Raw genomic sequence first — 230,686 nt, forward strand, 5'->3', positions numbered from 1 at the left:
CGGTACCGGTGACAGTAAAGATGGTGTGATTTTCGAGCAGGTATTCTACGAAGGTTATGGGTCCAATGGTGTGGCTCTCATCGTAGAATGTGTGACCGAAAATCGCAACCGAACGGTGGCCGATTTGCGCCACATGCTCAGCCGTTTAGGCGGCAACCTGGGCGAATCCGGGTCGGTTTCATGGCAATTCCGCCGGGTCTCTTATTTCTCGATTCCTGCCGCCGGCAATGATTTCGATAAGATTTTTGAGTTGGCTGTCGAAGGCGGCGCGGATGATGTGACCCAGGACGGCGATGAAATCGAAATCTTCGGACCGGTCGAATCCTTCAAGACTCTGATCGACGCTCTGCGTAAGGCAGGCATTCAACCCGACGAGGCTGAATTGCGTTTTGTCGCCAACCAGGAAATGGAACTGTCGGTTTCGGATACCCTACAGGCCATGCATGGAATCGAACAGATTGAAGATCTGGATGACGTCCAAAACGTCTTTTCCAACCTCAAGATGTCGGAAGAAGCCATGGCGGCGATGGAGGCCGAATAATCCGTGCTGGTTATTGGGATCGATCCCGGAACGGCGACAACCGGTTTTGGACTGGTCCGGGATACCGACCAGGGATTGGAAGTCGTCGATTTCGGCGTAATCCTGACTCCAGCAGGACTTCCGCAGGAACAACGCCTGGTCATGCTCTATGAAGAGCTGAAACGGATCATTCTTCTCCACCGCCCGGAAAGTGCAGCGGTGGAGAAGCTTTTTTTCTCTCGAAATGTGACCACTGCCATCACGGTGGGGCAGGCGCGCGGGGTTGTGCTTCTTTCCCTGGCCCAAGCCGGGCTTGTGGTTGGCGAATACACCCCCATGGAGATCAAACAGTCCGTGGTCGGCTACGGTGGCGCGGATAAAAACCAGGTTCAACAGATGGTGCGCGCTTTGTTGAACCTGAAAAGCATCCCCAAGCCGGACGACGCCGCGGATGCATTGGCCGTCGCCATCTGCCATTTGCACAGCTATCGTTTGAATCAATTGATCAATTCGGATTGAAACACACCTCATGATCACCAGCACCGCCAACCCACGGATCAAAGAAATTCGCAAACTCCGCGAGCGAAAAGAACGCCAGGCGACGGGCCTGTTTTATATCGAAGGCCTGCGAATCGTTGGCGAGGCAGTCCAACAAGGCGCCAGGATCGAGACGTTGATTTCGGCGCCCGAATTATTGATCTCGGATTTCGGCCAGAAGTTGGTCCAGAATCATCTCGAAAAGGGCGGGCAGGTTCTCGAGGTCAGCGAACAGGTCTTTCAGAGCTTTTCTTTAAAAGAAGGTCCGCAGGGCATCGCGGCCATCCTGACTCAAAAATGGACCCGTCTGGCGGATGTTACCGCCCAACCGGGCGATTGCTGGGTGGTGCTGGATTCGGTCGCTGACCCCGGCAATCTGGGAACCATTTTACGGACGAGCGATTCCACCGGCTGCCGCGGGGTGATTCTGCTCGATCAGAGCACCGATCCTTATGATCCATCCTGCATTCGGGCCAGCATGGGCGCCCTGTTCAGCCAGAAACTGGTCAAGGCAAGTTTCGACGAGTTTTTGCAGTGGAAGAAAAGCAGCGGGATTGGGGTGGTGGGCACTTCAGATAAAGCCGAACAAGACTACCATACCTACGAATATCCGAGAAACCTGGCAATCCTGATGGGCAGCGAACGCCAGGGATTGCAACCCAGGCATCTTGAACTGTGCGATGCGGTGGTGCGAATTCCGATGGTCGGGATCAGCGATTCGCTCAACCTGGCGGTGGCAACCGCTGTGGTCTTATATGAAGTCTTTAACCAGAAGCAGGAGGTGGCATGATCGCCAGCATTCAAGGGGAAGTGCTGAGCCAGGGGAACGATAACCTGGTGATTCTGGTTGGCGGAATCGGCCTGCGGGTGTTTGCGCCCACCGCCACTTGCAGCGCTGCCCGGCCGGGGCAGTATACCTTTTTACAGACCCATCTGGTCGTTCGGGAAGATGCGCTTACGTTGTACGGCTTCGAGACCGAGATGGAACGGAATTACTTCAGCCTGCTTCTGGGGGTCAACGGCGTCGGGCCGCGGATTGCATTGGCGATTCTCTCCGTTCTATCGGTGGATTCAATCCGGCGAGCTGTGTTGAGCGAGCAGGCGGATGTCTTCAGCCGGGTACCCGGGGTTGGCAAGAAGACCGCTCAAAAGATTTTGCTGCACATGCAAGGAAAGGTGGGGCCGGAAGGTGTACTGGCCGAAGCCGCCGGGTTGATGGATGTGGACGCGGAAGTATTGGACGGACTGACCGGGCTCGGTTACAGCGTGGTGGAGGCCCAGGCGGCCATCCAGTCCATCCCGCGCGACGCCACCAAGGACGTCGAAGAAAGATTGCGACTCGCCCTGCAGTTTTTCATGAAATAGGTCGGAAGATCCATTTTGCCACGCAATTTCAACTGGACAAGGACTTCTCTTTCAGGTATCATTCATCCGGACGCCAGTCTTTATGCCCGCTGGCATGCTTTTGGTTAAAAAATCCCCGAAACCATAATTAAGGAGAGCTCATGGACGCGACGGTCCAGTTGCTGAAAAATTTGACCGAGGCGCATGGTGTGCCTGGGTATGAAACTCCGGTGCGTGAGATCGTTCGTAAATATTTTGAACCGCTGGGCGAGGTTTCCAAGGATGGAATTGGAAGTTTGATCTGCCGGCAAGACGGCAGCGCCGCAAACCCACGTGTGATGCTGGCCGGCCACATGGACGAAATTGGCTTCATGGTCAAACAGATCACAAAAGAAGGCTATATCAAGTTTATACCGTTGGGCGGCTGGTTCGATCAGGTTTTATTAGGGCAGAGAGTGATCATCAAAACCCGCCAGGGGGATGTGGTGGGTGTAATTGGCGTCAAGCCTCCCCATTTGCTTTCGGCAGCCGAGAAAGCGAAAGTGGTCGAGAAGAAAGATATGTATATCGACATCGGCGCGGTCAATCTGGAAGAAGTGGAAGCTGCCGGAGTGCGCGCGGGGGATCCGATCGTTCCCCGATCCGATTTTGTCGAACTTGCCACCGGCAAGACCTATCTTTCCAAGGCATTCGACGACCGGGTGGGGGTTGCCCTGGTGATTTCTGTACTCGAAGCCTTGAAATCCGTCCGGCATGACAATACAATTTTTGGCGTTTCAACGGTCATGGAGGAAGTCGGAATTCGGGGCGCGAATACGAGCGTCGAAGCCGTGGATCCCGATGTAGCCATCGTCCTGGAAGCCGATATTGCCGGGGATGTTCCGGGGGTGACGCCGGAAGAATGTTCTGTAAAACTGGGCAAGGGTCCATCCATTTTGCTTTATGATGCCCGGATGATCCCGAACTTAAAACTGCGCGACCTGGTGATGGACACCGCGCGTGAACTGAATATTCCGTTGCAAACATCGACCATCGAAGGCGGGGCAACCGATGGCGGCGTCATTCATTTACACAAGACCGGCGTGCCGACGATCGTGCTGGCCGTACCTGCCCGCCACATTCACTCCCATTCATCGATCCTTCACCGCGACGACTTCGAAGCGGCTGTGAAATTACTGACAGCTCTCATTCCACGACTGGACGCAGCCGCGGTGGCAAGTTTTACTGAATAACCCTTTATTTTTGGCTATTTCGGCCTGGAGGTTCAATGTCAGACCTGATCAATAAACTCACGAGTGATCTGCAAAGTAAGATCGAGTCGTTCCAGCCTCAACTTGAGGTTCGTAATGTCGGCAATGTCATCGAAGCCGGGGATGGTATTGCTCAGGTAAGCGGCCTGGCCAATATCCAATCGCAGGAATTGGTCGAGTTCGCGAATGGTGTGATGGGTATCGCCTTCAACCTTGAAAAAGATCAGGTTGGCGTCATTATTTTGGGTGATTATTCGACGATTAGTGAAGGTATGCAGGTTCATTCCACGGGACGTATCGCGAGCGTGCCCGTCGGCGACGGCCTGATTGGGCGGGTGGTGAATGCGCTGGGCGATCCGATCGATGGAAAAGGCCCTATTCAATTCTCGAATTTCCGTCCCATCGAACGTATTGCTCCAGGGGTTGTGGCGCGCCAGGATGTGGATACCCCGGTCCAGACGGGTATCATCGCAATCGATTCCATGATCCCGATCGGGCGCGGCCAACGTGAATTGATTATCGGCGACCGCCAGACCGGCAAGACCGCCATCGCGGTGGATACGATCATCAATCAAAAGGGCAAGGATCTGATCTGCATCTATGTGGCCATTGGCTTGAAAAAGGCCGCGGTCGCGCGGACAGTCTCCTTGTTGGAAAGCTATGGAGCCATGGCGCATACCGTGGTGGTGGTGGCCGCCGCAGACGAGCCCGCCGGCATGCAATATATCGCTCCCTATTCCGGCTGCTCGATCGGCGAAGAGTTCATGGAATCCGGTCGGGACGCGCTGGTCATTTACGACGATCTATCCAAACATGCCTGGGCATATCGCCAGGTCTCTTTGCTGCTCCGGCGTCCACCAGGTCGTGAAGCTTATCCGGGTGATTTGTTCTACCTGCATTCGCGTTTGCTGGAACGGGCAGCCCGCCTGGCCGTAAAATATGTCATTGTGCCGAAGGATTTCTCCGGTAAGACTGCAACCCTCAAGGAAAGCGTCAACGAGCAGGTTTTCGACGGACCACGCAGCGAGCATGAAGCTGAACAGGCCATCCAGTCACTGGATGGCGGTGCGGATGGTTATAAGGTCGCTAAATTGGCCGGTTCGGGTGGCTCGCTGACGGCTCTGCCCATCATCGAGACCCTGCTGGGGGATGTTTCTGCATATGTTCCGACCAACGTGATTTCGATCACGGACGGCCAGATTTACCTGGAAAACAACCTGTTCAACGCGGGCATTCGCCCGGCCATCAATGTGGGTATTTCGGTTTCGCGCGTGGGTGGTTCCGCCCAGACGAAAGCCATGAAACAGGTCGCCGGGCGTATGCGCCTGGATATGGCCTCCTATCGCGAACTGGCTGCCTTTGCGCAGTTTGGGTCTGACCTGGATAAAGCCAGCAAGGCGCAGCTAAATCGCGGGCAGCGTCTGCAAGAAGTTCTCAAGCAGCCGCAATATGTGCCAATGTCCCTTGAGAATGAAGTCATGATCCTGTTCGCCGGCATCAATGGCTTTACGGATACGGTTCCTGTTGAACGCATCAAGGAATGGCAAACGGCCATGCTGCGCTACATGGAGACATCCTATCCTGAAGTCGGCAAAGAGATTGCCGAGCGGAAACAGATCACCAAAGAGATCGAACCCCGCCTGCGCGAAGCTTTGCAGACCTTCAACGCGACCTTCTGAAATCTTCTGGAAAAGGAACCTGAATGCCATCTGCAAAAGAGATGCGGCTCCGGATCCGGAGCGTAAGAAGCTTATCTCATGTCACCAAAGCACTGGAAACCGTCAGCGCCAGCAAAGTGCGCAAAGCGGTGCAGGCTGAGAACGCAACCCGGCCATATACGGAAAAAGCCTGGAAAGTGCTGGTGCATTTGGCCCGCCAACCCGGACATACCTCCCTGCATCCGCTCCTGGTGCAGCGCGCGGAAGTGAAAAAAGCGCTGGTAATCTTGATTACCAGCGATCGCGGCCTGGCTGGTTCTTATAATGTTAACGTTATGCGGCAGGCTCAAAAGGCCTTTGGCAATTTTGGAGCGCCGGTTGAATACATCGCCGTGGGACGCAAGGGCCGCGATATGTTGATGCGGCGCGGCCGGCCGGTGATGGCTGAATTCAGTGATATTCAAAATGCACCAACCTATGCGGAATTGTCCGCCGTGGGCCATCTGGCGATCGATGAATATCTTAAGGGTGAGGTCGACCAGGTGTATGTGGTCTATACTGAATTCATCAATATGATGAAACAGGAACCAGTCGTTGAAAAGCTGCTGCCTTTGGATATCGAAATCACCAGCCACACGCACGGGCGTTCGACAACGCATCCTTCCGCGGCCGTTTTTTCCTATGAACCGGATGAAGTCACCTTATTAAGCGAAATCATACCCAGATTTACGGCCCTGCAAGTGTATCAGGCTGTCTTGTCTTCACAAGCCAGCGAGCATGCCGCACGCATGGTGGCGATGCGGAATGCAACCGATAGTGCACGCGACATTGTCGCTGTACTTGAAATGGAATACAACAAAGCCCGTCAACAGGCGATCACCAATGAAATGTTGGATATCGCCGGTGGGGCGAACGCGCTGGCTGAGACCCTTGCGGGAAAAGCCTGAGAGCACAAATTACCGAAGGTGGAGGGATTACCGATGGATCAAGCGAGAGGACGCATCGTTCAAATTCAGGGCGCGGTTGTGGATGTGGCGTTCCCGGAAGGCGACCTGCCTTCTATCTATGAAGCCTTGACCATATCCCGCAACGGAATGCCGGATATGGTGATGGAAGTCCAAAAACAATTACCGGATAACTGGGTTCGCTGTATTGGCATGGATTCTACGGATGGGTTGCAGCGCGGTACGCCGGTTGCACGGACCTACGCGCCCATTAAAGTACCGGTTGGCAAGAATTCGCTGGGGCGCATATTTAACGTTTTGGGAGTTCCGGTGGACAATCTGGGCCCGGTTGAATCGGATTTGTATTACCCGATCCACCGCCCGGCACCTGATTTCGAAGATCAGGCCACGCGCGTCGAAGTTTTCGAAACCGGTATGAAAGCCATCGACCTGATTGCGCCTTTTACCAAGGGCGGCAAGACGGGTATTTTCGGCGGCGCAGGCGTCGGCAAAACGGTCATCATCATGGAATTGATCCGTTCGATCGCCACGGTGCACCAGGGGAATTCCGTTTTCGCCGGCGTTGGCGAGCGGACCCGTGAAGGAACGCAGCTTTACCGTGAAATGGTCGAATCGGGCGTCATGAAAGATACGGTCATGGTCTTTGGACAGATGAATGAGCCTTCGGGCGTTCGTCTGCGCGTGGCGCTGACCGGCCTGGCGATGGCGGAATATTTCCGCGATCAGGGCAAAGATGTGCTGCTCTTCATCGACAACATCTTCCGTTTTACCATGTCCGGCTCGGAAGTTTCGGCGCTGCTCGGCCGTATGCCGTCCGCGGTGGGTTATCAACCGACCCTGGCCACGGAAATGGGCGAGCTTCAGGAGCGCATCACCTCGACCCGGCAGGGTTCGATTACTTCAATGCAGGCGGTCTATGTGCCGGCGGATGATTACTCCGACCCGGCGCCGGTTGCGACCTTTACGCATCTGGATGCGACCGTCGCGTTGGAACGCTCGATTGCTGAAAAAGGCATCTACCCGGCCGTCGATCCGCTGGCGTCCACATCCCGTATTCTGGATCCGCGCATTGTCGGTGAGGAACACTATAACACGGCGCGCGAGGTCCAGCGGGTGCTGCAGCGCTACAAGGATTTGCAGGACATCATCGCCATTCTGGGCATCGACGAACTGGGCGAAGAGGACAAGTTGATCGTGTCGCGGGCTCGCAAGATCGAACGTTTCTTCTCGCAGCCCATGTTCGTGGCCGAACAGTTCACCAACATCCCCGGCAAGTATGTTCCGCTGCGCGAGTCGATCCGTGGCTTCCGCGAGATTTTGGATGGCAAGCACGACGATCTTCCCGAGCAGGCATTCCATATGGTCGGTACGATCGATGATGCGGTGGAAAAAGCCAAGACGTTGATGAGTGCGTAAGGAGGGCCCTTCATGCCCATTCGCACAGAGATTGTTTCTCAAGATCGCATAGTCTACCAGGGCGACGCCGATATGGTCGTCTTACCGGGTATCGATGGCGTGATGGGGATTCTTCCCAACCATTCCCCGGTATTGACAGCCTTACAATACGGTATCATTACGGTACGCCTGAAGGGTGAAGAATATTACTTTACCGTTGCCGGCGGATTTGTAGAAGTCCAACCTGATCAGGTAACCGTCTTGGCGGACGCCGCAGAGAATGTGGCCGAGATCGATGTCGCCCGGGCGGAAGCCGCCAAAACGCGCGCTGAAGAAATGCTCAAGGAAGGAATTCCATCCGATCAGGATCGTTATCTGATGATTCAGGCAGCTTTGCGACGGTCCACGTTGCGAATCGACGCCGTAAGACGCTACCAACAAGGACGAAGGTCAAGAGGGTAATAGAGAACAAAGTGGAAGGATCATTATAGAATGCCTGTCTTTTCAAGAGAACTCGGAATAGATCTGGGAACCTTTAATACCATCATGGCTGAAGGGAACCAGGTTGTTCTTGAATTGCCAACTGTGGTTGCCCTGGTTGTGGCAGAACAGAAAATCGTCGAAATCGGACAGGCTGCAAAAGACATGATGGGCCGGGTGGGTGAATCCATCGAGATCATCCGTCCGCTTCAAAACGGCGTGATCGCTGATTTTGAAATCACGGAAAAATTACTCGGCCAGATCATTCAGCGCAATCGCTCTTTCTTCTTCGGCCCGCGGGTGATGCTCACTATCCCTTACGGCACCACCAGCGTCGAAAGCCGCGCGGTGCATGAGGCCGGCATCGGCGCCGGTGCGCGCGAAGTGTACCTGGTACGGCAGCCGCTGGCAGCTGCGTTGGGAGTCGATTTACCGATCGGAACGCCCTCCGGTAATATGATCATCAGCCTGGGCGGCGGGACCAACCAGGCCGCAGTTTTGGCAATGAACGACATCGTAACGGCTGAAACCTCGCGCACGGGCGGCTTGAAAATGGACGAAGCCATCATTTCGTATGTCCGCAAGAAGTACGGAATGATCATCGGCCAGCCGACCGCCGAACAGCTCAAGATTCGGATCGGCGCCGCCGTTGCCCAGGACTCGCAAATGGCGCTCGAGGTTCAGGGACAGGACCAGGTATCCGGTCTGCCCAAACCGGTCAATCTGACAACGGATGAAATCGTGGACGCACTCCAGGATCCGCTGAACGAATTAGTCGGCATGGTGCGGCGGGTGCTGGAGAAGACGCCTCCCGAATTAATTTCGGACATCATCGATCGCGGCGTTGCGATTTGTGGCGGCGGCGCGTTGATGCGGGGCATCGATCGTTACCTGACCAAGGCGCTGGGTATTCCGGCCTATCTGGTGGATAATCCCTTGACCTGTACGGCGGAAGGCGCCGCCAAGGCGCTCGCCAACCGCGAGGCGCTGCGACGCAGCCTGGTGAGCGTGTATTAAAGGAATTACATAAAGAATCACAGCGGCCCTTTTTCAAGAGCCGCTGTATTCTTTTATCGATCAATCCAGGTAATACGTCATGTGCTGGAGTTTCAGGATGGGGTCGATATAATCGACGTGGACATCAACTGGCAAATTGAGCGTGATGGGCGCGTAAGACAGAATGGCCTTCACGCCAGCCTTGACCAGCTTTTCGGCCACTTCCTGGGCCGCCGAGGCCGGAACCGTCAGCATCGCCACGCGAATGCCGGCCTGGCTTACCTTTTCGACCAGGTCTGTGGTGTCTTGAATGGTGAAAGAACCGACCTGTCTGCCGATAATCTGGGGGTCGTTGTCGAAAACCATGGCCACGCGGAACCCGTGATTGGCAAATCCCTGGTATCGCGCCAGGGCGTGGCCCAGGTCACCCATGCCGACCAGTACGATATCCCACACACTGGTGACATTCAGGATGGATTGCAACTTGTTGATCAGAAATGGCACCGAATAGCCAGTGCCCTGTTTGCCAAATTCACCAAATTGCGACAGATCTTTCCGAATCTGGGCGGCAGAGATCCCCAGGCGTTCGCCGAGTTCTTTCGAATTGGTGGTGAGCTTTTTTTCCTGCTGCAATCGTTGCAGCGCCTGGAGATAACGCGGCAACCGGCCAATAACGATATCAGGTATTTTTTCGGTTTCCATTCGTGTCCCTGCGAAATTTACACTGGAAAGGTCGTGAGCAGCCTCTGGTATTCATGACCCCAAACCGCTCACCGGCGTTGCTGTTGATTGAAGTATAAGGCTTTTTAATCGAGTTGTGAAGTTTTTTGCAAATAATCGTGGTTATTTGACCGAAATTGTCAATGTAAGATCCTTTTCAGCGTCGAACTCCAGAATGAGAAATGGAAATGGCAAGTAATGGCCGGCGGGATAGGCCCGATCTGGGTCTTCGGATTGTCTCAGGAGTGGCAATGCATCGGTAACACCTGCGTGATCGATGATCGCCGCGCCCTGGACCTTCAGTTCGGCGTTGAAGTCCGAGGAAAGCGGCCAGCGAACGACGGTGTCGCCGGCATCCAGATCTCCGGCGCCCGGCAGCCAGGACAGAAAGATCGGCAGGCGGTGTGGGGTCGGGTCATTCTCCAGCCTGATTTCCAGAGTTCCGTCACTAAGTGAGAAAATGCGGGTGATTCCACGCCGGTCATCCCGGAGGGTGATTCGATTGTCTTCCGGCGTTGCTGTATAAACCGCCCAATCCGAGCCCGGATCCGCAAAGGCGCCGATGACTTCGCTTGAATTCGCCAACGTATCCGAATTGCCCGTTTCAGCAGACAGACCGGCGGTTTCGAATGTCGGACCCATCCACTGGACCGCCTGCGCCCCGCGGCGTACGGCAGCGAAGGCCAACCGGCCACCTTCGGGATCGAGGACGCTGAAGAAATCCAGATCCGATAGTACGCATTCAGGGTAACCGTCCCAATCCAAATCCAGATTACACCCGGCCTGGGCGGAGGGCTGTTGGTTCCACCGGCTGGCTTCGATCAGAAAGCCGACCTGGCCAAGCGCGGATGCGTTGAGCTGAGCCAGGTGCGAATTGACCGCCGGCTGGGTTAACGCGGATACCATCCCGCGGGCGGCATTGGCGAACGGATCGGAGGGCAGCCGGGAAAGGCTCTGGAATATCAGCCGCGTAAGTTCAGTCGACTCGATCGGATTGGCGGCCGGCATTCCATACGGCGTCAAAACCGCGACCGGGGTGGTGCTTCCGCTGCACAGGGAGTCCTCCGGACACGTAAAAACTTCGTATAGACCTTGTTTCTCGAGTGTTGGGAACACCACCAGGTCCGAGGTGGAGAGCGGGTGAATCCACGGATGGCCGGCGATATATTGCATGGCCTGATCGGCAACGGTCAGATCGCCCCACGCGCTTTCGGGCAGGCTGCCACCCAGAACGGCCAGGTCAGCCGGGTCCTGACTGAGGGCGATATCCAACAGCTTCCGCAGCGCGGCCCGGGTCAGTCCATCCCGCCCAATCGTTTCGCTGGATTGGGATCCCATCGAAAACCGGGCAGGCACAAAACGGACGCCATCGAAAAACGCGATGTGGCCCGCATCCTGTAGCGCTGCGTAAACCAGGTCCGGCTGGCGAATGCCACCGTTTTGAGTGTATCCGTAGGAGGCCTTTCCTACCGGCAACGCGAATCCAGCGGCGATCTTCCGATAGAATGCCGCATTTTCCGTCGAGAAAGCAGGCGACGCATAACCGTTATCCGGCAGACTCAAGAGGCCGGAATTCGCCATCTGGCGTACTAAATCCAGTCCTCCCACCTGGGTCAAGCCGCGTAGGCTTTGGGGTTGGGCCAGGTCGAGCAGGGTGATTGGGACGCGGTGAGTTTGAGCCGCCTTCAATAGATAAACAAGACCATGCCGTTGGCCGTACGGACCGGTATGGGCGCCGTCCCAGCGCCGCAAAAGCTGGGCCGGGGTGCGAGCCGGAAGCGTATTCCAGAATTCCAAAAGCACGGGTGCGCGCGCCGGAACGGCGCCTTCCAATTGAAACGGGCCGAGTGTGTCGAGGACTTCCTCGGTATCCGGCGAACTAATCCAGGCCCAGGCGCTGATTTGACGGCTGCCCGAGAAGAGTTGCGACGGTATGGAAAGAACGGCGCAGTCAAGAAAGGAATCCCGGACCACGCGCGGCAAAAAAACCCGGGCCAGGAATAACCCATCACGAACGATCATACGCGGGTCCTGGTTGGCGGATGCAGTCAGGATTACATCCCAGCCAAAGGCGTTACCTGAATCAAAGGGCAATTCTTTACCGCGGCCGGGAAGGAAATCCAACGCAATGTGAAGATCGTAGCCCAACGGATCTTCATTCCCCAGCAGATCCAGGCGAATTTGAAGATCGGTTTTACTCAGGCGCAGATAAGCGGCGATCAGATCCTGCGCGGGCGAGGGCGAGTCAACGGGATCGAGCAGGCGCAGGTCGGCGGGTTGCCATACTTGCGTTGGGGTAAGAGTGCTTTCCGGCCCCGGCGCAGCGCCAGCACAGGCGGACATCAACGCGCACAGGGTCAGGAGCAGGGCAGACAGCCTGGGAAGATTGGACATAGTTGAATTATACCCAGACCGGAATCAAAGACGGGCGCAACCGCGCCCGTCGATGTTTTTTGATTTAGGATGAGTCAGTCGCGACGCCGACCGAGCAACAGGAAGAGATAATACAGAACCGTGGAAATGGCTTGAATCGCGGCAGCCACGTATGTGAGCGCAGCGGCATCCAGCACACGATTAATTCCTTCCATTTCGGTATTGTAAACCACGCCGCTGGTGCTCAACCAGCTCTTGGCCCGGCTGGTGGCGTTCAATTCCACCGGCAGCGTAACCAGGGCAAACAGGGCGGTCAGGCCAAACAGGATCAAGCCGGCCCAGGCCAGCGAATTGGACGAGAAGAAATACCCCACCATGAAGATGATCGGGCCCAGCCAGCTGCCGATTTGCACGCTGGGGACCATGGCGGTGCGAAATTTCAACGCGCTGTAACCTTCGGCGTGCTGGACGGCATGTCCGGATTCGTGCGCGGCAACGCCGGCCGCGGCCAGACTGTTGGCCTGATAGACTTCCGGGCTCAAGCGCAGGGTGCGCGTCGTCGGATCGTAGTAGTCGCTGAGGAATCCACCGACCTGTTCCACCTTGACGTTGTTCAATCCGTGGTTATCCAGCATCCGGCGGGCGACTTCAGCTCCGGTCAGTCCGGTATAGCTGCGCACCTTGGAATAATGCTCAAACGCGGATTTTACCTTGTATTGCGCCCACATGCCCAGCAGCAAGGCCGGCAAACTGAAGAGCAGGTAAATTCCGTATCCACCGAAAAACATCATAAATCCTTTCTCCCGATTCCAGACGCAGGTTTCCCTGAATTTTCATCCGAATAACTATGATCTATCTTACCGGAAAATTGTTTAGAAATTGTAAGAGTAAGATAAGAATCAGATTAAGAATAAACCCGCCGGTCGGCGGGTTTAGTGTCCCTAGACGGACTCGAACCGTCACTCCCAGCTCCGGAGGCTGGTGCTCTATCCATTGCGCTATAGGGACGATCAGAACAGGGTTCATTTTACCAGCATTCGCCCCCGTGAACAAGGCTTTGTGCTTTCAAGCCAGGCCGGTCAGACCGATCGAAAGCTGCTGCAGTTCGCCCCGTAAATCGGCGATGATTTCACCGTTGCCGTGTTCGTCACCCATGCGGGTAAGCTGGTTCTTTTTATGGGAAAGTTCAGCACAAACCTGGTAGAAACGATTGATTTTCCTGCGCCGGGATGTGAACAGGCCACCGGTCCGCCGCCAGAAGGAGCAGGCCGAATGGTATTGTTCGCCGGTGATAATGCCGAGCTGTACTTCCTCGTTCAATTGATGCTGGAGGAGCTGATTTTCGCGCCAGATCATGTAAACGATAAAGCCCAGCAGGAACAGCCAGCCGATCCAATCGGCCATCGAGGTGACCGCCAGACCGACCATGCCGGTAAGAAACTGAGCCATGGTGTTGTGCAGGGCATGCGTGAAGATCGAGGCTGCCAGGCCCAGCAGCGGCAGCAGGATCCGCAGTGACGGATTGCGATTCAAGCGCGCGGCGGCCAGGCCGATGCCGATAAAGGAGGTGTAAAAAGGATGTTGCCACCCAACCAACACCACCCGGATGAAGGCCAGTTGAAACAACCCCGCAAAGCCCCCTTCCAGATAACCCAGGTTGTAGATGTAATAGGCGTTTTCGGTGGCGGCAAAACCCAGCGCTGTCACCGCGGCGTAGACGATGCCGTCCAGGATCGAATCGAATTCCCTGTGCGCCAACCAAAAGACCAGCAACACGGCCAGGCCTTTGAAGGATTCCTCGATGACCGGAGCGACCAGCGATGTCGTGCTGACCTCCGTGGCGGCTTCGGAATGGGTCACCATATACACACCCATACCGATGCCGGTATTGAGGATGTATGCTGCGCCTGCGGCGACCACCGCGCCCCATAGAAATACGGCCCCGAGCAGCAAGCGCGGCTCCTTTTCGTACCGGTCCAACCAGTAGACGAACGTGGCAAATAAGAACATCGGCAGGAAACCAAACAAGAGGGACAAAATAAGCGGCATAAATTCTCCACTGAGCACTAATCGAAAACTTTCCCGATTTCATCCCGGTCCGGATAAGGCCACAATATGCGGCGTGTCCCTGTGAGGGTGAAAACTTTTCCATCACCGGCGACGATTTCACCGATGCGGCTGGCGGCGATATCATTTTCGCGCAGCGTGTTCAGGATGGGCTCGGCGTCTGAGGGCTGGACGGCCAGTAAAAGCGCGCCGGAGGCAATGGTGGCAAACGGATCCAACCCAAAGATCAGGCAAATACGCGCGGCGAGGGATGGAATGGTCACGGCGCTGGGATCGAAGAGGATATCCTGCCCGCAGGCCTGCGCCATCTCCCATAATGCCGCCGATAGTCCGCCTTCGGTCGGGTCGTGCATGGCGGTAACTTTTCCGGCCTGCAAAGCAATCTGGGCATCCCTGAAAACGCCGATGCCAGGATGGTATAAGAAATCGGCCGCCTGACGAATTTCGAGAGAAGTAAGGTGTTGGGCGAGCCGGTCTGGAAATTCACGCGCCAGCAGTGATGTGGCTTCGATGGGGATCCCTTTGGTCAGCAGCAGGGCGTCACCCGGCCGGGCACCGCGCGGCGTGACCAGGCGGTCCTTGAGCACTTCGCCGATCAGTGTGATGACCAATAGCGGACGGTCAATTCCGTGAGTGACTTCGGTGTGTCCACCCAGAACCGTGATCTGGTGTTGATTGCAGGCCGAAAAAACCTGATCGCTGATCGAGCGAACGAGCGCTTCATCTGATTTCCCTTCCGGCAGCAGCAGCGTAAGCAGCATAAATCGTGGCGTCGCCCCGGTGGTGGCGATATCATTGCTGGCAACCTGAACGGCATACCAGCCAATTTGATCGGTGGCAAAGGTGATCGGGTCGGCCTTGAAGACCCAATAACGGTCGCCCATGTCGACAACGGCGCAATCGAGGCCGATACCCGGTCCCAGCAGGACACGCCGATCGAATTGAGGAGCGTTGGCCAGAATGCTGTTGAGGAAGGCCGGCGGTAATTTCCCGATTGGAAAAGGATGGTCCAATGCATGACTCCAGATTTTTCTGGCTACATTGTACCGTCCTTTTGGGTTGGCGTCAGGGATTGGCCAGAAATCCGTTCAACCAGGTTTGGAGGTGTTGATAGTGCGAACCCTGCCAGTAAATTTGGCCGCAATCGGGACACTGCCAGAACCGATCATAATAGACCCGGGTTTGGGGAAGCAGGTTGGGAAGAACGGCTGCTTTTTCGACAGTATGCAACACTCCATTGCACTTCGGACAGCGACTGAACGGCAGAATTTCGCCTGCCATCCCATACCGGCGGATAACCTCCACCAATTGCTGGCGCGGATCCTGGGCACGTATCCAATACCCAAAGTGAACCTGGTTGCGTTTGAGCAGCCCGCGATCGCGGGTGAGGAGAATCCGGTTTTCAGTTGCTGAAATTTCGGCCAGCGTTGGATCGTCCGCGTCATACCGATAATCGACGTCGAAACCCAGCAGACGAAGATAAGAAGTCAATTTGCCTAGATGCCCGTCCAGAACGAAGCGGATCACCTCGGGTCGAATGCGTGGGTCGCCCGGCTGGTAAGGAAAGACTTCCACAGTGCAATCTTCCAGGGCGATTTGGTTTACCTCGTCCGGGTTGCCATTCACCCGGATTTCAGCGATCTCAGGATGGGGAACCCCCAGAGATTCGATCAAATGCTTGTAGGTCTGGCTGCCCTGAAAGGCAACCCGAATGGTTGGTTCCGGATGGTCTTTGGGAAGAAAATCGTTAAGCGCGCCAATCAGGCGGATTTTGAGCTCTTTCATCGGCTACATCTCGAAAAGGCAACACACGTTTTTTTCTCATAAGCCAACTATACCAGAACCAGCCTCGACCCGTCAAAAATGGTGCCGACTTCAGGAAACAATATTCCGGCCGTTGTTCTTCGAACGGTAAAGGGCCTGGTCCGCCCGATTCAGCATATCATCCAAGTCCATGCTATTCGGGTCGATCTCCGCGACCCCAAAACTGGCCGTAACCGAGACCCTGATTTCGTTCGATACGATGGCGGTTTTTTCCAACGTCAAGCGCAGGCATTCGGCCACCCGTTCGGCCTGGTGATAATCCTGCCCCGGTAACAAAATGACGAATTCATCTCCGCCAAACCTAGCGAGGATGTCCCTTGATTTCAACTGGCCCAGAAAATGCTGACTGACCACCTTGAGAATCTGATCCCCGGAAAGGTGGCCATAGGTATCGTTGACTTGTTTGTAATTATCGATGTCGATCATCACCGCTGAAACGGTTTGTTTTTGCTCGGCGGCCTGAGCAATCAATTTCGCCGCGAGTCCGAAGAAGTAGCGCCGGTTGTAAGTCCCGGTCAATGGATCGTGGACGGCATTCGACTGGGCTTCGGTCAATAAACGAGAAATTTGGATGGCTGAAGCTGCTTGGTTGGCAAAGGCCTGGGCGAAACGGGCTGTCTCTTCGTCAAAAGCATCCGGTTTACGACTGTCAACGGTCATGACGCCGATGACTTTGTCGCGCAGGATCAAGGGGACGCCCATCCAGCCCCGGACGTGATCGGCATCGCCCCAGCGTTCGAAGCGGGGATCCTCCCATGCATCGCGTAGAATGAGCGGCGTTTTTTGGTTGAAAACGATAGAAAACAGCACATCTTCAGCGGTAAATTGCTTGCCAAGGATCTTTTTAGGCTGATTGAACCCCCGTCCGGCAACAGCCCGCAGGCAGGTTCCCTCTTCTTCGAAAAGGAACAGGCAGACGCTGTCGTATTCAACGACGCCGCCCAGATAATCCATGACCAGTTCCAACAGTTGGGATAGTTCCAGTTCGGCTGTCAAAGCCGCGGTCGCTTTTTGGAGCATTTCTGCCCGGGCGCGCATTCGCTGCTCGGTCTTGAATAGCTGGGCGTTTTGGAAAGACATGCTGACCTGGCTGCAAATGGCGGATAGAATGCCGCTCCAATTTTCACTGAACCGCCCGCTTTCACGACTCTCGATGGTAAAGAGAGCGATGGGTTTGCCCCGAATGAAAATCGGTGCGCCTGCCCAGGAATGGACATGGTTGCCAAAAGCATGGGGAAGTTGGTCCGAACCCGGTCCAACATTGGAAACAATCATTGGCCGGCCGTTTTCCAGCATCGTCCGCATGGAATTCGATCGTTGGATCTTGACTCGTTTGGGCAGAATCCGATCGGTATGCTCACCCAACATCAACCCGTATCCGCGAGTGCGACTTAATACCAGTTCATCCCCTTCGACGAACCAAAAGGTGGCCGTATCATGCGGGAGGATATGCGACAATTCCTGAAGTAACAAATCTGGAATTTTTTCAGGATCCATGATCGATGCCAATGCCGAACTGGTAACCGTCAATCCTTCCACCATCAGACGCTGGAGGTGTTCTTCATGATAGACCCGGTTCAACTCCGCCTCGATGGTTTTGTGTTGTTGGATCTCCTGCAATACGCCCTGGATGAAATGGGGATGCCCGAGGGAATCGAAGCGCAGACTGGCGTCATGTCTGAACCAGATCGGTACGCCCGTTTTTGTAATAAGGCGGCATTCGACGGAAAAACCGGATTTGGCTTGAATGGCGGTGTTCATACTCAACTGCACGCGCAGGCGGTCATCCGGATAGATTTGTTGGAGCCAGAGATCGGGATTGGTTTTATAGACTTCTTGCGGCCACCCAAGAAAATCTTCGACCTGGGGACTCACCCAGGTGATTTGCGGATGGCGGCCCTCGGAAATTTCAGCGGTGTAGACGATGGCCGGGATTTGTTCGAAGAGCGTACGCAGGCGAAATTCGGAGGAGATGATTTCTCCCGCTCTCCTTGAACGATCAATGACCGCGCTGATCAAATCGGATGCGTCCCGGAGTTCTTCCAATTCCTTGCGTGACCATTTCTTTTTCTTCTGGCAGGGGTCAAGGATCAACCAACCCCAGGTGCCGTCGTTATCGATGGGGATTGCGATTAACGACGAGGTTTTTCGCTGGCTCTCCATCCATTTCGCTGAAAGGTCTCTTGTAGATGGAATTGAATGCTTTTCCAGGAACGTGGTGAGTTCCATGGATCCGATCGGAAGGTCCTTCCCGATGGCAGAGTCTTTAAAACAGGGCACCTGATAGGAGTGCCATTCGCCGACCAGCCGGGTCGTTCCTTCCACTTTCTGGAAAAGACAGACTCGATCAATTCTGGACGTGATGGCCAATGCTTCGAGCGTGTTTTCGATATTTTCATCCCAATTCGTCGATCGCAGCAAATTCGCGGCGGCAAGCATAACCACGCGGTGAATCGGTATACCCAGAATGATCTCATCGGTCGGGTGAGAAGCGGGTTTGGAGAATGAAAAGGAAGTGAATTCAGCCATGCGTCAAAAAGAACGAAGGGTTTGTCTGTGTTGGACGGGAGGTAAAACCCCGGGCTGGCTTCTGTCGGCGGCGCAGGATATCAGATAGGGGTTGAGCTTACAGGAAAAACCAGAAAATTTTGCGGCAACGATAGATATTTATAAAGATAATTATAAACCGCAAATACGAATGTGGCTTGCCCCCGTTCTCCACCCATCGGTTGTAAGAATTGTTGTCTCGATAACCATTTTGTAAGAAGATTATAACAAGTTCCGATTGGTGTTTTTCTTGCGATATGTTTTCAATAATGCAAGGAAGGCGTAATCAATATTTCTCCAGGGTGGGTTTACCTACTGCGAACAACACAAAACCGACCATTCGAATGAGCGCCGCCACCATCAGAGCCGGGCCAATTCCGATTAATTCGGATAACGTGGTGCCGATGATGGGCGAGACGATCTGGGCCAGGTACTGAAACATATTGCCGACCGAAACGAAAATCGCGCTTTTCTCTGGCGGGACGGTTTTCATTAATTCGTCGAAAAATACCAGGTCCAGACCGGCCTGAAAGATTCCGGACAGACCGGCAAAAAGAGTGATCACGGTCGGTTGGTGGGTAATGGCAACCATAAAGGGATACAGCGAAAGGCCAAAAGTAGCCCACAAGAGTACATTGCGGGTTCCATGCCTTCGGGATTGATGCGACCAAAACAGGTATCCGACAATCAGAATGGCGGTTGCCGTTGTATTGATCACGGCAATCCAGCTATCCGGGAGTTGAACTTCGCGGACGAAATACAACGGAAATAGCGGCGTCGCCAGGGCAATCCCGGAGGAATAGAAAAACCGTTTCAGAACAAAGGACACAAAAGGCTTTTCAGTCTTGATGGGATCGATATAAGCTCGCAGGTTCTCGCGCAGTGATTTTACTTTGACCGCCGGCTGTGGGATGGAGTCGGGTATTTGAATGCGGCGCGAAAAGATGTAACTGATGAATCCGCCGATCGAAAGCGCAATGAATACTTGCTGGTAGTTGATCGGGAAGACGATCCGATCCAGGCGCTGGCCGATGAAAAAGACCGCGACGGCGGTCGTAAACCCCAGGACTGTCCAACGCCGGGTCATTAAATCGAAACGGCCTTTGGACCCCGCCACGGCGTTCATGACCACCGAAAAGCAGATGGAGAGCATGTTTTGGGGAATCGTAGCCAGCGCCCAGATGAGCAAAACGATCGGAACAACCAGCTTTTCCGGCAGCAACATGGATGCAAAGCCGGTCAAGGCGTAACACATCACCACACCCAGGCGGGTGGCGCTAAACCAGGGCACAATGTTGCGCTGTTTTTGCAGGAAGCTTCCCAGGGGCAGGGACAGGATCAGGCCGGTCAAAGCCGGCATCGAAGTCAACAGGCCGATTTGAAAACTGCTGGCCGACATGCGCGCCAGGAAGACCGGTAGAAACGCCGATGCCGCCCCGGCCAGCCCAACTCCGATGCCGTCGATTTGTACGTATCGATAGTTTTTTCTCTGAACCGGATCGAGCTCAACTGAGCCGGCGATGCGCTGATAAATATTCACATGCAGAATCCGAAAAATGTAGGTTGAAAATGATTATACTACCCGGCCAGAGTCTCACCTGGCCTACAGTTCGATATCAAATTCGTCGAGTCGAATGCTGTGGATTTCTTCCAACTGGATGTCGAAGCGGTTCTTCCAGCGAATGAGTTCCATCAAGAATGCCAGCCAGGCCTTGACGCCTGAAGAATGGTTTTTCTCCGCGTCCATGGACTGGATCTCTCCCAGAATCGGGTTATTCATCTGGTCGATGGGCTGGCGTAACCAGCGAAGGAGGCGGGCGTCCCAGAGGATCAGGCGGCCTTCCTGGCTGGCGCTCAGAATATACGCTCCGGCGAACCAGTGCAGTCCGGTGATGGTCTTTTCGTGTACCTGCATACTCTGCAGAATTTCGCCGGTCGAGGTGTTCCATACTGTGATGGCGCCGTCCTTGTCCCCGCCGAGGATGAAATCGGCCTGGGGCGAAAGGCATAGGGCGGTGACCGTCAGATCCGGCGTGTGGATTTGGGATAGAAGGCGGCCGCTGGAATAATTCCACACCCGCAGGGTGTGATCCCGGCTGTAACCCGCCAGCAGCGGCGCATCCGCGGCGAGGGCGAGTTGCAGGGTGGTTTCCGGACTGGCGGGCAGGTTTTGGAGCATTTCACCCTGCGGCCAGCGCCAGGTTTGAACCTGCTGACCCGAAAGAAGCAAGACATCCCCGGCCGCGTCGGTGGCTGCGGCGAACAGTTCACCCATGTTGGGCTGCAAGCGCGAATATTCCGGGCCGAGCGGGAAACGCCAGGCGCGCAGGGTGCCATCGAAAGAAGCGCTGAACAACGTGCGGCCGTCTGGATGGATCGAAATCGAACGGATCCAACCGGTATGACCGGCGAGCGTTTTGACGAGGTGGCCGTCCTGGATGCGGTAGATGCGAATGCCTTGATCGGAAAACGCGGCCGCCAGGAATTCTCCATCCGGACTGAGCGCCAGAGCGCGCGCACCTGGAACCGGGCTGGAGATGACGTCGCCGCGCCGTTCGCCGGAGGGCAGATCCCATAAATAAAGACGTTGGTCGGATCCGCCGGTCGCCAGCATCCGCCCGTCGCTGCGCATGGCCACAGCAGAAATGTCCAACGCGGGGGTTTTCAGCACTTTGGCGACGCAGATTTCAGGCGTTTCGCGCAAGGCCCGATTGGCAAGCGAAACCAGGTCCAGAAATTCGAGCTCTTCCGATTGGGTTTCCGGTTTCCAACCGGCGGACTGCAAAATACCGATCAATTGGGCTGCCCACAACGGCGGCGCGTGGGTGATCATGCGCCAGGCGGCCCGCCAGTCCTGCTTGCTTTCGAACTGGCGAAGAACGGAACGCCAATCTGCATCACTCATGTCTTTGAGCCAGCGCCGGCGGTGGGCGTCGCCCAGGCTCTGCAGCCATTCGGTATGCCCGCTCAGACGGGAATGACTGAGAATTCGCTGGCGCAATCCCGGACCGGCACTTTCGTAGGCTGCGTTGAGCCGCTGGTGGGTAAAATCCAATACCTCATAGGCGTCCCATTGCTCAGTCAGGAACAGGAACAGAGCCCGACGTTCGGGATGGGTGGGCTGAAAGCCGTGTTGGACCGCCAGCCGGCCTGCCTCGCCATCGTCCTCGTTGAGGAAGAGCTCGCACAGCGCATTTTGAGTCGGCACGGATCCTTTTTGAGCCCGGTCGGTGAGCCAGAAGCGCACGTCGTTCTTTTCGTGCTGCGTATAGCCATGATAATGATCGATCAATATCGCCAACTTTTCATCCGTGGCTGTTAACAGCGCATCAGCAATTTCGGTCCAATGTTCCAGGCCCAGTTTGGTCGCCCGGGCGGCCAGTTGCTCCTGCAAAACGGGTGGAACCTGAGTCAGATAAACATGCAGCAATTTCTCCAGGTGTGGATCATCGCCAAGGTATTCGGGCAGCGGCAGAAATTGAAAAGCAAAACAGCGATTCTGCCAGACGAGCGGTGAGGGGATTTTTTCATCCCGGATCCATTCGACCGCCTGAGCGGACCCATCCTCCAACGCCAGGCGATACAGGCTTTCGCGGGCTGCCGAATTTCCCTGCGTCGCAAGCGTGTGCAGAGCTTGCGCGGCCTGGCGGGCGGCTTCCGGCGCGGGGCAGGCGCGCGCGCTGTTTTCGAGCAGTCCAATCGCAGCTTCCGAAGCGTCTTCGAACAGGGCCTGAACCGCGCCAGCCTGTAACAGAAAGGCCTGCAGGTCGGCCGGCAACTGGATATCCGGTTGAGCGCTGCTCAGGAGGTTTTTGATCTGCTCGTAATGGTCCTGAAAGGTGGGCATAAATTATTCGCGCAGGGGTTCGATTCCGCTGAAGCGGATCTCGCCGGTCGGATCGATGATGACCTCGGCCGGAGGAACCTGATCAAGGTCGGATTGGTTATAACGGGCGCTGAGGAAGTGAACGGTCTTGTTGCTGGAACCGCGCAGCCCGCTGGCAATGCGCAAATCGGATCGATACCGGCCGGCCAGAAGGACATCGATGCAATCCAGGAGTTCCTCGATTTGGGGGATGCGCGCCGCTTCCTCCCAGGTAAAACCGGTGAAAACCAGCGTGCTGAGCCCGGTTTCACTCTTCACCCTTTTCAACAATTCCAGCAGCGCCGGCGCCTGCTGGAGCGGCTCGCCGCCGCTGATGGTGATGCCTTCGATCTGGCCTGCCCCGGCAAGGATGCGCTCGAAAAGATCGCTGATCCCCACCACCTGACCGCTCTGTGAAGCATGCGTTCGCGGATTGAAGCAACCCGGGCAGTTCAACGTGCAGCCCTGCACCCAGATCACACTGCGCAGGCCGGGTCCGTTGGATCGGCTAAGCGGCTCGAAATGGTGCAGGCGCAGGATCGGATCGGGCATCGGGTTTAATGCATACCCTTTTCCCGGAGCCGGGTTTCCTCAGGCAGTTGGATGCCTTCGATGGCTTCCGGGGTCATTTCGCGCACTTCCACTTCGCCGCCCAGGGCATTCTCAAGCGCGCGGGTGATATCCAGGCAGGCTTTCCCCTGGACGCCGCGTACATGGACCTGGACTTTGCCATCTTTTCCAATGGTGACTTCGATTTCCTGAACATCCATAGCTCACCTCAACCGGCCATGCGCCGCAGCACCAGACGGATTTGACCCTTTTCCTGGACCTCTTCGATCAGATCGAAACCCTGTTCTTCCAGCCTGGCGCGGGTCGCATGATAGGCATAGCGTTGGGTCACCTGATTGACGAAATCGGCGCGTTTTACACCGCGCACGCCCCACCAATCGGCAACGATCTCGTAGGTTTCGCCGTTGCGCCGAAAGCCAATCGGATAACTGAAGCGCAGCGGAATTTTGATCTCGACCGGTGTTTTGGCGACGCTGAAACCGTTCAGGCTCACGTCCCCTTCTTCGACCGGATATCCTAGGTCCGCCAGCGCCTTGAGCAGGAATTCCTTTTCGACGATCCTGGTTTTAATTCGGGAGATATGCGACATTTCACTCTCCTACGAAAATTCTCTAGGTTAATTTTACAACCGGTGTCTTATCCAGAATCAGCCGGTTGTTTTGCAGATCCCGCGCTACGAGCGTCAGGCGCTTATTGGCATCCACATAAAATTCGACCTCGAAGCGCGGCTCGCCGGCCTTGCCGGGTGGTTCGGCCGCCAGGAATGTGGGACTGTTTTCGTTCATCCAGAATAACGAACGCTCCTGCTGCTCGTTTGCGCTGAGCTGCACGAGCCGGGCTGCACCGCCCGGGTCGAACACCAGCTCGACGGAAGGAGTCTCGCTGGCGCGCTGCTGTCCCATCTCGTAAATGGCGATGCCCAACTGGCGCTGTCCGTCGTACGACGCCTTGATATTCAGTCGGGCGACCGGGTCCGGGGTGGGATAGGAAGTTCCCCGGTGCACCAGGACGCGGTAATCATAACTTCCCTTTTCGGGGTTGACGTAACGAATCGCGTAATCATGCTGGATGTGATCGTAGAAATCCACCCCAGCCACGAAGGCGGCCGCGCCGCGCGCCACGGCGTCCAGCGGACGGTTGGAAAAGACCTTTTCCTTGCCGAAGAACTGGCGCAGGGTGCGCTGTACGGCGGGAATCTGCGAACTGCCGCCGACCATGAGGACTGCTTGAATGTCCTCCTCGGAGTAACCGCGCTCACGGGCATGGTTGATGGCGGTTCGCACGGTCTGGTTGATATCCGCAAAAAGATCGTTCTGGTCGAGCAGGTCTTCGAACTCGCCGCGCGTGAACGCAGCCTGCAAAGCGCCGCCCCCGGCCAGCGGTATGGGTGGTATGGCGGCGGAATCCTGAAAAGAAAGCTGGACTTTCAGGCGTTCGCACTCCACCAGCAGCGCAGTGGAAACCGGGCGGATATCATCGTCGCTGTCGAGATGCTGGTTGCGGCGCAGGATTTCCTGAAACAGCCACTGGTCCAGGCGCGAACCTCCCAGCGTTTTGCCGGCTTTCCCCAGCACGCGGCAGCGTTTGCCGGTCAAAGCGGATTCCTGGCTTTCCATCAGGATCACGGAAGCGTGCAGGGTGCCGCCGCCGAAATCGAAAATCAGATAGACGTTGCCGGGTTGAATATGCGCGCCGTAACCCAGGGCGGCCGCGGAAGGCTCGTCGATCAGCCGAAAGCGCAGGATGCCTGCCGATTCGGCCACGCCGGTCAACCAGTTTTCATAATGCTCGTAGGCTTCGACCGGCACGCTGAGGGCGACCTCTTCATTTTTCAGCTCGATTTCCTGCGAGGCGATGGCCAGGACACTCGTCAAAAAATCACGCCCGGCGGTGAAGGGCGTGACCTCCCGGTCATCGATGCGGATCTTGATGGGGCTGCGGTTATTGATGTACTGTTTCATCCAGCGGAAAGTGCGCGGGGAGTTGTTGAGCCCCTTTTCGATCACCTGATTGCCAATCCAGCGGCGCTGATCGGCGGCGTAATGGATCAATGACGGTACGACCGTGACCTCTTCGTCGCCCTGCTGGCTGCGGAGGCCATAATCCGGGATGTGCAGCGGAATGCCCTCACGGCGTTCGGGGTCCCAAACGGCCAGGACGGTATTGGATGTGCCGAAGTCGATTGCCAGTCGTCCACTCATGAACAGCGCTTCTCCAGGATGCGATTCTCGCGCTATCCATTGTACCCGGATTTTGCTTCGCTTTCGTCGACGAGGATATCGAATTCTCCGGGTTGGATGCGGTTGATCTCGCTGATCTGGATGTCGAAGCGGTAGCGGTGCTGCAGCAGCGCTTCCAGAATGCGCAGGGTATTGCGCACCGGTTCGGGAAGCGATTTGACCTGTACCAGACTTTCGATTGCGGCCAGTTGTTCGGGCTGGTAACCAGCCAACGGCAGCTCCAAAATGGACGGCAGCGCCTGGGTGCGCAAATCCCAGAGGGTGAAGGCGTTGTCGCTGGAACCGGTCGCCATGAATTCACCTTTGGGCGAGATTTCCAGGCTGGTCAAATTCGGGAGCGGGGCCAGAATACGGGCCTGCTCCTTCCCAGACGGCCATTCGATGAAATGAATCTCACCCTCCGCGCCGGTTGTGATGACCTGCCGGTAGCGCGGCAGAAAACAGATGCCGGTTACCGCGCCCGTATGAACGGTCAGGCTCGATTTCGGGCGGTGTTGGGTGGAATCGATTTCGGAATACCGGACCACCTGGCCGTTCATCTGCCCGGCGAGCAATTCCCTGCCTTCCGGTGCAAAGGCTGTACAGCGGGCCATGCCCGGGGAAATACGTGCGCCTCTTGTGTAAACAGGCGCCAGACCTGTGAGGGGCGTCAGGGTCGCCAAATCGATCAATTGAAATCGGTCTGAAACCAGGGCGGCAAAACGTCCGTCCGCGGAGATGGCGGCGCAGCGCGGCCATTCCGCGACGTCCACGCTGGCGCGCTGGCAGCCCGCAGCAATATCCCAGAGGACGAGCTTTTGGTCTCGTCCGGTCGTCAGCAGGTTGCCATCTGCCAATGGCAGAAGCGCGGTGACCGACGCGGCATGTGAACCGATACGGTGGTAATTCTGACCGTCGAAAGTCAGGATGTCGCACTGCGAGGTCCCGTTGGTGCGTTCCGCGCAGGCCAACTGGCCGTTCGAGAGGTACGCGACCTGACCCACCGAGTGGGCAAAACCGGCCAGGACCTGGGAAACCTGCGCGGTTTGAAAATTCCAGAGGACAACCTTGCGGCTGCCGGTGGCCAACGCCATCAACGGCTGATCGGGCGCGAAGGCCATATCGTTGACCCGGCCGTGGATTTTCAAAGTGGCCAGGGGAACAGCAGCGGGTAGCTGAACCGCCAATTCGAGCGGGGATGGGATCAGCGGTTGGCCGGCGAGATCCTTCAATTGCAGGTACAACCTCTGCTCGTCGGGTTGCGCCGGGGACCATCCATTGGCAGACAGGATTTGTAGAATTTCGATAGACCGCGCCAGGGGTAGTTCTTGGGCGAGCTGCCATATCCGGTCCCAGTTTTGGCTCCGGGTCAACATCTGGATGACCAAACCGGCTTCGGCCGAATCCATGCGGGCGGCGCGTTCGCGATCGCTGGAGCCCGTGAGAATGCTGAGAAAATCAATCCGCCCGGCGTTCTGGACGGTGTGGCGCAGGCGCTGGCGCAAATTCGCGTCGGCGGTTTCGTACAGGGCGCGCAGGATACGCTGATCGAAATCCAGCGTCTCATAGGCCTGCCATTGGGCGGTCAGAAACAAAAACAAAGCGCGTTGTTCGCTGGCGGAAGGCAGGTAACCCGCATCCTGGGCGGCCTGCCCGGCCTCGGTATTGCCGGTGGCGATGAAGGATTGGCAAAGGGCTGCGCGGGATTCCGGGCTTTGCAGGTTGCGCAGCGCTTTCCGGGCATTCGATCGAATGACCTCATCCGCATCCTGGCAGGCCGAAAGCAGCCCTTCGATCTGACCCGGCGGGCACTTCTGGGCGATATCCAGGCGCCCAAGTTTGAGCGCGCACAACAGGCGCAGGGGCTGGGGCTGGCGCGGCAATAAATTGCACCCGGTCAGGATGGCCTCCAGGTTTGCATCGCGCGTCCGGCTCCAGGACAGGCAGAATTCGGTCAGCGCCGCGCCCGAAAGCGCGCGCCGCAATAAGTAATCTGCCTGGACAGCAATCTGCTCGTCCGGATCGCGGCTGGCCGCAATGAGGGGGGCAACGATTTCGGCTGCGCTGGTATCGATCCGGTCCGGCTGGTTGAGTTTGAGCGCAGTCAGGACGCGCACATCGATCGGATCGTGAGCCAGATATCCGGCCGTAAGAATGGTCTTTTCAAGGAACTGAGCCCGTGTGCGCGCCCAATGCGTGCACAGAATATCCAGCGCGTCTTCTTTCTGAAGCTGGCCGATCACCTGGCGGGCGGCGGATGCGATTTGCGGATCGGCGTCCTCGCAGGCCTGGATCAGCGGCAGGACCAGGTCCGGAGTCGCGTCGGCCAACTGTTCGAGACGGCCGAGTCTGAGCAGGCTGAAAGCACGCGCTTCGGGCGGAGCCGAGGCCGGCTGCTTGAGCTCGAGCAGCACTTCCAACAGCGTTCCTGAGCGGGAACGTCCTTCTTCGACCCATAATGAGTCGATGCTGGACGCCCGGTTGATTTTCACCAACGCCGCGCGAATGGATCGGCGAATACTGGAGGAGCGCGCAGAATCCAGCCCGCGCGCCAGAAGGGACGCCGCGCCCGAATCGCCGGTTTGCAACGCGCGTTCCAATCGAAGGAACGCCAGCCGGTTAAGCAGCGGCGCCGGCGAAGCCATCAGCCCGGCCAGACGCTGCTGTCCAGGCGTGGGAAGGGCCCGGACCGGTTCGGCGCTCAGCCGGCGTTTCTTTCGCACGGCCATGCTCAGGACCGCGGGCGCAGGTCGAGCTGGATGCGAACGAAGCGGTTTTCGGCTTCGGTGGTCTCGCGGAAGGAGGCGGATTGGGCGCGGCCTTCGCGCAGCCAGTTGCGCAGCATCTCGATGGTCTCGCGCTGCGAGATCGAGAGGGGAACCTGGTGTTTGAAGGCATCCAAAATATCCCGCGTGGTGAACTCACGCTGGCCGTCGTTGAAGCCGACATACATGGCGTCGATGATGGCCTGTTCGATTTCCGCGCCCACATAGCCTTCGCAGGCTGCCGAGAGCGCATCCAGGTCGAAGTCGGCCGTCAGGCGGTTGCGTTTGCGCAGGTGAACGGAGAGGATCTCCCGACGCTCATCCTGAGTGGGCAAGTCGAGAAAGAAAATTTCATCGAAACGGCCCTTGCGCAGCAGCTCCGGCGGCAGGCTGGCGATATCGTTGGCGGTGGCGACCACGAAACAGGGGGCTGTTTTTTCCTGCATCCAGGTCAGGATGGAGCCGAAAACGCGGGTCGAAGTGCCGGAATCCAGCCCACCGTGCGAAAGTCCCTTTTCCATCTCATCGATCCACACCACGCACGGGGCGACGGTTTCGGCCAGGTGCAGCGCGCGGCGGGTGCGTTCTTCGGATTCGCCGACCAGACTGCCGAACAGCGCGCCGATATCCAGGCGCAGCAGCGGCAATCGCCACAGCCCGCCGATCATCTTGGCGGTCAGGCTCTTGCCGGTGCCGGGGATGCCGATCAGGGCGATGCCCTTGGGCGAAGGCAGGCCGTACCGGCGGGCATCCTGTGTGAAGGCGCGCTCGCGCAGGCGCAGCCAGTCTTTCAATACGCCCAGGCCGCCGACATCGTCCGGTGTTTCGGAAACGGCGTAGAACTCCAGGGCTTCGCTTTCGCGGATGATCTGTTTCTTTTCCTCTGTCACCAGGTCGATGTCCCGGTCATCCAGAATGCCGTCTGTGACGATGGCCTTGGCAAAAACGCGCTGCGCCTGAGCCGAGGTCAGTCCGATGGCCGCCTGGACGAGTTTTTCACGCCCCAGCGGGGTGAGGTTGACCTTGACGCCGGGCGTGGTGGTCAGATTGGCCAGCACGCCTTCCAGGTCGGCGGCGGTTGGCAGGGGAAAATCGACCAGCACGGCGTCATCCTTGAGTTCGTCGGGAATGTGGGTGCCGCCGGTGGTGACCAGAATGGATTTCTTGGTAAATTTCAGGCGCTGGGTGATGCTGCGCAACTTGCGCTTGATCTGCGGGTTCGTCCAGGCGTCGTGAAAATCCTTTAAGATGAAGAGAGCGCTCGTATTGGGGTCGGCTTTGTCGATCTGTTCGAGCGCCGTCAGCGGGTCGCGGGCAATGGGAGCAGCCCCGCTGGCGGTCGTCAGCCATTGAAAACCATCCGCAGCGTCCCAGGAAAGGCAGCGCCGGCCGGTGCGATCGCAGACGGCTTTGATGGTCTGCAGGGCGCGCTCCTCTTCGAAAGTAACCAAAACCAGCAGCGTAAAACGCGCGCGCAGGTAGACATCCAATTGCTCTTCAAATTTCATGTTCTTCTTCCCCTCGGGTCTTTTTCCAGATGGCCTGAGCCAGCGCCCGCCCGGTGGGTGTGGCGGCCAGCCCACCCTGCGCCGTCTCGCGGAAGCGTTCATCCATGCGCCCACCGACGCGTTCCATGGCATCGATGACTTCGTCCGCCGGAATGGGGCTTTCGATGCCGGCCATGGCCAGATCGGCCGCCGTGAAGCACTGCGCAACCGCACCGGCGTTGCGCAAAATGCACGGCACTTCCACCAATCCGGCCACCGGATCGCAAATCAAACCGAGCTGGTTGGTCAGGGCCAGAGCAACCGCATGAGCTGATTGTACCGGAGAACCGCCCAGCAGTTCAACCGCCGCGCCGGCTGCCATTGCCGAAGCGGAGCCGGTTTCAGCCTGGCAGCCGCCCGCCGCGCCGGAAACATGGGCCCGGTTGACGATCACCATGCCGATTCCGCCGGCCGTGAACAAAGCCTGCACCAACTGTTCATCTGATAGGCGGTGCGCTTCCTGCAGCGTAAAGAGAACCGCGGGCAGGACGCCCGCCGAACCGGCCGTGGGCGTGGCCACGATGCAGCCCATGCCGGCGTTGACCTCGCCGACCGCCATGGCGCGAGCGATGGCCCGGCTCAACCATGAACCGGTCAACGGGCTGGGGGTATTTTTTAGGCTGCCCCACAATTTATACGCGTTTCCCTTGCTCAAACCGCTCAAGGTTTGCACCGGGGAGGACAATCCTTTTTCGACGCTGGCGCGCATGGTTTGCAACCGGTGGCGCATGTCGGCCAGAACGGCTTCGCGCGAGCGGCCGCTGCTGTCGACCTCGGCCTGAAGGACGATTTCGTGCAGCGGCAAATGCCGGCTGTCGGAGGTCTCAATTAATGTCTGAAGGGACGTGAACATGAGTTTTATTCCTTCAAGCGCGCGATCTTGCGCACGGCGTGTACCCAGTCGAGTTTCTGAAAGTAGTCCACCAGGGCATCCGGGACCGCCTGATCGGTTTCGACGATCATGATGGCCTGCCCGCCGCGTTGGTCGCGGGCCACGTTGAAGAATGCGACGTTGATGTGATCTTCGAGCAGTTTTCCGGTCACCGCGTTGATGGTGCCCGGGCGGTCTTCGCTGACGATCAGCAGGGTCTCGAATTCTGCCGTCAGGTTGACCGGGAAACCGTCCAGGCGGGTGATGGCGATCATGCCGCCGCCGATGGACGCGCCGGTGATTTCCATGCGTTGGTTTGAGGATGTGAGGGTAAAACGCACCGTGTTCGGATGCTGGTTTTCTCCCAGGTCGGCATCCTGGAAGGTGAATTTCAACCCGGCTTCACGCGCCAGATTGAAGCTGTCCGGAATGCGTTCGTCGGACGGCTCCAGGCCCAGCAGACCGGCCACCAGGGCGCGGTCTGTGCCGTGACCGCGGCCGGTTTCTGCAAACGACCCGTGCAGTTCGATGAGCACCTCGGCCGGCTTTTCGCCGAAGATCGAGCGCGCCACCTGGCCCAAGCGAACCGCGCCGGCGGTGTGTGAACTGGACGGACCGACCATGATCGGTCCGATGATATCGAATATAGATAATGAGCGAATACTTTCCATGAGAACAACCAGTTGATAAAATGCCGTTCAAAGGCTTCGATTATAGCACCCCTTGAACTGGCGATCGAAAATCCGGCCGGCGGGGCCGACGTCATCCTGACTGGTGACATTTGTCGATGCGAAGAGTGATAAAACCCAAGTCGGCAGGTTGCCCGGCGGCTTTTATAATGATAGCAGCAGATCACTGTCTTGAGGCCCATTCTCATCCATTCACCTGTCCAAGGAGAGCACGAATGACTCAACTTTCACCCGAGGTGGTGTTGAAAGCGCATAAGGTTCTGGCTGACTTTGCCTATGAATGCCGGCCAGTCGAGCATGGATACGCCAATCGGACGCTTTACATCAACCTGGATAATTCGTTTGTTCAAAGCAAACCCGTCGCGCAAAAGATGAAGGATCTCTTCACCGGCGGGCGCGGTTTTGCGATGTGGTTGTTGTGGAACGCAGTAGCGGATGGAACTGCCTGGGACGATCCCAGCAATGAATTGATCATCACCGGCGGCCCGATCGGCGGCATCACGGCTTATCCCGGCTCGGGCAAGGCCACGGTGGTCACCATCTCTCCGCTGACCCACGCGATCATCGACAGCAACGGCGGCGGCTATTTCGGGCCGTACCTGAAATTCGCCGGTTGGGACGCGCTCGAGATTCAGGGCAAAGCCGATAAAGATGTCATTATCTTTATCGACGGCGACAACGGCCGGGTGACGGTCGAAGAAGCCCCGCTCGAACCCGTGGATACCCACCTGGTGAACCGGATGATCACCGAAATCTACGGCAAGAACGACCGCGAACGGCGCGGCATCTCGGTCGTTTCCGCCGGCCAGGCCGCCGAACACATTCCCATGTGCGGGCTGAATATCAGCTACTGGGACGCACGCCGCCAGGAAGTGCGCATCAAGCAGGCCGCGCGCGGCGGCGCCGGAAGTGTGCTGCGCGACAAGAAAATCAAGGCCATCGTCGTGCGTTTCACCGATATGGGCGGGGACGCCAATGGCTGCGCCAAGCCCGAACTGGTCCGCAAAGCCGGCGCGCGCATCAATTCCGAACTCACCCGTTTCGATGCCTCGCAGAACGATATGCGCGGCACGGGGACGCCCTACCTGGTCGAAATCATGAACCGCTTCGACCTGCTGCCCTGCAAGAACTTCCGTTTTGGCGCCGATCCGGACGCGTTGAAGGTGGCCGGTGAGGTGTGGAAGGCCATGTACGACCGCCGCGGTCCGGATGGCTGTTGGTACGGCTGCACCATGGCCTGCGCGCACGGCGTACCGGGTGTCAAGCTGCGCACCGGGCCGTATCAGGGTGAGTGCGTCTTCGTGGACGGTCCGGAATACGAGACCCTGGGCGCGCTGTCCTCCAACCTGTCCATTTTCGATCCGCAAAATTTGCTGGAACTCAACTTCTACTGCGATACCTACGGCATCGATACCATCTCGGTCGGTGATTCGATCGCCTTTGCAATGGAATGTTACGAAATCGGCATTCTGAACCCGGAGATGACGGGCGGGATGGAATTGACCTGGGGTAACGCGGACGTGGCGCTCGAACTGCTGCACCAGATGGCGCGCGGTGAAGGCTTCGGCTTGATCGTGGGCCAGGGCGTCCGCTTTATGAAGAAGTACTTCGTCGAGAAATACGGCGCCGATCCCGCCCTGATGCAGGACATCGGCATGGAAATCAAGGGCATGGAAATTTCCGAGTACATGTCCAAGGAATCGCTGGCCCAGCAGGGCGGTTACGCGCTGGCTTCGAAGGGCGCGCAGCACGACGAGGCCTGGCTGACCTTCATGGAACTGGTGCACAAGCAGATCCCCACCTTCGAAACCAAGGCCGAGGCGCTGCATTATTTCCCGATGTGGCGCACCTGGTTCAGCCTGCACGGGTTGTGCAAGCTGCCCTGGAACGATATCACCCCCGAAAGCAACAAGACCGCCAGGGAACCCGGAAAGGTGCCCGAGCACGTCGAAAACTACACCTGGCTGTACGAGGGGGTGACCGGCAAACCGACCAATATCGATGAGATCATCCTGGCTTCGGAACGGGTTTACAACCTGCAGCGCCTGTTCAACCTGCGCCTGGGGTACGGCACGCGCCAGTGGGATTATCCGCCCTATCGTTTGATGGGCCCCGCGACGGTGGCGGAGTACGAATCGCGCGCCGAACGCTACGACGGCCAGTTGAAGGAGGTCGTCGGTTACGATCCAACCGGCAGGACCACCGAAGAGAAAATGGCCGCCCTGCGCGAATATAAGGAAAAACAGTATGACCTGCTGATCGACGCGGTTTACCAGCGCCGGGGGTGGTCGAAGAACGGCATTCCCACGCTCGATACCGTCCGCCGCCTGGGCATCGATTTCCCGGACGTGGTGGCGCTGATCGCCAAAAATTACTGATTGACTCGAGACCAGTGATATAACAGCCTTTCCGAATTTGGAAAGGCTGTTTTTGATCTATTCGGCTTCTTCAGTTTTCTTCTTGGAGCCGATTTCCACGATTTGAATCTGGACCTGATAGCGTTTGCCGTCGATTTCGGCCTTGGTATTGCCGAAGAAGCCCTTGGAACCGGTCTTGAAATCCTTGGGTGGGACGGTCAGCATGGCCACCAGTTGGCCTTCCTGGGTTTTCAATTCTGCGACTAGGAACATGATATCCTCCTGGGAAAAGTTTGCGGTTGGTTTTTGTTGGGAAGAGTCTCTGACCACGAAATACATGAAGCACACGAATAGAAGAGAAGAAAAGGGTAAAGTCAGACGGTTCTTCGTTACGTGTCTTTCGTGTTCTTCGTAGTCCTCGGGATTTTCGTTTTGATTCTATCAGAGATTGAGCCAGATTTGTTTGGGTTGAAGAGGGGTGGTATACGAAACGCACGAAAGGAAAAGAAGAAAGGTTTTTTCAGCGTTTTCTTTTTTGTGTCTTTCATCCTTTTCGAGGTCCTTTGAATTCTTCTCTTCATTCGATCGGAGATTCATTGCGTTTGACGGATGGGAGTGGATTCGGTATAATCGTGACAATTCCATAAAAGGAGGTGTCTGTACAACTCAGAGATCCTTGGGAAAGGACAGCGCAAGGCCTTGACTCACAGGGGACAAGAGACGAGGTGACGAGGACGAAGGTTCCCTGCCGCGGGGCAGGGTTAACCGGCCAGAACAGGTCTGACGCCTGGCGACCGGGAAAATCGAAAGATCAGCGGAAGCCTTCGGGATACCAATTTTTCCATACACGACCGTATCCGTAACTTTCCCTTAATCGAATAGCTCAATCGAATCATTCTTGATTTCATGGATTCGCAGGGACTCCTCTACGGGTCTACGGTTGTCTGTCTGCACCGATCCATCATCGCGCGCTGCATGACGCCATCTATTCATGGAGGAAAGCATGTGTGGTATTGTCGGCTATATCGGTGGGCAAAACGCGACCCCCATTATCCTGAACGGACTGCGCCGCCTGGAGTACCGCGGCTATGATTCCGCCGGCCTGGCGGTGTTGCAAAACGGAAAAATCGAAATCCGGCGCGACGCCGGGAAGCTGGACCATCTGGTGACCCTGGTGACTAACCAGCCCGTGGAAGGCAATCTTGGCATCGGGCACACCCGCTGGGCCACCCACGGCGAGCCCAACGCGCGCAACGCGCATCCGCACCTGGGTTCGACGGGCGAGGTGGTGCTGGTGCACAACGGCATCGTTGAGAATTTCCTGGAGCTGCGCGAAGAACTGGAAGCCGAGGGCGAGAAATTCAACTCGGATACCGATTCGGAGATCATCGTTCACCTCATCGAGCACGCCGTGGCGGCCGGGCACAGCCTGGAGAACGCGACCCGCCTGGCCCTGAAGCAGATCAAGGGCGCGCACGGGATCGTGGTGTTCTCCTCGCGCGAACCGGACAAGATCGTCGCGGCGCGCATCGGCAACGCCGGCGGCGTGGTAATCGGTTTGGGCGAAGACGAAAATTATGTCGCTTCGGATATCCCGGCCATCGTCGAGCACACCCGGCGCATGATGTTCCTCGAATCGCGCCAGATGGCCGTGATCACCCGCGCGGACGTCAAGATCGAAACCCTGGAAGGCAAGCCCGTCCAGCCCGAGATTCATACCATCTCCTGGGATCCGATCGCGGCCGAAAAGGGTGAGTACCGGCACTTCATGCAGAAGGAAATCCACGAGCAGGTGCGTTCGCTGACCGACACACTGGCCGGGCGGGTCAATTTCGACGAGGGCAAGGTGCGCTTGCCGCATCTGAACCTGACTCCTGAAAAGGCGCTCCGCATCAAACAGGTCATTCTGACGGCCTGTGGAACGGCCAGTTACGCCGCGCAGGTGGGCGAGGTGCTGATCGAACGCATCGCGCGCATCCCGGCCAAGACCGTGATCGCCTCGGAGCTGCGTTACAACGATCCGATCATCGATGAAAACACGGTCGTGCTGGCCATCTCGCAGTCTGGCGAAACAGCCGACACGCTAGCGGCCATGGACGAATGCCGAAAGCGCGGCGCAACCCTGTGGTCGATCGTCAACGCCATCGGCTCGCAGGCCATGCGCGTGGCGGACGGCTACATCTCCATGCAGGCGGGGCCGGAAATCGGGGTGGCCTCCACCAAGGCTTTCACCGCCCCGTTGGTCGATCTGTACATACTGGCCGTGCTCCTGGCCGATCTGCGCGGCGTGATCACGCCCGAACAACGCCGCAAACTGGTCTCGGACCTGCGCCTGGTGCCCGACCTGGTCGGGCGCTGCCTAGACCGGGAGGCCGGGGTGATCCAGGTGGCGCGCGAGATGAAGTACATCCACAACATGCTCTACCTGGGACGCGGCATCAACATGCCGATTGCCTTCGAAGGCGCCCTGAAGCTCAAGGAAATTTCGTATATCCATGCGGAAGGTTACGCAGCCGGCGAGATGAAGCACGGTCCGATCGCCCTGGTGGATCGGGATATGCCCGTGCTGGCGATTGCCCCGCGCGACCCGTGGTATGAAAAGATGATCAGCCAGATCGAACAGGCCCGGGCGCGCGGCGGGGGCGTGATCGTGGTGGCCACCGACGGCGACGAACGCGTGGCGGCGCTGGCCGATCACGTCTTCTGGATACCGGAGACACCCTGGATGCTCTCGCCGGTGGTGACCGTCATCCCCTTGCAGTTGTTCGCTTATCACATCGCATCGTTGAAGGGGTTGGACGTGGATCAGCCCAGAAATTTGGCGAAGAGTGTGACGGTGGAGTAAAGGAAGAAAGAAAACCACAGAGCCACAGAGCAACTGTGTAGAATGTCAAGAAAGAAAATCAGGCTAAAACTGAGGGAAAAGGCTGCCAGGGACGCCGATCACGAACCATAGCGTTAAGGATCACCAAGAACTTCCGCATACAGGCGACCAACGCCACTTTTTTCTCCTTTCCCATGGCCAGGAGGTGATGATAGAAAGAATGAATGATAGGGTTATATTTCGTGGCACTCAGGGTAGCCATGTACAGAACCGTGCGGACACAAGGCCGTCCGCCTTTGATCCGACGCTTCCCCCGATGACGGCCACTGTCATTGTTATAGGGAGCTACGCCGACCAAGCCAGCAATCTCCTTGCGGCCCAGGGCTCCCAACTCAGGCAGATCTGAGAGCAGAATGGCAGCCGTAACTTGGCCCACCCCAGGCGCGGAACGAAGAATGTCATTCTTTTCCTGAAAGTCAGGCGTATGCCCAATCAAGTCATCAATCTGATGGTTGAGCTCAACCAACTCCTGCTGCAGGGCTTGCATGATCTTCTGGATGCTGGTCTGCATGCTCGGATGGGCGCTGCACAGGTGGTTTTTCTCCATGGTTAGCATTTCAATCACCTGGCGACGTCGGGTCATCAATGCTGTGAGCTGCTGTTCTTCTTCACTGGGTAAGCGGGTCGGCTCGGGCTGGATGGCTTCTCCAAACCGAACCAGTAAGCGTGCATCGACTTTGTCGGTCTTGGCCAGCAGGCCAATCGAGCGGGCAAATTCGCGGACTCGGCGAGGATTGACCACCGCCACCCGAAAGCCGTCCAGGGATAATAACGAGACCACCGCTCGTTCCAGTCCTCCCGTGGCTTCCACTACGATCAATCCAGGCGCTAGAGGTTTCAGCTTATCAATGAAGGCCTCGATCCCGATGATATCGTTGCTTTCTGCCCAATCCTGGCCCGCGATTGAGACATCCAGCCGGTTCTTTGAAACATCAATCCCGACCACACTTACTGAGATTTGCTGCTCCATTCTGCCCTCGTCTGTTTGTATAATGGATGTGCCCGTTCTAGCAGAATACGGTCTCTTGGACCCCACAACTGTTCGGGCAACATACACGACGGACCCGGCGACCCTGCTCTGTGACGGCCTCTTATGACCTATACCCGATCGGCCTGCCGGGTCCCATTGTATGGTATCACTCATCATTTTCATCATACTAGTCCACAGAGACTGCTTTATGAAGAAGAAAGTGATCTCAGATGGAGAATTTTGGTGGCTCTGTGGTTCTTTTATGATCCTTGTAAATTCATTTTCCTTTCGTTTCTTCGATGCTTTTCAAATTCTCAACAATTTTTGCTCTGTCACATCGACATTTTGCACGAACACGAAATTGATCACAGAAAAATTCTTGAAATAGAGAAAAGATGGAATAAAATCGATAAGGTCCATTGGTGACTGTAAGGGAATGGAGACCGAAGGCTCGATGGATAATTATTGCATTCCATCGAATCTTAAAACAGAAGACAAACGTGACAAATTATTGATACACCTTTATCGTTATTCCAAATAATTAACGCACAGTAAATCAACTATCTACTAAAGAGGGAATAATGAAAAAACTGTTTCATCGAATCCTGTCCATTGGAGCCATCCTCGGGATTGTACTCAATGTTTCAGCGCAGCCAGTGGCGGCTCAAGAAATATCATACCCACAGACAACGTATGATTGCTCGATCCAGAATCAAATATCGATTGCCGAATGTCAGGCGTTGGTGGATTTTTATACCAGTACCGGTGGAAATAACTGGATGTACAAAACAGGTTGGTTGCAGAACACAACGCCTTGCAGTTGGTATGGTGTTACTTGTGGTGCGCCTGAAAATCCAGCGTCTTTAAAATATGTCAGTCAGATCATACTTCAACAAAATGGCCTGACAGGTTCATTTCCACTGGAACTTGTAAATTTGACGCAACTTAAAAAGATAAATTTTTCTTTCAACAGAGATATGGGTGGGGTCATTCCTGAGCAGATCGGGAATATGACATCCCTCGAATACCTGGATCTTTCTTTTATCGGTCTGGAGGGTGCGATTCCACCTCAAATGGCAAATATGGTGTCACTTAGGCAACTGGATTTATCAACAGACTATTTATCGGGTGAAATTCCTCCACAATTTGGCAATTTTCCGGTGCTGGAAGAACTCTACCTTGCCAATAATTCATTGACAGGCGCCATTCCTGAGGAACTTGGAAATATTTCCACATTAAGAATTCTCTATTTGTCGAACAATCAATTGAGTGGTTCAATCCCTGCTGGATTGTCAAGGTTGAGTTCATTAATTGACCTCAGTCTATCGCAAAACAAATTAAGCGGCAGTATTCCTCCAGAATTGGGTGATTTATCAGCGCTTCAAAACCTTTTTATAGCAGCCAATCAGTTGACCGGAAGTCTCCCACCTGAAATTGGAAATTTAATTTCACTTTCGGGGCTTGGCATAGCATCGAACCCATTAGTTGGCCCAATCCCTTCAAGTTTTACGAACCTTAATCATTTAGAAGTATTCTATTTTTCGGAGACAAATCTTTGTGAACCGGACGATACTGCATTTCAAACCTGGAAGAATACGGTTTCAACCTGGTTTGGTACACAGGTGTGCAATTATAGTAATAAATTATATATACCCGGAGTAATGAAATATGAAAGGTAATAATTCTCAATCTTTTTTTACCGGCGAGATCAACCTCTTTTGCCATTAATGCAAATGGCTCCCATCGCAAAACGGCTTTGCTGACGATTTTCCGCACCGGCACAGCGAACCGCTCTCGCCGCGTTCGACCTGCGAACCGTCCGCGCTGCGTAGCGTGAAGGGACCCTCGATCAGGTAGGAATCGTTCGGGTAGAAGCGCACCTTCAAACCCTGGCCTGAGGAAGCCGTGGAAAGCGGCACCAGGAAGATCTCGGGGTCGCACAGCTTGCCTTCCTCGCTGAACTGGATGGCGGTGTGCGATTCGTCGCACAGCGGTTTGCATTTCGACGCGCCGCAGCGGCATAAGGCGATGCGGGTATCCTTCAGGTAGGTCGAACCGTCCGGGGCGATCAATTCGATATCCCCCGACAGGTACAACGGCCCGTCGGCGGCCAGGACGATCTCGTTGTGATCCGGGACCGATTCGGGTTCACCCCCGTCCAGGCGGGTAAAGTGCAGCGCGCCGGTCGGGCAGCGCAGGACGACCTCGGCGATTTCCTGCGCGCTGGCCGCGTCGGGTTTGACCCAGGGGCGGCGCGAGGTGTCGAAAACCCGCGCCAGGCGGGCCGTGCATTCGCCGACGTGGGTGCAGCGCTGCGGGCTGAAATGAACGACGATCTCTTTTCCGGTGTAATCTTTAATTCGGTCTTCCATGCAGGTTCCTTGGGGTGTTATTCGAGCATGCGGGCGAATGTGCTGACCACTTCCGGGTCGAAATAACTGCCGGCGTTCTCCTGAATGTGCTTCAGGGCTTCTTCCTTGGGCCAGCGCGGCGAATACGGGCGGTCGGAGATCAGCGCGTCCCACACGTCCACCACGGCAAAGATGCGCGCCGCCAGCGGGATGTGTTCGCCCTTCAGTCCGCGCGGGTAACCCGTGCCGTCCCAACGTTCGTGGTGGCAGTAGGGGATATCCAGGGCCGGGTGCAGGAAACGGATTGGCTTGAGCAGGTGGTAGGCGTAGACCGGGTGCATCTTCATCAATTCGGCTTCTTCCGGCGAAAGCGGCGCCGGTTTCAGCAGGATGCTGTCGGGAATGCCCATTTTGCCGATGTCGTGCAGCAGCGAGCCGCGGTAGACATGGACGAGATCCTCTTCGCTCATTCCCATCATGCGTGCCAGGTGCAGCGCCATCTCGGTCACGCGCTGGGTATGGCCTTCGGTTTCCTTGTCGCGCAAGTCCAGCGCACGCGACCAGCCCTCGATGGTGGAATCGTAGGCCGCGGTCAGCTCCTGGTTGCTGGACTGCAAATCGTCGATCAACGTGGCCACGTCCACCGCGATGGCGGCCTGGGTGGCCAGCGCTTCGAGAAAATCGAGCATTTCCTGGCTCATGGGATCCGAATCGCGCTGGAAGACCTCCAGAACACCCTTCATCTGATCTTTCGAGACCAGGGGTACGGCGTGATAGATCGAAAAACCTTCGGCGACGGCCAGGTTGTAACGCGGCGAGGTCGGAGTGTTTTGGAGGTCGGGGATGGTCAATGTGAAGCGCGAAGGGAATGGATTGTTGACCTTGAAATCGTTGACGGATAGAACCGTCTGGCGGATTTGATCGGATGAAAAGCCCTTGCCAGCCCGAAAGTGAAGCAGTCCGGTTTGTTTGATGGGCATGAGCACACTGGTCGCGGCAATCCCCTTCAGTTTGAGGACTTCGTCGACCAGGATGTTGAGCGTGGCGGTGAGGTCGAGGCTGGATGTGATGGCCAGGTCGATCGAACGCAGCGTGGAAAGCTGCTGTACGCGCTGCTGGGATTGGCCGAAGAGAATCATGCGGTGGATGGCGCTGGCGGTGATATCCGCCAGGGCATTCAACAGGTTGAATTCGGAGGCCTCGATATCCGCATTCTTGATCATGACCAGGACGCCGAGTTTGTGGTTGGGGGTGAACAACGGCGCAATCGCCACAGCTTTAAGTTCGCCCAGGATTTTGGGCCGAAATAGGATTGGATCGTCGGCGGCGTGATTGTTCAGATAGGATTTGCCCGATTCCAGGACGGCGCCTGAAACGGATTGGAGGGGAACATGCAGGCCCGTATAATCGCCTGCCCCGCCCCTGGAAATTGCCACCTTGAAATTGCCCTGGTCTTCATCGCTTAACATGACGCAGGCTGTATTGGCACTGGTGAAGTGAATGATTTCATCCAGAATGGCGGGCAGCAGTTCTTCCAGCGACAGAGCCAGCCGGGTGGCCGTTGAAAGCCTGGCGATGGCCTCCATTTCACGTTCATGCTGCTGGTGGATGGAAAATTCACGCCTCAATAGCGCAAATAATAATCCGGCCGTAACGATGACAAACATCCAGCCTTTAACCGTGGACAGGCGAATGATCTGCTGCGGGTCCGAAACCAGCATTCCAACCAACTGATCCGAAAAGAGAATCCAGAGGATGGAGATCAGCAGGTAGAGGAGGCTAATTCGAATGGCTGGATTTCGCCACCAATTTTTCACGGTAATCCTTGATCAATCCGATGGGGTGAATCGCTGACCCTGGGCTGGTCCGCGGGAACCGGTTTTAAAATTTGAGCGATGACGATCGCGGCGAATATCAAACCATAACCGATCAATTGAACGGAAGTGGTGTTTTCCTGCAGGAAAATATAGCCGAAAAGCGCGGCGAAAACGGACTCCATGCTCAGGATCAGCGCGGCGTCACTGGCAGGAGAATGCCTTTGACCGATTGCCTGAAGGGTATAACCAATCCCTCCGGAAATGATCCCGGCGTACAATAAAGCCCAACCCGCCTGCCACACGTTCGAGATCTGGAAAGGTTCGAAGAGAAAGCCAGACAGTAGATTCACTATACCACAGATTGCAAATTGGCCGATGGAAAATGAGAGCACATTCATTTTACGAACCATGATGCCGATGAGGATGACATGCAGCGCCCAGAAAACGGCGCCGGCCAGTTCGTAAAGGTCGCCGCTCGAAAATCGCAACGCGCCGCCGGTATTGATGAACAGCATGCCGATCACGGCGATCCCGGCGGCCAGGAAGGTATGCCAGCCGACGCGTTCCTGCCAGAAAACCCATAAGAAGAAAGGCACCAGAATGACATACAGGCCAGTGATGAAGCCGCCGTTTCCGGCCGAGGTGTAGCGCAGGCCAAGCTGCTGCAGGTTGGAGGCTATGGCGAGGAAAGCACCGGCCAGAATGACTCCGGGCAAGTTGGATTTCGAGATTTCCACCCGAAAATGAGCAAAAGGCAACAGAAAGGCCGCCGCCAGAAGAAAGCGGATGCCGTTGATCATCATTGGGCCCAGGAACTGAACGGCGATGCGTTGAGCGGCAAAGCCGCCACCCCAGATGGCCGCCGTCAACAACAAAATGCCATCTGCCTGGTAACGGTTGAGTTGTAATTTCTGTTTTTCGAACACGATCATCCCTGTAATGAAACCGATAAATTATGAATGGGTAAACTGGCAACCAAAAATGCACACAGCCGGCAGGCCTTTGCCGGATTGGTAACAATCCTGAACTGCCACGCGCGCGCCGAGCAATTCCTGCAGCATCAACCGGTCGATCTGGCATAGTTCGGGATGTTCTGAAAGAAGGACGGCATACGGGCAGTTGCCCAGGCGAACCTCGGGGCCGCCGCGGCGCGCCTCCCAGCGCGCCTGATAGGCATGTCGGTTGAGAAAGTCCACCGCCTGGTTCAGGCGCTGGGCCGGGGCGCCTGTGGTGATCGCCCCACCAATGCGCATCCTCGCGATTTTTGCGAGCGCTGCGCTGCGTTCCTCCGCTGCCTGAGCCGGGTCGATCAGGATGGACAATAAATCCGAAGAGAGTTCGGAAAGGTCGGACGGTTTCACTTTGGCGCTCAACCGGTAGCGTTTGGCGGGCCGCCCCGGGTGAGCCCGATCCGCGGCCGGTGGAATGGCCTCGATGGCCTGATCGGCGAGCAGCGAGTCGAGATGATAGCGGATGTTGGCAACCGTGGTATGCATCTGCTGGCTGAGTTCCGCCACGGACGCCGAACGCATATGGGCGATGGTTTCCAGAATCCGGTCGCGAGTCGACTCGTTCATGAGCTGATTTTACCCGAAAAATGAATTAAGATAAGAAAAATTATCATAATTGCAGCTTGACACCTGGTAGCCCGCGAGTACAATAAGGGTTAATTTGATCTAATTTGATCGATTGCCTATCCACTTCCCCCAGAAGGTGCCCAATGAGTAACGAGGAATTATCCAAACCAGAGGTTCACATCCCTGCGGAGATGCAGAATCAAGTCGCTCTGACCACCCTGGACCGCATCTACGATTGGAGTCGGTCGAATTCGGTATGGCCAATGATGTTCGGGTTGGCCTGCTGCGCAATCGAGATGATCGCCATGGCCGCCAGCCGGTATGATTCGGCGCGTTTCGGCATGGAGGTCATGCGTCCCAGTCCACGCCAGAGTGATGTATTGCTGGTTTCCGGCACGGTGACCAAAAAGATGATTCCGCAGATCGTGCGTTTGTATAACCAGATGGCAGAGCCGCGCTACGTGATCGCGATGGGGGCGTGCGCTTCCAGCGGTGGACCGTTCAAAGAGGGCTACAGCGTCGTCGCCGGCGTGGATAAATTCATCCCGGTGGATGTTTATATCCCGGGCTGCCCGCCGACCCCGAACGCACTTCTCAACGGTTTGATCACCTTGAAAAAGAAGATCGAACGCGAATCGATGAAGGAAGTATCCTGGTATAAAAAGGGATCCGGTGATGGGATCCCTGTGCCGGTATTGGGACCGGATCTGATCGACCTGCGCAAGACCGACCTCATCCGCGAAAAGTCCCGCCCCGCGACCGAACGAGAGACTACCCAATCCGCCGGTGAAGAACCGACTGGCGATCCAAACACCGCTGCCCAGGAGGCGTGAAATGAGTGAAGAAACCATGCTGAACCCGATCGAAAACCTGGCAGCCCGTTTCCCCGAGGATTGGATCAAACCCGACCCGCGAACCGGTTATTCAGGTTATATCGTGAGCAAAGAACATCTGTTGGAATTCGCACGCACCATGCGGGATGAATATGGCTTCGATTACCTGTCGATGGTCACGGCTGCCGATTACCTCGAAGAAGGCTTTCTGGAAATCATCTATTATGCCTACAAGATCGTCGGCGGGCCCGCGTTGGTCTATAAAGTTCAGGTTCCGCGCGATAATGCGATTGTCCCATCCTTGGTTGGACTGTACCCGGGCGTCGATTTTCAAGAGCGGGAAGTCTGGGATTTGTTCGGCGTGCGTTTCGAGGGGCATCCGGACCTGCGCCGAATTTTGACGTGGGAAGGTTTCGCAGGCCATCCGCTTCGCAAGGATTGGAAAGAACCCTTCTACGAAGAAGATGTCAAGCCGTTCAAAAGCCGCTGGCCGGATGGCAAGCCCGTTTTCAGCGATAAGGAAAATCCCTTCGATAATAACGTACAGTATCCGGTTGGATTCGATCCGGATCATTGGACTCCGGACGAGGACACCCTGATGTACGCCGGTCTGCTTCGAAAATCCAATGAAGAGTTCAAAACCGACCAACTGGTGGTCAATATGGGGCCTGCCCACCCTTCGACTCATGGCGTGTTCCGCATGGTGGTTTCGCTGGATGGAGAGTCGATCGTCGACTTAAAACCGGTGATGGGGTATATGCACCGTAATCACGAAAAGATCGGCGAACGGAACACCTTCCTTCAAAACATGCCGTATACCGACCGCCTGGATTATGTCACCTCGATGATGAATAATTTCGGATATGCCCTGGCTGTCGAAAAACTGATGGGCATTCAGGTGACCGAACGCGCGGAATACATCCGGGTGTTGATGGCCGAGCTTACCCGTATCATGAACCACTTCTTCGCAACCGGATTTCTACTCAACGACCTGGGCGCATATTTCACCCCTTCGCTTTATGCGATCGAAGAGCGTGAATTGATCCTGGACATCTTCGAAGAGGTATCCGGTTCGCGCATGATGTGCAACTATTTCCGCTTCGGCGGCGTGGTTCGGGATGTGTCAGACCATGTGTTAAAGAAGGTGCATGACCTGGTATACGACCGTCTGCCGCGTAAATTGGAAGGGCTGGATGCCTATCTGACCAATAATGAAATCCTGCGTTCACGCTGCGAAGGCGTGGGCGTGCTGACCGCCGAGCAAGCCATCTCCCTTTCGGCTGCGGGGCCTATTCTACGCGCATCCGGAGTACCGTATGACGTGCGCCGTGCCGATCCTTACAGTATCTACGACCGCCTGGAATTCGATGTGGTTACCGGAATGCATGGTGATATCTACGACCGCTACCTGGTGCGGCTCGAAGAAATCCGCCAAAGCATCCGCATCATCAAACAGGTGCTGCGGGATATTCCCGAGGGGCCTATCCTGCCGGGAAAACCAGCCTATCAGGTTCGGGTTCCGGCCGGCGAAGCCTATGGACGCATCGAGGGCACGAAGGGCGAGTTGGGTTTCTACGTCGTCTCGAATGGCAAACCCAATCCGGCCCGGTATCATGTCCGGGCGCCAACTTTCATCAACCTGACCTCCCTGGCGCCGATGTGCCGGGGCGAGAAAGTGGCCGATTCAGTCGTAATTCTGGGCTCGATCGATATCACCCTGGGTGAAGTGGACCGCTAGAAAAGGCACGGAGGAAAGCATGAAAAACTTCAGCAATCGTTTTGGGGTCATTCGCGGTCTTGGCATCACCCTGGGCCACTTCATTAACACGTACATCGTGGATATCAGGGAAGGGAAGAAGCGCTACGAGACTGCCGAGGGCATTCAGGAACGCACCCAGGCCAACACTCAAGGCATTTTCACGGTACAATATCCGGAGGAAAGAATACCCCTGCCGGAAGAATTCCGGGTACTGCCGTTCCTGGTCTATGACGAGGGGGAAAATGGCGCGAAGAACTTGCGCTGCACAGCCTGCGGCATTTGCGCCAAGGTTTGCCCGCCGCAGTGCATCTGGATCGCCCGTGCGACGGATCCCGCCACCGGTAAACCCAGCCCACATCCGGCTGAATTTTCCATCGACGTGGATATCTGTATGAACTGCGGTTTTTGCGCTGAATATTGTCCTTTCGACGCCATCAAGATGGATCATGATTTCGAGCTTGCGGGTTACGAACGGGGCGCGGCTCATCTTTTCAATAAGGAACACCTGATGAAACCCGCGTCTTATTATGAAAGCATCCGACCGGCAAACGCGGCTCGCGAAGCCGCCGCCCGGGCGGAAAAGGCAAAACCCAGACCCTGACTCAGGACATTGCTATGTACAACTCCGATACCGAACTGATGTTTCCAATGCGCGTGGCGCCCAGCCTGAAGACCACGCGCGGCGAATTGTGGTCGCAACTGGTGGAGGACGTCAGCCGTGAGGGCGCTGACCTGCGGGACCAATCCGCCTTTGTGCTGCTGATGGTTAAATTAGGCGGCTGTGTGGCCTGTAACTCCGATTCGTTTCGGGCCATGCGCGGCTGCACGCAGTGCGCCCGGCAGACCATCCGCCGGTATCGGGGGAGTGACCAGGATTTGTTGGCGCTTTTTCAGCAATATCGCGCCGATGTGGAGAACCATCTGAACAAAGGTTAACGATTGTTTCATCTTCGGGTAGAATTAGAGGTAGAAAGGACTGCATCATGCCTGTCACAACCGAAGTTGTCATGGCGGCTTTGAGTAAAGTCGAGGAGCCTGAACTTCATAAAGATCTAGTTACCCTGAACATGGTTCAGGATTTGAAAATTGAAGGTGGAAAGGTTAGTTTCGAAATAGTACTGACAACCCCTGCCTGCCCACTGCGGACCCGGATCGAAAAGGAAGCCCGACAGGCGGTTCTCGAGATCGCCGGCGTGAGCGACGTCGAAATTCGGATGAACGCGGATGTGCGTTCGGATGGCAAGCCGCGCGGCCTGATGAACCTGCCGGTGAAGAACGCTGTCGCGGTTGCCTCGGGTAAGGGAGGAGTCGGGAAAACCACCGTAGCCGTCAACCTGGCCGTCGCGCTGGCTCAATCCGGCGCCAAAGTTGGCCTGCTGGACGCGGATATCTACGGGCCGAACGTGCCGACCATGATGGGAGTGGACCATTTGCCTCCCTTCAACGACGGAAAGCTGATACCGGCTGAGACTTATGGCGTCAAGATGATGTCGATCGGTTTTATGGTGCCGCCCGGCAAACCGCTCATCTGGCGCGGACCGATGCTTCACTCGGCCATTCGCCAGTTCCTCAGCGATGTGGCCTGGGGTGAGTTGGACTATCTGATCATCGACATGCCGCCAGGTACGGGCGACGCACAATTAAGTCTGGCTCAAAGCCTGCCCCTGAGCGGCGGCGTGATTGTCACCCTGCCGCAAATGGTCTCAGTCGAAGATGCAGCCCGCGGGCTGGCCATGTTCAATGAACTGAACGTGCCTGTTCTGGGCGTGATTGAGAATATGAGCTATCTGGAATTGCCGGATGGCACGCGGGTGGAGGTTTTTGGAAAAGGCGGCGGCGAGCTGCTTTCAAAAAAGGAAAACGTGCCTTTCCTGGGCACCATTCCCATGGACCCGGGTGTGCGCGCGGGCGGTGATGAAGGCAAACCAATCCTCGTTTCTCAGCCCCAGTCCGCTCCGGCAAAAGCGTTGCGATCTCTGGCGGAACAACTCGCGGCGCGCCTGTCGGTCAACGCCTTCGAGAACCAGCCAGATGTTTCGATCAATATCATAGGTTAAATCATATGGAAGCTTCTGCACAGCCTTTTATCGTCGGCGTGCGTTTTTCGAAAGTCGGAAAAATCTACCATTTCGATGCCAGCCAGTTGCAAGATCTCAAGCTGGGGGATGTTGTTGTGGTCGAAACCAGCCGCGGCTGGCAATTGGGCGAGGTGGCGCACTTGGTTTCGGATCCAACCCCTCCACCGGACGGGGTTTGGAAGCAGGTGGATCGCAGGGCGACCCCGCGCGATTTGCTCCTGCGGCAAACCTGGCAGCAGCGTGAAGTCGAGGTGATGGTCTCCTGCCGGGCGCGCGCCGCCGAATTGCGCCTGGACGGCGTCAAGATCGTCGCCTCCGAATACAGCTTCGATGGGACGCGGCTATCCATTCTCTTCAGCACTGAAAGCGAAGAGAAGGTGGATCTCAAATCGCTGCGCCAGGATATGCAGCGCCTGTATAACCATACGCAGGTGGAACTGCGCCAGATCGGCCCGCGGGATGTGGCCAAGATTATCGGCGGCATGGGCGCCTGCGGGCTCGAATCCCGGTGTTGTTCCAAATTTCTGACAGATTTCAGCTCGATTTCGATCCGCATGGCGAAGGAGCAGGGTATCTCGCTAACGCCGTCCGAAATCACGGGGATGTGCGGCCGTTTACGCTGCTGTTTGATCTATGAGTATGAGCAGTATGTAACCGCGCGCCAGGAACTGCCCAAGAAGAATAAACGGGTGGTGACGCCGCAGGGCGAAGGCAAGGTGATCGATGTCTATCCGCTGCGCGAAGCCGTGCTGGTCGAGCTTCCCGAAGTCGGTTACCGCGAGTTCACCAAAGCTGAAATCCAACCCGCGGAGGAACTGGAGAATTTCCAGAAGAAGGCTCAAAATCCATGCAGCGGACCGGGTGGGGAAGGCTGCGCGTGCGGCAAGGATGGAGCTCCCAAGGCAGAATGAGTGATTTTTTAGAAGGCTGGGAAGGCTCGCAATTGATCCTGGTGGTCCTGGCGCACCCGGATGACCCGGAGTTCTTCTTAGGCGCGACCATTGCCCGGTGGACCCATCTCGGCCACCGGGTAAGTTATTGCCTGCTGACGCGCGGCGATAAAGGCGCCAGTGATCCGCGCGTCGATCCCGTCGAACTCGGGCAGCGCCGAGAGAAAGAAGAACGCGCCGCTGCGGCCGTGCTGGGCGTAACGGATGTGCGATTTCTAGAATTCGGGGACGGCTGTTTGAGCCCGACCCTTGAGGCGCGGGAAGCGGTAACGCGGGTGATTCGCGATGTGCGGCCGGACATTCTGGTGACGTGCGATCCGTTGAATTATTTTCCGAGCGATCACAACATCAACCATCCGGATCACCGCACCGCCGGGCAGATCGTTGTGGATGCGGCGTTCCCGGGGGCAGGCAGCCCGATGTACTACCCAGAAATGATCCAGGAGGGCTTGAAGCCGCATTCGGTAAAGGAAGTGTGGCTGTCATTGACCGCTCAACCGAATACCGTGATCGATGTGACCGAACACTGGTCGACTCGCATCCGCGCTCTTCACGAACATGTCAGCCAGATTCCGGATTATCAGAAACTGGATGAACGCCAGCGCAACCGGCGGACGCCGGACAGCACCGCGGAACATCCCCGCTATGAAGAGAAGTTCAAAAGGATCCAATTTTTGCCATGAACCCACAGCCCAATTCTTTTCTGGCCGAAGCCAACGAATTATTTTCGTATAGCCGTGAAATTCGACGCGATTTGCACCGAAATCCTGAAATAGGGTTCCAGGAAGTGCGCACCGCCGGAATTGTCGCCAGGGAATTGGGCGGTTTGGGTCTCGAGGTATCCACCGGAATTGGTGGAACCGGCGTGGTTGCACTGCTGGAAGGCGAAAAACCAGGGCCCGTGGTATTGCTGCGGTTCGATATGGACGCGCTGCCCATCCAGGAAGAGACCGGCGCGGAATATGCCTCCATAAATCCAGGGGTAATGCACGCGTGTGGTCACGACGGCCATGTGGCGGTCGGTTTGACTGTGGCGCGCATATTGCATGCCCACCAGGATGAATTATCCGGAACGGTCAAGTTCGTTTTTCAACCTGCCGAGGAAGCCCTGGGCGGGGCAAAGCGAATCATCGAAGCGGGTGTTCTGCGCAATCCCACGCCGGATTATTGCCTGGGCCTGCATTTGTGGAACACGAAACCGTTGGGCTGGTTGGGACTGACCAGCGGAGCCGTCATGGCCGGCGCGGATCTGTTTACCATCAAAATCAATGGCAAGGGTGGGCACGCCGCCATGCCCGAAATAACCCGCGATCCGATCGTTACCGCGGCCATGCTGGTCAACGCGCTGCAGAGCATCGTTTCCCGCAATGTTTCGCCCATGCAGTCCGCGGTTTTGAGCGTCACCCGGATCAATGGCGGCGAAACGTACAACGTCATTCCATCCCAGGTGGTCCTGGCCGGTACCGTACGGACCTATAATCCAACCACCCGCGATCTGATCCTCAAGCGGATGCAGAAGCAGGTGGATCTGGTATGCCAGGCGATGGAATGCAGCGGCGAATTGGAAATCAACCACCTGACGCCGGCAGTGGTGAACGATCCATGGGTCACCGAGCATCTTCAGGCCCTGGCGCAAAACGTCCTGCCTTCCGCTCAGATCGACACGGATTATCACACCACGATTTCCGAGGATATGGCTTACCTGATGCAGGACCACCGGAGTTGCTTCTTCTTTATCGGGTCCGCCAACCCGGTCAAGGGCCTGATCTACGGCCATCACCATCCGCGCTTCGATTTCGATGAGGCGGCGCTGCCCAATGCGGCGGCATTGATGGCTGCAGCCGCTTATAATTTTCTACAGGAAAATTTGCCGGATCAAGGGAATTGATTTTGGATTTCCCCGACCTTGCACAGTCACCGCGCCGGGTTGTGAGCCTGGTGCCGTCGATGACCGAAAGCCTGTTCGAGCTGGGATTCGGGTCATCGGTGATCGGAGTGACTGATTATTGCAATTCCCCGGCAGAAAAGACGTCCGGGCTGCCCAGAGTGGGCGGTCCTAAAAACGTCGACCTGGGTTGTGTACTTTCCCTGAGTCCCGATCTGATCATCGCCAACCAAGAGGAAAATTCGCGCGCGATCGTGGAATCCATGATTGCGTCCGGCCTTCCGGTCTGGGTCACCTTTCCGAAGACTGTGCGCGAAAGCCTGGACGATCTTTGGACGCTTGCGCGAGCCTTTCGCAGTAAAAGCGCCGCATTGCAGCTCCGCCTGCTTGAAGACAGTTTGAAGTTGACCGAGCTTGGAATGGCGGAAACGCCCACGAAGCGGTATTTTTGTCCCATCTGGCAAGATATCGAACCCGATGGGACGATGTGGTGGATGACCTTCAATCGGGAGACCTACTCGAATGATCTGCTTCGCATTCTGGGCGGGGAGAATGTGTTTTCTGACCGGACGCGGCGTTACCCGTTGGCAGCCAACCTGGGATTCGCAGCCGCCGAAGAGACCGGTGAACGGGATGTGCGTTATCCGATCGTAACAGCCGCCGATATTCAGGCAGCCGGTCCGGAAATTATCCTGCTCCCCAGCGAACCGTATGACTTTCAGCCGGCCGATCTACAAAGGATGATGGCGCTATTTCCAGACGCGCCCGCGGTAAAAGACCGACACATCCATCGGCTGGACGGCAGTCTGGTCACCTGGCATGGCACTCACCTGGGACAATCGCTGTCCACATTGCCGCAATTCTTTTCCTGAGTAAAACCAATATCATATGATGAATTGTATGAATAAGCACATGGATTCAGGGTGATTATCCGCGCTTGACATTGAATTTGGGTTGCGTTACAATGTTTTCGTATTAATAATCAGATTAATTGGCTGGTGGTTTATGGTGCACGATCGAGTCTCCCTGGACAAAATTTCGGATTTCATGAAATATTTGGCCTCATGCGAAAATTCCGAGGGGAATCGTATTCCCCCCTTGACGGATTTAAGCCAGGAATTGGGGATCAGCGTCGCCAGTTTGCGGGAGCAATTGGAGGTCGCCCGAACTTTCGGGTTGGTGGAAGTCCGGCCTAAAACCGGAATACGGAAATTACCCTACACCTTTACACCTGCGGTCGCAAACAGCCTGGCCTACGCCGTACGCACCGATCAGAATTTCTTCCGCTCTTTTTCTGATTTCCGAAATCACATCGAGACTGCATACTGGTACCAGGCCGTCGCGTTGTTGACGCCGGAAGATGTGGAAAAATTGCAAGGCCTTGTGAAATCGGCCTTTGCAAAGCTGCATGGATTACGCGCTCAAATTCCGCATTCAGAACACCGTGAACTCCATTTGATGATCTTTCGCCGCCTGAACAATCCTTTTGTCATGGGCATTCTCGAAGCCTATTGGGAAATTTACGAGGCGGTTGGGTTGGATGTTTATACGGATCTGGTTTACCTCGAACGTGTCTGGTCTTATCACCAGCGGATGGTAGACTCGATCAGCTCGGGCAACTTTGCAGCGGGATATCAGGCCTTAACGGAGCATACGGATCTCATCTTCCAGCGCTCGCGGCCTTCCTCCATTCAAAACAGACAGAAATTCGAATAACAACCGAGTAATACACATATTTACTCCTGAGGAGCCACAATGTCAGAAGAATCACCTTCCCTTGGGATCGGGGCTGTTTCAAACCGCAAATCGATTGTGAATGACTTTTGCATCACCATCAGCACAATCAACGGTTCGGGCAGCGCCACGGCGAATAACTTGCTTTTACGCGCGTTGTTCCGTATGGGGATCCCTGTCTCTGGCAAGAATATCTTTCCCTCCAACATTCAAGGATTGCCGACCTGGTATTCGATTCGCCTGAGCAAAGATGGCTATCTGGCACGGGTGGAAAAAGACGATGTCGTGATTGCCATGAACCCGGCCTCCTTCACCCGGGAATTGGAATATCTTGTTCCGGGCGGGGTTTTGTTTTACGCCGATGATATCAAAGCGGAAATTACCCGCACAGATATCTTTACCTATGCCATGCCGGTCAAGAAGCTCATCAAGGACGCCGATGTCGCGCCAAACCTGCGTGATTACATTGCCAACATGGTCTACGTCGGCGTGGTCGGGCAAATGCTCGGCATCGAAATGGATGAGCTTTACAACGCGTTGGATTTTCACTTCAAGGGCAAAAAGAAAGCCATCGATTCGAATTTCGTCGTCATCAAGGCGGCCGCGGATTGGGCTGCCGCCAACCTGGAAAAGAAGGACGCCTATCGGGTTGAACGCATGAGCGGGAAGACCGAAAATTGCATCATGGCCGATGGAAATACCTCCGCGGCGCTTGGCGCCCTCTTCGGCGGACTGCAATTCTCTGGCTGGTACCCGATTACACCCGCCACCAGCCTGGCCGAGTCGCTTAACGAGTATTTGCCCACGCTGCGCAAGGATCCCAAAACCGGTAAATATACCTGCATGATCGTGCAGGCTGAAGATGAATTGGCCGCCATTGGCATGGTCATCGGCGCCGGCTGGGCCGGATTACGCTCCATGACCTCCACCTCCGGCCCTGGCCTGAGTCTGATGTCCGAATACCTGGGATTGGCCTATTATGCCGAAGTGCCCTGCGTGGTCTGGGATGTACAGCGCGTCGGTCCCAGCACGGGACTGCCCACCCGCACACAGCAAGGCGACCTGACCCAGGTTTATTTCAACGGACACGGCGATACCCAGTTCGTGATGTTGATCCCGTCTTCCGTGAATGAATGCTTCGAATTTGGCTGGCGCGCGTTGGACATCGCCGAGCGCCTTCAGACCCCAGTCATCGTCATGAGTGACCTGGACCTGGGTATGAACCAATGGATGACCAGGAAGTTCGAATATCCCGATCGACCCATGGATCGCGGCAAAATCCTCTGGGAAGAGGATATCGAAGCGTTGGTAAAAGAAAACAAGCCCTGGGGCCGCTATCTCGACATCGACGGCGACGGAATTCCCTACCGGACTGTGGCTGGCAATAAGAATCCCAGGAGTTCGTATTTCACTCGCGGCACAGGCCACGATGAGTATGGGAAATACAGCGAAGAACCCGAAGTCTGGGAACGGGTGTTGGATCGGATCGCGCTGAAGATCAAGAATTCGCCGCAATACCTCCCCGAACCGGAAATCGATCGCCAGGATGGGAGCGAGATCGGCATCATCGTGATTGGTTCAGCGGAACCGGCCGTCGTCGAAGCGCGCGATCAGATGAAAGCCAAGGGAACCAAATCCGATTACATGCGCATTCGCAGCATCCCGTTCAACGAGGACGTCGAAAAATTCCTGAAAGATCACAAACGGATTTACGTGGTCGAATTGAACCGCGACGGCCAGACTCGCCAGTTGTTGATGATCAATTACCCGCAATATGCCAATAAACTGGTGAAAGTAGCCCATACCGATGGTTTGCCCTTGACTGCGAAGTGGGTGCGCGAAACGATCGAAGCGCACGAGGAGAAGGTGGCATGATGGACACAACTGCTGCTCGTCCGCAAGCAAACATAAACCTGGTCGGGTTGACCCGCGCGGATTACCGCGGCGCCCCCTCGACCTTATGCCAGGGGTGCGGTCATAATGGTATTGCCAGCCAGATCGTCGCGGCCTTGTACGAGATGAATCTGGTTCCGGAAAACGTGGTGAAGTTCAGCGGCATTGGCTGCTCGAGCAAAAGCCCGACTTATTTCCTGAGCCGCTCCTTTGGCTTCAACGGCCTACACGGCCGCATGCCCTCGCTGGCTTTGGGCGCCATGGCCGGCGATGTCAGCCTGAAGGGAATTGGCGTCAGTGGCGACGGTGACAGCGCCAGCATCGGCATGGGACAGTTCAAGCACATCATTCGGCGCAATGTCCCGATGGTGTTTATCATCGAGAACAATGGCGTGTACGGTTTGACGAAGGGCCAGTTCTCGGCCACCGCCGAGAAGGGCCTGTCGCTGAAGAAACAGGGTACGAACCAGTTCCTGCCCGTGGATATCTGCTCGGAAGCGTTGGTCGCGAACGCGACCTTCGTGGCCCGCTCGTTCGCCGGCGATCCACGCCAGTTGAAGGAATTGCTCAAGGCGGCCATCAGCCATAACGGCATCGCCGTGCTGGATGTGATCAGCCCTTGCGTGACATTTGGCAACCAGGATAATTCGATTCATTCCTACGGGTTCGGCAAAGATCACGAAATGCCCTTGCATGAACTTTCCTTTGTTCCGGCCCGGGATGAAATCACAATCGAGGACTACGAGGAAGGCACGCAGCGCGAGGTCACGCTGCATGATGGTTCGACGATCGTGCTGCGGAAACTGGACAAAGATTTTGATCCAACCGACCGCATGCAGGCTGTCACGGTATTGGAAGATGCGCGCCGAAAGAATGAGTTGATTACCGGCCTGATCTACATCAATCCAGAAGAACCCAATTTCTTCGAAGGATTTGGATTGGTGGATGAACCGCTCAACCGGCTGACGGAAGACCGCTTACGCCCCGGCAAAGAGGCGCTCGAAGAGTTGAACGCGATGTTCATGTAAATAAAAATCCGGATCGAGAAACCGATCCGGATTTTTTTATAATCACGCGCCGGTTTCGATCGGTCGCTCAGGGTCGCGAATCCATTCGCTCCACGAACCCGGGTATAACTTTCCGCCGGAGAGACCGGCGATTTCCAACGCCAGCAGGTTGTGACCCGCGGTCACGCCTGAACCGCAATAGGCAATAATATTCTGGGGCCGGATATCTCCGAGCAGTTTTCCGAAATCTTCCCGCAGTTGCGCGGGGGATTTGAAGGTCTGGTCTGGATTGAGATTCTGGGTGTAGGGCCGATTCAGGGCGCCCGGGATATGGCCTGCTACCGGATCGATGGCCTCGATTTCACCCCGGAACCGTTCTCCGGCGCGCGCGTCGATCAGGCGCACTTTCGAATCGCGGTAAAGGTGGATCAAATCTTCGACCGAGACCCAGAAGCGGGGATTCAATTGTCCGGAAAAAGGAATGATTGGGCGGGCAGGCGGCAGGACGGTCTCCAGTGGGCGATGCTCACTCAGCCATTTTGGGTAACCGCCATCCAGGACCGCGACGCGGGAATGTCCGTAAGCGCGCAGCAACCACCATACCCGCACGGCTGCCAGGCTTCCTCCGGCGGAGTCATAGGCCACCACCTGGGTGGCCGGGGTGATCCCCCATTGCGAGACCGTTGATTGCCATCGATCGGGCAGGGGCAAGGGGTGCCGGCCGGAGGCAGGGGTGATCGGGCTGGCCAGATCGCGGTCCAGGTCGGCGAAAATGGCTCCTGGAATGTGCGCCTTTTGATATTCAGCGCCGCCCCATCCGGGGTGAGCCAGATCGAAGCGACTATCGATCACACACCAATCGGGATCCTGAAGGTGGTCGGCCAGGGTTTCAGTCGAAACAATGGTGGCGTATTTCATGGGGTCACCTCAATCAGCGGTTTGATATTCGGGTGAACGGGCCTGGCGCTTTTGCAGCATGCGCCGAATCCGAATTTGACGATCACGCGTCAATGGATAAGAGCGCGCGATCAATACAGCAAAGAGCAGCAAGACCGCAATTACCGGTCCGGTCATGAAACGAATGACATTCACGGTCAGATCGGGCTGCATGAATTGAATGGCGTCCCTGGGAGGTGTTTGGTAGCCGAACCATCCCAACACCTGAAGTGAAAAGAAGGTGGCAATCGCACTGCTCATTTTTCGCAAGAAGTTGATGGCGCCGTAGTACATGCCTTCGCGCCGGGTGTGGGTGCGCAGTTCATCCCAATCGATGACATCCGGGAAGAGCGCTTCAGGCATCACATGCGCGGTCGATACGCTCAAGCCGGCCAGAAACGAAAAGAGGATCATCAAATGGGTTTGATACGGTTGGACTATCAAGATGAGCATTTCGACAAAGATCCAAAAAACCATCCCGATGATATAGGCCGAACGTTTGCTCAGTTTATGGGCCAGCCAGTTCCATAATGGGAGCGCCAGGGTCGCCGTAACCAGCATGATTCCCAGAACGGCCGATTCCATCGAGAGATCGATCCCAAACAAATTCATCCGGGCCAACAGGTTGCCGCGTCCGATCCAGTACAACAGGAAATATGGCAGCATCAGGCCGACGACGTCGAAAGCGACCCAGTTGAGAACGTAGATTCCCGAGGCATACCGAAATGGAGCATTGGTCCACAGTATCTTCAAGGTTTGCTTCAGGGTTTGACTTTCAGGCGCGAGGACGGGAGGCGCTTCGCGTTCCCGAACGACCGCGAAAATAACCAGGAAGGGGAAGATGGCCAGCAGCCCGAAGATGGCGGCGACGATCAGGTAGCCTTGTTGCGAAGAATGCCCGCCTTTGATGGCCGCATCGACGATGGAAGGAGCGGCCACGGCGGTAATGAGCGAAGCGAGCAGGTTGAAGAACATCCGGAAGGTCGTCAGCGAGGTGCGTTCATCGTAGTCGGCGGCGATTTCCGGGGTCAGCGATAAATAGGGCACGGTGACCAGGGTCTGGATCGTGTCGCTGACCATGTACGCCAGGGTTACGTGAAGCGTCAGGAGGAGCTGCGACTTCCACGGCGGAGCCCACCACATCAGGACAAAGGCAAGCGCAAAGGGCACGGCAAACAGGAGCAGGAATGGGCGCCTGCGCCCCCAACGCGTGCGGACGTTATCGCTCAGGGCGCCCACCAGGGGATCGTTGATGGCATCCCAGATGATCGCAACCAACATGGCAATGGACGCCAGGCGAGGATCGATGCCGACGACATCCGTCAGAAAAATCGCATAGAAGATTTGACGGAGTGTGTTGAAACTGGCCTTTCCCCAGTCGCCGGTTCCGTAAATGAGTTTTTTCCAGCGCGGAAGATGGCCTGCCAGTTCACGGGATTTGGGTGCGAGCGCGGGTAAATTGAGTTTCATTGTATCTCCGATGGGTCAGGCTTCGATCGGTTTTCGGAAGGTACGGTGAACCTTATTCCAGGTCACACCCATCGTGTCCATGTCGGATTTACTGCGGTAATTGCGCTCATCCACCTGGATGATCTCCGCTTTTTCGGCTCCACGCTCGAGAAGAGTCTTTTCGATTTCGACATACAGCAGGGCGTTGTTTCCCAGCCCCTGGTATTTTTGGAGCAGCCCAACGCCGTTGACATCGATGACTTTGGTGCGTTTCTTCTCGCGCAGGATATCGATCCAGCCCAGGGGATAAATCGAACCCCGGGTTTTCTGCAGCGCCTTACAAATATTGGGGTAGGCGATGATAAAGCCGGCAATTGCGTCCCCTTTCATCACCGCTTTGAGCAAATGCGGATCGGCGATGGCGATGATATCCTTCACGATCATCTGGAATTCGACATGCGTGGACGGAAAGTAAGCCGGATTATCTTTGAAAGCATCATGGTGTACCGATTCGATGGCCGGGATCATGCTCTCGATTTCTCTGGCGCTGCTGAATGTCTTGATCCAGAAATTGCCGCGCTGTTTGACCCTTTCTGCAATTTCATGGACGCTGTCGGGCAGGCGCTGCTCACCGGCGAGGATTCCGGACAGGTAATCATTCTCTTTCGAAAAGCCGGCCGAGGTGATCAGACGTTCGTAATAGGGCAGGTTGTATGTGATGCCCATGGCCGGCATGAGATCGAACCCATCCACCAGTTGACCCGAGCAATTCGAACGCAGAAAACCGCGCGGCCCATAGATCGAATCACAACCCTGATTGCGCGCCCAATCTTCAGCAGCGTGGAACAGACGATCGGCTACTTCTGGATCGTCTATGGATTCGAAATAATAGAAGAAAGCCGTGTTTTCCTTGTGATAATCACAATAAGGACGGTGATGCAGAACCGCCAGACGGCCAATCACCTGGCCTTCGCTTTCAGCGATCAGAAATTGCGCATCGGAATGTTGGTAAAATGGGTGTTTCGCGCGTTCGAAAAGCAGCGCCATTTCGGGCAAGATCGGCGGAACCCACTGCGGCGTTTGATAATAAAGTGAAAATGGAAACATAACAAAGCGGCGACGGTCGCGACAGATATCTGTATCGATGGGTCGGATGAGCATATGAAATTAATGGATCCTTCCTCGATGAAGGTGGGGGAAAACGATAAGTCGGTCAGGAAAAACCCGGCAACCGACCTTCATTATATCGTGAATTTATCGGCCCAAGTAATCGCAGAAAGGCCACCTATTGGAGGCAGATCGTCCTGTTTTGCTCTTCGAGCAATCGTAAAAATACATCCACGACCTTGGGGTCGAAGTGTTTACCGGATTGGTCCTGGATATATTGAATGACCTCGGCTTCAGGCCAGCCGCTGCGGTAATGCCGGTTGGAACGCAGCCCATCCCACACGTCCACCACGGCGAATAAACGCGCCGAGAGGGGAATTTCTTCACCTTTCAGGCCGCGCGGATAGCCGGTCCCATCCCACTTCTCATGGTGGTAGTAGGGGATATCCAGGGAATCCTGCAAATAGGGGATGTGGGCGAGGATACGCTGCGCGTACATCGGATGGCGGCGCATGACTTCCCATTCCTCGTCATTCAATGGGCCGGGTTTGAAGAGGATGGAATCAGGGATACCGATCTTACCGATATCGTGCAGCAGGGTGCCGTACCGGAAATGCAACAGTTCGGGTCCGGTGATGCCGTAACTCTCGGCCAATTTCATCGTCATATCCATAACCCGTTGGGTATGGCCCTCGGTCTCGTAATCACGCAGTTCCAACGCTTTGGACCAACCCTCCAGGGTCGTTTCGTAGGCGTTATACAACTCGTCCCTGGATTTGCGTAAATCGGTGAGGAGCTGGGCGTTGTGGATGGCGACGCCGGCCTGGTCGGCAAAGGCCTGTAAACGGTCGGCGTGGGTCTGGTTATAAAAATTGGGAATATCGACTTCGAGGTTGAGGAAGCCGATGACGTCGCCATGAACGCGGATTGGGGAACCCGCGTAACTCCGGACCCAGCGGATCTCCGGCGAGGCGGTTCGAAAATTGGAATGCAGGGTGTCCGGGATGACCAACGGGCGGCCTGAATCGTACATTCGTTTAAGATTCAGAAATTCATCCAGGGCGAAGTTCTGTTTATGAGGGCGATCCTGGCTGGTGTGGCGCTGATAACCAAAGCTGGCAACCACGCGCGCCTGCAGTTTTGGTGTTTCGTCCAACAACATGATGGTGGCGGCCTGGAAGGGAACGACCTTGCTGGCGTTGCTGAAGATGTGATCGATGACCTCATCGACTTCGAGGGTGTTGTTCAACGCCGAAACCGAATCGCGCAGCGCCTCGGCCAGGATGCGCTGTTCCAGTTCGGCCTGTTCGGTTCGCTTGCGCTCGGTGATGTCGCGGACGATCGATTGAATGGCGACTCCATCCATATAGGGCAGAGCGGAGGTGGATGCTTCCAACTCGATTTCATGCCCGTCTTTCGCTTTGGCTGAGAATTCATATCGCAGGCTGTTGGCCTGCCCATTGGTCACCTGCTTTTGAATATCCCGGACCAGCGGGCGAGATGCCGGACTGACGAATTGGATGAAACCAAGGGAGGTGATTTCTTTGTCGTCGCGGCCCAGGCCAAACATCTCGTTGAATTTCTGGTTGGTGATCACGAAGTGGCCGCGGTGTTCCACGTAAATGGCATCGCTGGATTGTTCGATCAGCATGCGGTATTTCTGTTCGCTTTCCTGAACTGCAGCCTGCCGGGTCTGTAGAGACGTGTACATCCTTTCGAAGTTGGCGGCCAGGTCGCGAATTTCGGTATAGGGGGCGGTCTTCGAAATGAGTGCCGGCAATTGGCTGCTGCCCTCTTCCGTGAGCTGACGCGTGGATTGGCTCAGTTCTACCAAAGGGGTGATGATACGCTGGATTCCCTTTTGATTCAGATTGTATACCAGCGTCGCCCAGAGGGCCAGAATGACCGTCAAAGCGCCCAGGACGATCCACAGGTAGGAGGTAAAGGCGGAACTCAACGGGAACTCGGCTGAGACCATCCATTTGGCATTTTTCAAAGGAGTCTGGGTCTCGATGGCCAGATTATCGGTATTTACAATCTGGCGCGAAGCCGGCCAGAGGCCGGGTTCTTTCCAGGCGCGAAAATAGGAAAGAGAAGCCCGTTGCGCTGCCTGCTCTGACAGCGAATCGGTAACGATGGTGCCTTCGCCGTCCGAGATGAAGAACAACTGCCCGTCGCGGGCTGTCGATTGCAAGGTGAGGATGGATTGTTGCAGGCCGGATAGGTTGAGTTCGCCGATAATCGTGTTGCCGTCGGCCAGGGACTTCGAGAGAAATACCGTCAGGAGGCCGGTCTGTGCAGAAACAAACGGCTGAGAGATTTGCACGTCCCGGGAGAATGAGGTCCCCTGGCCAATCCCCTGCTCGAGTAATTCGGTTGTGGCTTGAACTCCCGTATTCGAAGCGCTTTTCAGGATGGTTCCCTGTCGGTCGACCAGGTAAACCGTATCGAAAAAGGATTGCGTGGACAGATATTCGGAAAGAGATTCGTCCCGGGTCTTGTCGATGATGACCGCCCAGGCGTTCAACGATTGGCCGGCATTTTGCAGAAAATCATCCGTCCGGGCTGCGATGGTCTGGGCTACCTGGATCTGTTCGTGTTCGATCCGGCTGGCATAAAGATATCCACACAGGCCGATCAGGGCGATGACCAGGAGCAGCGCCGGAATAAACAGTCGCAGTGTGAACAGGCGCGTCATGGCCTGCAGGAGCGAACCCGGCTTCCCGCCTGCTTCAAACAGTTGGCTGGATGGCCTGATCGAGGCGTCGGAATTGGATTTTTGTCTATGCCATTTCATGCCGGAGTGAATTGCAAGATCAATGCCACGCGGGCAGGTTTTCGAATCGATATCCCACCCCTAAATTATTCGAGTCTATTAAGAATTTGGGGGTAAGAAGTAACAAGAAGTGAAGATCGAATAAAAAATATCCCAACCCGACTTTTCAAAGGATTGGGATGTATTCATGTTCGGAAGATATCGGTCAATCTCCCAGGGTGTGGAGGAGTGCCAGGTTGGGCGATATTCTGGTCCCCAGTGGATATCCGGTGATGATGACCACCTGTTGCCCGGGTTGGAGGTTGGTGGAGGAAACCAGTACTTCCTCCACGCGAGCCAACATGCTGTCCACGGTCGGTGTGAAAGGCACCAGGAAGGCCATCACTCCCCAGTAAAGGCCCATCCGGTTGTAACTGCGTTCCTGCGGCGTCAGCGCGTAAATGGGGACGTCCGGTCGGGACTTGGAAATCATCAGGGCGGTGCGACCCGATTCGGTAAAGACAGTGATGCTGGCCACGTTGGCGTCGTGAGCCAGGGCTCGCGCAGCGCTGGTCATCGATGTCGTATCGTCCTGGGTGTCCAATTCCTCCGGGAAACCTGAAGGATGCCCCCAGGCTGAAAAACTCTTTTCAGCTTCGCAGATGATCGAATGCATCATCGCGACGCTTTCCACCGGATAACTGCCGCTGGCGGTTTCACCTGACAACATGACCGCGTCGGTGCCGTCCAGAACGGCGTTGGCCACATCCGAGGCCTCGGCGCGGGTTGGCCGGGGGCTGTGAATCATCGAATCGAGCATCTGGGTGGCGGTGATGACGATCTTGGCGTGGCGGTTGGCCAGGTCGATGAGCTTCTTCTGGATGATCGGCACAGACTGGGGCGACATTTCAACGCCGAGGTCGCCGCGTGCCACCATCACGCCGTCGGCGGCGTGAATGATCTCGTGCATATTATCGATGGCTTCCGGCAGTTCCATTTTGGCGATGATCGGCGTGTCTGTGCGCGATGGAGCCATGCTCTTGATGGCGGCGCGAACGGTCTCGACATCAGCCGCGGAGCGCACGAAAGAAATGGCAACCGCATCGATGGCCTGTGAAAGCCCAAATTCGAGGTCTTCGCGGTCCTTTTCGGTGAAACCCGGGATTCCGAGGTTGGCGCCGGGCAGGTTCACGCCCTTATGACTCTTCAGCAATCCACCCAGGATAACGCGCGAATACACGGCGTCGCCTTCGACCCGGATGACTTCGAACTCAAGCTGACCATCATCCAGCAGGATGTGGTTGCCGGGTTTGACGCTGCGCGCCAGGTTGGGTACGTGCAGGGGAATCAAAATTCCTTCTGCCTGAGGGGCGGTCGGTTTGCCGTTCTCATCGACGGGAGTCAGGATGACTTCCTGGCCCTGTTTGAGCGGGATTCCTTCCTCCGGCAGGTCGCCGACCCTTAATTTGGGACCCTGCAAATCCTGCAGGATGGTGACCGGTTTATGCAGTTCTTCCGAGAGCCGGCGGATGTTGGCGATTCGGGCAGCGTGCTCATCGTGCGTGCCGTGCGAAAAATTCAACCGCGCCACGTCAACGCCGGCAAGGATTAATTTGCGCAGCGTCTCCGTATCTTCGCAGCTTGGGCCGATCGTCGCGACGATCTTGGCGTAACGTGTCATGGGGACACCTTCCAAAAGGTGAGAAGTATCAGGTACATCAACCTTATTCTACCCTCAAATATAATGCAGGGCGGCAGCCTGTTTCTTCAAATCTTCGCGGAAGTTGGGGTGGGCAATCGAAATCAAAGCCTGCGTACGTTCACGAACCGTGCGCCCATAGAGGTCCACCATGCCATATTCGGTGACCACGTGGTGGACGTGGTTGCGCGAGGTGATCACTCCGGCGCCCGGTTTCAGGGTAGGCACGATGCGGCTGAGGATGGTCCCATCGCGTAATGTGCAGGTGGACGGCAGCGCGATGATCGGCAGGCCGCCGCGAGACATCGACGCGCCGTAGATGAAATCCATCTGACCGCCGACGCCGCTGAAAAACTTTGTCCCAATGCTGTCAGAGCAAATCTGGCCGGTCAGGTCGACTTCGATGGCTGAATTGATGGCCACCATGCGGTCGTTCTGGGCAATGGTGAAGGGATTATTTACGTACTCGGTGCAGTGAAGCTCAATGACCGGGTTATCATTCGCCCAATCCCACAGGCGCTGCGATCCGAGCATGAAGCCGGCCACGATCTTATCCTTGTGAATGGATTTACGCGCGCCGGTGACGATACCGGCCTGGACCATTTCGATGATGCTGTCGGAAAACAGCTCGGAATGGATCCCCAGGTCCTTCTTATCCTTCAACATCTTCAGGACCGAGCTTGGAAGGCCTCCGATGCCAAGCTGCAGGGTCGCGCCGTCCGGAATCCGCTCAGCAATCAGGCTTGCGATCTTCTGGGTGATGCCACCGTCGTCGGCCGCTTCCTGCGGCAGTTCGCTCAACGGTTCATCCGCGGGAACGATGTAATCCAGGTCCCGCACGTGAATCAGGGTATCGCCCAGAATACGTGGCATGCGCTGGTTGACCTGGGCGATGATGATTTTGGCCGATTCGGCCACGGTTTTGGTTAGCCCGGTTTCGATGCCATAGGAGCAAAAGCCGTTTCGATCGGGGGGCGAGATGTGAATAATGGCGACGTCCAGCGGGCGCACGTTATTCTTGAACAACAGTGGAAATTCAGAGAGCAGGACCGGTGTGAAGTCTGCAAAACCTTCCTGGATGGCTTTGCGAACGTTGGAGCTGATGAACATCGAATTGACCCGCAGGTGCCCTTCCATTTCGGGCGCGACGTATTCTGAACCCGCCACGGTCAGGCACTGACAAATTTCCACGCCCTCCAACTCGGGGGCGTAATCGACCAGTGCTTTCAACAGGCGATGCGGAACAGAACAATTGCCGGTCAAATAGACGCGATTGCCAGACTTAATGGCGTGAATGGCTTCATCTGCAGTGACAACTTTGGAATCGTAGATGTCTTTCCAGTTCATCGGTGGTGTCCCTCTACAAAAAAGTATATAGGCGGTTAACGAAAAAGCCTGCAGTTTTTGTTTGACCAAAAACTGCAGACTTTTCGAAAGGCCGGTTAGGGCATCATCAAGACTTCGCGGATGGTGGGCAATGCCCAGTCAATGGTATCCTTATCGATGATCAGGGGCGGCGCAAAACGGATCACGCGTTCGTGAGTTTCCTTGGCAAGAATGCCCTTCTGCTGCAGTGCTTCGCAGAAACGGCGCGCGCCGCCGGCTTCGGGTTTGAGGACAACGCCAATCAGCAGGCCTTTCCCACGGATCTTCTGAACGTGGGGGCTGGGGATCTCTTCAAGCTGTTCCATGAAGTATTCGCCCATTTTGGCGGCGTTTTCCGTCAGCTTCTCATCGCGAATCACTTTCAGGGCCGCGCGAGCAACCGCCGCTGCCAGTGGGCTGCCGCCGAAGGTGGAGCCATGCTCGCCGGGGTTGAACAGGCCGAGCAGGTCGCTCGAAGCCAGGACCGCCGAGACGGGGTAGAAGCCGCCCGAGAGCGCCTTGCCGATGACCATGATGTCTGGGTGAATTCCCTCATAATCACAGGCAAACAGTTTGCCGGTGCGACCGAGACCGGTCTGGATTTCATCGGCGATGAACAGCACGTTGTTCTTCTTGCAGGCTTCGGCGACCCTGCGCAAATAGCCATCCGGCGGAACCACAACGCCGGCTTCGCCCTGAATGGGTTCCAGCATGACAGCGGCGGTGTTGGGGGTGATGGCTTTTTCGACGGCATCTGCATCGCCGTAGGGAACGACCTTGAAGCCCGGGGTGAAGGGGCCAAAGTCATCGCGGTAAGCCGGTTCTGTGGAGAAAGAAATAATGCTTACCGTGCGGCCGTGGAAATTGCCGGAGCCCACGATGATCTCGGCCTGATGACGGGGAATTCCCTTGACCTCATAAGCCCATTTGCGGGCCAGTTTCAAAGCGGTTTCGACAGCCTCGGCGCCGCTGTTCATGGGCAGCGACATCTCGAAGCCGGTCATTTCGGACAGTTCTTTGTAAAACAGGGGTAATTGATCATTGCGGAAGGCGCGCGAGGTCAGCGTAACCTTCTTAGCTTGTTCCAGCATGGCTGCCAGAATGGCCGGGTGAACATGGCCCTGGTTGATGGCTGAATAGGCGCTCAGGCAATCCAGATATTTCTTCCCATCGACATCGTAAACCCAGACACCTTCACCGCGCTCTATAACAACATCCAGCGGATGATAATTGTGGGCGCCGTACTTATCTTCGATTTCGATGTAGTCGCGGGTATTCATAAATCCTCGATTCCTATGCGAGTAGTTTGACGAGAACAGCTTTTTGAGCGTGCATGCGGTTGTGCGCCTGCGGGAAGAGGCGGGAGTGCGGGCCATCGGCGACTTCGTCGGTGATTTCCTGTCCACGGTGCGCGGGCAGACAGTGCAGGACGATGGCTTTTGGATCCGCTTCGGCGACCAGGGCGGCATTCACCTGATAGGGTGGGAAGACAAGCTCGCGTTTCTTGGCTTCGGCTTCCTGACCCATGCTGGTCCAGGTATCGGTGTAGATGACATGGGCGCCCTTGACGGCGGCGTGCGGATCGCGAAGGAAGGTGAGTTTGGAGCCGCTGACGGCAGCAAACTTGCGGGCATCTTCGATTGCCTTGGGGGTGATGTCGTAATCTTCCGGGTTGGCGATGGTGAAGTTTGCCCCCAGTTTGGCGCAAATATGCATCAACGAGACGGCCACATTGTTGCCATCCCCGATATAGGTGACGTTGAGACCCTTCATTGAGCCGAAGTCTTCGATGATCGTAAGCGCATCCGCCATGGCCTGGCAGGGGTGATTGTAGTCGCTCAGCCCGTTAATGACCGGAACGCTGGACCACTGTGCAAGCTGAAGGACGTGGTCGTGGGCAAACACGCGGGCCATCAGGCCATCCACATAACCCGAGAGGACGCGGGCGACATCGGCGATCGATTCGCGCTGGCCCAGGCCGATCTCAGCCGGGGATAAATAGAGCGCGTCGCCGCCTAACTGGCGCATGCCCATGTCGAAACTGACGCGGGTGCGCAAACTGGGTTTTTGGAAAATCATGCCCAGGACTTTGCCCTTTAAAAGGGGTTTATTGCCGCCAGATTTCAATTCTTTCTTGAGAGCGACCGCCAGGTCAAGCATCTCCTGAAGTTCAACGGGCGAATAATCGGACACCGCAAGAAAGTCTTTCATTCTTTGATCACTCCTCTTTTCGAATTAACAATGGTTAGCAACCCGAGTAGTATAACATATAGGATTTTAATGGCTAGGGAATTTTATATGTACTCCCAGCGCGTATTGTAACCTTTACAATTATGACACAACCGCCGAAATTGACGGCCGCGAACGGATCATGTAGAATTTGGGTAACTGATAGGAGAATAGCATGCCGCCAAAATCCGCTCGGTTTGCCGTCTATTCCTGGTCCGTTTTGGCCTATAACCTGGCAGTGATCCTGTGGGGCGCCTTCGTCCGCGCCACCGGTTCGGGCGCCGGCTGCGGCTCGCATTGGCCGTCCTGCAACGGCCAGGTGATCCCTCGCGCGGCTCAACTGGAGACGATCATAGAATTCGTCCACCGGTTGAGTTCCGGCTTGACGCTAATCCTGGTTCTTTTCCTGTTTATCTGGGCCTGGCGGGTATACGGCCGGGGATCGCTGGTGCGTAAGTCGAGTGCGGCCGCCTTCGGTTTTGTGCTCCTGGAAGCCGCGCTCGGCGCCGGCCTGGTGTTGTTCGGTTGGACGGCCGGGGACGATTCGGTTGGCCGGGCGGTCATGATCATGGTCCATCTGGTCAACACCTTCCTTCTGCTGGCCAATCTCTCGCTGACGGCATTATGGGCCTCCGGCAGAGTCCCTTCAGGCTTGAAATTCCAGGGCAGACCGGCCGGGTTGTTGCTCGCCAGCCTGTTGGGCGTCCTGATCCTGGGATCCAGCGGAGCCATCACCGCGCTGGGCGATACGCTTTTCCCGGCGACATCGATCGCGGAAGGGTTTCGAGCAGATTTTTCCGGAACCGCTCATTTTCTGTTGCGCCTGCGCGTCTTTCATCCGTTCATTGCAGTTCTGGTTGGGACGATGTTGTATTTTGCCACAACGCCGTTTATCCATGAAAATACGGAACCGGCCGCCCAAAGGGCGGCCTGGCTGGCGATCGGTTTGTTTATCCTGCAGCTCGGTCTGGGCGGCCTGAATGTGGTTTTATTGGCGCCGGTATGGCTGCAGTTGGTGCACCTGCTGGTATCAAACCTGATCTGGATCGTCCTGGTCGCACTCACAGGCTTTGTCGTTGGCCGCACCGACCTTGCGACGAGCGTCGTTGACCATCCAATCCATGAAGGGATACCATCGAAGGCCCAGCAGGTTCACTAAAAAGAATGTCAGGCGGTTGATCAATCCGGGTAGGATGATATACCGGCCCGCATCGACGCCCTGCAGGACTTTCCTGGCGACCTGTTCGGGGCTCATCAAACCAGCGGTTTTCGTGACTTCCTTGGTGATGGGCGGTTTGATGGGTTCTTCGTAAGCAAACTGGGGGGTATCGGTATCGGGTGGGAACACGAGCGAGACGCTGATGCCGCAGTTTTTGATTTCGCTGCGCAGCGCATCGGTAAAACCGCGCACGGCAAATTTCGAGGCGCAGTAGGCCGTGTAGCCGTAAACGCCAACAAAACCCGCGCTTGAGGATATGTTTACGATATGTCCGCTGCCGCGCTGGATCATTGCCGGCAGAAGGGCCCGGATGATGTAGACCGTACCGAAATAATTGATGTCCATCATCCACTTGAAGCGCGCCATGTCCAGATTCAGAAACTCGCCGGGATGAACGACGCCCGCCGAGTTCACCACATAATCCGGCACGCCGGCCCTGGAAAGCAATTCTTTTGCCACGGCCGATATCTGATCTTGATCGGCAACGTCCAATTGAAGGATCCCGATCTGTTGGGCGGGATCCTTGCGGACGGCTTCGATTTCTTTCTGAGCATCCAGAAGCTGTTCCATATGCCGGGCAGCGATCCAGACATTCGCGCCGCGCTGGGTGAATTGTTTGGCCAGTGAAAGCCCGATTCCACTGGATCCGCCGGTGATAAAAGCCAGTTGATGGTCGAGAGATTTAGTCATAGGCTCTAATGGTAGTGACCGCAACTTCCGCATGAACCGCCGCCGCAACTTCCGCAGCCGCCGTCTTCATGTGTGACCGAGCGACCTTCGCTGGACGCATAGAACACGGAGATCACCCGTTGCGTGTTCGAGCCGTGGCATTTTTTACAGGTCATCGGCGCGTCAGAATCTTTCATCGCGCGCAGCGCGTCGAATTTGTTGCCGCAATCCTTGCAGATATATTCATAGATTGGCATTGATAACTCCAAAGCCGGAAATAACAACACCGAAAATCTTACCACATTGTGTGCACCTGGGGAGTATAACGCAGCGTGTAAACCGCGATCCCAAACGCAATGGCAACATTGAGCGAGCGTTTGTAACCCTGCATCGGTATCCAGACCCGGGCGTCGCACAATGCGAGAATTCCCGGGTCGATGCCGGAAACCTCGTTCCCGACCACCAGGCATAGAGGGCCGTCTGGAAGGGTCACAGCCGCCTGAAAGATGGAAGTCGAGTTGGGGCCGATTTCGAGCGCCCATAACTTCTTTCCCTGGGCCTTGATCTGTTGAGCGGCCAAAAGGCCATTGGCGTGCCAGGTCCAGGGAACGGAAAATTCGGCTCCCAGGGCGGTCTTCCCCACGCGAGGATTTTCGGGTGTGGGGGATGTGCCGCACAGGTGGAGATGGGTCAGGCCGGCCCCATCGCTGGTGCGGAACATGGCGCCAACATTATAGGTGCTGCGGATATTGTCCAGCAGCGCTTCCAGGGGATGGCTGGCTGTGATTTCGTCGCGCGGGTTGACGGTTGCGAGATCCGAGGTGTCCGGGACCAGGCGAAGCAGCGATCCGCAGCGCGGGCAAGCCGCCATACCCGGCGGAGCTGGAAAGCGAAATCCGCAATCCGGATTGCTGCATTCGAAAAATAGCGTACTCGGCATCCGGTTCTCCTCAGGCGGCCGCTGCGAGCGGGTCCTTAAGGTTCAATTGGGTGCGTTCGATGCTGGCTGCAAAGGGATCCAGACCCAGAGCCAGCAGGACTTCTTCGGGCCGACCGGTGGCGCCTTCGCGCACGGTCAGGCGCAGATGGATCTGGAGGAATGGAGCAGGGCCTTCTTCGCTGCGCATAGCCATGATCATGGGGCGTAAATCATACGTTTTTCCACGACGCTCGCGGAGCAGTGTGGGAGCCGCCAGCAGGTCGGCAATTTTCTGATCCAACCCGGCCTTGTCAGCAACCTGATGCAGGGTGATCACGTAGTCGGCGGTGTCGACCAGGGTTTGCAGCCTGGGAGCGTGCAAATCGATCGGCTCGAGGTCGTTGATCGACACGCCGGCCGGAGCAGCCGCCTGGACGGCGGCGCGAATTTCTTCCAGCGGCATCTCATCGTTCAGCCAGACATCCAGGAGCTCGACATTGGAAAGGAAACCCAACGGCAGCGGGCAGGCCTGGTTGATGCGCGGCTGCGGGTGAAAGCCCTGGCTGTAGGCCAGGGGTAATCCGGCGCGACGGAAAGTCCGTTCCCAGACCTTCTGCATATCCAGATTGCCCGTGTAACGCAGCGCGCCGGTCTTCGTATGCGAAATTCGAATTCGAATCATACTGACCTCTCATCCGCCGGCAGCGATGCCCTGGCGCGGGAAACATCGGGGCATTTCCAGTATTCGCCCGGGTTGGAACGGCGCAAATCGTTGAAGGTAGGCAGAATTCCACAGGCATAACACTGCTGGCGGCAGTCGCCGCGCAGGACGCCCTGTTGTGAATTGCGATATTCCTCCAACAGGTAACTTTTCTTGACGGCCGGGTTGATGTGATCCCAGGGAAAAATTTCGTCGACGAAGCGCGCGCGGTGGACGTAAAATTCCGGCGACAGGCCAACCACGGCGAAGGCCTCCTGCCAGGCAGCGTGATTGACCTGATCCTGCCAGGCGTCGAATTTGGTGCCGCGTTGCCAGGCGCCCAGGATGACCTCGCCCAAGCGCCGGTCGCCGCGGGATAAGAAGGCTTCGAGCATGGTATCGCGCGGATCGCTCCAGTTGAGTTTGATATTGGGGCCGCGCAGTTCGTGCTTCAGCAGGGCCTGTTTGGCGGCAATTTGTTCGACCGAGTCGGCCGGCACCCATTGGAAAGGCGTGTGCGGTTTGGGAATGAAGGTGCTCACCCCGGCGTGCACCTGGGCGCGTCCGCCAATCGTCTTGCGCCCTTCAGCCAGAACGGCTTTGCACAGATCGGCAATGGCCTGCACATCCTCGAGCGTTTCGTCCGGATGGCCGATCATGAAATACAGTTTGATCGTCGGCCAGCCGCGGCTGTAGATCGCCCGGACGGTATCCAGAAGCTGCTGGGTGGAAATGGGCTTGTTGATGATGTTGCGCATGCGTTCGGTGGCCGCCTCGGGGGCGATTGTAAAACCACCCTGGCGCGAGCCTTTCAACTTTTCCATCAAATCCACCGAGAAGGATTCGATGCGCAGCGAGGGCAAGGAGATGACCAGATTTCGCCCGGCGAAGCGGGTCGTCACCGCATCGATCAGTTCGGTGATGTGCGAATAATCGGATGAGGAGAGCGAGAGCAGGGCGATTTCTTCAAAACCGGTTGAATCGAGCGCTTTCTGCAGCGTCTCGACAATTTCTTCGATCGAGCGTTCGCGAACCGGGCGGTTGATCATGCCGGCATGGCAGAAACGGCAGCCGCGCGTGCAGCCGCGCATGATCTCGACCGATATCCGATTGTGCACGACCTCAATGTTGGGAACCAGAAACCGCGCCGGCGCCGGCGGCAGCTTGGCCAGGATGCGTTTGGTAATTTTTTCGGGAGCGGCCGGATGTAAACGCTCTATGCCCTCGATGGTGCCGTCAGCCTGATAATGCGGGCGGTAGAGAGAAGGAACGTAGACGCCCGGAATCCCGGCCAGGGAGAGTAGTAATTCAGAACGCTCCCGATTAGCGCGTTTCCAGGCCTGGTACGCGTTCACCACATCCTCGAAGACCTCTTCACCTTCGCCGATGACAAAGGCATCGATGAAATCCGCCATCGGTTCCGGGTTATAGCAGGCGTGCCCACCGGCGATGACCAACGGATGCCGACGGGTGCGGTCCTGACTCTTCAGCGGGATCCCTGCCAGGTCGAGCAGGTTCAGGGTGTTGGTATAGAGGGTCTCGTACGGCAGTGTAACGGCCAAAATATCGAATTCAGCCACCGGACGTTGATTCTCGATCGAGAACAACGGAATCTGGTCCCGGCGCATAAACGCTTCCATATCCACCCAGGGGCAATAAACGCGCTCCGCGAGTACATCCGGGCGGGCATTCAACTGCTGGTAGAAAATGGCCAGCCCGAGGTTGGGCAGCCCGATGTCATAGATATCCGGGAATGCCAGCGCAACGCGGGTTTCGATCGCGTTCCAATCTTTTCTTACCTGGTTGTATTCGCCGCCAACGTAACGCCCCGGCTTTTGAACGAGCGGAAGAACCCGCTCCAACCGGAGATTGATCTCTTCTGGTGTCAGCAATCGTTGCTCCTTACCGTTATCAAAATCGGATTGATTTTACCTTTAATTTCTTGGCCCAACAGGTGGATTTCTTAGAATGTGCCTTTGTACATGCCGCCATCCACGCTCAGCATGACACCCGTCAGATAAGAGGCCGCCGGCGAGAGCAGGAATACCGCACAGTTGGCGAACTCTTCCGGCGTTGCCATGCGGCCGAGAGGACTTTCTTTACTCTGTTTGCGCGTTTCTTCCTCTATGGATAATCCGCTGGATTGGGCGCGGTGTTTCATCAGGTTGATGACGCGATCGGTTTCCGTCCAACCGGGCAGGATGGAATTGAAACGGATGCCCTGGTTGCCCAGTTCCAACGCGAGTGATTTGGTGAGACCGATGGTTGCCAGACGCACGCTGTTGGAGAGGACCAGGTTCTGGACGGGCTGTTTGACAGACATTGACGTGACCGTGAGAACGCTGGCGACACTCGAGTTGCGTAAATACGGCAGGGCCGCGCGGATCAGGCGCACCTGGCTGAGAAAGCACAAATTGACGGCATTCTGCCAATCCTCGTCGCTGAAGTTTTCGAATGAACCGGCCGGCGGTCCACCAGCGTTGGCCACCAACAAGTCCAGGCCGCCGAAGGTTTGGGCCACCTTTTCGATGAGAACATCCGCAGCGCCGGGTTCAGACACATCGAAGGCAAAGGGTTTGACCTCGTTACCGGTTTCGGATTCGATGGCCTGGGCGGCCCTTTGAAGTTTCTCGGGATTACGGCTATTCAAAGCAACCCGCACGCCTTCCCGGGAAAGGCCGCGCGCTACGGCGAAGCCCAATCCCTGGCTTGCGCCAGTAACCAGTGCTATTCTTCCCCGCAAATTCAGTTCCATTGTTCATTCTCCTTAGATGCTTTCAATTCGATGTTGTTGAATCAGCAAGTTCGGAAAATTGGTTTCGACATACGAAACCACCTGTTGCAAGACTCTCTGATTATGCTGAGAATCATTCGAGATTACCACACAGCCAAGGACTGCCGACTGCCAACGGTCGAGATGGTCGATTTCCGCGGCCGAGATGTTGAATTCGCGGTGCAGGCGAGCCAGCAACGGTTTCACCTGGCTGCGTTTCTGCTTCAAGGAAGCGCAGCCGGGAAGCTCGATCAGCAGGGTGAGTAAACCGATGGCCATGGGAATCTTCGCTAGCGTAAATGTACATGAAACCGGCGGTCCCGTCAACCGCGCTTCCGCGTGGAGTAGACTGCCCTCTTGCAGAAAGCTAGGCCGTTTAGTACAATCTTTCTCTATCAAAATAACAGGAAAAACCATGACCGAAACAGATGCGGCTTATCAGCAAGCCCTGGATTATCTCTATAGCTTTGTCGATTATAGCCTGACGCGGAATCTACGTAATTTACCCGAAAAATTCAATCTCGACCGTATGCGCGCTTTGATGCAGCGGTTGGGTAATCCCTACCAGAAGTATCCGGTCATCCATGTAGCCGGTACGAAGGGCAAAGGTTCGACGGCTGCCATGATTGCTAATGCGCTGCAGGCTGCCGGTTACCGCGTCGGGTTTTATTCCTCGCCGCATCTGATCGAGTTTACCGAGCGGATTCAGGTCAACCGCCAGGAAATTTCAAAGGACGCTGTGGTTGACATAGCCGCGCAAATGAAACCGTACGTGGCTGAAATTCCTCAGTTGACCACCTTCGAACTGACCACTGCCATGGGCTTCATCTACTTTGCGCAGCAAAAGGTGGACATCGCCGTCGTCGAAGTCGGTCTGGGTGGCCGGTTGGACGCGACCAACATAGTCACTCCCCTGGTTTCGGTGATCACGTCCATTTCCTACGATCATATGGCGGTGTTGGGGAATACGCTGGCCGCCATCGCGGGCGAAAAAGGTGGGATCATCAAACCCGGACGGCCGGTCGTCATCGCGCTGCAAAGCGAAGAAGCCCGGCAGGTCTTTTTCGACCTGTCAATTCAGCGAAATGCGCCGCTGGTGGAAGTAGGCAAAGATGTGACTTTTACTGCCGGGAATCATTCTCTGGATGGACAATCGCTTCGGGTTACAGCGAGCGATCGACCCGATCATCCGCTGGAGCTGAACATTCCACTCCTTGGGCAGCACCAGGTGGAAAATGCAGCGACCGCTTATGCCGCGCTGCTTGTGGCGCGCAAAGAGGGTTTGAATATCCCGGATGATGCCATTCAGCGCGGTTTCGCGTCTGTAAAATGGATGGGACGTTTTGAAATCCTGCAGAAAGAACCCCCGGTGGTTCTGGATTCCGCTCACAATCAGGATTCGGCCCGGCGGCTTGTGGAAACGTTGAAGACTTATTTTCCCGGGCGGCGGATGGTGATGGTTTTCGGGGCTTCGGAAGATAAGGATATCAGCGGCATGTTTACTGAGCTGATGCCGGTCATGGATACCCTGATTGCCACACAATCTGTACACCCAAGGGCGCTGGATGCTGGTAAACTGGTAGAGATGGCGAAACCTTATGGCAAAGCTGCTTACGCCATCCTTCCTTTGGAAGAAGCTGTTCGAATTGCGCTTGAAAAAGCAGGCTCGGATGGACTGGTGCTGGTAACCGGCAGTTTGTTTGTCGTCGCAGCCGCCAGACTGACCTGGCAATCCATCACATCAAAGTAGGATTGTTTTTTGGACAATTCGGACTTTCATCGGAGAAAGATATGAAAGATTCAAAACAAAACAAAGATTGGAATTCGATGAAAGCAGATAACTGGTCCAGACAGCAGGATGGTGAAGAATATACCTCTGCGCTTCACCAACGTACTGAAGAACTGTATCAGGTTCCGGACGCAACACCGGATGAAAACGGTGTGGTCGAACTGCCGGTAATCGTTTTAAGAGATATCGTTGTTTTTCCACATATGGTCTCGCCGATTTTCGTGGTCCCCGGCGCCAATCTGCTGGCGATTCAGGAGGCTCAATACAACTTCGAGACGATGATCGCGCTCGTTCAGCGGGATCCGGATGTGGAAGAACCCCTACCGGAAGATTTACTGACCATCGGCGTGGAAATTGCCGTCGGCCGTCTGTTGAATATGCCGGACGGGAACAATTCGGCTTTAATCCAGGGCCGGCGGCGGGTGGAAGTTCTTGAATTCACCCAGACGGATCCTTTCTACCGTGTCCGCGCCAGGGTGCTCGAAGAGCCGACCGAGGTCACCCGGCAGACGGAGGCCTTGATGCGCACGGCGCGCGATCTTTTCGAGCGTTGTGTTCAATTGGATCGAAGTTTACCGGATGAAGCCCACCTGTATTCATTGAACATCCAGGAACCGGGTTGGCTGGCGGATATGGTGGATACGGCTCTTTCGCTGCCGTTCAAGGAACGCCAGGACCTGTTGATGATGTTGGACCCGATCGAACGCCTGAAACGGACCAACTGGCTGCTGGCCCAGGAACTGGACGTTCTGCAGCTCGAAGATGAAATTCAAACCCGCGTGCAAAGCGAAGTGGACCACACCCAGCGCGAGTTTTACCTGCGCGAGCAATTGAAAGCCATCCAGACCGAATTGGGTGAAGCCGATATTTGGACACGCGAACTCAACGAACTGCGCACCAAAATTCAGGAGGCCAAACTCCCGGAAGAAGTCAGCGCGCAGGCTTTGAAGGAAGTGGAACGACTCTTACAGATGCCGGCCATGGCGCCTGAAGTCGGGATGATCCGGACGTACCTGGATTGGATTCTGGATTTACCCTGGGTGACCGAGACCGAGGATAACCTGGATGTGCGTCATGCCGCCAAGGTGTTGGAACAATACCATTATGGGTTGAGCAAAGCCAAGGATCGCGTCCTGGAATATATCGCCGTGCGCAGCCTGAAACCAAAGCGCGCCCGCCAACCCATCCTGTGTTTTGTCGGTCCGCCTGGAACCGGAAAGACATCCCTGGGGCGTTCGATTGCCGAAGCCCTGGGCCGCAAATTTGTGCGCCTGTCGTTGGGCGGCGTTCGCGATGAGGCTGAAATTCGTGGTCACCGCCGCACTTACATCGGCGCACTGCCCGGTCGGATTCTACAGACCATGAAACGCGCCGGAACGATCAACCCGTTGTTCATGCTGGATGAGATCGATAAGCTCGGCGCGGATTTCCGCGGCGACCCGGCAGCAGCCTTGCTGGAAGTGCTCGATCCGGAGCAGAATTTTGCCTTCTCGGATCATTACATCGAAATGCCCTATGACCTCTCGAAGGTCATGTTCATCACCACTGCCAACAGCCTGGGTTCGATCCCGCCAGCGCTACTCGATCGAATGGAAGTGCTCGAGTTCCCAGGCTACATCGAAGAAGAGAAACTCGAAATTTCGCGGCGTTTCCTGATCCCACGTCAGATCGAAGAAAGCGGCCTTTCGGATGAAAAGGTCATTTTCGAGGACGGCGCGCTGCGCAAGATCATCCGGGAATATACCTACGAGGCCGGCGTTCGCAACCTGGAACGTGAAATCGGCCGCATGTACCGCAAGGTGGCGCGTTTGAAATCCGAGAAGAAACACTATCCCTCGCGATTGACCCCGGCCACGGTCGAAAAATTCCTCGGGCCTCCGGATTTCTTCATGACCGAGGCCGAACGCCAGGATGAGGTTGGCCTCGCCACGGCCATGGCCTGGACCGAAAATGGCGGCGAGATCATGCCGGTGGAAGTGCTCATCCTGGAAGGGAAGGGCAACCTGCAGATTACCGGTCAGATCGGGGATGTGATGCAGGAATCGGCCCATGCCGCGCTTTCATATCTGAAATCGCGCTCGAGTGAATTCCAGCTCGATCCGGAAATCTACGAACAACTTGACGTGCACATTCACATTCCCGAAGGCGCCATTCCGAAGGATGGCCCGAGCGCGGGCATTACCATCGCCAGCGCGTTGATCTCGGCTTTCACCAACCGTAAAGTCTACAAAGAAGTGGGTATGACGGGTGAAATCACACTGCGGGGAAAGATTCTTCCCGTGGGAGGGGTGCGCGAAAAAGTGCTTTCGGCCCATCGAGCGGGATTGAAGACGATTTTACTTCCTGCGCGCAACATGAAAGACCTGGTCGATATCCCCAAGAAGGTTTTGACCGACCTGAAGATCATCCCGGTGGAACACATGGACGAAGTGATCGGGATTGCTTTATACCCACCCCAGGACGAACCGCCGCGCTGGAAACGCCAGAAGGAAGAAGCGGCGGAAGAAGAAGAGTAATCCGAACTCAAAGGGATTAACGACAAAGCGGCAGATCCATCGGATCTGCCGCTTATTTTTGCACCTGGAGGATTATTCCTTGGGTTGTTGAGCCTGCAGCTTTTCAGCCTGCAAGGTTTTGATGCCGTTCTGAACCTGGTTCATCAGCCTTTCCAGCTCCAACTGCAGATTGGTCAACGATCCCTGCACGTAATCATCGGCTTCGCGGCGCGTCAATTCGGCTTCGGCGCGCGCCTGAGCGACGATCTGGTCTGCGCGGACCTGGGCCGCCTGGACGATGGGATCGCGGTCGACCACCTGGTCGGCTTTGTCGCGCGCCAGTTGAACGGTGCGCGAAGCTTCTTCCTGCGCCTGGGCGAGCAGGCGGTCGCGATTGGCCAGCAACTGCTGCGCTTTTTTGATCTCTTCAGGGATCGAGACTCGCATCTGATCGATTAGATCCAGCATCCGATCCTCATCCACGATCACACTGTGGGTAAACCAGATGGGCCTGCTTTCGTTGAATAGTTCTTCCAGCCGATCTACGAGATGCAAAATGTCCATTCCATCCTCCGCGCAGTTTCAATCAAAACCAGGTTGCAATATTCAGGCCAGACGGGAATTAATCTCGCAATGATGTAACGTGCAAATTCTCCTGCCCGTCGCCCAACTCGGCAAAACGATTCTTCAAGGCGACGGCGACATGAGGTGGAACCATGCTGCTGACGTCGCCTCCCAACGAAGCGATCTCGCGCACGGTTGTGGATGACAGGAAAGTGTGCTGCTCACTGGTGATCAGAGCAACCACTTCGATTTCGGGTACAAGGCGGTGGTTGGCCAATGCCATGCGAAATTCGTTTTCGAAATCGGAAAAAACCCGCAAGCCTCGCACGATCACCTCGGCTTGAACTTTACCGCAAAAATCCACGGTCAATCCGCTGTATCCCATGACGCGAATCTTGGGCTCACCAGCGAACGTCAGACGGACTTGATGCAGGCGTTCTTCTGGCGAAAAGACCAGGTTCTTGAGGGGCTTGTCGTAAACCGCAAGGATCAACTCATCGAATAACCGCGAAGCACGCCGGGCGATATCGATATGTCCGTAATGGATCGGGTCAAACGTGCCGGGAAAGACTGCCCTGACCATGAGATCTCCCTCCTTCTTAACTGATGTCCCCGCGACCGTTGCCCCAGAAGTGGGACATTTCCGCCTTGAGCGCCTGATTTTGGGGTTGGCTCAGTTCGGGGTCTTGCGTGAACAGCAGTTGAGCCAGTTGGCGTGCTTTTTCGATCAGACGCACATTGGTCAACGAGGCCATGCGCAGTTCAGAGAAACCGGCCTGCCGCGTGCCGAGAAATTCTCCCGGACCCCGTTGTTGCAAATCGCGTTCGGCCAACACAAAACCATCGTTGGTTTCGACCATGGCCTTGAGGCGTTCATTTTCGATCGATTCATCCGTTTCGGGGATGAGAAGGCAGTAGGATTGCGCATCGCCCCGCCCGACGCGGCCGCGGAACTGGTGCAATTGCGCCAGACCGAAGCGGTTGGCGCCTTCGATCAGCATGACCGTGGCGTTCGGTACGTCGACACCGACCTCGACGACCGATGTGGAAACCAGAATATCGATCTCATGGTCACGGAATTGCTTCATGACGGCGTCTTTGTCTTCGGGCGTCATGCGGCCATGCAGCAGGCCGATTTTTTCGTGTGGAAATACTTCGGCCTGCAGGCGGGCGTGTTCGTCTACCGCGGCTTTGCTCTCATCGTCCCGGTCGCCTTTTTCGACCAGCGGATAGATGATGAACGCCTGGCGCCCGGCTTTGAGCTGCGTGCGGATGAGTTGGTAGGCGCGTTCGCGTTCGAGGGGAAGCAGGACGTGCGTTTCGACGGGCATGCGACCGGCCGGCATTTCATCCAGGATGGACAGGTCGAGATCGCCGTACACCGACAGCGCCAGCGAACGGGGAATGGGTGTGGCTGTCATGACCAGCAGGTGTGGGTTTTCGCCTTTATTCCGCAGGGCGGCTCTTTGCGCCACGCCAAAGCGGTGTTGTTCATCGACGATGGCCAGTTGCAGGCGTTGGAAGGAAACCGGATCCTCGATCAGGGCATGCGTGCCCACCAAGAATTTTACCTCCCCATTCGCCAGACCAGCCAGAATTTCCTGGCGATCGGCCTCGGATGTATCGCCGATCAGCAGGCGAATTTCCGAAGGTTTGAAGGGTTTGCCGGGTGTGGGTTCATCTGCGCAAAGCAGGCGGGTCAGGCTTCGATAATGCTGGTCGGCCAGGATGCTGGTCGGAGCCATGAGTGCTGATTGTGCGCCCTCACGAGCCACACTTGCCATGGCCAGGGCGGCGACGATGGTCTTACCCGAGCCCACATCGCCCTGAAGCAGGCGTTCCATGGGATGGCCTGAGGCCAGGTCGGAATGAATTTCGCCCAGGGCGTGTTTCTGCGCGCCGGTCAAAGCAAAGGGTAATTCGGCCTCGATGGATTGAAGCCATTCTTCGGGCGCGGTGAAGGTCTGAGCGGTTGCCACCTGCCAGGAACGTTTTTGGGACAGAACGCCTAATTGAAGTAAGAAGATTTCATCGAATGCCAGACGTTCGCGGGCGGCGGCAAGTTTTTCAGGATTATCCGGAAAATGCACCTGGACCAGGGCGGTCGAAAGCGGAATCAGATTACCGGTTTCACGGATGCTGACCGGCATGAAATCGGGATGGCGCGGCGCCCAAAATGACGCCACCTGATAGATGGCTTTGCGGAGTTGTTTCTGCGAAACCCCGGCAGTCAGGGAATAAACCGGGACGATGCGATTGGTATGCAGGTGTTCCTGTTCCAGGTATTCCCACTCCGGGCTATTCATCACGAGGCGCCCGAGGTACATTTCAACCTTGCCGGAAAGGACGATCTGGGTACCCACCGGAAGACGGTTGGCCAGCCAAGGCTGGTTGAACCAGGTGATGCGCAGCGCGCCCGTGCCGTCTTCGACGATGGCTTCGGTAATTTCGCGTTTGCCGTGCAAATTGCGATTATCGATGCGTTTTACGGCCGCCAGAATGGTCACCACTTCCCCCGGGTTCAGCCGGTTGATGGGTTTCATCTGCGAGTAATCATCGTACCGGCGCGGGTAATAGTGCAATAGATCGTCCAGGGTATTCATTCCCAAGGCGGAAAAGGTTTTGGCATTGCTGGGACCGATACCCTGCAGAACCGTCACCGGAGCACGCAGACCCTGGTCCAGCGCTTCATGGCTGGGAAGAGCGGCGGGTGAGGTTCGTGGCTGCGGAGGGCGCGTCGGCTGGCTACTGTGCGCAGGCAGGTTGCCGGAAGGCCGTTCTGGAGAGCGCACCGGATGAGCTGGCCGGTTGAGATGTTCCGGTCGGGGGGCGGTTTTTGCCGGTTGAGGGCGCGGCGGGCGCTCTGCGCGCGGCAGTTTGGAAAGCGGCTCGAGTAATATTTCGAGCTCTCCGACCAATCGCGAACGATCCTCGCTCTCGGCTTTCGGATAGGCTCGTAATCGTTCGAGGATTGCCTGTAAGGTCTCTTCGGCTACTGTGCTGGTGCGAGCTTCCGGTTCCCACCAGGGAATAATCTTATCCAGGCCGCCGACGACGGCCCGGTTATCATAACCGCGCTCTGATTCCAGGCGAATGTAACGTTGTAATTTTTCAAACGGTGAGGGCATGGACTTATTTTACCTTAAAGTTCGTTTGATACCTATTCATGAACAAAAAACTCCATTTTCGCATGGAGTTTTTTGTCATTTTCACTCAAGGCGGTCGCGGTGATTTTGCGCTTCGATGACGAACAATCCGACACATTTCGGACTGAACAGGGTGGCCATCGGTAAATTGAGCATGTGCTCGATATACTGGGCCGCGGAATAGCTTTCTTCGGCGTGCTGGCGAAGCTGGCGCAAATCAGAATTGCTGAAGGACCCGTTTTGAAGTAAAGCGATGTAATCCAACTGGTCGAACTCATCGATGAATTCCTGGAAGAAATCCAGAACGGCGCGGTAGTTGCGCGTTTTTTCTAACGGTGAGAGTTTTCCTTCCTCTAGCGAAAAAATGGGCAGCAACCCGAGAAGCTCACCAACCGTGGCCTGGCTTGGATCGATAAAGCCGGCGTGATCGAGATAGGTCAATCCGGGCGTGCACAGCAGCGTGTAGATATGCGGGATCATGTAGCGGATCCGTTTTTCAACGTCCACCGCCGTCCGCCCTTCTTCCAGAAAACCGGCCGCCGTCTGCACCAAAATACCCAGGCCAATGGAGATCGTCTGCGAATCGATGACCGTTATGGTCGAACGGCCCTGGGTATCTTCAGCCGCCTTTACCGCGTTCTGATAAGTTTCGGATAATTGCGACGAGATCAGAATCACCAAGATATCATCGAAATCCTGGCTGAGGTTCGCCATCACTTCCTGAAAGTCTGCAATGGAAGGAGGAATCAAGTTCGGATTCAGTCCGGGCCCGGCCGTAGGAGGGTATTGATTGAGCTTAAGGTCCTTTCCGGTCGGATGGATTTGGCCATGCAGTGAGATATCATGGGGCAGAATCCGAACCAGCCCTCGACCGGGGAAGGCTGGAAGTGGAAATTGAGCGGAGTTATCGGTAAGGATGCAGGCTGACCGCATGGCTATTCGATGGAAAGGATGAACTGGTAGTGAGGTTGCCCACCGTCGTGCAATTCGATTTCATGGGAGGGATATTTTTCGCGAATTTTGTCCACGATCCGGTTTACATCCGTTTTGCTGATGGTCTGACCGTAGAACAGGGTAATCCGTTCGCGTTCCTTGGTGCCGGCCTTTTCCAAAAGACCCAGGCAGGCGTCGTCCAGGTTGTCGGTGGAGAGCACCAACGTGCCGTTGAGCAGAGCGATCACCTGGCCTTCGTGAACATCGACTCCGTTGATTTCGACATTGCGGGTAGCCTGAGTGACCTCACCCGTTTCGACGTCGGCGATGGCGCTGGTCATATCCTTCACGACATGCTCGAAATCCCCATTCGGATCGAGGCGCAGGATGGCGGAAAGGCCCTGCGGTACACTCTTGCAGGGTATGACTGCGACTTTCTTCACGGTAACGCTGGCGGCAGATTGCGCTGCCAGGACGATGTTTTTGTTGTTAGGCAGGATGACGATTTTGTCTGTGGGCAGATTTTCGAAGGATTTCAGAATCTCTTCGGTGCTGGGATTCATGGTCTGACCGCCCTCGACGATGCCGCAGACGCCCAGGCTGGCGAAAATCCGAGAAATCCCCGCGCCCGGCGAAACGGCGATGACGGCGATCTGTCCGGGTTCCACCGGCGCAAGGTTGACCTTGGATTCGGGCTTTGTCTGCAGGGTTTCCATCTGGGCGAGCAGATTTTCCATGGCAACTTTAGTGATGGTGCCCAGTTTCATGGTGTAATCGATCGGTTCGTAACGTTTTTCAGTGGGGACGTGGATATGCATACGATACATCCCGTCACCCTCGCCGACCTGAATCGAAGTGCCGATTTCAGAAAGGCCTGAATAGAATTTTTCCAGGTCCAAAGGTGCTGATGGGCGGAAATCGACCACCACTTCATAATCTTGCCCAGGCTCTACCGATTCCATAGTCTCTTCCAGTTGCATTGAAGCCAGGGGCTGTACGACGGCGCCGGCGGTTTCAAGCGATTGACCCTTGAGATAGCGTAGCATTCCTTCCCAGATAATGTGCAGGCCTTTACCACCCGAATCGACCACGCCGGCCTGCTTGAGGATGGGCAATAAATCCGGAGTCCGTTTTACCGATTCGTCGGCTTCCTGCACCACCGTTTCGAGTAAGGCCATCAAATCGGTGGTCTCGTTAAGTTTCGTCTCAGCAGCGGTGGCAATATCCTTGGTTACCGTCAGGATCGTCCCTTCTACGGGGCGGACGACGCCTTTGTAGGCGGTATTGCGTGCTTCCGCAAGTGCGCGGACGAAAGCCGGGGCATCCATCGTTTCCAGACTATCCAATCCACGCGCGAAACCGCGCCAGATTTGCGAAAGAATGACGCCGGAATTACCGCGCGCGCCCATCAGGGCGCCTTGCGCCACGGAATGCGCCATTTTTCCAACATTTATCTCACCGGATTTACTGATTTCATTATAGGCTGCCTGCATGGTGAGCAACATGTTGGTTCCAGTATCGCCATCTGGAACTGGAAACACATTGAGTGCGTTGACCAGTTGTTGGTTCGTGCGTAACCAGGTCAGGCTGGCTTCCAATAATTCCTTTAACCCCTGACCATCTAATTTCTCGTTTATGGCTAATGCGCGCCCGTCTCCGGTGGGAAATTGTAATTCGCTATTCATACGACTCCTACTCGCCAATTAATCCGGGTTGCTGATCCGCAATCCTCTAATGTGAACGTTGACACTCTTGACGGGCAACCCGACTGCCTTTTCTACCATAAAACGGACGCTATCAGCAACACTTGCCGCCACCGATTTGATCCGAGTGCCGTACTCTACGATGATATACAGATCGATATCGATGTTCTTCCCATCGAATTCGACATCCACGCCTAATGACGGGTCTTTGACAAGCACTTGAACAAGGCCTTCGGCCAAATCTTTGGGCGCCAGGCCAACTACGCCGTATGATTCCAATGCGGAATGCGACGCGATGGTGGCGATGGCTTTGTGGGATATGAAGATATTTCCTAAGGTGTTAAACGCATCATCGATCATCGGGTTTATCCTTTATGTTAACAGTCTTTCTTGAAAAACGATGCGGACTGTGGTAAAATCTTTCCTTGCTGTCAGGGGAACTGTTCGCCTCGACAGCCTCATGCAATCAAGGATTGGAAAGGATCTTCGACAATGGCAAAGTGCGAACGGTGTGGCAAGACGACGACATTTGGTCATAACCGCAGTTTCTCTCTGCGTGCGACCAGGCGGGCTTTCCGACCCAACCTCCAGAAAATTTCCGTTCTGGAAAACGGCCGGATGGTTCAAAAGATGTTGTGCGCAAAGTGCATTCGGACGATCGTGAAGACTGCATAAATTTACCAAGTTTTTCCATAAAAATCGCGGCGCTCGCCGTGATTTTTATTTTAATGAATTGAACCCTTCAGGGCCCGAACAGCGGTGGTGATGCCATCACCCTGTTTAAATATGGAATTACCGGCCACAAAAACCCGCGCGCCGGCCGTATAAGTGATCGGAAGCGTGCGGGGTGTGATCCCCCCATCAACCTGGATCAGGGTTGGTGAAGACAGGCTGGCGATCATTCGCTGAATTTCCGTGATTTTTTCGATCATTTCGGAAAGGAAGGCCTGCCCTCCATAGCCCGGATTGACGGTCATGACCAGGACGAGGTCCACCATGCGGATCACCTCGTGAAGGCTCCAGGCCGGGGTGCCCGGATTGAGAACGATGCCGGGCAGGCAGTTCAGGCTGCGGATTTTTTGAATGGTGCGGTGAATGTTGGGATTGTCTTCGATGTGCACGCTGATTCGATTCGCACCCGCCGCGGCAAAATCTTCCAGGTATTGGTCTGGATCTTCGATCATCAGGTGAACGTCGAGCGGCAAGGCGGTGATTTTCCGGCAGGCTTCCACGACCAGTGGGCCCATGCTGATGTTGGGAACAAAATGTCCGTCCATCACATCGACGTGAATCCAATCCACTCCGGCCTGTTCGGCTTCGTGAATATCGGCTTCAAGGTGGGCAAAGTTGGCAGCCAGAATCGATGCAGAAAGAATGGGCGTGGACATGAGCTATCGTATGGGGGGATTCAAGGTGAAATAAACGTACAGCCAGAACGGGATCAGCCCGCCAACCGCCAGAAGCGCCAGCATACCCAGGCCAATCGAGCCCCAATCGATTTCGCTGGATGAATCCTGAGCCAACGTACTGGTCTTCTCAGGCGGTAAGGTGACGCTGACCGGATCGGTAAGGGTTACCGAGGGTTTGGAAGAAACCGGAGCCGCAGCCTGGCCTGGAATGTTGGCGGCAAAGGCGGATGCGGATTGGCTGAAGGTAAGCAAAACTCGGCCGAGTTGATCGGCAGTCCGGTACCTGGCGGAAGGCTCTTTGGAGAGGACCTTCATGATAATCTGGTCGAGAGCCGGGGGAATATCCAGGTTGATGCGGCGGGGTGAAACCGGGACGCTTTCGCGGTGCAGGCGGGCAAGTTCGACCGGATCGGTGGCGGTGAAGGGCAGTTGCCCGGTGAGCATTTCGTACAGCACTACGCCGAGGGAATACACATCCGAAGCGGGCGAGGGCGCCTGTCCAGCGGCCTGTTCCGGAGAAAAGTACAGGGGGGATCCCCAGACGACATCGTGTTTTTCATCCGGGGCAATGGAAGAAAGCGCCCGAGCGATGCCAAAATCGGTCACTTTGAGGCGCTGATCGGGGGTGACCAGCATGTTGTGGGGTTTGACATCGCAATGTACCAGACCCGCTCGATGCGCATAGCCAATTCCGGCGCAAGCCTGGACGATTAACGAAATCGCCTCATCGATATCCAACCGGCCGCGTTCCTTGAGAATTGTCTTCAAGTCGGTACCCGGCACATATTCCATGACGATATACAGCCGGCTGGCGTCCAGACCGAAATCATGGACGGTGACGATGTTGGGATGCGAAAGATTGGCGGCGGCTTTGGCTTCCTGACGAAAACGCTCGCGAAAACCATCGCTCTCGCTGTAATCCTGGCGCAAAACTTTAATCGCCACCGGCCTCTCCAGACGCAGGTCATAGGCGCGGTAAACAACTGCCATTCCGCCTGTTCCAAGCGTTTGCAGGAGCTGATAGCGATTACCAAGAATGGGGGCTGATGTGGTGGATTTTTCCATAAACCAAGTTTGGTCCGATTATATCACACAGCGACTCCGGGAATTCAGGAACAATCGACATATCAGATATAATTGGCGTGGGAGCAAATCGTATGCCATTTCTTCGCAATCATCTCCGCAATAATCCTTTATCTTTTCTGGTGTTGGCATTGCCGCTGGCAATTCTGGCCAGATTCCTCCAATGGGGACCGGTGTGGATCTTCGTTCTTTCCGCGGTGGGGCTGATTCCCATGGCGGGCTATATTGGGAAAGCGACCGAAGTCCTGTCTGTCTACACCGGGCCGCGCATCGGCGGGCTGCTGAACGCAACCCTGGGAAACGCGGCGGAATTGATTATTACCCTGGTGGCGATCCGGGCCGGTTTGTTGGATTTGGTCAAAGCTTCCATTACGGGTTCGATCATCGGAAATCTGCTGCTGGTGATGGGGATGGCCATGCTGGTGGGCGGTGTGAAAAATGGGTTTCAAACCTTCGACCGCAGGCATGCCTCCAACAACTCCGTTCTGTTGATTCTGGCAATTCTGGCGCTTGTGATTCCTTCCGTTTTCAGCGGTTCGATCGGTGATGATGGCAGTCCGGGCGTCGAGTCGCTCAGCCTGGGCGTGGCGGTGGTGATGATGGCGCTCTACGGGCTGGGAATCCTTTTTGCCGTGAAGTCTGCCCGCAGCCCGATCGCCACGGAAACAATCGTGGAAGCGCACCATAAACCGGGAATGTCTTTACTCCAGTCAATCCTCCTGCTGGCAGTTGCCACGCTGGGCGTGGTATTCTTAAGCGAGTTACTGGTTGGAGAGGTCGAACACGTCACCGAAAACCTGGGCCTTTCCGAATTCTTCCTGGGCATCATCCTGGTGCCGATTATTGGCAACGTGGCCGAACACCTGGTGGCTGTGCAGGTGGCGCACAGAAATCACATGGAATTAAGCGTCGAGATCGCCATATCTTCCAGTTTGCAAATTGCCCTGTTCGTGGCGCCGTTGTTGGTTTTTCTCAGCCTTGCCATGGGCAACCCCCTGACTTTGATCTTCAACCCCTTCGAATTGATTGCATTGGGGGCGGGTGTCATCATCAGCGCGTTGGTGTCGCTCGATGGCGAGTCGAACTGGTTGGAAGGGGCAGCCCTGATGGCGGTTTACCTGATCCTAGGCCTTTCCTTCTTTCTGCTACCGGGATAATCATGTTCAAACGTTTTTTGTCTCCGTTGGTTTTTTTCGTGGCGATGGGCCTGGCCGTCTCACTGCTGGCGGTGATCTTCATCATTTTTTGGAGCACCCTACCGGCAAAGAGCGCCGTTCAGGCCCCCACGGTCGTGCTGACCGTGATCGCTGCGCCTACATCGACCCCAATTCCACTCACACCGACGGTATCTTTGACGCCTTCGGTCACGCCGACATTGAACCTTTCACCGAACGGCGGTAGCATTCAGGTCGGCGCCTACGTGCAAATCACCGGCACCGGAGGAGACGGCCTTCGCCTTCGCAAGGGGCCGGGCACCGATTACGAACAAATTTTCCTGGGGCGTGAAGCCGAAGTCTTCCTGGTTAAGGATGGCCCCAAGGAGGGATCCGGATATACCTGGTATTACCTGGAAGCGCCTTACGATACCAATCGCAGCGGTTGGGCGGTTTCTGATTTCCTGCAGGTTGTCGCTAGCCAGGCGCCATGATTCCTGATTTTCCATGGAGAGACAATGAATACTCCGATTACCCCAAAGTCCATCACTGCCGACCGGCAGGCTGGAATTTTGACGATTCAATGGGCAGATAGCCATCTTAGCCGGTATCCTTTTGAATTGTTGAGAGCCGCCTGCCCATGCGCGGAATGCCGCGGCGGCCATGAGAACATGCGAACAGAACCGGATCCGGCGGTATTCAGCGTTCACCTGCCAAAATCCCCCGCCACGCAGATTCGAAATATCGAAGCTGTGGGCTCTTATGCGCTTACCATCGAATGGGAAGACGGCCATCATTTTGGTATTTACAATTGGCGCTATTTGCGTTTGTTATGTCCGTGCGCCAAGTGTCGCAGCAATAAATAAGGGCCGGCGAATTCGCCGGCCCCACGAAAACATCTTCCAAATATCGAATTACAGATCGAAATACAATTCGATTTCGTACGGATGCGGGCGTGCGCGAAGCTGGTAATCCTCATTGGTCTTGGCCTGAATCCAACTCGCGATCAATTCTTCGCTAAAGACCTGCCCCTTGAGGAGGAACTGGTGGTCGGCATCCAATGCCTTGAGCGCTTCTTCCAGCGAGGTCGGCAGGCTCTTGATGGTGGCGCGTCTTTCCGGCGTCCAGGAGAAAATGTTTTCATCGATCGGGCCAAACCCTTCCGCGGTCGGATCGATCTTATTGAGAATACCGTCCACGCCGGCCATCAGCATCGCCGCCGTGGCCAGATAGGGGTTGCAGGTGGCATCCGGTGGACGGAACTCGAAACGAACTTTTTCGGGTTCGGTTGCATATTTGGGAATGCGGATGGCCGCGCTGCGGTTGCCCATGGAGAAGAAGGCATTAACGGGCGCTTCGAAGCCCGGGACCAGGCGCCGGTAAGAATTGGTGCTTGGGTTCGTGAATGCCAGGACGGCCGGCGCATGTTTGAGCAGGCCGCCGATGTAATATAAGGCCATCTGACTGAGTAATATCGGGCTCTTGGGATCGTAAAACTGATTCTTGCCCTCCAGAAAGAGCTGCTGGTGAAAATGCATACCGTTGCCGGCTTCGCCATACAGCGGTTTAGGCAAGAAGGTTACCGTCTGCCCTTCATCATGCGCGACCATTTTGGTTACATATTTGACCAGCATGGATGCATCGCAGGCCGACAGCATTCCCATCAAGGGCGTTTCGATTTCACATTGGCCCGGGCCGCCAACTTCGTGATGGTGATATTTGACCGGTACGCCGATCTCCTCCAATGTGATCGCCATTTTCGAGCGGATATTGTGCAATTGATCCTTGGGAGGGATGGCGTGATAACCACCGTGGATGGGTATGAAATGGCCGTGACCGCCCTGGGCGTTATGCCAGTTCCCTTCGACCGAGTCGACCGAATAACTGGCGATGTTGATTCCATTTTCGAAAGAAACATCGTTGAAAACATAGAACTCGAACTCCGGCCCCCAGCGGCTTTCATCCGCCAATCCGGTCGACAACAGGTAAGCCTCAGCGCGGCGATTGATTTCGCGCGGATCACTGTGGAAAAGGACCTTCGTATCGGCTTCGATGGTGTTGCACAGAAAGCTCAAGGTGGGGATTTCTGAAAATGGATCTACGAAAGCCGTGCCGAGATCGGGGATCAGCGCCATATCTCCTGACTTGACGCTTTTCAGACCCACGCTGGAACCGTCAAAGCCCACCCCCGTATTCATCAAGGATGGAGTGAATTCCTTGGCGGAGATGGTTACATGATGCCAGCGTCCCCACAGGTCGCTGAACTTCAGATCGACCAATCGAATGCCGTTGTCTGACACGAAAGTAGAGGCTTCAGTGAAGTCTGTAAACATACATTCTCCTTAAATTCTTTTATTCCCACAATCGTGGGAAATTCACAAGAGGTTTATTTTTTCTTCTTCCCCAGCAGGCTGAGGCCTGCCCCAATCAGGGCGGCTGTGACGACCATGGCCAGTCCGGCCTGGATCACAGTCCTGGGCTCCATCCCGGGCATGACGACTCTCCCATCGCCGTAGGACTCAAAGAGGCGGCCCCAGGGTGTATCCAGAGCCTCCTTCACACGGCGACGGCCGACGAAGGGATACCAATAAACATTGTGATAAAAATTACTGGCAAAATAGCTCCAGGGCACGAGCGGGCTCTGAAGGAGCATTTTCTCAAATGGCTTGAGCGGACCGTGGTAGATCATTTTTTGGCCGCGGGAGGCAAACGTGTCTTCTTGAACGAAACGCCAGGGTGGTTCCTGATTGATGTCGTAGCCGACGATTTCGATTTCACGCGGGTCACCGACGCCCAGACCCATTTCATGCGACATCCGAATGAATGGGATGGACATGGGGTCGAATCCCTGAAGCCGGGCTGAAACGGCATCGATAGCCACCGGATCGGCGGACGCCAGAAGAATGTTCTTTTCATGCCAGCGCATGGCGCGCGGACCCGGCCCATCACCGGCGAACGTACCGTCCATCAGCGCAAAAATGCCGGGATGGATTTCCTGTTGGATGGTCAGGAGATCGACCAGAGTCTCGTGAATGACGGAGTGCGTCCAGTGGCGGTTGCGGTGGAGCAGGCCGCCAAAAGCGTTTTTCATCGCGCCGGTAATGGTCGTGAAGACGTGCGTTTTTACCGTGGGAAGGTGGACGATATTCTTGCCCACCAGCACCTTCGGAATATAGACGCCATCCGGGTAGATTTTGTCGAGCACCAGAAACGGACGGCTTTTCGGTTCATACCGGACCCATTCGAATTGTTCCTCGTATAAATATTCGCAGGGCACCTGGTATTTGTCGGTTACGAATTTGTGCTTATTGTTCACTTCGCCAACCCGGGTATCCACGACAACGGTATCGTTGTGAATGCCGACCAGGTCGGTGTAACCGAACTGGCGAAGCGCCTTGATGGCGCCTTCGAGCTGCCAGGGAGTGGTGGAGCAGGCCGGATACCAGGTTTGCCAGGATATATTGATCTTCAACCCGGTTGCGGCATCTTTCGGCAGCGCCTGTTCGACGCCGGCCAGTTTCATCACGTTTTCGATATCATCCAAAACGGTGGTCGGGGATGTTTTTAGAACAGCTACTTTCCCTTTACCAGGAAAATTCGTCATTCCTTCACTCCTTTGTGATAACGATCCCTTAGAAGTATTATTTTACTTTACCCCATATTTCAAGTCCAGTCACAGGCTTCCTCTGTGCGTTGGATGGAAGTCCTGTTTTGAGGGGTTCGGACGTCATTTGGGTTGCGTTTCAAAGGTAGCGTGCGTATAATTTAACACAGTTCTTATGGTTATCGTTATCCTGTCTGGCGGATGTCTGGTGTCCAGAGGGGACGTTATATCGGATCGGTAGGGGAGGAGTTCTGGATACTCAACACATCACCCAGGGTTTGAATTCAGAGCAGGAGCCCGTTCGCCAGCTTCCACAGGGTTTCACGCTGGTGAATCGATATCTCGTCCAGGAAGTCATCGGCGTCGGTGGAATGGGATCGGTCTACCGCGCGCGGGATTTGCACTTTCCAAACGTCGTAAAGCTCGTCGCCGTGAAGGAAATGATCAATTCCGCTCCAGATCCCATCGTGCGGCAGACGATCACGCAAAATTTCGAGCGTGAAGCCAACATCCTGGTCACATTAAACCACCCGTCCATTCCGAAAATCTTCGATTATTTCACTTTCAATGAACGGTCCTACCTGGTCGAGGAGTTTGTTCACGGCAAAGACCTGGATCAGATTCTGGCAGAATCCGAGGGTTTCTTAACCGAAGATCAGGTCATCGTTTGGGCGATCGAATTGTGCGATGTGCTGCAGTATTTGCACACGCACCGGCCGGAACCGATCATCTTCCGGGATATGAAGCCATCCAATGTGATGGTCAACCAGCAGGGTCATATCGTGCTGGTTGATTTTGGCATTGCCAAGATTTTCAAAACCGGTCAAAAAGGCACCATGATCGGGACCGAGGGCTATTCGCCGCCCGAGCAATATCGCGGTGAAGCTACCCCGATGGCGGATATTTACGCGTTAGGCGCGACCTTGCACCACCTGATCACGCGCAAGGACCCACGCCTTGAGCCGCCGTTCTCCTTTGCCGAACGGCCGGTCCGGCAGATCAACCCTGCCATTTCTGCTGAATTCGATGCCATCATTCAAATGGCTTTGAAATATAACCCCCAGGAGCGTTTCCCATCTGCGGTGGCGATGAAAGATGCGTTAATGCTGACCGCGAAAAAAACCGGAGCATTGACCCGGCTATCGATTCATCCGACTACAGCTCCTGAGCAGACGATAAAACCTTTGTGGACTTTCGAATGCGAAGATGAAATTCGCAGCTCTCCGCTCTACGACAACGGCTCGATCTACATCGGATCGTACGATAACAATCTCTATTCGCTCAATGCAACGAACGGCGAATTTCAATGGAAGTTCCCGACCGAGGGCGGAATCGTCGGCCGACCGGCTTCGCAGGATGGAGCCATATATATCGGTTCCGAGGACAACAATGTTTACGCCATATCGGTGCACACCGGCAAATTGGCCTGGAGTTATGCGACAGAAGGCCCGATTCGTTCCTCTCCAAGAATCGCCGAAGGCCATATTTTCGTCGGATCGGACGATGGTTTTCTTTACGCCATCAATTTGATATCTCAACGCCGGACCTGGCGTTTCGATGCCGGCGCTCCAATTCGATCCTCGCCTTTCATCGCCCAGGATTATATTTACGCGGGTAGTGAAGGCGGCGAATTGGTTTGCCTGGATTTCCGCGGCCAATCGAAATGGCAATTCAGGGCAAAACGAGCCATTACCTCCTCGCCCCTGGTGGCACAGGGGATCGTTTTTGTGGGTTCGCTGGACAGCACCTTTTACGCGGTGGACGCGAAATCTGGATGGGCAATGTGGCGATTCCGGATGGGAAAAGGAACGGTTTCTTCTCCCTGCCGGGCGGAGAATTTCGTCTTCATCGGTTCGGCCGATGGAAATATCTACTGCATCGACGCCACGACTTCCAAGGAGATTTGGACGTTTAAGACCGACCACCAGGTCAGCGGATCACCCGTAGTCTATAAAGAGAATCTGTACTGCGGCAGCGCGGATGGAAATTTGTACTGCCTGGATATCAAGAACGGCCGGTTGAAATGGAAATTCCCAACCGGTGGGCCGATAACGGGAACACCGATCGTGTATAATGGGGTCTTATACATCGGTTCTGCAGATCGCATCGTGTACGCGTTGCTGATATAGGGGGATAGTAAACGCCTTATTTGAAGGAGGCATTTGTGATCGATTTTCTTAAACGCTTATTTGGTAACCCGAGCGCTCCAGAACCGGACAATGTAAAAACTGCCCCGTTATCTGAAGAGATAATCACGGATGTGGCCATGGCGCCGATGACCTTTACCCCTGCGCAATTGATGGTGGGAACGGGGCAGTCGGTCGGAAAACAACGTGACCATAATGAAGACACCATTTTTTCGCTGAGTTCGGTTTTTGCCGATGGATCGACCGAACTTCCGTTTGGGCTCTTTGTCATCGCCGATGGCATGGGCGGGCATCAGCACGGCGAAATTGCGAGCGGCGCTGCGGCCAGGGCGTTCGGCGACTATATTTTGCAAAAACTATTCACGCCTTTTCTGATCGGAGATTCGGACAGCCAATCCGAAAGCCTGCTGGAACTGATGGAAAATGGCGTAAAAGAGGCTCAACGCGCAGTTGTACGCAAGGCGCCGGGCGGTGGGACGACCCTGACGGCTGCCCTGGTGCTCGGCGAACAGGTGACCATGGCCCACGTGGGCGATAGCCGGGCTTATTTCATCTACCCGGATGGACGAATTCAGGCCATCACTCAGGATCATTCCCTGGTTCGGCGATTGCAGGAACTGGGTCAAATCACCGAGGAAGAAGCCAAAGTCCATCCCAATCGAAATGTACTCTACCGGGCATTGGGCCAGGCCGATCCCTTCAGGCCGGATATTCACACCCACCCGATGCCGCAACCCGGTTTTATGTTGCTGTGCAGTGACGGCCTGTGGGGAGTCGTCTCTGACGCTGAAATCTTCAGGATTGTTAACGGCGCAAAAAACCTCTCCATTGCATGTCAGGAGCTGGTCGAGGCGGCCAACGCGGCCGGCGGCCCCGATAACATCAGTGTTATCCTGGTGCAGTACCTATAGAGCAGGTTTCATGACGGCAGATTATTACAATCTTTTGGGCCTCCCATTCGATGCGGCACCGGAAGAAATCCGGTCTGCCTATTTCGAGGTTGCCCGCCGTCTTCATCCCGATGCTAATCCAGACCCTTTGGCTCGTGAGCAATTCTTGAGGGTTCAGGAAGCTTACGATTTCCTTTCGAACCCCACGAAAAGGAAGAATTACGATCTGACCCTGCCGGACATGGCCAAAATCCCGTTGGCGGTGGGGACGAGCATCCGGATCAGTCGTTCGGTAATCCCGGCGATGAATGAGCCGCAGCTTATCTACGCCCTCATCGACCTGATTTGTACCGGAGAACCCGACCTGGCCAAATTGCCGCCGTCATCCATCTGCCTGGTGCTCGACCGCTCCACCTCGATGCGCGGGGAGCGAATTGAGATGGTGAAAGCCAATGTGGCGCAACTGGTACGCCATCTCCGGCCGTATGATCTGATCTCGATCGTGGCATTCAGCGATCGCGCCGAGGTCGTCATTCCACCCACCCGGGTCAATGAGTTGACGAAACTGGAAGGAAAAATCAGCTTGCTGGGCACCAGCGGTTCCACGGAATTGTACCAGGGGCTGGAAGCCGGGGTTGATCTCTTACGGCGAACCCCCGAAAACTTCCTGGTGCGCCATCTGGTGCTGCTGACCGATGGCCACACCTACGGCGACGAGGAAAATTGTTTGCTATTGGCGCGTACAGCTCAGGAAGAAAATATCTCCATGAGCGCCCTGGGATTCGGTTCGGAATGGAATGATTCCTTTCTGGATCAGTTGGTAAGTATCAGCGGCGGCACAACCATATTCGTCACATCTCCCAAAGACCTGACGAATTACCTGGCTCAGAAGATGGAATCCATCGGCGTCGCCTATGCCAGTGCGGTGAATCTGGAGATCGAAAACGACCCATCTCTGGAAATTCGCTACGCTTTTCGGCTGCGGCCGGACCTGGGGCCGGTGGAAATCGGAAATCCCATCCCCTTGGGGGGCTTGAATTACGGCAAGGGAATCAGCCTGCTCCTGGAAATCTTCGTGGATGCCATCCCTCCCCATACCCGGGAGATCGACCTTGGAAAGGGCAGAATCGTATTCAAATTGCCCTCTCAATTGATCACAACAGGTCGCCTGAATTTCGATATTCGTCGGCCGGTCGCGCCGGAAGTGGAACGCGAAATTCCACCCGCGGCGATCGTGGAGGCTCTCTCGAAACTCACGCTTTACCGTTTACAGGATCGCGCCCGGTCTGAGGTGGAAAACGGAGATATCGCAGATGCAACGAAGCATCTTCACCATCTAGCAACTCATTTACTGGCCAGGGGGGATCGAGAATTAGCTCATACGGTTCTGGTTGAAGCCGAACACATCCAGCAGAGCCGCCGTTTCAGTAAGGATGGAGATAAGCGGATAAAATACGGCACAAGAGCATTGCTCCTTCTTCCCGGTCCCGGAGTAGAATAATCTTATGATCCTTTGCCCTAATTGTCACGTTCAAAACCTGCCGGGTGCGCTTTTCTGTTCGGAATGCGGCACACAGCTCGTCTTCACGGATGTATTAAAAACACATGCCTTCAAACGAAATCCTTCCGACGCACTGGATCCGAATATCCTCCAGGCTGAACCGGGTACCGAGGAAGCTCCACAGGCAATGGAAATTTATGACGCATCCCTTTCGCTCCACCTGGTCGAGTGCGGCCAGGTATTGCACCTCGCCGGAAGGAACGAATTTACATTCGGCCGAGTCACCGAGGGCCAACCCATTTTGCCAGATGTCGATCTGTCGCCGTACGAAGCCTATTCACAGGGTGTATCCCGGTTGCATGCTTCCATAAAAATCGTCGGACAACGCGTGACGGTCATGGATCTGGGTTCTTCGAATGGAACCCGGGTCAACGGGCAGAAGATTATCCCGCATGTGGATTATCCATTGAGCCATGGGGATATCGTTTCATTGGGTAAGTTGAAATTCCAAATTCTCATCGATCATTGAAATAAAGAGCCAATCATGCCAACCATTCTTATTCATGTGATGAACGAAGACCCCGTGATGGGGGAAATCGATGAATTGCCAAACCCAACCGATCAGTTAATGATGATCAAGAATCCGCGCCACAGAGATGGCAAGGATTTACACTACCTTGAAGCCAATGTCACAACCGTGATCTGGCCTTTGACGAGAGTCTTATTTATTGAGGTCATGCCCAGTGGCGATGAGGAAGATATTATTACATTTGTACGGGAGTGACCCACATGACGGATGAGATTTTCAAAAATCGCACAATCCTGGTCGTCGATGATGAAGAACGCATGGCGCGCTTTATTCGCCTGAACCTGGAACAGGATGGCTTCAACGTGGTCGAAGCCTACCGCGGCATGCAGGCCATGCAGGTGTTGAGGACCGAGATGCCGGATGTCGTGATCCTGGACGTCATGATGCCCGACATCGATGGTTTCGAAGTGTTGAAGATGATCCGCGAGATCAGTTCCGTTCCGGTCATCATGCTCACCGCAAAAGGCGAGGAAGAAGATCGTGTTCACGGCCTTGAATTAGGCGCGGATGATTATGTGACCAAACCCTTCAGCCCGCGGGAACTGGTCAGCCGGGTGCGGGCTGTGATCCGTCGGAGCGATTCGACCGGTTTCTCGGCGCATGAGGTCATTCAAGTGGACGACCGTTTGAAGATCGACTTCGGCCGCCGGGAGGTGTGGGTCGATGGCAAGCTGGTCAAATTACGCCCGACCGAATACCGGCTCCTTTATCACCTCGTGCAAAACGCCGGCTGGGTATTGACCTATGACCAGTTGCTTTCCAAGGTGTGGGGTTACGAATATCGGGATGAACCCCATTATGTCCGTCTTTATATCAATTATTTGCGCCAGAAGCTCGAGAAAGATCCCGCCAATCCGCAATACATTCTAACCGAACGGGGCGTGGGATACCGTTTCGTTGACTACCAGCGCAAACAACCTGCTGATTTATCTGGCACTCAGATAAAATTCTAATAAGCCGCTTGCAAAATATTAATGCAAGCGGTTTATAGTTAAAAATGTAAATGGAATCAGGGAACAAAGGAGGTGCTAGATGTCAAACATTGTTCGCTGGGATCCATTCCGTGAGATGATGTCGCTTCGACAAATGATGAACCGGGTATTCGATGAATCCTTCGACCGCCAGCTTGGCAGAACCGAAGATTGGAGTATCCCTTCCATCGACATGTATCAGACCGAAAAGGATGTGATCGTCAAAGCCGTCATGCCGGGCATGAAGCCTGAGGATATCCAGATTTCCGTAACCGGCGATGTGCTGACCTTGCGAGGCGAGGTAAAGAAGGAGCAGGAAATCAAGGAAGCCAATTATCACCTGCAGGAACGCCATTTCGGCAGTTTTTCGCGGTCGATACCGCTGCCGGTGTCGGTGGTGACCGACCAGGCGCATGCCGAATTTGAAAATGGCATCCTCACTCTGACCTTGCCAAAGTCCGAGGTAGATCGTCCGAAGACCATCACCGTCAAAGTAAAGTAAGAAATCAGGCCGCCCCCTGACCGGGGCGGCCATGCAATTGTCATTGTTGGAGGTGCCCATGCCAGTCTATCAATTCGAGTGCGATATTTGCGGCAAGCAGTTCGAACGCCGCCTGCCCATCTCACATGCGGATGAGATGCCTGCCTGCCCGGCCGGCCACCAAGCTGTGCACCGTGTATATTCCGTTCCGGTCGTCGTGTATAAGGGAAGCGGCTTTTATTCCACGGATCATCGAAAATCGACATCCTCGAGCTCAAAATAACCTTTGAGCGCGAGCATGTAACTTTTCAGTTCGGGATGCATCTAATGAAAATGGGTATGATATACTACGTTCAGCGTAATCCACCGGAAATCAGGAGTAAATGATGATCACCGAACCGATCCACGTGACCGATACCGCTTTTGAGCAGACTGTGTTGAAATCCACGTTGCCCGTAATTGTGGATTTTTGGGCGCCATGGTGCAGCCCGTGCCGGATGGTCGCGCCGGTGCTGGAAAAATTAGCAAGTGAATACGCCGGTAAATTATTAGTTGCGAAGGTCAATACCGATGAACAGCAGGACTGGGCAACCCGGTACAACGTGCAGGGTATTCCGACCATGCTATTCGTCGCCAACGGGAAAATCGTCCATCGCCAGGTCGGGGCATTGCCCGAAAAAATGTTGCGCGAGGTCGTCACTCAATTTCTTGAGGTCGTCCAAACCACCGCAAATTGAAGATTCGAGGATCCATAAAGAGCGGCCGAATTCGGCCGCTCTTTTCTATTCTTTCATGCGTTCGATGTGCGCGCCCAATGAGGCCAGTTTCAGGTCAACCTGTTCATAGCCCCGGTCGATCTGGCCGATGTTGCGAATGGTGGAAGGCCCTCGCGCGCTCAAGGCGGCCAGCACCAGGGCCATCCCGGCGCGAATGTCGGGACTTTCCATTTTTTCACCGCCCAACTGGGACGGGCCTTGAACGATGCAGCGATGTGGATCGCAGAGGACGATGTGCGCACCCATGCCTACCAGTTTATCCGTAAAGAACATCCGGCTGGGATACATCCAATCATGGAACAGGATCGATCCCTTGGATTGGGTAGCCACCACGATGGCGATGCTCATCAGATCGGTGGGGAAGGACGGCCAGGGCATGACACTAATTTCCGGAATCATTCCACCCAGGTCGGATTCGATTTCCAGCGGTTGCTCTTCGGGAACGACCAGGTCCTCGCCGTCATAATCCCAGACCACGCCCAGGCGGCCAAAGACCAGACGGATCATATCCAGATACTGCCGGCCGGCGTTGCGGATGCGGATTGATCCGTGGGTGACGACAGCAGCGCCGATAAAGCTGACCACTTCGAGATAATCGGGACCGATGGTAAATTCTCCCCCATGAAGTCGATCCACTCCCTGGACGCAGAGGGTGTTCGAGCCGATATTATCGATCTTCGCACCGAGGACATTCAGAAACTGGCAGAGTTCTTGAATATGCGGCTCGGAGGCTGCGTTTCGAATCGTAGAAACGCCTTTTGCCATGGCGCAGGCCATGATGGCGTTCTCTGTTGCGGTCACCGAGGCTTCGTCCATCAGAATATCAGCGCCGGTCAATCCTCTGGGTGCTGAAAATTTGAAGGAGCGGTCATAACTTACGTCTGCGCCCAATTTGCGCAGCGCGAGCAAGTGCGTATCGACACGCCTGCGGCCGATCACATCACCGCCGGGTGGGGGCAAAAGAAGCTCGCCGCTGCGGGCTGACATGGGACCTGCCAGCAGGATGGAGGCGCGAATCTTCCGGCAGATATCTGGATCCAGATCGGCCGGGCGTACATCCGCCGCCTGAACCTTCCAGGTGTTCGGGCTGAGGGTGGTAATCTCCACTCCCAGGCTTTCCAGCAGACTGCGCATAGCCTGGACATCTTTAATCTCTGGAACATTGTGCAGAATGACAGGTTCTTGAGTCAGCAGACAGGCTGCCAACAAGGGCAGCGCGGCATTCTTATTTCCGGCAGGAGTCACTTCGCCATGTAGCGGGTAGCCGCCTTCAATGATAAATTTTTCCATGCTTACCTCCTGTTGTTTATAGTATTATAGCTGTATCCTAAATTCCATTGTTGAATTTCGTCGCGGAGGGGAAATGGCAATTTATTGTTATGATCCGGCGCCGTACAATGGACGCCCCATTCTGCTCCTTCACGGGTTGGGTGCAGATGGTCATTCGTGGGGACTTCAATTTCCGGCTTTGATCGAAGCCGGATTTCGTCCGATTGCGCCGGATTTGCCAGGTTTTGGGCATTCATCCGTGGTCGAACCGCATTGGGATATCCCTTCCATCACCGCGCTGATGGCGGATTGGCTTCAGGGCAGGTTCGAAACACCGATGCCCGTCGCCGGGTTATCGATGGGGGGAACGATTGCCTTGCAACTGACCCTGACCCGCCCGGATCTGGTCAACCGGTTGGCGTTGGTGAGCACTTTTGCCTTCCTGCGGCCGCGCCATTGGCAGGATTTGACCTATTTGTTGAAGCGGTTTCTCGTGGCCGTGACCCGCGGAAGCGCGGCCCAGGCTGATATGGTGGCGTTTCACCTGTTCCCAAATCCGGATCAAGCCGATTTGCGTCGTGAATTGGTTCAATTAATCGACGAGTCGGATCCGGAAGTCTATCGAACCGCCATGCGGGCGCTGGTGCGATTCGACGGGCGCCGCCGACTGTCTGAAATCCATATCCCGACGATGGTGATCTCTGGCGCGTTGGATTCAACCGTTCCGATCGAGACGCAACGGGAGCTTGCGCGCGGAATTCCAGGCGCACAACATGTGATCATTCCCGGGGCGCGCCATGCCGTGATTGCTGACCAAACGGCCCGTTTCAATTCGGTTTTGTTGGATTTTCTTCAACCGGCCGGCCAACCCAGCCAGAGCGAAACGTTTCGAACTCCGTAATCGGCAATTTACAGATCGAATTGTCGCATAGATATACAGTCGGCAGGTGATTCTGACAATCGCGGCCCGCCAGAAGGGCAGGCGAACCATCCGGGAGCGGAACGGGCGATGCTGCCTGGATGGAAAGGGGCGCGTAGGTGTGGCGCATCAGGGATAAGAAGGATCGCGGAGACGGTTGACCGTCCGGCCAGACGAGCGCGACTTGCTGCTCTGGACCCAGCTCAAAATTCAAAACCTGCAACCAGAACGCAAACGCATTCGGATAATTCGCCATCCTGTCCTGAAGCGCCCCCAGCAACCTTTGACTCGGCACATCCCAGTCATCCTCTTCCGAAAATACCGCCAGAAGCGTCAGGGCCAGGGCGGCGAGCGCGTTCCCGGAGGGTGTGGCGTTATCCTGGACATCTTTTGGACGGATCAATAACCCTCCCTGGCCGCGGTGGGTATCGAAGAAACCGCCCGCTGAATCGATAAAGCCGTCCTTCATCTCGGCGCCGATCCGGAGCGCAGTCTGATACCAGTACGGAGAAAAATCAGCCTGATACAAGGCCAGCAGCGCGAGGATCAGACCGGCATGATCCTCGAGGAAGGCAATATTCCTGGCTTCCCCATTTCGCCACGAGCGCAATAAATTTTCACCGACATGCAAATTCGAAATGATGAAATTGGCCGTGTTTTGCGCGATTTGCAGATAATCCGCCCGGTCCAGGGCTTTCCCGGCTTCGGCGAAGGCCTGAATAGCCAGCGCGTTCCAGAAGGTTAAGACTTTATCATCCAGAAATGGCCGCACGCGTTGAGCGCGGATCGTAAAAAGCCGGGCCAAAAAGCCATCCAATTTCGCTTCGAATGCTTCAACAGAAAGGTTAAGTCGTTGCGCAGTTTCCGATAAGGATTGGCGCTGCCGCAGAAGAATTTTGCCCGTAAAGTTGCCATTGGGTTGGATCTCATAGACTTCTCGCAGCCAGGCGAAGTCCTCCGGCGAGTCGATGGCTTTTTGAAGTTCGGCGAATGTCCAGGTATAAAATTTTCCTTCTTCGCCCTCCGAATCCGCGTCCAGGCCGCTCGAAAAACCGCCGTCGGGTTGAAGCAGTTCGCGGCGCATGAAATCCAGAGTCTGCTCACAGATGCGCCGAAAGAAGGCGTCCCCGGTCACCTGGTATGCGTGCAGGTAGACCAATGCCAGTTGGGCGTTATCGTAAAGCATCTTCTCAAAATGGGGGATCCTCCAGGCGGAATCGGTGCTGTAACGGTGAAATCCGCCGCCGATGACATCGTACATGCCACCGCGCCCCATGGATCGCAAGGCATGTTCCGCCATCCCAGGCGCTTTTCGATCCCCTTTGTGCGCCATTTGCAGCAGAAATTCGAGCGTCATGGGCGCGGGGAATTTGGGCGCGCCTCCCCACCCGCCGTTCTGCCAATCATAACTGGCTTCGAGTTCCTGCAGGGCCAATTGAAGTGTGTCCGCGCGTACGGTTGGCAATTCGGAATGATCCCAGCGGGCGCTCTCCTGCAGGTAACGGGCAAGCTTCTCGGCGACGGGAGTGATCTCGCCTGGTGCTTCCGACCAGGAGCGAATGATGCTGATCAGCACGTCGCGGAAGGAAGGCATGTCGTACCGTCGCGCGGGTGGAAAGTAGGTGCCGCCATAAAACGGTTTCCCTTCCGGGGTCAGGAACACACTCATCGGCCAGCCGCCCTGGCCCGTCATGGCGACCACCGCGCTCATGTAAATGCTGTCCAAATCCGGGCGTTCTTCCCGATCCACTTTGATGCTGATGAAAGACTGGTTGAGGAGCGCGGCAATTTCCGGATCTTCAAAAGATTCGTGCGCCATGACATGACACCAATGACAGGCGGAATAACCGATGCTCAGGAAAATCGGTTTATTTTCTTCCTTCGCACGCTGCAAAGCTTCCTCGTTCCACGGATACCAGTCGACCGGGTTTTCGGCATGCTGCAGTAAATAAGGGGACGTTTCATGGATAAGATGGTTGGACATACATCACCTGGGTGTGATTAATAAATACAAATAACATAAAAATTATAGCAAATAATTTGAAAACATCCAATTGGAATTCATCGTACTGCGAGCAGAGTCTTGGATCTGTTTTAATCCAACATTGAGTCAGCTTGGTTATAATCTGGGACAGAAAAGGATGATGCACCAGGCGGGGCTATGGGAAAACATATACTAATCGTCGATGATGACGCCTTGATGCGGCGCAGCCTGGCATTCAACCTGGAGCACGCCGGTTTTCGCAGCAGCACTGCGGCCAACGCTGAAGACGCTCTGGCGGTTGCCCGCCAGAGCCGGCCGGATCTGGTATTGCTGGATATCGGCCTGCCCGGTATGGATGGCCTGGACGCGCTCAAGCAGTTCAAAGCCTCCTTTCGGGTGCCGGTTATTTTCGTGACCGCCCGACATCGAAATCTGGATGAAGTAGTCGGTCTGGAATTGGGCGCCGATGATTACATCACCAAACCATTCGATGTGGATGTGCTGGTCGCCCACATCAAAGCCGTTCTGCGGCGTTCGACCGGCGCGGAACCAGTCCAGGCGCCCGAACCCATTCAGGCCGGCGAAATCAGCCTGAACCCAACCCGGCATGAAGTCAGCGTTCACGAAAAAACGATCGAACTTTCACCGCGGGAATTTTCGCTGCTGCAGGTGCTGGTTCAGGAGCCGGACCGGGTCTTTTCAGTCGACGAACTGCTGGCGCGCACCTGGGGAGCTGAATTCATCGGCCAATCCCAGGTGGTGTATGTGCACATCCGCTGGCTGCGTGAAAAAATCGAAGCTGACCCTAGCCGTCCGACGCACATTCTGACCGTTCGCGGCGTGGGTTATAAGCTGGCCGGAGGGAAATGATGTTTCGCAGTCTTCGCCGCCGTTTAGTTTGGAGCCAGATTTTACCCGTCCTGCTGGTCATTCCCATCATGGGCGTTACCCTGGTTTATGCTCTCGAAAAGCAATTCATCATCCCGCAACTGGCCGAGAATCTGCTGGGCGATTCGCGCATGCTGGCCGAAATCAGCAGTGCGGAATTCGAATTATGGGGCGATCCAATTCTATTCGAGGAATTGATCTCCCGCGTAAAGCTGGATCCATCCATCCAGGTCATGTTCCTGGATCCATCCGGGCGCATCCTGTTCTCCAGTGATACCGGAACCAATTTGCGGGGAGTACAGGTCAGCTCACCCGGGTTGGATAATGCCTTGAACGGTAAAGAGACTGCGTTGACCAACTACTCGATTCTACGGACGAATAACGTGATGATCGACGTTTTCGAACCGGTCAGCGATGCCAGCGGAGCCGTGGTGGGAATTGTGCGCCTGACCTATCGCCTGGCCTCGCTTTACGAGTTGTTCGGACAGTTGCGCTGGGAAATTGCGGTCATCTTGATGATCGGTCTGGTTTCGAGCGTGATCATCGGCGCCTGGCTGGCAATCACCATCAGCCGGCCCGTCCAGCAAGTGACGACGGCGATCTACGGCATCGCAACCGGGCAGCGACGCGAACAGTTGGATGAAATCGGCCCGGACGAATTGCGCTCTCAGGCGCGCGCGGTCAATTACCTTGTCGACCAACTGCACAGCCTGGAGCAATCCCGCCGTCAACTGTTGGCCAACCTGGTTCACGAATTGGGCAGACCGTTGGGCGCGCTGCGATCCGCCATTCACGCGTTGGCCAACGGCGCAGCCGATGATCCGAGACTGCTCAAGGATTTGACGGTCGGGATGGACGCCGAGACCCGCCGGCTTCAAAATTTGCTGGAAGAATTATCTAACCTGTACGACAAATCGCTCGGGGATCTGGAATTGAACATCCAGCCGGTGGCGCCCAATGAATGGCTGCCCGCAGTTCTAAGCCCATGGGAAGCCGCCGCGGAGGAAAAGAAGCTCCGCTGGGAAGAGAAAATACAGGAGAATATTCCACCGATTCAGATGGATGCAGACCGGGCGGCTCAGATCATCGGCAATCTGTTGAGCAACGCGGTGAAATACACACCCGCGGGGGGCTCGATTCAGGTGGTTGCCGCGGCGGATGAGAGCTGTTTTACAGTTCGGGTGAGCGACAGCGGCGTCGGCGTCCAGCCCGATGAGAAAGACAAGATCTTTCAGCCATTTTACCGCGGGGATCCAAGCCGGCGCATCAAGCAGGGCATGGGTTTGGGATTGACCATCGCCCGCGACCTGGCCGTGGCGCACGGGGGCAGCCTGGAATTGGAAACGAAGCCCGGTTCGGGCAGCGCATTTGTCCTGTCCTTGCCTTATGTTAAAAAAGAGCCGCCTCAGAACCAGAACGGCGCCAAAGGATAAGGTTCCCTTAAGCTTGAATTAGGGTTTCGATAAAGACAACGGCAGGTTCTTGGCTTATCCTTTCTAACATAGGTAATTCATGAAAGGAAGGAGAACCTGCTATGAAGACCAGAATTGTTAAATTATCTACCGTCATTTTGCTGGCGGCATTGTTCCTTACAGCCTGTGGCGGTATTCCACTGGTTACGGTGAATCAACCCGGCGCGGCGACTGCGACACCGGCGCCCGCTGCAACCAGCGCGCCAAGTAACACGACTTCATCCGGCACCTCCGGCGGCAACCTGAGTGGCGGATTGACAGCCTATGAATCGGATTTGGAAGCGATTTATGCAAAAGTCAATCCTTCTGTGGTCAGCATCATTGTGAACACCGCTCAGGGAGAAGGCCTGGGTTCCGGTTTTGTGTGGGATGAACAGGGCCACATCGTCACCAACAACCACGTTGTTGCAGATGCAACCAAGATTCAGGTCAAGTTCAATGACGGAAGCATTGTCCCCGCCAGCTTGGTCGGCGCGGACGCGGACAGCGACCTGGCTGTCATCAAGGTCGAAAACGCGCCGGTAAAGTTGGTCCCGGTTCAGGTCGCCGATTCAAGCCAGGTCAAGGTTGGCCAGGTGGCGATTGCCATCGGCAACCCGTTTGGGCTTGAAAATACCATGACGGCCGGTATCGTGAGCGCGATCGGGCGGACGATCTCGGCGAACACCAATCAGGATAGCCAGACCCCCAACTTCACCATCCCGGATGTCATTCAGACGGATGCGTCTCTCAATCCGGGCAACTCGGGCGGTCCGCTCGTCGATGAACAGGGTGCTTTGATCGGCGTCAATTCGCAGATCGAATCGTCCACCCAGTCGAATGCCGGCATCGGTTTCGCGATCCCCTCCAATGTCGTGCAGAAGGTCATCCCGGCATTGATCAAGGACGGCAAGTATGAACATCCTTATCTGGGGATTACCGGTACGTCTCTGACGCCTGATATCGCCAAGGCGATGAACCTGGATGCGTCACAGCGCGGCGCCCTGGTGGTTGAAGTCGCTGCCGGCGGTCCCGCCAGCAAAGCCGGTCTGGTTGGCAGCAGCAAGACCACCACCATCAACGGGCAGGAAGCAACCATTGGCGGGGATGTGATCACGGCTGCGGATGGAAACCCGATCAAGGAAATGGACGACCTCGTCTCTTTCCTGACCAATCAGGCCAGCGTCGGGCAAACGATCAAACTGACCCTCTTGCGGGATGGCAAGGAAATGACCGTCGATGTAACGCTCAGCGCGCGGCCTGCGACGGCGTCGACCAGCCAGAGCCAGTCGAGCGTCCAACCCGGTAGTATCTGGTTGGGTGTGACCGTGGAGCCGTTGACTTCCGATATCGCCACCCAGATGGGGCTGCCACAGGATCAGACCGGCCTGTTGATCGAACAGGTCGAGGCTGGCAGCCCGGCAGATACAGCCGGTCTGCAGGGCAGTTTCGTGCCGGTTTTGATCAATGGAAAACGGGTTTTGATCGGCGGCGATGTGATTACCGCCGTGGACGGCAAGACCGTAACGACATCCGAGGAGTTTCGCAACATCATCCAGAATTCCGCCGCCGGACAGGAAATAACACTGACCGTAATCCGCGACGGTAAACAGATGGAGGTGAAAGCGACCCTGGCCGAAATGCCTCAACCCTAAGATAGGGTCCGGGAAGAAAAGGGCGGTGAACCAAAGGGCTCACCGCCCTGATTTTTTAAAATCATTTGTTACGCCCTGACATAATTCCGGTTAATAAAATCGGTGTATACTGTTTCAATCTTTCTTTTTCTCATCTTTCACCTTTCTGAGAGGTTCTTATGATCAGGGTAACGCAGGTTGACACGCGAGATCGCAAGCAGGTCGATCGTTTCATTCAATTTCACTACGATCTATATCGCGGGTGCAAGCAGTGGGTGCCGCCATTCCGGGCGGATATCCGGGCGATGATGGATCCCAAAAAGCATCCATATTATGATCATTCGGATGCGGATTTCTTCATCGCAGAACGAGATGGAAAGATCGTGGCGCGAATTTGCGCGATGGAAAACAAGCCCTTCAACGAATATCATCATACCAAGAAGATGCAGTTCTACCTCTTCGACACCATCGAAGACCGGGAAGCGGCCGAAGCCGTCCTCGAGCGGGCTTTCGAATGGGGCCGCGCGCGGGGGCTGACTGAAATTTCCGGCCCGAAGGGCTTCAGTGGATTTGACGGTTATGGCATTCAGGTCCAGGGTTTTGAGTACCGTCAAATGATGATCATGATGAATTACAACTACGCCTATTATCCGCGCCTGATGGAAGAGATGGGCTTCGAGCGCGAAAATGATTTCGTCTCCTGCTATATTCAGCCGGATAAATTCGTCCTGCCCGAAAAGGTCGTCCGGGCTGCTGAATTGGTCAAAAAGCGCGGCACTTTCGTCGTCAAGAGCTTTAGCGGGCGCAAGGAACTGCTTTCCTGGGCCGATCGGATTGGCAAGGCCTATAACCAGTCGTTTGTCAACAACTGGGAATATTATCCATTGACGGACCGTGAAATCAAATTCGCTGTCGATGGCGCCCTGCAGGTGGCGGATCCCAAGTTTATCAAGATCATCCTTCACGATGATGAAGTGGTCGGCTTCCTGTTTGCCTTCCCGGACATTTCAGCCGCGCTGCAGCGCCACGACGGGCGGATTAACCCGATCTCGATTGTGGATATCATGCTGGAGATGAAACGCACCAATTGGGTCTCGCTCAACGGCGTCGGCATCCTGCCGGAATTTCACGGTCGGGGTGGAAATGCGCTGCTCTACTATGAAATGAAAAAGACGGTCAACGATTATCACTTCGAGCACGCCGAAGAAACCCAGATGGCGGACACAGCCGTTCAGGTCCGCCAGGATATGGAAACCCTGGGAGCAAAAATCTACAAGGTGCACCGCATCTTCCACAAGCACCTGTAAACCAGGCATTTCGATCGAACAGGGAAGCTCAGGCTTCCCTGTTTTTTATAAATATACGGATGAGCTCCGTCAATATGGCCGCCATCCAGAGATTGACGAATGGGACCAGAATGATTCCGTAGCGTTGGAACGGCAGGGGAATGAACAAGATCAACGAGAAGAAAGGAATCAGGGTTGCGGCCAACAGCAAACCCAGGGAAGGCTGCTCACGGATATTTCGCAGAGTCCGGAAGCCTGCCAGCAAAAAGCCGGCCAGGGAGATTGCCAACAGGACCATTCCACCGGCAACGCTCCGCAGGAGGTTGTTGAGGGGGTTGGAAAAATAGTTCGCTTCAGCAGTCTGCGTATCGGTCACATAATTGGCGACATCGGCGGTTGCGGGCGGGGTGAAGAACAGGTATCCCAGCCAGCCGGTCGCACGTTGGACGGGAGTGCGCATGACCCGTTCCGGGCTGACAGCAGCCAGGGTTTCGATCTGGCGGGTCGCCAGTTCGCTGCGCACTTCGACGGCCGCCCGGGCAGCCGAAAGGGGGGCTTTCCAGGCCACCGGATTGAGCAGATAGGTCGCGAGCAGGATGAAGATTGCGCATAGGCACGTATTGCGCAACCGCTTTGGCCATGCCAATCCCTGGGGATATATCCAGGCGGCCAATAAAACCACCAGGACCAACCCGGCGGCGGTCTGCTTGGCGTTCACAGCCAGTGCCGCGGGTAAGGCGAGGAGAATAGGGTGGGTTTCCTTTTTCGCCAGAACGTAAATAACCCAGCAAACCGCGCAAAACAGCGCGCTTTCGGCCATGGCGCGCCGGGTATGCATCAACACCAGAGCGTTCAGAGCCGCCAGCGCAACGCCGGTCCAGCCCATCCAGGGTCCTTTGAGAATGCAACCGGCGCGGTAAATGAACCACAGAGAGATTCCAAACAACCAGGCAACGGATAACCGGGAAACCAGCAACAGCGTATTCCCGGGCAGCGCGCCGGCCTGTTCGTTTTGCTGCCAGGGTTTCGACCAATCCCAGTCGACGGGTAGAGCCGCAACGCCCGCCAGACTGCGCCCGGCGCCGATCAGCCAGCGCGTCAGGGGCGCGTCCAGCAGGCGGTAATTCTGGCGCACGGGATCGGCCGGCGTGAGAGAATAGAACAGGTCGCCTGGGTGGTGGAAAAGCGTTTCCCAATCGGCGCTCATATAAATCTGGGTGGCTTCGTCTGGATGGAACGGAACCGCGCTCGTTCCCAGCAGGTAAATGACTGTAATTCCGAGGAGGATCAGAATTGGCCAAAGTTTTTTTACATTCATGGTGTGTATCATGCAACTGCAAATTACTTGCAAGGGTCCTCAGAATTGCTGGGGAATCGGGTTGCCTTTACAATAGAGTGTGTACTTTCTCCTGATCATTCTATGCGATCTCACCGTTTCCGTCTACTTTCTTTGATCATTCTCCTGACCGTCGCCGCGCTTTGGAAGGCGGGGATTCTGCTTGCAAATTCCGTGCCCTTCAACGGGGATGAGGCCATCGTGGGTCTGATGGCGCGCCATATCCTGTACGGGGGCGAGCGGCCGGCGTTCTTCTACGGGCAGGCCTACATGGGCAGCCTGGATGCCTATCTGGTCGCGGCCGGGTTTGCGGTTTTTGGATCCCAGATTTGGGTGATCCGCTTGGTTCAAGTTTTCCTTTATCTTGGAACCCTGGCGACCACCGTGCTGATCGGGGAGCGTTTTTTGGCCTCCTGGGAGGCCGGCATGGTCGCTGCCATTCTGCTGACCATCCCGCCGGTAAATATGACGTTGTATACCACCGCCAGTCTGGGCGGCTACGGCGAAGCGCTGTTGATCGGCAATCTGACCTTGCTCAGCGGCCTGGCCTGGATCAGACACATCCAGACCGGTCCGGCAAAACGTTCGGGGATGCACGCATTGTTGTTCGGATTCTGGGTGGGGTTGGGATTGTGGGCCAACGGGCTGACGTTGATCTACAGCCTCCCGATGGGCATCGGCGTGCTGGCGACGCTGCTGGCCGTTAAACCGAAAAGCCCCACCCGTTGGGTGGGTATTCCTGCCGCCGCCGCCGGTTTCTTTCTGGGTTCTTTGCCGTGGTGGCTATATGCCCTACGACAGGGCGCATCCTCGTTGGTTGCGGAACTTCTGGGCAACAACGTCGCCGTCGAGACGGGTTCCTGGCTGGCGCGGACCGGGCAGCACCTTTTCAACCTGTTCGTACTGGGTGGGTCGGCCGCGTTTGGCTTTCGCCCGCCCTGGGAAGTGCGCTGGCTGGCGCTGCCGCTGCTGCCCGTGGCGCTGATCTTCTGGCTGGCGGTATTTTTTCTTTCGATCCAACCATTGCGGACCGGCGCTCACAGACTGGAACATGGATTGCTTCTGGGCGTTTTGCTGACCTTCTGCGCGGGCTTTTTGTTCACTTCCTTTGGCGTGGACCCGTCCGGACGGTATTTTTTGCCCGTCTTCTGGCTTTGCGCGCTGGCGGCCGGGGCGGCGCTCGTAAAGTTGAAGGTTTCACCGCACTGGAAATATGTTGCCGTCGGGCTTGTCCTGATTTTTCAGGCCTGGGGAACCGTGGAGTGCATCCTGCGCAACCCGCCGGGTTTGACGACCCAGTTTTATACGCCCACAGTGTACGACCATTCCGCCTATCCGCAGTTGATCGAGTTCCTCGATCAACAGGGCGAAACGCGGGGTTATTCCACTTACTGGGTCAGCTATCCGCTGGCTTTCCGCTCTCAGGAGCGCCTGATCTTTGTCCCGGCTTTGCCCTATCATCCGGACCTGAGTTATTCACCCCGGGATGACCGGTATGAACCGTATACCCGATGGGTCGCGCAATCCGACCGGGTGGCGTACGTGACGGCGCGAAATGGTGAGCTGGATGCCTACCTGCGCCAGCAGTTCGAACGGTTGGGCGTCGCGTGGAAGGAGCAGGCCATCGGGGATTTCGAAGTCTTCTACGCATTATCGACGGCCGTCCGGCCGCAGGAAATCGGTTTGGGGAGCGCGAGGCCATGATCGACAAAACCAATCCAGGGGGGGCAGCGAGCCGGCATCAAAGTGATCGGCTGGTGCTGGTGTTGATCCTGCTGCTCGTATTTTTGATGGCGGCTCGCACCCCGCTGGATACCGATCTGTGGTGGCATCTGAGGGCGGGTGAAACCACCCTGCAAAACGGCCAGCCGATGTTGACCGACACGTTATCGTACACGCGAGCCGGAAGCCCGTGGATCAATCATAGCTGGCTGGCAGAGGTTGGCATGGCGCTGTTATTCCGGACTGCCGGCTACCTGGGATTATGCGCCGCAGTTGCGTTCTTCGCCGCCGCCAGCATGGCCATTTTGTACCGCCAGATGGAAGGGCCCGCGCTGCTGCGCGCTTTTATCATCCTGCTGGCGACGCTGGTCGCAGCAGTGGTCTGGACCGTGCGCCCGCAAATCCTGTCGTTGGTCCTGCTGGCAGTTTGCGGATTGATTCTGGATCAGTACCGGCGCAAGGGCATCGACCGATTGTGGCTGCTGCCGCCGGTGTTCGTCTTGTGGTCAAACCTGCACGGGGGTTATCCGTTGGGATTACTGCTGATCGGCGCGGTGACAGCCGGCGAAGTGGTGGATGGATTGTATGGGAACCAAACCCGCTGGCGCGAACGCTGGTTGCGGTTGCGCCATTTGCTGATCATTCTGGCCCTGTGCGAGCTGGCGGTGGTGATCAACCCGAACGGCCTGTCCATGTGGAAGATTCCCTTCCAGACCGTTGGGGTCGGTGTGCTACAGAAGGCCATTCCGGAGTGGGCTTCGCCTGATTTTCACGACCTGGTGCAACAACCCTTCCTGTGGATGCTGCTGCTGGTTATTGGCATCTTTTCGCTGGCCGGCCGGCGCATCGACGGCGCGGATTGGATGGCGGTCGTCCTCTTCGGCGCGGGCGGTCTGATGGCGCGCCGGAACTTTGGACCCTTCGCGATGGTTTCCGCCCCCATTCTCGCGCGCTATACCTGGGAAGCCTGGCAGGCCTTCCAGGGGGCCCACCCTGGAATGACGGGACGGAGAACATTGAGTAAGATCGACCGGCCGGTAGCACCCGCATTTCGCAAGGGTTTAAATCTATTTTTGGCGGCTTTGATCGGTTTCGTGGCCCTGATCAAACTGTTCGTGGTCAGCCAACCCCAGTTGGTGAGCGCTTACGAACATACCCTGTTCCCTGTGGATGCGGTCGCATGGCTGCAAAAGAATCCTCAGGCGGGCAGTCTGTTCAATTCTTATGCCTGGGGCGGCTATCTGGCCTGGGCATACCCTGAAAAAGCGGTTTTCCTGGACGGCCGCACGGATCTGTTCGGAGATGAGATCATCGACGAATGGCTGACAGTGACGCAGGCGGGCGCGGGCTGGCAGAAGGTGCTGCAAAAATGGCAGGTGAGGACGGTGCTGTTGGAACCGGATCAGCCGGTGACGAATTTACTGGCCGGCGAAGGTTGGAAGCTGGTCTATCAGGATGCCACCGCCGTGATCTACCGGAAGGAGCCTGCCCGATGACGAAGAAGATCCATGTGCCCACCCTGTTGGGTCTTTTTCTCTTGGCACGCGTGCTGCTCTACCTGGCGCTGCCGCTCGATGAGCTGCACGGATACGGCGATTTCGTAACTTTCTTTTCGGTGGCCCAAATTCCGGGCTGGCCGTATTTGAATTATTGGGTCGAATTTCCGCCCCTGTTTCCCTTCTTATCTGAGACCTTGTTCCGGATTTCGGGCGGGCAGCAGCACGTTTATACATATTTGCTGATCTTCGTTTTGCTCCTGGCGGATGCTGGGAACCTGTATTTCTTTCAGCGCCTGGCCGGCCATTTTTGGAAAGATGAAGAACTGAGTTTTCGAGTCCTTTTTTATCTTATCATTTTGATTGCCCTTCCCTATGGGTGGTGGTATTTCGATTCGCTGGCTGTGTTCTTCCTGTTGGCCGGGTTGACCTATGCGGTTGAGAATCGCCCGGCGCGGGCCGGCGTTTTGTGGGGAATCGGCGCGCTGGTCAAGTTTTTCCCGTTGATTGGCCTGGCCGCATTATGGCGGGGACGCGACTTCAGGCGCCTGATCCGGGCGGCGATCTTTTCCATCGGAATTTTAGGGATCGGATTGTTTGCCTTCTGGTTGATTTCTCCCCAATACACGCGGGCTTCGTTGATCTCGCAATCCAGCAAGGGATCATGGGAGACGGTCTGGGCGTTGATCGACGGCAACCGGTCGACCGGCAACTTTGGCGATCTTGTTCAACGCCTGGATCCGGCATTGGCCAGCCGCCCGGTGGGCGATCCGGCGCGAATCTCGCCCTGGATGACCCTGCCCATTTTTGTCGGGTTGGGATTATTCTTTTTGTTCCGGTCAAAGCCTTCTTTGCACCGCCCTCTGGCAGCGACCGGCCTGGCGATGTGCCTGTTCTTCCTGTGGTCGGCAGGCTGGAGCGTTCAATGGGTGGCATATTTGATCCCTATTTTTCTGCTCGGCCTGGAAAAACGGAACGCAGCCTTATTGAGCGCGACCTTCGCGCTGATCAACGTGTTGGAATGGCCGGTCTTGCTGTCCCGTGGATTGTTTTCCTTGCTGCCGGTGACGGTTCTCACACGAACACTGTTACTGATCCTGGCCGCGGTTCTCTTCGTCGGCCAGCTCAATACTGAACGACCGATCGAAGATATGGATTTATAATCATTCACATCCCAATATTCCCTTTTATCAATGCCATCATCCAGCAGACGGGGTTTGCCCGGTCTGCTTCCACCGGAGGTTAGATTGTTTAGAAGGCGAAATACATCCTGGATCTGGATTCTTGCGACGGTCGCAATCGTGGCAGTCGCGGTGCTGCTGACCGTCGGAAATTATCATTATGCTTCCCTGAATCCGGGCGGCAATGATTTTCTGGTGCACTGGATGGGCACCCGTTCTTTCATCACCGAGGGGCTCAGCCCTTATTCGGATGAAGTGGCGCTGCGAATTCAGAATATGGTGTACGGCCGGCCGGCCCAGGCGGGCGAGCATGAACTGCGCGTGGCCTATCCATTGTATTCGATCGTCATTTTTCTGCCGTTTGCGTTGATCAAGGATTTCACCATGGCGCGGGCGGTCTGGATGACGGTGCTGGAAATTGGTCTGGTTGCGTTGAGTTTTCTTTCGTTGAGATTGACGCGTTGGAAACCAACACCCCTTGTTTTGCTGGTTTTATTGTTGTTCTCCCTGTTCTGGTACCATGGTTTGAGAGCGCTCATCCTGGGCAATGCCGTGGTTTTGGTGTCGCTGCTGCTGGTTGGGGCGCTGCTGTCCATTCGGTCAGGCGCGGACGAACTGGCCGGCGTTTTGCTGGCGTTCTCGACGATCAAACCTCAGGTCGTCGTTGTTTTACTGGCTTTCGTTGTCTTCTGGGCGGTTGCCCGCAGGCGTTGGAAGATCCTGATCTGGCTGTTTGGGAGCCTGTTCTTACTTTCCGCGGCTTCTGCGTTGCTGATGCCGGATTGGATTCTGCAGAATTTACGTGAGGTCATGCGCTACCCGGGTTACAATCCGCCCGGCACACCTTCGGCCGTTTTTTCGATTTACATGCCCGGAGTGGGTAAGCAGATCGGTAATGGCGTCTCGATCTTCCTGATCGTCGTGTTGCTGGTGGAGTGGTACCTGTCGCTGCGCGGCGATTTCAGGGCATTCCTCTGGACTGCCTGTTTGACCCTGGTCGCAAGCCAATGGATCGGCATTCAGACCGATCCGGGTAATTTTATCGTTTTGTACCCGGCTTTGATTCTGGTGCTGGCCATGTGGGATGAACGCTGGCATCGCTCGGCCAGCCTGCTGATCATCGCCATGCTGGTGGTGGTATTTGTGGGTATCTGGCTGGTGTTCTTGCACACGCTTGAGCGCGCATACCAGCCCATCCAGAGCCCATTGTTGTTCTTCCCACTACCGCTCTTCCTGCTGATCGGCCTGTATGGGGTACGCTGGTGGGCGGTGAGACCGCAAAAATCCTGGATGGCATCTTTGGACTCCCGATAGCCCTGACCATGAGGCGAAAATACGTTTTTCTGCTGGGAATTCTATTACTCGCATTGGCGTTACGCTGCATCGCCCTGGGGCAGCGTAGCATCCAGTATGACGACGCCTTCAGCTTCTTTTTGGCAGAACGGTCTTTGACCGAAATCGTGCAGGGTACGGCGGCGGATACGATGCCGCCGTTGTATTACTTCTTGCTTCATTTTTGGCTGCAAATCAGCCCGGAGTTATGGTTCTTACGCCTGTTGAGCGTGCTCCTGACCCTGATCAGCGTCGTTTTGTTGTACGGTTTGGTATCCGAACTGGCCGGCCAAAAAGCGGGATTGTGGGCGGCTCTGTTCGCGGCCGTTTCGCCGATGCAGATCTATCATGCCCAGGATTTGCGCATGTACGCGCTGCTGGAACTGTGCCAGCTTGGTTACGCGTTTTGCCTTGTGAAAGCCTGGAAGGTCGAGGAGATCAATCGCAAAGCCAGCCCGGGCTGGTGGACCGGCGCGGTTTTATTCGGCGTTGCCGCCATGTACACCCATAACCTGGCCATTTTTGGCCTGATCGTGCCGAACGTTTTCCTGTTGTTCAAACGCGACTGGCGCCGTCAAAAACAATTGATCCTGGCGCAGGCTGGGATTGGATTGTTGGCACTACCCTGGCTGTGGTTGATCCCGGGGCAGATCGCGAAAGTGCAACAGGCGTTCTGGACCCTGCGGCCCGGTCTGGTCGAAATCGTCCAGGCCGTGCTGATGTGGTTCATCAATTTGCCATTGAGCGGCGTCTGGATGACGGTCGGCGCCATTTTCAGCCTGCAGATTTTCGTCCTGGTTCTTTTCGAGTTATGGCGGGGCAGAAAATCCGCGGGGCATTCATCCTTCCTGCTCTTCTGGGCATTCGTTCCGCCGCTCCTCTTATTTGTGCTTTCTTACATCCTGCGACCGGTATTTGTACCGCGTGGGTTCATTGTGTCAGCCATGGCGTTTTATGGGCTGGCCGGGACCCTGGCGGCCCGGCGTGGGGTCATCGGCAAGTGGATCGGGGGGATGATCGTCCTGGCAGCGGCAATGACGCTGCCCTTTTTCTATTCCTTTGCCGAATTTCCGCGTTCTCCGTTCAAAGCCGCCAGCCTCGATCTGGAACAAAGACTGGCGCCTGGTGAAGTCATCGTTCATGACAACAAATTGAGTTTTTTCCCCAGCCATTATTTTACGCCCGCCATCCCGCAGCACTTTTTGGCAGATGAACCCGGATCATCCAACGATACGTACGCGCCAGCCTCTCAACAGGCGATGCAGATTTTCCCGGATGCGGACCTCGAAACAGCCGTTGGAGATGCCCGGGTGGTCTATTATGTCGTATTCGATAAAGCCATCAACGAATACTGGACGGCCGGGGAGGAAGACCATCCATCTCTGATCTGGTTACGCGAACGTTTTCGGGAAACGGATGTACGGACCTATAACGATTTGCAGGTGATCCGGTATGAGCGTTAGTCAAATCAAAGCAGCGGCGATAAAACCGTTTACCCACCTGACCCTGGCGGCGCTGGCTGTTTTGATCCTGGCGGCGATTTTTCAGACCGTCCCTGGCTACATGGACGCGGAATATTATGACGCGGGTGGGTTGCAACTGGTTCATGGACAGGGCTTCAATGAACCTTTCCTGTGGAATTATCTGGACCAACCCGCGGGCATTCCGCACCCGTCCCATACCTACTGGATGCCTTTGGCGTCGATATTAGCATATCTGGGTATGAAAATAACCGGGGCCGGCACATTTCTGGCCGCACGCTGGCCGTTCCTGCTCCTGGCGGCCTTGATCCCCTGGCTGACCTATCGGCTGGCGAACATCCTGGGCGCGAAGCCGGCCAGCGCTCGATTGGCCGGCTGGTTGGCCGTATTCCCCGGCTTTTACCTTATTTTCACGACCCTGACCGAGACGTTCGTGCTCTACATGCTCGGGGGAACGCTGTTCTTCATCCTCCTCTCCCTGAACGATGAGCGCTGGAGAAATCGATTTTTCTGGATTCGGTATGGCCTGCTGGGCCTGCTGGCAGGCTGGATGCATGTCTCCCGCGCGGATGGCGCGCTCTGGCTGGGGCTGGCCGGATTGGTCTGGCTGGTCGAGACGATACAGGAGGCTCGCGCTCGGGGTCTGAACTGGCGGCGGGCTGGTGTTGGCGTGATTCTGCTGGGGATGGGCTATCTCCTGCTCATGGGAGCCTGGTTTACGCGCAACCTGTCCCTCTCCGGTACACTGTTCTCGCCAGGTGGTTCGCGGACATTGTGGTTGACGAGTTATGATCAGACCTATACTTTTCAGGCTGGCGCTCTGACCTTCCAAAACTGGCTGGCAGCCGGGTGGGGAGCCGCTCTGAAAGCTCGCTGGAATGCATTGGTCCTGAACCTGAAAAACCTGCTCGCGGTTCAGGGATCGGTTTTCCTGTTGCCGTTCATTTTGATCGGCGCCTGGAAGAAGCGCCAGTGCACGATCGTACGCTGGGGCGCCCTGGGCTGGCTGTTGACATTGCTCGTTATGACAGTGGTCTTCCCATTTTCCGGTGGGCGGGGCGGATTCCTGCACAGCGGGGCTGCCTTTCAACCCCTGGGGTGGGCCTGCGCCGCGATTGGCCTGGAAACCGCGATCGACGCCGGCGCTGCCCGATTCGGATGGCAGCGTGGGACAGCCTGGCGCGTGTTCAGCGGCGGCGCCGTGGCGCTGGCGGCATTGTTGACCGCGGGCGTATTCTGGATGCGGGTCGCGCAGCCTGGAATGGATGGACCCCTCTGGAACGCCAGCGATCGGGCCTACCGCCAGGCCGGTGAGCAATTGAACGCCCTGGGCATCGCCGATTCGGAATTGTGCATGGTCAATAACCCGCCCGGTTTCTTCCTGGCGACCGGCCGATCGTCAATTGTCATCCCGGACGGAGAGGAAGAAGAACTCCTGGCAGCCGCACGCAGGTACGGGGCAAAGATTCTCATCCTGGATTCGAACAACCCGGCATTGGACGATCTGTACCGGCATGCAACCGCGAATTCCAATTTCCAATTCCTCTCTGCAATCGGATCGATGAATATCTACCGGATTTCACCATGACCATAAAGGTTTAACCACGTCCTATGTCCAGCATGAAGAAAATCAACCTGTGGATCCCCACAATAGCCCTGATGGAGCTGGCAGCCTGTCTACTGGCCAGCCAGACGGTCTATCGAATTGGCTTTCCGCTGGACGACGCCTGGATCCACCAGACCTATGCGCGAAACCTGGCCCTGCATGGTGAATTCGCCTTTCTTCCCGGCGTTCCTTCGGCAGGATCGACTTCTCCTTTATGGACGATTCTGTTGGCGGTCGGGCAGTGGTTGGGCGGCGCGGGGGTCTATATCTGGACTTATTTGTTGGGCTTTGCCTGCCTGGCAGCGATCGCGCTGATCGGAGAAAAATTGTTCCAGGTGATGGTTCCAGCCACGCACCTCAAGATCCCTGCGGCGGCGCTGTTGCTGGTCACGGAATGGCATTTGGTCTGGGCGGCCGCCTCGGGCATGGAAACAGCTTTGTATTGCGCGGCAATTCTGCTGATCTTTTTCCTGGCCTGGAAAGCGAACCTGCCGGCGTTCGGTCTGGGATTGTTGGTCGGGGTGGCGGTCTGGATCCGACCGGATGCGATCACATTGTTTGGACCGGTCGGGATGATGCTGGTTTTTCAAAGCGGATCGTGGCAGCAGCGCTTGCGCAGGTTTGTCTGGCTGGCTGTTGGAGTCGCCATCCCCCTGGCGGGCTACCTGGCCTTTAATTATGCGCTATCCGGTAAGCTCTGGCCGACTACTTTCTACGCCAAACAGGCCGAATACGCTGCCTTGTGGCAAACCAGCTTCAGCGTGCGCTATTTCAAAATGGCCAGCCTGGTGTGGGTGGGGGTTGGAATAATGCTGGTGCCGGGTTTCATTTTTCAATTCTGGAATATTTTGAAGGAACGGAACTGGAAATTGGGCGCGATGATGCTTTGGTGGCTTGGTTATACGGGCATTTATGCGTATCGATTACCGGTCGAATACCAGCATGGCCGGTATTTGATCCCGGCCATGCCCGTCTACCTACTTCTCGGACTGGGTGGAAGCCTGGAAATATATCGGATCATGAAAATCAACGCGCGCTGGAAGCGATTATTCCGATTCGCCGGCATCAGCGCGACTGCGTTGGTGGCGCTGGCATTCCTGGTCACGGGTTTGAAAACCTATGCAACGGACGTGGCCATCATCGAATCGGAAATGGTGGATACCGCTCGCTGGTTGCAAATGAACACGGCCCCGGACGATCTGCTGGCTGTGCACGATATCGGCGCGGTCGGATACTTCTCTGGACGGCGGATGATCGATCTGGCCGGCCTGGTAACGCCAGAAGTGGTGCCCTTTATGCGGGATGAAACAAGTCTGGCGGAATATCTGGATTCAAAGGGAGTCGATTACCTGGTTACTTTTCCGGACTGGTATGCTGATTTACCCGAAGGCAAGCCGATCGTCTACCAGACGACGGGATTGTTTTCGCCCGCGCAAGGGGGGACGAATATGACCGTCTATCGCTGGCGCGCACCTTAGGAAAAGTGATGTACTTTTCAGGTTATGCTAAAATAATACGATTGATTGCCATCAATGCTGCATCTGGCTTACTGCCATTCAGGAGAGGGTTTTTATGGTCATGAAACAGGAAGTGGATAATGTCTGGGAAACCTACCAGCACGATATATCGGTCGAGCTCGACAAGGCGCAACGCTCGCTGAAGGATCTGAACACGACGCTGGATCAGAGCCAGGGTGAGTTGAACCGCCTGACCCAACGCAACGCGGCCATGTCGGCCCACCTGCAACAGGTACAGGCGCAATTGAACTCGATCTCACCAGCGGATGTTAAGAACGCTTACAGCGCGGCCATGGAAACCCAGCAGCGCTTGCTCTTGTTGCGTGGGCAAATCGAGAAATTGCAATCTGACCAAAGCAATATCAAACGGTATATCGAAGCCCTGGAACGGGCGGACCATTTTCTCTCCGAAGATCACGAACCACCCCGCCGGGGGCGCAACTCCCGCCGGATGGCGATGCTTGAAATGTTGATCAACGCGCAAGAATCGGAACGCTTACGCCTTTCCCGCCAGATGCATGATGGTCCCGCCCAGGCGCTTTCGAATTTCATCGTTCAGGCTGAAATCGCTTCACGCTTTTTCGAGATGGATCCGGAGAAAGCCAAGGAAGAATTGGCCAACCTGAAGGCTTCGGCCATGTCGACTTTTCAGAAGGTGAGATTGTTCATTTCCGAATTGCGCCCGATGATGCTGGACGATCTGGGGTTGGTTCCGACGTTGAAACGGCACGTCGAGACCTTCAAGGAGCAGCAGTCCAATATCGATGTGGTTCTGTCAGTCAAAGGCGGCGAAAAACGACTGGCTCCGTATGTCGAGGTGATGCTTTTTCGGGCCGCCCAGGAACTGCTGGCGAATGTGGCTCGTTTCAACCTGGACAACCCGGCTAAAGTGCAGGTAAATCTCCAACTCAGCCTGGAAGACACGCTTGTCCGGATGTCCGTTTCGGACAACGGCAAAGGCTTCGACCCTGAAGCCATGCCAGAAGGAACGGATATGAGCGTTAAATTGATCCGCGAGCGCGTGGAAATGTTGGGTGGTTATCTCGAGGTCGATTCTTCCGTCGGTAAAGGCAGCCGGATTTCATTCCAAATTCCTTTGGAAACTTCGGCATCAGAGGAGTAATCCTAGAGCATGTAGGTGTAGGAGGAGTGCATGACAAAGACGATTGGAATATTAACCGGTGGGGGTGATGTTCCAGGCCTGAATCCTGCGATCAAAGCCGTTGTGATGGGCGCATTGGAGCAAGGGTACAGGGTAATTGGTATCCGCCGGGGTTGGATGGGCCTGCTTCAATATAATCTGGATGAGCCGTCGACTCACGATTACTATGTCCGGTACCTGACCCGGGACGACGTGCGCACCATCGACCGCACCGGGGGCACCTTCCTGCACACATCCCGTACCAATCCGCAAAAAGTAGCCAGCACCGCCATTCCTGATTTCCTGCGCAATTCGAAATGGGGCAAGCAGCGCGATGACGGGGTGATGGATTATACCGATTACTGTCTGAACGTACTCAGCCACCTGGGTATTGATGTGATGGTTCCAATCGGCGGCGACGATACGCTGAGCTTTGGGGTCCGCCTGCACAAAGAAGGCTTCCCGGTGGTGGCCATACCGAAGACAATGGACAATGACGTCTTCGGGACGGATTATTGCATCGGCTTCTCGACCGCTGTCACGCGCAGCGTTGAGTTCATCACCAACATGCGTACATCCGTCGGCTCACACGAGCGCATTGGCGTGGTGGAGCTATTTGGCCGCAATTCGGGCGAGACCAGCCTGATCAGCGCCTATCTGTCCTACGTGGACCGGGCTATCATCTCCGAAGTGCCTTTCGACATCAACCGCCTGGCGAAATTCTTGATGGAAGATAAGCGCAATAATCCCTCCAATTACGCCATCATGACGATTTCAGAAGGCGCGATCATGGAGGGCGGTGAGATCGTCGAAACGGGTGAAGCCGACGCCTACGGCCATCGCAAGCTGGGCGGGGTTGGAGAGATGGCTGCAGCCGAGATCAAGCGCATCACCGGCCAGAATATCATGTACCAGCAGTTGGGATATTTGATGCGTTCCGGCGCGCCGGATTCTTTGGATCGCATGGTGGCCATGTCTTATGGAAACCTGGCCATCCAGTTAATTCGTCGCAACGAGACCGGAAAAATGGTCGCATTGCACGGCGGAAAGTACGCCACGGTCCCGGTCGAAATGGTCCTGGCCGGCAAGAAACGCGTCGATGTCCCCAGTTTCTATGACATTGAATATTACCGTCCGAAGGTGCGAGATTTCATGGGCGTGCCCATGTTCTTAAGTTAGGAAATCTTTCGAATATTCGGCTCCTGCCGGGAATTTCTGGCAGGAGCCGCTTTTTTGAGGTGGTGGATGCCAAAAGGCGATCAGGGTATCGATCAGAAGCGCTACCAGATCATTCCCAGAACGTTGATTTTCGTGACCCGCGGAAGCGATGTGTTGCTGATCAAAGGGGCTGCCACGAAACGGATCTGGGCCGGTCGGTACAACGGCGTCGGCGGGCACATCGAGCAGGGCGAGGACGCGATCAGCGCGGCGCGGCGGGAACTGTTGGAAGAAACCGGATTGCGGGTCAGGAAGCTGCGCCTGTGCGGGACGTTGATCGTGGACGCTTCGCCGGGCCTGGGAATTGGCATCTATATCTTCCGGGCGGAATATGCCGGCGGAGAGTTGAAGGAATCACCCGAAGGCAGCCTGGAATGGCATTCGCCCGATCGTCTGGCGGGAATGCCCCTGGTGGAGGATTTGCGCAGCCTTCTCCCGCGCGTGCTTTCGATCCGGCCTGGCGAGAATCCTTTTTCAGCCCGTTCCTACTACGACGAGCAGGAACGCCTGCAGGTCGTCTTCTCGGATTGAGATTGCAATCTATCGCGGGCGCTCGTAGAATACGAGCAATGTGTTGCCATATTTACGCTGTTCGAATTCCACCAGATTATTCAGGGTGAGTTTCTGGTATTCGATCGGATCGATCTGGACGATGACCCAAGTATCCGCCTGCAGCCAGCCTGGATTGGCATCCAGCGATTGCATGGCTTGCAGCCACAAATTCTTATACTGGGGCGGTGCGATGAAAATAAAATCGAAGGTCCGGTCCGGACGCCGGTTCAGGAGTGTAAAAGCGTCGCTTTGAATGACCTCGGCGTCGTTGGAAAGCTTCGTTTTTTCAAGATTGGCTCGTATGGTGTTGATCGCCGGGCGGTTTAGGTCGATGAAACGCACAAAACTGGCGCCCCGGCTTAGGGCTTCGATGCCCACGCTGCCGGTGCCCCCGAAGAGGTCCAGCCAGGTGGTTTGTTCAGTTTCGGTGCCCAGAATATTGAACAGGGCTCCTTTGACCATGTCCGTGATTGGGCGGGTGATGTCGCCGGGCACGTCCTGAAGCCGGATGCCGCGCGCTTTGCCGGCGATGACGCGGGGTGTGCTCATTGATTCTCTCCCTCGACGATCCTGCGCGCAGCCATCAGGTTTCCAAACGGCGCGGTGGTGGGTACAACACAACCCGTTCCTAAAATGAAACGCTTGCCGCCGGTCTGCCGGATGGCATCCAGAGCTTCGGCCTGGATCTCGGCCGGAGTGCCCAGAACCATGCTTTCGATGCGCCTCAATCCGCCGCATACCACGCCGGGGAAGCGTTTCAGGCCTCCGGCCAGGTCAGGGGGCGTCGAACGGTCGTGCCAGTTGATCACCTGAACCGGATAATCGGCGACCTGATCGAACATCACATCTTCGCCGTGCAGGTGCAGCATGTTCAACCAGAAGGGGCCGGCGTTTCTGAGAATTTCTAAGTCAAATGGCCGCGAGAATTCCTGAAATTCCTGTTCCGAGAGTAAATCGTACTGAGCATGCTGAACGGCGTAAAACAAACCGTCGATGCCGAGTTCCCTGGCGGCCTGGATGAAGTCAAGTGTGGTTTGCGTGATCGTTTCCAGCCCTTTTTTTACAGCATCCGGATATCGGCGCATATGAACGAGCAGCATATCTCTGCCGACCAGATGTTTGGCGTGGGATAATGGATTGAATATGGTTTGCAGGATGGGTGTGCGCGGTGAAAACTCGCTCACCAGCAATTTCAGGCATTCCAACTGGTCCCCCAGGGTCCCTCTATGCGGGTCAAGAACCTGCAATTGCGTCCATTCCTCCGGATGCTGGATCGGATGGCCGACATAATCACGGGTCCCTTCCGGATCCCCGCGCCATTCGTCGGTGACGCCCCAATCGCGCACGCTGAAAGATGAGCCGGGTGTGACTTTGATCAGGTCAAAATCGAACTGCTGCTGATACGCCGCGGTCGCGGCGGCCAGCCGCCCCGGATCCTGATCGTCAACCGGAAAATGGCGCCATAGTGCGACCGGAATTCGATCCGGCAGCTGGTTGGAAAGCACGCTTTCCAGGCGCTCGCGGTGGGTCAAACGATCACTCTTCAAGGAGTGTAATGTCTTCATCATCCGGTGGATTGCCATCCTTTGTGATTTTTTCCGTTAATAATGCCAATAAAGTCGAAATCTCATCTTCTTCACGACTTTTCTCCTCAATGTACGAGGAGATGAAAGTCGAATGGCGCATTCGAAGCGCCATGGGCGCGACCGAATGAAGATCGTCCCGGGTAATTTCGAGCCGGCTGTCGGCAGCGGCATAGGCGCGCGCGGCTTCGAAAAGGGTAATCTCCGCCCGCAGCGAATCGATCTTCAGCGCCTGGATCAGGCGAATTCCAATTTGTGCCACCTCATCCGGTAATTTGACATTCGGGAGCATTTGGATGGCAGAGTTGATTTCATCTTTCGCCAGTTCAGTGATCTCTGAAAATTGTTCGCAATACAGGCGCGGGTTTTCACGGTGTCTCATAACCCGCTGGTAGGCCTCCCAACGATCTTCGACCTGATCCAGACCCTGAACGATGACCCGCAGGCCAAAGCGATCCATGATCTGCGGGCGCAGGTTGCCTTCTTCCGGGTTCATCGAGCCGATGAGACGGAAACGGGAGCGGTAGGTGGCGGACACGGCGCCGCGCCGGACGGTGTAATAGCCCATGGCCGCAGCATCCAAAATGGCGTCCACGATGTTGTCCGCGAGCAGATTGACCTCATCGACGTAAAGGATGTTCCGGTCGGCGTGTGCTAGAATGCCGCGTTTCAGGCGCAACCGGTCGTTTGCAGCGGCGCGTTCGTCGATCCCGCCGATAGCATCCTCGAGGCGGGAGTTCAGGGGCAGCTCCACCAGGCGGACGTGATCCGTATAGGTCAACGGTAACCCCTGGGCCACTTTTTGGGCGCAATCCGGGCAGATGGCGTCCATTCCTTCCGTTTCCAGGTCCTCCGGCAGACAGCCATAGAAACAACTGGAACGTTCGACATCCGGCAACAGATCGATTAAACTGCGCGCAGCGGTTGTCTTGCCGGTGCCGCGCGGGCCGATGAGCAACGTTCCACCGATCGCCGGATTGATCAGGGTCAACAAAAGGGCCAGCTTCATTTCCGATTGTCCGACGATGGCCATGAACGGGAAAGGAAGCGGTTCAAGCATCAGGCCGGAATCTTCCTGGGGCTGTGCCTGCGCAGCGGTTCGTCCCGTCACAATGTCGATCAATTCGCGCAATGAGCGAACACTGGTGATGGGTTCGGGTTCGAGCGGCAGTTCAGGAAGATTCGACGGATTATTCATATGGGTTCAGCTCACGTCGTTATAGGTCCAATAGCGGTTGGCGATGAAATTCCACATCATGACCACCAGAACTGCGAGGGCAAGCAGCAGGTTGTGTCCGACCGTGACCGGGGTCAGGAAGAAGGATGCAGGGATAAAACGATCGGCCAGATTGATGAAGGGTTTTTCGAGCAAGGCGACCATTAGAATTCGTATAGCCAATCCGATCAGGCTTACCAGGATGAATTGTGTCAACTGGTGGCTGATTTTTTTGCTGCGCGAGTCCGGATACGTCCAGTAGCGGTTCCACAGGAAATTGCTGCCCACGGCGGCTATAAAGGAGGTCGTGCTGGCCCAGACCGCCGGGACGTTGAAGGCTGCCGAAAGCAGGTTGAAGATCCCAAAATCGATTACCGCGCCGATGACACCGACCATGGCGAACTTGAAAAAACGGACGCGTTCCTTTTGATTTATCAGTATCATTCCAGACCCATTTTAGAGCGAAAATACGGAATCGAATGGGAAATTCCCTCTTCCAGTGAGATCGTTGGCTCCCAGTTGAGGATGGATTTCGCGCGGGTGATATCCGGGCGGCGGCGCTGTGGATCGTCTCCCAGGCGTAGATCGGCTTTTCGATCGATTCCGGCGGTGTTCTTGGTCAAGCGGTTAATGACGTTCGCAAATTCCAGGATCGAAATTTCGGCCGGATTACCGATATTCACCGGCATGTGTTCGTCCGAAAGCAATAAACGATAAATGCCTTCGACCAGGTCATCGACGTAGCAAAAACTGCGCGTCTGACTGCCGTCGCCGTAAACCGTCAGCGGCTCACCCCGCAAGGCCTGCTGAAGCAAATTGGGTACCACCCGGCCGTCGTCCAGGCGCATGCCCGGGCCGTAGGTATTGAAGATGCGCACGATCCGCGTGTTCACGCCGTGGAAACGGTGATAAGCCATGGTCAGGGCTTCGGCGAAGCGTTTCGCTTCATCGTAAACTGAGCGAACTCCGATGGGATCGACATGCCCCCAATAGGTTTCCTTCTGGGGGTGTTCGAGCGGGTCGCCGTAGATTTCACTGGTGGAAGCGAGCAGGAAACGGGCGTTGTTGGCTTTGGCGACGCCAAGCGTATTGTGAGTGCCCAGCGCGCCGGCTTTCATGGTCTGGATGGGCAGGTTGGTGTACCCATACGGAGATAGGGGGTTGGGGCTGGCTGGCGAGGCAAAGTGCATCACTGCGTCCACTTTGCCGCCCGGGACGAAGATGAAATTGGCAACATCATGGCGCACGAAAGTAAAGTTTTGATTTCCGGCCAGGTGCGCCAGGTTATCCGGGTTGCCCGTGATGAAATTATCCATGCCGATGACTTCGTGCCCCTCGTTCAACATGCGCTCACACAGGTGAGAACCCAGAAAGCCGGCCGCTCCAGTGATAAGTATTCGCATAATGTCCTCTCAAATCATGTATAAGAATTATTGCCAATCGATCATGGTGATCAATCCATCGCCAGTAATCTGCTGGCTCTGACCATTCGATGAATTAACGAGATAGAGGTTGTTCTGGTAAACCACCGCCAACCATAACGCATCGTCCATGGGCTCCGGTGACCAGGTAACTTTCTGAGGCTGAATTCCCGGTGAACCCTGGGCCGGGAAGAGATCGCGCTGGTTCGACCCATCCTGATCCATGACCATGACCCGATAATTGCTGGTTTGGCTCTGATCTTTGAAGATGGACTGTAGATAGGCGACCTTAAAATCGCCGGTTTCCGATTGCGGCGATGGTTCCGGATAGGCGAACATGCCACTCTGGTTGACCAGTGTCAGCGTCTCATCGGACTGGCCCGTCAGAATACCGGCGACGTTGAACAATGGCGAAGCTTCGTTATTCGTGAGACCGGACATCGGGGCGTGCAGGGTGGTGTAGAGCACGCTATGGTCACCCGCCCAACCCAATCCCGGGACCCAGGCCCAATCGCTGCCGGTCTGGTATGGAATGAGATCGGTCAACGGCGATAAGGCCTTCTTCTCCAGATCCACCAGCCCGATGCCATCCGGACGCGCGTAAGCCAATGCTTCACCATCCGGCGACCATGCATAAGTCGTTCCCCACCAGCCGTATATGCCGCCGGAACTGGCATCCAGGATTTTCTCCTGGCGAACGATCGTACCGCCGGATCCGAAAGTCAGTTCGTTTAAATCATTGTTGGCCTGCCAGCCTGGCGCGGCCGAACGCGGCTCGACCGTCGAATAAACGATTGTCAAACCGTCGCCAGGGACCCAATCGGCAAAATGAATGACGTTCTTTACCTTCAGGTTCAAAGGCCGGGCGCCATCCTGGTCAAGGTTGATGGCCCAGAGTGAATTGATGTCGGATGAATCTTGCGCAGCTTTTCGCGTAAACAGCAGCCAGGAGGAATCTTGCGACAGGCTGAAGATCCGGCCGTCCAAGTCCCCGGTGGTTACGAGTGGACGACGGTTGCCGGTCGTTTCTTCCATCACCCAGGCATTTCCACCGGTGAGATAAACCAACCGGCCTGGAATCGGTGTGGGGCTGAAAGGCGTCTGGACTCCAACCATTAATATTTCCGGCTGGGCTTCCACCAGGGTGTCGATTTTGAAAACCGACCTTGACACCTCTTTGTCATCCTCGTAAAGGATGCGGTAGGTCGTTTGCTGCGATCCGTTGCCGCCGGCCTGGATCAGGCGGGTCTGTCCTTCGGGCAGCGATTCATTCCGCACCGTCTGGCGTTCGAACGGAATGGTGGCTTCCTGAATCTCGAATTCTTCGCGCACGCGCGTCACCTGGATGGTGTTGCCGTTGGCCAGGATGGTATAGGAGGGCGGGTCGACGCGGTCCAGTTCACCCAGGACGACCTTGGAAAAATCCAGGGCATATTGCACGGAGGATCCGGGCGGAACCTGAAGCTGGGTGGAACTGCCGTCCACCTTCAGATTGATCTTTATGGTGGCCTGGCCGGTCGTGGTTTGGGCTGCACAGGCTGTGAGTAGAAAAATAGAAACGGAGAAAAAAACCAATAACCCGGTGATTCTTCCGGGTTGGTGGGTGATGTGCGGGTTTCTGAAATGAAGCTGCATAGAAAAGTCTGACAAATGGACTGAATCAGGTATAATCAGCATACTTTTGAGAACTTGTCTATTATAGCATGAGTGACCTTCCTGAAACCCAGACAGAACTCTCCCTCGAAGCGCGCATCGAAGCACTTTTGTTCGTTGCTTCGGTGCCGGTTAGCGTCAATCAACTTGCGGAAGCCCTGGAATGCTCCACCAACGAGGTCGAGCAGGGCATCCACGCATTGGACGACCTATATGCTCGACGCGGCCTGGCTTTGCAGCGCCACGAAGGTCGAATCCAACTGACCACCCATCCGATGATCGGGATGTTGGTGGAGCGGTTCCTGGGATTGGAAGCCAACCAGCGCCTGAGCCGGGCCGGACTCGAAACCCTGGCGATCATTGCATACCGCCAACCGGTGACCCGCCCGGGAGTAGATTCCATTCGCGGTGTCAACAGCGATGGGGTTATGAAATCGCTTTTAAGCAAGGGCTTAATTCAGGAAGTGGGTCGAGCAGATGGTCCCGGCAGACCTATTTTGTACGGTACAACATCGGCTTTCCTGCAGCATTTTGGATTGAAATCGATCAGTCAACTGCCGCCTTTCGAGGTCGAAGAGGCTATAATCACGGACGAGAATCGCCTATTGAAGGACTAATTTGAATGACTGAAGAACGGTTGCAGAAGATTTTAGCGCGAGCAGGTTTTGGCTCCCGCCGGTCCTGTGAGGAATTGATTTCCGCAGGGCGGGTGCGTGTAAATGATATCGTTGCTATTTTGGGAACCAAGGCCGATCCGGAAAAGGATGTCATCACCGTCGACCGGCAGGCGATTCCCAAAATGGAACGCCAGATTTACATTGCCTTGAATAAACCACGCGGCGTGTTATCGGATGTGGATCCAAAAGACCCGCGTCCAACGGTCTTGGATCTGGTCGGCGTACCGGCCCATCTCTTCGCGGTCGGCAGGCTCGACCTTGACAGCGAGGGCCTGATCCTTCTGACAAACGATGGTGAACTGGCCAACCGGTTGACCCACCCGCGTTATGGGCATGAGAAGGAATATCGCGTTCAGGTGGTGGGAAAACCGGACGCCGAACAACTGGCTGCCCTGCGCCGGGGAATCGTGCTTGAAGATGGTTACCGGACAGCGCCGGCTCAGGTGGCGGTGGAAGGTGAAGCCGGTAAAGGCACGTGGCTGCGCATTGTGCTGCACGAAGGGCGAAAACGTCAGATTCGTGAGATGGGATCACGGATCGGGCTGCCGGTTTCGCGAATCATTCGTATTCGCATCGGGACGCTTTTACTTGGCAGCCTGAAACCCAATGAATGGCGTTATCTGACCCTCAAGGAAATCGAGAGCTTGAAGAAGACTCAATCCGCGCCATTTCGCAGGCCTGCGCATTTTCGGACGGCCGGTCGAAAAATAAAACCCAAAAGTGGACCGTCTGAAAAGAAATAACATTAGGAATTAATACCCACAACAGGGGTCGGCCGCCTTTCTCTGTGAAAGGATTGTGCCGACCCCTGTTGTCAGGTGGAGAAGTGTCTGCCCGATACGTCAGTCAGACACCTCTCTTTACGGTATAAGTTATTCGCCGGGGGGGAGAATCTTTTGGATCAGTGTGACCACTTCCGGAGACAAGGAGGATTCCTTGGCCTGTTTTCGGAAGAAATCTTTGACTTTTTCGCCTGGCAAAGCGGGTACCGGGGCGTCTTCCACATTCAGAACCGCGGATTTGTTGAAGAAGACCAGGGCCGCTTTGATCTCCGGAATTTCTGCTTCGGGGAGTTGTTTTTCCAAAAATTTCTTGATTTCACCGGTGTTGTACTGAACTTCGAGGTCCGGCCGCCCCAGGCTTTCCTGGCCAAAGAGCTTCAGGAAAAAGTTCCCGCCTTTTTGCGTCCAGCGATTCTTCTTTGGATTGTAAGAGACCGCTCCACCCTGAAAATACGGCATCAGGACCCACACGCCCGCCGGTCCGACCAGTAAATGGTTGACGGGGCTGTTGTAATGGTACAGCGTGTATTTTTCTTCCAACCCTTTCAGGGATGCGGTCAGGGCTTCATCCGGCCGGGGCGACTTGCCAAATTTATTGGAATAAGTCATGCCAACCTGTGAAAGCAAGAAACCGACGACGAGGGCTCCCAGCGACCAGGAAAAAGCTTCCGGCGCTGTGAAAGAAATGTACAGGCCCACGCCCAGGATCGCCAGGGCTGCAAAGGTGGTGTAACGGGCGATCTTTTGATTACGGTTGATTAATTTGGTATTTGAAGCAATTTTCATCGAGAGACCTTCTTGATTAATGGGTGGAATCGGCTTCCGTTTGAGTCAGCCGATCTTGAATAGCCGTTTGGATGGCGTCCAGCAGGTGAATATCGACCGCCTGATGGGCGACTTTCATTGCCGAAACGAGCGCGTGCGCATCCGAGCGCCCGTGACCGACGAAAACCAGCCCGTCGATACCCAGCAGGGGAACGGCGCCAACTTCGCGCGGATCCATCATCTTTTTGACGCGCAGGAAAGCCGGTTTGACCATCAATGCGCCTGCCATGCGGATGATCGAGCCGCTCATTTCTTCTTTGAGCACGTCGGTGATCAATTTCCCGACTGCTTCACTGGATTTGAGCAAGACATTACCGGTGAAACCGTCCGTCACAACCACATCGGCCTCGCCGGCGAAGACTTCTTTTGCCTCGACATTGCCGATGAAGTTCAGACCGACATTTTCAAGCAAATGATAGGCATCCTTGACAAGCTGGTTGCCCTTGCCAGCTTCTTCGCCGTTGGAAAGCAAGCCTACCCGCGGAGAGCTCTTCCCCAGCACTTTTTCGGCATAAACACTGCCCATGATGGCAAACTCGACCAGGAAATCCGGACGGCAATCCGCGTTCGCTCCAATGTCCAGAATGACGCAATGCCCGACGCGGGTCGGAAACATCGCTGTCAGGGCGGGGCGTTGCACGCCCTTGATGCGACCCAGAGTGCGCAGGGCATTGAACATGACGCCGCCGGTATTGCCGGCAGAGACAAACGCCTGACCTTCACCGGTTTTGATCAGTTCCAGCCCGACGGCCATGGAGTTGCGCGGTTTGCGCTTGGCGGCTTCGACCGGTTTTTCATGCATTTCCAGAATGTCCGGCGCGTCTACGATGCGAACGCGTCGATTCGCTGGATCGGCGGTCTTGAGTTTCGGCGCCAGCAAGGTTTCATTACCCACCAACAGGACATCTTCAGAAAACAATCGGGCGGTTTCGATTGCAGCTTGAATTTCTGGATCGGGATAACGGTCGCTTCCCATGGCATCGAGAATTAAAGTCATTTGTCTCTCCTAAGAATCACACGATGAAGTTTTGGTTTGGTAAAGGTTTGAGGGTTCGTCTTTCCTTGACAGTTGGGGGATGCACGATATAATAACGCTACTTCTGCGCTGGTGCTGGAATTGGCAGACAGGCATGGTTGAGGGCCATGTGCCGCAAGGCGTGGGGGTTCAAGTCCCCCCCAGCGCACACGAATGCCGTGAAAACGGCATTTTTGTTTTAACGATCCAAACCAATCACAGCTTTCTATCCACGATATATTCCGCTAATTCGATGAGTTGATTTCGCTCGATCGAATCGGGTTGAGTACGGATGGATTCGATTCCACGGGCGACAAAGCTTTTCGCCTCGGCCAATGCCAATCGAGGGGCTTCGCTGGATTGGATGGCCTGGATCAAGCCGTTCAGTTGGTTCTCCTTTTGGACGCATTCGCCTTTGACCAGCATTTCAATGGCCGCATCGCCCGGGTGATGTTCGGCGTACAGAATCGTGGGGAGCGTGACCAACCCTTGCCGTAAATCGCCGCCGACGGGTTTACCAATCGTAGCCTGGTCGGCCGTGAAATCGAGGATGTCGTCGAGAATCTGAAACGCCATGCCAATGTTATAGCCAAATTGAGCCAATTGATGGATTACATTTTCATCGACCGGGCTGAGCATGGCAGCCGACGCTGCGGAGGTTTCGAACAGCGATGCGGTTTTGGCATAGATGCGCTTGTAATATTCATCGCGATTGATCCGGCAGCGGTTGTCGAACATCTGGGATATTTCGCCGTTGACGATGATGGATAAAGTCTCGGAAAATAGCTGGATGACCGGAATGGATTCGGTCCTGGCGGCCAGACTGGCGGCCTTGGCGAAAAGGAAATCCCCGGTCAGGACGGTTGCGCCGGGCGACCATTGCGCGTTCAAAGTCGGAATACCGCGCCGAAGTAAAGACCCGTCGATCAGATCGTCATGGACCAGGGTGGCGGTGTGCAGGAGCTCGATGGCCGCCGCCATGGTTAAAAGATGTCGTTTCTCCGCACCCAGCATGCGACCGATGATAAGGGTCAGCGTCGGACGAATGCGTTTTCCTCCGGAGGAAAGTAAATGCTCCAGAGCAGCCTTCAGATCCGCCTGATAACCATTCGCTTGCGATAGGATCAGCGCTTCAATTGCACGGATATCCTCCGTTACGGGTGCGAAAAAAAGTTCGGAGGTGTTCAAGAATGATGTCTCCATTCGAATAAGCGGTTGGCGTTGCTGGATGTGATTTCCACGACCTGCGAAACCGTTAAATTTTTGAGGGATGCAATCTTTTCCGCCACCAGAGCGACATACGCCGGTTCATTCCGCCGACCGCGGTGGGGCTGTGGCGCCAGAAAAGGCGAGTCCGTTTCGAGCAGGATGGACGATAAGGGGAGCCCGCTTACAACAGTTTGACGATCTAGCGCATTCTTGAAGGTCAACGGTCCACCGATTCCAAGTAGAAAAGATTGATCGACCAACATGGATGCGGTTGGCAGGTCTTCTCCGAAGGCGTGTAACACACCCGGACGAGCCTGCAAGGGATTTCCCGACTGAACAAGCCCTTGATGCCATTCCGCCAGGATTGGCCATAGATCTTGCATCGAGTCGCGATTGTGCACAATGACTGGCAGTTGTAAACTGGCAGCCAGGTCGAGCTGTTGTTTCAGGATTTCGATCTGCAATTCACGAGGCGCATGGTCGCGATAGTAATCCAACCCGATCTCGCCAACGGCGACGACCTTTGGATGATGGGCGAGAAGGCTGATTTCGTGCAGCGTGGAGGCGTCCCATGACGTCGCGTCATTGGGATGCACCCCCACGGCTGCGAAAATTCGCTCATCGCTTTCAGCCAATTGAACCGCCAACCTGCTGGATTCCAGTTCGATACCTGGAACTAAAATGCGATCCAGACCAGCTTCCCAGGCGCGCGATAGAACCGCATCGAAATCTTCCTGAAATGCTGTTTTAAGGTTCAGATGACAGTGCGTGTCGCTCAGTCCTACCAATCAGGATAATCCCGCAATCTTCAAACCGTCTTGCAGAATGGACGGCACTGCTTCCTTATGCGTGGTCTCGCAATAGACGCGCATGATCGGTTCGGTGCCCGAGAAGCGGATGAGCAGCCATCCGCCGTCCTCGAGCAAGAATTTGTATCCATCCAGGGTGTTCAGGCCGGTGACCTTCAACCCGCCGATTTTCTCGGGCTTGGCGTCGAGGATGCTCTGTTCGCGACTGGCGCGGTCGCCTGAGAACGAGCGGTCGATCCGGTCGTAATAATGCGGTCCGATTTTTGAAAACAACAGATCGATCAACTCAGACGGTTTTTTCTGCAAGCGGACCATCATATCCAGCATATACAGACCGGCCAGAATGCCGTCGCGCTCTGGAACGTTGCCCCGGAACGCGTATCCGCCGGATTCCTCGCCGCCAATCATGGCATCGGTCTCCAACATCTTGGGCGCGACGTATTTGAACCCTACGCCGGTTTCATAAACGGGGACGTTGTATAGCTTGCCCAATTTTTCCAGCATGCTGGTGGTGGAAAGGGTTTTGACGATGGCGCCGCGTTGCTTGCGAACCTCGAGTAAATAAAGCGCCAGGAGCGCATAAACCTGCAATTGGTTGATGAAATTGCCCTTTTCGTCGCCAAGGCCGAGCCGGTCGGCGTCTCCGTCGGTGACAAGGAGAACGTCTGCGCCCAATTTGACGGTGGTTTCGAGACCAACGTTGATGTTCGGCGGGATGGGCTCGGGCCGTTTCATCTCAGGGAAAATGGGATTGCGGGTGTCGTGGATTTCGGTAATGCGGGTTTTCCCACCTTCCAACAGGCGGGTGAACCACCCCGCGCCGTTTCCCCACATCGCATCCACCACGATATTCAGCCCGGCGTCCTTGATGGGCTGCAAGTCGATCAAATCCTTGAGGTGTTCGATGTAAGCCGGAGCCGGATCGAAGATGACTACTTTGCCACCCGAAAGCGCTTCGTCAAATACGGCTCGTTTGGCCTGTTCTTCCGAAGGTGGAATCAGGTTCTCGATTTCCTGCAAACCATCCGGCGGAATGGCTCCGCCGTGTTCATCCCGAACCTTGAACCCGTTATCCGTGGGCGGGTTGTGGGATGCGGTGATGTTGACGGCGCCGGCCGCCTTGCGATTCACAACCGAGAAAGCGATGATCGGGGTCGGGGTCGCGCCGTCGGTCAGATAGACGTTAAAACCATTTCCAACCAGAACTTCAGCTACCGCCCGGGCGAAATTTTCTGAATGGAAACGTTTGTCATAACCGACGACGATCCATTGACCTTGTTTGCCTTTATGAACCAGGTAGGAAGCAAAACCCTGTGTGCAGCGGCGGACGTTTTCGAAGGTGTAATCTTCCGCAATTTCACCGCGCCATCCATCCGTACCGAACTTAATCTTATGGGCCATAGTTTTTCCCCAATGATATGTGAGAGATAATGAACGATCTTTGTAATTATAGCAGGTGATTGTCTTACACGAAAGTTTTTAGCCTGCGTAACATCATGCTATAATCATAAACCTTCCTTGATTAATTGGGAGCAGTTATGTCGGATATTAACTCGAAGATTTATCTGGATTATGCAGCCACAACCCCCGTGGACTCGAGGGTGTTGGATGCGATGCTGCCTTACTTTAGCGAGTATTTTGGTAACCCATCCTCGGTTCACGGACCCGGCCAGCTCGCGGACGCGGCTTTGGAAGAGGCCCGGCGAAAAGTAGCCAGCCTGTTGGGAGCACGCTCCGAAGAAATCCTGTTTACCGGTTGCGGCACGGAGAGCGACAACCTGGCATTGCGCGGCGCCGCCATGGGCCAGCGCCGGTCGCGCGGCGCTTATCATATTCTGATCAGCCCGGTGGAACATCACGCCGTTTTGCACACCGTGCAGCAGTTGGAGGCGTACTACGGTTTCGATGTCGAGACGCTGCCGGTGGATCCATATGGCCGCGTCGATCCGCAGGATGTGAAAGCCAGCCTTCGGCCCACCACGGCTTTGGTATCCGTGATTTATGCCAACAATGAAATCGGAACGATCAATCCAGTTGCCCAGATTGGCGAGGTATGCCGGGAAGCCGGCGTTTTATTCCACACCGACGCCGTTCAGGCCGCCGCCCACCTGCCCATGAATGTGCAATTGGACAACATCGACCTGATGTCCATAGGCGCGCACAAATTCTACGGCCCGAAAGGCGTCGGCGCGCTTTACATCCGGCGTGGGGTCGAGATCATCCCGGCGCAGACCGGCGGCGGCCAGGAATTTCACCTGCGAGCCGGGACGCAAAATGTACCCTATATCGTTGGCCTGGCCAGGGCGCTTGAAATCGCCCAAACCGGGATCGAAGAGCGGTCCGGAATACTCTCCGGCATGCGCGATCACCTGATCGAGCGGGTGGTGAAGGAAATTCCGGATGCGCGATTGACCGGCCATCCTCAAAATCGCCTTCCAAATCACGCCTCATTTGTTTTCAAAGGCGTGGATGGAAACCAATTGTTGATGATGCTGGATGCGGCTGGCTTTGCCTGTTCGTCGGGCTCGGCCTGCAAGGTTGGCAATCCCAAGCCATCCGAAGTCCTCGAGGCCATCGGGGTCATGCCGGCGTGGAACAAGGGCTCGCTGCGGGTAACGCTGGGCCATGGGACCACACCGGAGCATATCGACCAGCTCATGGCGGTTTTGCCAGGCATCGTCGATCAACTGCGCAAATTATCGGCGGTTTGAGATGAGCGACAGGCCTTCTGTTGTAATCGGCATGAGCGGCGGCGTCGACAGTTCGGTAGCGGCGGCGCTCCTGGTTTCACAGGGATACAAAGTGACCGGTGTGATGCTGCGCCTGTGGAGTCAACCCGGGCTCGAAGAAAGCAATCGCTGCTGCACACCGGATTCGATGGCTCAGGCCCGGCGCGTGGCGGCCATCCTCGGCATCCCGTTTTACGCCCTGGATGTGCAGGAACGATTTTGGAATTTGGTGGTCGAATCTTTCATCGAGCGGTATGCCGACGGCGTGACGCCGAACCCGTGCCTGGTCTGCAACCGCCAGATTCGCTGGGGGTTTATGCTCAACCAGGCGCTGGCGATGGGCGCAGATTTCCTCGCAACCGGGCATTATGCGCGCACCGAACGCGACCAAACCGGTAAAGTCCACCTGTTACGCGGGCTCGACCCGAAGAAAGATCAATCTTATGTGTTGAGCGTTCTCGATCAGGAACAGCTCCAGCATTCGCTGTTCCCGTTGGGCGGCCTGGAAAAGACAAAGGTGCGCGAACTGGCGCATGAATTTGGATTACCGGTCGCCGAACGCGCGGATTCTCAGGATTTGTGTTTCCTGGCGGGCGGCGATTATCGCGAATTCCTCTCAAAATACGCGCCCACGGCTTCGAAACCGGGTGAGATCGTTACCCGTTCGGGGAACGTGCTTGGCCAACACCAGGGATTGGCGAATTACACCATCGGGCAGCGCAAGGGATTGGGCATTGCCGCACCTGAACCCCTGTTCGTCCTTGAAAAAGATCTGATTCGGAACGCTTTGATTGTGGGGTATCAGAGTGACCTGGGGCAGTCCACTTTGCGAACCGGACCAGTGAATTGGATCTCAGTTGATCCACCGACGAATGATTTACGAGTTCAGGTCAAAATTCGCTATCGCGCAGACTTCGCCTGGGGTATATTACATGCAAGCGATGACGGCTGTGCAACGGTGGATTTCGAGAGCCCACTGCGCGACATTACCGCCGGACAACAGGCCGTGTTCTACGATGGAGATGATGTTCTCGGTGGAGGAATCATTCGATCCTGAGGAGGGGATATGACGCCGCAAGCATTCTTATTCGGAGTGTTGGTTTCGACATTGATCGGCGCGCTTTTTCACCTCTGGCGCGGGGGCAGCCTGAAACGGTTGATCCTTTACGTGGCATTGAGCTGGTTGGGTTTCTGGGCAGGACATCTGCTGGCATCCCAGTTGAACTGGAATTTTGCTGCGGTTGGCCCCTTGAACCTTGGCATGGCAATCTTGACGGCCGTGATCGTTTTGGCGGTTGGCTATTGGTTGAGTCTGGTCAAAATCGAAAAGCAATAGCAAAAGGAGTTCGCATGTACCGGATTGAATCGCTGCTATCGGCGCGCCTTTTTATCTCTCCCAAGCTGGTTGGGAACCGAATCTTCTTCATCTCCAATCTGTCCGGCCACCTGAGCCTGTATGCGATGGATCATGGCGGAAGCGTTCCTGAACCTCTGCTTCCTCCTCAAATTGCTCTGCAGAATCCCCATTTGATCGGCGGAGAGCCCTATTTTGTTTTCCCGGATTCGGGCAAAATCCTGGTCATGATCGACCGCGACGGTGATGAGAATTACCAGCCCATGATCATCCCACTGGATGGCGGTTTCCCGGAGCCGGCCTTCGAAGGTTTTTTCGAAGGGACCCGGGTTCACCTGGGAGAATGCGATGCCGAAAACAAGATCGTTTACCTGATCGCCGAATCTCGCGCGTCCGAAGCGATCACAACTTATCAGGGCAACCTGTCGACGGGTGAGCTCGTCAAACTGGCTGAAACGCCGTGGGGCACTTACCCGAACGGACACACCGCCGATCACCGCCGCGTATTGCTGATGGAAGGCTATACTTTTGGCGATTCGGTGTTGTTCCTGTGGGAACGGGGCAAGACCAACCGGGTCTTGATGGGTAAACCGATTCTCGATCGCGCCGAGGGCGAACAGGTTCCCCTGTACGGTTTCTCGAGCATGAATTTCACGTCGGATGAAAAATCCGCCCTGTGCCTGACCTCATTCTTCAAAGACACTTATTCACCTGCCGAGCTTGACCTGAATGCAACCCAGGATCTCCATCCGGTGGAAGTCAACGGATTGAAGCACAGCGGCGTCGGCGAGATGACCGGAATCTATGGCCTGGAAGGCGCGCGTTTTGCCCTGGATTACAACATCGATGGCGTATCCTGGCTGTACGAAGCCGAATACGATGCCGAACGTAAAGAATTCGATGTGAAGCATGTGCTGGTGGGCGAGGGCACACTGGCGAATGGCATGCTCGAATCCTTTTATTACGACAAGCCTGGCGACCGGTTTATTCTTTCATTCTCCTCGGCCACCTCTCCTACGCAGATCTATTCCATCGAAGGCCAGGAGCGCAACCTGATAATTCGCCATACCCGTGAAAAAGTCCTCGGCATCCCACAGGACCTCCTTTCGGACGGCGAAGACGCTTCGTATACCTCTTACGACGGCACGCGAATTTCTGCGCGTCTGTACCTGCCGGCCAAGGAATTGGGCTTCACGGGCTCGCGGCCGCTGGTGTATTACGTCCATGGGGGGCCGCAAGGCCAGGAACGCCCCGATTTTGCCTGGTTCTCGATGCCGTTGATCCAGTACCTCACCCTGAATGGCTTTGCTGTTTTTGTTCCGAACGTGCGCGGCAGCACGGGATACGGGATGCGTTACACGAAACAGGTCGATCATGACTGGGGCGGGTATGACCGGCTGGATCACGTCGAAGCCATGAAGATCCTTGAAAAGGATAAACGTGTGGATGTCCACCGCGCGGGTGTGGTCGGGCGTTCTTACGGCGGCTACATGACTTTGACGCTGGCAGCGCGCCATCCCGAATTGTGGAAGGGCGCCGTGGATATGTTCGGCCCGTTCGACCTGATCACTTTCTCGGAACGCATCCCGGAGACCTGGAAACCGTATTTCCGCATTGCTTTGGGCGACCCGGTCACGGATGCCGATTTCCTGAAGGAACGTTCCCCCAGGACGCACATCGAACAGATCACCTGCCCGCTTTTGGTTATTCAGGGGAAGAACGACCCGCGGGTGGTCGAGCGCGAATCGCACGATCTGGTCGAATATCTACGCTCGATCGGCAAGCAGGTCGACTATCTGATGTTCGAGAACGAAGGCCACGACGTTTTGAAATATGAAAACCGCGTGCGCTGCTACACTGAAATCACTGAATTTTTCAAGAAGACTTTGCAACCCTAACGGAGCCTCGATTGACCTGGACCTTACACGGCACGAACGCCCAGGAGGGCGATCTGGTACAACTGGTGGGCTTGAGACATAAGAGCTTTTTATTGAGTCTCAAAGCTGGCGCTGTCTTTCAAACCCACCGCGGCGTGATCAAACATGATGATCTGATCGGCAAACCCTGGGGAAGCCAGATCTTCAGCCACAACGGCAGCCCCTTCTTCCTCCTGCAGCCGGCGCTGGGGGATGTCATCCGCGAACTGCCGCGCAGCTCCCAAATCCTTTACCCCAAGGATATCGGTTATATCCTGGTGACCATGGGAATTGGTCCCGGCCAGCACGTAATGGAAGCTGGCACCGGTTCGGGTTCGATGACCACCGCGTTTTCGTTCGCGGTTGGCAAGGAAGGGCATGTCACGTCCTATGAGATCCGGCCGGACATGCAGACGCGGGCCAGACGCAACCTGGAACAGCTCGGCCTGGACGATCGCGTGACCCTCAAACTGCGCGATATCCGCGAAGGTTTCGATGAAACCGGCATGGATGCATTCTTTCTGGACGTGCAGTATCCGCATGAATATATCCCGCAGGTGCGGGCTGCTCTGAAACCGGGCGGTTTTTTTGGTTCGATCGTTCCGACCACGAATCAGGTGATTCGCCTGCTGACAGAGCTGCGGCTGAACCGGTTTGCATTTATCGATGTCGTGGAGACCATTTTGCGTTTCTATAAGCCGGAGCCGCTGCATTTCCGGCCCGTGGATCGCATGGTGGCGCACACGGGCTACCTGGTCTTCGGGCGGCCGATCATTGAGGATGAGACCCAAACATCGCCCGATTTGCTGCGCGAAATTGGGCTGTTGGGCCTGGAAGAACGCGACGAGAATTCGGACGATTCGGAAGCCAGCCCGGATCTGGAGGAGTAATTCAGCCTACGAATATGGATTCTGACGGAGCAATTTTTCTCGATCCATATTTTGACTCCAGAGTGCAGATGCGTCTGGCGGGCATGTCCAGCGTTCATTCTGCCCGCCCGCGAGGCCCGGACCGTCAGGCGGCGGTATTGGTCCCGCTGCTGCGCGAGGGGGGCGAATGGCATTTGTTGTTCATCCGGCGGTCCGTGGAAGTGCAGGATCATAAAGGCCAGGTGGCCTTTCCGGGTGGGGCGATCGAGACCGAGGATGCGGATGCAATCGCTGCTGCTCTGCGTGAAACCCGCGAAGAAATCGGCCTGCCGGAATCCTCCATTCGTGTGCTCGGACAGATGGCTGCCAGAACGACGGTTACACATTATTTTGTCACGCCGGTCGTGGGCGTCATCCCGTGGCCATTCGCCGTTCGAATGCAGGTCAGCGAAGTCAGCCGGGTATTCACCATTCCGTTGCGCTGGCTGGCAAAGCCTGAAAATCATACCCGCCGGGACTTTGTGCGCCCGGGCGGTATTCGGGGGATGGTGGATTTTTTCGAAGATTATGATGGTGAACTCCTGTGGGGGATCACCGCCGCAATGACGCTCGAATTTCTGGAAATCGTTCGATAATAAAAACAGGAGCAGGTGATTGCCTGCTCCTGTTTTATGTCGCGCTGGGTAATCTTTACGCAGCAGCTTCTTCGCCTTCTTCTTCCTTCTTGCCGCGTTCGATAACTTCAGGTTCGGCAGCGGCGGCTTCGACAGCTTCTTCGACGACTGCTTCTTCCTTGGTCGCGGTAGCCACAGCCACGATTTCATCGCCGGGGGTCAGGATTTCGACCTTGTCAGGAGCGACGACATCGCGAACGTAAATTGCGTCACCGATGGAGGCCAGGCTGGAGACATCGATCACGAACTGTTCGGGTAAATCCTGCGGGAAGCATTCGACTTCCAGCACATTCAGGTTGTGCACAATGTTGGCATTGAAGTCCTTGATCGCCGGGGCCAGGCCGGTGAGTTCGGTGCCGACGGCGGCGCGAATCTTTTCGGTCAGTGAAACGGCCAAAAAGTCGATGTGGATCAAGGCATTCTTGACGTAATCGCGTTGCTTTTCACGAACCAGCGTCGGATATTCTTTACCTTCGACATCGATCGTGACCAGACTGGAACCCGTGATCGTGGACAGGATGTGGGTCGCTTCGCGGGAATCCATGAGAATGGAGATGGGTTCCACGTGGTGACCGTAGATCACACCCGGTAGTTTACCTTCGCGGCGCAGAACACCGACTTTTTTCCCCGTCACGGTGCGGCGGGTTGCAGAAATGACTACTTTTTGCATTTTTATTTTTCCTTCGAGCGCCTCTCACCCGTTGGGGTTACCCTCGCTCTGTAGAATATGTTCCTGTTTCCAGGAATGAACACGAACCGTAATTTTAAGCGTCTTTTCGACCTGCGTCAAGCACCTTTTGCGGCGATGAAGAGTACCAACCAGGTCCCATAGGCAATTGCCGCGACGCCGATGATCAACAAGAGGACATTGATCCAGCGCAGCACCTGCCAGGACGGGTTCAAGTCGAGCAGGATGCTGCGGATCCCCAGCAAAGCATGTGCAACGACGAACACCAGAAAAACAATCTCCATGGCGGGAATGATTGGATTCTGGTAATAGGCCAGCACATCAGTGTAATTCAGCAAACCGTTGGGCGCGAGTAGGTGATTGACCCAGAAGTGTATTCCCAAAACGAGGATGATCACCAGTCCCGCGACGATCTTCAGCAGCCAGAGCCAGGCGCCTTCCTGCGATTTTCCGTTGGATGAAATCATGACTTGGGCCTCCTAATGGCCACCAAAGACCATGCTCCGGGCAAAGACGGCGATGCCGGCGACAGCGACGAGCATGAGTCCCAGGAATAATTGTTTCTGGTAACGGACGCCGACGCCAAAACTGTTCAGCGCGATGCGAATTCCGTTCAGGCCGTGAATGAGGCCGGCGGCGATGACGAGCATTTCGCCAAAGATGAAGACCGGATTCTTGGCGAAGGCAATGAAACTATCATACGCTTCGGGACCACGCGCCAGATTGCCCAGGACGATCAGGTGCATGAACAGGTAAAGCGTCAGCCCCAGGGCGGTGATGCGATTGAGAATAAACGCCCAGGTTCCCACCTTGCGGCTGCGCGGATCGAACCAGCGAATAAGATTTTCTGAATTGGATTCGTTTTTCATCATGAGAATCCTCAACGCGTAAAGAATTTCTGGATCCGGTAGCGCAGGACGTTCTTGCGCATATCCATGATTCGCCAGCCGGGATCGACGTTGGATGGACAGACAGCCGTGCATTCATAAGCGCTGTGGCAGCGCCAGACGCCATCCTGGCTGTCGACCAAAGACAGCAGTCCCGGATCGGCGGTCTGAAGGTAAGCATGCTGCGCGGCCGCCAGGACGCCGGGTCCCAGATATTCCGGTGTCGTCAGCGCGATCGGGCAGGCGCTGATACACATGCCGCATTCCAGGCAATCCACCAGCCGTTCGAAGCTTCCGTCTGGACGGACCTGCTGCTTTTTTTCGAAGGGCAGGCAGGCATCCTCGAGCGGCGCCACCTGGGAGAAATTCGTTTCGTCCAGTCGCAGGTAGAAGTCGCTCATATCGACCACCAGATCGCTGAGGACAGGGAAGTTCCGCAGCGGTTCGATGCGCACTTTCCCGCCATCGCGAGTCACCTCGCGCAACAGGGTGATGCAGGTGAGCTTTTCCACACCGTTGACGCGCATGCCGCACGCGCCGCAGGTCGAATGATGGCAGGCATGCCGGAAGGTCAGACTGCGGTCGTTGAACGCCCAGATGCGCTCGATGACGTCCAGAACATATTCGTCTGGATTCACATCCATGGGGAAATCGTCATAATGAACCGGCTGACCAGACTTTTGCCGGAATACTTCAAACGTGACGCGCCATTGAGTATCGCTCACGATTCACTCCTGGATCCTTGATAATACTGCCGGTAAGAGACCAACTCGAGGTCACGGGTCTGGCACTTCGCTGAAATGCCCAATTTCTCGCACACCAGATCGGCCGTTTTTTCAGCCATCAGGCGGCAGGTGGTCGCCTTGCCGCCGGTAATGGTGATCAGGCCGGGCGCGCCTTGATCGGCGTGATCGATGCACTCGAAGGTGCGCGACAGGCTGCGTGCGTCGCCCTGCGCGGCAATCAACGGACGGGCCGACATCCAGGCGCCGCGCATGCGCGCCTGAGCCACGGCTGGAACCAGTTCCGCCGCACGTTTGTGCATCAATTCGATTTGTTCCTCATAGACGGGGATGTAATTGACATCCCCGTGTTCGAAAGAGGTCGTACCGATCAGCACCATGCGGCGCTGCGGAACGAGAATATCACCGTCGTCCGGAATGCACAGGCGGTTGATGACGCGCTGCACCAATCGCTGGTTATAGGCCACCATGACACCCGGCGTGGGGCGGACCGGCACATCGACCTGCGCCATGGCTGTGATATCTCCCGCCCAGGCGCCGGTTGCGTTGATGATAATATCTGCCTGAACCGGGTAGGCCCGATCTTCATGGCGGTTCAAGAATTCCAATCCGGTGACCTGGCCATCCTCCCGGCGGACCAGATGAGTGATCTCACAATATGGGTGAAAAACCGCGCCGTATCGGCGGGCTGTTGCCGCGAACGCCAACGCCAGGCGCAGTGGATCGAAAGAACCATCCGGTACGGTGAAGGCTTTCAACAGCGTCGGGTTGAGATTGGGTTCCAGTTTGAGCGCCTGAACGGATGTCAGTTCTTCGACTTCGATGCCGCAGTCCGCGGCGCCGAGGGCAAACCGGTCGCCGTAGGCAACGTCCGAATCGGTCAGGGCGATGAACAGGCCGCCGTTGAATTCGATGCACTGTTTTGCGATCCTGCGTAGGATGCGGTTTTCCTGGATGCACTCCCGGCCGGCTTCCACATCTTCGACGCAATAACGCCCGCCGCTGTGCAGCAAGCCGTGCGTGCGTCCGGATGTTCCGGAAGCGATATCGCCGCGTTCATACACATCGACTGCACAACCGCGCATTTGAAGATCAAGCGCGAGCGCGCAGCCGGTGAAGCCGCCGCCGATGATCGCGGCTCTGGGTTTTGAATTCATGGATTGATTGGGCACAGGCTTATTTCCTAAAAAGATAAGGTTATTCGACCCAGTTCAGGGTTCGTGTGACGGCTTTCTTCCATCCGGCAAAGAGTCTGGAGCGCTGTTCTTCTTCCATCGCCGGCATCCAGGTGCGGTCCTGGCCCCAGTTGTTACGCAGTTCGGCAAAATCCGACCAGAAACCGACCGCCAGCCCGGCGGCATAAGCCGCGCCGAGTGCGGTCGTTTCGGTGATGCGCGGGCGTACAACCGGGACATTCAGAATATCCGCCTGGAATTGCATCAGCAGTTCGTTGGCCACCATGCCGCCGTCCACCTTGAGCGATTTCAACCGGACCCCAGAATCTTTCTCCATGGCATCGAGTACTTCGCGCGTCTGGTAGGCGGTGGCTTCCAACGCGGCCCGGGCGAGATGACCGCGGTTGATATAGCGCGTCATGCCGACGATGACGCCGCGCGCGTCGCTGCGCCAGTAAGGCGCAAACAGGCCCGAAAAGGCCGGCACAAAATAGATACCTCCATTGTCCTCGACGCTGCGCGCCAGAAATTCGATCTCGGCGGATTTTTCGATCATTTTAAAATTGTCGCGCAGCCATTGAACCAGCGCGCCGGCAATGGCGATCGAGCCTTCCAGACAATACACAGCCGGATCATAACCAATCTTATACCCCAATGTGGTCAGCAAACCGCTTTTACTGGGCACCGGCGTCGGGCCGGTATTCATCAACATGAAACAACCGGTGCCGTAGGTGTTCTTGGCTTCGCCCGGTTCGTAACAGGCCTGCCCGAAGATGGCCGCCTGCTGATCGCCCAGATCACCGGCGACCGGGATGCCCTCCAGTGTTTGGACCGCATAGCCGTAGATTTTCGAGGACGCGCTGATCCTGGGCAGCATCTGGCGGGGAATGCCCATCAAATTCAAGATTTCGGCGTCCCATTGCAAGGTTTGAAGATCCATTAAGAGGGTGCGCGAAGCGTTGCTGACATCGGTGACATGGATGCCGCCGCGCGGTCCACCGGTCAAATTCCAGATCAGCCAGGTGTCGATATTGCCGAAGATGGCTTCGCCCTTTTCAGCGGCTTCTCGTAAGCCGGGAATGTTGTCCAGAAGCCAGCGTATCTTGGGGCCAGAAAAATAGGTCGCCAACGGCAACCCGGTCTTCTCGCGCAACCGGTCCTGACCGCCATCTGCCGCCAGTTGATTGCAGAATACGTCTGTGCGCGTATCCTGCCAGACAATGGCGTTTGCGTAAGGTTGGCCAGTAAATCGATTCCAGACCACAGTCGTTTCGCGTTGGTTGGTGATCCCGACCGCCGCGATATCCTGGAGCGTAAGATCGGCTTTGTTCAAAGCGTTTGCGATCACTTCGCGTGTGTTCTGCCAGATCTCGAGCGCATCATGTTCCACCCAACCGGCTTTGGGGTAGATCTGTTGGTGCTCTTTTTGATCGGCGGTAATGATATTGGCGCTGTGATCGAATACCATGCAGCGTGTACTGGTCGTTCCCTGATCGATGGCAAGGATGAATTTCGGCATAAATCCTCCAGGTTTATTGTAAGAAGGGAGACCCTTGTTTCAATTTTGGCCCCATACCGCCAGAATTTTTGCGGGGAATGATCGAAAGGGCGATTTGACGGGTTCGTAAAAAGTATACACCGCTTCGCCGGGTAGACTACCAAAAATGGTGGTGACTCAGCCTTCACAATTTTCTATACTGCAATAGTAATCAGATGATTGAGATGGAAAGTCATTGGAGGAGTGATGAACACAAAACAATCGGCAAGTTTATTGGCGTCTTTTTCTGATGAAATGGCCGGTCTGGTCGAATCCGCGGGTGAATCGGTCTTTTCGGTGGCTGCCCGGCGTCGATTTCCGGCTTCCGGCTTTGCCATCGCGGATAATTTGATGATCACGGCCGATCATGTCATCGAGCAGGAGGATAACATCCTGGTTGGAAATGCCGCGGACAACTTTTCGGCCAGCCTGGTTGGAAGAGATCCGCAGCATGACCTTGCGTTGCTCAAAGTAGAACACATCCGCATGAAACCGCTCACCCCGGCTTCCGAACCCGCCCGGGTGGGCAGCCTGACTCTCGCGCTGGCACGGCCCGGCCGAACGATCCAGGCCAGCCTGGGCGTCCTATCCTCGAGTGGCGAATGGTCGTTCCGGCGAGAAAAAGGGACGCGGGCAATTTTGAGGGCAGAAGTAAGCGCCTACCCGGGATTCTCCGGCGGGCCTTTGATCGATGTCAACGGGGCAGTGCTGGGATTGAACACGTCCGCAATATCGATGGGCGGATTGGCAACCCTTTCCATGGCGTTTCTACAGGGCGCGATCGACCAATTGAAGACCTACGGGCATGTGCGTCAGGGATATCTCGGCGTGCGCTTCCAGGTCGTCGAGTTGGGAAGCGAGCAGGTGAAGCTCCTGGCGCGCGAGCAAAAGACGGGATTGCTTGTTTCCGGCATCGAGGAGAACAGCCCCGCTGCCAAAGGCAAGTTGCAGGTCGGGGATATTTTGATTGGATTGGGCGGCGAAGTGGTTTATAGTATAGAGACACTCCAGGCAATCCTCTCCGGAGATCGGATCGGCAAGGTGACCTCCATCGAGCTCCTGCGGGGTGGATCGGTGCAGATGTTGGAGGTGGAAATCGGTGAGCGATGAGGCGGTGACAATTCGCATCGGGCTGGTCAGCGCGCAGCCGCGGTTTACCACATGGCTCATGGCTGCGGTGGAAGACTCGCCGCGCCTGCGATTAATGCGCGTAGTCATGACAATCGATCGAATTGACCCGAAGGATATCGATATCCTAGTTCTTGCAGGGGAGGGTATGCCCCTGCAAGAACTCATTCTTTATCTCGAACGGAACTCTCTTCGGGGCGCTATTCTATTTTCGGTCGAGGGAGCGATCGATCCGAAAATACTGATGTCTTCCTCACGCCCCCTGGGTTGGCTTTCGCCAGAGATGACCCGCGCCCAATTTAGCGCGGCGATCGAAGCGGTTTATGCCGGATTCAACGTGATTTCAGCCGGAGAAGAATCGACCGGCGGCGATGTCGAAATCGAATCGCTCAGCGACCGGGAGACCCAGGTGCTGCGATTTATCGTCGAGGGCTTCAGCAATCAAATGATTGCCGAAGCCCTCCAGATCAGTGAAAACACGGTGAAATTTCACCTGACGAATATCTATTCGAAACTTGGGGTCTCGCGGCGCAGTGCAGCCATTCGAAAAGCCATCGGCAACGGGTTGATCGCATTATAACGACAGAATGCGCATAGCCAATTACTTGATCGAATACACTGCCTTATTGGACGCCAAAGATAAGACGGCCCTCTGCTTCGCCTTGACGACCGAGTTGATCCATTTGGGATTGGTTTGCAATTGCGTTTCGACGATTTTTCGGAAATGATATCCGTAAATTGTCATCGTAATGGCCATGGGCATTCGGTTGGGGAAGCGGAAGAGCGTCCAGAAGAACAGATTCCAGTATTGCTTGCGCTCCTTGCCCACAATTCCCAACAGGGTTATGGACCGCAGGAGGGCTTTAATCTCTCGAAATTCGATGTGCACGGGAGATTTATTGGGCTGGTAGACTTTCAGGAAAGTCTTGACGCGCGCATAGAAGTTCTTGGGGGAATAAATGGTCTGGATTACTTTTTGGTATCCCTTCGACAGGGCATAGGGGTCCATCTTGGGCAAGATGTTGGTCGAGCCATCCGCGTTGTCGCCGGTCATTTCGTTCAGGATACGGCCCTCCGCTTGTAGGCGGGTATATAGTTGCGTGCCAAACGGCGCCTGCAGCAGGCCGACCATGGCTACGTTGATGCCGCTTTCCTGGATGAAGCGAATTTGGCGATCGAAAATCGTCGCGGCATCGCTGTCGAACCCAACAATGAAACCCGCCATGATGTGCAGGCCGGCATGTTGCAATTTATGCACAGCCTCGAGCAGATCGCGATTCCGGTTCTGGGATTTGTGGCACTCGGTCAGGCTGGAATCATCCGGCGTTTCGATGCCGATGAAGATGCTGATAAAGCCCGCCGCAACCATCAATTGGATCAATTCATCATCGTCCGCCAGGTTGATCGATGCTTCGGTGATGAAATTACAGCCAACCTTGCCCTTGCGCCATTCGATGATGGCCGGCAGAACTTCCTCTTTGAGTTCCTTCTTGTTGCCGATGAAGTTATCATCCACGATAAAGATATTGCGCCGCCAACCCAGAGTGTAGAGTTGGTCCAATTCACCGATCAATTGCTCAGCGCTCTTCGTGCGGGGTTTATGCCCCAACAGGGCGGTGACGTTGCAGAATTCACAGTTGAACGGGCAACCGCGTGAATACTGGACAGCCATCGAATCATAGGCGTCCAGATCGAGCAACTCCCAGGCCGGGGCGGGGGACTGGCGGATATCAGCATATTCTTCCGTCCGGTAGAGATGCTGTGGGCGACCGGCTTCGAGGTCGGCCAGGAATTGAACCAGGGTGATTTCACCTTCGTTGAGAATAAAATGATCCACCTCGGGGAAACTCTCATATTCACCGGTAAAGAGCGGGCCGCCGGCCACGATCTTGATCTTTTTCTGTTTCGCCTGATGGATCACCTGTTTGACCGACTCGCGTTGAATATCCATCGCGCTGATGAACAGGTAATCTGCCCATTCCAGGTCCTGATCGGTAAGCGGTTGAATGTTCAGGTCGACCAGTCGCTTTTCCCATTCGCGGGGCAGCAGGGAAGCCACGGTGATCAAACCGAGCGGGGGATTGCACACCTTCTTTTCGACAAAATCGAGGGCGTATTTAAAACTCCAAAATGTTTCTGGAAAAATTGGCTGAACCAGCAAAATTTTCATCGTATACCTCCATGTATTTGCATTCGGCCTAAGGTTACAGCCGATAAGGAGGTTGAGTATGTGGAGTGAGTCACAAGCCACCTCATGTGTACCCCGTTACCCAATCCGCTCCAAACCGTGACTCGGATGGGATGGGTGTGACCCTGTGGGTCAGTTATAATAGGGCTGTATGAATACAGTTTCGCGGCCAATTAAAGTAGGAACAAATGCCGATCTGGCTTTTGCGGTGGTTGTTTTGGCGTCCTATTTTGCGACGTTCAGCTCCATTCGCCGGACATCGGCCATCGAACTGATCTTGATGATTGGTTTTGGCGTCGCTTATATCCTGATTGGCATTTATGGTTATGCTTCGGCGCGTGAATCCAGCCGGTTCAAGTATCAATTGGCTTATTTCGTCATCCAAATTCCGTTGGGCTGTTTGATCATCTACCTTGGAAAAGGCGCAGCCTATAACGCCCTGTTGTTGTTGCCGCTCATGGCGCATGCGGTGATCCTGCTATCCCCACGACTGGCGAACATTGTGGGGGGCGTGATTTTGGTCGGGTATGTCGTAGCCATCCGGGCTTTCTCACCTGATTGGACCATGGTGTGGAATGGCCTGCCGACCTTCCTCGCGGGTCTAGTATTCATTACCGTATTCACTCAAAGCGCGGTCAGCGAGGAACGCGCCCGGGCGGAAGTCGAACGCCTGGTCGGCGAACTGACCACCGCCAACCAGCAACTACGGGCTTATGCCGTTCAGGTGGAAGAACTGGCCATCGCTAAAGAACGCAACCGGCTGGCGCGCGAAATTCACGATGGCCTGGGGCATTATCTGACCACCATTCATATGCAGATTCAGGCTTCCAAGGCGATCATGGCAAAGGATCCGCAAAAGGCCATGGACGCATTGGACAAGGCCCTGGATATGACGCATCAAGCGCTGGCGGATGTGCGCCGCTCGGTAGCTGCGTTGCGTTCGCCGGCCATGCTCGACCTGACTTTATCGGACATGCTTGCGGAGTTGGTTGAGAATGTCAAATCAGGCGGCATGAAGGCTGAACTCGAAATAGAAGGAGAACCCCGCACGCTTTCTCCTCAGGCGCGTTTGACGCTGTACCGCTCCGCGCAGGAGGCTCTAAATAATTCCTTGAAACACTCCCAGGCAACAAAGCTGTCGGTATTGCTTGATTTTCAAACCAAAGATAGGGTAAGCTTGAGAATAGAGGATAACGGACTGGGTACGGACCAGTTGGACGGCGGATTCGGGTTGATCGGAATGAAAGAACGCGTCCACATGCTCGACGGCGATATTCAAATCCAAACCGCCAAAGGACGGGGGTTTAGAGTGGAGATACGATTACCGGGATGAACCCAATCAAGATATTGATCGTCGATGACCAGGCTCTGTTTCGCGAGGGGCTGCGGACGCTACTCTCTGTCCAATCCGATTTCGAAGTGGTTGGCGAAGCCGGCAACGGTGAAGAGGCGCTGCGCTATGTCGCCCAGTATCGTCCAAACGTCATCCTGATGGATTTACGGATGCCGATCATGGACGGCGTCACCGCCACCCGCCGGCTGCGCGAATTGTACCCGGAGTGCAAAGTCATCGTTCTCACGACTTTCGATGACGACGAGGACATTTTCGAGGGCATGCGCGCCGGCGCAGTGGGATATCTCCTCAAGGATGTCTCTTCGGAAAAGTTATTCGAAGCCGTCCACGCGACCAGCCGCGGCGAATATTTCTTGCTGCCGTCCATCACAGCCAAGGTGATGGCTGAATTTTCGCGGCTTTCCCGGCCGGCGCCGAAACCGGATTTCGAATTGGTGGACCCATTATCTTCCCGCGAAGTCGAGATTCTGCGCCTGGTATCGACGGGATTGTCGAACAAAGAAATCGCCGATAAATTGGTCATTGCTGAAGGCACCGTGAAGAATCATCTGACCAATATTCTGGCGAAATTATCTGCGAAAGATCGCATGCAAGCGGTGATCAAGGCCAGGGATTTGGGCATCATTCCCTGAGGAATATGCCTGACGCCAAAAAGATTATGACTTGAGGCACATGCGAGTCCCGGCCAAAGCAGGTATTCTTTACACTCAGAGGTCCATAAATGCAATTACCCGAAATTCATCCAAATAACCAGCAACCCCGCAGAGGAATTGCTTCTGTGGCGGGATTGGCTCTCATTGCAACGGGATTGGTCGTTCTTGCCGAACAGACTTTTAAGACGGGTTGGCTGATCCTGGTAGCCTTACCCTTGATCGGGGTCGTTTTCTTTGCTTCATTGGTCCGGCAGCAGCGGTTGGGTCTGACCATACCAGGCAGCCTGGTTTTGACCATTGGAATCGGCCTGCTCCTGGCGCTAAAAGTATTTGCCAAAGCGGGATGGGCGGTGCAATTCGGTTTCATACTACTGGTATTTTCTTTCGGTTGGGCACTGATCACAATCGTCACCCATTTTGTAGGAAGCAAAGACGTCCTGTGGCCGTTGATCCCTGCCGGCGCCATCTTTTCGCTGGGCGCCAGTTTCTTCTGGGGCGATTTGAGCCTGATTAGCTTTGTATTCTTCATCGTCACCGGGTTCGGCCTCGTGTTCCTGTTGACAGGCATTTATACCCGCTTGTTTGGGTTGATCCTGACCGGCGCCCTTTTGGTGGGCATCGGTCCCGGTGTGTACTTCGGATGGAACCAGAATGCGGGTCCGAATGCGCTGGCCCAGACAGGCATTATGCTGGTCTGGTTCTCGCTGGGATGGGGCATTCTCACGGTTTTGAATCGGGCCCTGTTTCATAAATTCATCTGGTGGCCGTTGATCCCCGGTGGAATCCTTGGAATGGTCGGCTGGGGGCTTTATATTGGTGGAAATCCCGGAAACGCACTAAGCTTCATCGGAAACACGGGTTCGATTGGCCTGATCATTTTTGGCGCCTATTTGCTGTTGATGAAGCGCGGCCTGCACCAATAACACCCTAGTCATAGACAGCTTCCAGGATGGCCCCCAATTTTTCCTGGGCAGCCAATTCGCCGGCCCGGATGATCTCCTTCGCACGATGAAAACCGAAAAGAAGAGATATCTCGGGAGAAATATGCGGCTCGATCAGAATTTCCGGCCTGTTTAGCTCCAATTGATGGCGGGTCAATTCGGCGACCATAATCAACTCGGATAGATAGAAATCGTTGAAGAACTCAGGCAGTGGGATCGGCCAGCGGATATGCCTGGGCGGCTCGACCCATTGGGCCTGATTTTGCGGGCATAAATGGACATCGACCGCGATCACGCAATCCGCGCCGGCTTGTTTCACGAGTTGGATTGGTAAATTATCCAATACACCCCCATCGACAAGAATCCGGCCATCGTCAAGGACGGGTTTGAAGATGCCCGGAACGGCGATAGTCGCATAGACGGCCGGCAAAACCGAACCTGACGAAAGCAGGATTTCACTTCCCGTCAATAAATCCACAGCGGTCAGGGTGGTTGGAATCTTCAAATCTGCAAACGTCAAACGTTCACCCAGCCATTCACGAATGTAATTGCGAACTTTCTGTCCTTCCAGCAAACCGCGACGTTGCGGCGTAAGGTCGACCAGTTTCATGAATTCCCTTAAGTGCGAGAAACGAAGCGCGCGATCTTCTATTTCCGCCGGGGAGAAACCCGCTGCATAAGTTACCGCCACCAATCCACCCATACTCGTGCCGGCCAGAAGGGAAATGGGGATCCCGGCTTTTTCGAGTACTTTCAAAACACCGATATGCGCCAAACCGCGCGCGCCGCCGCCGCTCAGTGCCAGACCTATTTTCTTCGCTTCCATTTTCACACCCTCGGAATGTCTGATGAATATTCCCCTCTTTGCAAAGATATCCTCCTCATGATATTATTACACGCTTGTCGACTGGATTCATTAATCCCGTCGAGTACGCTGGAATGGGAAAAGCAGGAATTATGCTGACTGAACGAAAAGACCTTAGAAATATCGCTATTGTTGCGCATGTCGATCATGGAAAAACGACTCTGGTGGATGGTTTGCTTCGCCAGGCCCGTGTGTTTCGAGACAACCAGCAGGTTGCCGTGCGGGTGATGGATTCGAACGACCTGGAACGGGAACGTGGAATTACGATTCTGGCCAAGAATACGGCTGTCACGATACCTGACCCGGATACGGGTCAGGTGGTGAAAATCAATATCGTCGACACACCCGGACATGCCGATTTTGGCGGTGAGGTTGAGCGAGTCATGAACATGGTCGACGGGGTTCTTCTGCTGGTGGATGCTGCCGAAGGTCCCATGCCGCAGACGCGATTCGTGTTGAAAAAAGCGCTTGAGATTGGTCATCGGGTCATCGTTGTGATCAACAAGATGGACCGGAAAGACGCCGATCCCGACCGGACATTGAACGACACCTTCGATCTGTTCATCGAGCTGGGCGCCACCGAAGAACAGGCGGATTTCCCGGTTATTTACGCGAATGCGGTCACGCAGCAGTCCAGCTTAACGAAGGAAATGGGCCCGGATTTGCAGCCGTTGTTCGAAGCCATTCTGCGGCACATTCCCGCGCCCCGCGTCGATCTGGAAGCGCCCTTCCAGATGCTAGTCACCAACTTCGGATACGACGACTACCGCGGCACGACTGCCATGGGACGTATCTTTGCCGGAAAAATCACGGCCGGGCAGGCGATCGCCCGGATGACCGTCGAGGGCCAGATTGTGCCTGAACATGCCCGTTATTTATCTGTGCAGCAGGGTCTGGAAAAGGTGGAAGTCGAACAGGCGGAAGCCGGCGATATCATCGAGGTGGCCGGTCTGGAAGGAATTGCGATCGGCGAAACACTTGCCGACCCGCAAAACCCGGTTGCCCTACCGCCGATCCATGTGGAACAACCCACGGTGCGCATGACCTTTGGCGTCAACACCTCGCCATTCTCGGGCCGCGAAGGCAAATGGAGCACTTCCCGAAAATTGCGCGAGCGCCTTTTCGAAGAGCTCCGCCATAATGTTGCCTTGCGTGTCCAGGAAACGGAATCACCAGATACCTATATCGTCTCGGGACGTGGTGAATTGCACCTGGCCATCCTGATCGAAACCATGCGCCGCGAAGGTTATGAATTCCAGGTTTCCAGGCCCGAAGCCATTTTTCAGGTGAACGAGAAAGGCGAAACCCTGGAGCCTTTCGAAGATGTGCATGTCGACACCAGTTCTGAAACGATGGGTGCAGTGGTGGAAATGCTCGGCACGCGGCGTGGAAAAATGCTGGGCATGTCGAACAACCCGGACGGTACGGTCCACTTACATTATCTGGTCCCGACGCGCGGTTTACTGGGCTTCCGGTATCAGTTCCTGACCGCCACCCGCGGCATGGGCATCATGAACGCCATCTTCCAGGATTACGAGCCGGTTGCCGGGCCGATCACGACCCGCACCACCTCTTCCGTGGTGGCCTGGGAATCGGGTACGACGGTCACCTATGGCTTGAAAAACGCCGAGGAGCGCGCCACGCTTTTCTTTGGACCTGGCATCGATGTCTACGAAGGCATGGTGGTCGGCGAGACCTCCCGCCCGACGGATTTGATCGTCAATGTGTGCAAGAAGAAGCACCTGACAAACATGCGCTCCTCGAATAAGGACATTGAAATTCGCCTGACGCCGCCACGTGTCCTCAGCCTGGACGAGGCCATGGAATTTCTGGCGGACGATGAGCTTCTGGAAGTCACCCCGCAGAATTTCCGCATTCGCAAGCGCATTCTGAATACAGAAGAACGCGGCAAGCAGGCCAAGAAGGAAAAAGAAGTCCTGGGCGAAAGCTAGATGGATAACAAAACGACGGCATCAACGCCGTCGTTTTTTATACCCGGTTTGCTTCACGCTCTCAGGGTGTAACGCCCCATTCCTGATAAAAATCTGTCAAATCACAGCCGCATTGTTTTTCGAAGGCTGACAGCAGCACCTCGGGCCCTACGAACTGGTAGGCATTCTGCTGGTAGTAATCCGAAAGGGCAGCTCCGAAGGACGTGTCGCCGATCTTCTTGCGCAGTTCCCAGAAGAAAAGGGCGCCTTTCTGGTATACCAGGCTGGCGTAGGCTGCCGACTGGTCCTGATAGACGCTCAACGGGTCGCCGATTTTCAGCTTGCTTTCGCCCGAGGACTTCTCAAACTCGCTAACGCTATTCTCGAAGTATTGGATGGTGCCATCCAAAAAGGATGGATTGATGCTTTCGAGATATTCGAAAGAAGAATATGAGGTGAGGGCTTCATCCTGCCATGGGTTTTCCTGAACGTCATTGCCGATTACGCTGTACCACCATTGGTGAGCCACTTCATGGGCAATGACCATGGCCCGGATGTTGAAATCTTTTTCCGGCGCATATAGATAATGACCGATCATGATCAGTCCCGGATATTCGACGCCGCTGGCGTTATTGATGGGCATGGAAACCACATCCAGTTCGTTGAACGGGTATTCGCCGAACTTCTCTGAGAATAATTCCAGAGCCTGATTGGCAACCTGCAGGCCGTCCTTTTGAGCGATCTCATTCCCGGGCAATGCCCATTCACGAACGATGCCCAGGTTATTCTCGATCTCGCTGACGATGAAGTTTGGACTGGCGGCGATCATGAAATCGCGCGTCGGTCCGGATACCACCTCGATCTCCTGAATATCTCCCCGGGTTTCCTGGCGAACTTGAGTTCCGGTTTCAGCGACCTTCCATTCGGCCGGACTTTGGATGATGACGTGGAATAAACCCGTTTCGCTGGTGACTGCGTCCCCCAGTGGACTGATTTCCTCTGCCAGCCAGCCGTTGGCATTCCGGGCTGCCAGAATGGGGTACCAGTTTGCTAGGGTCAGAAGGTTATTCGTCGGATCATGATTGAAAATACCATAGGTCGAATTGCTTTCCGGAACCTGTCCATGAAAACTTAGTTTCGCGTGGGCAGTCTTCCAGGGCTCGAGGGCTTGCGGCATCAGAATCCGTAATGCGCTGTGATCTTTAAGGAAATCTTGTGTTTGAACGGATTGATTCGCTATTTCAACCGAATCGACCGTCAATTGCCCGGCGTAGTTATAAGTTGTGTTCGGATAAAGGCGAAATACCAGATCCGTGATCTCGGATGGCGATTCATTCAGGTAAGCCAGGTTCAAGGTGCCCGTATAGCTTAATCCCGATGCGTCGATTTGCAGTGTTAATTCATAACAGGCATTGATGCCGGCTATTTCCAAATCATTCTGGTGATCCGAATTCAGGGCAGCGGTTTGCTGATCCGAATGACAAGCCGGGTCCTTCAGAAAATCCTGGTAGGCGATCGGCGACGATGTTTCGGCGACGGGTAGGGGGGCATCGATCGGGGTGCGCGTTGGAGAGGGGCTGGTCGGCGCAGCGCAAGACGCCAGGAATAACCCGAGAATTAAAATGGACACAGACCGGAAGATTGAACTCATATGATTTCCCCTTTTGAGCTGTCGAATGGGTCCGAAGTCGATTACCAGTTTTCGATGATCGATCGCAAGCTGGCAATTTCCAAGTTGGCGGATTTCAGTTCATGCTGTACTTGATCGGAGCGATTGGTCTCGGCGCGCACGAAACGCGTGTAGGGCCCGATCGCTTCAGCCATTCGCAGCAGGCTGCGCTCGATTTCCTTTTCGAATTCAGCACGCAGCGATTGGATCAATTCACTCCGTAATTTCGCCAATTTACCATGAAGTTCATTTTTCGCCTGGCGGCGCTTGGCCGGAATGATAAACAATCCCAGGGCCGCCACCAGACTGGCAGCGACGATCCCGGTGACATCGGCGGCCATGGTGGTAGCCAATGTGGTGATCAAAGCACCCAATCCGAGCGCGCCCACCTCGACCGCAGCCGAGACCGCGACCGCATTTTGGGCGCCAAGCGCCATTTTGGCCGATTCGACGCGTTTGTCATAGGTTTCGACGACGCGGTTTGCTTCGCGTCCCAAGGCATCCAGCAGGCGGTTGCGGTCATAGGTGAATCGGTCGCCGGCTCCCTCGCCGATGATCCTGTTCTTATACTCGCGCTGGCGTTCAGCCAGGTAATCGTTGATGGCCTTCAACTGCCTGAGATCCGAATCCACCAGCCAATCGATGAGTTCGTTGATCTTGCGATCCACCCGCTGAGGAACATCGGCCACGACCTGGGTTTCAAATTGGTGTTGAATGCGGTCCTTGCTCAACAGATCCAAGACCCTGGCCAGCCGGAAAACGTCCTCGAAGAAATCGTCGCCGCGTTTTTCCATTTCAAAGAAGATATTTTCGATGTCGGCCATGCGGAAAGCAAAATTTCTCTGCATATCTTCTTTATAAATGGCCTGTTGAGTCTCGACATTTTGGAGCATGCTGCGATCTTCTTCGAGTAGTTGGCGCTGAACTTCGTTCGCGGCGGAATATTTGTCGACCAGATGGGCTGCCACACCCAGTGGACTGCTGAATTTCAAGCGCACCTGGCTGGCCTGATCGAGCGCGTTCTGGATATAGGTTTCCAGATCCTCGAAACGACTGGTCTGCCACAATTGAGGTTCGCCGGTTTTTGCGCGCAACGCCTGACGCGCGCTGACCGGGAAGATATCCGGGGTCATGCCCAGCAGGGAAAACGCGTTCTCCCGGACAAAGGTCGCGACCTGGGTAAGTTCATCCTCGCTTTGGAAGAGATCGATCTTATTCACGACCAGGACGACTTTTTTCCCCCAATCGCGGATGCACTGCAGGAAATGGCGCTCGCTTTCGGTGAAAGGGCGGTCTGCCGATGTGATGAAGAGCACCAGGTCGGCTCGCGGGACGAAATGGGTGGTGATTTCTTCATGTTCGCGGATGACCGCATTCGTCCCGGGGGTATCGACGATGCTGATTTCGGATAGCAATTCGATCGGCAGGAATATCACCTGATGATTTTCTTCGATCCGGCTTTGCTCGGATTTGTCGCCAAAGCGCAAAATGTTGATTTGCGTTGTGGTGGGTGTGACGCCTTCCTTGAGAAGTTTCTGGCCGAGCAGGGCATTGATAAAAGCGCTCTTGCCGGAATTGAATTCGCCCACGATCACCAGCAGGAAAAGATCGTCCAACTGGTGAATCGATTGACCCAACGTATCCAGATCTTCCCTGGTGGCGTTGAAATCAACCAGCTTGACGCGCAAGTCGTTGAGGAAGCCGCGTTCGCGCAGAAGAATGGCGTCTTGTTCCGGGGCGAGAATCTTCATGGATTAGTTCTCCTTGAAGGTGATTATAGCATGGCGGTTAAGACGATCGAATTATAAAAAAAAGCCGCTGGGTGAGCGGCTTAAGGAGGATAGTTTTTGGATAGTTTAATCGCGCTGTTGGTAGTTGGGCGCCTCGCGGGTAATGGTCACGTCGTGCGGGTGGCTTTCGACCAGGCCGGCGTTGGTAATGCGTACGAATCTGGCGTTCTTGCGCAGGTCGTTCAGTCTGGCGGCGCCGGCATAGCCCATCCCGGAGCGCAGCCCGCCCACCAGTTGAAAAACGAACTCGGACAGCGGTCCTTTGAAAGGCACCATCCCTTCGACGCCTTCAGGCACCAGCTTGCCGGGTTTGCCCTGACCGGTGCCGTAGCGGTCGCGGCCATAGCCCTGCATGGCAGCCTGTGAGCCCATGCCGCGGTACATCTTGAATTGGCGGCCTTCGTAAAGCACGACTTCGCCCGGGGCTTCTTCCAGACCGGCCATGAGACTGCCCAGCATTACGGTTTCGGAACCGCCGGCGATAGCCTTGACGATATCGCCGCTGTATTTGATACCACCGTCAGCGATGACCGGAATATCCTTTTTCCAGCCGGCGCGAGCGCAGGCGTAGATGGCGCTCATCTGCGGCATGCCCGTCCCGGAGATAATGCGTGTGGTGCAAATCGAACCGGCGCCAACACCCACTTTGACCGCGTCTGCTCCGGCATCGATCAATGCCTGGGTGCCTTCGGCGGTCACCACGTTGCCCGCGATAACAGGCAGGTTGGGCCAGGCTGTTTTGATACGCTGCAGGGCACGGATGACGCCGGCGGAATGTCCGTGGGCAGTGTCGATTTCCACGACGTCCAATCCCCGGGCCAGCATTCCCTCAATGCGGATTTCGATATCATTGCCAACTCCGACGGCGGCGCCGACCAGAAGCCTGCCCTTCGAATCGCTGGAAGCATTTGGGAAAAGTTGCTTCTTCTGGATGTCTTTTACCGTGATCAAGCCGCGCAGGATGCCCTGATCATCGACGAGCGGCAATTTTTCGATGCGGTTTTCCTGCAGGATGCGTTTTGACTGTTCCATCGTCGTTCCGACCGCCGCAGTTACCAGGTTACGGCTGGTCATAAATTCAGAAACCGGCCGGCCGTAATCTTTTTCTTCGGCAAAACGGATGTCCCGGTTGGTCAGGATACCCACCAGACGATTGGAAGGCCCTTCGACGATCGGTACACCGCTGATGTGGTAATGAGACATCAGCGCCTCGGCGTCCCTGAGTGTCGCGTCCGGCATCAGCGTGATGGGGTCGGTAATCATGCCCGATTCGGAACGCTTCACTTTGTCGATTTCTTTGGCCTGGTCTTCGGGTGACATATTGCGGTGCAGGATACCGATGCCCCCTTCACGGGCCAGCGCAATCGCCAGCCGGCTCTCAGTGACCGTGTCCATGGCCGCCGAAAGGATCGGCACATTCAGATAAATATCCCCGGCCAGGCGGGCGCGGATATCCGTCTGCGAAGGCAGGATCTCACTGTAGCCAGGTACGATTAATACATCATCAAACGTTAGCGCGTCAGAAGATTGGAACAGATCTTCGTTCATTCCGTCATCCTTATCGGGTCTAGTATTGCCCTGAAATATACCATAAAGTATGCTTGTCTCGTCCGCACAATATCATAAAAATCCATAAATGGACCTCATGTATCGCAGGTCGCGTGGTTAATGCTACAATTCAGCCTCTAGTCATATGTGATGAAAGGTAGTTCATGAATCCGTCTTACGCGGTGAAGAGTAATCCTGAAATCGATTATCGCAAAAAATGGTATGTCATGGCCGCGGTGGCGATGGGTGTGTTCCTCAGCACGATCGACGGCAGCATCGTCAATATTGCTCTTCCGACACTGGTAAAAGAACTCGGTCAACCTCTGGCAATCGTCGAATGGGTCGTACTGGCCTATTTATTAACGGTGACTACATTGATGATCGGTATGGGGCGGTTAGCCGACATGATCGGCAAGAAACCCCTCTACGTAGCCGGATTTGTGATTTTTACAGCCGGATCAGCGTTATGTGGATCGTCGGCGACGGTCGGAATGCTGGTCGGATTTCGCGTTTTCCAGGCCGTAGGCGCATCGATGATGATGGCGTTGGGCACGGCCATCGTGACCGAAGCATTTCCGTCCGAAGAACGCGGTAAGGCCCTGGGCATAATCGGTCTCATGGTTTCGATCGGCGTGATTGCCGGCCCGACCATCGGCGGTATCATCCTCGAGCACCTGACCTGGAACTGGTTGTTCTTCGTCAACATCCCCGTCGGCCTGGTCGGAATACCGATGGTGCTGCGTTTTGTCCCGGCCATCCGTCCGAAAGGCCACCAGCGCTTCGATTACTGGGGCGCGGTTCTGCTCCTGGTCAGTCTGTGCAGTTTTCTGTTGGCCTTGTCGATCGGCGAGGAGATCGGCTACGCCAAGCCGGTCATCCTCGGCATGTTCGGCCTGTTTGCGGTGACGCTGGCTTTATTCGTTCGTGTGGAAAAAACAACCCCAGAGCCAATGATCGACACGACCCTGTTCCGTAACGGATGGTTCAGTGTCAATCTGGTCACCGGCTTTATGACCTTCGTGGCCAGCGCCGGAACGATCCTGCTGCTGCCGTTTTTCCTGCAGGACGTTATCGGCCTCTCCCCACGCACGACGGGGCTGTTGATGGCGGTGAACCCGATCGCAATCGGCGTGCTGGGGACCATTTCCGGGGCGCTTTCGGATCGAATCGGTTCGCGAAAATTGACCACCCTCGGGCTGTTCTTCCAGATTCTAGGGTATTGGCTGATTTCCGGTATCACGCAGAATACACCGTTATTCGAATTGGTGATGCGAGCACTGCCCATGGGCATCGGCCTGGGCATATTCCAATCGCCGAACAACAGCGCCGTCATGGGGGCCGCCCCGCGCGAACGGTTGGGTGTCGTTTCCGGCATGCTTTCCATCAGCCGGACCCTGGGGCAGATGGTGGGCATATCGATCCTCAGCGCTGTGTGGGCCATGAAAACGACCCGGAATTATCTGCTGGGGATTATTCTGCTCAACCAGGCGGAGGCGGTTGGTTTTCAACAAACGACCGGGTTACTGGTATTTTGGATCGCGGCTGCTTTCTTGCTCAGCTTCTGGACGTTGATGCAAGAGAGGAAGGCGGCAAAAACACAGCCGGCCGGCGAGATGATGTGAATCAAAAATCGGGAAGGATAACCCTTCCCGATTTTCACTTCTGTCGATCGTTAAATTTCCGGTTTGTTTCCCAGAATCTGATCGATTTTAGCCATGATCTCGTCGGTCAGTTTATCGACCAGATCCAGGGCTTTCATATTCTCTACGACCTGCTGCGGCCGGCTGGCGCCGGTAATTACGGTGCTGACATGGGGGTTCTTCAAGCACCAGGCCAAAGCCATTTGAGCAACCGTGCTGCCCAGGTCGCCGGCGATAACCTGAAGCTGGCGGACTTTGTCGATTTTCTCCGGATCGAGGACTTTTTCTTTCAGCCAATCGAAACCCTTCAAGGCAACGCGGCTGTCTGCTGGGACACCTTCATTGTATTTCCCGGTCAATAAACCAGAGGCCAGCGGACTCCAGATGGTCGTTCCGTATCCAAGCTCGCGAAACACGGGCAAGAGGTCTTTTTCCATGTTTTCACGGGTGAACATATTGTATTGGGGTTGTTCCATACTGGGCGGGGTGAGATGGTTCTGCCGGGCAAAACTATCGGCGCGCATGATATCCGCAGCGCACCATTCGGAAGTGCCCCAATAGAAGGCTTTGCCCTGTTTGATGAGCACGTCCATGGCCCGCACGGTTTCCTCGATTGGGGTTTCGGGGTCTGGGCGATGGCAGAACAGAAGGTCGACATATTCCATCTGTAGCCGGCGCAGTGAATTATTGACGCCTTCGATGATGTGTTTGTGAGAGAGCCCTTGGTCATTCGGCCCCTGGCCTCCCCAGAAGACTTTTGAGGAAACGACCAGATCTTCGCGCCGCCAGCCGGCTTTTCGGATCACGTTGCCCATTACAATTTCGGCGTTCCCGTTGGCGTAAGCCTCAGCATTATCGAAGAAATTGACCCCGGCTTCGAAAGCGGCATGCATGCACTTGTCGGCGATTTCTTCCCCAACCTGGCCTCCATACGTGACCCAGGCGCCGAGCGATAGTTCACTGACTTTTAGTCCAGCCTTTCCAAGATGACGGTATTGCATGAGAAATTCTCCTCTCAGGTGCTATTCTGATTGTTCAGTATACTCAGGCTGCCGGAAAATCTCCAGAGGTATATTTGTTGTATTTTTACCCTAGCTGTCGCTTTTATGGGTGACGATTTTCACAAATTATATGATCTATGTAATCAATATTCACCGATTTTCTTGATTTGTGGGATAATACGGGCTTATATCCTTTACGAGGTACGCGCGTGAACCATTCTCCATCGCCAGATTTTGGAATCGTTCAATCTCTGGCAGAAAAAAACGATAAAATATCCAACAAAATAGCGAAGTTCGATTTTTTTGATTTGAAGCTCAAGGCGGGTTCGGATTTATTGGCTTTGGTATTAAAGAACGCCACTCGTGAATATCTCAAACTAAAGCCCGCGCAAATCGATGTACTCCCCGGGCCGCGCCCCGGGCACAAGTATGTACTCTATGCTCACGTGCCGTTCTGTGAGAGCTTGTGCCCGTACTGTTCGTTCAACCGTTTTCTTTTTCAGGAAGACCGGACGAGAACCTATTTCAAGAATTTACGGGACGAAATGCGCCTTGTGGCCGGTTTGGGATACCATTTCGAGTCGCTGTACTTCGGCGGGGGAACGCCCACCATTCTGATCGACGAATTGGTCGAGACGATCGATCTCGCGAAGGAATTATTCGGCATCCAGGAAGTCTCCTGCGAGACCAACCCCAACCATCTGACGCCCGAGATTCTGAATCAATTGCAGGGCAGGGTGGACCGCTTGTCGGTCGGAGTGCAGAGCTTTGACGATGGATTGCTGAAGCAGATGAGCCGGTTGTCCAAATTTGGCAGCGGGGATGAAATTCTCAAACGCATCCAGAACTCAATCGGCATTCTGCCCTCGATCAATGTGGACATGATCTTCAACTTCCCCAGCCAGACCGAAGAGATCCTGCGCGCAGATATCCGCAAAGTCATCGAATCCGGCGCTAATCAGGTCACCTTTTATCCTCTGATGAGTTCACCATCGGTATCATTTGCAATGGACCGCGCCATCGGAAAAGTCGATTATTCGCGGGAACAGGCGTATTACAAAATCGTCAATGAGGAACTCGGGGCGGCGTATCGACCGATGTCGGCTTGGACTTACTCGCGCCAGGATACCCGCATGATCGATGAGTATATCGTCGAATATGAAGAATACGTCGGCATAGGCTCCGGGTCGTTTAGCTACCTGGATGGGGAGCTATTCGTAAATACGTTCTCCCTGGGCGAATACGACCGGTTGGTAAGCTCGGGGCGCATGGGCCTGTCCGCCAGCCGGCGCTTTGATACCCACCAGCAGATGCAATATCGCTTCATGATGGAATTGTTCGATCTGAAGCTGAACAAAAACCAGTTCAAAAAGGATTTCAATGGCTCGCTCGAGGGCAGCCTGTGGATCGAAATGTTGTTCATGCGCCTGATGGGTGCTTTTCAAAAAGGCACGAACAAGGATCTGGTCCGGCTTCGCCGCGACAGCAGCTATCTTATGGTGGTAATGATGCGGGAATTCTTTGCCGGCGTGAACGTGCTGCGCGACCAGGCCCGCCAGGCGTTGGCGCCAAACGAGCGTTTGATGTGTCTTGTAAACGAGAAGGTCATTTCTTGAGATTTTTCGCCAGAGAACCAACTCTAGCGTTTTTTTTCGCTATAATGGATGCAAAGGGAACGGAAAGGGCATCCAATGGTCGAAAAAACGCAGACGGGACCTCGTCTCTACGACAGGATTTATAATGCTGTACGCCAGATCCCAGCCGGACGCGTCGCGACGTATGGGCAAATTGCGCGCCTGGTGGGCGGTTGTTCTGCCCAGATGGTCGGCTTTGCCCTGGCGGCGCTCCCCAACGGATCGGATGTTCCATGGCAGCGCGTAATCAATGCTCAGGGGAAGGTCAGCCCGCATGGGGTCGGCTTTGGCAGCATGATTCAGCGCACCCTGCTAGAGGAGGAAGGGGTTGTTTTCAACCTCGAAGGAATCGTCGACCTGAAAACCTACGGTTGGTAGAAATCAACGCATCTCGGAGGATTGGCTTGAAATCAGTTTGTATTTTCTGCGGATCGGCGGATGGCGTGCACCCCGATTATTATGCAAGCGCGTCCCAAATGGGCGCCTACCTGGCTCAAAAAGATATTCAACTCATTTACGGCGCCGGCAAGACCGGTTTGATGGGCGCCGTGGCGGACGGTGTCCTGATAGCCGGCGGCGAGGTGACCGGCGTCGTCCCGGAAAATCTGAACACGTCGGTTCTGATCCATGCCAACCTGACGCGCCTGGAGGTGGTCAAGGATATCCAGCAACGCCAGGCCCGCATGAACGCCCTGGCGGATGCGCTCATCGCTCTGCCCGGCGGCTATGGCACCTTCGATGAACTGTTCGAGGCGCTCACCTGGGCCCAGATTGGTCTACAACGCAAGCCGATCGGCCTGCTCAACATTCGCGGTTATTTCGACCCGTTAATGGATATGATCCGGCGCGCGTTGGATGAAAAATTCATCTATCCGGAGCACATGGACATGCTGACCATCGAGCGGACACCTGAGGGCTTGATCCAATCGCTCGAGAATTTCAAATATCCGGAAAACCTGGATCGCTGGGTCAACCGCGACGACCGCTAAATCATCCGGCTCAGGCCAGCCTTTGCGGTGGCCGAATGGGAATATACGGCATCAGAAAGAAGCCGTGAATTTCGCGAATTTTCCGATCCCCCAGATCTTCTTCACAGGCCAGCCCGTAAACCGGCTGGCCGTTTGATTCGCCTACCCGGCGGCGTTCCAGCCGGATGGTGACGTCATCGCGATCCGGGAAATTGGGATCGTAGATCCGGATGGCGGAGCGATCCTCATCCAATTGATCCAGACCATATCCCAACACCTGGTGGTTCAGGAATAACCGGTTCAACTGGGTGCCTTTTTCATAGATGATTCCCAGCACCGAACCCAGATTACTCTCCAGACGTTCGCGAAACTGCTGGTATTCATGCCAGGTCAGAGAGCTCAGGCCCGCTTCCGTTTCGTCCGGCAATTTCATCCAGGCGATGAATTTCAGAACATACTCGCCAAGCGTGCCAAAGGTATCCATCTGGCGGCGGTATAGATAGCGTTGCAGCACCGAACCGGTCCGGGGGATCGTGTTGCGCTGGGGGATTTCCTGACCGAATAGATAATGGTCGTAAACGCTGGATGACATTCCGCCGCACAGCCCATAAGTTCCCGAGAGGCGAACCAGGCCGGGAATTTCCGGGATGCTGAACGGCACAGGGACGCCCTTGAACTGGTTGACGAAATGGTAGCCATGCCGGGTCGGGGAGAAGGGACGATCGGTGAAAACCTGGGGCAGGGTGTACGCGGGTGTGAACCAGTTGAGCGCCGTACGAAACTCTTTTTGCTTGCCCTGAAAGGAATAACTGAATTTCAAATAGGGTGAGAAGATATCCAGCCAATCCGTCCGGCGGTGTTCCCGGCGCACGAGGGTCCAATCGAGGGGCGGGTTGCGCGGCTCGCTGCGCGTGAAGGTAATCGCATCCCGAAACCGGCCTGGGTCATAAGTGACCTCGAAGTTGCCCTGGCTGTCGCTCAATCCAACCGTGAGGGTCAGGTCGTCGTCCGGATTGCCGGCCGCATCCTGATCGAAGACGCGCACTTCAACGTTTTGCGCTGGAACGCCGTTGGTAAAAGTCACACAACCCTGAAGGATTCGAGCCATTTTCGTGCAACTCCCAGGTAGATTTTGCCGTTTACCCCCGTAAAAAGGGGATGGTCTGGGGGCCTTCCGGCAGCACGCAGATTCTGGGATGACCATCGAATTCGGGCATCAACTGTTGGATCGTTTCGAGGATGTCATGGCAGGGTTCGAGCAGGGCGGAGCGGATTTGCGGATCGCTCAGGTGGTCTGTATACAGGTAAACCCGCGCCTTTTGCAGGATCTGAGCCTGCACCTGGGCTTCCCACTGATCCTGCATCTTGAAACCGGGCTGCAGGACCCGCTCCATCAGGTCTGCCGGGCCGGCTGCACCTTCCAGCAGTTCTCTGAAGTGCCCGTGGTCCGGGATGCCGTCCCAACAGGCAGCCGCCAGCAGAATTACGCCGTCTTTGCGGACGATCTGGCTGGCCGCGCTCATGCCCTTGACTGCCTGATAAAGGTTCAAATCCAGCGGATAGCCTGAATTGGTGCCAACGACGATATCGAAAGGCCTGTCCACCGCCACCATGGCGGTTTTGCGCACGAACTCGACGCCGCGGGCGTGCGCCTGATCGAGATCGCCGGCAAAGATGCCCGTGATGCCTTTGTCGCGGTTCAGGGTCACGTTGAGCAGGAAGCTGGCGTTGGCTTTTCGCGCCACATCGCGGACCTCCTCCCAGATGGGATTGCCCCAGGTCTGGCCCCAGGTCGCGTTGGGATGCGAGATATTGGCCGCGCAGTGGTTGTCCAGGATCGTTTCCAGGCCGGCCATACCCGGCATGATCGCCTTGCCAGCCCCCGAAAAGCCGGCAAAGAAATGCGGCTCGATGAAACCGGTCAGGATTTTGACATCACATTCCATCAACTCGCGGTTGAGCCAGATTTCGTGGCCCTGGGCGGTTTTTCCCAGGCTGACCTGGGTGGACGGATCGAAGGCGTCGTTTTGAACGATGGGATAGCGGGCTGTGAACTCCGCGCCCAGCATGGCATCCAGTTCGGCCGGGGTCATGCGACGGTGCGTGCCCAAGGCGATCAGTAGGCGGAACTGCTCGGGTGGGATGAAATCCAGTTGTTTGAAAATGGCCTTGAGCAGGATGGGATTGGGAGTGGCGCGGGTCATGTCGTTGACGATGATGCCGACCCGATCCGCCGGATGCACGAGATCCCGCAAGGGCGGTGTCCCGATCGGGTGTTCCAGCGCTTCCGCAAGGGCTTCATCAAGGTGGGGCAGGGGGGCATGGAATTCGGGTTCGACGACCTGGATATCCCAGGCGTCTGGAAAATCGATCGCTAAACCTTCTTTTCCATAGGCAAGGTTGATCTGCATGGCTCCGGATCCGCTTTCTCTTTACGGGGTAGAATTATCAGGTATTCTTTGTAGAGTATAACATGCTCCACCCAACCCGAAATCCCGCAGGATCAATCCATGACCTCTTCCAAACACCTTGTTTTCACCGGTAGTTACGCAGCCGCAGGGCAGCCCGGCGTAAGCGCCTTCGTTTTCGATTCGGGCGCCGGGACGCTGACTCCGTGCGGCGATTTTGATGGGATTCTCGCCCCATCCTTCCTCGCCATCCATCCGACCCAACCCTGGCTTTACGCGGTCAGCGAAACCAGTCGGGGCACGGACGGAACGGCCGGTCACGTCCACGCGCTCACGTTTGAACGCTCCGGCGAGCGGGTGATATTCACTCCCCGCAACGTCCAACCCAGCGGCGGGGATTGGCCCTGCCATTTGCGCCTGGACCCATCCACGAACTGGCTGATTGTGTCGAATTACGGATCCGGCTCAGCGGCGGTCCTGCCCATCCAACCGGATGGATTGCTGGGCAAGGCGTGCATGCATATCCAGCATCACGGCCACGGCGCCGACCCGGAGCGTCAGGAGAAGGCGCATGTCCATTCCGCCATCTTCACGCCAGACGGCGAGTATGCCATCCTGGCCGACTTGGGCATCGACGCGCTGGTTCTGTATCGGTTCGATCAGGGCCGGCTGGAAAAGATCTCAGAGAATCTCACCCGGCCCGGCGCCGGCCCGCGCCACATGCTCTTTCATCCCAACGGCCGAGTGCTTTATGTGACCAACGAACTCAACGGTACGCTGTGCGTGTACGATTACGCGAACGGTCGCCTGGACGAACGGGACCGGCTCGCGACCCTGCCGGGAGGATTCCCCCAGAACCTGGTGGCCGACCTGCATCTTTCGCCAGCCGGCGATCGGCTTTACGTCTCCAACCGCGGGCACAACAGCCTGGCCGTCTTCGCGGTCACACCGGAGGGTCAACTGACCCGCCTGAGTGTGACGGATTGCGGCGGAAACTGGCCACGCAATTTTGCGGTGGCCCCGGACGGGCACTTTATTCTGGTAGCCAACCAGTACAGCGGTGAGATCGTCAGTTTGTCCATTCGGCCGGAAACCGGCGAGATTGGGGAAGAGATGGCGCGTTACCCGGTACCGAAGGCAGCCTGCGTCCTCTTTGGGCCGGAAATCTAAAAAATCAACTCGCTGAATTGTCTTCTTCGATCGCGTCGTAGTAACCCTTGTCCAGTTCGTCGTTGCTCAGATGCGCGTAGCGCTGGGTGACGGCGATGTTGCGATGGCGGGCCAGTTCCTGGGCCAGTTTGAGGTTGTGTGAACTGCGCAGCACGCGGGTGACAAAATAGTGCCGGAAGGAATGCGGGGTGATGGTGCCAACCGCTTCCTCGCCCAGGATTGAGCGGACGGCCTCGTTGACGATATTCCGGCCGGTGGTGGTGGTAATGGGCTTGATTTTCTTGCCGGCGCCCTTATCGTGGCGGGCGAACAGGGGCAGGGCCGCCAGGGCCTTCCCGCCGGCGCCGTCGATGGCTGAGCGGGCGGCCAGGTAATCTTTCAGGGCAGCCTGGCAGCGCCTGGAAAAACGCACGATATCCTGGCGGTTACCCTTGCCGATGATGAGCGCCTGGCCGGTGTTCCAATCCAGGTCGCCCCTCCGCAGGCCGCAGGCTTCGTGCACCCGCAGGCCGGTATCGCAAAGCGTCAGCAAAAAGGCGCGATCGCGTAAAATTCGCAGCTTTTCATCGACCTCGACGCCTTCAAAACTTCGTGTAGTAGTGATTTCCTGAATAATTTTATCGATCGCATCCGCCGGAAACTGCGGCAGGCGGACACCGGGCCGCCGGGCGCGCTGGCGGATGAGCAGGCGAATGCGCGCCAGGTTGACCTGGCGCAGATTCTCTCCGGCCAGGTATTCGAAGAATCCCGTCGCTGCGGTCAGGTACAGGCGTTCGGTGGTGGGGGCAAAGCCCTTCAATCCCATGGCAAACCAGGTGATTGTATCCTCGCGCAACGCAGACAGGTCGTTGGTTTTGGGGTCCAGCCCGGTATCCGCCAGACATTTTAGAAAGGCGGCCATGCCGTTTTGATACGTGCGCGCGGTGTTGGGGCTGCGCGCCAGGGCAACGCTGTCCAGATAGGCAGCCGCAGCCTGGGTGATGGTCAGCGAGGATGAACCGGGGTCATCGGGCATGCGTTCATTATCTCATAAAAAGTCTCGATCGATACCGAAGGACGGTCCGAGAAGGGGGCAACCGAGATAGAAAGCCTGCTAGAATATTCGCATAAGTATACTTTTTTTGATAATAATATTCGTATAGTAGTGGTAAATTTGACATTTGGATATGTTTCGCGAGAGAGTGGGGGAGGATGATCCCAAAATCGATATCCGGAGAAAAGAGGAATAAAATATAATGATTACATCCTGGGAGGAAAATTATGGCATCCAATGATATTCAAAAATATAACCGGTATATCGACGACGAGCGCAACAGCGCGGCCATTTATCAAGCGCTGGCGGACGTTGAAAAAGATCAGCGTATCGCCGAGGTCTATCAACGCATGGTCACGGTCGAAATCAAGCACGCCGAAAAGTGGGAAAAGATGCTTCGAGAAGCCGGTGGGCAGGTGCCGGTGTTTCGATTGAGCTGGCGGACCCGGATTCTCATCCGTCTAGCCAGGCGATTTGGCCCCGAGCTGGTTCTGCCCGGGCTGCAGGCCATGGAGAACAACGGGACGGGCGGCTACGCCGTCGATCCCGAGGCTCAGGATATCATCGGGGATGAAAAATCGCATTCGATCCTTCTGGGACAGTTGCGCCGGGGTGTGCGCGGTGGCATGGAAGGCAGCACGCTGGCAATGCTGGAGGGGCGCCATCGTTCCACGGGCGGAAACGCGCTGCGAGCGGCCGTGTTGGGCGCCAACGATGGCCTGGTTTCGAATCTCAGCCTGGTCATGGGTGTGGCCGGCGCTTCGATGAATAACCGGGCCATATTGATTGCGGGCGTGGCCGGGCTGCTGGCTGGCGCGTGTTCGATGGCGCTGGGCGAATGGCTTTCGGTGCAGTCCTCACGCGAACTGTATTCGCACCAGATCGGCATCGAGAAAGAGGAAATCGAACAGTCGCCGGATGAGGAAGCGGAAGAACTGGCGCTGATCTACGAAACGCGCGGGCTGTCGAAGGATCAGGCCACCGGCCTGTCCAGGAAGATTATGGAAAACAAGGACAGCGCATTGGACACGCTGGCGCGTGAAGAATTGGGCGTGGATCCGGATGAACTGGGCGGCTCGGCCTGGGAAGCGGCCATCACGTCCTTCATCCTGTTCGCCCTGGGCGCCATCATTCCGGTCTTTCCGTTTATCTTCATGAGCGGCTCGGGCGCCATCCTCCTGAGCATCGGCCTGAGCACGATCGGCCTGTTCCTGCTGGGCACCATCATCACGTTATTTACCGGGCGCAGTGTGCTGTATTCCGGCATGCGCATGGTGATCTTTGGCCTGCTGGCCGCGCTGGTGACCTTTGGCATCGGCAAGTTGATCGGCGTCTCCGTGGCCGGGTAACGCGTCATTCGATATGTGATCAACCGCGTCAGGTTATAGAAATGCCCGACGCGGTTGTTTTTTTGATGCAATATGAATTGTCAATGACCAGAGAGCGTTTGAAAAAGATACAGAAGACCTTTATCCCAATTGATTAGGATTGTCTGAAAATACCCTACAGGGCCAATTTGTTCCAATTCTATAATGCTTTCGATAATAATTCTTATCGAAATCATATTGATAACATTGATTATATGCTAGTTATAGATGCCTCCCCCCCCGCCAAATGACTTGAACGTCATTCGCTTAACACTGAAATCCATCATCCAAATCGAATCATCAAAATCCTTCTGGTGTCTTCCATGTGGATTGCAATATTCTGTTTGGACCTGATTTTCATCGTCCGCTCCCCCACTGCGATGATAAAATCAAATCAAATCGAATGGAGGATAGAAACCTCATGGAAAGACCGGATCTGACGAATATCAGAACAGATGTTCTGGCTTATATCGAATCGCTGGAAGCGCGCATCGCCTTTCTGGAAGGCAAACGCAGTCGCGTAACGATTCACGAGGAAGAACCCGAAATTCATCATGAGACCGCCCTGCCGGAAGAAAAACCGACCACCGACAGCCTCATCAGCCTGAGCGCGAACGGAAAGATCAAACGCACCCAGCGTCACCTGTACAGCCGCCAGCACCGCAGCGGCATGGGCGTCTTCGACCTGGACATCGATCTGCCGGATCTGCCGGCGGCGCTGCAAGTCTGCCCGGAGAGCACCAGCCTGCTCCTATTCACCAACCTGGCGCGCGTTTTCCGGCTGCCGGTCGGCAAGATGGACGCCCGTGAAGTTCGCGCAAAAGGCGAAGACCTGACCATTCGTTTCCCGCTCGAAGAAGGCGAACGTTACGTCGCGGTCCTGCCGGATCGCGCCAGCGGGTTTGTGGCCCTGGCGTCTGAGCGCGGCCGTATTCGCATTCTGCGCCACCACCTTTTCGGCGAGCACATGCGCCCCGGAACGGCCATGTTCAAGCCGGAGGAATTCGGACAGCTCACCACCGTGTGCTGGTCGCCGGGCAGCCTCGACCTGCTGCTGCTGTCGCGGCGCGGCATGGGCATTCGCTTTTCAGAAAAGCTGGTCAATCCGCAGGGTGATCTTGGCCTCCGGTTGGCCGAAGGCGACAGCCTGGTTGCGGTGCTCTCCGTCAGCGAGGAAAGCTCGGTGTTCATCGCCGGCGCGGACGGGCGCGGCACTGTGCGCAAGATGAGTTCTTTCGCCCCCAACAAATCGACCGGCGGCAGCGGCAAGATCGCCATGCGCAGCGATCAAATCGCCGGCGCGCTGGTCGTCGATCCCAACGACGACATCTTTATGGCCTCCCGCCTGGCCAAGGTGATCCGTTTCCCGGTCAACGAAGTGCCAGAGACGGACGGTGTCGTTCAGGGAGTGGTCTGCATGCAGTTGCGCGCCGATGACGTGGTGGCATTATCCACCAGCAAGGCGCTTTCATAACAGGCGGATCGAGGTGCGGATGCGTTCAACTTATGCACTACCCTATGGAAAACGGACGCTCGAATTTTCCCTCCCGGAGACGCTTCAGGTGGACTGGGTCGCCCCCGCCCCGGTGCCTGGGACCCAACATCCCCTGACCGCGGTCGAGGAAGCGCTCGAGAAGCCGGTGGACGGAAAGGGCCTGGAACAGTTTCGCAGCGCGCAGTCCGCCGCCATTGCGGTCAACGATAAGACGCGCCCGGTCCCGCTCCATCTGCTGCTGCCGCCTTTATTGCAGAAAGTGGAAGGATTGGGAATCCCGCCCGAACGCATACAATTATTCTTCGCGACCGGTACGCACCTGCCCATGGCGCAGGCGGAAATGGCGGCTTTGCTCCCCCCTGCCCTGGCAGAACGCTATCCGCTGATCAGCCACGATTGCGATGACCCCACTGGCCTGGTATCGCTGGGGACTACATCTCGCAGAACGCCCGTTCTATGTTCGAAATCTTTTCTGCAGGCCGATCTCAAAATCGTCACCGGGAACATCGAGCCGCACCATTTTGCCGGTTTTTCCGGCGGCGCCAAGACTTTTTCAATCGGTCTGGCCGGCCGGGAGACGATCGACCGCAATCACAGCCTGCTGCTGGATCCCCATTCGCGCACGGGCGAATACGAACTCAACCCCCTGCGCCAGGATATCGAGGAAATCGGCCGCCTGGGCCGAATCGACCTGGCCCTGAATGCCGTGCTCAACGAAAAGAAGGAAATCGTAGAAGTTTTCGCCGGTTCGCCGGGTGGTGTGATGCAGGCCGGCATCCCCGTTGCCCGCCAGGTGTGCCAGACCGCCACGCACGGGCCGTACGACCTGGTGATTGCCTCGGTGGGCGGTCACCCCAAAGATATCAACCTGTATCAGGCCCAGAAGGCGTTGACGCACGCCTCCATGCTCACGCGGGACGGCGGTGTGGTGATCCTGGTCGGTGCCTGCCCGGAAGGCAGCGGCAGCGTGGGTTATGAGACCTTCATGACCCAATCCGCCTCCGCCGAAGAAGCCCTGGCGAAATTCGACCGAATCAACTTCCACGTTGGACCGCACAAGGCTTTCCAATTCGCGCGTGAGCTGGTGCGGATCAAGGTGATTCTGGTGTCCGAGATGGCTGCGGACCTGGTCCGAAGGCTTCACCTCGTCCCGGCCGGTGATCCGGCAATGGCTCTCGATCTGGCGCTTCAAATTCTGCCGTCTGCCCGGCGCGTGGCGATCCTGCCGCGGGCCATTAACACCATTCCGTTGCTTCACAAAGATTGATCGATTCACAGGGGCATCCCGGGAGGGAAAATGGCCGATCGTTGCAGGATGCAAAACGCGGATATGGACGGCTCGGCCTTCTTCTGGCCCGGCAATTCGACCGGGATCCTGTTAATTCACGGTTTCACGGCCACCACCGTCGAGGTTCGCCCCCTGGCGGAGTATTTCCGGCGCGCGGGATTCAGCGTCGCCGGCCCGCTGCTGCCCGGGCACAACACCTCGCCTGAGGATCTCAATCAAAGACTCTGGCAGGAATGGGCCGCAGCCGCGGACCAGGGTTATCAAATGCTCCAATCCACCTGCAAAAGTGTATTCGTGGGCGGTGAATCACTGGGCGGTCTGCTGGCGTTCCAACTGGCCAGCCTGCATCCCGAAGCGTCCGGCGTGCTGGCTTATTCGCCGGCCTTGCGGGTAAAAAACATCCGGCGGGCGCGGTTTGCCCGATTCTTTATTTCGATCATGGCCAAACGCAGCAATGGAAAATCCACCGAACCCCTCCCCTGGCAGGGATACACCGCCTATCCGGTAAAGGCGGCCTACCAGATGTACCGATTTCAGCAGTACGTCGAGCCGCGGTTGAAGCGGGTCGCCCAACCCACCTTGATCCTGCAGGGTGAAAAGGATCGGACGATCGATCCGAACAGCTCACAAATCATTTTCGACGCAATTTCATCGCCCCGTAAAGAATTGGTCTGGATGAAGAATTCGGGACATTGCATCATTCTGGATCAGGAATATGAACTGGTGATGAGCCGGAGCCTTTCCTTCGTACAATCCATCCTGCAATCCAAAGGATACCCCGTTTTCAAATGAATCGCCTTTTCCGCTGGTATGACTATCTGACCTTCAACATCTACTGGCTGGGTCTTTCGGCTTTATCCAACACCATGACGCCGTTGGTTGTGCCGTTGCTGGTCCAATCTTTCGTCGGCGAGCAGCTCAAGGGCACGTATTACGGCAATTTACGCCTGTGGACTTTGATGGTCGCCATCCTGGTGCAGGCCCTGATGGGCATGCTTTCGGATCGTTCGACGCTGCGCTGGGGCCGCCGCCGGCCGTTCATTGTGGCCGGCACCCTGGGTGATCTGGTCATGATCGCGCTGGTGGGCTTTTCTGCCGGTCTGGAGGGCCTCTCGGGATACTGGTTCTTATTTGGTACGATGATCCTCCTGATGGTCACCACCAACACCGCCCACGGCGCCACGCAGGGCATCATTCCCGACCTGGTGCCGCTCGAGAAGCGCGGCCGGTTCTCGGCCTTCAAGGCTTTACTGGAAATCCCCATTCCCTTGATCCTGGTATCCTTTACCATCGCGCGCCTGGTTGGCAGGCATAACCTGTGGGGCGCGTTGCTGATCCTCATGGTCATTCTGATCTTTTGCATGCTGGTGACCTTGCTGGTGCCGGAACAGCCCAACCAAGCCAGGCCCCAACCCGTGGATTGGAAAGAGCTGCTTCGCCTGGCCTTGATGACCGGCGCCTTCACGCTGGTCATCCTTGGGATCGGTTGGCTGGTACGATCGATTCAGCCCCTGCTGGGCGGTTTGAATTACGGCATGCTGTTGGCAACGACCGGTTTGATGAGCCTGATCGGCATGGTAATCGCTGTCTACGGCGGCGTTACGGTCAGTTTGCGGATCGGCGTTGAAAGTAAAACGCTGCGGAAGGATCCATCTTTCCGCTGGTGGGTCATCAACCGGCTGGCTTTTCTGATCGGGGCCAATAATCTGGCCAGTTTCGCCATCTATTTCATGCAGGCCCGCCTGGGCTACGTGCAGGCTGAAGCCGCCGGTCCGGCCTCGCGCCTGACCATGCTGGTTGGCGTTTTCATCCTGGCCAGCGCGCTGCCCAGCGGCTGGCTCAGCGACCGGTTCGGCCGCCGGCGCATCGTCGCCTGGGCGGGATTACTGGCCGCTGGCGGAACCCTGCTCGCTCTGGCAGCGCCGAGTCTGGTCGCGATTTATATCGGCGGGTGCATCATTGGTATGGGCATGGGATTGTTCTACACTGCCAACTGGGCGTTGGGCACGGAAATTGTACCCAAAGAAGAGGCCGGGCGATTCCTGGGCATTTCCAACCTGGCCGGCGCCGGGGCCGGCGCAATTGGCGCCTATATTGGCGGCCCGATGGCGGATTTTTTGGCCACGCAAATGCCGAAGACCCCTGAAATGGGTTATGTATTGCTTTTCGCCATCTACGGCGTGCTCTTTCTGGTGTCGATTGGGGCTTTGACCCAGGTTCGGGAGACATCGAAGGCAGGCGATCTTGCTTAGTAAATGCAAATCACGTGTATAATACAGGAGAACTTCGAGCGTTTTACCACGGAGATACTATGTCTGATCAAACAAGATCACCCGGAAAAACAACCATCGCACCGGATGTGTTAATACAAATTGCAAAGCTGTCGACCCTTAGCGTGCCCGGAGTGAGCAAACTTGCCACAGTGGCACCCGAGGTCAATCGTCTGTTCAAGCCTGGCGCTTCAGAAGGGGTGAAAATCACGGTTGAGAACAACCAGGTCTATGCGGATCTGTATGTGATTTTGCGCCGGGATGTAAATGTGCGTGATATCAGCCGGCTCATTCAGAATCAAGTCGCCCGCGCGATTGTTGAAATGGTCGGCATGGAAGTCGGCAAGGTCAACGTTCATGTCGAAGATATCGATTATTCAGAACCGGTTGCATAAAAAACCATGAAGTCTCGCACCAAGGCGCGCTGCGTTGCCTTGCAAGTCCTTTACGAATGTGATATGACAGGCCACTCTCCCCAGGAAGTGCTGGAAGAGCGGTTGCTTGAAGATCCCATGGAAAATGTGCTGGCTGATTTCAGCCGGCAGATCATCCAGGGAGTTCTTCCGATTACAAATAAGCTGGATGCGTTTATTGCCGAACACGCGCCCGAATGGCCCATGGATCAGGTGGCGATCATCGATCGGAATATCCTGCGCATCGCCTTGTGGGAATTTGCAGTCGAAAATTGCACACCGATTAAAGTTGCCATCAATGAAGCCATCGAGCTTGCGAAAATGTTTGGTTCTGACAGCACACCCCGTTTTGTCAACGGGGTGCTGGGTAGTCTGGCAAATCGACAACAAGAGATTTTACAAAAATTGCACTCTACGTTACGAGGAACGACCTAGAGCGGACAGACGCGAGGTCGACTCTGTACGTTATGGGTCCATTTTGGAGGGGCATAATGAACACTGCTGGCCGCCGGTCCTTCTATCTGATCGTTTTCATTTTCTTAAGCGCTTCACTCCTTCTGGGCGCCTGTACCACCACCGGAAATATTCCCGCGCCGGAAGCGTCCAATTCTTCGGCCAGCGGACCATTGGCTGAAATCACTTTCGATGTCTCCCTGCCGGCCGGCGCTGCGGCCTCTGCCAGTTTGAGCCTGGAAGTCCTGGATGAAGTCACCGGCCTGGCGCTCAATCCATCCCGGTATGCCATGACGGCCATTGCCGACGGACGTTTTTCGGCCAAGCTGGCTTTCGCGGCCGGCAGCCTGATCAAGTACCGGTACATCCGCGAGGGCACACCGCCGGCGGTCGAGTATGACAGCACAAATCAGCAAATCCGTTACCGGACCTATCATGTTACCGGTCCGGACCAGGTTCAGGATTCGATTGCCGCGTGGAATGACCAACCCTTCAGTGGGCAAACCGGTCGGATCCGCGGCCAGGTCCTGGATGCCGCGACGAATTCACCCATACCCAGTTTGATGGTTTCCGCCGCCGGCGTTTCGACCCTGACCGCTTCGGATGGCAGTTTTCTGCTGGAAGGAATACCGGTCGGTACACATACGCTGGTCGCTTACAGCCTGGACGGCCAATATGTGACCTTCCAACAGGGCGCGACGATCGCAGACGGAGCAACCACCCCGGCAGTCATCTCGTTGAACCCCACCCAGATGATCACCGTCAGTTTTGTGGTCAAACCTCCGCAGGGTAGCCTGGCGGGCATTCCGATTCGCATGGTCGGCAACCTGTTCTCTTTGGGGAATACGTATGCCGATCTGTCGGGCGGGATGAGCGTCATCGCCAGCCGGGCGCCGTTATTGACTTTGCGCGACGACGGCAGTTATTCGATCGTCCTGACGCTGCCGGCCGGATTCGACCTGCGCTATAAATACACGCTTGGCGACGGCTTTTGGAATGGTGAACTTGCCACGAATGGCAATTTCTTCACCCGCCAGTTGATCGTTCCACAGGCGGATACCACCATTGAAGATCAAATCGGAACCTGGAACGCCTCGTCCTCGGCGCCCATTACATTTACAGTGACCGTGCCCGAAAATACGCCGGCAACCGATTCGGTGTCCATCCAGTTCAACCCCTTTGGTTGGATGGAACCGATTCCGATGTGGCCGTTGGGCAACCATCAATACACCTATATATTGTATAACCCGATGGGCGTTCTCGGAAATGTGGGTTATCGTTATTGCCGAAACGAACAGTGCGGTGTGGCGGATAGTGTCGATACGGCCGGTCCGGCATCCACCGGCAAGACTTTTACCACCAGCTCGACCGTCCAGACCTTCACCGATACGGTGACCGAATGGCACTGGTGGCAAACCCTTTCCGAGCCAACCACGGTCCTGGCACCCGATATTTCCAGCCGCGGCCCTGCCTTCTGGGCCGGCGCTGAACTACAATCGGATTACAACCCAAACTGGCAATCCCATTACAGTGCAAGCTTTCAAACCCTGAAAGGGATTGGCGCCAACTATGTAGTCATTCCCATGACCTGGACATTCACCCGCGACGCCGCGCCTGTCTTAAAAGCGGTTCCGGGCAACGATGCCTTATGGTCCGATCTGGCCCAGCAGGTATCTCTGGCCCATGAAAGCGGCCTGCGTGTTGTCCTTGCGCCGTACGTTCAATTCGAAGTGGCCAGCCAGGACTGGTGGAAAGCAGCCGCGAAGGACGCCGGTTGGTGGGATCGTTTCTTCGAACAGTATGCCACCTTCCTGCGGAATGCAGCCGATTTCGCCGCGCAAAATAATGTCACTGCCCTGATTTTGGGCGACCCATCCCTCTCCCCTGCTTATCCTGAAGCGACCCTGGCAAACGGAACGCCGGCCACTCAGCCCGAGGATATCGAAGCGCGTTGGGAAAAAGTGATCACCGACACCCGGTCGCGTTTCACCGGCCAGGTTCTGTGGCAGCAGGAATTTACCGGGAATCCACTGAGTTCGCCGCTGCCGGTCAGCCTGTTCGATGCAATTTATCTGGATTGGGCGGCCCCGTTGACGACCTCTGATTCACCCATCGAATCGGATTTGGAGACCGAGTTCGGTCGCCTGCTGGATGAAGAAATCGCACCGTTCCAATCTGAAGATGGGATTCCGGTGATTCTGGCTTTGAATTTTGCCTCGGCGTCCGGCGCCGCCCGGCAGTGCGTCACGCTGAACGGGAATTGTCTGCCGGATGTGGCTCTTTCGCAGCCCTATCTGGAACTGCAAAACATCCCTGTCGATCTTCAGGCCCAGGTTGATTTATACAATGCCGCGCTTGGCGCAATGAATACCCGGGATTGGATTTCGGGTGTGATCACCAGAGGATTCTATCCCCCGGTCGCTTTGCAAGACGCATCCACCTCGACGTATGGAAAACCTGCAATGGATATCCTCTGGTACTGGTTCCCCCGCTTAACCGGGGCGAACAGCCAGTGAAATAATAATCTCAAAGGAGCTTTCAACAATGCAAAATCTGGGTATTCCAAGCGAATTTGGCTTGGATTTGCATCAACTCATCAATATCAGAACGGCTCATTGGAATTTCAACACACCTGAACTCGTCGAACAGGTCATCCTTCGCCAGGAAGGTGAATTATCACCCGATGGCGCGGTGATGGTCAACACCGGCCAGTATACCGGCCGGTCTCCAAACGATAAATTCATTGTCAAAAACGCGAACGACGATGATAAAGATATCTGGTGGGGAAAGGTCAATCGGCCGATTGCGCCTGAGAAATTCGAACAGATTTATCGAAAAGTGACTGCCTATTTACAAAATCGAGATGTCTTTGTCCAGGATTTGCAGGTCGGCGCGCATCCCGTTCATCATCTTTCCGTCCGGGTTATTACCGAAAAGGCCTGGCACAACCTGTTTGCCCGCGATTTGCTGATCCGGTTGCCCCCTGAAAAGCTGACCGATTTCCGTCCCGAGTATACGATCATTCAGGTACCCGATTTCGTTTGTGTGCCTGCCGATGATGGCACCAATTCAGGGGCCTTTATCCTGGCTGACTTTACCCGCAAGGTCGTACTGATCGGCGGAACAGGGTACGCGGGTGAAATCAAGAAATCCATCTTTACGGTCATGAACTATCTCATGCCGCATAGAGGTGTCCTTTCCATGCATTGTTCCGCCAATGTCGGCGACCGGGGGGATGTGGCCCTGTTCTTCGGTCTGTCCGGCACCGGGAAGACTACCCTGTCGTCCGATCCCGATCGCCGGTTGATCGGGGACGACGAGCATGGTTGGGCGGATGACGGCGTTTTCAACTTTGAAGGCGGCTGTTATGCAAAAACGATCCGCCTGCAACCCGATCTTGAGCCTTTGATCTGGCAGGCCACCCACCGCTTCGGTGCCGTTCTCGAAAATGTCGCGTTTAATCCGATCGACCGGTCGATCGATTTCGACAGCGACCGGCGGACTGAAAACACGCGCGGCGCTTACCCGATCGATTTCATTCTCAACAATGTTCCGGAAGGCTACGCCGGCCATCCGAAAAACATCTTCTTCCTGACCGCGGACGCATTTGGCGTTCTTCCTCCGATTGCGAAGTTAACCCCCGACCAGGCCATGTATTACTTCCTGTCCGGGTATACTTCAAAACTGGCCGGAACCGAAAAGGGCCTCGGGAAAGAACCCCAGGCGACCTTCTCAACCTGTTTTGGCGCTCCCTTCCTACCCCTGGAGCCGAATGTGTATGCCCGCCTATTGGGCCAGAAGATCCAGCGCCACGATGTCCAGGTATGGCTGATCAATACCGGATGGAGCGGCGGCGCTTTTGGAACAGGAAATCGGATTCGCCTGCCGTATACGCGTTCGATGGTCCGCGGGGCGCTCACCGGACAGCTTGATTCAGTCCCCTTCCAGACTGAAGAGTTCTTTGGCCTGTCCATCCCCCGGACCTGCCCTGGCGTTCCTCCGGAAATGCTCAACCCCATCCATACCTGGAACGATCAGGACGGCTACCGGAAACAGGCCAACACCCTGATCGAGCATTTCAACAAGAATTTCGAACAATTCAAGGCTGAGGTCAGTTACAACGTTCTGGCGGTAGGCCCTGTCGTGGCAAAGTAAACCGGGTAATTTACAACTTGAGCGTAATCAAAAAAGCAGAGGAATGCCTCTGCTTTTTTGATTCTCAGCTCGAAGACCATCAGGCCATATAGATCAGGATGAGTGCGCCGATGAGCAGGAAAGGCCCATAGGGAATGGCGGAGTAGGGCTGGTAATTCCGACGCACAGCCATCCAGAACATATAGAGCCCGCTGACCAGGCCGGCCAGCAGGATGGCGAATACGAGATCGAAAGTGATTTTCGGCCAACCGAGCATCAACCCAAGCACCGCGGTCAATGTTACGTCGCCAAAACCAAGAGCCTCTTCGATCACCGCATTACCCCTGGCGCGCGAGACGGCCCTTCGAAACAGTTCGCCCAGGTAGAATAGCGCGAACATGATGGCAGCGCCGGCCAGGCCGCCAATCAAGGTGGCGAGCCAGCCATTCCAGGCAATCCCCAGCGGTAGGACCAGGATGGCACCGGCCAGGCTGACGACGTGCAGGATCAGCCTGTGCTCGATATCGATGATGGCCACCAGCGCGATATAGATCATATACGGCAGAATCCACAAGAAACCGAATCGATCGGGGGGAAAGACCCACAGAGAGATCACCCCGATGACGCTGGCGATTTGGACGATCCATACACGCCGTGAACGGCCCTGGCCGCAATTCCGACAGGAATTCAGGACCAGGTAGTTCTTCAAAGAAAAAGGCGTCTGGCAGCGCGGGCAGACGCTTTGCCATTTACGCGGTTCGGCCGGCAGGATGTCGGCCAGATAATTCAAAAGAACGCCGATCAACCAGCCCAGAACGGTCAACCCTACAATGATGAGGATGTTCGAAAGGATAAACATCAGTCTCCAATTTCAGATGGTTGCAAGCTTTGTTCGATTTGAGCACGTTCCGTCATTTGCTTACGCAGGGTATCGATATCCTTCGGAAGTAAGTAGATCACGCCCAGGAAGAAGAGGAAACACAAAATCCAGGCGCTGATGCAGATGGTCAGGATCGAATTCTCCAACGAGGAGTTCATGGCAATAATGCCGGCCAGCGTGGGCGCAACGGCCGAACCACCCTGTTCGATGAAGTACTGAATGGAGTTCGCGGTGGAACGCACTTCCGGCAGGGTAACATCGTAGACCGTGGAGAGCACATTGGGAGAAGCAAATGGGATGAAGACCGCCGTGAAGGCCATCATGATGGTGAACAAGGCTTTGTTCTCATAAGGTACACGAATTGCCAGGAACAATAAAGCTGCGCCGGTGATTACCCCAATTGCGGAAACGATGACGCGGCCGCGTTTTGTCTTTCCGAACAACCAATCGCCCAATGCCCCGCCGATCGGATATCCGGCCGCCAGAAGGAGAATGGCGATGACCATTGTGATCAACACTTCATTGGATGAGAAACCACGTTCGGTTTCAAGATAGCGGAAGAACCAGAAGGTGATGACCTGCCAGGGAAACACGCCCACGAATCCTTGCAGAAAGAGCAGGATCAGGCTGCGTTTCTTGAACAAGTCCCGGGCGATTTTCCAATCGAAATGATATTTTCCGGTCTGTTCGATATTCTCCATTTCCGGTTCCGAGGTGCCGCGTTCGGGTTCTTTGACCCCGAAGAAGATCACAATCGCCATCAGGATGCCAAGCGAACCGGTGATATAGAAAATCGAGCGCCAGCCGATGGCGCCGCCCAAAACGAGCGCCAGGACCATGCCGATCAAATACCCCATCGGCATGGCAATTTGCAGCAGGCCGTATACCTTTCCACGTGCCTTCGGTGGAAAATAATCTGCAATCAGCGAATAAAGTCCCGGATAACTCGAATCATCGATGCCGGTGCTGGAACGAGTCACCATGAATGCCGAGTAGGTCGGTGCGATGGCACTCAACCAGGTTGTAGCTCCCCAAATCAACGAGGCCAGAGAAAGGAGCTTGGCGCGCGAGTAACGATCGCACAAGTACCCCCATACCGGGTAAAAAATGGCCCCGACGATAATTGCTCCCGTCGAGAGCAGCCCCATCTGGGTTTCATTGATGTGAAACTCATCCATGATCGGGGTTGTCAGGGGACCGATGAGCAATTTATCGGCCTGATGCAATAGCATAAAGAAAAAGAAAACACCCACGACGAACCAGCGATATTTGCCCGTCTTCATATGGTCTCCAGGATTCGGATTTTGGGATACAAATCAGTATATTCAAAAAAAGATTCTTGTAAACGGTTCGAACCGGGGAATATCTTTAGACTTGCCTAACAGGTTTATTTGCGGTAAAAATGTTCTATGTTTCAGCGTTCGAGCGATTCGCCGTCGAATCAAGGATATTTGGACCAGCTTCTGGAGCGTTGGCGCCAGGATCGTAAAATGAACGAGAACATCGTCCATTGGACGGTTACGCCGCCCCATGCGGCGGGTCTTTTCCCGATGCCGGCCGGGCTGGCGCCGGCGCTGCGTGACGCGCTCGAAAAATTGGGTTATCGAGGCCTGTACAGCCATCAAATTCAGGCGTACCAACACCTGCGGCTGGGGCAAAATGCCGTGGTTTCCACGAGCACGGCCAGTGGGAAAACCCTGTGCTATAACCTGCCGGTCTTCGATGCCCTGTTTCGAGACCCGTCTGCGCGGGCAATCTATATCTTTCCGACCAAGGCTCTGGCGCACGACCAGGAAGAGACTCTGACCCAACTGGACGAGCAGATTGGCAGAGTGATCCCGGTGGGCGCGTACGACGGCGACACCCCCACGGCGCATCGCGCTTTTATCCGGTCGAACGCCCACATTCTGCTCACCAACCCGGATATGCTGCATACCGGAATTTTGCCCCAACATACCTCCTGGGCGGAATTCTTTCGCAACCTGCGCTTTGTGGTTCTGGACGAGCTGCATATCTACCGCGGCGTGTTCGGCTCGCATGTGGCGAATGTCATCCGCAGATTGAAGCGAGTAGCCGCCCATTACGGCGCTCATCCGCAATTCATTCTGACCTCGGCCACCATTTCCAATCCACAAGAACTGGCAGAACGTCTGGTCGAAGAAAAATGCGCGCTGGTGGATGAAGATAGTTCGCCGAACGGGCAGAAGAACTTCATCCTTTACAATCCGCCCATCATCGATCCGGATCTGGGCATTCGGAGTTCCGCTTCGTCCGAAGGCGTGCGGCTGGCCGGGGATCTGTTGGCCTATCGCGTGCAGACCATCCTGTTCGCGCGCGCGAGACGGTCGGTGGAAATGATCCTACGCGCCCTGCACGACCGGTATCCCAAAGAGAGCGGCCAGATTCACGGCTATCGCAGCGGTTACCTGGCCAGCGAAAGGCGTGCCATCGAACGCGGGCTGCGCTCGGGAAACGTTCGCGCCGTGGTCGCCACCAGCGCGCTTGAATTGGGCATCGATATTGGCGGCATGGACGCTTCCATCGTGATCGGCTACCCGGGCACGGTCGCTTCCTTGCGCCAGCAAATCGGGCGCGCCGGACGCCGGCGCGGGACGTCGGTGGGTGTTCTGGTCGCTTCGGCCGCGCCAATCGACCAGTATCTGATGCAGCATCCCGAATTCGCCATCGAACGTTCTCCCGAAAACGCGCTGATCAATCCGGATAATCCCTTGATCCTCCTGCAGCACATCCGCTGCGCCGCATTCGAATTGCCCTTCAAGCCCGGTGAAAAACTGGGCAGCATCGCCTGGGATACTCTGAAGGAATTCCTGGATATTCTGGAACAGGCCGGTGTCCTGCACTCGGCCGCCAGCCGGTATTACTGGGTGGCCGATCAATATCCCGCGCAGGACGTTTCGCTGCGCAACGCCACCGCGCAAAATGTGATCCTGCGCGTCGAAGGAGAAGAGGAATCGCACGTCATTGGAACCATCGACCAGCTCAGCGCCACCTGGATGGTGCATCCGGGCGCGATCTACCTGCACGAGGGGCAGAGTTACCGGGTCAAATCTCTGGATCTGGAAAATTCCGAAGCCAGACTGGCGCCGAGTGGAGAAGAATATTTCACAGAACCCAAAAACCAGACTGAGGTCGAGAAGATTTCGATCATCGAATCCGCCCCCACCCTGAACGGTGAAAAGACATGGGGCGAGATTCGCGTCACGACCCAGGTGGTTGGGTTTCGAAAAATCCACTGGATCACGCGCGAGACCCTGGGACAGGAAACGCTCGATCTACCCCCAAACCAGCTTCGGACGACCGGTTACTGGTTTACATTGCAGGATGAAGCCATTGAATATTTGCGTCAAAATCAGCTTTGGACCAACGATGTCAATGACTACGGACCCAACTGGAACGCGCTGCGTCAGATCGTTCGCCAGCGGGATCACTTCACCTGCCAGATGTGCGGCGCAGTTGAGACTGACCGCGCGCACCATGTTCACCATAAAATCCCGCTGCGCTCTTTTGCATCCCTGGAACAGGCCAACGCCCTTGATAATTTGATCACACTCTGCCCTAGCTGCCACCGCAAAGCCGAACTGGTGGTCAAGATTCGCAGCGGCCTGTCAGGCGTCCGTTACGTTCTCAATCAACTGGCGCCGCTTTTTGTCATGTGTGATACCGAGGATCTGGGAGCGGTTTCGGATATTCAATCGCCGCTGGCCGACGGCCGGCCGGCAGTCCTGCTCTACGACCAGGTTCCGGCTGGAATCGGTTTGAGTGAAGCGTTGTATCATATGCATGACAGACTGCTCAATGAAGCCATGGGTCTGGTAAGCCGCTGCCCATGCCAGGATGGCTGTCCTTCCTGCGTCGGGCCGGGCGGCGAGAACGGCGCCGGTGGAAAGCAGGAGGCACTGGCGCTGCTGCAGGTGCTGACCCGTGGCGAACAACTGGTGGTGACCTGATGGAATCCCTGAGTGATCGTTTGAAATCCCTGGGTGTGCAAATTGGGACTCAGAACTTGAAGCAGCGCCCCGAGCAGAACCGCTTTCCGATCGAGGACGTTGTGGCTGGGGATGACGTACAGACACCCCTGGGGAACATCTTCCAGATTACACAAGATTACGATATTCATTACCAACACGGCCTCGTCCATTTCGACGAGCCATTGAACCTGTATTTCCTGCGCGAATGGGGCAAGGCTGCTCCAGAAAAATCCGGCCAGATCGATCAATTGGTCTTTCTGGACACCGAGACCACCGGCCTGGCCGGCGGCGCTGGCACATTTGCTTTTCTGGTCGGCCTGGGCATCTGGAATCCGGATGGTTTTCGGCTGGTGCAGTTGTTCATGCGCAACCCGGCCGAAGAACCTGCCATGCTGGCCATTCTCAGCCAGATCGTCGAGCCTTTCAAGACCGTGGTAACTTTCAATGGCAAATCCTTCGACATCCCCCTGCTCAATGCGCGCCACCTGATCAATTCAATCCAGACCCCTTTCACGGATATGGCGCATCTGGACCTGCTGCCACTGGCCAGAAGGCTGTGGCGCAACCGGCTGCCTTCCCGGGCGCTGGGAGACCTGGAACGAGATATCCTGGGCGTGGAAAGAAGTGGCGAGGAAATCCCGGGGTGGATGGTGCCGCAGATGTACCTGGATTACCTTCACAGCGGCGATGCCCGCCCCATGAAAGGCGTGCTGTACCACAATGCCATGGATATCCTCTCCCTGGCTGCGTTACTGCATTACGACGCCCACCTTTTGGAAAACCCGCTGGATATCCAGCCCAACGAAGGGTTGGATCTGGTGGCCATTGCCCAGATTTATGAGGAAATGGGCGATCTGGACAAATCGCTGGAACTCTACGAAGCGGGATTGAATGCCGGTTTGCCGCAGCCCATCTATATCCAGACGCTTCACCGCTACGCCTCCATCTACCGAAAACAAGGCGCCTGGACTCAGGCAACCGCCCTCTGGCAGCGCGCCACAGAATATCAGGATATTCCGGCCGCCATCGAACTGGCCAAATATTTCGAGCATCACGAACGGGATCCGAAGGAAGCCTTGCGCTGGGCCGATCTACCTTTAGGATGGCTGCCCATCCTGCCGCTGCGCCCGTCCGAACGGCGTTATTGGAAGTCCGAACTGGAGCATCGCCGGGATCGACTGCTACGGAAGGTCCAAAATGAAGGGACAGCCGATGTCGAAGGATGATTCCCGGCGTTGGAATGCCCGATATCGGGACCAATTCTACGACGTGGAACCTCTTCCGCGTCCTATTCTGGAATCCGCTCTTCCGTACCTAAAGCCCGATGGCCTGGCATTGGATCTGGCCATGGGATTGGGGGTCAATGCCCGTTGGTTGGTCGAGCGCGGTTTCCGCGTGCTGGGCGTGGACGTTTCGAGCGAAGCCATCATCTATGCCAAAAAGCGCTGCCCGCAATTGATGGCCGTCCTGGCCGATCTCGACGATCTTTTCTTACCATCCAGGTCTTTTTCCACAATACTGAATTTTTACTTTTTAAAACGCGATCTCATACTGGATTTTACGCGAATGATCCAACCCGGTGGAATTGCGATCGTCGAGACGCTGACGATCGATATGCTGACACTTAATCCGGAGGTGCCGGCTGAATTCTTGCTACAGAAGGGCGAATTACCCGGCTTATTCAAAAATTGGAAAATCTTGCTGTATCAGGAAGGCTGGCGGCCGGCCAATCATGGCGGGCAAAAATCCGTAGCCAGCCTGATCGCGCAATTCCCCAACTGAGGGTGGAACGCCCGGTGCTACAATAAGAATATTCTTGCGTGTGCATGGGATGATCAACCTTGAAATCAACGTATGAACTGGCCTATACCGCAAGCGGAAGTTTCCTGGCTGAATCGATCACAGCTTTGCTGAAATCCTTTGGCATCGAAGCCTACGTCAACCTGGAGTCATCCGGGATTTTCAGCGCCCTGGGCGAAGCCAGAATTTATGTGCCGGCTGAGCAACTCAAAGACGCCCGCCAGATTCTCATTCAAATGGAACAGGGACGCCTGCAATTAACGCCCTGGGATCTGAACGACACCCCCGTGAACGAAGAGCCTGAAGATGGCGATTCGGACAGCGATTAGAAACATCTAGGAGGTAACGATGAAACCTGATTATGTACTCGCCTACACGACAACCGGACATATCCTGGCTGAATCGATCGTTTCGTTATTGAAATCCTTTGGCATCGACGCGTTCACCAGTCAGGAAAGCGCTGGAATAACCTATGGCCTGACAGTCGGCCCCCTGGGAGAAGCCAAGATTTATGTCCAGGAGACCCAGCTCGAGGACGCGAAGCGAATTCTGGAACAAATGGAGGCCGGCGAATTGCAGGTTCCTTCACCTGAGAACAACCCGCCGGATGAAGGGCCGTTGGAGGGCGATTCGGAAAGTAGAGAGTCCGAATAACTAGATTTCTTCCAGGGCTGCATCCAGATTTTTCTGGAATGCAATTTGCAGTGTCTGCGTGATTTTTCCAACCTGGCCGGTTCCTACCGGCCGGTTGTTGATTTTGGTAACCGGTAGAATCGCACGGCTGGCGCTGGTGATAAAGGCTTCGGAGAGCTGTCCCAGTTCATCGGTCGTAATACCCCTCAACTCAACCGGAAATCCGGCTTCTTCCGCCACTTCGATGACCAGCTTGCGCGTAATACCCGGAAGGACGCCTTCGCCGGCGGTGTAGATGACCCGGTTACGGATTCCAAAGAAATTCGAGCTCAGGCCTTCCAGAATCTGACCCTGATCGGATACCATCAGTGTTTCGTTAATGGCAGCCATGCCTTCTTCCCGACGAACTTGATCTGCACGCGAAATAAAACTGGTCACCTTGGCCTGTGGATTTTCGCGGTGCATCTTTCGGGTGATCACCGCGACCCCGCAGCGATATTCTTGAAGCGCGGGGATATGCAGTTCTTCCAATATGAGATAAATATTCCCGATGTCTTTCGTCAAGTCGATCGAGATTCGCACCCGGGTTTCTTCTGCTGAGAACTGCGCCAGCGCCTTGCGTAATTCAAGCCGGATACGGTCTGTATCCAATTGAAGCGCGTGCCCGGTCAATTGGGCGGAATGGATCAAGCGCTCGAAGTGTTCGGTCAGGTACAAGACATATTTCTTTTGGTAGGTGCGAAAGGTTGTATATACGCCGTCGGGTAATAGGCTGGAAGTCTCGTTTAGAGATTTCACTGCTCCGGCGAACAAGACCGGTTGGGCTTTCCTGCCAGGATCTACTGGGATCTTGATTGTGAGGATGGTCGGCATGAGAATGGATCGTTTCTATTCGTTTTGTTTTTTCTTGATTCGTTCATAATCTTCAGGCGAATCGATATCTTCCAGGATGGAATTCGAATCGACCGGGACGTAGTCGATTTTATCGTTAAAAGAGGCTAGAAATTCCCGTAAATTACCGTTATCTGAATACGTGAGGATCGACGGGAATAAGTCCTGGCGGATCAGGATGGGATGACCGCGGCGCATCCGAAAACTGGGAATGATAATTTCCGATCGTTTTTCATTGAAACGTTGGATGATCTGTTCCACGATTTTCTGTTGCACCTGAGGCTGATCTCCCAAAAGGATCATGACCGCATCACACCGGTTGATGATTTTGTGGATTCCCAGCTTCAACGAATAAAGCATCTCGAAATTCTCAAACTCGGGATTGTAAACCTCCGTGACCTTTTCGGCATATCCTGAAAGCCGCTCGCATATTCGCTCCCGATATGCGCCCGTCACAACCAGAATTGGATCCAGACCGGCTACCAGCGCGAGGTGCAATACAGAATCGAATACCGTTGTTTCTCTCCAGGGTAGGAACAATTTCGGTGTTCCCATCCGGGTTGAACGTCCGGCGGCCAGGACGATTCCGCCAATTGTACTCTTCATTCCAATTTACGCAGACGATCAAAATCTTCGAATGTATCGACATCCAGCAAAATATTTCCATCACTCCAGGGCACGGTTTCGATCGGATATTTGGAAAACAGGCTTCGCCCGCCGGTGTCCCCTTCCAGCGCAAGCAGATCGGCGAACGTGCATCGATCGAAAAGGATCGGATTGGCGCATTTGTCGCCCACCCGGGGAGCAATCACCGGCGCGTGCATCCGAGCATGTCGTTCGACCAAATTATGTACGAGTTGCGCCGGAATCTGGGGCTGGTCGCACAACAGGAACACTGCCCCACCGATATTTTGTGGCAAGGATTGAATTCCCAACCGGATGGAAGTGCTCTGACCGGATTGCCGAATCGGGTTATTTAGAAGAATGATATTGGGGTATTGATTTTGGTTGATTGATTGGCTATACGCATTATTTGTAACCACGACGACCGGTTTCAGGCCTGCATCGAACCCACATTGAATTACATTCTCCAGAAAATTCTTCCCGTGAAAAAGCAATTCCGACTTTGGGGTGCCTAATCTCGTCGATCCGCCGGCAGCCAGAATGACCGCCGCAATCGGTTCCCTCGCGGCCAGAATTTCCTCCTCTATTTTATTCTTGAGACCACCCGTCATGACGACATCGTAACTACCCAGCAAAGGTTCCGACATCCGGCTCGCTGCGGCCATCAAACTTGGGTCATTGGCCTGGTTCAGCAGGACAACGCGGCGAGTATTTTGGGGAATCCCTTTAAGTCCACCGCTTGGGTGCAATAGCACCTTGACGAGTGCCTCCTCCCCCACCGGTTCGTTTGGGGGAAGTCCCGAAAGCTCAGAAAAGATTTCGGGACGATGGATATACGCATTATTGCATGGTTTTCCCAGCCCCGTCAGCCCCGCCACCACGACGACCGTCTCGGCCCAGGCCGGGATAACCGGCTCGGTCTCGCCCGGCGCCTTCAACGGTAAACCTTTCGATCCGTCCGCCTCGATCAACAGACTCCAACCCTTTTCTTTTGCGAGGGCATGCAGGTGATCCAGTTCATCGGCCGCCAGACCGTTCACCCGCTCATTCTTGATTTCCCGGCCGGTGACAATCGTCACGCCATGCTCTACCGCCCCTGATTCGGCAAACGCGTCCAGGCCTTGAACCCAACGATCACCTTCCTGGGTTTGCCAAACTCCGATGTGGGTGGTTGTGGTTACAATGACCGGCGGCGGCAGTTCGCGCGCCAACCGGAACATGGCAGACGTTTTTCCACCCGCGCCCACAATTGCCACGCAAGCAGGCCGATCCAGGCGTAATGCTCTGCGCAGGTTCATCCCATCACCCCGCATATAAGGCGGCTCCGTTTTTCCAAAACCACCTGCTCTTTCTTTTAATCAGGATGACCGAGATAACCATCCCTGTCAACGGGCGGTCGATTCGAGTGCAGAGAACACTCTTTCAGGCGTCAACGGGAACTGGTCGAACCATACACCGGTTGCGCTGTGGACTGCGTCAATTAGCGCTGGAACAAGCGGCAGGTAAGGCATCTCACCCATGCCTCGCGCGCCATATGGACCGATGGGATCCGGATACTCCAGCACCACCGAGTCAACCTCACCCGGGACATCCAAAACCGTCGGGATCAAATAGGTCGAAAGGGTTCGCGTGATCGGCAAGCCATCCTGCTGGATGAAGTTCTCAAGTACGGCATACCCGGCAGCCTGTACGATGGCGCCGTCGATTTGCCCCTGTACCAGTTGTGGATTGACAGCCTTACCCACGTCGTCGGCGCAGACCACCTTATCTATCTTGATCTGGCCGGTTTCCAAATCCACAGACACCTCGACCGCTTCGGCGACATAACCATATGCAAAGTTCGGCTCGCTCTTCCCGGTTTCCGGATCGTAAGGAGTCGTCTTTGGTGGGCGGTATTGATAGGTGGCGACGGCCGGTCTTTCCTCGTTTCCCCATTTTTCTAGGGCCAATTTCGCCGCGCCGCGGATGGAATTTCCGGCCATAAAGGTCATGCGCGAGGCGGACGCACTCCCGGAATTGGGTGTGTAGGCGGTATCCGATGCGACCAGATGGACTTTCTCGAGGGGCAAATCCAGCGCTTCAGCGGCCATTTGAAGAAAGATCGTGTGCGAACCCTGCCCCACCTCCGCGCCCGAATGGTAAACGATGGCCTCATCGATCGTGTCACTTCCGCGGAGTTCGATGGTGGCCCAACAATTCTCGGGTGCCCCAAAAGAAAACCCCACATTCTTGTAGGAACAGGCAAAACCCAATCCGCGGCGGGCCGAGGAACTGGAGTCACCCGCCAGTTCAGGCTTTTTCCACCCCTTCCCGGTTTGAACCCAGCCAGCCTGGAGGGCACAGGCATTGACGACCCTGTCGATCGATACACCCGGCGGCAGCGGCGTTCCCACTGAAAGCAGCGAACCCTCGCGCAGCAGGTTCTTCATCCGGATTTCGACGGGATCCAATCCCAGCGCTTCGGCCAGCTTGTTCATTTGTGATTCGGCCGCGAACGAGCCCTGCGGGCCGCCGAAACCTCGAAAAGCACCGTTGGGAATGTTGTTGGTGTAAACCGCATACGAATCGACGTTTACATTGGGAATTTCATACGGGCCCGTGCACATTAATGTGGCGTTGCCCAGGACTTTGGTCGATGTATACATGTAGGCGCCGCCGTCTGCGATGATCTCGACATCCGCAGCCGTGACTTTGCCTTCCTTTGTTGCGCCCCAACGGGTCTTGATGAAGTAGGGATGCCGTTTATGATGACCGAACATGGATTCCTCACGGCTCCAGATGATCTTCACCGGCCGGCGAATACCTCTTTCCGACAGGCGCAAGATGGCCAATGCCAGAATGATCTGAACGGACATGTCTTCGCGGCCGCCAAATGCGCCTCCGATCGCCGGATAGATCACGCGAACCCGATCGACCGGAATGGCCAGCGCGTGAGCGATTTGCTCCTGGTCTTCATGAGTCCATTGGCCACCGACCACGACCGTGATCCGGCCCTCCTCATCCACATAGCTGATCCCCGCTTCAGGTTGCAAATAGGCGTGCTCCTGTGCGGGTGTCTGGTAATACCCTTCGATGACCACGTCCGCGTTCTTGAAACCCTCTTCCAGGTTACCTTTCCGGATTCGGTAATGGCAAAAAACATTCGAATCTCGGTCCGGGAAGAGCAACAGCGCGTCCGTTTTCATCGCCAGGCGTGGATCCGTGAGGACAGGTAAATCCTCATACTCCACATCGATCAAACGCAGCGCTTCGGACGCAATTTCTTCACTGTCCGCAACAACCAGCGCCACCTGATCGCCATAGAAACGGACGTGATCGGCGTAGGATTTAGTCGAACCGGGCCCGCATAAAACGGGTTGGTCGGGAGCGATCAAACCATATTCGTTATTGGGAACGTCTTTCGCCGTAAAGACGGCCAGGACGCCGGGAAGACTCTCGGCCTTGCGGGTGTCGATTCGATGAATAATGGCATGCGGCCGGAATGCAAACAGGACTTTCATGAAAGCCATGTCAGGCATTTGAAAGTCACCCGGATAAAGCGCTTCGCCCTTCACTTTGGCGACTGCATCGATACGCATGACGGACTTGCCAACGGTTAAAGTCATGCTGCCTCCAGCAGAGAACGCCCGACTGCGGAAATTAACGGCTCTTCTTCGGTCCTTTGTAGGATACAGGTGGAACATCCAATGGGCCGTAACGCGAAGGACCAAACGCGCTGGTCAGGATGAAAGTGATCAATTGAAAAATCACGTTCACGACCAGGAAAATAACCACGCCGACAATAATCTTCACGTAGAGAAGCGAATCGCTTCCACCGTGATAGAGCAAATCCCGGGGAATTTGGACCCAACCGTGCTGTGAATTTGCATTTACAAGAACGAGCGAACCAAATATGGCGATGATCGGGGTCAAAAGGAACAATGCAAATCCAACCCCACGCCAGATCGGATGGACCTGCCTGTTCCGATCTCTTAAGGATTCCTCAGTCATCCGGCTTGAGTATTTTCCCATGGCAATCCCTATCCTTCCATCCGAGCAGCTTTTTCAATGGCTTCGACGATCTTATAGTACCCCGTACAGCGGCAAAGATTACCGGTAATTGCCTGGCGAATCTCATCTTTGGATGGATTCTTGCGTTCTTCGAGTAATTTCGCGGCCGACATGACGAAACCGGGCGTACAGTAACCGCATTGAACGGCGCCAGCCTCGACAAACGCCTGCTGCACCGGGTGCAACCGTCCGTTATCGCTCAAACCTTCGACGGTTACAATCTCGGCTCCATTTGCGCGCGGCGCGGGGACCATACAAGCCATTACGGCCACTCCGTCCAAATAGACGGTGCATGCGCCGCATTCGCCTTCTGCGCAGCCCTCTTTGGTGCCGATGAGGCCGGCGTCTTCGCGCAACAGGCGCAGCAGGGTCTTCCCCTGACCGTTCTCGAACTGGTAATTCTGTCCGTTGATGCGCGTCCGGATTGGCGTTTTGGGATCGATTTCCGTCATCGTGTTCACGTGACCGTGAGGATACTCGTCCTGACCCCACAGCAGAACCGGAGTCTCAGGGATGCCTTCGGTTTCATTGCCGTCCGCGATCGCCTGCAAGGCCCGCCGTGCCATAACGCGAACCATGTTACGGCGATAAGCGTTCGAACTACGTACATCCGAAATCGGCCGCGAGGCCTGCATTGTCAGATCCGCCGCCTGGCGGATCACCTCTGTGGTCAGGGCCTTACCGACCAGGAAGTTTTCCGCATCGACCGCGTGGATGATGGTCGGCGCAACCGCGCCCAGGGTAATGGCAGCTTTTTCGACTCGATCCTCGACGATCGTCAAAATCACAGTGATGTTCAACAGGGATATGGCCTGCGCCCGCCGAAGCGCGAATTTGATGAAGGTTCCATGTTGCTGCTTCGTCATCACCGGGAAACAGATATCCACCAGCATCTCATCGGCAGCCATCACCGTCTTGCGAACGCCGGTATAGAAATCCTTCAAAAATACTTCCCGTGTTCCGGCGGTAGATGCCAGTTTCACCTTTGCGCCCAGCGCCACCAGAGGTGAAATCGTATCATTGGCCGGTGAAGCGGTTATGAGGTTGCCCGCCACTGTGCCCCGATTGCGAATTTGCGGTGAGCCTACCTGCCAGGCAGCTTGAACCAACGGGAAGGCATATTCGCGCAAGAGTTTGGATGCCGCGCAGTGATTGTGGGTAACATTGGGTCCGATGTGTAACCAACCATCCTCGTCCAGCCGGATCGAATCCAGACCCGGTATGCGGGATGTATCGATCAAAACCTCGATTCCTTTACGAACACCGCGTTCCATTTCCAGAATCAAATCGGTTGCGCCGGCGACGATGCGAGCTTTTTCCTGGTTCGCAGCCAGCAGATCCAGCGTTTCGGTAACGGACGTGGCGTTGAAGTATTGTTCCCACATATTCTTATTTTACTCCTTCATGCTTTTCCCGCTGGCTTTGCGGCGACACATGAGAATTTCTGCCAGAATACTGACTGCGATTTCTTCGGGCGTCTCGGCTTGCAGTTCCAGCCCAATCGGGGAATGAATTTTTGATAGAATCTCTTCAGAAATTCCGGCTTCCAGTAATCCCTTTCGGGTAGTGACCCAACGGCGCTTCGACCCGATAATGCCTAGGTAGCCTGGATTGCATTTCCGAAGTAAATCCGGCAGGCCGGCCACATCGACGCCCGATCCTCGCGTCGTCAACACCAGGTAAGTACTCCGGTCGATTTCGATCTGGTCCGCCAGGTCTCCCATGGGCGCATTTACGAGCACATCCGCATCGGGATTCGCGTCGGTTGAGGCGAATTCCGGGCGATCGTCGCACACCACCACCCGAAAATCCAGCCATTGTGCCAGGTGAGCCACGGCTTTTCCGACATGCCCGCCACCAATGACCACCAGCGTCGATTTCGGCAGAATAGGCTCGACATAAATTTCCATGGTTCCACCGCATACACCCGGATCGCCCCGTTTCGGATCGATCATCGAAAAAGACAGTTTTCGCGATTGACCATCCTCGAGCGACTGGAGCGCCTCATGGATGATCCGGCCTTCGATTTCACCGCCGCCAACCGTCCCGACGAATGTCCCATCCGGGAAGACCACCATCCTGCTTCCCTCGTGACGCGGCGTCGAACCCTGGCTATCGATGACAGTACACAGGGCGCCTGCCCGATTATTTTCTTCGAGATCCGCCAGCACCTGCCAGATGTTCTTGATCATCTTTCCAACAGACCCAGGACCACGGGAAGTAATTGCTTCTTGCGAGATACAACGCCTTCAGCCAGACGCGTTCCGTCCGTTTGAGGCGGATAAGGTAGATCCTCCAGGAGGGGCGGTTGGTTTGCCACCAACAGACGGCTGGTGCCTCGGACGACGTCGGTCACCATGAGCATGGCAAAATCCAGGCCCTTTTGCTCGCGCAGCGCTTCCAAAGCCTTTGTCAACGCTTCGAGGTGTTCGCTGATCTCGAATAGATTGCTCACTTCAGCCTGGGCAACCGCGAATTGGAAACCACCACTGCGATAGATCTTCATATCGCTCGAGACGATCTCACTTGGAGCTCTGGCTCCCAAACCGGCTCCGGCAGCCAATACCTTTTCGCCATACGAGCGAATGGTCTCATTCGCCAGGACGCTTCCACCGACGAAAGCCCAGCGTGCAAGCCTGTCCGCAGCCAGACGGTCCCGTTCGGTTGTGGTCGGTGAAGCCAGAATGAGCGTATCGGAGAGCAAGCCGGCCAACATCAAGCCTGCCAGCAGCGGAGGCGCGGATAAACCGGCGTCCTCGATTCGCTCTGAGACCAATGTGCTGGTGCTGCCGACGATATCGACGCTGAACCGAATGGGGGTTCGCGTGGATGGATTCCCCAGACGATGGTGATCCAGAATTTCAAGCAATTCGGCTTCATCCAGCGAACCGACCGCCTGGGACACTTCATTATGGTCTACCAGGACGATCTTCAGCCGCGGCGGATTCAGGAGGTCGCGCTGGCGGCATACACCCACATAATGACCTTCATCATCCGTTACGATAAACTCATCGCCTTCCTCGCGTAAAATCCGGGTGATCACATCCCGGATGCGGGTGCTTGCCTGGAATTTCGCCACCTTCGTATCCGCCGCCAGATTGCACGGATATTCGAGAATTTCGCTGATCCGGGCTTCCTGTTGCTTGGGATGCGGCCCGACCAGATGGAAGAGAAATTCGAACAAACTCCGGCCGTTTACCAGACCAAAAGGCGTGCCGTCCAGATTGACGAGCGGCGCGATGCCACCGGTCCGTGAAGCCACCGACCATGCATCCCTGAGCGGTTTTTCCGGCAAAGTCGTGTCGAAGCGGCGCATGACGGATTCAAAACGCGGCGATGCATCATTCAGCAAAATCGGCGCTTCCATTCCCAGGTACTTCAAAACCCAGGATGTCTGGGCATTGGTTGCGCCGGCCCGGGCCGCGATGGTATCCAATCCGTCGCGTTCGCGTAAAAGCCAGGCGTAACTTGCCGCCGCAGCGATCGAATCCGTATCGGGATTTACATGGCCAATGACATAAATGGGTGTCTGCATTCAGGTTCTTCCTTACAAATAAAACGATAATGGGTTATTTCTCGTTCAACGCGCGCCAGATCCGTTCCGGCGTCGCTGGATTCGAGGTCAAGTTCGCTCCACAGGCATCGAGAATCGCATTTCCCACAGCCGGCGCCACGCCATCCAATGGAATCTCGGCCACGGCTTTTACCCCGAAGGGATGGGAAGGTTCGTAAGTTTGGACGAAAATCGTTTCCAATTCAGGCATTTCGTCCGCGCGAAAGATGTGATAATCCATCAAATCACGCTCGCGCGCCCTGCCCTGCTCATCATAACGCATTTCTTCACATACTGCGTATCCCAAAGCTTGCGTCATACCGCCCTCGATTTGCCCCGAAGCGGTAATTGGATTCACAATTACCCCCGAATCGACTGCCATTATAAGCTTATCGACCCGGACTGCGCCAGTTTGTACGTCAACTGTAACTTCTGCAAATTGCGCGGCGAACGGCGGCGGCGAAGAGGGTGAAACGTACGATCCGACCCCCATGATCTGTTCCTGATCGGTCTTATGGAGCGCGTCGTGCGCGACATCCCATAGACTGACCGAACGCCCATCCGGGGCGACCGCGTGCCGGTCTTCGAGCGCAATTTCTTCCGCATCCACCGGATTGCCGCCCATTTCGCCGATCATACGCGCTGCGCGCAGACGAATGCGCTCGGCGACATTCTCAGCCGCGCGAACGACGGCCCCGCCGGAGATGTAAGTGGTGCTGGATGCATAAGCACCCACATCGAACGGCGTGAAGTCCGTATCCGAAGAATACACTATGATATCGTCAACCGGGACGCCCAACACTTCGGCAGCCATTTGCGCCAAAACCGTATCGGACCCGGTACCCAGATCAGTAGCGCCGACCAATAAATTGAATGAACCATCATCGTTCATCTTGATGCTTGCGCCGCCCATATCCAGATACGGGATAGCCGTGCCCTGCATCACGGTCGTAATGCCGATGCCGCGGCGTAAATGCGGCTGGCCTTCGACCACATGCCAGGCCGGATTGCCGAATTTCTGATCCCAACCAATGGCGGCTTTCCCCTGGCGCACGCACTCTTCCAACCCGACAGTATGGATGATCTCGGGCTTCGGTTCGCGGCCTTCACTCCAGGCGGTGCTGAAAGGATGGAGTTCGCCCGCTCGAACGGCGTTCTTCAAACGGAATTCGATCGGATCGAGGCCAAGATCGCGAGCAATCAGCTCCAGGTGCCGGTCGAGTGGCCAATACCCCTGGGGAACGCCGTATCCGCGGAAGGCGCCCGCGGGAGGGGTGTTGGTGTAAACCACGTCCGCGTAGAAGCGAATGTTGGGATGTTTTCGGTATTCGCCGTCCCCGACATACAAACCCATCGATTTATGGCCCGTGTTGCCCGTCACCGTCAACGCGTGGCAGCCGTATGCGCCCGTATCACTCAGAGCGTACATTTCGTTGGCGGTAATCGTCCCGTCCTTCTTGACGCCGGTCTTCATGTGAATGCGCATCGGATGGCGCGAACGCGAAGCGGTAAATTCTTCGTCGCGGTTGTATTCAACCAGGACCGGACGCCCGGTTGCGATCGTCAGATGCGCGGCCACGTCTTCGATCAGGATTTCCTGTTTTCCGCCAAAACCTCCGCCAACCCGGGGTTTGATCACTCGAATCCGTTTGATTGGCAGTCCCAAAACCGGCGCAAGCACGCGCCGGACGTGGAACGGGACTTGCGTGCTGGTGCGAACCACCATGCGATCGTCCTCGTCCCAGTACGTCATCACGACGTGGGGTTCAATGTGCGCCTGCTGCACCTTGGGCACATCGTAATCGGCCTCGTAGATCTTGTCGGCTTCAGCGAAACCTTTTTCGACGTCCCCGATATCGATGCGAATCTCAGCCGCAAGATTCCGTTTGGGATCGGAATCGGCAAAGTTGACATACTCTTCTTCATCGTGGATTTGAACCGCGCCGGTCTGCATGGCATTGCGCGAATCCAGGATGGCGGGCAATTTCTCGTATTCGACATCGATCAAGGACAGCGCCAGTTGGGCGATTTCTTCGGTTTCGGCGGCCACGAATGCCACGCGGTCGCCCACAAATCGCACCTTTTGATCCAATGAAAACATGTCCAACGGGCCCGGAATCGGGTCGGATTGCCCCGCGGTTGAATAAGCCACCCGTGGCAGGTCCTTCCAGGTGAGCACGGCAGCCACACCGGGCAGTGCTTTGGCCCGCGAGACGTCGATCGATTTAATACGCGCATGCGCAACCGGGCTGTGTAGGATTTTCCCGATCAGCAATCCGCGTTTTTCGAGATCGGCCGTAAAGGCCGGTTTACCCTGGACCAGTTTGAGCGCATCGACTTTGGGCTCCGATTTGCCGACCACCGAACGGGTCGGGCTCTGGGGAACAGTCCAAATCTTGGGCAGCACTCGGGTCTGAACGAAACCGCCCGTTTGAGGTAACCCTTCCGGCACCTCCGGGTGTCCACCTTCTTCAGGCTGCCAACCCTCCGGCGCGGGTTGGGCGGTGTGCTCGATCGGCGGCACCAACTCACCCCGCATTTGAGCGGCAGCGCGCAGGACGGCCTGAACGGGTTTCTCATATCCGGTGCAGCGACACAATACCCCCGAAAGGGTATCCCGTACCTGCTCTTCGCTCGGATCGAGTGTCTCATCCAGCAGGGATTTTGCGGCCAAAATCATGGCCGGTGTACAGTAGCCGCATTGGATGGCGCCGGTTTCGACGAATGCCTGCTGCAATGGGTGCAGTCCCCCGGTTTTCTTCCAGCCCTGTTCGGGATGTTCGCCCAGCGCCTCGATGGTATCAATCCGGTGCCCACCGGCCTGTGCGGCTAAGATGCTGCAAGAATTGACCGGTTTCCCATCCAATAACACGGCGCAGGCGCCGCATTCTCCTTTATCGCAACCGCCGAATTTTGCCCCAAAGAATCCTTCGCGCCGTAACACAGCCAGCAGGGTATCTGCCGGTGAAATTTGCCAGGATTTCTGATCCCCATTAACTAGTAGATCAATATTCATCATCGACCTCTTCCATCGAAAATGCGGCCCGCAGCTTCAGATTCAGATCAACTTTGCAGAAGGCGGTTGACGACAGCCGGAGCAACCGAACGGCGATATTCAGCGCTGGCCCATTCGTCGCCGCTGTCCTGTAGAACGCTTTCGACGGCGCGGCTGATTTCGATCTCGGCATTTCCATCATATGCGAGCCGGGGCGCCGAACCAAAGCCGCCGACGACAACCCGCATTCGGCCAGAAGGCCATTTTGCGGTCGCGATTCCCAAAATGGGTAAATCGACCGGCGATCGGGCGATAAATTCGAATTTCACAGTGCAACTCGTGTCCAACACAACCTGTGAAATCAACCAGGGTTGTCGAACATTCTCACGCACTGCCAGAATCTGTTGAAATGAGAGCGGCGTATTGTCAGGAAGAATGATCGCCTGAACGTCCGCAGCCAGGAGGGTAACGGCCAGGGACGAACGCCCATTCGCACACATCAGGAATCCACCTATGGTGCTCATTTGACGTAAATTCCGTCCCATTTCGCGCCGGCAAACATTCCTCAACCAGGCCGGAGAGTTCTCGTTCTCCGTCAGATCCTGAATATATGCGGTTGCGCCGATGACCAGTTGGTCTGTCTCGGACTGGATCATACCCAGCTTCAAATTCTGCAAATCGACGACCGCGAAATCCTCGCCCTTCTTACGGCTAAGTACGCTACCGCCACCCAACGGGTAGGTCGGCGGATTCGACCGGGATAGGAGTCCCAGGGCCTGGGCAACAGTCGAAGGTCGGTGATACTCTACGATCATTTTTCCTCCGGAAAGACAGCAAATTTATTTTTGGGCGAAGGTATCGATCAGGAGCTTAACATCTCCGCCAACCGGATAAAGGATCGGGCAGGTGCAGCCGTTCTTACGGTACTCGTCGACCTTTTTTCGGGCCTCGTCCGGCGTGCCGGAAGCCGTGATGCGGTGAATCAATTCCTCGGGAACCAGGTATTTGGCTTTTTGAATCTGCTCATGGGTGGCAGGCCAGCCGAGAATGGATTGGATCTCAGCCACAATATCCATCGAAACCCCGGAGGCCTTGGCGATATGCGGCTGCTGAGCCAGATACTGGGTCAGCAATTCACGCGTCGTGTCGATCGCCCTATCGTGATCATAATCGACAGAGCAAACCACGAGCTGCGGGCGGTCGATGTCGTCCAACGTTCTTCCGGACTTCTTTGCGCCCTTCTCCAGCAGTTCCAGCGCCTTGATGTTGTATTTCGGCTCCACGCAATAGTTTAGGACTGCGCCATCCGCAATTTCACCAGTCATTTCCATCATCTGGTCGCCGGTTGCGCCGATATAGATCGGCACATTGCGCGGTTCACGCCGGCCGTGAACCACATCGAGCTCGATGCCGTCGACATGCACAAATTCACCATGGAAGGTAACTCGCTCCATGTTCAGCAATTTGCGCATGGTTGTGACCGTTTCACGCATGGCCAGCAGGGGTTTGGTGCGGTTGATGCCGACGTTCTTTGCCAACGGATCCCACCAGGCGCCAATGCCGCAAATGATGCGATCCTGTGCCAGGTCATCCAGAGTCAGGAAAGTGGCGGCAAGCAAACCGATATTCCGCGTCCAGTTGTTGATGACACCTGAACCTATCTTGATTTTCTTTGTCACCGCGGCATAAGCAGCCATGGGCACGATCGCGTCGCGTACCAGGCGACTTTCTGCCTGCCAGACGGCCTCGAAGCCGTGTTCTTCAGCGTATTGGACGTATCCCAGACCATCACGTAGATCATGTGCATCCTGTAGATATAGTGCTACCTTTTCTGACATGGTTGCCTCCAGGGTTTGTAATTACGATCGGATTTTGATTGCTTGAATTTGGTTCAACAGTTCCAGGTCTTCGGGGATATCCAGATCGAGAGCAAAGGATTGAAGATTACACACTTCAACCCGCATTCCCTTGACCCTGGCCTGGTCGACATGTTTCTTAAATGACCCGACCCCATACATGTAATCGATCGATCCGGCAGGACTCACCAATAAAGCATTCGTACCATCGTTTCTGCGGTCTGGAGCGACCACCACCACAGGTGGTTTACTCAAATAGCCGATCAGAGTTTGCACATCTTCCACATTGATCAGCGGCAAATCCGCCGGCAGGATCATCACGTCCTGAGCGGCGAAACCTCGCGCGACGATTGTTGCGCGTTTCAGCGCCGTATTCAAACCCGGTTTGCCCTCCTGTACCGTGCGCGCCTTGAACTCGCGCGCCAACGCCAATGCCCCCGTATCCCGGCTAACGACCAGAATTTGGTCGATTTCTTTGACCTGTTTTAACGTACGAAGTGTATTTTCCAATAATGTCACATTCAACATGGTGCGTTCTTCTTCTGTCAGAACGCCAGCCAGTCGTGACTTCCCCCTGCGCAATGGTTTTACCGGTATGATCGCCCAAAGGCTCATGAATGTTACATACCTCCCAACCGTTGATTTATCAAATCCAGTATTTCGTTTGCCAACCGGATACGATCCGGAATATCTTTCATGATGACATCGGTTACATATGAAATTATACCCCACTGCCGAATCGCATCGCAATCCGCCCGATCGGCTGGATCGAGCAAGAAGACATTCAGGAAGTCTCGATATTGTTCTGCGACCGCTTGGGCGGAGGGCTGCCAGCCAAGCTCCGAAAACATCTTCGCCGCCGGTCCCTTCAACGCCTGACCGCCAATGAGGGGTGAAACAGAAAGTACAAATTTCGGCCGGATCGCTTCGCGAACGCCCTTGACCGTCAGGATGGGCGCAATGCTGACCCAGGGATTGGACGGGCACAGGACGATCGCGTCCGCTGATTCGATGGCTTCGATTACACCCGGCGCCGGTTTGGCCATCCCGATACCGTCGAATTGAAATCCGACCACCTCAGGTTGGCAATGGAGTTTTACGAAATATTCCTGGAAATTCAGGCTGCCGTGATTGCGGGTGTGTACAATCGTCGCTATGATGTCGTCGCTCATCGGCAAAATGGTAGCATGAATTCCCCACGATGCGCAGAAAGCCCGTGTTATTTGGGAAAGAGAGGAACCTTCGCGCATGCGCTGAGTGCGCACCAGATGGGTGCCCAGGTCCCGATCCCCCAGGCGGAACCAATCCGGTCCTTCCAACGAGGAAATTTCACTTAAGGCAGTGTATGTTTCACCGGATCGCCCCCACCCGGTCGACGGATTGGCCTTCCCGGCCAGCGTGTAGCAAACTGTATCCAGGTCCGGGCAAATCTTCAACCCTAAATGGGTGAAATCATCTCCGGTATTGACGATGACGGTCAAATCACCGGCAGGCAGCGTTCGGTACAGGCCGTCAGCCAGCTTTGCTCCTCCCACCCCACCTGCCAGTGCCGCGATTTTCATTCCCGCATCCTTTGAAGCTGATTGTCTGCCCGGTATTATGCCGGCTGCAATTCGAAACGGCTGTCGATTCCAACCATCCCATCCTGCAGGAAAATAAAAGCCAGATTGTCGATTTCGAGCTCAGCCGTAAAAGGTTCGTACATTAATTCCGCCACCGCGCAGGAAAGATCGCCTGGCAGGAGCATTCCGTAGGTCAGGGTAATATGTGGGACCCACTCCACCGGCGAATAGAATCCATTCATATCCTTCGCGCTATCCATCAGACGATCCCAGAGCACTTCGTGGAGTTCCAGTAATTTCCGGTTCTTGATGACATTCAGAAACAGGACCGGTTTCTTGCCGGTAAAAATACCGATTCCCGCAATATTGACCTTGAAAGCCCGGGTTATGGAGGCTGTCTGTCGGACGGCGACGCGCGCGTGCTCTAAATCATAAGATGCCGCTCCCTGCCAGGAGAGGTGAACAAAACTGGTCTCATTGGCCGTCACCATTCCGCACTTCGTTTGTAAACGGCGCCACATCTCAGCAAAAGGAGAATTCGTTTCAATATCGAAGAGGGTGGTCAGAGCATACATTTTATATTTATCTGAACAAATCCAGGTCTTCAGGTCGGATCAGCTCGTTAAGCGATCCGTCGCGTAATGGATACGGGAAACCGCGCGCCAGCACTGCCGGTAAATGCTCGGCTGCCTGGCCCATAACCAGCGATGCTGCCGCTGCCAATTCGTCCGCCGCGGCCACCTGCGTGACACGCAAGTGAAAGCCAAACATATCCTCCCGTCCCCGAAGATCAACCAGGCCCGGCATTCCCGCCAATCCGATCGTTACCCCGACCGTACCCAGGCGCCAGGCCCGGCCGTGCGAATCGATGATCATCACCCCGGGATACACGCCGGTGGCATCTCCAAGCCGTTCGCGAATCCTGGCAGCCGAAAGGTCCGGATTCTCGGGCAATAAAAGTACCCAATCTTCCTTGTTGCCCCATAAACCCTGAACATTCGAATGGTCGATTCCGGCGTTGGCGCAGACGAAACCCAGTTTATGTTCGACGATCACAGTTCCCGGGCGGTAGCGCAGCACGCTCCTGCTCTCGCGAAGGACCAATTCGAGCATGCGCGCATCTTTTTCGGTTTTTTCAGCCAGGGATATGGCCTCCGCGGAAGGTTCCACCTGGGTGAGGTTGACCAACCGATTTTCAGCCTTCGAGACGATCTTCTGGGCCAGTACAATGATATCCCCATCCTGAAGTTGCAATTGGTTTTCGCCCAGCGAATTCAGGAGGATTCCGGCCAGATCGTCTCCGGGCCGGATCAGAGGAATTTTTTCAATCGGGATGATCGAAAGCATAGGTTTTCTGGTGTGAGTTCAATTTTCATCCGGTCGCGGAACACCGGTGATGCGGATACCGGCGGATTCGATGCCGAATTGCTTGTTGAGGCCGATCAAGATCGAAGTCATGCCCTCCACGACAACGGAATTCTCGATGACTCCGGCATCCCATCCAATCAAACCCGCATCGGAGACCAGTTTCAACACCACCTGGCGGCTGGCTTTATTTCCACCGCACACCAGGACATCGCATTCGATTTTCTCGTCCTTCAATAAATGCTCATAAGAAATATTCTGAAAAGCAGCAACCACCTGAACGGCATCGCCAAGGACTTCTTTCGCTTCCATGGCAGCGCTTCCGGCGGGCGGCATTTGAACTTTGGTCACTTTCGGTGGAACCAGGGGTACAGCCACGTCGATGAGGATTTTGCCCTGAACGGCGTCTTTCAATTGCTCGCACATGGTCTTGTGAACGCCGAACGGCACCGTCAGCACCACCAGATCGGCCTGCCGGGCCGCCTCATCGTTCGTCAAAGCCGCCAGATCCTGCACGGATCCCAACATCCCCCGCAGGTCTTCCACAGCCGCCCTGGCTTTTTCCTCTGACCGGGAACCGATCAATACCCGATAACCGGCTTTTGCCCAACGGTAACCCAGGCCCTTTCCTTCTTTACCGGTCCCCCCAAGAATGGCAATCGTTCGTATCGTTGCAACTTCAGTGTTTTCCGTCATCTTCCATCCCTATGCGGCTATAAATTGCTTTTCATACCGTTTCCAGACGTTCGCGGCGCGTTGGCGTGCTTCGTAAGCGATTTTGGCTTCATCCAATGTGACCAATTCGTGATCTTTCATCAATAATTTACCACGCGCAATGGTGGTTGAGATCATACTCTCGTTGAAGCCAAATAGAATATGCCATGGCAGGTTTCCGGAGGTCAACGGCGTGATGGGCTGATAATCGACCAGCATCAAATCTGCCGCTGCCCCAACCGATAATTCTCCAGCGCGTAAACCATCGAACTGGCTGGTGACCATTTCGGCGTTGTTATAAACCGCCATCTGGATGAAATCGTTGCCGTTCATGCGCCGCGGATCACGGTGCCACAGTTTATGCGCCAGATAGGCAGCCTTCCATTCTTCCCACATGGCGTTCGAAAAACCGTCGTTTCCCAGGCAAACTTTGATTCCCGCGCGCAGCATGCTTTCCACGGCCGCCATACCAACCGCATTATTCATGTTCGAGCGGGGCTGGTGGGTTACCCAGGTATGCGAATCGGCCAGAAGATTCGATTCGCGCTGGTCGACATGAACGCAATGCACGGCGATGGTTTTCGGGCCCAAAATGCCAAACCTGGCCAGCCGGTCTACAACACGTGTTCCGGATTTCGCCAGGCTGTCATCTTCATCCGCGAAGTGCTCCGCAACGTGCACGTGGAAACCCACATCTTCAGGCGTCAGATCGCGGCAGCGTTGAAGCGTGCCATCCGACAGGGTCAGGCTGGCATGCAGTCCGACCAATCCACTCAGGATACCTAGAAATTCAGGCCTGCTTTTCAACCAAGACAGGAATCGCAGATTTTCTTGAAGCCCGGCCTCTGCCTGATCCAGACCGTTGCGATCGGTGACTTCATAACACAACGAGGCGCGCACGCCGGCTTCGAGTACGCTTTCGGCAATGACATCCAGCGATCCGGCGATCGCATTGGGTGAAGCGTGATGATCGATCAGTGTTGTGGTGCCGTACCGGACTGCATTCACCAGGCACACCAGCGCCGAATAACGCACATCCTCCAGGTCCAAAGACCGGTCCAGGGGGAACCATAACTTCTCCAGAATCTCCGGAAAAGCCCTGGGTGCCGGGCCTGGGATGGCCATGCCACGTGAAAAAGCGCCGTAGAAATGCGTATGCGCGCAAATGTTGCCCGGCATGGCATACTGGCCCCTGGCGTCTAGAACTTCCTCTTTTTCCCTGGGAAGAAGTTGTGCTGAAGGGCCAATTTCTTCGATTTTTTCAGATGAAATCCGGATGGATTGATCGGGAAGGATCTGGTTGGAGGTACCCCAGGTGATCAAAGAACAGTTCTTGATTAACATCACCGCAACTCCCTACTCAGATTTATTACATAAAAACCTGGAGGGGCGGTTCTTTTCGACGGGAGTGAAATCCCGACGCCGGCCCACGGATTGAGGGACACGACCACCCTAATTGTCAGACATATTCTAACATAAAGGCCAATAAATAATAACAGCAATTCGGAAACCGCTGGAAAGTCAGTAGAAATGTCATATAATTCGGCATATCTTTTTGCAGGGAGAAACCTTTCATGAGCGATTTACGCAACCAAGCCCTGGAATATGCCCATCAGAACAGCGCTGCCTATCTTCAATCCTTGCAGAGCCTGGTCCAGATTCCTTCGATTTCAACATCCGTCGATCACAAGAAAGCCATCAAGGAAACTGCCGAATGGCTTGCCGATCGTCTGCGCAAGATTGGTTTTAAAAACGTTGCTCTCTATCCTACGGCCGGCCACCCGGTAGTGTTTGGTGAATACATCATCGATCGGCCGGGCCGCAAGACAGTTTTGATTTACGGGCATTACGATGTCCAACCGGTCGAACCGCTCGAACAATGGAAGACCAATCCCTTCGAGGCCACGGTCGTCGGTGATAACCTTTTCGGTCGGGGCGCCTCGGACATGAAAGGGCAAATCATGGCGTCCATGGATGCCGTCGAGGCAGTCATTCATGCAGGCGAACCCCCGGTCAATATCAAATTTATGATCGAAGGCGAAGAGGAAATTGGTTCGCCGAATCTGGGGCCGTTCCTAAAAGAGAAAGCCAAATTGCTTGCCGCTGACGTGGTTTTGAATCCCGATTCGGGAATGCTCGCCGCAGATTTTCCAACCCTGACCTATGCATTGCGTGGGCTGGCCTATTTCGAACTGCGCGTTTATGGTCCGGAGCACGATCTTCACTCGGGCCTCTTTGGCGGCGCAGTCCACAATCCGGCTCAGGCTTTGGCCGAATTGATCGCCGGGATGCACGACGCGGATGGTCGGGTCACGCTGCCGGGATATTACGATTCGGTTCGCGAAATGAAACCCGCCGAACGCGAAGATATGGCTCGCCTGCCCTTGAATGACGACTTCTATAAAGCTCAAACGGGCGCTCCGGAACTGTGCGGCGAAAAAGGATATACGGCCGCAGAACGGATTGGCGCACGCCCCACCCTGGAAGTCAACGGTTTGCTCTCCGGTTTTACCGGTCAGGGTTCCAAAACCGTCATTCCGGCCTGGGCAATGGCAAAGATTTCGATGCGCCTGGTTCCGGATCAGGATCCGGAAGAGGTCTATCACCAGTTCATTGAATACCTGAAGTTGAAGGCACCGCCCACCATCCGTTGGGAAGTCATCCGCATGTCTGGCGGGCCGGCTTCGTTTACCGATCCCAATCATCCTGCCGCCCGGGCGATGAGTCAGGCCATGGAAACGGTGTGGGGCAAACGCCCGGTCTTCAGGCGCGAGGGCGGGAGCATTCCGATCGTGTCGGATATGCAGGAGACGCTCGGCATCGAATCGGTGCTCACCGGTTTCGGCCTGCCGGAGGACAACGTGCACGCCCCCAATGAGAAACTTCACCTGCCTACCTGGTACCGCGGGATCGATTCGCTGATCCTCTTCTTCTATAATTACGGCGCTCAAGAGTAACCATGCCAACTGATAAACTGCGTTTACCCTCATATGGCGGTCAGGCATTGATCGAAGGTGTCTTGATGCGCGGCGCGAAATTTGTTGCCGGGGCATTTCGACTTCCAAACGGTGAAATCGAGATCGAGACCGAGGAACTCAGCAAGATCTATCAATCGAAGATGACGAAGATCCCATTCCTGCGCGGTCTGGTCATCCTGTGGGATTCGCTTGGCCTGGGAACCCGCTTTCTCACCCTGTCGGCCAATAAACAGGGTGAAGAAGATGAGAAACTCGAAGGTTCGCAACTCGCCCTAACCCTGATCATTTCACTTGCCATGGCTATCGGCCTGTTCTTTGTCGGCCCGGCTCTGGTGGGCCAGGGATTGGAAGCCCTGTTGAAATTTCCGGTTGGCTGGGGCAACATCATCGAAGGCGTTGTTCGATTAATTGTCGTGGTTGGCTATATTTGGGGCATCGGTAAAATGCCGGATATTCACCGTGTTTTTGCCTACCACGGCGCCGAACACAAGACGATCAACGCCTTCGAGGCCGGCGAAGTTCTGACACCGGAAAATGTCGCGAAGTACAGTCTCGAGCACCCGCGCTGCGGCACATCCTTTCTGCTGACGTTGGTCGTTCTATCCGTGCTTGTTTTTTCGGCCATCGGAAAACTGCCCATCCTCTGGACCGTCATCAGCCGCATTCTTCTCCTTCCGCCCCTGGCGATGTTGGGGTACGAATACATCCGCTGGACAGCAAACCATCTGGACTCGGCGTTTGTCCGCTGGCTCATCAAACCGAACATGGCGCTTCAAAGGTTGACCACCAACGAACCCAGCCTGGATATCCTGGAAGTGGCCATCGCTGCCTTCAACGCCATGTACGCACTGGAACACCCGGGAATAATTCCCCTTCACCCCGCGGAAACGGCCGTAGCAGAGCACGCTGCTTCGACTTGACACCCTAACTTACCCGGTTATACTGATAGGAAACTGGGGAGCGTTTGGATTTATGAAACCCTGGCAATTGGTGGCATTCGGTCTTGTGCTGGGATTACTGGCAGCAGCGATCATTCTATTGGTCATCCTGCGTCCGATCGGACAACCCATTGCCATTCTCCCGGCGCCGACCCTTTCACCCATCATGGTGGATGTTTCCGGCGAAGTATTGAATCCGGGTGTCTATACATTGCAACCGGATTCCAGAGTAATGGAAGCCGTCGCAGCCGCCGGCGGCCTTTTAGACGGCGCGGATGTTTCCAGGGTGAACCTCGCTGGCCGGGTTCAGGATGGCGATAAAGTCTGGATCCCTGCCAAGGGGGCGGCTGCAGGTGAAACGACGCAGCTACCTTCACGCAGTTCGAATATTGCCATTAACCTCAACACGGCGACGGCTCAGGAACTCGAGACGTTGCCGGGAATCGGTGAAGTCAAGGCCAGCCAGATCGTGGCCTATCGCGAAGAGCACGGGCTGTTTATGAATCTCGACGACCTCCTCAATGTTCCGGGAATTGGGCCGGAACTTCTTGAGAAGATCCGTCCAGAAATTACCCTTTCAAATTGAAGGTTATCCTATGACATTGAAAGAAACCCTTGAGAGCAAATTGCGCGATGCAATGCGCGCCAGCGATGATGTGACGAAACGCACCATTCGCCTGGCAATCAGCGCGATCAAGAACACAGAAATCGACAAAGGCCAACCTCTGGATGACGTCGGAATCGTGGCGATCCTCCAAAAAGAAATCAAAATTCGAAGCGAAGCCATTCAGGATGCAGAAAAGGCCAAACGCGATGATTTGATTTCAGACGCGAAAGCCGAAATGGCAGTTCTTGAATCTTTTTTGCCCAAACAACTCAGCGAAAATGAAATCGAGGCACTGGTCAAGGAAGCCATCTCCGAATGCCAGGCCAGCAGCCCGGCAGACATGGGAAAAGTGATGAAGGCTGTCATGCCCAAGATCCAGGGTCGGGCAGCGGGTGACAAGATCAGCCAGATTGTGCGCCGTTTATTACTTCCAGGATGACCCCGCTTTTAGCCCCCGAACCTGTAAAACGACAATGGCTGAGTCGTGATTATGTCAAAATCACGTTATTGGTCATTGTCTCCTTATTGTCCCTGGGCGCGCTGATCTTTCCGATTGCAATCCGCCAGGCTGAACTCGCCTTGCAGCCTGGCGATGTCTCGCCGCAGGATATTCAAACCTCGCGCGAGATTACCTACACCAGTGACATACTGACCGAGCAGGAACGGGATGATGCGGAACGCAGTGTTCAACCGGTTTACCTGCCCGCAGACGCCGCGATTACCCGCCGACAAATCGAAGCCTTGCGGACAACCTTGAAATATATCGAGACGGTCCGGCAGGATGGTCATGCCAGTCTTCTTCAAAAAATATCCGATCTCAATGCCGTCGAAGGATTGGCCCTCGCGGATGATACCGCCGAACAGATTCTTGACCTCCCGGACGCGCGCTGGCAAACGATTCAACAGGAAGCCGTCAACGTCCTTGAACAGGCCATGCGCAATACCATCCGCGAAGATCAGGTGGACGATATCCGGCGGCGCATCCCCACATTCATTAGTTTTTCGCTCAGCGAAGATCAGGCCGCCATCGTCACAGCCGTCGTTTCACCGTTTGTCATTGCCAACAGCCTTTACAGCCCGGAACTCACCCAGACTGCAAAGGAAAATGCACGCAACGCGGTCGAAACGGTAACGAAAACGTATGCCGCGGGTGAAATCATCGTCCGCCGTGGGCAGATCATCACCCCGGCTGCCTGGGAAGCGCTGGAAAAGGCAGGTTTCATTCGCTCGGAGAGCAAGACCCAGGATATTCTCGCCGCGATTTGTCTGGTGACGACGCTGGCTGTATTTCTATTCCTGTATTTCAAACGGCGCAGCGGTCCGCCCCTGGATGATATCCGCAGTCTGGTTCTCCTATCCCTGGCATTTTTAGCCTTCCTGTACAGCGCCAAATTCGTCATCCCCAACCGGACGGTCATTCCTTATCTATTCCCATTAGCGGCTTTTGGACTGACGGTAGCCAGCCTGTATTCGCTGGAACTGGGATTGGTCTTCACGGTTGTTTTGAGTATCCTATCCGCCTACGGGCTGTCAAACGCGCTCGATCTGACGATGTATTACATGCTTTCGACCTTTTGCGGCATGCTCATTCTTGGCAAAGGCCGTCACATCGGCAGTTTCTTCTGGGCGGGGATTGCGATTGGATTATCCGGTACTGCAATCATTTATGCGTACCGTTTACCCGAGGCGCTGACGGATTGGATCGGATTGGCAACCTTGGGCGGGTCTGCGCTCTTCGCCGGGCTGGCCTCAGCCAGCCTGACCCTGCTCTTTCAATTCATATTCTCGCGAATCCTGGGGCTTACCACCGCGCTCCAATTGCTCGAATTTTCACGTCCCGATCATCCACTGCTCCAGTTCATCCTGCACAACGCGCCCGGCACCTATCAGCATAGCCTGCAGGTATCGAACCTGGCCGAACAGGCCGCCGAGGCAATCGGGGCGGACGCAATGCTGACCCGGGTCGGCGCCCTGTATCACGATGCCGGCAAAGCCGCAAATCCTTTGTTCTTTATCGAAAACCAGGTCAAGGGTAAGCTGGATACCCATGATGATCTCGACCCCACGATCAGCGCCGCGACCATTATCCGCCATGTTACGGACGGGATCAGCCTGGCCCGGAAACATCATCTTCCGGCGCGTTTGCAGGATTTCATGCGCGAGCACCACGGAACCCTCATGACCCGCTACCAATATGCCCGCGCGCTTGAATTGGCCAAGCAGGATCCCACCCTGGTGGACGACAAGATCTTCCGTTATCCGGGGCCGCGACCGCGCTCCAAGGAAACCGCCCTGCTCATGCTGGCCGATAGTTGCGAGGCTCGCGCACGAGCTGAACTGCCAAAGGATGAAGACGAACTGCGGATTCTGGTCAAGAAAACGATTGACTATGCGCAGCGAGAAGGACAGTTGGATAATACCAACCTGACCCTGAAAGACCTGAGCGTTATCGCCGATACCTTCGTCAATTCATTGCGCAACCAGTACCATCCGCGCATCCAATATCCCGAACTGGATCGAAAGACCGTTCCGTCGGCAGAATTGTTGCCCCCGGTATCCCAATTGGACGAGAAGAAAATATGAATATCCTGATCAATGATGAATTCGCTGGTGCGATCAAAGAGGATACGATCAACAAGACCGTGCTGGCTGTCCTTAAACACGAAGAAGTCTCCGAAGAGAGCGATGTCAGCATTGTCATCGACGATGACACGCGGCTTCAGGAGTTGAACAGCCAGTTCCTGGGCATCGATGCACCGACCGACGTCCTCTCTTTCCCATCCGATGAAGTCGATCCCGACTCCGGCGTCCCTTACCTGGGTGATATCATCATTTCCAAGCCCAGAGCCCAGGCCCAGGCAGAGGAAGCAGGTCACGCCCTGGAAGCAGAAGTCCAACTCCTCATCGTCCACGGCATGCTTCACCTGTTGGGGTACGATCATGCGGACGAAGAACAAAAACGCGAGATGTGGGATCGCCAGAAAGAAATCCTTACCACTCTGGATGTTCACCTGAGCCGCTTGCCTGATTAAGCCCATGCAACGCGCTTTCCTTCGAACCCGCTGGCTTTCTTTCCGGTACGCGTTTGCCGGGATTGCCTACGTTTTCAGGACTCAGAAGAACGCCTGGATTCATGCGTTGGCAACGCTGCTGGTCGTGGCCATGGGTCTCTGGTTGAAAATAAGCGCCACGGGTTGGGCGGTTTTGATCTTAACGATCGCGGTCGTCTGGTCGGCGGAATGCTTCAATACCGCCGTGGAAGCCACGATCGATCTGGTCAGCCCGCAAAAGCATCCGCTGGCAAAAATTGCCAAGGATACCGCGGCTGCAGGCGTTCTTTTCGCGGCCATCGGGTCGGTTGGCGTTGGGCTCTTTCTCTTCGGACCCCCGTTGTACGAAAAAGTGATCAGCCTGTTTTAGGAGGCCAAGATGGCAGACTTTCGCTTTGGAACGGTTGGATCTCCAGCATCGACTCCGGCCAAACCGGGTGGCAGCGTCGGCGCCATTCAAAGACTGGCGGAATTGAAATTGTCCGCGCTGGAACTGGGCTGGGTGCAGGCCGTACGCGTCAGCGAGGCAACCTGCGCGGTCATTCGCGCAGAAGCGGAAAAACAGGATGTCGCCATTTCCGTTCACGCCCCCTATTTCATCAACCTCAACGCCAGCGATGAAGAATGGCCAAAATCCCGAAAACGCCTGATGGATGCGGCTCATTTTGGGCATCTGGCAGGCGCGACGGATATCATATTCCACCCGGGATCCTATTTTGGCGCATCTCCCGAAAGCGTACTTGAGACCGCCATTCCGCGTCTGCGCGAATGCGTGGATGAACTGCGTTCCAAAGATAATCCTGTCATTCTGCGCCCGGAGACCATGGGGAAATCGGCCATGCTCGGGTCGCTAACCGACACACTCCAGATGAGCCGTGAAATTCCCGGCATATTACCCTGCCTGGATTTTGCTCACCTGCATGCCCGCCCCGGCGATGGAACGGTGAATTCCTATGTGGAATTCTCGCAGATAATACATGACTATGCGAAAGAACTTGGCGAACCGGCCCTGAAGCACCTGCACATCCACCTTTCGGGGATCGAATATACGGCCAAGGGTGAAAAGAATCATCTTCCCATTCAGGAATCGGATTTACAAATTCAGGAACTCTTCAAAGCCCTGAGGGAAGCCCACTGCGCCGGCCGCATCCTGTGTGAAAGCCCCATTCTGGAAGAGGACGCTTTATTTATGCAGAAAATTTATCCTGGGTGAAAAAAAACCGCCGGCGTAATAACGTCGGCGGTTTTTTCATCGAGAAACCAGATTTAGAGGTATTCCTTCAGGTTATGTTCCACCGCGTAAGCGGCCGCTTCGGCCCGGTTGGAAACGCCCAATTTCGATAGAATACTGCTCACATAGTTCCGTACCGTGCCCTCGCCCAGGAACAACGCCTTGGCAATTTCACGGTTCGTCTTACCTTCGGAAACCAACACCAGGACATGCTTTTCCTGCGTACTCAGGTTAGCAAAGGCCGAGGCTTCTTCTTCCTTCACGGCCCGGCGCACTTCCTGGAAGACACGTTGCGTCACTGCCGAATCGAGTAGCGCTTCTCCCCGGCTGACCGCCTCGATCGCCCGGACCAGGTCCTCGCCGCCGATCTGCTTGAGCACATAACCAGAGGCGCCTGCCCGGATGGCGGAAAAGAGCATTTCATCCTCCGCATACGAGGTGAGCATGATGACCTTCGTATCCGGATAGTTGCGGGTCACCTCTTCGCACGCTTCGATACCGGATTGCCCCGGCAGCCGGATGTCCATTAGTACGACATCCGGGTGCATCCGGCCGACCAGATCGACGGCCTCTTTGGCTGTGCCTGCCTCGCCCACGACTTCAAACTGGGGATGCCGGTCCAAAAGAGCCTTCAGCCCCAAACGAACGACTTCATGATCGTCTACGAGAAGAATCCGCTGCTTTGACATCCCTGTCTCCTATAAGGCGAGTATATCGGAGAGTCGGCCGATGCGCAAGAGATAAGCTCCTCAGACCCACTCCGCCGACCGCAATTTTTCATTCCCAGATCAATGAAACCGGACAATGATCCGATCCATAAACGTCTGTCTGAATGACCACATCCTTTACACGGGGCATAAAATCATCCGACACAAGGTAATAATCCAACCGCCAGCCCACATTCCGCTGGCGCGCATTCGAAATATACGTCCACCAGGTATATTCGACGCGCTCCGGATACAACTTCCGGTACGCATCAGTGAAACCATTTTCAAGATAAGTATCGATCCAGACGCGTTCTTCAGGCAGGAAACCCGAGGTCTTGGCGTTTTGTTTCGGATTGGCCAGATCGATATCGTTGTGAGCCGTGTTAAAATCACCCGTGATGATGATCTGCTTGCCCTGGGCATGAAGAAGAGCGCATTGATTCAGCAGAGTCTTATAGAACGCGAGCTTATAATCCACGCGGTCGTGACTGCGTTGGCCATTCGGGAAATAGATGTTGTACAAAAGGACATCCTGGCCGAGGTCCATGCGAATGACCCGACCCTCGGAATCGAATTCCTCCACGCCAATCCCGTATTGAACGTTCACGCCATCCAGACGGATGAAAGATGCCACCCCACTGTATCCCGGGCGTTGAGCGGGATTCCAGAAAGATTGGTAACCTGGAATTTCACGCAAGTCGGCCTCGATTTGTTCGGGACGAGCCTTGATTTCCTGCAAACAGAAAACATCCGAGGCGTCTCGTTGAGCCCATTGATGGAAACCCTTTCCGATGACCGCCCGCAGACCATTGACATTCCAGGTAGTGATCTTCATTTTGGTTTGCGCTCCTGCCAGCATGTGGTAAACTATTATATCAGGCAAGGAGAATCCATGGACGACGAGAGCATTCGAAGCATTGTTTACATCGAAGACGATCCTGAGATGATCGATCTCGTTTCCCTGATCGTCAGTAAACGTGGATTCCAGGTAAAAGGCGCGCATGGAGGCCGGTATGGCCTGAACCTTGTAAAAAAAGAAAAACCCACCCTCATTTTATTGGATTTGATGATGCCGGACATGGATGGATGGGACGTCTACCAACAACTAAAATCCGAAGAAGAAACCAAGGATATTCCTGTCATTATCATAACCGCCAGAGCGCAGTCAATCGATCGCGTTCTCGGATTGCACATTGCCAGGGTAGATGATTACATCAGCAAACCTTTTCGCCCGCAGGAATTGATCGACAGCATCGAACGCGTCGTCGAATCCACACCTTAGAAATATTTGAATGGGATTTCCCTCGTAAATATGCAGCATACGCGAATTGAGAACTTAACAAGACCGCTTTCCTCTCCGGTAATCGCCGGTTTATGTGATTCATTCTGGGCCAAATTCAAGGGCCTCATGTTTTCACCGTGCATTCAGCCGACCGAAGGTTTGCTCTTTCAGGACAATGGAGAGAGCCGCATCGATTCGTCCATCCATATGTTCTTCATGAATTACGATATTGCGGTGGTCTGGATCGATCACGAACGTCGCGTCGTCGATGCCAAGCTGGCTAAACGCTGGCGCCCGGCCTATGTTCCGATGGCCCCGGCCCAATACACACTCGAAACTCATCCAGATCAACTTAAAAACTTCCAAATTGGCGATGTACTCTCATTTGAGACTGTTTAAAGTAATTACTTTCCTGCTATTGATGACCATGCTTGGCATGCCTTTCCAGGCGGCCGCGGCGCAGGATCAATCTACCTCTGATAACCCTGTCTACATCGTTCAACAGGGCGACACCCTGGGCGCCATAGCCGCCCGCTTTGGCGTTAGCACCGACGCGATCATTGAGCTCAACCAGATATCGGATCCCAATCTGGTCACCGAAGGCACGCGCCTCCAAATTCCCGGAATGGAAGGTGTCAGCGGCGTTCTGACCACCACGGTCGTTTCGTTGGGCCAGAGTACAGACGGCCTGTTGAGGCAGTACCAATTGTCGGAAGAGCAGTTGGCTAAAATCAACCGCCTCACCAGCCCGGCCGAACTCTACGCCGGTTCCACCCTGATCATTCCCCAATCCGATACTCAGGCGCAATTCGTCCCGCAAGGGTCCGTTGCATCCGGCGGCAGTCTGCTGGATCTGGCGGTCGGCAGTGGTGCCAACCCCTGGACGCTGGTGTTACTGAATGACCTCGAGAATTCGATTTCGGCCGTCCCGGGCGAGACGCTCTACCGCACTGCCAGAGATGGCGAAACCTCAACGAGCTCAATTTCACCCCTGGTTCAAAGTATCGAAATCTCCCCGCTCCCGCTGGTTCAAGGTTCGACCGCTGAAATCCGGGTGAAAACAACGACCGCGTTGACCCTCACCGGCAGCCTGAATGGTCGGGAATTACGCTTTTTCCCGTTCGAAGATGGATATGTCGCGCTGCAGGGAGTATTCGCCATGGCGGATACCGGACCAGCGCCTTTCGAACTTTCAGGCGTGGATTCGAACAATCAATCCTTCTCATTCCAACAAAATGTTCTGATCCAATCTGGTCATTTTGCGAATGACGCCACCATCTACGTCGATCCCGCCACAGTCGATAAATCCAATACCCAACCCGAAGAAGATCAGGTTGCAAAAATTGTCTCTCAGGTTACATCGGATAAGATGTGGGACGGAGTGTTCGTAAAACCCATCGACGTTCCGGCCGGTTACTCGATGGTGCCGGATTGTCGAACCGATTCTTTCGGAAACCGGCGCTCTTATAATAATGGGCCTTACGAATCCTTCCACTCGGGCGTGGATTTAAGCAAATGCGGATTAGCAGGCAACATTTACGCATCGGCAGCCGGCACCGTCGTATTCACCGGCTCGCTCGTTGTGCGTGGGAATTACACCGTGATCGATCATGGCTGGGGAGTGTTCTCGGCCTACGGTCATCAATCGGAGATCGATGTGAAAGTGGGCGATCATGTGGAAGCCGGACAGTTAATCGGAGTCATCGGCGCCACCGGACGTGTGGATGGTCCACATCTCCACTGGGAAATCTGGGTCAATGGTGTTCTGGTTCAACCACTGGATTGGCTGGATCAGGCTTATCCATGAAAGTCAAGATTACATAGAGTATAATTAACTGTCTGAAAATGGTAGTGTTTTCAGAGAGCTGAGTACAGAACCGTCAAAAGAAGCAGGAATATGGCAATCGCAACAATTACTCTCCCCCAAACTTACTGGGAAGCATTCAAGATCGAGAATGACGACCTGGAGTTCTTATACAACCACCTTCTTGACCTGGAAATTCCTCAAACGCCACAAGAGTTGGTCCGAGCGCTCATCGAAGAAAGAATACGCACTGAAAAAGTGCGTATGGAAAAAAAGCAAGCATCCGGGGGAGAGACTTATTATCCAAAAGACCATTTCGAAGTCGGTCAGAAATTGACTTTTCCGGCCTTCCACTGGGAGAACGGCAAAGTAACCGCAGTTCGCGAAGGCGTAAATCCTGAATTACCTGCGTTCGATGTGATCACGGTTGAAATGGATAATGGCGAAGAACACAACTTTGCGGCCGGCGTCGAAGACCACCTGCTTAACCAGCCCATCACTATTCAAAACGATGATCCGGCCCTCGATCCGGTCGCCGTCTATAAAACGTATGGTAAACGCCTTGCCGCTCAATTGACGGAGATCTTGGAATCGAACCAGGATTTGGTGCGCATTGCCGGGCGCTGGTTCCCGCGCTCTTTGCTTGTAGATGTCAATATCGGCCATTTGAATCTGGCGGAAGCGGTTCTGGAAATGACTGATGGTGGACCGCTGGCAACCAAGGCCATTCTCGAACAGGTGGATTTGCCGACGGATGTTAACAGTAAGTTGACCGAGTTCTCCTTTAACCTTGCGTTGCAGGAAGACGGTCGTTTCGACGAAGTCGGCCCTGCCGGCGAAGTGCTCTGGTTCCTGCGGCGGCTCGAACCGGAAGAGGTCCAAAACCCACCCGCCTACCTGCGTTATAACCCGGTCGCCTTCGACATCGATCCGATTTTGGAGCCACTAACGCAGCTTGAAAAACAGGTCATCGATGAATTCGCCACGACCGACAATGAGACCGATGAAGAAGATGAAATCTCACTATCGATGATCTATCCCCACCTTCGCGCCGGGACGCTGCCGTTATCGAAGAGAATTTCCACCTTCTTCCCAACCGCCTACGAATCGCCGCGCGTCCAGTTTGCCTTTGTAGATGGTAACAGCGGCCAGCGCTTTTCAGGCTGGGTGGTGCGCAGCCAAAAATACGCCTGCGGTCTGCATACCTGGTATAACACGCAAGATCTGATTCCCGGATCCGTGATTAAGATTCTACGAAGCGACAAACCGGGTGAAGTCATTATCAAAGCCGAAAAGAAACGCCCCACCCGGGAGTGGATTCGCACCGCGCTGATTGGCGCGGACGGCGGGGTTGTCTTTGCCATGCTGAAACAGCAAGTCTCGACGGTCTATGACGAGCGCATGGTGATTGCCATTCCCGATATGGATGCATTGGATAAGATTTGGGCGCAGACTGGCAAAGCCAGAGGAACACTGGAACAGACCACCAAGGCCCTGATGATCGAACTCTCCAAACTCAATCCGCAGGGCCAGGTTCACACGCAGGAACTGTACGCCGCCGTGAACCTGGTGCGCCGCTGTCCACCTGGCCCCATTCTGAGCCTGTTGACGGAACGCCCGTGGGCGAACTTTCTGGGCGATTTGTACTTCCGACCCACATCACTGACACTGGAGGACGCCCCATGATCGAAACCAAGCGGTTCAGCCTGGTAAAGCCAACGATTCAAACTCCATTCCATATTGACTTTGAATGGTGGCGCGAACATGATAACAATTGGCGAGTTTACCTCTTTAGTTATCTGTGCGCCGAGCATCAAGCAGCATTTCAAAACACCGACCAGAATGTGATGATCGATTGGATTGACCCGGAAACCGCTGAAGTTCGCGTGGTAGACGGCCTCGAACATACCCTAATGACCCATTGCGCATTGCAACCAGGATTCTTGACTCAAAATACATCCCTGGTCGATGCCGTATTTCGCACATTTCTCAAAAATGGCAACCAGCCTCTCACCCCTGAGGAGATCAGCGGCATCACGGGTAAGCCGGCGAATACGATCCTGGTTACCTTTTCCGGGCCTACCATTTATAAAGGCATTCGTCCCTGTCAGAAATAAATTACGATTTTCGCACGATCGGATAACGGATCGCCACGAAAAGTGCATAAACCAGAGATACAGCCGCCCCGATTCCAACGGATACGGGAGCACTGATCCAATCTGCCATCAAACCAGCCTGCAACGACCCCAGGCGACTCATGCCCTGGAACATCATCGAATAAAGGCTCATTACCCGACCGCGCATCGCATCGGGTGAGAAGAGCTGCAGCATGGTGTTCGCCAGGACGTTTTGACAGACGAAGCTGAAACCGGTGACGAACATGACCACCAATGAGAAGGTGAAAGATTTGGACACGGAAAATAACAACAGTGCGATGGGGAATAATAAATTACCCATCGTCAGGTAGCGTCCTCTGTATGCGTGGTCAGACATGGCTGCGATATAAACAGCGCCTACCATAGCCCCAATCCCCATCACCGCCAGAAGCATTCCCATAGGAAGCGCCTCAGGACTCTGGCAGGTAAAAAGGCCGGTTTGCGCATTACAGAAATAACCGACGATCGGCGATGCGCTCTTCCCCAGTACATTCGTGGCAAATACTGGCATCAAGGTATTAAACGGCATAGACAGGAAGGCGCTGACGGCCACCAGGCTGATCAATATCATCATGATTTGGTGACCGCGAACGTAAGTCAGGCCTTCTTTCATATGCTCGACAGTATTATTCTTGGTTTTGTCTTCCGGATTGGGGATCGGTAGACTCTTCATCTCTATCAGGCAAAAGATTACGGCGATGAAGGTTATGCCGTTGACCAGGAAGGCCATCGCCTCACCGGTCGCAGCGACGATAATGCCAGCCAGCGCCGGCCCCAGCGCCCGCCCCAGGTTAAACAATGCCGAGTTCAACCCGATCGCGTTCGTCAGGTCATCCTTCCCCTCGACCATTTCAACGGTAAACGCCTGGCGAACCGGGGTATCCACGGCGTTGACTGCGCCTAATAGGAGTGAAAGAGCGTAAACATGCCAGACCTGAATAACCCCGGTCCATGTCAAAGCAGAGATGATAAACGCTTCCAACATCAGCAAGCTTTGGGTGAAGATCAGAACTGTGCGCTTGGGAAACCGGTCCGCAATCGAACCACCCCAGAGAGAAAGTGGAATCAAGGGGATCAGGCCGAGTAAATTTACCATACCGAGCGCAGCGGCTGAACCGGTCAAATCATAGACCAATACCTGGATGGCCATCGTTTCCATCCAGGAGCCAATCAATGAAGTGCCCTGCCCAACAAACCATAACCGGTAATTGCGGTGACTTAAGGCGCGTAAAAATTGCGGCCCCCGGAAATTATTTTGCTGTATCATCGATTGCATCACGGGCTCATTTATGCTTTTTCGACTATTATAAGTCAGATTATCCTTCCTCGGAATGGTGCACAAACCGTTCACAGGTTAATATTATTTATGGTAAAATTTAAGAAAATTCAGCCCCTGTAGCGCAATGGACAGAGCACCAGCCTTCTAAGCTGTTGGTTGAGGGTTCGAATCCCTCCAGGGGCGCCTGGCGAAGGAGGCTTCAGTGAGGATATGAGTCAGATCGCCAAATGGAATGGCTTTTTTCAGAGTTCGAGCGTGTACTCGGATCGATTAATGGGTAGATATCCGGTAGCAAGCAACATATCCAAAATGGGTGGATCTCCTGTGAGCGGAGGTCGATTATGATCATCGTACGATTTAATCCCAATCCATACCGCCAAAATTCGGGCAGCGTGGATCGTCATACCTTCTTCTCCTCTCCTGGTAGCAACTGGTCATTATCCACCAGTTCGCACATCTGGCGTCCACCGACAGATGTATATGAGAATGAGGAGCGTTTTGTCATTCGCATTGAAATTGCGGGCATGCGCGAAAGCGATTTTCAAATCAACATCAGCGAGAACGTTTTGAGCATTTCTGGCGTTCGGAACGACTCGGCCGAAGAACGCAGGGCGTACCATCAGATGGAAATCCATTATGGTGAATTCCTGACGGAATTTGTTTTCACCGCGCCGATCGATCTCGATAAGGTTACCGCTGAATACCAGAACGGATTGCTCTACGTTTATGTGCCAAAAACACAACCCAAACAAATCGCGATCACTTGATGCATTAAGGGGCCTCGAACCTATATGACAGCCACGCGTTGGTTAAAGAACAATTACATCAACGATCAATCAGACCCGGATGATAGTCGGTTCGAAGAAATCTTACTCTCTTCTGTCGAGGGTGCCAAACCAGCCGAAGAGAACGAAGAGGAATTTCCAATCGAAGCGGATTCTTCCGTAACCCTTCCCCAAACGCTTCCGATCTTGCCATTACGCGGCCTGGTGGTTTATCCGCAGACTCTGGTTCCGCTCACCATTGGCCAACCCCGGTCCATTCGGCTAGTGGATGACGTGGTATCCGGGAACCGCATGATTGGCCTGGTCACCGCGAAGAATCCTGAATTGGAAAACCCGAACCCGGAAGATCTTTATTCCATCGGTACGGTCGGAATGGTTCACCGCCTGTTCCGGGCTCAGGATGGTACGATCCGCCTGTTGGTGCAAGGGCTCACCCGCTTCAAGGTGTTGGAATTCACACAAACAGAGCCGTACCTTCAGGCGACTGTCGAAAAATTGCCGGAAGAAACGGTCGAGGGTCTGGAAATCGATGCGCTGGCTCGAAATGTACGCGATCAATTCGAGCACATTGCGGACATGATCCCGTCCATTCCCCGGGAGCTGGTGGCTTCCATTTCCGCAATTGAAGATCCTTTGCAGACCGTCTATACCATTGCGAACTTTCAACGCATGGAACTGGCGGATGCCCAGGATATTCTCGAGATTGATTCGGTCAATGAGAAACTCCGCAAACTGGTGACGATTCTCACCCGAGAAAGCGAGGTATTGGAACTCGGTCAGAAAATTCAAAACGAAGCGCGGTCTGAGATCGACAAGATGCAGCGCGAATATTTCCTGCGCGAGCAGCTCAAGGCGATTCAAAAAGAGCTGGGCGAAGCCGATGAACAGGCCGCGGATGTGGAAGAATTCAAGAAAAAGATCGAATCCGCCCACATGCCAGAGGAAGTTCACACGCAAGCCCAACGAGAGCTTGACCGGCTTTCACGCTTGCCAACCGCAGCTGCCGAATACGGCGTCATTCGCACGTATCTGGACTGGTTAGTCAGCCTGCCCTGGGCGACCAATACCGAGGATAACCTGGATATCGCTCACGCCCGCGATGTGTTGGACCACGACCATTACGGGCTCAAGGATATCAAGGAAAGGATTCTGGAGTTCCTGGCGGTGAGGAAATTGCGCATGGAACGAAAGGATCAATTCGCGCAAACGCCTTCGGAAGACAAGATTCGCCACGAACGCGAAGGAGTCATTCTTTGTTTCGTCGGCCCTCCCGGCGTTGGCAAAACCTCCCTGGGGCAGTCGATTGCGCGGGCTATGGGCCGTAAATTCATTCGAATTTCATTGGGCGGTGTACGGGATGAAGCGGAGATCCGCGGTCATCGCCGAACCTATATCGGCGCCATGCCTGGCCGAATTCTCCAGGCCATTCGCCGGGTGGAATCGCATAACCCCGTCTTCATGCTCGATGAAATCGATAAGCTGGCTTTCGACTTCCACGGCGATCCGGCCTCAGCCTTGCTCGAGGTGCTCGACCCGGAACAAAACACGGAATTCCGAGACAACTATCTCGAAGTCGCGTATGACCTTTCGCAGGTCATGTTCATTACCACGGCGAACACGCTCGAGACCGTCCCAGGGCCGTTATTGGACCGCATGGAAGTCATTGAACTGGCCGGTTACACCGAAGGTGAAAAGGTCCAAATCGCGCATAATTACCTTTTGCCGCGCCAGTTGCGAGAAAATGGTTTGCGTCCTGATGAGGTCTCTTTTACAGACGAAGGTTTGCAAACCCTGATCCGCCAGTTTACTCGCGAAGCCGGCGTGCGCAGCCTCGAGCGCGAAATTGGCGCGGTCTGCCGTAAACTGGCCACGCTGATCACCGAGTCCAAACCGATCAAAACCAAAATCGACGCGAACGCAGTTCACGAATACCTCGGTAGAGCACGCTTCATCGAGACCGAGGAAATTCTGCGCCGCACAGCCGTCCCGGGTGTCGCCACCGGCCTGGCCTGGACAGCCGTCGGAGGCGAGATTCTTTTCATCGAAGCCATCGCCATGCCCGGCGGTCATGGTTTCACCATAACGGGCTCCATCGGCAAGGTCATGCAAGAATCCGCTCAGGCCGCGCTTTCCTACGTACGGTCGCGTTCGGATGAATTGGCCATCGATCCGCATTTCTTCGAGAAAAACGATATTCACCTGCATATTCCGGCAGGCGCGCAACCGAAGGATGGACCGTCCGCGGGTGTCACCATTGCCACGGCGCTGGTTTCGTTGATTACCAAACGTCTGGTTCGGGCTGATGTTGGCATGACCGGTGAGATAACACTGGTCGGCCAGGTGCTGCCCATTGGCGGCTTGAAGGATAAGATTCTGGCCGCTCATCGGGCTGGCCTGAAAACGATTTTGCTTCCGCGCGACAACGAACCGGATCTTGAGGATCTGCCCGAGGATGTCCGAAAATCGATGACCTTCATTCCGGTGAATACGATCGACGATGTTCTGGCCAATGCGCTCGTATCGCCAGACGCATCGCCGAAGAAAACCAGCCGGAAGACAACGAAACGAAGCAAGAAAGCTGATGCAGAAGATTCTGCTGCTTGAAGATGACGCGACGATGAAGTCGCTGTTAAAAACGCTCCTGGAATTGGAAGGTTTCAAGGCGTTCTATCCAACTGAATTGACAGAACAGGCAATATTGGAGACAATCTCCTCAGTCCAACCCGATGTCTTACTGACGGATGTGCTGATGAACGGCATTAACGGGCTGGAGTTTATCAAGAAATTGCCTGCGGACCGACCCTTTCGCATTCTCATGACCTCCGGAATGGATGTCGCGATCGAATGCCAGGAAGCCGGCGCGGATGGATTCATATTGAAACCTTTCATGCCAGAAGACCTGATTCGGCGGATACGAGATTTTTCCGCCGAGAACTAGGAGTATTCTGTGGGGAAAAAACATAATCGAGCCGCTCTCCAATGGCGGTGTATGGACGTGCACCTGCACACGCCCGCTTCTACGGATTTTCAACAACCCGAGGTCACCTACCTCGATGTATTACAGCGGGCTGAAGCTCGCGGTCTGGATATCATTGCGTTCACCGACCACAACACGGTTTCCGGTTACCGGCGTGTGTTGGACGAAATCCATCAACTGGAATTGCTGGAAAAGTTGAATCGCCTTTTGCCCGAAGAACGTAATCGGCTGAACGAATACCGGCGTCTTTTTTCCAAGATGCTGATCCTGCCAGGCTTCGAGTTTACAGCCACGTTTGGCTTCCATATCCTGGGAATCTTTCATCCCAACACCCCCATTCGCGATATCGAACACCTGCTCTTGAGTCTGAACATCCCATCCGACCATCTGGATGAGGGTTCGCAGACGGTTGGGGCGACGAGCGATGTGCTGACCGCCTACCGCCTGATCAACCAGGCCGGCGGTATCGTCATCGCCGCGCATGCCAACTCGAGCAACGGGGTAGCCATGCGCGGGTTTAGCTTCGGCGGCCAGACCAAGATTGCCTATACGCAGGATCCAAACCTGCACGCCCTCGAGGTCACCGATCTCGATCAAAAAGGGCCCCGTTCGACCGCCGATTTCTTCAACGGCACCAAGCCCGAATATCCACGCCGAATGCACTGCATTCAAGGTTCCGATTCCCACCGTCTGACGCCGGACGCCGCTCGCAAGAAGAACCTGAGCATCGGCGACCGCGCAACAGATGTTTTGTTGCCTGAACTGGATTTCGACGACCTGCGCGAATTGTTCGAAAGCAACGATTTCTCGCGCACGCGTCCACACCGCGTCAAAGAAGAACCGGCATTTGATTTCATTCAGGCTGCCCGCGAAGAAGGCGCAAATATCATTCAGGATTTCCATGACAGCATGACGGTGCGTGGTGGAAAACTATATGAGATTCTGTCAGACGTGTGCGCGTTCGCCAATACCAACGGCGGCACATTGTACATCGGTATGCCGGACGATCCGCACAAGCCGGTGATCGGCGTTCCGGAGGGAGAACAAGCCGTTCAGGCGCTCGAAAAGGAGATCAATAACCGCATTAGCCCGCCGCTGAACTGCTCGATCGACCTGCATGATTACAAGGGCAAGAAACTGGTGCGCATTCTCATCCCCCGCGGAGATGATCCGCCCTATGCCGTCGATGACAATAAGGTCTACATCCGGGATGAAGCCGAAACCGGTCTGGCGGTACGGGATGAAATCGTAAATCTCGTGCTGCGCGGGAAAAACCAGGTCGCGGCAGCGCCGGCTATTCCGGCCACACCGACTGAGCCGGTCCACCCGAGCGAACAGGTCCAGGCCCCGGCCAGTATTCACCCGGCCGAAACAGAGAATCTGGATCCGCGCACCGGCGTCGAAGTGCTTCCGCCCGAAGAACGTCAGGGAACCCAATACTTCGCCATGCGCGATCTTCGCAATGGTAACACGGTGAAAAACGTCACCCGCGCCTCAGCCCGTCGATTGTGGCATTATGCCATCACGCGTTACGCAGAGATCATCGGTTCGCTGGACACGCTGTCGATCGATTGGCGTGGAAATTATGGCATGTTGAGCAGCTACAAGCAGAACAAAACGACTTTCTACGATTTCATCCAGCGCGACGGCAATCATTACCGCTTCTTCTTTGGCGTGACTGAAGACGGTATCCATGGTCCCTGGAAGGTATTTTCCAAAGAGGATTGAGGTGATCTCATGCGGTTTGGTGTTTTGACTATCTCGGATCGATCATCGCAAGGCGTCCGTCCGGACGCTTCCGGCCCCGCCCTGCAGACTGCCGTCGAAAAACAAGGCTGGCAGGTCGTCAAGTATGCGATTATTCCCGATGACCTCACCACGATTTGCGTTACGCTGGCTTCGTGGTGCGATACTGGCGAGTACGACATTCTGTTGACCACCGGTGGAACTGGCTTCGCGCCGCGCGATGTGACACCGGAGGCGACTGTCCAGGTGGTCGACAAGCTAACTCCCGGCATCCCCGAGGCCATGCGCCAGGCCAGTCTGGCCGTCACCGAACATGCCATGCTGTCCAGAGCCGCAGCCGGAATCCGTGGCAAGACTTTAATCATCAATTTGCCCGGCAGCCCCAAAGCCGCCATTGAAAACTTTCACACCATCTCGCCCGTATTGCAGCACGCGATCGATTTGATCCAGGGCAACCCCGAGTCCGAAGGCGAGCATTCGAAAGGTGATCGAAAGGCATAAGCCTTATCGATCCATTCCGTTCGATCGTGAACCGTCCGGGTAGGATTACCGGACGGTTTGTTCTAAAGCCGCTTTCAGATCGTCGCCAAGCTTGATGAGTTTCATGGGCACGCCGCGCGAAGCAAGTTCCAGCGCCGGATCCTGAGCAGGCGCTGAGCCGCCGAACGTCGCCGAATCGACCAATACCACAATGGGCCGGGTTCCACGGCGTTGTAATTCCTCGATGGCCAGCAGGATCGAACTCGATGCCTTTGTAGTAATCAAGATCACGGAGCTTCCGCGCATCAATTGGGATGCCTGGCTTTGCACCAGAGCCTCGAGTGGAAGCTGGCCTTCGCAATCGATAAAGGCGAGCATTTCCAGAATCTTGCTCAATTGACGTTCGCCGCGACTCGCCTGCAGCACTGCGAAGGCATGGCCCGCGGCTGCAAACCCGACGGACCGTCCCTGTTGGATGAAATACGCTGCGATGGATGCGGCTGCGCTGACCGCGTACTCGAAAGTGTGTGGCGGGATGGTCACATGGTGGCGTGCATTCCACAGCCAGAAGGGGTCGTTTTCGTCTTTCGTGGCTGTTAAGGTTCCTGAATGAATGGTCTTCAAACCATCCAGGAAGATCCAGATATCCGCCTGGGGATCCTGTTCGAATTCTTTGACCATCAACTGGTCCCGGCGAGCCGTCGATTTCCAATGGATCCGGTTGAGAGAATCACCCGGCGCATATTCGCGGATACCCGCGGCGTACGGGGTTACTTCGACTGTCTTCTTCCGTAGCGCCTGCCCGCCAGCCAACAGCCCGACCGGCGTGTAAAAATGGTTGAGCTCGACGAAATAAGGCAAGACTTCCAGTTTTTTTGTGCTTTGAAATGTGGTCCGATAAAGAAACAGGCCGAAAGGATCACCGGATGAAACGATGGTCGGACCCAGGTCGAAAGCGCCGCGGTGCGTCAGCAGGGTTCGGGCAATATAAGATCGTGAACGGCCAGGCCCGATCATGGATAGAACCCGCGAACCGCTGTTTCCGGGCAGTTCGGAAGCATCCTTTAATTCGAACCAGATGCGCGCCCAATGGGATTGATTGGTGATTTCAAAGCGTTCTTCGAAGAGTTGGCCCAACTGCATTCTGAAGACGCGCGCGACCCGGCGAATGGTGACCCGCCGGATCGAGAATACCGCCCATAGCCAGCAAACCACCAACACCAGCCCGATGAGCACAGCGAGGCGTTGATAGACAACGCTTTGTGGCGTGTAATAGGCCGCCGCAAGGCTGGCAATGAGGATGATCACGACTACCCAGAACGCACGTCTGACAGCCATGAATCAGTTAGCAACCTCTGAAAAAGATCCGCCCGGGACAGCGATGGTGTGCAGTAATTCGTTCACAACCTGATCTGCGCCCAGATTCTTCATCCGCGCTGCGGCCTGAATGACCATTCGATGCGCCAGGATAAAAGGCGCGAGGTACTTGATATCATCCGGCAGGACATAATCCCGGCCCCGGATGGCCGCCATGGCCTGACCGGCGCGGAACAACCCCAGGCTCCCGCGCGGACTGGATCCCAGGTAAACATCCGAACTCTCGCGAGTGGATCGGGTTAGCTCGACGATATAGCGTTTGACGGCGTCCGCCACATAAACATGTTTCGTGGCTTCCTGCATCTGGCGCATCTCATCGAGCGTCGTCACTGGTTCGAGGTCCAGGATGGGATGCCGCAATTGCTGCAGTTCCAAAACCCGGATTTCGTCCGCTAAATTTGGGTATCCCAACTTCAGGCGAAGCAAAAAGCGGTCCAATTGAGCTTCCGGTAACGGGAACGTGCCTTCATACTCGATCGGGTTTTGGGTCGCCAGAATCATGAACGGGTCCGGCAACCGATGAGTGAGACCGTCAACCGTGACCTGGCGCTCTTCCATGGATTCCAGCAAGGCGGATTGCGTTTTTGGCGTCGCGCGATTGATTTCATCCGCCAGAACGATATTCGCCATCACCGGCCCGGGCCGAAATTCGAATTCACGGCTGACCTGGTTGAAAATCGAAACGCCTGTCACATCACTGGGCAGCATGTCAGGTGTAAATTGAATGCGGCTGAAGGAGCAGCCCAGCGAACGCGCCAGGCTGCGCGCCAGAACCGTTTTTCCAACACCGGGAACATCATCGATCAGGATGTGCCCCTGGCATAACAGACCAATAACCACCAGCTCGAGCGCGGGTTGTTTTCCGACGATCACTTTTTCGAGATTCTTGATGATTTTGCTCGAGTACGT

207 protein-coding genes, 3 tRNA genes and 2 pseudogenes (2 of these 212 cut by a window edge) are annotated in these 230,686 nt (G+C 55.5%); 110 read left to right on the top strand and 102 right to left on the bottom strand.

What is annotated here, in order from left to right; all coding sequences use genetic code 11:
* The 10 genes from LARV_RS11550 to mreB all read left to right on the top strand — a co-directional run.
* Positions 1 to 541: the 3' portion of a YebC/PmpR family DNA-binding transcriptional regulator gene (locus LARV_RS11550; RefSeq protein WP_075073776.1), read on the top strand. 215 nt of this gene lie to the left of the window's left edge; the window shows 541 of its 756 coding nt (coding positions 216-756); its start codon lies beyond the left edge, outside the window; the stop codon is at positions 539 to 541.
* A 3-nt stretch (positions 542 to 544) separates the two neighbouring features.
* Positions 545 to 1,039 carry a crossover junction endodeoxyribonuclease RuvC gene (gene ruvC, locus LARV_RS11555; protein ID WP_075073777.1) on the top strand — a complete coding sequence of 165 codons (495 nt, stop codon included), beginning with the start codon at positions 545 to 547 and terminating at the stop codon, positions 1,037 to 1,039.
* A 10-nt stretch (positions 1,040 to 1,049) separates the two neighbouring features.
* A complete protein-coding gene (locus LARV_RS11560; protein WP_075073778.1) occupies positions 1,050 to 1,847 on the top strand; it encodes a TrmH family RNA methyltransferase in 798 nt (265 codons plus the stop codon).
* Positions 1,844 to 2,422 carry a Holliday junction branch migration protein RuvA gene (ruvA, locus tag LARV_RS11565; protein ID WP_075073779.1) on the top strand — a complete coding sequence of 193 codons (579 nt, stop codon included), beginning with the start codon at positions 1,844 to 1,846 and terminating at the stop codon, positions 2,420 to 2,422. The genes LARV_RS11560 and ruvA overlap by 4 nt, the downstream gene beginning before the upstream one ends.
* A gap of 140 nt (positions 2,423 to 2,562) precedes the next feature.
* Positions 2,563 to 3,633 (top strand): M42 family metallopeptidase, encoded by a 1,071-nt coding sequence (locus LARV_RS11570; protein ID WP_075073780.1) that lies wholly within the window; start codon positions 2,563 to 2,565, stop codon positions 3,631 to 3,633.
* Positions 3,634 to 3,668: 35 nt separating this feature from the next.
* Positions 3,669 to 5,330, top strand: a complete 1,662-nt coding sequence (gene atpA / locus LARV_RS11575; RefSeq protein ID WP_075073781.1) for a F0F1 ATP synthase subunit alpha — start codon at positions 3,669 to 3,671, stop codon at positions 5,328 to 5,330.
* A 23-nt stretch (positions 5,331 to 5,353) separates the two neighbouring features.
* Positions 5,354 to 6,256, top strand: a complete 903-nt coding sequence (gene atpG / locus LARV_RS11580; RefSeq protein ID WP_075073782.1) for an ATP synthase F1 subunit gamma — start codon at positions 5,354 to 5,356, stop codon at positions 6,254 to 6,256.
* 33 nt (positions 6,257 to 6,289) lie between these two features.
* On the top strand, positions 6,290 to 7,690 hold the full coding sequence (gene atpD / locus LARV_RS11585) for a F0F1 ATP synthase subunit beta (protein WP_075073783.1): 1,401 nt from the start codon (positions 6,290 to 6,292) through the stop codon (positions 7,688 to 7,690).
* A 12-nt stretch (positions 7,691 to 7,702) separates the two neighbouring features.
* Positions 7,703 to 8,131: a F0F1 ATP synthase subunit epsilon gene (locus LARV_RS11590; RefSeq protein WP_075073784.1), complete on the top strand. Its 429-nt coding sequence runs from the start codon at positions 7,703 to 7,705 to the stop codon at positions 8,129 to 8,131.
* Between the two features lie 30 nt (positions 8,132 to 8,161).
* Positions 8,162 to 9,166 (top strand): rod shape-determining protein, encoded by a 1,005-nt coding sequence (gene mreB, locus LARV_RS11595; protein WP_075073785.1) that lies wholly within the window; start codon positions 8,162 to 8,164, stop codon positions 9,164 to 9,166.
* A 60-nt stretch (positions 9,167 to 9,226) separates the two neighbouring features.
* Here the strand turns inward: mreB and LARV_RS11600 are convergent, their stop codons facing one another.
* From LARV_RS11600 to sdaAB, 18 genes are all read right to left on the bottom strand, one after another.
* Positions 9,227 to 9,847, bottom strand: a complete 621-nt coding sequence (locus tag LARV_RS11600) for a redox-sensing transcriptional repressor Rex (protein ID WP_075073786.1) — start codon at positions 9,845 to 9,847, stop codon at positions 9,227 to 9,229.
* 141 nt (positions 9,848 to 9,988) lie between these two features.
* On the bottom strand, positions 9,989 to 12,259 hold the full coding sequence (locus LARV_RS11605) for a hypothetical protein (RefSeq protein WP_075073787.1): 2,271 nt from the start codon (positions 12,257 to 12,259) through the stop codon (positions 9,989 to 9,991).
* A gap of 74 nt (positions 12,260 to 12,333) precedes the next feature.
* Positions 12,334 to 13,026 carry a zinc metallopeptidase gene (locus LARV_RS11610; RefSeq protein ID WP_075073788.1) on the bottom strand — a complete coding sequence of 231 codons (693 nt, stop codon included), beginning with the start codon at positions 13,024 to 13,026 and terminating at the stop codon, positions 12,334 to 12,336.
* A gap of 148 nt (positions 13,027 to 13,174) precedes the next feature.
* Positions 13,175 to 13,246, bottom strand: a tRNA-Arg gene (locus LARV_RS11615).
* A 57-nt stretch (positions 13,247 to 13,303) separates the two neighbouring features.
* The gene (locus tag LARV_RS11620; RefSeq protein WP_075073789.1) at positions 13,304 to 14,287 is read right to left on the bottom strand and encodes a PrsW family intramembrane metalloprotease; all 984 of its coding nucleotides are present in this window, start codon (positions 14,285 to 14,287) and stop codon (positions 13,304 to 13,306) included.
* A 17-nt stretch (positions 14,288 to 14,304) separates the two neighbouring features.
* On the bottom strand, positions 14,305 to 15,318 hold the full coding sequence (locus tag LARV_RS11625) for an AIR synthase family protein (RefSeq protein ID WP_075073790.1): 1,014 nt from the start codon (positions 15,316 to 15,318) through the stop codon (positions 14,305 to 14,307).
* A 52-nt stretch (positions 15,319 to 15,370) separates the two neighbouring features.
* Positions 15,371 to 16,090 carry a Mut7-C RNAse domain-containing protein gene (locus tag LARV_RS11630; protein ID WP_075073791.1) on the bottom strand — a complete coding sequence of 240 codons (720 nt, stop codon included), beginning with the start codon at positions 16,088 to 16,090 and terminating at the stop codon, positions 15,371 to 15,373.
* A gap of 90 nt (positions 16,091 to 16,180) precedes the next feature.
* Positions 16,181 to 18,658, bottom strand: coding sequence for a diguanylate cyclase (locus tag LARV_RS11635; protein WP_075073792.1), 2,478 nt, complete (start codon positions 18,656 to 18,658; stop codon positions 16,181 to 16,183).
* A gap of 304 nt (positions 18,659 to 18,962) precedes the next feature.
* A complete protein-coding gene (locus tag LARV_RS11640) occupies positions 18,963 to 20,216 on the bottom strand; it encodes an MFS transporter (RefSeq protein WP_083522518.1) in 1,254 nt (417 codons plus the stop codon).
* 63 nt (positions 20,217 to 20,279) lie between these two features.
* A complete protein-coding gene (locus LARV_RS11645) occupies positions 20,280 to 22,523 on the bottom strand; it encodes a WD40 repeat domain-containing protein (RefSeq protein ID WP_075073794.1) in 2,244 nt (747 codons plus the stop codon).
* 3 nt (positions 22,524 to 22,526) lie between these two features.
* Positions 22,527 to 23,093 (bottom strand): 4Fe-4S single cluster domain-containing protein, encoded by a 567-nt coding sequence (locus LARV_RS11650; RefSeq protein WP_083522519.1) that lies wholly within the window; start codon positions 23,091 to 23,093, stop codon positions 22,527 to 22,529.
* Between the two features lie 5 nt (positions 23,094 to 23,098).
* Positions 23,099 to 23,311 carry a DUF2997 domain-containing protein gene (locus LARV_RS11655; RefSeq protein WP_075073795.1) on the bottom strand — a complete coding sequence of 71 codons (213 nt, stop codon included), beginning with the start codon at positions 23,309 to 23,311 and terminating at the stop codon, positions 23,099 to 23,101.
* Positions 23,312 to 23,319: 8 nt separating this feature from the next.
* A complete protein-coding gene (locus LARV_RS11660) occupies positions 23,320 to 23,700 on the bottom strand; it encodes a DUF1257 domain-containing protein (RefSeq protein ID WP_075073796.1) in 381 nt (126 codons plus the stop codon).
* A gap of 22 nt (positions 23,701 to 23,722) precedes the next feature.
* Positions 23,723 to 25,312, bottom strand: coding sequence for an Hsp70 family protein (locus tag LARV_RS11665; RefSeq protein WP_075073797.1), 1,590 nt, complete (start codon positions 25,310 to 25,312; stop codon positions 23,723 to 23,725).
* A gap of 32 nt (positions 25,313 to 25,344) precedes the next feature.
* Entirely contained in the window at positions 25,345 to 28,053 is a 2,709-nt protein-coding gene (locus LARV_RS11670) for a WD40 repeat domain-containing protein (protein WP_172797855.1), read from the bottom strand.
* Between the two features lie 8 nt (positions 28,054 to 28,061).
* Positions 28,062 to 29,603, bottom strand: a complete 1,542-nt coding sequence (locus LARV_RS11675) for an AAA family ATPase (protein ID WP_075073799.1) — start codon at positions 29,601 to 29,603, stop codon at positions 28,062 to 28,064.
* Positions 29,593 to 30,495, bottom strand: a complete 903-nt coding sequence (gene sdaAA, locus LARV_RS11680) for an L-serine ammonia-lyase, iron-sulfur-dependent, subunit alpha (RefSeq protein WP_075073800.1) — start codon at positions 30,493 to 30,495, stop codon at positions 29,593 to 29,595. The genes LARV_RS11675 and sdaAA overlap by 11 nt, the downstream gene beginning before the upstream one ends.
* A gap of 5 nt (positions 30,496 to 30,500) precedes the next feature.
* Positions 30,501 to 31,184 carry an L-serine ammonia-lyase, iron-sulfur-dependent subunit beta gene (gene sdaAB / locus LARV_RS11685; RefSeq protein ID WP_236709961.1) on the bottom strand — a complete coding sequence of 228 codons (684 nt, stop codon included), beginning with the start codon at positions 31,182 to 31,184 and terminating at the stop codon, positions 30,501 to 30,503.
* A gap of 233 nt (positions 31,185 to 31,417) precedes the next feature.
* Between sdaAB and LARV_RS11690 the strand changes: the two genes are divergently transcribed.
* Positions 31,418 to 33,580 carry an aldehyde ferredoxin oxidoreductase family protein gene (locus LARV_RS11690; RefSeq protein ID WP_075073801.1) on the top strand — a complete coding sequence of 721 codons (2,163 nt, stop codon included), beginning with the start codon at positions 31,418 to 31,420 and terminating at the stop codon, positions 33,578 to 33,580.
* A 57-nt stretch (positions 33,581 to 33,637) separates the two neighbouring features.
* Here the strand turns inward: LARV_RS11690 and LARV_RS11695 are convergent, their stop codons facing one another.
* Positions 33,638 to 33,832, bottom strand: a complete 195-nt coding sequence (locus tag LARV_RS11695; RefSeq protein WP_075073802.1) for a hypothetical protein — start codon at positions 33,830 to 33,832, stop codon at positions 33,638 to 33,640.
* Positions 33,833 to 34,562: 730 nt separating this feature from the next.
* Between LARV_RS11695 and glmS the strand changes: the two genes are divergently transcribed.
* The gene (glmS, locus tag LARV_RS11700; RefSeq protein WP_075073803.1) at positions 34,563 to 36,404 is read left to right on the top strand and encodes a glutamine--fructose-6-phosphate transaminase (isomerizing); all 1,842 of its coding nucleotides are present in this window, start codon (positions 34,563 to 34,565) and stop codon (positions 36,402 to 36,404) included.
* Positions 36,405 to 36,462: 58 nt separating this feature from the next.
* Here the strand turns inward: glmS and LARV_RS11705 are convergent, their stop codons facing one another.
* Positions 36,463 to 37,413 (bottom strand): IS110 family RNA-guided transposase, encoded by a 951-nt coding sequence (locus LARV_RS11705; RefSeq protein WP_075071883.1) that lies wholly within the window; start codon positions 37,411 to 37,413, stop codon positions 36,463 to 36,465.
* Between the two features lie 581 nt (positions 37,414 to 37,994).
* On the opposite strand from LARV_RS11705, the gene LARV_RS11710 reads away from it, so the two are divergent.
* Complete coding sequence (locus LARV_RS11710) at positions 37,995 to 39,092, top strand: leucine-rich repeat domain-containing protein (RefSeq protein WP_075073804.1); 1,098 nt, start codon at positions 37,995 to 37,997, stop codon at positions 39,090 to 39,092.
* Between the two features lie 45 nt (positions 39,093 to 39,137).
* Here the strand turns inward: LARV_RS11710 and LARV_RS11715 are convergent, their stop codons facing one another.
* From LARV_RS11715 to LARV_RS11730, 4 genes are read right to left on the bottom strand one after another with little or no spacing between them, the layout of a single operon-like run.
* Positions 39,138 to 39,785, bottom strand: coding sequence for a CDGSH iron-sulfur domain-containing protein (locus LARV_RS11715; RefSeq protein WP_075073805.1), 648 nt, complete (start codon positions 39,783 to 39,785; stop codon positions 39,138 to 39,140).
* A gap of 17 nt (positions 39,786 to 39,802) precedes the next feature.
* Entirely contained in the window at positions 39,803 to 41,581 is a 1,779-nt protein-coding gene (locus LARV_RS11720) for an HD domain-containing phosphohydrolase (protein ID WP_075073806.1), read from the bottom strand.
* Positions 41,578 to 42,507, bottom strand: a complete 930-nt coding sequence (locus LARV_RS11725) for a DMT family transporter (protein WP_236709962.1) — start codon at positions 42,505 to 42,507, stop codon at positions 41,578 to 41,580. The genes LARV_RS11720 and LARV_RS11725 overlap by 4 nt, the downstream gene beginning before the upstream one ends.
* A gap of 27 nt (positions 42,508 to 42,534) precedes the next feature.
* Entirely contained in the window at positions 42,535 to 43,158 is a 624-nt protein-coding gene (locus tag LARV_RS11730; RefSeq protein ID WP_075073808.1) for a helix-turn-helix transcriptional regulator, read from the bottom strand.
* Positions 43,159 to 43,301: 143 nt separating this feature from the next.
* Between LARV_RS11730 and LARV_RS11735 the strand changes: the two genes are divergently transcribed.
* The 13 genes and pseudogenes from LARV_RS11735 (at position 43,302) to LARV_RS11790 (ending at position 55,318) form a co-directional block, all read left to right on the top strand.
* Positions 43,302 to 43,991, top strand: a complete 690-nt coding sequence (locus LARV_RS11735; RefSeq protein ID WP_083522520.1) for an NADH-quinone oxidoreductase subunit B — start codon at positions 43,302 to 43,304, stop codon at positions 43,989 to 43,991.
* 139 nt (positions 43,992 to 44,130) lie between these two features.
* A pseudogene (locus tag LARV_RS20955) lies at positions 44,131 to 44,376 on the top strand (NADH-quinone oxidoreductase subunit C); the annotation flags it as partial.
* Between the two features lie 213 nt (positions 44,377 to 44,589).
* Positions 44,590 to 45,729, top strand: coding sequence for an NADH-quinone oxidoreductase subunit D (locus tag LARV_RS11740; protein WP_407936371.1), 1,140 nt, complete (start codon positions 44,590 to 44,592; stop codon positions 45,727 to 45,729).
* 19 nt (positions 45,730 to 45,748) lie between these two features.
* Positions 45,749 to 46,351, top strand: coding sequence for a 4Fe-4S binding protein (locus LARV_RS11745; RefSeq protein ID WP_075073810.1), 603 nt, complete (start codon positions 45,749 to 45,751; stop codon positions 46,349 to 46,351).
* 14 nt (positions 46,352 to 46,365) lie between these two features.
* Positions 46,366 to 46,686 carry a hypothetical protein gene (locus tag LARV_RS11750; RefSeq protein ID WP_075073811.1) on the top strand — a complete coding sequence of 107 codons (321 nt, stop codon included), beginning with the start codon at positions 46,366 to 46,368 and terminating at the stop codon, positions 46,684 to 46,686.
* Positions 46,687 to 46,733: 47 nt separating this feature from the next.
* Positions 46,734 to 47,807: an Mrp/NBP35 family ATP-binding protein gene (locus LARV_RS11755; protein WP_075073812.1), complete on the top strand. Its 1,074-nt coding sequence runs from the start codon at positions 46,734 to 46,736 to the stop codon at positions 47,805 to 47,807.
* 5 nt (positions 47,808 to 47,812) lie between these two features.
* Positions 47,813 to 48,739, top strand: coding sequence for a PSP1 domain-containing protein (locus tag LARV_RS11760; protein WP_075073813.1), 927 nt, complete (start codon positions 47,813 to 47,815; stop codon positions 48,737 to 48,739).
* Positions 48,736 to 49,461: a PIG-L deacetylase family protein gene (locus LARV_RS11765; protein WP_075073814.1), complete on the top strand. Its 726-nt coding sequence runs from the start codon at positions 48,736 to 48,738 to the stop codon at positions 49,459 to 49,461. The genes LARV_RS11760 and LARV_RS11765 overlap by 4 nt, the downstream gene beginning before the upstream one ends.
* Entirely contained in the window at positions 49,458 to 50,666 is a 1,209-nt protein-coding gene (locus tag LARV_RS11770; RefSeq protein ID WP_075073815.1) for a M20 metallopeptidase family protein, read from the top strand. Before LARV_RS11765 ends, LARV_RS11770 begins: the two co-directional genes overlap by 4 nt.
* Positions 50,667 to 50,668: 2 nt before the next feature.
* Entirely contained in the window at positions 50,669 to 51,535 is an 867-nt protein-coding gene (locus tag LARV_RS11775) for a helical backbone metal receptor (protein ID WP_152031781.1), read from the top strand.
* Positions 51,536 to 51,761: 226 nt separating this feature from the next.
* A complete protein-coding gene (locus LARV_RS11780) occupies positions 51,762 to 52,379 on the top strand; it encodes a FadR/GntR family transcriptional regulator (protein ID WP_172797856.1) in 618 nt (205 codons plus the stop codon).
* Between the two features lie 39 nt (positions 52,380 to 52,418).
* The gene (locus LARV_RS11785) at positions 52,419 to 54,272 is read left to right on the top strand and encodes a 2-oxoacid:acceptor oxidoreductase subunit alpha (protein ID WP_075073818.1); all 1,854 of its coding nucleotides are present in this window, start codon (positions 52,419 to 52,421) and stop codon (positions 54,270 to 54,272) included.
* Positions 54,269 to 55,318 carry a 2-oxoacid:ferredoxin oxidoreductase subunit beta gene (locus LARV_RS11790; RefSeq protein WP_075073819.1) on the top strand — a complete coding sequence of 350 codons (1,050 nt, stop codon included), beginning with the start codon at positions 54,269 to 54,271 and terminating at the stop codon, positions 55,316 to 55,318. The genes LARV_RS11785 and LARV_RS11790 overlap by 4 nt, the downstream gene beginning before the upstream one ends.
* Before the next feature lie 42 nt (positions 55,319 to 55,360).
* Here the strand turns inward: LARV_RS11790 and LARV_RS11795 are convergent, their stop codons facing one another.
* From LARV_RS11795 to argF, 8 genes are all read right to left on the bottom strand, one after another.
* Positions 55,361 to 56,215, bottom strand: coding sequence for a sulfurtransferase (locus tag LARV_RS11795; RefSeq protein ID WP_075073820.1), 855 nt, complete (start codon positions 56,213 to 56,215; stop codon positions 55,361 to 55,363).
* Between the two features lie 9 nt (positions 56,216 to 56,224).
* Entirely contained in the window at positions 56,225 to 57,703 is a 1,479-nt protein-coding gene (locus tag LARV_RS11800; protein ID WP_075073821.1) for an MFS transporter, read from the bottom strand.
* 15 nt (positions 57,704 to 57,718) lie between these two features.
* Positions 57,719 to 58,843 (bottom strand): GNAT family N-acetyltransferase, encoded by a 1,125-nt coding sequence (locus LARV_RS11805; protein ID WP_075073822.1) that lies wholly within the window; start codon positions 58,841 to 58,843, stop codon positions 57,719 to 57,721.
* 124 nt (positions 58,844 to 58,967) lie between these two features.
* The gene (locus tag LARV_RS11810; protein ID WP_075073823.1) at positions 58,968 to 61,586 is read right to left on the bottom strand and encodes an HD domain-containing phosphohydrolase; all 2,619 of its coding nucleotides are present in this window, start codon (positions 61,584 to 61,586) and stop codon (positions 58,968 to 58,970) included.
* Between the two features lie 184 nt (positions 61,587 to 61,770).
* Entirely contained in the window at positions 61,771 to 63,225 is a 1,455-nt protein-coding gene (pyk, locus tag LARV_RS11815) for a pyruvate kinase (protein ID WP_075073824.1), read from the bottom strand.
* Between the two features lie 54 nt (positions 63,226 to 63,279).
* Positions 63,280 to 64,590 carry an acetyl-CoA hydrolase/transferase family protein gene (locus tag LARV_RS11820; RefSeq protein WP_075073825.1) on the bottom strand — a complete coding sequence of 437 codons (1,311 nt, stop codon included), beginning with the start codon at positions 64,588 to 64,590 and terminating at the stop codon, positions 63,280 to 63,282.
* Between the two features lie 95 nt (positions 64,591 to 64,685).
* Positions 64,686 to 65,888, bottom strand: a complete 1,203-nt coding sequence (gene rocD / locus LARV_RS11825; RefSeq protein ID WP_075073826.1) for an ornithine--oxo-acid transaminase — start codon at positions 65,886 to 65,888, stop codon at positions 64,686 to 64,688.
* 13 nt (positions 65,889 to 65,901) lie between these two features.
* On the bottom strand, positions 65,902 to 66,819 hold the full coding sequence (gene argF, locus LARV_RS11830) for an ornithine carbamoyltransferase (protein ID WP_075073827.1): 918 nt from the start codon (positions 66,817 to 66,819) through the stop codon (positions 65,902 to 65,904).
* Between the two features lie 193 nt (positions 66,820 to 67,012).
* On the opposite strand from argF, the gene LARV_RS11835 reads away from it, so the two are divergent.
* Entirely contained in the window at positions 67,013 to 67,996 is a 984-nt protein-coding gene (locus LARV_RS11835; RefSeq protein ID WP_075073828.1) for a COX15/CtaA family protein, read from the top strand.
* 114 nt (positions 67,997 to 68,110) lie between these two features.
* On the opposite strand, the pseudogene LARV_RS20705 reads toward LARV_RS11835, so the two are convergent.
* The 7 genes and pseudogenes from LARV_RS20705 to LARV_RS11870 all read right to left on the bottom strand — a co-directional run.
* Positions 68,111 to 68,779, bottom strand: a pseudogene (locus tag LARV_RS20705) (SDR family oxidoreductase); the annotation flags it as partial.
* Positions 68,752 to 68,982 carry an FmdB family zinc ribbon protein gene (locus LARV_RS11845; RefSeq protein ID WP_075073830.1) on the bottom strand — a complete coding sequence of 77 codons (231 nt, stop codon included), beginning with the start codon at positions 68,980 to 68,982 and terminating at the stop codon, positions 68,752 to 68,754. The gene LARV_RS11845 and the pseudogene LARV_RS20705, both read right to left, overlap by 28 nt.
* Positions 68,983 to 69,020: 38 nt before the next feature.
* Positions 69,021 to 69,665 carry an RNA methyltransferase gene (locus LARV_RS11850; RefSeq protein ID WP_083522523.1) on the bottom strand — a complete coding sequence of 215 codons (645 nt, stop codon included), beginning with the start codon at positions 69,663 to 69,665 and terminating at the stop codon, positions 69,021 to 69,023.
* Positions 69,666 to 69,675: 10 nt separating this feature from the next.
* Positions 69,676 to 70,326: a TIGR03936 family radical SAM-associated protein gene (locus tag LARV_RS11855; RefSeq protein ID WP_075073831.1), complete on the bottom strand. Its 651-nt coding sequence runs from the start codon at positions 70,324 to 70,326 to the stop codon at positions 69,676 to 69,678.
* Positions 70,323 to 72,236 carry a TIGR03960 family B12-binding radical SAM protein gene (locus LARV_RS11860; RefSeq protein WP_075073832.1) on the bottom strand — a complete coding sequence of 638 codons (1,914 nt, stop codon included), beginning with the start codon at positions 72,234 to 72,236 and terminating at the stop codon, positions 70,323 to 70,325. Before LARV_RS11860 ends, LARV_RS11855 begins: the two co-directional genes overlap by 4 nt.
* A gap of 71 nt (positions 72,237 to 72,307) precedes the next feature.
* A complete protein-coding gene (locus LARV_RS11865; protein ID WP_075073833.1) occupies positions 72,308 to 73,099 on the bottom strand; it encodes an SDR family oxidoreductase in 792 nt (263 codons plus the stop codon).
* Between the two features lie 12 nt (positions 73,100 to 73,111).
* A complete protein-coding gene (locus tag LARV_RS11870; protein WP_075073834.1) occupies positions 73,112 to 73,396 on the bottom strand; it encodes a DUF503 domain-containing protein in 285 nt (94 codons plus the stop codon).
* A gap of 136 nt (positions 73,397 to 73,532) precedes the next feature.
* Here LARV_RS11870 and LARV_RS11875 point away from each other — a divergent pair, with 136 nt between their 5' ends.
* Positions 73,533 to 74,867 carry a bifunctional folylpolyglutamate synthase/dihydrofolate synthase gene (locus tag LARV_RS11875; RefSeq protein ID WP_075073835.1) on the top strand — a complete coding sequence of 445 codons (1,335 nt, stop codon included), beginning with the start codon at positions 73,533 to 73,535 and terminating at the stop codon, positions 74,865 to 74,867.
* Between the two features lie 41 nt (positions 74,868 to 74,908).
* The gene (lon, locus tag LARV_RS11880) at positions 74,909 to 77,422 is read left to right on the top strand and encodes an endopeptidase La (protein WP_236709963.1); all 2,514 of its coding nucleotides are present in this window, start codon (positions 74,909 to 74,911) and stop codon (positions 77,420 to 77,422) included.
* 72 nt (positions 77,423 to 77,494) lie between these two features.
* Here lon (LARV_RS11880) and LARV_RS11885 read toward each other — a convergent pair whose 3' ends face one another.
* From LARV_RS11885 to LARV_RS11910, 6 genes are all read right to left on the bottom strand, one after another.
* A complete protein-coding gene (locus tag LARV_RS11885) occupies positions 77,495 to 77,965 on the bottom strand; it encodes an ATP synthase F0 subunit B (RefSeq protein WP_075073836.1) in 471 nt (156 codons plus the stop codon).
* Positions 77,966 to 78,023: 58 nt separating this feature from the next.
* Positions 78,024 to 78,548, bottom strand: a complete 525-nt coding sequence (coaD, locus tag LARV_RS11890) for a pantetheine-phosphate adenylyltransferase (RefSeq protein ID WP_075073837.1) — start codon at positions 78,546 to 78,548, stop codon at positions 78,024 to 78,026.
* A gap of 16 nt (positions 78,549 to 78,564) precedes the next feature.
* Positions 78,565 to 81,093: an ATP-dependent DNA helicase RecG gene (gene recG, locus LARV_RS11895; RefSeq protein ID WP_075073838.1), complete on the bottom strand. Its 2,529-nt coding sequence runs from the start codon at positions 81,091 to 81,093 to the stop codon at positions 78,565 to 78,567.
* An 81-nt stretch (positions 81,094 to 81,174) separates the two neighbouring features.
* Positions 81,175 to 82,044: a DegV family protein gene (locus LARV_RS11900; RefSeq protein ID WP_075073839.1), complete on the bottom strand. Its 870-nt coding sequence runs from the start codon at positions 82,042 to 82,044 to the stop codon at positions 81,175 to 81,177.
* Between the two features lie 2 nt (positions 82,045 to 82,046).
* A complete protein-coding gene (locus LARV_RS11905; protein WP_075073840.1) occupies positions 82,047 to 83,729 on the bottom strand; it encodes a DAK2 domain-containing protein in 1,683 nt (560 codons plus the stop codon).
* An 18-nt stretch (positions 83,730 to 83,747) separates the two neighbouring features.
* Positions 83,748 to 84,107, bottom strand: a complete 360-nt coding sequence (locus tag LARV_RS11910) for an Asp23/Gls24 family envelope stress response protein (protein ID WP_075073841.1) — start codon at positions 84,105 to 84,107, stop codon at positions 83,748 to 83,750.
* Positions 84,108 to 84,239: 132 nt separating this feature from the next.
* Here LARV_RS11910 and rpmB point away from each other — a divergent pair, with 132 nt between their 5' ends.
* Positions 84,240 to 84,422 (top strand): 50S ribosomal protein L28, encoded by a 183-nt coding sequence (rpmB, locus tag LARV_RS11915; RefSeq protein ID WP_075073842.1) that lies wholly within the window; start codon positions 84,240 to 84,242, stop codon positions 84,420 to 84,422.
* A 50-nt stretch (positions 84,423 to 84,472) separates the two neighbouring features.
* Here rpmB and rpe read toward each other — a convergent pair whose 3' ends face one another.
* Together rpe and LARV_RS11925 are read right to left on the bottom strand one after the other, a co-directional pair.
* Positions 84,473 to 85,135, bottom strand: a complete 663-nt coding sequence (rpe, locus tag LARV_RS11920) for a ribulose-phosphate 3-epimerase (RefSeq protein ID WP_075073843.1) — start codon at positions 85,133 to 85,135, stop codon at positions 84,473 to 84,475.
* Between the two features lie 3 nt (positions 85,136 to 85,138).
* Positions 85,139 to 86,221: a protein kinase domain-containing protein gene (locus LARV_RS11925; protein WP_075073844.1), complete on the bottom strand. Its 1,083-nt coding sequence runs from the start codon at positions 86,219 to 86,221 to the stop codon at positions 85,139 to 85,141.
* Positions 86,222 to 86,313: 92 nt separating this feature from the next.
* Here LARV_RS11925 and cax point away from each other — a divergent pair, with 92 nt between their 5' ends.
* The 3 genes from cax to LARV_RS11940 are packed head-to-tail and all read left to right on the top strand — an operon-like array spanning position 86,314 to position 88,259.
* Positions 86,314 to 87,396, top strand: coding sequence for a calcium/proton exchanger (gene cax / locus LARV_RS11930; RefSeq protein WP_075073845.1), 1,083 nt, complete (start codon positions 86,314 to 86,316; stop codon positions 87,394 to 87,396).
* A gap of 2 nt (positions 87,397 to 87,398) precedes the next feature.
* Positions 87,399 to 87,887, top strand: coding sequence for an SH3 domain-containing protein (locus LARV_RS11935; protein ID WP_075073846.1), 489 nt, complete (start codon positions 87,399 to 87,401; stop codon positions 87,885 to 87,887).
* A gap of 24 nt (positions 87,888 to 87,911) precedes the next feature.
* Complete coding sequence (locus LARV_RS11940) at positions 87,912 to 88,259, top strand: gamma-butyrobetaine hydroxylase-like domain-containing protein (RefSeq protein ID WP_075073847.1); 348 nt, start codon at positions 87,912 to 87,914, stop codon at positions 88,257 to 88,259.
* A 48-nt stretch (positions 88,260 to 88,307) separates the two neighbouring features.
* Here the strand turns inward: LARV_RS11940 and glnA are convergent, their stop codons facing one another.
* Both glnA and LARV_RS11950 read right to left on the bottom strand, forming a co-directional pair.
* Entirely contained in the window at positions 88,308 to 89,726 is a 1,419-nt protein-coding gene (gene glnA / locus LARV_RS11945; RefSeq protein ID WP_075073848.1) for a type I glutamate--ammonia ligase, read from the bottom strand.
* Positions 89,727 to 89,779: 53 nt separating this feature from the next.
* Positions 89,780 to 90,997 (bottom strand): DUF362 domain-containing protein, encoded by a 1,218-nt coding sequence (locus LARV_RS11950; RefSeq protein ID WP_075073849.1) that lies wholly within the window; start codon positions 90,995 to 90,997, stop codon positions 89,780 to 89,782.
* Between the two features lie 278 nt (positions 90,998 to 91,275).
* Between LARV_RS11950 and LARV_RS11955 the strand changes: the two genes are divergently transcribed.
* From LARV_RS11955 to trxA, 9 genes are all read left to right on the top strand, one after another.
* The gene (locus LARV_RS11955; protein WP_075073850.1) at positions 91,276 to 93,126 is read left to right on the top strand and encodes a beta-alanine-activating enzyme beta-propeller domain-containing protein; all 1,851 of its coding nucleotides are present in this window, start codon (positions 91,276 to 91,278) and stop codon (positions 93,124 to 93,126) included.
* A 35-nt stretch (positions 93,127 to 93,161) separates the two neighbouring features.
* The gene (locus LARV_RS11960; protein ID WP_075073851.1) at positions 93,162 to 94,055 is read left to right on the top strand and encodes a PP2C family protein-serine/threonine phosphatase; all 894 of its coding nucleotides are present in this window, start codon (positions 93,162 to 93,164) and stop codon (positions 94,053 to 94,055) included.
* A gap of 10 nt (positions 94,056 to 94,065) precedes the next feature.
* Complete coding sequence (locus LARV_RS11965; RefSeq protein ID WP_075073852.1) at positions 94,066 to 95,535, top strand: DnaJ domain-containing protein; 1,470 nt, start codon at positions 94,066 to 94,068, stop codon at positions 95,533 to 95,535.
* 4 nt (positions 95,536 to 95,539) lie between these two features.
* Positions 95,540 to 96,064, top strand: coding sequence for an FHA domain-containing protein (locus LARV_RS11970; RefSeq protein WP_075073853.1), 525 nt, complete (start codon positions 95,540 to 95,542; stop codon positions 96,062 to 96,064).
* Positions 96,065 to 96,079: 15 nt separating this feature from the next.
* On the top strand, positions 96,080 to 96,319 hold the full coding sequence (locus LARV_RS11975) for a hypothetical protein (protein WP_075073854.1): 240 nt from the start codon (positions 96,080 to 96,082) through the stop codon (positions 96,317 to 96,319).
* 5 nt (positions 96,320 to 96,324) lie between these two features.
* On the top strand, positions 96,325 to 97,077 hold the full coding sequence (locus LARV_RS11980) for a response regulator transcription factor (protein ID WP_075073855.1): 753 nt from the start codon (positions 96,325 to 96,327) through the stop codon (positions 97,075 to 97,077).
* Between the two features lie 79 nt (positions 97,078 to 97,156).
* Positions 97,157 to 97,597 (top strand): Hsp20/alpha crystallin family protein, encoded by a 441-nt coding sequence (locus LARV_RS11985; protein ID WP_075073856.1) that lies wholly within the window; start codon positions 97,157 to 97,159, stop codon positions 97,595 to 97,597.
* Between the two features lie 58 nt (positions 97,598 to 97,655).
* On the top strand, positions 97,656 to 97,859 hold the full coding sequence (locus LARV_RS11990; RefSeq protein WP_075073857.1) for an FmdB family zinc ribbon protein: 204 nt from the start codon (positions 97,656 to 97,658) through the stop codon (positions 97,857 to 97,859).
* Positions 97,860 to 97,962: 103 nt separating this feature from the next.
* Positions 97,963 to 98,313, top strand: a complete 351-nt coding sequence (trxA, locus tag LARV_RS11995; protein ID WP_152031782.1) for a thioredoxin — start codon at positions 97,963 to 97,965, stop codon at positions 98,311 to 98,313.
* Between the two features lie 45 nt (positions 98,314 to 98,358).
* On the opposite strand, the gene murA is transcribed toward trxA, so the two are convergent.
* Positions 98,359 to 99,642, bottom strand: a complete 1,284-nt coding sequence (gene murA / locus LARV_RS12000) for a UDP-N-acetylglucosamine 1-carboxyvinyltransferase (protein ID WP_075073858.1) — start codon at positions 99,640 to 99,642, stop codon at positions 98,359 to 98,361.
* 73 nt (positions 99,643 to 99,715) lie between these two features.
* On the opposite strand from murA, the gene LARV_RS12005 reads away from it, so the two are divergent.
* Positions 99,716 to 100,522 carry an alpha/beta fold hydrolase gene (locus LARV_RS12005; protein ID WP_075073859.1) on the top strand — a complete coding sequence of 269 codons (807 nt, stop codon included), beginning with the start codon at positions 99,716 to 99,718 and terminating at the stop codon, positions 100,520 to 100,522.
* Here LARV_RS12005 and LARV_RS12010 read toward each other — a convergent pair.
* Entirely contained in the window at positions 100,449 to 102,524 is a 2,076-nt protein-coding gene (locus LARV_RS12010) for a thioredoxin domain-containing protein (protein ID WP_075073860.1), read from the bottom strand. The two genes, LARV_RS12005 and LARV_RS12010, sit on opposite strands and share 74 nt — an antisense overlap.
* 177 nt (positions 102,525 to 102,701) lie before the next feature.
* On the opposite strand from LARV_RS12010, the gene LARV_RS12015 reads away from it, so the two are divergent.
* The 4 genes from LARV_RS12015 to LARV_RS12030 all read left to right on the top strand — a co-directional run bounded on the left by LARV_RS12015 (position 102,702) and on the right by LARV_RS12030 (position 107,804).
* Entirely contained in the window at positions 102,702 to 103,394 is a 693-nt protein-coding gene (locus tag LARV_RS12015; protein WP_075073861.1) for a response regulator transcription factor, read from the top strand.
* Positions 103,394 to 104,845, top strand: a complete 1,452-nt coding sequence (locus LARV_RS12020) for a sensor histidine kinase (protein WP_075073862.1) — start codon at positions 103,394 to 103,396, stop codon at positions 104,843 to 104,845. Before LARV_RS12015 ends, LARV_RS12020 begins: the two co-directional genes overlap by 1 nt.
* A gap of 101 nt (positions 104,846 to 104,946) precedes the next feature.
* Positions 104,947 to 106,518, top strand: a complete 1,572-nt coding sequence (locus LARV_RS12025; protein ID WP_075073863.1) for a trypsin-like peptidase domain-containing protein — start codon at positions 104,947 to 104,949, stop codon at positions 106,516 to 106,518.
* A 158-nt stretch (positions 106,519 to 106,676) separates the two neighbouring features.
* Complete coding sequence (locus tag LARV_RS12030; RefSeq protein ID WP_075073864.1) at positions 106,677 to 107,804, top strand: GNAT family N-acetyltransferase; 1,128 nt, start codon at positions 106,677 to 106,679, stop codon at positions 107,802 to 107,804.
* 28 nt (positions 107,805 to 107,832) lie between these two features.
* Here the strand turns inward: LARV_RS12030 and LARV_RS12035 are convergent, their stop codons facing one another.
* Positions 107,833 to 109,101, bottom strand: coding sequence for a hypothetical protein (locus LARV_RS12035; protein WP_075073865.1), 1,269 nt, complete (start codon positions 109,099 to 109,101; stop codon positions 107,833 to 107,835).
* Between the two features lie 102 nt (positions 109,102 to 109,203).
* Between LARV_RS12035 and LARV_RS12040 the strand changes: the two genes are divergently transcribed.
* From LARV_RS12040 to LARV_RS12085, 10 genes are all read left to right on the top strand, one after another.
* Positions 109,204 to 110,823: an ArnT family glycosyltransferase gene (locus LARV_RS12040; RefSeq protein ID WP_152031783.1), complete on the top strand. Its 1,620-nt coding sequence runs from the start codon at positions 109,204 to 109,206 to the stop codon at positions 110,821 to 110,823.
* On the top strand, positions 110,820 to 112,337 hold the full coding sequence (locus LARV_RS20375) for a hypothetical protein (RefSeq protein ID WP_075073867.1): 1,518 nt from the start codon (positions 110,820 to 110,822) through the stop codon (positions 112,335 to 112,337). The genes LARV_RS12040 and LARV_RS20375 overlap by 4 nt, the downstream gene beginning before the upstream one ends.
* Positions 112,334 to 113,500, top strand: a complete 1,167-nt coding sequence (locus tag LARV_RS12050; RefSeq protein WP_075073868.1) for a glycosyltransferase family 87 protein — start codon at positions 112,334 to 112,336, stop codon at positions 113,498 to 113,500. Before LARV_RS20375 ends, LARV_RS12050 begins: the two co-directional genes overlap by 4 nt.
* A gap of 84 nt (positions 113,501 to 113,584) precedes the next feature.
* Positions 113,585 to 114,832 (top strand): glycosyltransferase family 87 protein, encoded by a 1,248-nt coding sequence (locus LARV_RS12055; protein ID WP_075073869.1) that lies wholly within the window; start codon positions 113,585 to 113,587, stop codon positions 114,830 to 114,832.
* Between the two features lie 8 nt (positions 114,833 to 114,840).
* Positions 114,841 to 116,313 (top strand): glycosyltransferase family 39 protein, encoded by a 1,473-nt coding sequence (locus tag LARV_RS12060; RefSeq protein ID WP_075073870.1) that lies wholly within the window; start codon positions 114,841 to 114,843, stop codon positions 116,311 to 116,313.
* Positions 116,303 to 117,919: a glycosyltransferase family protein gene (locus LARV_RS12065; protein ID WP_075073871.1), complete on the top strand. Its 1,617-nt coding sequence runs from the start codon at positions 116,303 to 116,305 to the stop codon at positions 117,917 to 117,919. Before LARV_RS12060 ends, LARV_RS12065 begins: the two co-directional genes overlap by 11 nt.
* A 23-nt stretch (positions 117,920 to 117,942) precedes the next feature.
* Entirely contained in the window at positions 117,943 to 119,415 is a 1,473-nt protein-coding gene (locus LARV_RS12070; RefSeq protein ID WP_075073872.1) for a hypothetical protein, read from the top strand.
* 94 nt (positions 119,416 to 119,509) lie between these two features.
* Positions 119,510 to 120,577 carry a sensor histidine kinase gene (locus tag LARV_RS12075; protein WP_075073873.1) on the top strand — a complete coding sequence of 356 codons (1,068 nt, stop codon included), beginning with the start codon at positions 119,510 to 119,512 and terminating at the stop codon, positions 120,575 to 120,577.
* Positions 120,578 to 120,607: 30 nt separating this feature from the next.
* Positions 120,608 to 121,774 (top strand): 6-phosphofructokinase, encoded by a 1,167-nt coding sequence (locus LARV_RS12080; protein ID WP_075073874.1) that lies wholly within the window; start codon positions 120,608 to 120,610, stop codon positions 121,772 to 121,774.
* 66 nt (positions 121,775 to 121,840) lie between these two features.
* Positions 121,841 to 122,344 carry an NUDIX hydrolase gene (locus LARV_RS12085; RefSeq protein WP_075073875.1) on the top strand — a complete coding sequence of 168 codons (504 nt, stop codon included), beginning with the start codon at positions 121,841 to 121,843 and terminating at the stop codon, positions 122,342 to 122,344.
* Between the two features lie 9 nt (positions 122,345 to 122,353).
* Here LARV_RS12085 and rsmD read toward each other — a convergent pair whose 3' ends face one another.
* Genes rsmD through LARV_RS12115 form a run of 6 tightly spaced genes read right to left on the bottom strand, consistent with a single transcriptional unit; the run spans position 122,354 to position 128,220 of the window.
* A complete protein-coding gene (rsmD, locus tag LARV_RS12090; RefSeq protein ID WP_075073876.1) occupies positions 122,354 to 122,914 on the bottom strand; it encodes a 16S rRNA (guanine(966)-N(2))-methyltransferase RsmD in 561 nt (186 codons plus the stop codon).
* Positions 122,911 to 123,933, bottom strand: a complete 1,023-nt coding sequence (locus LARV_RS12095) for a uroporphyrinogen decarboxylase family protein (protein WP_172797858.1) — start codon at positions 123,931 to 123,933, stop codon at positions 122,911 to 122,913. Before LARV_RS12095 ends, rsmD begins: the two co-directional genes overlap by 4 nt.
* Positions 123,902 to 125,146 carry an ATP-binding protein gene (locus LARV_RS12100; protein ID WP_083522529.1) on the bottom strand — a complete coding sequence of 415 codons (1,245 nt, stop codon included), beginning with the start codon at positions 125,144 to 125,146 and terminating at the stop codon, positions 123,902 to 123,904. The genes LARV_RS12095 and LARV_RS12100 overlap by 32 nt, the downstream gene beginning before the upstream one ends.
* A gap of 6 nt (positions 125,147 to 125,152) precedes the next feature.
* Positions 125,153 to 125,608 (bottom strand): GtrA family protein, encoded by a 456-nt coding sequence (locus LARV_RS12105; RefSeq protein ID WP_075073877.1) that lies wholly within the window; start codon positions 125,606 to 125,608, stop codon positions 125,153 to 125,155.
* The gene (locus LARV_RS12110; RefSeq protein WP_075073878.1) at positions 125,605 to 126,567 is read right to left on the bottom strand and encodes a UDP-glucuronic acid decarboxylase family protein; all 963 of its coding nucleotides are present in this window, start codon (positions 126,565 to 126,567) and stop codon (positions 125,605 to 125,607) included. Before LARV_RS12110 ends, LARV_RS12105 begins: the two co-directional genes overlap by 4 nt.
* A gap of 27 nt (positions 126,568 to 126,594) precedes the next feature.
* Entirely contained in the window at positions 126,595 to 128,220 is a 1,626-nt protein-coding gene (locus tag LARV_RS12115) for a G5 domain-containing protein (protein ID WP_075073879.1), read from the bottom strand.
* 68 nt (positions 128,221 to 128,288) lie between these two features.
* Between LARV_RS12115 and scpB the strand changes: the two genes are divergently transcribed.
* On the top strand, positions 128,289 to 128,855 hold the full coding sequence (gene scpB, locus LARV_RS12120) for an SMC-Scp complex subunit ScpB (RefSeq protein WP_075073880.1): 567 nt from the start codon (positions 128,289 to 128,291) through the stop codon (positions 128,853 to 128,855).
* Positions 128,856 to 128,860: 5 nt separating this feature from the next.
* The gene (locus LARV_RS12125; RefSeq protein ID WP_075073881.1) at positions 128,861 to 129,658 is read left to right on the top strand and encodes a pseudouridine synthase; all 798 of its coding nucleotides are present in this window, start codon (positions 128,861 to 128,863) and stop codon (positions 129,656 to 129,658) included.
* Positions 129,659 to 129,787: 129 nt separating this feature from the next.
* Here LARV_RS12125 and LARV_RS12130 read toward each other — a convergent pair whose 3' ends face one another.
* Both LARV_RS12130 and plsX read right to left on the bottom strand, forming a co-directional pair.
* Positions 129,788 to 130,483 carry a hypothetical protein gene (locus LARV_RS12130; RefSeq protein WP_075073882.1) on the bottom strand — a complete coding sequence of 232 codons (696 nt, stop codon included), beginning with the start codon at positions 130,481 to 130,483 and terminating at the stop codon, positions 129,788 to 129,790.
* A 16-nt stretch (positions 130,484 to 130,499) separates the two neighbouring features.
* Entirely contained in the window at positions 130,500 to 131,519 is a 1,020-nt protein-coding gene (gene plsX, locus LARV_RS12135) for a phosphate acyltransferase PlsX (RefSeq protein WP_075073883.1), read from the bottom strand.
* A gap of 105 nt (positions 131,520 to 131,624) precedes the next feature.
* Here plsX and LARV_RS12140 point away from each other — a divergent pair.
* Positions 131,625 to 131,706 (top strand) — tRNA-Leu (locus LARV_RS12140).
* Positions 131,707 to 131,753: 47 nt separating this feature from the next.
* Here the strand turns inward: LARV_RS12140 and LARV_RS12145 are convergent.
* From LARV_RS12145 to LARV_RS12155, 3 genes are read right to left on the bottom strand one after another with little or no spacing between them, the layout of a single operon-like run.
* Positions 131,754 to 132,725, bottom strand: coding sequence for a polyprenyl synthetase family protein (locus LARV_RS12145; RefSeq protein WP_172797859.1), 972 nt, complete (start codon positions 132,723 to 132,725; stop codon positions 131,754 to 131,756).
* On the bottom strand, positions 132,722 to 133,534 hold the full coding sequence (locus LARV_RS12150) for a TatD family hydrolase (RefSeq protein WP_075073885.1): 813 nt from the start codon (positions 133,532 to 133,534) through the stop codon (positions 132,722 to 132,724). The genes LARV_RS12145 and LARV_RS12150 overlap by 4 nt, the downstream gene beginning before the upstream one ends.
* Positions 133,535 to 134,956: a phosphoglucomutase/phosphomannomutase family protein gene (locus LARV_RS12155; protein ID WP_075073886.1), complete on the bottom strand. Its 1,422-nt coding sequence runs from the start codon at positions 134,954 to 134,956 to the stop codon at positions 133,535 to 133,537.
* Between the two features lie 137 nt (positions 134,957 to 135,093).
* On the opposite strand from LARV_RS12155, the gene LARV_RS12160 reads away from it, so the two are divergent.
* The 6 genes from LARV_RS12160 to LARV_RS12185 all read left to right on the top strand — a co-directional run bounded on the left by LARV_RS12160 (position 135,094) and on the right by LARV_RS12185 (position 141,058).
* Positions 135,094 to 136,266 (top strand): cysteine desulfurase family protein, encoded by a 1,173-nt coding sequence (locus LARV_RS12160; protein ID WP_075073887.1) that lies wholly within the window; start codon positions 135,094 to 135,096, stop codon positions 136,264 to 136,266.
* A 1-nt stretch (position 136,267) separates the two neighbouring features.
* Complete coding sequence (gene mnmA, locus LARV_RS12165) at positions 136,268 to 137,341, top strand: tRNA 2-thiouridine(34) synthase MnmA (protein ID WP_075073888.1); 1,074 nt, start codon at positions 136,268 to 136,270, stop codon at positions 137,339 to 137,341.
* A 9-nt stretch (positions 137,342 to 137,350) separates the two neighbouring features.
* Positions 137,351 to 137,620: a hypothetical protein gene (locus LARV_RS12170; RefSeq protein WP_075073889.1), complete on the top strand. Its 270-nt coding sequence runs from the start codon at positions 137,351 to 137,353 to the stop codon at positions 137,618 to 137,620.
* A gap of 14 nt (positions 137,621 to 137,634) precedes the next feature.
* The gene (locus tag LARV_RS12175) at positions 137,635 to 139,536 is read left to right on the top strand and encodes a S9 family peptidase (protein WP_075073890.1); all 1,902 of its coding nucleotides are present in this window, start codon (positions 137,635 to 137,637) and stop codon (positions 139,534 to 139,536) included.
* 11 nt (positions 139,537 to 139,547) lie between these two features.
* Positions 139,548 to 140,444 (top strand): tRNA (adenine-N1)-methyltransferase, encoded by an 897-nt coding sequence (locus LARV_RS12180; RefSeq protein WP_075073891.1) that lies wholly within the window; start codon positions 139,548 to 139,550, stop codon positions 140,442 to 140,444.
* Positions 140,445 to 140,527: 83 nt separating this feature from the next.
* Positions 140,528 to 141,058, top strand: coding sequence for a CoA pyrophosphatase (locus LARV_RS12185; protein WP_236709965.1), 531 nt, complete (start codon positions 140,528 to 140,530; stop codon positions 141,056 to 141,058).
* Positions 141,059 to 141,113: 55 nt separating this feature from the next.
* On the opposite strand, the gene LARV_RS12190 is transcribed toward LARV_RS12185, so the two are convergent.
* From LARV_RS12190 to glpK, 6 genes are all read right to left on the bottom strand, one after another.
* A complete protein-coding gene (locus LARV_RS12190; RefSeq protein ID WP_075073893.1) occupies positions 141,114 to 141,767 on the bottom strand; it encodes a 50S ribosomal protein L25 in 654 nt (217 codons plus the stop codon).
* 116 nt (positions 141,768 to 141,883) lie between these two features.
* Positions 141,884 to 142,252, bottom strand: coding sequence for a hypothetical protein (locus LARV_RS12195; RefSeq protein WP_075073894.1), 369 nt, complete (start codon positions 142,250 to 142,252; stop codon positions 141,884 to 141,886).
* Between the two features lie 12 nt (positions 142,253 to 142,264).
* Positions 142,265 to 142,654, bottom strand: a complete 390-nt coding sequence (locus tag LARV_RS12200; protein WP_075073895.1) for a succinate dehydrogenase, cytochrome b556 subunit — start codon at positions 142,652 to 142,654, stop codon at positions 142,265 to 142,267.
* A gap of 11 nt (positions 142,655 to 142,665) precedes the next feature.
* Complete coding sequence (locus tag LARV_RS12205; protein ID WP_075073896.1) at positions 142,666 to 143,397, bottom strand: succinate dehydrogenase/fumarate reductase iron-sulfur subunit; 732 nt, start codon at positions 143,395 to 143,397, stop codon at positions 142,666 to 142,668.
* Positions 143,394 to 144,587: an FAD-dependent oxidoreductase gene (locus LARV_RS12210; RefSeq protein ID WP_152031785.1), complete on the bottom strand. Its 1,194-nt coding sequence runs from the start codon at positions 144,585 to 144,587 to the stop codon at positions 143,394 to 143,396. The genes LARV_RS12205 and LARV_RS12210 overlap by 4 nt, the downstream gene beginning before the upstream one ends.
* 25 nt (positions 144,588 to 144,612) lie before the next feature.
* A complete protein-coding gene (gene glpK, locus LARV_RS12215; protein WP_075073898.1) occupies positions 144,613 to 146,109 on the bottom strand; it encodes a glycerol kinase GlpK in 1,497 nt (498 codons plus the stop codon).
* Between the two features lie 225 nt (positions 146,110 to 146,334).
* Between glpK and LARV_RS12220 the strand changes: the two genes are divergently transcribed.
* Together LARV_RS12220 and LARV_RS12225 are read left to right on the top strand one after the other, a co-directional pair.
* Positions 146,335 to 147,237, top strand: a complete 903-nt coding sequence (locus LARV_RS12220) for a S1C family serine protease (protein ID WP_075073899.1) — start codon at positions 146,335 to 146,337, stop codon at positions 147,235 to 147,237.
* Positions 147,227 to 147,835 (top strand): helix-turn-helix transcriptional regulator, encoded by a 609-nt coding sequence (locus LARV_RS12225; RefSeq protein ID WP_075073900.1) that lies wholly within the window; start codon positions 147,227 to 147,229, stop codon positions 147,833 to 147,835. Before LARV_RS12220 ends, LARV_RS12225 begins: the two co-directional genes overlap by 11 nt.
* Before the next feature lie 21 nt (positions 147,836 to 147,856).
* Here LARV_RS12225 and LARV_RS12230 read toward each other — a convergent pair whose 3' ends face one another.
* Entirely contained in the window at positions 147,857 to 149,425 is a 1,569-nt protein-coding gene (locus LARV_RS12230) for a B12-binding domain-containing radical SAM protein (RefSeq protein ID WP_075073901.1), read from the bottom strand.
* 169 nt (positions 149,426 to 149,594) lie between these two features.
* On the opposite strand from LARV_RS12230, the gene LARV_RS12235 reads away from it, so the two are divergent.
* The 3 genes from LARV_RS12235 (at position 149,595) to LARV_RS12245 (ending at position 152,373) form a co-directional block, all read left to right on the top strand.
* The gene (locus LARV_RS12235) at positions 149,595 to 150,776 is read left to right on the top strand and encodes a sensor histidine kinase (RefSeq protein WP_075073902.1); all 1,182 of its coding nucleotides are present in this window, start codon (positions 149,595 to 149,597) and stop codon (positions 150,774 to 150,776) included.
* Entirely contained in the window at positions 150,773 to 151,429 is a 657-nt protein-coding gene (locus LARV_RS12240) for a response regulator (RefSeq protein ID WP_075073903.1), read from the top strand. The genes LARV_RS12235 and LARV_RS12240 overlap by 4 nt, the downstream gene beginning before the upstream one ends.
* An 89-nt stretch (positions 151,430 to 151,518) precedes the next feature.
* Positions 151,519 to 152,373 carry a hypothetical protein gene (locus LARV_RS12245; RefSeq protein WP_152031786.1) on the top strand — a complete coding sequence of 285 codons (855 nt, stop codon included), beginning with the start codon at positions 151,519 to 151,521 and terminating at the stop codon, positions 152,371 to 152,373.
* A 4-nt stretch (positions 152,374 to 152,377) separates the two neighbouring features.
* Here LARV_RS12245 and LARV_RS12250 read toward each other — a convergent pair whose 3' ends face one another.
* Positions 152,378 to 153,217, bottom strand: coding sequence for a patatin-like phospholipase family protein (locus tag LARV_RS12250; protein ID WP_075073905.1), 840 nt, complete (start codon positions 153,215 to 153,217; stop codon positions 152,378 to 152,380).
* Between the two features lie 131 nt (positions 153,218 to 153,348).
* Between LARV_RS12250 and typA the strand changes: the two genes are divergently transcribed.
* Positions 153,349 to 155,208, top strand: a complete 1,860-nt coding sequence (gene typA, locus LARV_RS12255; RefSeq protein ID WP_152031787.1) for a translational GTPase TypA — start codon at positions 153,349 to 153,351, stop codon at positions 155,206 to 155,208.
* 61 nt (positions 155,209 to 155,269) lie between these two features.
* Here the strand turns inward: typA and LARV_RS12260 are convergent, their stop codons facing one another.
* From LARV_RS12260 to guaB, 3 genes are all read right to left on the bottom strand, one after another.
* Positions 155,270 to 156,838, bottom strand: coding sequence for a M1 family metallopeptidase (locus tag LARV_RS12260; protein WP_075073906.1), 1,569 nt, complete (start codon positions 156,836 to 156,838; stop codon positions 155,270 to 155,272).
* Between the two features lie 41 nt (positions 156,839 to 156,879).
* A complete protein-coding gene (locus LARV_RS12265) occupies positions 156,880 to 158,607 on the bottom strand; it encodes a dynamin family protein (RefSeq protein ID WP_075073907.1) in 1,728 nt (575 codons plus the stop codon).
* A gap of 105 nt (positions 158,608 to 158,712) precedes the next feature.
* Positions 158,713 to 160,194, bottom strand: a complete 1,482-nt coding sequence (gene guaB, locus LARV_RS12270) for an IMP dehydrogenase (RefSeq protein WP_075073908.1) — start codon at positions 160,192 to 160,194, stop codon at positions 158,713 to 158,715.
* 164 nt (positions 160,195 to 160,358) lie between these two features.
* Between guaB and LARV_RS12275 the strand changes: the two genes are divergently transcribed.
* Complete coding sequence (locus tag LARV_RS12275) at positions 160,359 to 161,816, top strand: MFS transporter (RefSeq protein WP_075073909.1); 1,458 nt, start codon at positions 160,359 to 160,361, stop codon at positions 161,814 to 161,816.
* A 50-nt stretch (positions 161,817 to 161,866) separates the two neighbouring features.
* Here LARV_RS12275 and LARV_RS12280 read toward each other — a convergent pair whose 3' ends face one another.
* Complete coding sequence (locus LARV_RS12280; RefSeq protein WP_075073910.1) at positions 161,867 to 162,835, bottom strand: potassium channel beta subunit family protein; 969 nt, start codon at positions 162,833 to 162,835, stop codon at positions 161,867 to 161,869.
* 335 nt (positions 162,836 to 163,170) lie between these two features.
* Here LARV_RS12280 and LARV_RS12285 point away from each other — a divergent pair, with 335 nt between their 5' ends.
* The 3 genes from LARV_RS12285 (at position 163,171) to LARV_RS12295 (ending at position 165,458) form a co-directional block, all read left to right on the top strand.
* Positions 163,171 to 164,451: a coproporphyrinogen III oxidase family protein gene (locus tag LARV_RS12285; RefSeq protein ID WP_236709966.1), complete on the top strand. Its 1,281-nt coding sequence runs from the start codon at positions 163,171 to 163,173 to the stop codon at positions 164,449 to 164,451.
* A 75-nt stretch (positions 164,452 to 164,526) separates the two neighbouring features.
* Complete coding sequence (locus LARV_RS20710) at positions 164,527 to 164,847, top strand: MGMT family protein (protein WP_075073911.1); 321 nt, start codon at positions 164,527 to 164,529, stop codon at positions 164,845 to 164,847.
* A 26-nt stretch (positions 164,848 to 164,873) separates the two neighbouring features.
* Positions 164,874 to 165,458, top strand: coding sequence for an LOG family protein (locus tag LARV_RS12295; protein WP_075073912.1), 585 nt, complete (start codon positions 164,874 to 164,876; stop codon positions 165,456 to 165,458).
* A gap of 10 nt (positions 165,459 to 165,468) precedes the next feature.
* On the opposite strand, the gene LARV_RS12300 is transcribed toward LARV_RS12295, so the two are convergent.
* Both LARV_RS12300 and larA read right to left on the bottom strand, forming a co-directional pair.
* Positions 165,469 to 166,545: a hypothetical protein gene (locus LARV_RS12300; RefSeq protein WP_075073913.1), complete on the bottom strand. Its 1,077-nt coding sequence runs from the start codon at positions 166,543 to 166,545 to the stop codon at positions 165,469 to 165,471.
* 31 nt (positions 166,546 to 166,576) lie between these two features.
* Entirely contained in the window at positions 166,577 to 167,848 is a 1,272-nt protein-coding gene (larA, locus tag LARV_RS12305) for a nickel-dependent lactate racemase (RefSeq protein ID WP_075073914.1), read from the bottom strand.
* Positions 167,849 to 167,947: 99 nt separating this feature from the next.
* Here larA and LARV_RS12310 point away from each other — a divergent pair, with 99 nt between their 5' ends.
* Positions 167,948 to 169,015: a lactonase family protein gene (locus LARV_RS12310; protein ID WP_075073915.1), complete on the top strand. Its 1,068-nt coding sequence runs from the start codon at positions 167,948 to 167,950 to the stop codon at positions 169,013 to 169,015.
* Positions 169,016 to 169,019: 4 nt separating this feature from the next.
* On the opposite strand, the gene LARV_RS12315 is transcribed toward LARV_RS12310, so the two are convergent.
* Complete coding sequence (locus tag LARV_RS12315) at positions 169,020 to 170,030, bottom strand: tyrosine-type recombinase/integrase (RefSeq protein ID WP_075073916.1); 1,011 nt, start codon at positions 170,028 to 170,030, stop codon at positions 169,020 to 169,022.
* 245 nt (positions 170,031 to 170,275) lie between these two features.
* Here LARV_RS12315 and LARV_RS12320 point away from each other — a divergent pair, with 245 nt between their 5' ends.
* The 9 genes from LARV_RS12320 to pckA all read left to right on the top strand — a co-directional run bounded on the left by LARV_RS12320 (position 170,276) and on the right by pckA (position 181,489).
* A complete protein-coding gene (locus tag LARV_RS12320) occupies positions 170,276 to 171,397 on the top strand; it encodes a VIT1/CCC1 transporter family protein (RefSeq protein WP_075073917.1) in 1,122 nt (373 codons plus the stop codon).
* Positions 171,398 to 171,836: 439 nt separating this feature from the next.
* Entirely contained in the window at positions 171,837 to 172,889 is a 1,053-nt protein-coding gene (locus tag LARV_RS12325) for a DNA gyrase C-terminal beta-propeller domain-containing protein (RefSeq protein WP_075073918.1), read from the top strand.
* Between the two features lie 19 nt (positions 172,890 to 172,908).
* Positions 172,909 to 174,177, top strand: a complete 1,269-nt coding sequence (locus LARV_RS12330; RefSeq protein ID WP_075073919.1) for a nickel-dependent lactate racemase family protein — start codon at positions 172,909 to 172,911, stop codon at positions 174,175 to 174,177.
* 30 nt (positions 174,178 to 174,207) lie between these two features.
* Entirely contained in the window at positions 174,208 to 174,990 is a 783-nt protein-coding gene (locus LARV_RS12335) for an alpha/beta hydrolase (RefSeq protein WP_075073920.1), read from the top strand.
* Positions 174,987 to 176,450: an MFS transporter gene (locus LARV_RS12340; RefSeq protein ID WP_075073921.1), complete on the top strand. Its 1,464-nt coding sequence runs from the start codon at positions 174,987 to 174,989 to the stop codon at positions 176,448 to 176,450. Before LARV_RS12335 ends, LARV_RS12340 begins: the two co-directional genes overlap by 4 nt.
* A gap of 59 nt (positions 176,451 to 176,509) precedes the next feature.
* Entirely contained in the window at positions 176,510 to 176,863 is a 354-nt protein-coding gene (locus LARV_RS12345) for an Asp23/Gls24 family envelope stress response protein (RefSeq protein WP_075073922.1), read from the top strand.
* 6 nt (positions 176,864 to 176,869) lie between these two features.
* Positions 176,870 to 177,316, top strand: a complete 447-nt coding sequence (gene nusB, locus LARV_RS12350; RefSeq protein ID WP_075073923.1) for a transcription antitermination factor NusB — start codon at positions 176,870 to 176,872, stop codon at positions 177,314 to 177,316.
* Positions 177,317 to 177,372: 56 nt separating this feature from the next.
* A complete protein-coding gene (locus LARV_RS12355; protein WP_075073924.1) occupies positions 177,373 to 179,850 on the top strand; it encodes a glycoside hydrolase family 113 in 2,478 nt (825 codons plus the stop codon).
* A 28-nt stretch (positions 179,851 to 179,878) separates the two neighbouring features.
* Positions 179,879 to 181,489, top strand: coding sequence for a phosphoenolpyruvate carboxykinase (ATP) (pckA, locus tag LARV_RS12360; protein WP_075073925.1), 1,611 nt, complete (start codon positions 179,879 to 179,881; stop codon positions 181,487 to 181,489).
* A gap of 79 nt (positions 181,490 to 181,568) precedes the next feature.
* Here pckA and LARV_RS12365 read toward each other — a convergent pair whose 3' ends face one another.
* Together LARV_RS12365 and LARV_RS12370 are read right to left on the bottom strand one after the other, a co-directional pair.
* Positions 181,569 to 182,327, bottom strand: coding sequence for a prepilin peptidase (locus LARV_RS12365; protein ID WP_075073926.1), 759 nt, complete (start codon positions 182,325 to 182,327; stop codon positions 181,569 to 181,571).
* The gene (locus tag LARV_RS12370) at positions 182,327 to 183,631 is read right to left on the bottom strand and encodes a spinster family MFS transporter (protein WP_075073927.1); all 1,305 of its coding nucleotides are present in this window, start codon (positions 183,629 to 183,631) and stop codon (positions 182,327 to 182,329) included. The genes LARV_RS12365 and LARV_RS12370 overlap by 1 nt, the downstream gene beginning before the upstream one ends.
* A 207-nt stretch (positions 183,632 to 183,838) precedes the next feature.
* Here LARV_RS12370 and LARV_RS12375 point away from each other — a divergent pair, with 207 nt between their 5' ends.
* From LARV_RS12375 to LARV_RS12395, 5 genes are read left to right on the top strand one after another with little or no spacing between them, the layout of a single operon-like run.
* Complete coding sequence (locus LARV_RS12375; protein WP_172797861.1) at positions 183,839 to 186,316, top strand: DEAD/DEAH box helicase; 2,478 nt, start codon at positions 183,839 to 183,841, stop codon at positions 186,314 to 186,316.
* Positions 186,316 to 187,563 carry a ribonuclease H-like domain-containing protein gene (locus LARV_RS12380; RefSeq protein WP_075073929.1) on the top strand — a complete coding sequence of 416 codons (1,248 nt, stop codon included), beginning with the start codon at positions 186,316 to 186,318 and terminating at the stop codon, positions 187,561 to 187,563. Before LARV_RS12375 ends, LARV_RS12380 begins: the two co-directional genes overlap by 1 nt.
* Positions 187,550 to 188,119, top strand: coding sequence for a class I SAM-dependent methyltransferase (locus tag LARV_RS12385; RefSeq protein ID WP_075073930.1), 570 nt, complete (start codon positions 187,550 to 187,552; stop codon positions 188,117 to 188,119). The genes LARV_RS12380 and LARV_RS12385 overlap by 14 nt, the downstream gene beginning before the upstream one ends.
* A 59-nt stretch (positions 188,120 to 188,178) precedes the next feature.
* Positions 188,179 to 188,466, top strand: coding sequence for a putative signal transducing protein (locus LARV_RS12390; RefSeq protein WP_075073931.1), 288 nt, complete (start codon positions 188,179 to 188,181; stop codon positions 188,464 to 188,466).
* 19 nt (positions 188,467 to 188,485) lie between these two features.
* On the top strand, positions 188,486 to 188,791 hold the full coding sequence (locus LARV_RS12395; protein ID WP_075073932.1) for a putative signal transducing protein: 306 nt from the start codon (positions 188,486 to 188,488) through the stop codon (positions 188,789 to 188,791).
* On the opposite strand, the gene LARV_RS12400 is transcribed toward LARV_RS12395, so the two are convergent.
* The 17 genes from LARV_RS12400 to ssnA all read right to left on the bottom strand — a co-directional run bounded on the left by LARV_RS12400 (position 188,792) and on the right by ssnA (position 207,724).
* A complete protein-coding gene (locus tag LARV_RS12400) occupies positions 188,792 to 189,568 on the bottom strand; it encodes an aminotransferase class IV (RefSeq protein ID WP_236709967.1) in 777 nt (258 codons plus the stop codon). It abuts the gene before it with no gap.
* Positions 189,569 to 189,658: 90 nt separating this feature from the next.
* The gene (locus LARV_RS12405; protein WP_075073934.1) at positions 189,659 to 190,267 is read right to left on the bottom strand and encodes a nucleotidyltransferase family protein; all 609 of its coding nucleotides are present in this window, start codon (positions 190,265 to 190,267) and stop codon (positions 189,659 to 189,661) included.
* Positions 190,264 to 191,583, bottom strand: coding sequence for a selenium cofactor biosynthesis protein YqeC (yqeC, locus tag LARV_RS12410; protein ID WP_075073935.1), 1,320 nt, complete (start codon positions 191,581 to 191,583; stop codon positions 190,264 to 190,266). Before yqeC ends, LARV_RS12405 begins: the two co-directional genes overlap by 4 nt.
* 87 nt (positions 191,584 to 191,670) lie before the next feature.
* Positions 191,671 to 193,890, bottom strand: coding sequence for a xanthine dehydrogenase family protein molybdopterin-binding subunit (locus LARV_RS12415; protein ID WP_075073936.1), 2,220 nt, complete (start codon positions 193,888 to 193,890; stop codon positions 191,671 to 191,673).
* A gap of 34 nt (positions 193,891 to 193,924) precedes the next feature.
* Entirely contained in the window at positions 193,925 to 194,206 is a 282-nt protein-coding gene (locus tag LARV_RS12420) for a hypothetical protein (protein WP_075073937.1), read from the bottom strand.
* 98 nt (positions 194,207 to 194,304) lie between these two features.
* Entirely contained in the window at positions 194,305 to 195,720 is a 1,416-nt protein-coding gene (locus LARV_RS19895) for an FAD binding domain-containing protein (RefSeq protein ID WP_083522538.1), read from the bottom strand.
* Positions 195,721 to 195,729: 9 nt separating this feature from the next.
* Positions 195,730 to 196,527, bottom strand: a complete 798-nt coding sequence (locus LARV_RS12440; protein ID WP_075073938.1) for an XdhC family protein — start codon at positions 196,525 to 196,527, stop codon at positions 195,730 to 195,732.
* The gene (locus LARV_RS12445; protein ID WP_075073939.1) at positions 196,524 to 197,870 is read right to left on the bottom strand and encodes a DHHA2 domain-containing protein; all 1,347 of its coding nucleotides are present in this window, start codon (positions 197,868 to 197,870) and stop codon (positions 196,524 to 196,526) included. The genes LARV_RS12440 and LARV_RS12445 overlap by 4 nt, the downstream gene beginning before the upstream one ends.
* 34 nt (positions 197,871 to 197,904) lie before the next feature.
* Entirely contained in the window at positions 197,905 to 200,904 is a 3,000-nt protein-coding gene (locus tag LARV_RS12450) for a molybdopterin-dependent oxidoreductase (protein WP_075075225.1), read from the bottom strand.
* Positions 200,905 to 200,951: 47 nt separating this feature from the next.
* Entirely contained in the window at positions 200,952 to 201,698 is a 747-nt protein-coding gene (locus LARV_RS12455; protein ID WP_075073940.1) for an FAD binding domain-containing protein, read from the bottom strand.
* Positions 201,699 to 201,722: 24 nt separating this feature from the next.
* Positions 201,723 to 202,721 (bottom strand): LLM class flavin-dependent oxidoreductase, encoded by a 999-nt coding sequence (locus LARV_RS12460; protein ID WP_075073941.1) that lies wholly within the window; start codon positions 202,719 to 202,721, stop codon positions 201,723 to 201,725.
* A gap of 21 nt (positions 202,722 to 202,742) precedes the next feature.
* Complete coding sequence (cofC, locus tag LARV_RS12465) at positions 202,743 to 203,354, bottom strand: 2-phospho-L-lactate guanylyltransferase (RefSeq protein WP_075073942.1); 612 nt, start codon at positions 203,352 to 203,354, stop codon at positions 202,743 to 202,745.
* Between the two features lie 5 nt (positions 203,355 to 203,359).
* Positions 203,360 to 204,301, bottom strand: a complete 942-nt coding sequence (gene cofD, locus LARV_RS12470) for a 2-phospho-L-lactate transferase (RefSeq protein ID WP_075073943.1) — start codon at positions 204,299 to 204,301, stop codon at positions 203,360 to 203,362.
* 35 nt (positions 204,302 to 204,336) lie between these two features.
* A complete protein-coding gene (locus tag LARV_RS12475) occupies positions 204,337 to 204,792 on the bottom strand; it encodes a 2'-5' RNA ligase family protein (RefSeq protein ID WP_236709968.1) in 456 nt (151 codons plus the stop codon).
* 91 nt (positions 204,793 to 204,883) lie between these two features.
* Entirely contained in the window at positions 204,884 to 205,648 is a 765-nt protein-coding gene (cofE, locus tag LARV_RS12480; protein ID WP_075073945.1) for a coenzyme F420-0:L-glutamate ligase, read from the bottom strand.
* 18 nt (positions 205,649 to 205,666) lie between these two features.
* Entirely contained in the window at positions 205,667 to 206,362 is a 696-nt protein-coding gene (gene npdG, locus LARV_RS12485) for an NADPH-dependent F420 reductase (protein WP_075073946.1), read from the bottom strand.
* Positions 206,363 to 206,371: 9 nt separating this feature from the next.
* Positions 206,372 to 207,724, bottom strand: a complete 1,353-nt coding sequence (gene ssnA / locus LARV_RS12490; protein WP_083522539.1) for a putative aminohydrolase SsnA — start codon at positions 207,722 to 207,724, stop codon at positions 206,372 to 206,374.
* Between the two features lie 230 nt (positions 207,725 to 207,954).
* On the opposite strand from ssnA, the gene LARV_RS12495 reads away from it, so the two are divergent.
* From LARV_RS12495 to LARV_RS12530, 8 genes are read left to right on the top strand one after another with little or no spacing between them, the layout of a single operon-like run.
* Positions 207,955 to 209,337 (top strand): dipeptidase, encoded by a 1,383-nt coding sequence (locus LARV_RS12495; protein ID WP_075073948.1) that lies wholly within the window; start codon positions 207,955 to 207,957, stop codon positions 209,335 to 209,337.
* Between the two features lie 2 nt (positions 209,338 to 209,339).
* Entirely contained in the window at positions 209,340 to 210,278 is a 939-nt protein-coding gene (locus tag LARV_RS12500) for a DUF1385 domain-containing protein (protein WP_075073949.1), read from the top strand.
* A gap of 52 nt (positions 210,279 to 210,330) precedes the next feature.
* Complete coding sequence (locus LARV_RS12505) at positions 210,331 to 210,882, top strand: helix-hairpin-helix domain-containing protein (protein WP_075073950.1); 552 nt, start codon at positions 210,331 to 210,333, stop codon at positions 210,880 to 210,882.
* A gap of 10 nt (positions 210,883 to 210,892) precedes the next feature.
* Positions 210,893 to 211,342, top strand: a complete 450-nt coding sequence (locus LARV_RS12510) for a GatB/YqeY domain-containing protein (protein ID WP_075073951.1) — start codon at positions 210,893 to 210,895, stop codon at positions 211,340 to 211,342.
* Positions 211,339 to 213,486, top strand: a complete 2,148-nt coding sequence (locus LARV_RS12515; RefSeq protein WP_075073952.1) for an HD family phosphohydrolase — start codon at positions 211,339 to 211,341, stop codon at positions 213,484 to 213,486. The genes LARV_RS12510 and LARV_RS12515 overlap by 4 nt, the downstream gene beginning before the upstream one ends.
* On the top strand, positions 213,483 to 213,935 hold the full coding sequence (gene ybeY / locus LARV_RS12520) for an rRNA maturation RNase YbeY (protein ID WP_075073953.1): 453 nt from the start codon (positions 213,483 to 213,485) through the stop codon (positions 213,933 to 213,935). The genes LARV_RS12515 and ybeY overlap by 4 nt, the downstream gene beginning before the upstream one ends.
* A gap of 4 nt (positions 213,936 to 213,939) precedes the next feature.
* On the top strand, positions 213,940 to 214,323 hold the full coding sequence (locus LARV_RS12525; protein WP_075073954.1) for a diacylglycerol kinase family protein: 384 nt from the start codon (positions 213,940 to 213,942) through the stop codon (positions 214,321 to 214,323).
* Between the two features lie 9 nt (positions 214,324 to 214,332).
* Positions 214,333 to 215,166, top strand: a complete 834-nt coding sequence (locus LARV_RS12530; protein WP_075073955.1) for a TIM barrel protein — start codon at positions 214,333 to 214,335, stop codon at positions 215,164 to 215,166.
* A 53-nt stretch (positions 215,167 to 215,219) separates the two neighbouring features.
* Here the strand turns inward: LARV_RS12530 and LARV_RS12535 are convergent, their stop codons facing one another.
* On the bottom strand, positions 215,220 to 215,873 hold the full coding sequence (locus LARV_RS12535; protein ID WP_075073956.1) for a response regulator transcription factor: 654 nt from the start codon (positions 215,871 to 215,873) through the stop codon (positions 215,220 to 215,222).
* Positions 215,874 to 215,961: 88 nt separating this feature from the next.
* A complete protein-coding gene (locus LARV_RS12540; RefSeq protein ID WP_075075226.1) occupies positions 215,962 to 216,726 on the bottom strand; it encodes an exodeoxyribonuclease III in 765 nt (254 codons plus the stop codon).
* 57 nt (positions 216,727 to 216,783) lie between these two features.
* On the opposite strand from LARV_RS12540, the gene LARV_RS12545 reads away from it, so the two are divergent.
* The 5 genes from LARV_RS12545 to LARV_RS12565 all read left to right on the top strand — a co-directional run bounded on the left by LARV_RS12545 (position 216,784) and on the right by LARV_RS12565 (position 221,094).
* Entirely contained in the window at positions 216,784 to 217,173 is a 390-nt protein-coding gene (locus tag LARV_RS12545) for a response regulator transcription factor (RefSeq protein WP_075073957.1), read from the top strand.
* A gap of 30 nt (positions 217,174 to 217,203) precedes the next feature.
* Complete coding sequence (locus LARV_RS12550) at positions 217,204 to 217,572, top strand: DUF192 domain-containing protein (RefSeq protein WP_075073958.1); 369 nt, start codon at positions 217,204 to 217,206, stop codon at positions 217,570 to 217,572.
* On the top strand, positions 217,559 to 218,980 hold the full coding sequence (locus tag LARV_RS12555) for a peptidoglycan DD-metalloendopeptidase family protein (RefSeq protein WP_236709969.1): 1,422 nt from the start codon (positions 217,559 to 217,561) through the stop codon (positions 218,978 to 218,980). The genes LARV_RS12550 and LARV_RS12555 overlap by 14 nt, the downstream gene beginning before the upstream one ends.
* A gap of 90 nt (positions 218,981 to 219,070) precedes the next feature.
* Positions 219,071 to 220,663 carry a hypothetical protein gene (locus LARV_RS12560; RefSeq protein WP_075073960.1) on the top strand — a complete coding sequence of 531 codons (1,593 nt, stop codon included), beginning with the start codon at positions 219,071 to 219,073 and terminating at the stop codon, positions 220,661 to 220,663.
* Complete coding sequence (locus LARV_RS12565; RefSeq protein WP_075073961.1) at positions 220,660 to 221,094, top strand: hypothetical protein; 435 nt, start codon at positions 220,660 to 220,662, stop codon at positions 221,092 to 221,094. Before LARV_RS12560 ends, LARV_RS12565 begins: the two co-directional genes overlap by 4 nt.
* Position 221,095: 1 nt before the next feature.
* Here the strand turns inward: LARV_RS12565 and LARV_RS12570 are convergent, their stop codons facing one another.
* Positions 221,096 to 222,409 (bottom strand): MFS transporter, encoded by a 1,314-nt coding sequence (locus LARV_RS12570; RefSeq protein ID WP_075073962.1) that lies wholly within the window; start codon positions 222,407 to 222,409, stop codon positions 221,096 to 221,098.
* Positions 222,410 to 222,522: 113 nt separating this feature from the next.
* On the opposite strand from LARV_RS12570, the gene LARV_RS12575 reads away from it, so the two are divergent.
* The 6 genes from LARV_RS12575 to LARV_RS12600 all read left to right on the top strand — a co-directional run bounded on the left by LARV_RS12575 (position 222,523) and on the right by LARV_RS12600 (position 228,421).
* Positions 222,523 to 222,595, top strand: a tRNA-Arg gene (locus LARV_RS12575).
* Positions 222,596 to 222,753: 158 nt separating this feature from the next.
* Complete coding sequence (locus LARV_RS12580) at positions 222,754 to 223,179, top strand: Hsp20/alpha crystallin family protein (RefSeq protein ID WP_075073963.1); 426 nt, start codon at positions 222,754 to 222,756, stop codon at positions 223,177 to 223,179.
* A gap of 24 nt (positions 223,180 to 223,203) precedes the next feature.
* Positions 223,204 to 225,801 (top strand): endopeptidase La, encoded by a 2,598-nt coding sequence (gene lon / locus LARV_RS12585; protein WP_083522541.1) that lies wholly within the window; start codon positions 223,204 to 223,206, stop codon positions 225,799 to 225,801.
* Positions 225,779 to 226,135: a response regulator gene (locus LARV_RS12590; RefSeq protein WP_075073964.1), complete on the top strand. Its 357-nt coding sequence runs from the start codon at positions 225,779 to 225,781 to the stop codon at positions 226,133 to 226,135. The genes lon (LARV_RS12585) and LARV_RS12590 overlap by 23 nt, the downstream gene beginning before the upstream one ends.
* A 9-nt stretch (positions 226,136 to 226,144) precedes the next feature.
* Complete coding sequence (locus LARV_RS12595; RefSeq protein WP_236709970.1) at positions 226,145 to 227,902, top strand: RNA-binding domain-containing protein; 1,758 nt, start codon at positions 226,145 to 226,147, stop codon at positions 227,900 to 227,902.
* A gap of 9 nt (positions 227,903 to 227,911) precedes the next feature.
* Positions 227,912 to 228,421 carry a MogA/MoaB family molybdenum cofactor biosynthesis protein gene (locus LARV_RS12600; protein ID WP_075073966.1) on the top strand — a complete coding sequence of 170 codons (510 nt, stop codon included), beginning with the start codon at positions 227,912 to 227,914 and terminating at the stop codon, positions 228,419 to 228,421.
* Positions 228,422 to 228,466: 45 nt separating this feature from the next.
* Here LARV_RS12600 and LARV_RS12605 read toward each other — a convergent pair whose 3' ends face one another.
* Positions 228,467 to 229,738: a DUF58 domain-containing protein gene (locus LARV_RS12605; RefSeq protein ID WP_075073967.1), complete on the bottom strand. Its 1,272-nt coding sequence runs from the start codon at positions 229,736 to 229,738 to the stop codon at positions 228,467 to 228,469.
* A 3-nt stretch (positions 229,739 to 229,741) separates the two neighbouring features.
* Positions 229,742 to 230,686, bottom strand: partial view of an AAA family ATPase gene (locus tag LARV_RS12610; RefSeq protein ID WP_075073968.1) — the 3' portion only. The gene runs 27 nt beyond the window's last position; the window shows 945 of its 972 coding nt (coding positions 28-972); the start codon falls outside the window, past its right edge; its stop codon occupies positions 229,742 to 229,744.

It is taken from the genome of Longilinea arvoryzae, from assembly GCF_001050235.1.
Lineage (GTDB): Bacteria > Chloroflexota > Anaerolineae > Anaerolineales > Anaerolineaceae > Longilinea > Longilinea arvoryzae.

What these genes read in the sequence shown, in the direction of transcription:
- LARV_RS12080 (WP_075073874.1), top strand. Translation starts at nt 120,608, where the DNA reads ATGACAAAGACGATTGGAATATTAACCGGTGGGGGTGATGTTCCAGGC.
- LARV_RS11710 (WP_075073804.1), top strand. Translation starts at nt 37,995, where the DNA reads ATGAAAAAACTGTTTCATCGAATCCTGTCCATTGGAGCCATCCTCGGG.
- scpB (WP_075073880.1), top strand. Translation starts at nt 128,289, where the DNA reads ATGAGTGACCTTCCTGAAACCCAGACAGAACTCTCCCTCGAAGCGCGC.
- LARV_RS12030 (WP_075073864.1), top strand. Translation starts at nt 106,677, where the DNA reads ATGATCAGGGTAACGCAGGTTGACACGCGAGATCGCAAGCAGGTCGAT.
- rpmB (WP_075073842.1), top strand. Translation starts at nt 84,240, where the DNA reads ATGGCAAAGTGCGAACGGTGTGGCAAGACGACGACATTTGGTCATAAC.
- LARV_RS11980 (WP_075073855.1), top strand. Translation starts at nt 96,325, where the DNA reads ATGACGGATGAGATTTTCAAAAATCGCACAATCCTGGTCGTCGATGAT.
- LARV_RS11875 (WP_075073835.1), top strand. Translation starts at nt 73,533, where the DNA reads ATGACCGAAACAGATGCGGCTTATCAGCAAGCCCTGGATTATCTCTAT.
- LARV_RS12275 (WP_075073909.1), top strand. Translation starts at nt 160,359, where the DNA reads ATGAATCCGTCTTACGCGGTGAAGAGTAATCCTGAAATCGATTATCGC.
- LARV_RS11600 (WP_075073786.1), bottom strand. Translation starts at nt 9,847, where the DNA reads ATGGAAACCGAAAAAATACCTGATATCGTTATTGGCCGGTTGCCGCGT.
- LARV_RS11745 (WP_075073810.1), top strand. Translation starts at nt 45,749, where the DNA reads ATGAAAAACTTCAGCAATCGTTTTGGGGTCATTCGCGGTCTTGGCATC.
- LARV_RS11800 (WP_075073821.1), bottom strand. Translation starts at nt 57,703, where the DNA reads ATGAAACTCAATTTACCCGCGCTCGCACCCAAATCCCGTGAACTGGCA.
- glpK (WP_075073898.1), bottom strand. Translation starts at nt 146,109, where the DNA reads ATGCCGAAATTCATCCTTGCCATCGATCAGGGAACGACCAGTACACGC.
- LARV_RS12240 (WP_075073903.1), top strand. Translation starts at nt 150,773, where the DNA reads ATGAACCCAATCAAGATATTGATCGTCGATGACCAGGCTCTGTTTCGC.
- atpG (WP_075073782.1), top strand. Translation starts at nt 5,354, where the DNA reads ATGCCATCTGCAAAAGAGATGCGGCTCCGGATCCGGAGCGTAAGAAGC.
- ssnA (WP_083522539.1), bottom strand. Translation starts at nt 207,724, where the DNA reads ATGTTAATCAAGAACTGTTCTTTGATCACCTGGGGTACCTCCAACCAG.
- LARV_RS11690 (WP_075073801.1), top strand. Translation starts at nt 31,418, where the DNA reads ATGACTCAACTTTCACCCGAGGTGGTGTTGAAAGCGCATAAGGTTCTG.
- sdaAA (WP_075073800.1), bottom strand. Translation starts at nt 30,495, where the DNA reads ATGTTCACGTCCCTTCAGACATTAATTGAGACCTCCGACAGCCGGCAT.
- rsmD (WP_075073876.1), bottom strand. Translation starts at nt 122,914, where the DNA reads ATGAGCACACCCCGCGTCATCGCCGGCAAAGCGCGCGGCATCCGGCTT.
- glmS (WP_075073803.1), top strand. Translation starts at nt 34,563, where the DNA reads ATGTGTGGTATTGTCGGCTATATCGGTGGGCAAAACGCGACCCCCATT.
- LARV_RS11570 (WP_075073780.1), top strand. Translation starts at nt 2,563, where the DNA reads ATGGACGCGACGGTCCAGTTGCTGAAAAATTTGACCGAGGCGCATGGT.
- LARV_RS11765 (WP_075073814.1), top strand. Translation starts at nt 48,736, where the DNA reads ATGAGTGATTTTTTAGAAGGCTGGGAAGGCTCGCAATTGATCCTGGTG.
- LARV_RS12545 (WP_075073957.1), top strand. Translation starts at nt 216,784, where the DNA reads ATGGACGACGAGAGCATTCGAAGCATTGTTTACATCGAAGACGATCCT.
- LARV_RS12445 (WP_075073939.1), bottom strand. Translation starts at nt 197,870, where the DNA reads ATGCAGACACCCATTTATGTCATTGGCCATGTAAATCCCGATACGGAT.
- LARV_RS12535 (WP_075073956.1), bottom strand. Translation starts at nt 215,873, where the DNA reads ATGTCAAAGCAGCGGATTCTTCTCGTAGACGATCATGAAGTCGTTCGT.
- LARV_RS11760 (WP_075073813.1), top strand. Translation starts at nt 47,813, where the DNA reads ATGGAAGCTTCTGCACAGCCTTTTATCGTCGGCGTGCGTTTTTCGAAA.
- LARV_RS12185 (WP_236709965.1), top strand. Translation starts at nt 140,528, where the DNA reads ATGTCCAGCGTTCATTCTGCCCGCCCGCGAGGCCCGGACCGTCAGGCG.
- LARV_RS12170 (WP_075073889.1), top strand. Translation starts at nt 137,351, where the DNA reads ATGACGCCGCAAGCATTCTTATTCGGAGTGTTGGTTTCGACATTGATC.
- LARV_RS11935 (WP_075073846.1), top strand. Translation starts at nt 87,399, where the DNA reads ATGTTCAAACGTTTTTTGTCTCCGTTGGTTTTTTTCGTGGCGATGGGC.
- LARV_RS12385 (WP_075073930.1), top strand. Translation starts at nt 187,550, where the DNA reads ATGTCGAAGGATGATTCCCGGCGTTGGAATGCCCGATATCGGGACCAA.
- LARV_RS12020 (WP_075073862.1), top strand. Translation starts at nt 103,394, where the DNA reads ATGTTTCGCAGTCTTCGCCGCCGTTTAGTTTGGAGCCAGATTTTACCC.
- LARV_RS11735 (WP_083522520.1), top strand. Translation starts at nt 43,302, where the DNA reads ATGAGTAACGAGGAATTATCCAAACCAGAGGTTCACATCCCTGCGGAG.
- LARV_RS12125 (WP_075073881.1), top strand. Translation starts at nt 128,861, where the DNA reads ATGACTGAAGAACGGTTGCAGAAGATTTTAGCGCGAGCAGGTTTTGGC.
- LARV_RS12605 (WP_075073967.1), bottom strand. Translation starts at nt 229,738, where the DNA reads ATGGCTGTCAGACGTGCGTTCTGGGTAGTCGTGATCATCCTCATTGCC.
- LARV_RS12370 (WP_075073927.1), bottom strand. Translation starts at nt 183,631, where the DNA reads ATGAAGACGGGCAAATATCGCTGGTTCGTCGTGGGTGTTTTCTTTTTC.
- LARV_RS11870 (WP_075073834.1), bottom strand. Translation starts at nt 73,396, where the DNA reads ATGGCCATCGGTTTACTCACCCTGCTGATCGAGCTTCCCGGCTGCGCT.
- LARV_RS11715 (WP_075073805.1), bottom strand. Translation starts at nt 39,785, where the DNA reads ATGGAAGACCGAATTAAAGATTACACCGGAAAAGAGATCGTCGTTCAT.
- LARV_RS11730 (WP_075073808.1), bottom strand. Translation starts at nt 43,158, where the DNA reads ATGAACGAGTCGACTCGCGACCGGATTCTGGAAACCATCGCCCATATG.
- LARV_RS12105 (WP_075073877.1), bottom strand. Translation starts at nt 125,608, where the DNA reads ATGATACTGATAAATCAAAAGGAACGCGTCCGTTTTTTCAAGTTCGCC.
- LARV_RS11560 (WP_075073778.1), top strand. Translation starts at nt 1,050, where the DNA reads ATGATCACCAGCACCGCCAACCCACGGATCAAAGAAATTCGCAAACTC.
- argF (WP_075073827.1), bottom strand. Translation starts at nt 66,819, where the DNA reads ATGAAAGACTTTCTTGCGGTGTCCGATTATTCGCCCGTTGAACTTCAG.
- LARV_RS11790 (WP_075073819.1), top strand. Translation starts at nt 54,269, where the DNA reads ATGATGGACACAACTGCTGCTCGTCCGCAAGCAAACATAAACCTGGTC.
- plsX (WP_075073883.1), bottom strand. Translation starts at nt 131,519, where the DNA reads ATGACTTTAATTCTCGATGCCATGGGAAGCGACCGTTATCCCGATCCA.
- LARV_RS11665 (WP_075073797.1), bottom strand. Translation starts at nt 25,312, where the DNA reads ATGAGTGGACGACTGGCAATCGACTTCGGCACATCCAATACCGTCCTG.
- LARV_RS11985 (WP_075073856.1), top strand. Translation starts at nt 97,157, where the DNA reads ATGTCAAACATTGTTCGCTGGGATCCATTCCGTGAGATGATGTCGCTT.
- LARV_RS11620 (WP_075073789.1), bottom strand. Translation starts at nt 14,287, where the DNA reads ATGCCGCTTATTTTGTCCCTCTTGTTTGGTTTCCTGCCGATGTTCTTA.
- LARV_RS12565 (WP_075073961.1), top strand. Translation starts at nt 220,660, where the DNA reads ATGATCGAAACCAAGCGGTTCAGCCTGGTAAAGCCAACGATTCAAACT.
- LARV_RS11605 (WP_075073787.1), bottom strand. Translation starts at nt 12,259, where the DNA reads ATGTCCAATCTTCCCAGGCTGTCTGCCCTGCTCCTGACCCTGTGCGCG.
- LARV_RS11950 (WP_075073849.1), bottom strand. Translation starts at nt 90,997, where the DNA reads ATGACGAATTTTCCTGGTAAAGGGAAAGTAGCTGTTCTAAAAACATCC.
- ybeY (WP_075073953.1), top strand. Translation starts at nt 213,483, where the DNA reads ATGAATATCCTGATCAATGATGAATTCGCTGGTGCGATCAAAGAGGAT.
- coaD (WP_075073837.1), bottom strand. Translation starts at nt 78,548, where the DNA reads ATGGTCAGGGCAGTCTTTCCCGGCACGTTTGACCCGATCCATTACGGA.
- guaB (WP_075073908.1), bottom strand. Translation starts at nt 160,194, where the DNA reads ATGAACGAAGATCTGTTCCAATCTTCTGACGCGCTAACGTTTGATGAT.
- glnA (WP_075073848.1), bottom strand. Translation starts at nt 89,726, where the DNA reads ATGTTTACAGACTTCACTGAAGCCTCTACTTTCGTGTCAGACAACGGC.
- cofC (WP_075073942.1), bottom strand. Translation starts at nt 203,354, where the DNA reads ATGAGCCTTTGGGCGATCATACCGGTAAAACCATTGCGCAGGGGGAAG.
- LARV_RS11835 (WP_075073828.1), top strand. Translation starts at nt 67,013, where the DNA reads ATGCCGCCAAAATCCGCTCGGTTTGCCGTCTATTCCTGGTCCGTTTTG.
- LARV_RS12525 (WP_075073954.1), top strand. Translation starts at nt 213,940, where the DNA reads ATGCAACGCGCTTTCCTTCGAACCCGCTGGCTTTCTTTCCGGTACGCG.
- LARV_RS11740 (WP_407936371.1), top strand. Translation starts at nt 44,590, where the DNA reads ATGTACGCCGGTCTGCTTCGAAAATCCAATGAAGAGTTCAAAACCGAC.
- LARV_RS12540 (WP_075075226.1), bottom strand. Translation starts at nt 216,726, where the DNA reads ATGAAGATCACTACCTGGAATGTCAATGGTCTGCGGGCGGTCATCGGA.
- LARV_RS11975 (WP_075073854.1), top strand. Translation starts at nt 96,080, where the DNA reads ATGCCAACCATTCTTATTCATGTGATGAACGAAGACCCCGTGATGGGG.
- lon (WP_083522541.1), top strand. Translation starts at nt 223,204, where the DNA reads ATGACAGCCACGCGTTGGTTAAAGAACAATTACATCAACGATCAATCA.
- LARV_RS11820 (WP_075073825.1), bottom strand. Translation starts at nt 64,590, where the DNA reads ATGAACTGGAAAGACATCTACGATTCCAAAGTTGTCACTGCAGATGAA.
- LARV_RS12025 (WP_075073863.1), top strand. Translation starts at nt 104,947, where the DNA reads ATGAAGACCAGAATTGTTAAATTATCTACCGTCATTTTGCTGGCGGCA.
- LARV_RS12460 (WP_075073941.1), bottom strand. Translation starts at nt 202,721, where the DNA reads ATGTCAGAAAAGGTAGCACTATATCTACAGGATGCACATGATCTACGT.
- LARV_RS11650 (WP_083522519.1), bottom strand. Translation starts at nt 23,093, where the DNA reads ATGCCCGATCCGATCCTGCGCCTGCACCATTTCGAGCCGCTTAGCCGA.
- LARV_RS12310 (WP_075073915.1), top strand. Translation starts at nt 167,948, where the DNA reads ATGACCTCTTCCAAACACCTTGTTTTCACCGGTAGTTACGCAGCCGCA.
- LARV_RS12040 (WP_152031783.1), top strand. Translation starts at nt 109,204, where the DNA reads ATGCGATCTCACCGTTTCCGTCTACTTTCTTTGATCATTCTCCTGACC.
- atpD (WP_075073783.1), top strand. Translation starts at nt 6,290, where the DNA reads ATGGATCAAGCGAGAGGACGCATCGTTCAAATTCAGGGCGCGGTTGTG.
- LARV_RS12300 (WP_075073913.1), bottom strand. Translation starts at nt 166,545, where the DNA reads ATGGCTCGAATCCTTCAGGGTTGTGTGACTTTTACCAACGGCGTTCCA.
- cax (WP_075073845.1), top strand. Translation starts at nt 86,314, where the DNA reads ATGCCATTTCTTCGCAATCATCTCCGCAATAATCCTTTATCTTTTCTG.
- LARV_RS11855 (WP_075073831.1), bottom strand. Translation starts at nt 70,326, where the DNA reads ATGATTCGAATTCGAATTTCGCATACGAAGACCGGCGCGCTGCGTTAC.
- LARV_RS12440 (WP_075073938.1), bottom strand. Translation starts at nt 196,527, where the DNA reads ATGATCAAGAACATCTGGCAGGTGCTGGCGGATCTCGAAGAAAATAAT.
- LARV_RS12365 (WP_075073926.1), bottom strand. Translation starts at nt 182,327, where the DNA reads ATGTTTATCCTTTCGAACATCCTCATCATTGTAGGGTTGACCGTTCTG.
- ruvA (WP_075073779.1), top strand. Translation starts at nt 1,844, where the DNA reads ATGATCGCCAGCATTCAAGGGGAAGTGCTGAGCCAGGGGAACGATAAC.
- LARV_RS12115 (WP_075073879.1), bottom strand. Translation starts at nt 128,220, where the DNA reads ATGCAGCTTCATTTCAGAAACCCGCACATCACCCACCAACCCGGAAGA.
- LARV_RS12260 (WP_075073906.1), bottom strand. Translation starts at nt 156,838, where the DNA reads ATGAGTTCAATCTTCCGGTCTGTGTCCATTTTAATTCTCGGGTTATTC.
- recG (WP_075073838.1), bottom strand. Translation starts at nt 81,093, where the DNA reads ATGCCCTCACCGTTTGAAAAATTACAACGTTACATTCGCCTGGAATCA.
- LARV_RS12100 (WP_083522529.1), bottom strand. Translation starts at nt 125,146, where the DNA reads ATGAATAATCCGTCGAATCTTCCTGAACTGCCGCTCGAACCCGAACCC.
- LARV_RS12515 (WP_075073952.1), top strand. Translation starts at nt 211,339, where the DNA reads ATGACCCCGCTTTTAGCCCCCGAACCTGTAAAACGACAATGGCTGAGT.
- LARV_RS11785 (WP_075073818.1), top strand. Translation starts at nt 52,419, where the DNA reads ATGTCAGAAGAATCACCTTCCCTTGGGATCGGGGCTGTTTCAAACCGC.
- LARV_RS11940 (WP_075073847.1), top strand. Translation starts at nt 87,912, where the DNA reads ATGAATACTCCGATTACCCCAAAGTCCATCACTGCCGACCGGCAGGCT.
- LARV_RS12265 (WP_075073907.1), bottom strand. Translation starts at nt 158,607, where the DNA reads ATGAAGATTCTCGCCCCGGAACAAGACGCCATTCTTCTGCGCGAACGC.
- LARV_RS11695 (WP_075073802.1), bottom strand. Translation starts at nt 33,832, where the DNA reads ATGTTCCTAGTCGCAGAATTGAAAACCCAGGAAGGCCAACTGGTGGCC.
- larA (WP_075073914.1), bottom strand. Translation starts at nt 167,848, where the DNA reads ATGCAGATCAACCTTGCCTATGGAAAAGAAGGTTTAGCGATCGATTTT.
- LARV_RS19895 (WP_083522538.1), bottom strand. Translation starts at nt 195,720, where the DNA reads ATGTGGGAACAATACTTCAACGCCACGTCCGTTACCGAAACGCTGGAT.
- LARV_RS12355 (WP_075073924.1), top strand. Translation starts at nt 177,373, where the DNA reads ATGAACACTGCTGGCCGCCGGTCCTTCTATCTGATCGTTTTCATTTTC.
- LARV_RS12590 (WP_075073964.1), top strand. Translation starts at nt 225,779, where the DNA reads ATGCAGAAGATTCTGCTGCTTGAAGATGACGCGACGATGAAGTCGCTG.
- LARV_RS11970 (WP_075073853.1), top strand. Translation starts at nt 95,540, where the DNA reads ATGATCCTTTGCCCTAATTGTCACGTTCAAAACCTGCCGGGTGCGCTT.
- LARV_RS12085 (WP_075073875.1), top strand. Translation starts at nt 121,841, where the DNA reads ATGCCAAAAGGCGATCAGGGTATCGATCAGAAGCGCTACCAGATCATT.
- mnmA (WP_075073888.1), top strand. Translation starts at nt 136,268, where the DNA reads ATGAGCGACAGGCCTTCTGTTGTAATCGGCATGAGCGGCGGCGTCGAC.
- LARV_RS12380 (WP_075073929.1), top strand. Translation starts at nt 186,316, where the DNA reads ATGGAATCCCTGAGTGATCGTTTGAAATCCCTGGGTGTGCAAATTGGG.
- LARV_RS12250 (WP_075073905.1), bottom strand. Translation starts at nt 153,217, where the DNA reads ATGGAAGCGAAGAAAATAGGTCTGGCACTGAGCGGCGGCGGCGCGCGC.
- LARV_RS12510 (WP_075073951.1), top strand. Translation starts at nt 210,893, where the DNA reads ATGACATTGAAAGAAACCCTTGAGAGCAAATTGCGCGATGCAATGCGC.
- LARV_RS12195 (WP_075073894.1), bottom strand. Translation starts at nt 142,252, where the DNA reads ATGATTTCATCCAACGGAAAATCGCAGGAAGGCGCCTGGCTCTGGCTG.
- pckA (WP_075073925.1), top strand. Translation starts at nt 179,879, where the DNA reads ATGCAAAATCTGGGTATTCCAAGCGAATTTGGCTTGGATTTGCATCAA.
- LARV_RS12110 (WP_075073878.1), bottom strand. Translation starts at nt 126,567, where the DNA reads ATGCGAATACTTATCACTGGAGCGGCCGGCTTTCTGGGTTCTCACCTG.
- LARV_RS12035 (WP_075073865.1), bottom strand. Translation starts at nt 109,101, where the DNA reads ATGAATGTAAAAAAACTTTGGCCAATTCTGATCCTCCTCGGAATTACA.
- LARV_RS12280 (WP_075073910.1), bottom strand. Translation starts at nt 162,835, where the DNA reads ATGCAATACCGTCATCTTGGAAAGGCTGGACTAAAAGTCAGTGAACTA.
- LARV_RS11905 (WP_075073840.1), bottom strand. Translation starts at nt 83,729, where the DNA reads ATGAATAGCGAATTACAATTTCCCACCGGAGACGGGCGCGCATTAGCC.
- LARV_RS12010 (WP_075073860.1), bottom strand. Translation starts at nt 102,524, where the DNA reads ATGTCCAACCATCTTATCCATGAAACGTCCCCTTATTTACTGCAGCAT.
- LARV_RS12495 (WP_075073948.1), top strand. Translation starts at nt 207,955, where the DNA reads ATGAGCGATTTACGCAACCAAGCCCTGGAATATGCCCATCAGAACAGC.
- LARV_RS11845 (WP_075073830.1), bottom strand. Translation starts at nt 68,982, where the DNA reads ATGCCAATCTATGAATATATCTGCAAGGATTGCGGCAACAAATTCGAC.
- LARV_RS11990 (WP_075073857.1), top strand. Translation starts at nt 97,656, where the DNA reads ATGCCAGTCTATCAATTCGAGTGCGATATTTGCGGCAAGCAGTTCGAA.
- LARV_RS12075 (WP_075073873.1), top strand. Translation starts at nt 119,510, where the DNA reads ATGGTCATGAAACAGGAAGTGGATAATGTCTGGGAAACCTACCAGCAC.
- LARV_RS12330 (WP_075073919.1), top strand. Translation starts at nt 172,909, where the DNA reads ATGCGTTCAACTTATGCACTACCCTATGGAAAACGGACGCTCGAATTT.
- mreB (WP_075073785.1), top strand. Translation starts at nt 8,162, where the DNA reads ATGCCTGTCTTTTCAAGAGAACTCGGAATAGATCTGGGAACCTTTAAT.
- LARV_RS11755 (WP_075073812.1), top strand. Translation starts at nt 46,734, where the DNA reads ATGCCTGTCACAACCGAAGTTGTCATGGCGGCTTTGAGTAAAGTCGAG.
- LARV_RS20710 (WP_075073911.1), top strand. Translation starts at nt 164,527, where the DNA reads ATGGTCGAAAAAACGCAGACGGGACCTCGTCTCTACGACAGGATTTAT.
- nusB (WP_075073923.1), top strand. Translation starts at nt 176,870, where the DNA reads ATGAAGTCTCGCACCAAGGCGCGCTGCGTTGCCTTGCAAGTCCTTTAC.
- LARV_RS12175 (WP_075073890.1), top strand. Translation starts at nt 137,635, where the DNA reads ATGTACCGGATTGAATCGCTGCTATCGGCGCGCCTTTTTATCTCTCCC.
- LARV_RS11655 (WP_075073795.1), bottom strand. Translation starts at nt 23,311, where the DNA reads ATGGATGTTCAGGAAATCGAAGTCACCATTGGAAAAGATGGCAAAGTC.
- LARV_RS20375 (WP_075073867.1), top strand. Translation starts at nt 110,820, where the DNA reads ATGATCGACAAAACCAATCCAGGGGGGGCAGCGAGCCGGCATCAAAGT.
- LARV_RS12415 (WP_075073936.1), bottom strand. Translation starts at nt 193,890, where the DNA reads ATGACTTTAACCGTTGGCAAGTCCGTCATGCGTATCGATGCAGTCGCC.
- LARV_RS12190 (WP_075073893.1), bottom strand. Translation starts at nt 141,767, where the DNA reads ATGCAAAAAGTAGTCATTTCTGCAACCCGCCGCACCGTGACGGGGAAA.
- LARV_RS12560 (WP_075073960.1), top strand. Translation starts at nt 219,071, where the DNA reads ATGGCAATCGCAACAATTACTCTCCCCCAAACTTACTGGGAAGCATTC.
- LARV_RS12155 (WP_075073886.1), bottom strand. Translation starts at nt 134,956, where the DNA reads ATGGCCCATAAGATTAAGTTCGGTACGGATGGATGGCGCGGTGAAATT.
- LARV_RS12130 (WP_075073882.1), bottom strand. Translation starts at nt 130,483, where the DNA reads ATGAAAATTGCTTCAAATACCAAATTAATCAACCGTAATCAAAAGATC.
- LARV_RS11675 (WP_075073799.1), bottom strand. Translation starts at nt 29,603, where the DNA reads ATGAAATTTGAAGAGCAATTGGATGTCTACCTGCGCGCGCGTTTTACG.
- LARV_RS12340 (WP_075073921.1), top strand. Translation starts at nt 174,987, where the DNA reads ATGAATCGCCTTTTCCGCTGGTATGACTATCTGACCTTCAACATCTAC.
- LARV_RS12015 (WP_075073861.1), top strand. Translation starts at nt 102,702, where the DNA reads ATGGGAAAACATATACTAATCGTCGATGATGACGCCTTGATGCGGCGC.
- LARV_RS12345 (WP_075073922.1), top strand. Translation starts at nt 176,510, where the DNA reads ATGTCTGATCAAACAAGATCACCCGGAAAAACAACCATCGCACCGGAT.
- LARV_RS11705 (WP_075071883.1), bottom strand. Translation starts at nt 37,413, where the DNA reads ATGGAGCAGCAAATCTCAGTAAGTGTGGTCGGGATTGATGTTTCAAAG.
- LARV_RS12160 (WP_075073887.1), top strand. Translation starts at nt 135,094, where the DNA reads ATGTCGGATATTAACTCGAAGATTTATCTGGATTATGCAGCCACAACC.
- LARV_RS11900 (WP_075073839.1), bottom strand. Translation starts at nt 82,044, where the DNA reads ATGCGGTCAGCCTGCATCCTTACCGATAACTCCGCTCAATTTCCACTT.
- trxA (WP_152031782.1), top strand. Translation starts at nt 97,963, where the DNA reads ATGATCACCGAACCGATCCACGTGACCGATACCGCTTTTGAGCAGACT.
- rocD (WP_075073826.1), bottom strand. Translation starts at nt 65,888, where the DNA reads ATGAATACCCGCGACTACATCGAAATCGAAGATAAGTACGGCGCCCAC.
- LARV_RS12530 (WP_075073955.1), top strand. Translation starts at nt 214,333, where the DNA reads ATGGCAGACTTTCGCTTTGGAACGGTTGGATCTCCAGCATCGACTCCG.
- LARV_RS11795 (WP_075073820.1), bottom strand. Translation starts at nt 56,215, where the DNA reads ATGAAATACGCCACCATTGTTTCGACTGAAACCCTGGCCGACCACCTT.
- LARV_RS12500 (WP_075073949.1), top strand. Translation starts at nt 209,340, where the DNA reads ATGCCAACTGATAAACTGCGTTTACCCTCATATGGCGGTCAGGCATTG.
- LARV_RS12450 (WP_075075225.1), bottom strand. Translation starts at nt 200,904, where the DNA reads ATGAATATTGATCTACTAGTTAATGGGGATCAGAAATCCTGGCAAATT.
- LARV_RS11805 (WP_075073822.1), bottom strand. Translation starts at nt 58,843, where the DNA reads ATGCTCATCCGACCCATCGATACAGATATCTGTCGCGACCGTCGCCGC.
- LARV_RS12230 (WP_075073901.1), bottom strand. Translation starts at nt 149,425, where the DNA reads ATGAAAATTTTGCTGGTTCAGCCAATTTTTCCAGAAACATTTTGGAGT.
- LARV_RS12005 (WP_075073859.1), top strand. Translation starts at nt 99,716, where the DNA reads ATGGCAATTTATTGTTATGATCCGGCGCCGTACAATGGACGCCCCATT.
- LARV_RS12395 (WP_075073932.1), top strand. Translation starts at nt 188,486, where the DNA reads ATGAAACCTGATTATGTACTCGCCTACACGACAACCGGACATATCCTG.
- lon (WP_236709963.1), top strand. Translation starts at nt 74,909, where the DNA reads ATGAAAGATTCAAAACAAAACAAAGATTGGAATTCGATGAAAGCAGAT.
- LARV_RS12200 (WP_075073895.1), bottom strand. Translation starts at nt 142,654, where the DNA reads ATGAAAAACGAATCCAATTCAGAAAATCTTATTCGCTGGTTCGATCCG.
- LARV_RS12050 (WP_075073868.1), top strand. Translation starts at nt 112,334, where the DNA reads ATGACGAAGAAGATCCATGTGCCCACCCTGTTGGGTCTTTTTCTCTTG.
- LARV_RS12095 (WP_172797858.1), bottom strand. Translation starts at nt 123,933, where the DNA reads ATGATGAAGACATTACACTCCTTGAAGAGTGATCGTTTGACCCACCGC.
- atpA (WP_075073781.1), top strand. Translation starts at nt 3,669, where the DNA reads ATGTCAGACCTGATCAATAAACTCACGAGTGATCTGCAAAGTAAGATC.
- sdaAB (WP_236709961.1), bottom strand. Translation starts at nt 31,184, where the DNA reads ATGGAAAGTATTCGCTCATTATCTATATTCGATATCATCGGACCGATC.
- LARV_RS12220 (WP_075073899.1), top strand. Translation starts at nt 146,335, where the DNA reads ATGAACACAAAACAATCGGCAAGTTTATTGGCGTCTTTTTCTGATGAA.
- LARV_RS12505 (WP_075073950.1), top strand. Translation starts at nt 210,331, where the DNA reads ATGAAACCCTGGCAATTGGTGGCATTCGGTCTTGTGCTGGGATTACTG.
- LARV_RS12405 (WP_075073934.1), bottom strand. Translation starts at nt 190,267, where the DNA reads ATGAAGAGTACAATTGGCGGAATCGTCCTGGCCGCCGGACGTTCAACC.
- LARV_RS12550 (WP_075073958.1), top strand. Translation starts at nt 217,204, where the DNA reads ATGCAGCATACGCGAATTGAGAACTTAACAAGACCGCTTTCCTCTCCG.
- LARV_RS12375 (WP_172797861.1), top strand. Translation starts at nt 183,839, where the DNA reads ATGAACGAGAACATCGTCCATTGGACGGTTACGCCGCCCCATGCGGCG.
- LARV_RS12065 (WP_075073871.1), top strand. Translation starts at nt 116,303, where the DNA reads ATGAGCGTTAGTCAAATCAAAGCAGCGGCGATAAAACCGTTTACCCAC.
- yqeC (WP_075073935.1), bottom strand. Translation starts at nt 191,583, where the DNA reads ATGAACCTGCGCAGAGCATTACGCCTGGATCGGCCTGCTTGCGTGGCA.
- LARV_RS11910 (WP_075073841.1), bottom strand. Translation starts at nt 84,107, where the DNA reads ATGATCGATGATGCGTTTAACACCTTAGGAAATATCTTCATATCCCAC.
- LARV_RS12070 (WP_075073872.1), top strand. Translation starts at nt 117,943, where the DNA reads ATGTCCAGCATGAAGAAAATCAACCTGTGGATCCCCACAATAGCCCTG.
- rpe (WP_075073843.1), bottom strand. Translation starts at nt 85,135, where the DNA reads ATGTCCACGCCCATTCTTTCTGCATCGATTCTGGCTGCCAACTTTGCC.
- LARV_RS12580 (WP_075073963.1), top strand. Translation starts at nt 222,754, where the DNA reads ATGATCATCGTACGATTTAATCCCAATCCATACCGCCAAAATTCGGGC.
- LARV_RS12600 (WP_075073966.1), top strand. Translation starts at nt 227,912, where the DNA reads ATGCGGTTTGGTGTTTTGACTATCTCGGATCGATCATCGCAAGGCGTC.
- LARV_RS12235 (WP_075073902.1), top strand. Translation starts at nt 149,595, where the DNA reads ATGAATACAGTTTCGCGGCCAATTAAAGTAGGAACAAATGCCGATCTG.
- LARV_RS11660 (WP_075073796.1), bottom strand. Translation starts at nt 23,700, where the DNA reads ATGTCGCATATCTCCCGAATTAAAACCAGGATCGTCGAAAAGGAATTC.
- npdG (WP_075073946.1), bottom strand. Translation starts at nt 206,362, where the DNA reads ATGACGGAAAACACTGAAGTTGCAACGATACGAACGATTGCCATTCTT.
- LARV_RS11610 (WP_075073788.1), bottom strand. Translation starts at nt 13,026, where the DNA reads ATGTTTTTCGGTGGATACGGAATTTACCTGCTCTTCAGTTTGCCGGCC.
- LARV_RS11635 (WP_075073792.1), bottom strand. Translation starts at nt 18,658, where the DNA reads ATGGCTGAATTCACTTCCTTTTCATTCTCCAAACCCGCTTCTCACCCG.
- pyk (WP_075073824.1), bottom strand. Translation starts at nt 63,225, where the DNA reads ATGACACGTTACGCCAAGATCGTCGCGACGATCGGCCCAAGCTGCGAA.
- LARV_RS11850 (WP_083522523.1), bottom strand. Translation starts at nt 69,665, where the DNA reads ATGCCGAGTACGCTATTTTTCGAATGCAGCAATCCGGATTGCGGATTT.
- cofD (WP_075073943.1), bottom strand. Translation starts at nt 204,301, where the DNA reads ATGAAAATCGCGGCACTGGCAGGTGGGGTGGGAGGAGCAAAGCTGGCT.
- LARV_RS12455 (WP_075073940.1), bottom strand. Translation starts at nt 201,698, where the DNA reads ATGATCGTAGAGTATCACCGACCTTCGACTGTTGCCCAGGCCCTGGGA.
- LARV_RS11925 (WP_075073844.1), bottom strand. Translation starts at nt 86,221, where the DNA reads ATGGAAAAATCCACCACATCAGCCCCCATTCTTGGTAATCGCTATCAG.
- LARV_RS11750 (WP_075073811.1), top strand. Translation starts at nt 46,366, where the DNA reads ATGTACAACTCCGATACCGAACTGATGTTTCCAATGCGCGTGGCGCCC.
- LARV_RS11590 (WP_075073784.1), top strand. Translation starts at nt 7,703, where the DNA reads ATGCCCATTCGCACAGAGATTGTTTCTCAAGATCGCATAGTCTACCAG.
- cofE (WP_075073945.1), bottom strand. Translation starts at nt 205,648, where the DNA reads ATGCTTTCGATCATCCCGATTGAAAAAATTCCTCTGATCCGGCCCGGA.
- LARV_RS11865 (WP_075073833.1), bottom strand. Translation starts at nt 73,099, where the DNA reads ATGGAACTGAATTTGCGGGGAAGAATAGCACTGGTTACTGGCGCAAGC.
- LARV_RS11885 (WP_075073836.1), bottom strand. Translation starts at nt 77,965, where the DNA reads ATGGACATTTTGCATCTCGTAGATCGGCTGGAAGAACTATTCAACGAA.
- LARV_RS11770 (WP_075073815.1), top strand. Translation starts at nt 49,458, where the DNA reads ATGAACCCACAGCCCAATTCTTTTCTGGCCGAAGCCAACGAATTATTT.
- LARV_RS12475 (WP_236709968.1), bottom strand. Translation starts at nt 204,792, where the DNA reads ATGGTGACGGCCAATGAGACCAGTTTTGTTCACCTCTCCTGGCAGGGA.
- LARV_RS12315 (WP_075073916.1), bottom strand. Translation starts at nt 170,030, where the DNA reads ATGCCCGATGACCCCGGTTCATCCTCGCTGACCATCACCCAGGCTGCG.
- LARV_RS12060 (WP_075073870.1), top strand. Translation starts at nt 114,841, where the DNA reads ATGAGGCGAAAATACGTTTTTCTGCTGGGAATTCTATTACTCGCATTG.
- LARV_RS12570 (WP_075073962.1), bottom strand. Translation starts at nt 222,409, where the DNA reads ATGCAATCGATGATACAGCAAAATAATTTCCGGGGGCCGCAATTTTTA.
- LARV_RS12335 (WP_075073920.1), top strand. Translation starts at nt 174,208, where the DNA reads ATGGCCGATCGTTGCAGGATGCAAAACGCGGATATGGACGGCTCGGCC.
- typA (WP_152031787.1), top strand. Translation starts at nt 153,349, where the DNA reads ATGCTGACTGAACGAAAAGACCTTAGAAATATCGCTATTGTTGCGCAT.
- LARV_RS11810 (WP_075073823.1), bottom strand. Translation starts at nt 61,586, where the DNA reads ATGAAATGGCATAGACAAAAATCCAATTCCGACGCCTCGATCAGGCCA.
- LARV_RS11630 (WP_075073791.1), bottom strand. Translation starts at nt 16,090, where the DNA reads ATGAAAGAGCTCAAAATCCGCCTGATTGGCGCGCTTAACGATTTTCTT.
- LARV_RS12320 (WP_075073917.1), top strand. Translation starts at nt 170,276, where the DNA reads ATGGCATCCAATGATATTCAAAAATATAACCGGTATATCGACGACGAG.
- LARV_RS12245 (WP_152031786.1), top strand. Translation starts at nt 151,519, where the DNA reads ATGCAATTACCCGAAATTCATCCAAATAACCAGCAACCCCGCAGAGGA.
- murA (WP_075073858.1), bottom strand. Translation starts at nt 99,642, where the DNA reads ATGGAAAAATTTATCATTGAAGGCGGCTACCCGCTACATGGCGAAGTG.
- LARV_RS11645 (WP_075073794.1), bottom strand. Translation starts at nt 22,523, where the DNA reads ATGCCCACCTTTCAGGACCATTACGAGCAGATCAAAAACCTCCTGAGC.
- LARV_RS11965 (WP_075073852.1), top strand. Translation starts at nt 94,066, where the DNA reads ATGACGGCAGATTATTACAATCTTTTGGGCCTCCCATTCGATGCGGCA.
- LARV_RS12325 (WP_075073918.1), top strand. Translation starts at nt 171,837, where the DNA reads ATGGAAAGACCGGATCTGACGAATATCAGAACAGATGTTCTGGCTTAT.